Origin of the sequence: Roseovarius pacificus, from assembly GCF_900142665.1 — a bacterium.
In the GTDB taxonomy this organism is placed as follows: Bacteria; Pseudomonadota; Alphaproteobacteria; order Rhodobacterales; family Rhodobacteraceae; genus Roseovarius; species Roseovarius pacificus.
In genome coordinates this window covers 55,852-282,545 of the sequence record NZ_FRBR01000002.1, presented here as the reverse complement: position 1 = coordinate 282,545, position 226,694 = coordinate 55,852, and the positions used below count along the sequence as shown (strand labels likewise).

Annotated in this window: 220 protein-coding genes, 1 pseudogene and 3 riboswitches (2 of these 224 only partly in view); of the genes and pseudogenes, 85 read left to right on the top strand and 136 right to left on the bottom strand. The window is 61.8% G+C overall.

What is annotated here, in order from left to right; genetic code table 11:
• The 12 genes and pseudogenes from BUB53_RS06965 to BUB53_RS23490 form a co-directional block, all read left to right on the top strand.
• Positions 1–549 carry the 3' portion of a branched-chain amino acid ABC transporter permease gene (locus BUB53_RS06965; protein ID WP_073033974.1) on the top strand. The gene continues 438 nt to the left of window position 1, outside the view, so the window shows 549 of its 987 coding nt (coding positions 439–987); its start codon lies off the left edge, out of view; the stop codon is at positions 547–549.
• Entirely contained in the window at positions 549–1,328 is a 780-nt protein-coding gene (locus BUB53_RS06960; protein ID WP_073033973.1) for an ABC transporter ATP-binding protein, read from the top strand. The genes BUB53_RS06965 and BUB53_RS06960 overlap by 1 nt, the downstream gene beginning before the upstream one ends.
• The gene (locus BUB53_RS06955) at positions 1,321–2,052 is read left to right on the top strand and encodes an ABC transporter ATP-binding protein (RefSeq protein ID WP_073033972.1); all 732 of its coding nucleotides are present in this window, start codon (positions 1,321–1,323) and stop codon (positions 2,050–2,052) included. Before BUB53_RS06960 ends, BUB53_RS06955 begins: the two co-directional genes overlap by 8 nt.
• Positions 2,053–2,062: 10 nt before the next feature.
• Positions 2,063–2,863: an N-acyl homoserine lactonase family protein gene (locus BUB53_RS06950; RefSeq protein WP_073033971.1), complete on the top strand. Its 801-nt coding sequence runs from the start codon at positions 2,063–2,065 to the stop codon at positions 2,861–2,863.
• Between the two features lie 48 nt (positions 2,864–2,911).
• Entirely contained in the window at positions 2,912–3,559 is a 648-nt protein-coding gene (locus BUB53_RS06945; RefSeq protein WP_073033970.1) for a GntR family transcriptional regulator, read from the top strand.
• A gap of 54 nt (positions 3,560–3,613) precedes the next feature.
• A complete protein-coding gene (locus BUB53_RS06940; protein WP_073033969.1) occupies positions 3,614–4,192 on the top strand; it encodes a cysteine hydrolase family protein in 579 nt (192 codons plus the stop codon).
• Positions 4,193–4,389: 197 nt separating this feature from the next.
• The gene (locus tag BUB53_RS06935; protein ID WP_200797779.1) at positions 4,390–5,613 is read left to right on the top strand and encodes an FAS1-like dehydratase domain-containing protein; all 1,224 of its coding nucleotides are present in this window, start codon (positions 4,390–4,392) and stop codon (positions 5,611–5,613) included.
• A gap of 16 nt (positions 5,614–5,629) precedes the next feature.
• On the top strand, positions 5,630–6,781 hold the full coding sequence (locus BUB53_RS06930; protein ID WP_073033968.1) for a CoA transferase: 1,152 nt from the start codon (positions 5,630–5,632) through the stop codon (positions 6,779–6,781).
• Entirely contained in the window at positions 6,778–7,971 is a 1,194-nt protein-coding gene (locus BUB53_RS06925) for a CaiB/BaiF CoA transferase family protein (protein WP_073033967.1), read from the top strand. Before BUB53_RS06930 ends, BUB53_RS06925 begins: the two co-directional genes overlap by 4 nt.
• Positions 7,972–7,981: 10 nt before the next feature.
• The gene (locus BUB53_RS06920) at positions 7,982–8,833 is read left to right on the top strand and encodes an HTD2 family dehydratase (protein WP_073033966.1); all 852 of its coding nucleotides are present in this window, start codon (positions 7,982–7,984) and stop codon (positions 8,831–8,833) included.
• Entirely contained in the window at positions 8,830–9,636 is an 807-nt protein-coding gene (locus BUB53_RS06915; RefSeq protein WP_073033965.1) for an HpcH/HpaI aldolase/citrate lyase family protein, read from the top strand. The genes BUB53_RS06920 and BUB53_RS06915 overlap by 4 nt, the downstream gene beginning before the upstream one ends.
• Positions 9,637–9,868: 232 nt before the next feature.
• Positions 9,869–10,027 (top strand): annotated as a pseudogene (locus BUB53_RS23490) (IS6 family transposase); the annotation flags it as partial.
• Here the strand turns inward: BUB53_RS23490 and BUB53_RS22735 are convergent.
• Positions 10,006–10,458: a hypothetical protein gene (locus BUB53_RS22735; RefSeq protein WP_159437771.1), complete on the bottom strand. Its 453-nt coding sequence runs from the start codon at positions 10,456–10,458 to the stop codon at positions 10,006–10,008. The pseudogene BUB53_RS23490 and the gene BUB53_RS22735 sit on opposite strands and share 22 nt — an antisense overlap.
• A 209-nt stretch (positions 10,459–10,667) precedes the next feature.
• Positions 10,668–11,462, bottom strand: a complete 795-nt coding sequence (locus tag BUB53_RS06905; protein ID WP_073033964.1) for an enoyl-CoA hydratase/isomerase family protein — start codon at positions 11,460–11,462, stop codon at positions 10,668–10,670.
• A 102-nt stretch (positions 11,463–11,564) separates the two neighbouring features.
• Between BUB53_RS06905 and BUB53_RS06900 the strand changes: the two genes are divergently transcribed.
• Both BUB53_RS06900 and BUB53_RS06895 read left to right on the top strand, forming a co-directional pair.
• A complete protein-coding gene (locus BUB53_RS06900; protein ID WP_073033963.1) occupies positions 11,565–12,737 on the top strand; it encodes a CaiB/BaiF CoA transferase family protein in 1,173 nt (390 codons plus the stop codon).
• 5 nt (positions 12,738–12,742) lie between these two features.
• The gene (locus BUB53_RS06895; protein WP_073034055.1) at positions 12,743–14,122 is read left to right on the top strand and encodes an aspartate aminotransferase family protein; all 1,380 of its coding nucleotides are present in this window, start codon (positions 12,743–12,745) and stop codon (positions 14,120–14,122) included.
• A 78-nt stretch (positions 14,123–14,200) separates the two neighbouring features.
• Here the strand turns inward: BUB53_RS06895 and lhgO are convergent, their stop codons facing one another.
• Genes lhgO through BUB53_RS06875 form a run of 4 tightly spaced genes read right to left on the bottom strand, consistent with a single transcriptional unit; the run spans position 14,201 to position 17,673 of the window.
• Positions 14,201–15,391 (bottom strand): L-2-hydroxyglutarate oxidase, encoded by a 1,191-nt coding sequence (lhgO, locus tag BUB53_RS06890; RefSeq protein ID WP_073033962.1) that lies wholly within the window; start codon positions 15,389–15,391, stop codon positions 14,201–14,203.
• 17 nt (positions 15,392–15,408) lie between these two features.
• A complete protein-coding gene (locus BUB53_RS06885; RefSeq protein ID WP_073033961.1) occupies positions 15,409–16,686 on the bottom strand; it encodes a TRAP transporter large permease in 1,278 nt (425 codons plus the stop codon).
• Entirely contained in the window at positions 16,676–17,179 is a 504-nt protein-coding gene (locus tag BUB53_RS06880) for a TRAP transporter small permease (protein WP_073033960.1), read from the bottom strand. Before BUB53_RS06880 ends, BUB53_RS06885 begins: the two co-directional genes overlap by 11 nt.
• Positions 17,176–17,673, bottom strand: a complete 498-nt coding sequence (locus tag BUB53_RS06875; protein WP_159437770.1) for a thioesterase family protein — start codon at positions 17,671–17,673, stop codon at positions 17,176–17,178. The genes BUB53_RS06880 and BUB53_RS06875 overlap by 4 nt, the downstream gene beginning before the upstream one ends.
• Positions 17,674–17,855: 182 nt before the next feature.
• Here BUB53_RS06875 and BUB53_RS06870 point away from each other — a divergent pair, with 182 nt between their 5' ends.
• The 8 genes from BUB53_RS06870 (at position 17,856) to BUB53_RS23485 (ending at position 25,511) form a co-directional block, all read left to right on the top strand.
• Positions 17,856–18,866: a TRAP transporter substrate-binding protein gene (locus BUB53_RS06870; protein ID WP_073033958.1), complete on the top strand. Its 1,011-nt coding sequence runs from the start codon at positions 17,856–17,858 to the stop codon at positions 18,864–18,866.
• A gap of 81 nt (positions 18,867–18,947) precedes the next feature.
• Complete coding sequence (locus BUB53_RS06865) at positions 18,948–19,925, top strand: aminopeptidase (RefSeq protein WP_073033957.1); 978 nt, start codon at positions 18,948–18,950, stop codon at positions 19,923–19,925.
• Between the two features lie 202 nt (positions 19,926–20,127).
• A complete protein-coding gene (locus tag BUB53_RS06860) occupies positions 20,128–21,105 on the top strand; it encodes an aminopeptidase (RefSeq protein WP_073033956.1) in 978 nt (325 codons plus the stop codon).
• Between the two features lie 68 nt (positions 21,106–21,173).
• Positions 21,174–22,259, top strand: a complete 1,086-nt coding sequence (locus tag BUB53_RS06855) for a Bug family tripartite tricarboxylate transporter substrate binding protein (RefSeq protein ID WP_084728963.1) — start codon at positions 21,174–21,176, stop codon at positions 22,257–22,259.
• A 63-nt stretch (positions 22,260–22,322) separates the two neighbouring features.
• Positions 22,323–22,856: a tripartite tricarboxylate transporter TctB family protein gene (locus BUB53_RS06850; protein ID WP_073033954.1), complete on the top strand. Its 534-nt coding sequence runs from the start codon at positions 22,323–22,325 to the stop codon at positions 22,854–22,856.
• A gap of 21 nt (positions 22,857–22,877) precedes the next feature.
• Positions 22,878–24,368, top strand: a complete 1,491-nt coding sequence (locus BUB53_RS06845) for a tripartite tricarboxylate transporter permease (protein WP_073033953.1) — start codon at positions 22,878–22,880, stop codon at positions 24,366–24,368.
• 80 nt (positions 24,369–24,448) lie between these two features.
• Complete coding sequence (locus BUB53_RS06840; RefSeq protein WP_073033952.1) at positions 24,449–25,168, top strand: GntR family transcriptional regulator; 720 nt, start codon at positions 24,449–24,451, stop codon at positions 25,166–25,168.
• A gap of 76 nt (positions 25,169–25,244) precedes the next feature.
• Positions 25,245–25,511: a transposase gene (locus tag BUB53_RS23485; protein WP_084728961.1), complete on the top strand. Its 267-nt coding sequence runs from the start codon at positions 25,245–25,247 to the stop codon at positions 25,509–25,511.
• Between the two features lie 30 nt (positions 25,512–25,541).
• Here BUB53_RS23485 and cynS read toward each other — a convergent pair whose 3' ends face one another.
• The 4 genes from cynS to BUB53_RS06815 all read right to left on the bottom strand — a co-directional run bounded on the left by cynS (position 25,542) and on the right by BUB53_RS06815 (position 29,241).
• Positions 25,542–26,012 (bottom strand): cyanase, encoded by a 471-nt coding sequence (gene cynS / locus BUB53_RS06830; RefSeq protein WP_229709480.1) that lies wholly within the window; start codon positions 26,010–26,012, stop codon positions 25,542–25,544.
• 74 nt (positions 26,013–26,086) lie between these two features.
• Positions 26,087–27,001, bottom strand: coding sequence for an ABC transporter ATP-binding protein (locus BUB53_RS06825; protein ID WP_073033951.1), 915 nt, complete (start codon positions 26,999–27,001; stop codon positions 26,087–26,089).
• Positions 27,002–27,012: 11 nt separating this feature from the next.
• Positions 27,013–27,849, bottom strand: coding sequence for a nitrate ABC transporter permease (gene ntrB / locus BUB53_RS06820; protein ID WP_073033950.1), 837 nt, complete (start codon positions 27,847–27,849; stop codon positions 27,013–27,015).
• Between the two features lie 3 nt (positions 27,850–27,852).
• Positions 27,853–29,241: a CmpA/NrtA family ABC transporter substrate-binding protein gene (locus tag BUB53_RS06815; protein WP_073033949.1), complete on the bottom strand. Its 1,389-nt coding sequence runs from the start codon at positions 29,239–29,241 to the stop codon at positions 27,853–27,855.
• Positions 29,242–29,443: 202 nt separating this feature from the next.
• Between BUB53_RS06815 and BUB53_RS06810 the strand changes: the two genes are divergently transcribed.
• The 4 genes from BUB53_RS06810 to BUB53_RS06795 all read left to right on the top strand — a co-directional run bounded on the left by BUB53_RS06810 (position 29,444) and on the right by BUB53_RS06795 (position 34,889).
• Entirely contained in the window at positions 29,444–31,390 is a 1,947-nt protein-coding gene (locus tag BUB53_RS06810; protein ID WP_073033948.1) for a sigma 54-interacting transcriptional regulator, read from the top strand.
• A 500-nt stretch (positions 31,391–31,890) separates the two neighbouring features.
• Positions 31,891–32,826, top strand: a complete 936-nt coding sequence (locus BUB53_RS06805; RefSeq protein ID WP_073033947.1) for a tripartite tricarboxylate transporter substrate binding protein — start codon at positions 31,891–31,893, stop codon at positions 32,824–32,826.
• On the top strand, positions 32,827–33,294 hold the full coding sequence (locus BUB53_RS06800) for a tripartite tricarboxylate transporter TctB family protein (RefSeq protein ID WP_073033946.1): 468 nt from the start codon (positions 32,827–32,829) through the stop codon (positions 33,292–33,294).
• Between the two features lie 116 nt (positions 33,295–33,410).
• Positions 33,411–34,889, top strand: coding sequence for a tripartite tricarboxylate transporter permease (locus tag BUB53_RS06795; RefSeq protein ID WP_073033945.1), 1,479 nt, complete (start codon positions 33,411–33,413; stop codon positions 34,887–34,889).
• On the opposite strand, the gene BUB53_RS06790 is transcribed toward BUB53_RS06795, so the two are convergent.
• The gene (locus BUB53_RS06790; RefSeq protein WP_073033944.1) at positions 34,857–35,777 is read right to left on the bottom strand and encodes a LysR family transcriptional regulator; all 921 of its coding nucleotides are present in this window, start codon (positions 35,775–35,777) and stop codon (positions 34,857–34,859) included. The genes BUB53_RS06795 and BUB53_RS06790 overlap by 33 nt on opposite strands.
• Before the next feature lie 104 nt (positions 35,778–35,881).
• Between BUB53_RS06790 and BUB53_RS06785 the strand changes: the two genes are divergently transcribed.
• The gene (locus tag BUB53_RS06785) at positions 35,882–36,664 is read left to right on the top strand and encodes a LamB/YcsF family protein (RefSeq protein WP_073033943.1); all 783 of its coding nucleotides are present in this window, start codon (positions 35,882–35,884) and stop codon (positions 36,662–36,664) included.
• 231 nt (positions 36,665–36,895) lie between these two features.
• Here the strand turns inward: BUB53_RS06785 and BUB53_RS06780 are convergent, their stop codons facing one another.
• Genes BUB53_RS06780 through BUB53_RS06755 form a run of 6 tightly spaced genes read right to left on the bottom strand, consistent with a single transcriptional unit; the run spans position 36,896 to position 42,790 of the window.
• A complete protein-coding gene (locus tag BUB53_RS06780) occupies positions 36,896–38,281 on the bottom strand; it encodes an acetyl-CoA carboxylase biotin carboxylase subunit (RefSeq protein WP_073033942.1) in 1,386 nt (461 codons plus the stop codon).
• Positions 38,282–38,284: 3 nt separating this feature from the next.
• The gene (locus tag BUB53_RS06775; RefSeq protein WP_073033941.1) at positions 38,285–38,527 is read right to left on the bottom strand and encodes a biotin/lipoyl-containing protein; all 243 of its coding nucleotides are present in this window, start codon (positions 38,525–38,527) and stop codon (positions 38,285–38,287) included.
• Positions 38,528–38,542: 15 nt separating this feature from the next.
• A complete protein-coding gene (locus tag BUB53_RS06770) occupies positions 38,543–39,871 on the bottom strand; it encodes an aspartate aminotransferase family protein (RefSeq protein WP_073033940.1) in 1,329 nt (442 codons plus the stop codon).
• Positions 39,872–39,874: 3 nt separating this feature from the next.
• Complete coding sequence (locus BUB53_RS06765) at positions 39,875–40,960, bottom strand: phosphotransferase (protein WP_143163157.1); 1,086 nt, start codon at positions 40,958–40,960, stop codon at positions 39,875–39,877.
• Positions 40,953–41,930: a 5-oxoprolinase subunit C family protein gene (locus BUB53_RS06760; protein WP_073033938.1), complete on the bottom strand. Its 978-nt coding sequence runs from the start codon at positions 41,928–41,930 to the stop codon at positions 40,953–40,955. The genes BUB53_RS06765 and BUB53_RS06760 overlap by 8 nt, the downstream gene beginning before the upstream one ends.
• Positions 41,927–42,790, bottom strand: coding sequence for a 5-oxoprolinase subunit B family protein (locus BUB53_RS06755; protein WP_073033937.1), 864 nt, complete (start codon positions 42,788–42,790; stop codon positions 41,927–41,929). Before BUB53_RS06755 ends, BUB53_RS06760 begins: the two co-directional genes overlap by 4 nt.
• Before the next feature lie 140 nt (positions 42,791–42,930).
• Here BUB53_RS06755 and BUB53_RS06750 point away from each other — a divergent pair, with 140 nt between their 5' ends.
• Positions 42,931–43,623, top strand: coding sequence for a GntR family transcriptional regulator (locus BUB53_RS06750; protein WP_084728959.1), 693 nt, complete (start codon positions 42,931–42,933; stop codon positions 43,621–43,623).
• A 40-nt stretch (positions 43,624–43,663) separates the two neighbouring features.
• Here the strand turns inward: BUB53_RS06750 and BUB53_RS06745 are convergent, their stop codons facing one another.
• The 6 genes from BUB53_RS06745 to pxpA all read right to left on the bottom strand — a co-directional run bounded on the left by BUB53_RS06745 (position 43,664) and on the right by pxpA (position 50,101).
• Positions 43,664–44,509 carry an ABC transporter permease gene (locus tag BUB53_RS06745; protein ID WP_073033935.1) on the bottom strand — a complete coding sequence of 282 codons (846 nt, stop codon included), beginning with the start codon at positions 44,507–44,509 and terminating at the stop codon, positions 43,664–43,666.
• 14 nt (positions 44,510–44,523) lie between these two features.
• On the bottom strand, positions 44,524–45,453 hold the full coding sequence (locus tag BUB53_RS06740) for an ABC transporter permease (protein ID WP_073033934.1): 930 nt from the start codon (positions 45,451–45,453) through the stop codon (positions 44,524–44,526).
• 90 nt (positions 45,454–45,543) lie between these two features.
• Positions 45,544–46,752: an ABC transporter substrate-binding protein gene (locus tag BUB53_RS06735; protein ID WP_073033933.1), complete on the bottom strand. Its 1,209-nt coding sequence runs from the start codon at positions 46,750–46,752 to the stop codon at positions 45,544–45,546.
• 41 nt (positions 46,753–46,793) lie between these two features.
• The gene (locus BUB53_RS06730) at positions 46,794–47,879 is read right to left on the bottom strand and encodes an ABC transporter ATP-binding protein (RefSeq protein WP_073033932.1); all 1,086 of its coding nucleotides are present in this window, start codon (positions 47,877–47,879) and stop codon (positions 46,794–46,796) included.
• A gap of 24 nt (positions 47,880–47,903) precedes the next feature.
• Complete coding sequence (locus tag BUB53_RS06725; protein ID WP_073033931.1) at positions 47,904–49,370, bottom strand: TCP-1/cpn60 chaperonin family protein; 1,467 nt, start codon at positions 49,368–49,370, stop codon at positions 47,904–47,906.
• On the bottom strand, positions 49,367–50,101 hold the full coding sequence (pxpA, locus tag BUB53_RS06720) for a 5-oxoprolinase subunit PxpA (RefSeq protein ID WP_073033930.1): 735 nt from the start codon (positions 50,099–50,101) through the stop codon (positions 49,367–49,369). The genes BUB53_RS06725 and pxpA overlap by 4 nt, the downstream gene beginning before the upstream one ends.
• A gap of 439 nt (positions 50,102–50,540) precedes the next feature.
• Between pxpA and BUB53_RS06715 the strand changes: the two genes are divergently transcribed.
• The 7 genes from BUB53_RS06715 (at position 50,541) to BUB53_RS06685 (ending at position 60,828) form a co-directional block, all read left to right on the top strand.
• Positions 50,541–51,584, top strand: a complete 1,044-nt coding sequence (locus tag BUB53_RS06715) for a homocysteine S-methyltransferase family protein (RefSeq protein WP_073033929.1) — start codon at positions 50,541–50,543, stop codon at positions 51,582–51,584.
• A complete protein-coding gene (gene metH / locus BUB53_RS06710) occupies positions 51,581–54,310 on the top strand; it encodes a methionine synthase (RefSeq protein ID WP_073033928.1) in 2,730 nt (909 codons plus the stop codon). The genes BUB53_RS06715 and metH overlap by 4 nt, the downstream gene beginning before the upstream one ends.
• A 411-nt stretch (positions 54,311–54,721) precedes the next feature.
• A riboswitch (cobalamin riboswitch) is annotated at positions 54,722–54,938 on the top strand.
• Positions 54,939–55,066: 128 nt separating this feature from the next.
• Positions 55,067–57,058, top strand: coding sequence for a TonB-dependent receptor plug domain-containing protein (locus tag BUB53_RS06705; RefSeq protein WP_073033927.1), 1,992 nt, complete (start codon positions 55,067–55,069; stop codon positions 57,056–57,058).
• An 88-nt stretch (positions 57,059–57,146) separates the two neighbouring features.
• On the top strand, positions 57,147–57,911 hold the full coding sequence (locus BUB53_RS06700; RefSeq protein WP_229709482.1) for an ABC transporter substrate-binding protein: 765 nt from the start codon (positions 57,147–57,149) through the stop codon (positions 57,909–57,911).
• Positions 57,908–58,891, top strand: a complete 984-nt coding sequence (locus BUB53_RS06695) for a FecCD family ABC transporter permease (RefSeq protein ID WP_073033925.1) — start codon at positions 57,908–57,910, stop codon at positions 58,889–58,891. Before BUB53_RS06700 ends, BUB53_RS06695 begins: the two co-directional genes overlap by 4 nt.
• Positions 58,888–59,646: an ABC transporter ATP-binding protein gene (locus BUB53_RS06690; protein WP_073033924.1), complete on the top strand. Its 759-nt coding sequence runs from the start codon at positions 58,888–58,890 to the stop codon at positions 59,644–59,646. Before BUB53_RS06695 ends, BUB53_RS06690 begins: the two co-directional genes overlap by 4 nt.
• Positions 59,647–59,826: 180 nt before the next feature.
• Positions 59,827–60,828 carry a DUF6925 family protein gene (locus tag BUB53_RS06685; protein WP_073033923.1) on the top strand — a complete coding sequence of 334 codons (1,002 nt, stop codon included), beginning with the start codon at positions 59,827–59,829 and terminating at the stop codon, positions 60,826–60,828.
• 172 nt (positions 60,829–61,000) lie between these two features.
• Here BUB53_RS06685 and BUB53_RS06680 read toward each other — a convergent pair whose 3' ends face one another.
• Both BUB53_RS06680 and BUB53_RS06675 read right to left on the bottom strand, forming a co-directional pair.
• Positions 61,001–62,077, bottom strand: a complete 1,077-nt coding sequence (locus BUB53_RS06680; RefSeq protein WP_073033922.1) for an FAD-binding oxidoreductase — start codon at positions 62,075–62,077, stop codon at positions 61,001–61,003.
• 4 nt (positions 62,078–62,081) lie between these two features.
• Positions 62,082–63,308 carry an aromatic ring-hydroxylating oxygenase subunit alpha gene (locus BUB53_RS06675; RefSeq protein WP_073033921.1) on the bottom strand — a complete coding sequence of 409 codons (1,227 nt, stop codon included), beginning with the start codon at positions 63,306–63,308 and terminating at the stop codon, positions 62,082–62,084.
• Between the two features lie 119 nt (positions 63,309–63,427).
• A riboswitch (cobalamin riboswitch) is annotated at positions 63,428–63,628 on the bottom strand.
• A gap of 125 nt (positions 63,629–63,753) precedes the next feature.
• Positions 63,754–63,947, top strand: a riboswitch (cobalamin riboswitch).
• Between the two features lie 102 nt (positions 63,948–64,049).
• Between BUB53_RS06675 and nrdH the strand changes: the two genes are divergently transcribed.
• The 4 genes from nrdH to nrdF all read left to right on the top strand — a co-directional run bounded on the left by nrdH (position 64,050) and on the right by nrdF (position 67,873).
• Positions 64,050–64,271 carry a glutaredoxin-like protein NrdH gene (gene nrdH, locus BUB53_RS06670; RefSeq protein WP_073033920.1) on the top strand — a complete coding sequence of 74 codons (222 nt, stop codon included), beginning with the start codon at positions 64,050–64,052 and terminating at the stop codon, positions 64,269–64,271.
• Between the two features lie 4 nt (positions 64,272–64,275).
• A complete protein-coding gene (gene nrdI / locus BUB53_RS06665; protein ID WP_073033919.1) occupies positions 64,276–64,704 on the top strand; it encodes a class Ib ribonucleoside-diphosphate reductase assembly flavoprotein NrdI in 429 nt (142 codons plus the stop codon).
• The gene (nrdE, locus tag BUB53_RS06660) at positions 64,686–66,818 is read left to right on the top strand and encodes a class 1b ribonucleoside-diphosphate reductase subunit alpha (protein ID WP_073033918.1); all 2,133 of its coding nucleotides are present in this window, start codon (positions 64,686–64,688) and stop codon (positions 66,816–66,818) included. The genes nrdI and nrdE overlap by 19 nt, the downstream gene beginning before the upstream one ends.
• A gap of 74 nt (positions 66,819–66,892) precedes the next feature.
• Positions 66,893–67,873 (top strand): class 1b ribonucleoside-diphosphate reductase subunit beta, encoded by a 981-nt coding sequence (gene nrdF / locus BUB53_RS06655; RefSeq protein WP_073033917.1) that lies wholly within the window; start codon positions 66,893–66,895, stop codon positions 67,871–67,873.
• 334 nt (positions 67,874–68,207) lie between these two features.
• Here the strand turns inward: nrdF and BUB53_RS06650 are convergent, their stop codons facing one another.
• The 23 genes from BUB53_RS06650 to BUB53_RS06540 all read right to left on the bottom strand — a co-directional run bounded on the left by BUB53_RS06650 (position 68,208) and on the right by BUB53_RS06540 (position 92,546).
• The gene (locus BUB53_RS06650) at positions 68,208–68,906 is read right to left on the bottom strand and encodes an ABC transporter ATP-binding protein (protein WP_229709483.1); all 699 of its coding nucleotides are present in this window, start codon (positions 68,904–68,906) and stop codon (positions 68,208–68,210) included.
• A 4-nt stretch (positions 68,907–68,910) separates the two neighbouring features.
• Positions 68,911–69,651: an ABC transporter ATP-binding protein gene (locus tag BUB53_RS06645; protein WP_073033915.1), complete on the bottom strand. Its 741-nt coding sequence runs from the start codon at positions 69,649–69,651 to the stop codon at positions 68,911–68,913.
• Positions 69,651–70,676 carry a branched-chain amino acid ABC transporter permease gene (locus tag BUB53_RS06640; protein WP_073033914.1) on the bottom strand — a complete coding sequence of 342 codons (1,026 nt, stop codon included), beginning with the start codon at positions 70,674–70,676 and terminating at the stop codon, positions 69,651–69,653. The genes BUB53_RS06645 and BUB53_RS06640 overlap by 1 nt, the downstream gene beginning before the upstream one ends.
• Positions 70,669–71,553, bottom strand: a complete 885-nt coding sequence (locus BUB53_RS06635; protein WP_073033913.1) for a branched-chain amino acid ABC transporter permease — start codon at positions 71,551–71,553, stop codon at positions 70,669–70,671. The genes BUB53_RS06640 and BUB53_RS06635 overlap by 8 nt, the downstream gene beginning before the upstream one ends.
• Before the next feature lie 20 nt (positions 71,554–71,573).
• Positions 71,574–72,746, bottom strand: a complete 1,173-nt coding sequence (locus BUB53_RS06630; protein WP_229709484.1) for an ABC transporter substrate-binding protein — start codon at positions 72,744–72,746, stop codon at positions 71,574–71,576.
• 25 nt (positions 72,747–72,771) lie between these two features.
• Complete coding sequence (locus tag BUB53_RS06625) at positions 72,772–73,575, bottom strand: enoyl-CoA hydratase/isomerase family protein (protein WP_073033912.1); 804 nt, start codon at positions 73,573–73,575, stop codon at positions 72,772–72,774.
• 24 nt (positions 73,576–73,599) lie between these two features.
• On the bottom strand, positions 73,600–75,141 hold the full coding sequence (locus BUB53_RS06620) for an AMP-binding protein (protein WP_073033911.1): 1,542 nt from the start codon (positions 75,139–75,141) through the stop codon (positions 73,600–73,602).
• A complete protein-coding gene (locus tag BUB53_RS06615) occupies positions 75,134–75,643 on the bottom strand; it encodes a (2Fe-2S)-binding protein (protein ID WP_073033910.1) in 510 nt (169 codons plus the stop codon). The genes BUB53_RS06620 and BUB53_RS06615 overlap by 8 nt, the downstream gene beginning before the upstream one ends.
• Positions 75,631–76,458, bottom strand: coding sequence for an FAD binding domain-containing protein (locus tag BUB53_RS06610; protein WP_073033909.1), 828 nt, complete (start codon positions 76,456–76,458; stop codon positions 75,631–75,633). Before BUB53_RS06610 ends, BUB53_RS06615 begins: the two co-directional genes overlap by 13 nt.
• Complete coding sequence (locus BUB53_RS06605) at positions 76,455–79,406, bottom strand: xanthine dehydrogenase family protein molybdopterin-binding subunit (protein ID WP_073033908.1); 2,952 nt, start codon at positions 79,404–79,406, stop codon at positions 76,455–76,457. Before BUB53_RS06605 ends, BUB53_RS06610 begins: the two co-directional genes overlap by 4 nt.
• A gap of 99 nt (positions 79,407–79,505) precedes the next feature.
• Positions 79,506–80,372: an AraC family transcriptional regulator gene (locus BUB53_RS06600; protein WP_073033907.1), complete on the bottom strand. Its 867-nt coding sequence runs from the start codon at positions 80,370–80,372 to the stop codon at positions 79,506–79,508.
• A 186-nt stretch (positions 80,373–80,558) separates the two neighbouring features.
• Positions 80,559–81,527, bottom strand: a complete 969-nt coding sequence (locus BUB53_RS06595; protein ID WP_073033906.1) for a dipeptidase — start codon at positions 81,525–81,527, stop codon at positions 80,559–80,561.
• Between the two features lie 16 nt (positions 81,528–81,543).
• On the bottom strand, positions 81,544–82,263 hold the full coding sequence (locus BUB53_RS06590; RefSeq protein WP_073033905.1) for an ABC transporter ATP-binding protein: 720 nt from the start codon (positions 82,261–82,263) through the stop codon (positions 81,544–81,546).
• Positions 82,250–83,014 (bottom strand): ABC transporter ATP-binding protein, encoded by a 765-nt coding sequence (locus BUB53_RS06585; protein WP_073033904.1) that lies wholly within the window; start codon positions 83,012–83,014, stop codon positions 82,250–82,252. Before BUB53_RS06585 ends, BUB53_RS06590 begins: the two co-directional genes overlap by 14 nt.
• On the bottom strand, positions 83,011–83,994 hold the full coding sequence (locus BUB53_RS06580; RefSeq protein ID WP_073033903.1) for a branched-chain amino acid ABC transporter permease: 984 nt from the start codon (positions 83,992–83,994) through the stop codon (positions 83,011–83,013). The genes BUB53_RS06585 and BUB53_RS06580 overlap by 4 nt, the downstream gene beginning before the upstream one ends.
• 4 nt (positions 83,995–83,998) lie before the next feature.
• Entirely contained in the window at positions 83,999–84,868 is an 870-nt protein-coding gene (locus BUB53_RS06575; protein ID WP_073033902.1) for a branched-chain amino acid ABC transporter permease, read from the bottom strand.
• A 57-nt stretch (positions 84,869–84,925) separates the two neighbouring features.
• A complete protein-coding gene (locus tag BUB53_RS06570; RefSeq protein WP_073033901.1) occupies positions 84,926–86,104 on the bottom strand; it encodes an ABC transporter substrate-binding protein in 1,179 nt (392 codons plus the stop codon).
• A 132-nt stretch (positions 86,105–86,236) separates the two neighbouring features.
• Positions 86,237–86,857 carry a TetR/AcrR family transcriptional regulator gene (locus BUB53_RS06565; protein WP_073034052.1) on the bottom strand — a complete coding sequence of 207 codons (621 nt, stop codon included), beginning with the start codon at positions 86,855–86,857 and terminating at the stop codon, positions 86,237–86,239.
• A gap of 257 nt (positions 86,858–87,114) precedes the next feature.
• A complete protein-coding gene (locus BUB53_RS06560; RefSeq protein ID WP_073033900.1) occupies positions 87,115–87,765 on the bottom strand; it encodes an O-methyltransferase in 651 nt (216 codons plus the stop codon).
• Between the two features lie 17 nt (positions 87,766–87,782).
• On the bottom strand, positions 87,783–88,535 hold the full coding sequence (locus BUB53_RS06555; RefSeq protein WP_073033899.1) for a heme ABC transporter ATP-binding protein: 753 nt from the start codon (positions 88,533–88,535) through the stop codon (positions 87,783–87,785).
• Entirely contained in the window at positions 88,532–89,596 is a 1,065-nt protein-coding gene (locus BUB53_RS06550; RefSeq protein ID WP_073033898.1) for a FecCD family ABC transporter permease, read from the bottom strand. The genes BUB53_RS06555 and BUB53_RS06550 overlap by 4 nt, the downstream gene beginning before the upstream one ends.
• Positions 89,597–89,606: 10 nt before the next feature.
• Positions 89,607–90,536 carry an ABC transporter substrate-binding protein gene (locus BUB53_RS06545; protein ID WP_073033897.1) on the bottom strand — a complete coding sequence of 310 codons (930 nt, stop codon included), beginning with the start codon at positions 90,534–90,536 and terminating at the stop codon, positions 89,607–89,609.
• Between the two features lie 60 nt (positions 90,537–90,596).
• Positions 90,597–92,546, bottom strand: a complete 1,950-nt coding sequence (locus BUB53_RS06540; RefSeq protein ID WP_073034051.1) for a TonB-dependent receptor domain-containing protein — start codon at positions 92,544–92,546, stop codon at positions 90,597–90,599.
• A 371-nt stretch (positions 92,547–92,917) separates the two neighbouring features.
• Between BUB53_RS06540 and BUB53_RS06535 the strand changes: the two genes are divergently transcribed.
• Both BUB53_RS06535 and BUB53_RS06525 read left to right on the top strand, forming a co-directional pair.
• The gene (locus BUB53_RS06535) at positions 92,918–93,844 is read left to right on the top strand and encodes an IS1595 family transposase (RefSeq protein WP_073033896.1); all 927 of its coding nucleotides are present in this window, start codon (positions 92,918–92,920) and stop codon (positions 93,842–93,844) included.
• A complete protein-coding gene (locus BUB53_RS06525; protein WP_084728957.1) occupies positions 93,837–94,826 on the top strand; it encodes a P63C domain-containing protein in 990 nt (329 codons plus the stop codon). The genes BUB53_RS06535 and BUB53_RS06525 overlap by 8 nt, the downstream gene beginning before the upstream one ends.
• A gap of 336 nt (positions 94,827–95,162) precedes the next feature.
• Here BUB53_RS06525 and BUB53_RS06520 read toward each other — a convergent pair whose 3' ends face one another.
• The 5 genes from BUB53_RS06520 to BUB53_RS22730 are packed head-to-tail and all read right to left on the bottom strand — an operon-like array spanning position 95,163 to position 100,594.
• Complete coding sequence (locus tag BUB53_RS06520; RefSeq protein WP_073033893.1) at positions 95,163–96,845, bottom strand: ABC transporter ATP-binding protein; 1,683 nt, start codon at positions 96,843–96,845, stop codon at positions 95,163–95,165.
• A gap of 56 nt (positions 96,846–96,901) precedes the next feature.
• Positions 96,902–97,678 (bottom strand): ABC transporter ATP-binding protein, encoded by a 777-nt coding sequence (locus BUB53_RS06515; RefSeq protein ID WP_073033892.1) that lies wholly within the window; start codon positions 97,676–97,678, stop codon positions 96,902–96,904.
• Positions 97,678–98,643: an iron chelate uptake ABC transporter family permease subunit gene (locus tag BUB53_RS06510; protein WP_073033891.1), complete on the bottom strand. Its 966-nt coding sequence runs from the start codon at positions 98,641–98,643 to the stop codon at positions 97,678–97,680. Before BUB53_RS06510 ends, BUB53_RS06515 begins: the two co-directional genes overlap by 1 nt.
• Positions 98,640–99,623 (bottom strand): FecCD family ABC transporter permease, encoded by a 984-nt coding sequence (locus BUB53_RS06505; protein ID WP_073033890.1) that lies wholly within the window; start codon positions 99,621–99,623, stop codon positions 98,640–98,642. Before BUB53_RS06505 ends, BUB53_RS06510 begins: the two co-directional genes overlap by 4 nt.
• Positions 99,614–100,594 (bottom strand): ABC transporter substrate-binding protein, encoded by a 981-nt coding sequence (locus tag BUB53_RS22730; RefSeq protein WP_073033889.1) that lies wholly within the window; start codon positions 100,592–100,594, stop codon positions 99,614–99,616. Before BUB53_RS22730 ends, BUB53_RS06505 begins: the two co-directional genes overlap by 10 nt.
• A gap of 216 nt (positions 100,595–100,810) precedes the next feature.
• Here BUB53_RS22730 and BUB53_RS06495 point away from each other — a divergent pair, with 216 nt between their 5' ends.
• Together BUB53_RS06495 and BUB53_RS06490 are read left to right on the top strand one after the other, a co-directional pair.
• Positions 100,811–101,704 carry a helix-turn-helix transcriptional regulator gene (locus BUB53_RS06495; RefSeq protein ID WP_073033888.1) on the top strand — a complete coding sequence of 298 codons (894 nt, stop codon included), beginning with the start codon at positions 100,811–100,813 and terminating at the stop codon, positions 101,702–101,704.
• A 99-nt stretch (positions 101,705–101,803) separates the two neighbouring features.
• Positions 101,804–103,942 (top strand): TonB-dependent siderophore receptor, encoded by a 2,139-nt coding sequence (locus BUB53_RS06490; protein ID WP_084728953.1) that lies wholly within the window; start codon positions 101,804–101,806, stop codon positions 103,940–103,942.
• A 94-nt stretch (positions 103,943–104,036) separates the two neighbouring features.
• Here BUB53_RS06490 and BUB53_RS06485 read toward each other — a convergent pair whose 3' ends face one another.
• The 17 genes from BUB53_RS06485 to BUB53_RS06405 all read right to left on the bottom strand — a co-directional run bounded on the left by BUB53_RS06485 (position 104,037) and on the right by BUB53_RS06405 (position 121,307).
• Positions 104,037–104,951, bottom strand: coding sequence for a DMT family transporter (locus BUB53_RS06485; protein WP_073034049.1), 915 nt, complete (start codon positions 104,949–104,951; stop codon positions 104,037–104,039).
• Positions 104,952–105,086: 135 nt separating this feature from the next.
• A complete protein-coding gene (locus tag BUB53_RS06480; protein WP_159437768.1) occupies positions 105,087–106,112 on the bottom strand; it encodes a siderophore-interacting protein in 1,026 nt (341 codons plus the stop codon).
• Positions 106,113–106,143: 31 nt separating this feature from the next.
• On the bottom strand, positions 106,144–108,288 hold the full coding sequence (locus BUB53_RS06475; RefSeq protein WP_073033887.1) for a TonB-dependent receptor: 2,145 nt from the start codon (positions 108,286–108,288) through the stop codon (positions 106,144–106,146).
• A 149-nt stretch (positions 108,289–108,437) separates the two neighbouring features.
• Positions 108,438–109,259 (bottom strand): ABC transporter ATP-binding protein, encoded by an 822-nt coding sequence (locus BUB53_RS06470; protein WP_073033886.1) that lies wholly within the window; start codon positions 109,257–109,259, stop codon positions 108,438–108,440.
• A complete protein-coding gene (locus BUB53_RS06465) occupies positions 109,252–110,232 on the bottom strand; it encodes a FecCD family ABC transporter permease (RefSeq protein ID WP_073033885.1) in 981 nt (326 codons plus the stop codon). The genes BUB53_RS06470 and BUB53_RS06465 overlap by 8 nt, the downstream gene beginning before the upstream one ends.
• Entirely contained in the window at positions 110,229–111,218 is a 990-nt protein-coding gene (locus tag BUB53_RS06460; RefSeq protein ID WP_073033884.1) for a FecCD family ABC transporter permease, read from the bottom strand. The genes BUB53_RS06465 and BUB53_RS06460 overlap by 4 nt, the downstream gene beginning before the upstream one ends.
• A complete protein-coding gene (locus BUB53_RS06455) occupies positions 111,215–112,147 on the bottom strand; it encodes an iron-siderophore ABC transporter substrate-binding protein (RefSeq protein ID WP_200797778.1) in 933 nt (310 codons plus the stop codon). The genes BUB53_RS06460 and BUB53_RS06455 overlap by 4 nt, the downstream gene beginning before the upstream one ends.
• Before the next feature lie 30 nt (positions 112,148–112,177).
• A complete protein-coding gene (locus tag BUB53_RS06450; RefSeq protein WP_073033882.1) occupies positions 112,178–113,167 on the bottom strand; it encodes an energy transducer TonB family protein in 990 nt (329 codons plus the stop codon).
• Positions 113,164–113,550: an ExbD/TolR family protein gene (locus tag BUB53_RS06445; protein WP_073033881.1), complete on the bottom strand. Its 387-nt coding sequence runs from the start codon at positions 113,548–113,550 to the stop codon at positions 113,164–113,166. Before BUB53_RS06445 ends, BUB53_RS06450 begins: the two co-directional genes overlap by 4 nt.
• Positions 113,547–113,966: an ExbD/TolR family protein gene (locus BUB53_RS06440; RefSeq protein WP_073033880.1), complete on the bottom strand. Its 420-nt coding sequence runs from the start codon at positions 113,964–113,966 to the stop codon at positions 113,547–113,549. The genes BUB53_RS06445 and BUB53_RS06440 overlap by 4 nt, the downstream gene beginning before the upstream one ends.
• The gene (locus BUB53_RS06435; protein WP_073033879.1) at positions 113,923–114,585 is read right to left on the bottom strand and encodes a MotA/TolQ/ExbB proton channel family protein; all 663 of its coding nucleotides are present in this window, start codon (positions 114,583–114,585) and stop codon (positions 113,923–113,925) included. The genes BUB53_RS06440 and BUB53_RS06435 overlap by 44 nt, the downstream gene beginning before the upstream one ends.
• Positions 114,582–115,112, bottom strand: coding sequence for a hypothetical protein (locus BUB53_RS06430; protein WP_229709486.1), 531 nt, complete (start codon positions 115,110–115,112; stop codon positions 114,582–114,584). Before BUB53_RS06430 ends, BUB53_RS06435 begins: the two co-directional genes overlap by 4 nt.
• Positions 115,113–115,460: 348 nt before the next feature.
• On the bottom strand, positions 115,461–116,741 hold the full coding sequence (locus tag BUB53_RS06425; protein ID WP_073033878.1) for an amidohydrolase family protein: 1,281 nt from the start codon (positions 116,739–116,741) through the stop codon (positions 115,461–115,463).
• On the bottom strand, positions 116,741–117,685 hold the full coding sequence (locus tag BUB53_RS06420) for an ABC transporter permease (protein ID WP_073033877.1): 945 nt from the start codon (positions 117,683–117,685) through the stop codon (positions 116,741–116,743). Before BUB53_RS06420 ends, BUB53_RS06425 begins: the two co-directional genes overlap by 1 nt.
• Before the next feature lie 3 nt (positions 117,686–117,688).
• Positions 117,689–118,738, bottom strand: a complete 1,050-nt coding sequence (locus BUB53_RS06415) for an ABC transporter permease (protein ID WP_073033876.1) — start codon at positions 118,736–118,738, stop codon at positions 117,689–117,691.
• Positions 118,728–120,275, bottom strand: a complete 1,548-nt coding sequence (locus BUB53_RS06410; RefSeq protein WP_073033875.1) for an ABC transporter ATP-binding protein — start codon at positions 120,273–120,275, stop codon at positions 118,728–118,730. Before BUB53_RS06410 ends, BUB53_RS06415 begins: the two co-directional genes overlap by 11 nt.
• Complete coding sequence (locus BUB53_RS06405; RefSeq protein ID WP_073033874.1) at positions 120,276–121,307, bottom strand: BMP family protein; 1,032 nt, start codon at positions 121,305–121,307, stop codon at positions 120,276–120,278. It lies immediately after the preceding gene.
• A gap of 250 nt (positions 121,308–121,557) precedes the next feature.
• Between BUB53_RS06405 and BUB53_RS06400 the strand changes: the two genes are divergently transcribed.
• The 3 genes from BUB53_RS06400 to BUB53_RS06390 are packed head-to-tail and all read left to right on the top strand — an operon-like array spanning position 121,558 to position 126,906.
• On the top strand, positions 121,558–122,136 hold the full coding sequence (locus BUB53_RS06400; protein WP_073034046.1) for an ImuA family protein: 579 nt from the start codon (positions 121,558–121,560) through the stop codon (positions 122,134–122,136).
• Positions 122,051–123,529, top strand: a complete 1,479-nt coding sequence (locus BUB53_RS06395; protein ID WP_073033873.1) for a Y-family DNA polymerase — start codon at positions 122,051–122,053, stop codon at positions 123,527–123,529. The genes BUB53_RS06400 and BUB53_RS06395 overlap by 86 nt, the downstream gene beginning before the upstream one ends.
• A gap of 56 nt (positions 123,530–123,585) precedes the next feature.
• Positions 123,586–126,906: an error-prone DNA polymerase gene (locus BUB53_RS06390; protein WP_229709502.1), complete on the top strand. Its 3,321-nt coding sequence runs from the start codon at positions 123,586–123,588 to the stop codon at positions 126,904–126,906.
• Between the two features lie 78 nt (positions 126,907–126,984).
• Here the strand turns inward: BUB53_RS06390 and BUB53_RS06385 are convergent, their stop codons facing one another.
• The 9 genes from BUB53_RS06385 to BUB53_RS06345 all read right to left on the bottom strand — a co-directional run bounded on the left by BUB53_RS06385 (position 126,985) and on the right by BUB53_RS06345 (position 135,631).
• Positions 126,985–127,710, bottom strand: a complete 726-nt coding sequence (locus tag BUB53_RS06385; RefSeq protein ID WP_073033871.1) for a transporter substrate-binding domain-containing protein — start codon at positions 127,708–127,710, stop codon at positions 126,985–126,987.
• Positions 127,711–127,907: 197 nt separating this feature from the next.
• Entirely contained in the window at positions 127,908–128,768 is an 861-nt protein-coding gene (locus BUB53_RS06380) for an ABC transporter permease (RefSeq protein WP_073033870.1), read from the bottom strand.
• Positions 128,765–129,475, bottom strand: a complete 711-nt coding sequence (locus BUB53_RS06375) for an ABC transporter ATP-binding protein (RefSeq protein ID WP_200797777.1) — start codon at positions 129,473–129,475, stop codon at positions 128,765–128,767. The genes BUB53_RS06380 and BUB53_RS06375 overlap by 4 nt, the downstream gene beginning before the upstream one ends.
• A 131-nt stretch (positions 129,476–129,606) precedes the next feature.
• On the bottom strand, positions 129,607–130,680 hold the full coding sequence (locus BUB53_RS06370; protein WP_073033869.1) for an ABC transporter substrate-binding protein: 1,074 nt from the start codon (positions 130,678–130,680) through the stop codon (positions 129,607–129,609).
• 24 nt (positions 130,681–130,704) lie between these two features.
• The gene (locus BUB53_RS06365) at positions 130,705–131,217 is read right to left on the bottom strand and encodes a (2Fe-2S)-binding protein (RefSeq protein ID WP_200797776.1); all 513 of its coding nucleotides are present in this window, start codon (positions 131,215–131,217) and stop codon (positions 130,705–130,707) included.
• On the bottom strand, positions 131,214–133,505 hold the full coding sequence (locus BUB53_RS06360; RefSeq protein WP_073033868.1) for a xanthine dehydrogenase family protein molybdopterin-binding subunit: 2,292 nt from the start codon (positions 133,503–133,505) through the stop codon (positions 131,214–131,216). Before BUB53_RS06360 ends, BUB53_RS06365 begins: the two co-directional genes overlap by 4 nt.
• Positions 133,502–134,377, bottom strand: coding sequence for an FAD binding domain-containing protein (locus BUB53_RS06355; RefSeq protein WP_084728947.1), 876 nt, complete (start codon positions 134,375–134,377; stop codon positions 133,502–133,504). Before BUB53_RS06355 ends, BUB53_RS06360 begins: the two co-directional genes overlap by 4 nt.
• Entirely contained in the window at positions 134,358–134,822 is a 465-nt protein-coding gene (locus tag BUB53_RS06350; RefSeq protein WP_073033867.1) for a CoxG family protein, read from the bottom strand. The genes BUB53_RS06355 and BUB53_RS06350 overlap by 20 nt, the downstream gene beginning before the upstream one ends.
• On the bottom strand, positions 134,819–135,631 hold the full coding sequence (locus BUB53_RS06345) for an alpha/beta fold hydrolase (protein ID WP_073033866.1): 813 nt from the start codon (positions 135,629–135,631) through the stop codon (positions 134,819–134,821). The genes BUB53_RS06350 and BUB53_RS06345 overlap by 4 nt, the downstream gene beginning before the upstream one ends.
• A 223-nt stretch (positions 135,632–135,854) precedes the next feature.
• On the opposite strand from BUB53_RS06345, the gene BUB53_RS06340 reads away from it, so the two are divergent.
• On the top strand, positions 135,855–136,763 hold the full coding sequence (locus tag BUB53_RS06340; protein WP_073033865.1) for a LysR substrate-binding domain-containing protein: 909 nt from the start codon (positions 135,855–135,857) through the stop codon (positions 136,761–136,763).
• A gap of 17 nt (positions 136,764–136,780) precedes the next feature.
• Here BUB53_RS06340 and BUB53_RS06335 read toward each other — a convergent pair whose 3' ends face one another.
• The 6 genes from BUB53_RS06335 to BUB53_RS06310 all read right to left on the bottom strand — a co-directional run bounded on the left by BUB53_RS06335 (position 136,781) and on the right by BUB53_RS06310 (position 142,518).
• Positions 136,781–137,158, bottom strand: coding sequence for a RidA family protein (locus BUB53_RS06335; RefSeq protein WP_073033864.1), 378 nt, complete (start codon positions 137,156–137,158; stop codon positions 136,781–136,783).
• Between the two features lie 207 nt (positions 137,159–137,365).
• On the bottom strand, positions 137,366–139,399 hold the full coding sequence (locus tag BUB53_RS06330) for an NADH:flavin oxidoreductase (protein WP_073033863.1): 2,034 nt from the start codon (positions 139,397–139,399) through the stop codon (positions 137,366–137,368).
• Positions 139,400–139,469: 70 nt separating this feature from the next.
• Positions 139,470–140,228: an amino acid ABC transporter ATP-binding protein gene (locus BUB53_RS06325; protein WP_073033862.1), complete on the bottom strand. Its 759-nt coding sequence runs from the start codon at positions 140,226–140,228 to the stop codon at positions 139,470–139,472.
• 18 nt (positions 140,229–140,246) lie between these two features.
• Complete coding sequence (locus tag BUB53_RS06320; protein ID WP_073033861.1) at positions 140,247–141,044, bottom strand: amino acid ABC transporter permease; 798 nt, start codon at positions 141,042–141,044, stop codon at positions 140,247–140,249.
• Positions 141,041–141,787: an amino acid ABC transporter permease gene (locus BUB53_RS06315; protein ID WP_073033860.1), complete on the bottom strand. Its 747-nt coding sequence runs from the start codon at positions 141,785–141,787 to the stop codon at positions 141,041–141,043. The genes BUB53_RS06320 and BUB53_RS06315 overlap by 4 nt, the downstream gene beginning before the upstream one ends.
• A 92-nt stretch (positions 141,788–141,879) precedes the next feature.
• Positions 141,880–142,518 carry a type 2 periplasmic-binding domain-containing protein gene (locus tag BUB53_RS06310; RefSeq protein WP_229709488.1) on the bottom strand — a complete coding sequence of 213 codons (639 nt, stop codon included), beginning with the start codon at positions 142,516–142,518 and terminating at the stop codon, positions 141,880–141,882.
• Positions 142,519–142,555: 37 nt separating this feature from the next.
• Here BUB53_RS06310 and BUB53_RS06305 point away from each other — a divergent pair, with 37 nt between their 5' ends.
• Entirely contained in the window at positions 142,556–143,851 is a 1,296-nt protein-coding gene (locus BUB53_RS06305) for an NAD(P)/FAD-dependent oxidoreductase (protein ID WP_073033859.1), read from the top strand.
• Between the two features lie 93 nt (positions 143,852–143,944).
• On the opposite strand, the gene BUB53_RS06300 is transcribed toward BUB53_RS06305, so the two are convergent.
• Both BUB53_RS06300 and BUB53_RS06295 read right to left on the bottom strand, forming a co-directional pair.
• Positions 143,945–144,412 (bottom strand): OsmC family protein, encoded by a 468-nt coding sequence (locus tag BUB53_RS06300; protein ID WP_073033858.1) that lies wholly within the window; start codon positions 144,410–144,412, stop codon positions 143,945–143,947.
• Between the two features lie 118 nt (positions 144,413–144,530).
• Positions 144,531–144,995, bottom strand: a complete 465-nt coding sequence (locus BUB53_RS06295) for a carboxymuconolactone decarboxylase family protein (protein ID WP_073033857.1) — start codon at positions 144,993–144,995, stop codon at positions 144,531–144,533.
• Positions 144,996–145,086: 91 nt separating this feature from the next.
• Between BUB53_RS06295 and BUB53_RS06290 the strand changes: the two genes are divergently transcribed.
• On the top strand, positions 145,087–145,581 hold the full coding sequence (locus BUB53_RS06290) for an RrF2 family transcriptional regulator (protein ID WP_073033856.1): 495 nt from the start codon (positions 145,087–145,089) through the stop codon (positions 145,579–145,581).
• A 76-nt stretch (positions 145,582–145,657) separates the two neighbouring features.
• On the opposite strand, the gene BUB53_RS06285 is transcribed toward BUB53_RS06290, so the two are convergent.
• From BUB53_RS06285 to BUB53_RS06225, 13 genes are all read right to left on the bottom strand, one after another.
• Positions 145,658–147,211 carry an acetolactate synthase large subunit gene (locus BUB53_RS06285; protein WP_073033855.1) on the bottom strand — a complete coding sequence of 518 codons (1,554 nt, stop codon included), beginning with the start codon at positions 147,209–147,211 and terminating at the stop codon, positions 145,658–145,660.
• Positions 147,208–147,933 carry an isochorismatase family protein gene (locus BUB53_RS06280; protein ID WP_073033854.1) on the bottom strand — a complete coding sequence of 242 codons (726 nt, stop codon included), beginning with the start codon at positions 147,931–147,933 and terminating at the stop codon, positions 147,208–147,210. The genes BUB53_RS06285 and BUB53_RS06280 overlap by 4 nt, the downstream gene beginning before the upstream one ends.
• A complete protein-coding gene (locus BUB53_RS06275) occupies positions 147,930–148,526 on the bottom strand; it encodes an isochorismatase family protein (RefSeq protein WP_073033853.1) in 597 nt (198 codons plus the stop codon). The genes BUB53_RS06280 and BUB53_RS06275 overlap by 4 nt, the downstream gene beginning before the upstream one ends.
• Before the next feature lie 9 nt (positions 148,527–148,535).
• A complete protein-coding gene (locus BUB53_RS06270) occupies positions 148,536–150,281 on the bottom strand; it encodes an ABC transporter ATP-binding protein (RefSeq protein ID WP_073033852.1) in 1,746 nt (581 codons plus the stop codon).
• 2 nt (positions 150,282–150,283) lie between these two features.
• Complete coding sequence (locus tag BUB53_RS06265; protein ID WP_073033851.1) at positions 150,284–151,054, bottom strand: hypothetical protein; 771 nt, start codon at positions 151,052–151,054, stop codon at positions 150,284–150,286.
• Complete coding sequence (locus BUB53_RS06260) at positions 151,051–152,808, bottom strand: hypothetical protein (RefSeq protein ID WP_073033850.1); 1,758 nt, start codon at positions 152,806–152,808, stop codon at positions 151,051–151,053. The genes BUB53_RS06265 and BUB53_RS06260 overlap by 4 nt, the downstream gene beginning before the upstream one ends.
• Positions 152,809–152,836: 28 nt before the next feature.
• Positions 152,837–153,628 (bottom strand): ABC transporter permease, encoded by a 792-nt coding sequence (locus tag BUB53_RS06255; protein ID WP_073033849.1) that lies wholly within the window; start codon positions 153,626–153,628, stop codon positions 152,837–152,839.
• Positions 153,629–153,642: 14 nt separating this feature from the next.
• Positions 153,643–154,575 (bottom strand): ABC transporter permease, encoded by a 933-nt coding sequence (locus tag BUB53_RS06250; protein ID WP_268794035.1) that lies wholly within the window; start codon positions 154,573–154,575, stop codon positions 153,643–153,645.
• A 65-nt stretch (positions 154,576–154,640) separates the two neighbouring features.
• Positions 154,641–156,116, bottom strand: coding sequence for an aldehyde dehydrogenase (locus tag BUB53_RS06245; RefSeq protein WP_073034042.1), 1,476 nt, complete (start codon positions 156,114–156,116; stop codon positions 154,641–154,643).
• A gap of 106 nt (positions 156,117–156,222) precedes the next feature.
• Positions 156,223–157,755 (bottom strand): ABC transporter substrate-binding protein, encoded by a 1,533-nt coding sequence (locus BUB53_RS06240; RefSeq protein ID WP_084728943.1) that lies wholly within the window; start codon positions 157,753–157,755, stop codon positions 156,223–156,225.
• Between the two features lie 58 nt (positions 157,756–157,813).
• The gene (locus BUB53_RS06235; protein WP_073033846.1) at positions 157,814–158,437 is read right to left on the bottom strand and encodes an amino acid synthesis family protein; all 624 of its coding nucleotides are present in this window, start codon (positions 158,435–158,437) and stop codon (positions 157,814–157,816) included.
• Positions 158,434–158,829, bottom strand: a complete 396-nt coding sequence (locus tag BUB53_RS06230; RefSeq protein WP_073033845.1) for a carboxymuconolactone decarboxylase family protein — start codon at positions 158,827–158,829, stop codon at positions 158,434–158,436. Before BUB53_RS06230 ends, BUB53_RS06235 begins: the two co-directional genes overlap by 4 nt.
• Positions 158,822–159,628, bottom strand: coding sequence for an alpha/beta fold hydrolase (locus BUB53_RS06225; protein ID WP_073033844.1), 807 nt, complete (start codon positions 159,626–159,628; stop codon positions 158,822–158,824). The genes BUB53_RS06230 and BUB53_RS06225 overlap by 8 nt, the downstream gene beginning before the upstream one ends.
• 150 nt (positions 159,629–159,778) lie before the next feature.
• Between BUB53_RS06225 and BUB53_RS22420 the strand changes: the two genes are divergently transcribed.
• From BUB53_RS22420 to BUB53_RS06205, 4 genes are all read left to right on the top strand, one after another.
• Positions 159,779–160,471: a GntR family transcriptional regulator gene (locus BUB53_RS22420; protein ID WP_073033843.1), complete on the top strand. Its 693-nt coding sequence runs from the start codon at positions 159,779–159,781 to the stop codon at positions 160,469–160,471.
• 37 nt (positions 160,472–160,508) lie between these two features.
• Positions 160,509–161,480 carry an aldo/keto reductase gene (locus BUB53_RS06215; protein ID WP_229709503.1) on the top strand — a complete coding sequence of 324 codons (972 nt, stop codon included), beginning with the start codon at positions 160,509–160,511 and terminating at the stop codon, positions 161,478–161,480.
• Positions 161,481–161,496: 16 nt separating this feature from the next.
• Positions 161,497–162,162 carry a GntR family transcriptional regulator gene (locus BUB53_RS06210; RefSeq protein ID WP_073033841.1) on the top strand — a complete coding sequence of 222 codons (666 nt, stop codon included), beginning with the start codon at positions 161,497–161,499 and terminating at the stop codon, positions 162,160–162,162.
• Positions 162,163–162,375: 213 nt separating this feature from the next.
• Entirely contained in the window at positions 162,376–164,685 is a 2,310-nt protein-coding gene (locus BUB53_RS06205) for a molybdopterin guanine dinucleotide-containing S/N-oxide reductase (RefSeq protein ID WP_073033840.1), read from the top strand.
• 102 nt (positions 164,686–164,787) lie between these two features.
• Here BUB53_RS06205 and BUB53_RS06200 read toward each other — a convergent pair whose 3' ends face one another.
• The gene (locus BUB53_RS06200; protein WP_073033839.1) at positions 164,788–165,591 is read right to left on the bottom strand and encodes a DeoR/GlpR family DNA-binding transcription regulator; all 804 of its coding nucleotides are present in this window, start codon (positions 165,589–165,591) and stop codon (positions 164,788–164,790) included.
• Between the two features lie 171 nt (positions 165,592–165,762).
• Here BUB53_RS06200 and phnD point away from each other — a divergent pair, with 171 nt between their 5' ends.
• The 5 genes from phnD to BUB53_RS06175 are packed head-to-tail and all read left to right on the top strand — an operon-like array spanning position 165,763 to position 170,081.
• Complete coding sequence (gene phnD, locus BUB53_RS06195; RefSeq protein ID WP_073033838.1) at positions 165,763–166,740, top strand: phosphate/phosphite/phosphonate ABC transporter substrate-binding protein; 978 nt, start codon at positions 165,763–165,765, stop codon at positions 166,738–166,740.
• 56 nt (positions 166,741–166,796) lie between these two features.
• Positions 166,797–167,573 (top strand): phosphonate ABC transporter ATP-binding protein, encoded by a 777-nt coding sequence (gene phnC / locus BUB53_RS06190; RefSeq protein WP_073033837.1) that lies wholly within the window; start codon positions 166,797–166,799, stop codon positions 167,571–167,573.
• Positions 167,570–168,364, top strand: coding sequence for a phosphonate ABC transporter, permease protein PhnE (gene phnE, locus BUB53_RS06185; protein WP_073033836.1), 795 nt, complete (start codon positions 167,570–167,572; stop codon positions 168,362–168,364). The genes phnC and phnE (BUB53_RS06185) overlap by 4 nt, the downstream gene beginning before the upstream one ends.
• Positions 168,361–169,170: a phosphonate ABC transporter, permease protein PhnE gene (gene phnE, locus BUB53_RS06180; protein WP_073033835.1), complete on the top strand. Its 810-nt coding sequence runs from the start codon at positions 168,361–168,363 to the stop codon at positions 169,168–169,170. The genes phnE (BUB53_RS06185) and phnE (BUB53_RS06180) overlap by 4 nt, the downstream gene beginning before the upstream one ends.
• Positions 169,171–169,175: 5 nt before the next feature.
• Complete coding sequence (locus tag BUB53_RS06175; protein ID WP_143163152.1) at positions 169,176–170,081, top strand: HAD-IIA family hydrolase; 906 nt, start codon at positions 169,176–169,178, stop codon at positions 170,079–170,081.
• Between the two features lie 64 nt (positions 170,082–170,145).
• Here BUB53_RS06175 and BUB53_RS06170 read toward each other — a convergent pair whose 3' ends face one another.
• The 19 genes from BUB53_RS06170 to BUB53_RS06080 all read right to left on the bottom strand — a co-directional run bounded on the left by BUB53_RS06170 (position 170,146) and on the right by BUB53_RS06080 (position 188,550).
• Positions 170,146–170,745: an ANTAR domain-containing response regulator gene (locus BUB53_RS06170; protein ID WP_073033833.1), complete on the bottom strand. Its 600-nt coding sequence runs from the start codon at positions 170,743–170,745 to the stop codon at positions 170,146–170,148.
• A gap of 1 nt (position 170,746) precedes the next feature.
• Positions 170,747–171,898, bottom strand: coding sequence for a transporter substrate-binding domain-containing protein (locus BUB53_RS06165; protein WP_229709490.1), 1,152 nt, complete (start codon positions 171,896–171,898; stop codon positions 170,747–170,749).
• A gap of 14 nt (positions 171,899–171,912) precedes the next feature.
• Positions 171,913–173,049, bottom strand: coding sequence for an AAA family ATPase (locus BUB53_RS06160; protein WP_073033832.1), 1,137 nt, complete (start codon positions 173,047–173,049; stop codon positions 171,913–171,915).
• Between the two features lie 67 nt (positions 173,050–173,116).
• Entirely contained in the window at positions 173,117–174,160 is a 1,044-nt protein-coding gene (locus BUB53_RS06155) for an aliphatic amidase (RefSeq protein WP_073033831.1), read from the bottom strand.
• Positions 174,161–174,208: 48 nt separating this feature from the next.
• A complete protein-coding gene (urtE, locus tag BUB53_RS06150; RefSeq protein ID WP_084728937.1) occupies positions 174,209–174,910 on the bottom strand; it encodes an urea ABC transporter ATP-binding subunit UrtE in 702 nt (233 codons plus the stop codon).
• A 2-nt stretch (positions 174,911–174,912) separates the two neighbouring features.
• On the bottom strand, positions 174,913–175,641 hold the full coding sequence (gene urtD / locus BUB53_RS06145; RefSeq protein WP_073033830.1) for an urea ABC transporter ATP-binding protein UrtD: 729 nt from the start codon (positions 175,639–175,641) through the stop codon (positions 174,913–174,915).
• Between the two features lie 2 nt (positions 175,642–175,643).
• Positions 175,644–176,750, bottom strand: coding sequence for an urea ABC transporter permease subunit UrtC (gene urtC / locus BUB53_RS06140; protein ID WP_073033829.1), 1,107 nt, complete (start codon positions 176,748–176,750; stop codon positions 175,644–175,646).
• Between the two features lie 10 nt (positions 176,751–176,760).
• Positions 176,761–177,630 carry an urea ABC transporter permease subunit UrtB gene (gene urtB / locus BUB53_RS06135; RefSeq protein WP_073033828.1) on the bottom strand — a complete coding sequence of 290 codons (870 nt, stop codon included), beginning with the start codon at positions 177,628–177,630 and terminating at the stop codon, positions 176,761–176,763.
• A 76-nt stretch (positions 177,631–177,706) separates the two neighbouring features.
• Positions 177,707–178,942, bottom strand: a complete 1,236-nt coding sequence (locus BUB53_RS06130) for a transporter substrate-binding domain-containing protein (protein ID WP_073033827.1) — start codon at positions 178,940–178,942, stop codon at positions 177,707–177,709.
• Between the two features lie 282 nt (positions 178,943–179,224).
• Complete coding sequence (locus BUB53_RS06125; RefSeq protein ID WP_073033826.1) at positions 179,225–180,583, bottom strand: MATE family efflux transporter; 1,359 nt, start codon at positions 180,581–180,583, stop codon at positions 179,225–179,227.
• A gap of 48 nt (positions 180,584–180,631) precedes the next feature.
• Positions 180,632–181,579: a nickel/cobalt transporter gene (locus BUB53_RS06120; protein ID WP_073033825.1), complete on the bottom strand. Its 948-nt coding sequence runs from the start codon at positions 181,577–181,579 to the stop codon at positions 180,632–180,634.
• Complete coding sequence (locus tag BUB53_RS06115; RefSeq protein ID WP_073033824.1) at positions 181,561–182,193, bottom strand: DUF1007 family protein; 633 nt, start codon at positions 182,191–182,193, stop codon at positions 181,561–181,563. Before BUB53_RS06115 ends, BUB53_RS06120 begins: the two co-directional genes overlap by 19 nt.
• Before the next feature lie 68 nt (positions 182,194–182,261).
• Positions 182,262–183,239, bottom strand: coding sequence for a polyphosphate kinase 2 (ppk2, locus tag BUB53_RS06110; protein ID WP_073033823.1), 978 nt, complete (start codon positions 183,237–183,239; stop codon positions 182,262–182,264).
• Positions 183,240–183,358: 119 nt separating this feature from the next.
• The gene (locus BUB53_RS06105) at positions 183,359–183,670 is read right to left on the bottom strand and encodes an ETC complex I subunit (protein WP_073033822.1); all 312 of its coding nucleotides are present in this window, start codon (positions 183,668–183,670) and stop codon (positions 183,359–183,361) included.
• Between the two features lie 98 nt (positions 183,671–183,768).
• Complete coding sequence (locus tag BUB53_RS06100) at positions 183,769–185,316, bottom strand: glycoside hydrolase family protein (RefSeq protein ID WP_159437766.1); 1,548 nt, start codon at positions 185,314–185,316, stop codon at positions 183,769–183,771.
• A 242-nt stretch (positions 185,317–185,558) separates the two neighbouring features.
• Positions 185,559–186,452: a hypothetical protein gene (locus BUB53_RS06095; protein WP_073033820.1), complete on the bottom strand. Its 894-nt coding sequence runs from the start codon at positions 186,450–186,452 to the stop codon at positions 185,559–185,561.
• A gap of 61 nt (positions 186,453–186,513) precedes the next feature.
• Positions 186,514–186,807 (bottom strand): hypothetical protein, encoded by a 294-nt coding sequence (locus BUB53_RS06090; protein WP_073033819.1) that lies wholly within the window; start codon positions 186,805–186,807, stop codon positions 186,514–186,516.
• A gap of 178 nt (positions 186,808–186,985) precedes the next feature.
• On the bottom strand, positions 186,986–187,234 hold the full coding sequence (locus BUB53_RS06085; RefSeq protein WP_073033818.1) for a DUF2842 domain-containing protein: 249 nt from the start codon (positions 187,232–187,234) through the stop codon (positions 186,986–186,988).
• Positions 187,235–187,254: 20 nt separating this feature from the next.
• Positions 187,255–188,550, bottom strand: a complete 1,296-nt coding sequence (locus BUB53_RS06080; protein ID WP_073033817.1) for an adenylosuccinate synthase — start codon at positions 188,548–188,550, stop codon at positions 187,255–187,257.
• A gap of 318 nt (positions 188,551–188,868) precedes the next feature.
• Here BUB53_RS06080 and secG point away from each other — a divergent pair, with 318 nt between their 5' ends.
• Positions 188,869–189,231 carry a preprotein translocase subunit SecG gene (gene secG / locus BUB53_RS06075; RefSeq protein WP_073033816.1) on the top strand — a complete coding sequence of 121 codons (363 nt, stop codon included), beginning with the start codon at positions 188,869–188,871 and terminating at the stop codon, positions 189,229–189,231.
• 172 nt (positions 189,232–189,403) lie between these two features.
• Entirely contained in the window at positions 189,404–191,047 is a 1,644-nt protein-coding gene (locus BUB53_RS06070) for a CTP synthase (RefSeq protein ID WP_073033815.1), read from the top strand.
• A 77-nt stretch (positions 191,048–191,124) separates the two neighbouring features.
• On the opposite strand, the gene dusA is transcribed toward BUB53_RS06070, so the two are convergent.
• Complete coding sequence (gene dusA / locus BUB53_RS06065; protein ID WP_073033814.1) at positions 191,125–192,123, bottom strand: tRNA dihydrouridine(20/20a) synthase DusA; 999 nt, start codon at positions 192,121–192,123, stop codon at positions 191,125–191,127.
• Positions 192,124–192,520: 397 nt separating this feature from the next.
• Here dusA and BUB53_RS06060 point away from each other — a divergent pair, with 397 nt between their 5' ends.
• The gene (locus tag BUB53_RS06060) at positions 192,521–193,291 is read left to right on the top strand and encodes a site-specific integrase (protein ID WP_229709492.1); all 771 of its coding nucleotides are present in this window, start codon (positions 192,521–192,523) and stop codon (positions 193,289–193,291) included.
• A 71-nt stretch (positions 193,292–193,362) separates the two neighbouring features.
• Here the strand turns inward: BUB53_RS06060 and BUB53_RS06055 are convergent, their stop codons facing one another.
• On the bottom strand, positions 193,363–193,833 hold the full coding sequence (locus BUB53_RS06055; RefSeq protein WP_011747741.1) for an RrF2 family transcriptional regulator: 471 nt from the start codon (positions 193,831–193,833) through the stop codon (positions 193,363–193,365).
• Positions 193,834–193,955: 122 nt separating this feature from the next.
• Here BUB53_RS06055 and BUB53_RS06050 point away from each other — a divergent pair, with 122 nt between their 5' ends.
• Both BUB53_RS06050 and BUB53_RS06045 read left to right on the top strand, forming a co-directional pair.
• Positions 193,956–194,873, top strand: a complete 918-nt coding sequence (locus BUB53_RS06050; protein WP_073033813.1) for an NAD(P)/FAD-dependent oxidoreductase — start codon at positions 193,956–193,958, stop codon at positions 194,871–194,873.
• A 12-nt stretch (positions 194,874–194,885) separates the two neighbouring features.
• Entirely contained in the window at positions 194,886–195,506 is a 621-nt protein-coding gene (locus BUB53_RS06045; RefSeq protein WP_073033812.1) for an SAM-dependent methyltransferase, read from the top strand.
• Positions 195,507–195,658: 152 nt separating this feature from the next.
• Here the strand turns inward: BUB53_RS06045 and BUB53_RS06040 are convergent, their stop codons facing one another.
• The 4 genes from BUB53_RS06040 to BUB53_RS06025 form a co-directional block, all read right to left on the bottom strand.
• Positions 195,659–199,075 carry an ABC transporter ATP-binding protein gene (locus BUB53_RS06040; RefSeq protein WP_073033811.1) on the bottom strand — a complete coding sequence of 1,139 codons (3,417 nt, stop codon included), beginning with the start codon at positions 199,073–199,075 and terminating at the stop codon, positions 195,659–195,661.
• Positions 199,072–200,247: an MFS transporter gene (locus BUB53_RS06035; RefSeq protein ID WP_159437765.1), complete on the bottom strand. Its 1,176-nt coding sequence runs from the start codon at positions 200,245–200,247 to the stop codon at positions 199,072–199,074. Before BUB53_RS06035 ends, BUB53_RS06040 begins: the two co-directional genes overlap by 4 nt.
• Before the next feature lie 4 nt (positions 200,248–200,251).
• Complete coding sequence (locus BUB53_RS06030; protein ID WP_011747746.1) at positions 200,252–202,393, bottom strand: TonB-dependent receptor; 2,142 nt, start codon at positions 202,391–202,393, stop codon at positions 200,252–200,254.
• A gap of 94 nt (positions 202,394–202,487) precedes the next feature.
• Positions 202,488–203,477 carry a helix-turn-helix transcriptional regulator gene (locus tag BUB53_RS06025; protein ID WP_073033809.1) on the bottom strand — a complete coding sequence of 330 codons (990 nt, stop codon included), beginning with the start codon at positions 203,475–203,477 and terminating at the stop codon, positions 202,488–202,490.
• A 166-nt stretch (positions 203,478–203,643) separates the two neighbouring features.
• Between BUB53_RS06025 and BUB53_RS06020 the strand changes: the two genes are divergently transcribed.
• From BUB53_RS06020 to bioB, 5 genes are all read left to right on the top strand, one after another.
• The gene (locus BUB53_RS06020; RefSeq protein WP_073033808.1) at positions 203,644–204,018 is read left to right on the top strand and encodes a LysE family translocator; all 375 of its coding nucleotides are present in this window, start codon (positions 203,644–203,646) and stop codon (positions 204,016–204,018) included.
• 169 nt (positions 204,019–204,187) lie between these two features.
• Positions 204,188–204,700: a hypothetical protein gene (locus BUB53_RS06015; protein ID WP_073033807.1), complete on the top strand. Its 513-nt coding sequence runs from the start codon at positions 204,188–204,190 to the stop codon at positions 204,698–204,700.
• Between the two features lie 38 nt (positions 204,701–204,738).
• Positions 204,739–205,407: a GntR family transcriptional regulator gene (locus BUB53_RS06010; RefSeq protein WP_073033806.1), complete on the top strand. Its 669-nt coding sequence runs from the start codon at positions 204,739–204,741 to the stop codon at positions 205,405–205,407.
• An 84-nt stretch (positions 205,408–205,491) separates the two neighbouring features.
• Complete coding sequence (locus tag BUB53_RS06005; protein ID WP_073033805.1) at positions 205,492–206,049, top strand: biotin transporter BioY; 558 nt, start codon at positions 205,492–205,494, stop codon at positions 206,047–206,049.
• The gene (gene bioB, locus BUB53_RS06000) at positions 206,046–207,020 is read left to right on the top strand and encodes a biotin synthase BioB (protein WP_073033804.1); all 975 of its coding nucleotides are present in this window, start codon (positions 206,046–206,048) and stop codon (positions 207,018–207,020) included. The genes BUB53_RS06005 and bioB overlap by 4 nt, the downstream gene beginning before the upstream one ends.
• 2 nt (positions 207,021–207,022) lie before the next feature.
• On the opposite strand, the gene pdxR is transcribed toward bioB, so the two are convergent.
• Positions 207,023–208,435 (bottom strand): MocR-like pyridoxine biosynthesis transcription factor PdxR, encoded by a 1,413-nt coding sequence (gene pdxR, locus BUB53_RS05995; protein WP_073033803.1) that lies wholly within the window; start codon positions 208,433–208,435, stop codon positions 207,023–207,025.
• A gap of 57 nt (positions 208,436–208,492) precedes the next feature.
• On the opposite strand from pdxR, the gene BUB53_RS05990 reads away from it, so the two are divergent.
• The 3 genes from BUB53_RS05990 to pdxY are packed head-to-tail and all read left to right on the top strand — an operon-like array spanning position 208,493 to position 210,746.
• On the top strand, positions 208,493–209,224 hold the full coding sequence (locus BUB53_RS05990; RefSeq protein ID WP_229709493.1) for a glutamine amidotransferase: 732 nt from the start codon (positions 208,493–208,495) through the stop codon (positions 209,222–209,224).
• A complete protein-coding gene (locus BUB53_RS05985) occupies positions 209,221–209,901 on the top strand; it encodes an MOSC domain-containing protein (RefSeq protein WP_073033801.1) in 681 nt (226 codons plus the stop codon). The genes BUB53_RS05990 and BUB53_RS05985 overlap by 4 nt, the downstream gene beginning before the upstream one ends.
• The gene (pdxY, locus tag BUB53_RS05980) at positions 209,898–210,746 is read left to right on the top strand and encodes a pyridoxal kinase (RefSeq protein WP_073033800.1); all 849 of its coding nucleotides are present in this window, start codon (positions 209,898–209,900) and stop codon (positions 210,744–210,746) included. Before BUB53_RS05985 ends, pdxY begins: the two co-directional genes overlap by 4 nt.
• Before the next feature lie 426 nt (positions 210,747–211,172).
• On the opposite strand, the gene BUB53_RS05975 is transcribed toward pdxY, so the two are convergent.
• Complete coding sequence (locus tag BUB53_RS05975; protein ID WP_073033799.1) at positions 211,173–212,354, bottom strand: MFS transporter; 1,182 nt, start codon at positions 212,352–212,354, stop codon at positions 211,173–211,175.
• A gap of 427 nt (positions 212,355–212,781) precedes the next feature.
• Between BUB53_RS05975 and BUB53_RS05970 the strand changes: the two genes are divergently transcribed.
• Positions 212,782–213,243, top strand: coding sequence for a PaaI family thioesterase (locus BUB53_RS05970; protein ID WP_073033798.1), 462 nt, complete (start codon positions 212,782–212,784; stop codon positions 213,241–213,243).
• On the opposite strand, the gene BUB53_RS22725 is transcribed toward BUB53_RS05970, so the two are convergent.
• A complete protein-coding gene (locus tag BUB53_RS22725; RefSeq protein WP_159437764.1) occupies positions 213,240–213,653 on the bottom strand; it encodes a hypothetical protein in 414 nt (137 codons plus the stop codon). The genes BUB53_RS05970 and BUB53_RS22725 overlap by 4 nt on opposite strands.
• Between BUB53_RS22725 and BUB53_RS05960 the strand changes: the two genes are divergently transcribed.
• From BUB53_RS05960 to BUB53_RS05940, 6 genes are all read left to right on the top strand, one after another.
• Complete coding sequence (locus BUB53_RS05960) at positions 213,647–214,024, top strand: nuclear transport factor 2 family protein (RefSeq protein ID WP_073033796.1); 378 nt, start codon at positions 213,647–213,649, stop codon at positions 214,022–214,024. The two genes, BUB53_RS22725 and BUB53_RS05960, sit on opposite strands and share 7 nt — an antisense overlap.
• Entirely contained in the window at positions 214,021–214,488 is a 468-nt protein-coding gene (locus tag BUB53_RS05955) for a cupin domain-containing protein (RefSeq protein ID WP_073033795.1), read from the top strand. The genes BUB53_RS05960 and BUB53_RS05955 overlap by 4 nt, the downstream gene beginning before the upstream one ends.
• A 30-nt stretch (positions 214,489–214,518) precedes the next feature.
• A complete protein-coding gene (locus BUB53_RS22415; protein ID WP_143163148.1) occupies positions 214,519–214,776 on the top strand; it encodes a hypothetical protein in 258 nt (85 codons plus the stop codon).
• Positions 214,769–216,019, top strand: coding sequence for an MFS transporter (locus BUB53_RS05950; RefSeq protein WP_084728933.1), 1,251 nt, complete (start codon positions 214,769–214,771; stop codon positions 216,017–216,019). Before BUB53_RS22415 ends, BUB53_RS05950 begins: the two co-directional genes overlap by 8 nt.
• Positions 216,020–216,109: 90 nt before the next feature.
• Positions 216,110–216,655 carry a YbhB/YbcL family Raf kinase inhibitor-like protein gene (locus tag BUB53_RS05945; RefSeq protein ID WP_084728931.1) on the top strand — a complete coding sequence of 182 codons (546 nt, stop codon included), beginning with the start codon at positions 216,110–216,112 and terminating at the stop codon, positions 216,653–216,655.
• Between the two features lie 31 nt (positions 216,656–216,686).
• Positions 216,687–217,550, top strand: a complete 864-nt coding sequence (locus BUB53_RS05940; protein WP_234983210.1) for a PhzF family phenazine biosynthesis protein — start codon at positions 216,687–216,689, stop codon at positions 217,548–217,550.
• On the opposite strand, the gene BUB53_RS05935 is transcribed toward BUB53_RS05940, so the two are convergent.
• Both BUB53_RS05935 and BUB53_RS05930 read right to left on the bottom strand, forming a co-directional pair.
• Positions 217,551–218,096, bottom strand: a complete 546-nt coding sequence (locus tag BUB53_RS05935) for an AAA family ATPase (protein ID WP_073033792.1) — start codon at positions 218,094–218,096, stop codon at positions 217,551–217,553.
• A 28-nt stretch (positions 218,097–218,124) separates the two neighbouring features.
• Complete coding sequence (locus BUB53_RS05930) at positions 218,125–219,102, bottom strand: alpha/beta hydrolase family protein (protein ID WP_073033791.1); 978 nt, start codon at positions 219,100–219,102, stop codon at positions 218,125–218,127.
• Between the two features lie 141 nt (positions 219,103–219,243).
• On the opposite strand from BUB53_RS05930, the gene BUB53_RS05925 reads away from it, so the two are divergent.
• From BUB53_RS05925 to BUB53_RS05915, 3 genes are read left to right on the top strand one after another with little or no spacing between them, the layout of a single operon-like run.
• Positions 219,244–219,762 carry a cupin domain-containing protein gene (locus tag BUB53_RS05925; RefSeq protein WP_073033790.1) on the top strand — a complete coding sequence of 173 codons (519 nt, stop codon included), beginning with the start codon at positions 219,244–219,246 and terminating at the stop codon, positions 219,760–219,762.
• Positions 219,759–220,358, top strand: a complete 600-nt coding sequence (locus BUB53_RS05920; protein ID WP_073033789.1) for a 2-hydroxychromene-2-carboxylate isomerase — start codon at positions 219,759–219,761, stop codon at positions 220,356–220,358. The genes BUB53_RS05925 and BUB53_RS05920 overlap by 4 nt, the downstream gene beginning before the upstream one ends.
• Positions 220,352–220,825, top strand: a complete 474-nt coding sequence (locus tag BUB53_RS05915; RefSeq protein WP_073033788.1) for a GNAT family N-acetyltransferase — start codon at positions 220,352–220,354, stop codon at positions 220,823–220,825. The genes BUB53_RS05920 and BUB53_RS05915 overlap by 7 nt, the downstream gene beginning before the upstream one ends.
• Here the strand turns inward: BUB53_RS05915 and BUB53_RS05910 are convergent.
• Both BUB53_RS05910 and BUB53_RS05905 read right to left on the bottom strand, forming a co-directional pair.
• Positions 220,817–221,227: a GNAT family N-acetyltransferase gene (locus tag BUB53_RS05910; protein WP_073033787.1), complete on the bottom strand. Its 411-nt coding sequence runs from the start codon at positions 221,225–221,227 to the stop codon at positions 220,817–220,819. The two genes, BUB53_RS05915 and BUB53_RS05910, sit on opposite strands and share 9 nt — an antisense overlap.
• Positions 221,228–221,284: 57 nt before the next feature.
• Positions 221,285–222,226 carry a LysR substrate-binding domain-containing protein gene (locus BUB53_RS05905; protein WP_073033786.1) on the bottom strand — a complete coding sequence of 314 codons (942 nt, stop codon included), beginning with the start codon at positions 222,224–222,226 and terminating at the stop codon, positions 221,285–221,287.
• Positions 222,227–222,367: 141 nt separating this feature from the next.
• Here BUB53_RS05905 and BUB53_RS05900 point away from each other — a divergent pair, with 141 nt between their 5' ends.
• Entirely contained in the window at positions 222,368–223,270 is a 903-nt protein-coding gene (locus tag BUB53_RS05900; RefSeq protein WP_073033785.1) for an aminotransferase class IV, read from the top strand.
• Here BUB53_RS05900 and BUB53_RS05895 read toward each other — a convergent pair.
• Positions 223,261–224,001 carry a sulfite exporter TauE/SafE family protein gene (locus tag BUB53_RS05895; protein WP_084728929.1) on the bottom strand — a complete coding sequence of 247 codons (741 nt, stop codon included), beginning with the start codon at positions 223,999–224,001 and terminating at the stop codon, positions 223,261–223,263. The genes BUB53_RS05900 and BUB53_RS05895 overlap by 10 nt on opposite strands.
• 91 nt (positions 224,002–224,092) lie before the next feature.
• Between BUB53_RS05895 and BUB53_RS05890 the strand changes: the two genes are divergently transcribed.
• Complete coding sequence (locus tag BUB53_RS05890) at positions 224,093–224,857, top strand: AraC family transcriptional regulator (protein WP_073033784.1); 765 nt, start codon at positions 224,093–224,095, stop codon at positions 224,855–224,857.
• 2 nt (positions 224,858–224,859) lie between these two features.
• Here the strand turns inward: BUB53_RS05890 and BUB53_RS05885 are convergent, their stop codons facing one another.
• Both BUB53_RS05885 and BUB53_RS05880 read right to left on the bottom strand, forming a co-directional pair.
• Positions 224,860–225,492 (bottom strand): LysE family translocator, encoded by a 633-nt coding sequence (locus BUB53_RS05885; RefSeq protein WP_073033783.1) that lies wholly within the window; start codon positions 225,490–225,492, stop codon positions 224,860–224,862.
• Between the two features lie 2 nt (positions 225,493–225,494).
• Entirely contained in the window at positions 225,495–226,040 is a 546-nt protein-coding gene (locus tag BUB53_RS05880; RefSeq protein WP_073033782.1) for an RBBP9/YdeN family alpha/beta hydrolase, read from the bottom strand.
• A gap of 117 nt (positions 226,041–226,157) precedes the next feature.
• Here BUB53_RS05880 and BUB53_RS05875 point away from each other — a divergent pair, with 117 nt between their 5' ends.
• Both BUB53_RS05875 and BUB53_RS05870 read left to right on the top strand, forming a co-directional pair.
• Complete coding sequence (locus BUB53_RS05875; RefSeq protein WP_073033781.1) at positions 226,158–226,613, top strand: Lrp/AsnC family transcriptional regulator; 456 nt, start codon at positions 226,158–226,160, stop codon at positions 226,611–226,613.
• Positions 226,614–226,642: 29 nt separating this feature from the next.
• Positions 226,643–226,694: the 5' portion of a LysE family translocator gene (locus tag BUB53_RS05870; RefSeq protein ID WP_073033780.1), read on the top strand. It continues 572 nt past the right edge of the window; only the first 52 of its 624 coding nucleotides appear in the window; it begins with the start codon at positions 226,643–226,645; its stop codon lies beyond the right edge, outside the window.

Below are 226,694 nucleotides of genomic sequence, written 5' to 3'. Positions count from 1 at the left end.
TTCGACAGCCTGACCGGCGGATATGAAGGGCTTTATGTCGCCACACCCCTTATCCCGGGCGTGAGCATGGGGATGCAACGATACTATGTCGCGCTTGTCATGCTGGTGATCGTCTGTTTCGCGGTCGCGCGGCTGCGACTGTCGCGGCAGGGCATGGCGCTGTTGCTGGCCAAGACCCATCCGGCCGCCGCTGACGCGTTCGGGACACGAAGGGTCTGGGCCCGGATCTCGATCATGGGGATCAGCGGCGGGATCGGCGCGCTTTGCGGTGCGACATTGGCCTTCTCGGGCTCGACGGTCTCGCCCGGCGGTTTCACCTTCTGGCAGGCGATCTTTCTGCTGGTCGGGTCTGTGGTCAGCTTTTACGGCCTCTCCCTTCCCCGCGTCCTGCTTGGCGGTGCCTTCGTCACGCTGGTGCCGCAGCTTCTGTCCGCATCCGGGGCGTGGATCCCGGTGTTCTATGGCCTCGCGCTGTTGGGGATGATCCTGCTTGGCCACTACATGCCGCGCATCCGCAAGGCCATGTCACGCAATTCGGAGGTGTCGTGATGGACCAATTGACAAATGCCCTGCGCGGCGAGGGGATCGCGCTTTCCTTCGGTGGGATCAAGGTGCTGAAGGGCCTCGACGTGGAGTTCCGCGCGGGCGAAATCACCGGCCTGATCGGGCCGAACGGAGCCGGCAAGACAAGCCTGTTCAACTGCCTGACCGGGGCCTATTCGCCGCAGCAGGGCACGATCTCTTACGCGGGAACGCCGCTGAACGGCCTGTCTCCCGCCGCCCGCGCGGCCAAAGGGATCGTTCGCAGCTTTCAGCATGTCGCGCTCTGCCCGGATCTGACGGTGCGGGAGAACGTGATGATGGGCATCGCGCGCAACTGCACGGCGGGCTGGCTTTCGGCGTTCCTGCCCCTCCCCCGTGGCAGGGCGGAACGCGTGGAGATGGCGCACGCCGCCGATGCCGCGCTGATCGATCTTGGGCTGCCGGATGTCGGCGACAAGTTTCCCGGCCAACTGCCCCCCGGTATGCAGCGGCTGGTTGAGATCGCCCGCGCGGTGGTTGGCAAGCCCTCGGTCCTTATGCTGGACGAACCGGCGGCAGGGCTGAACAACTCTGAAACCCGCGACCTGACGGCGGTGCTGCGCAAGCTGGCCTCGACCGATCTGGTCATGGTCGTTGTCGAACATGACATGGACCTTGTCATGTCCATCTGCGACCGGATCTACGTGCTGAACTTTGGTGAATTCGTCGCCGTCGGCAACCCCGAGGCAGTGCGCAACAATCCCGATGTGGTCCGCATCTACCTGGGAAGCGATGACGATGAGTGAACTCCTGAACATCGAAAACCTGTCAGTCGCCTATGGCGCTGGCGCACCTGCGGTAAACCAGGTGTCATTTACGGTCGGCAAAGGGGCGGTTGTTGCCCTGCTTGGCGCGAACGGTGCAGGCAAGTCTTCGATCATGAAAGCCGTATCCGGCCTTACGCCCGCCACGGGATCGGCCGTCTTTGAAGGCGAGAATATCAGCAGCCTGCCGGCACGTGTCCGCGTCGCGCGGGGCATCATCTATGTCCCCGAGGGACGCGAGATCGTCGGCGATCTGTCCGTGCGCGAGAACCTGATACTGGGCGGGTATCAGAAGACCGCGTCAGAGCGGAAAAAGCGGATGGAGATGGTTCTCGACCTGTTCCCCGAGATTGCCGAGAAGGTGGATCGCCAGGCCTGGCGCCTGTCAGGCGGTGAGCAGCAGATGCTGGCCATCGGTCGCGGGCTGGTTGCGGACCCCAAGCTGCTGCTTCTTGACGAACCATCGCTTGGTCTTGCGCCGTTGCTTGTGCGGCGGGTCTTTGACCGGCTGGCGATGATCCGCCATGAATCCGACCTTGCCATCGTACTGGTCGAACAGAACCTCGCCGTGACGATGCGCTTGTGTGACGAGCTGCACTTCCTGCGTGGCGGACGGATCGTCGGACACCGCAGCGCCGAAGAACTCAAGGATGAAACGGCCCGTCAGGAGGCGATCGACGCCTATCTCGGGGCGGCTGCCGCCTGAGGAGGAACCAATGAAGACCTGGGAAATCTACGCCATCCGGCATGCCACGAACGAAACCCGTACGCGTGGTGTCAACTTTATCAGCGATCCCGATCCAACCGCGCCCCTGACGCTGGATTTCTTTTGCTGGGTGCTGAAAAGCGACGACGATGTCATCGTGGTCGATACCGGCATCGACCCGGCAAAGGGCGAGAGGAACGGGCATATACAGGTGATGAGCCCGCCGGACGGCTGGGCTGCGCTTGGGATCGACCCCGAGCAGGTTTCGACCGTGGTTCTGACCCACGCACATTACGATCACCTAGGTTATCTTGACGCTCTGCCGAACGCGACATTCTACATGCAAGCCGAAGAGATGGCCTATGTCACCGGCCCCTGGATGGAAAAGCCCTGCTTCCGCCATGCCTATTGGCCGGACGAAATAGCCCGGCTGGTCCATCTGCTGTATGATGGCCGCCTGCATTTGCATGGCCGTGAATTCGACGTGGCCGACGGGATCAGCGCCCACTGGGTCGGAGGCCATTGCGCCGGACAGGAGATACTGCGCATCCGGACCAAGCGGGGCTGGGTTGTGTTGGCATCTGACGCCCTGCATTATTACGAGGAATACCAACGCGGCATTCCCTTTACCGTCGCCTTCAATATTTCCGACATGATCGCGGCCCATGACCGCATCCGGGACCTGGCAGACAGCGACGATCACATCCTTCCCGCCCATGATCCAAGGCTTTTGGACCTCTATCCAGCGGTCAGCCCGGACATGGCGGGCCGTATCCTGCGTCTTGACTTGCGCCCGGAGGTTGCGTCATGAAGGGAGGCATTTTGCGCCCCTGCGACATGCCTGGGGGAGGGATTAGTGATGGAAAACCGGACGAAACACCAAACCAAGGAAGAGTACGTCGCGGATTTTCTGCGCGAAGGGATCATCTCAGGTCAGTTCCCGCGCGGCACCAAACTCAAACAGGCGCAAATCGCCGAGATGATCGGAACCTCCATCACTCCGGTCAGGGAAGCGATCAAACTTCTGGAGGCCGAGGGTTTTATTCTTGGCTCATCGCATCGTGGCGCGGTCGTGGCGCCGTTCGACATCAACGCGACGGAAGAAATCACCGATCTGCGGGTGACCCTGGAATGCAAGCTGGGCCTGAAGGCCGTCAGCCGGCTGACTCCGGAAGACATCGAAAAGCTACGCACCCTTCAGGACCAGATCGAAGACGCCTCTGCACGGGGCGACCGGGACGCGGTCCGATCCATCAACTACCGATTTCACGAGCTGATCTATATCGCGGCGGATCTGCCACAGACTCTGCGGTTCGTGCGCGCACTCTGGGCGCGGTATCCGTTCGACCTTATCAACCGGCTGGATCAACGGACCGAGCGCGCCTCGCAGGAACACCGCGAGATGCTGAGTGCCCTTATCGCCCGCGACGAGGCCGGGTTCCTACAGGCACTGCGGACGCATATCCGCTCGGCCTGGGACGAATTCAAGGCCAGCTACTCGGAATAATCCCCCGCGCCCTTTCCGGCACGGGGCCCTCCCCCAGCCTGAAAGGACACTGCAATGGCATCTGACACAATACTTCTTGTCATGGACATGTTGAACGACCTCGTTCATCCCGACGGGATGGGCGCCAGGAGCTATGTGCCCCTCATGCAGGAGCGCGGGGTCTATGACGCGACCGAGCTTGCAATCAAAAAGGCCCGGGCGGCCAGCGTGATGGTGGGCTATGTACGGGTCGGGTTCTCGCCGGATTACGCGGAATGCCCTCCGGGATCACCGGTATTCTCAAAGGCGCGGGACAACGATGTGTTCAAGCTGGGCAGTTGGGGAACCGAGGTGCTGAGCCGGTTCGCGCCCCAGCCCGGTGATCCGGACATCATCAAGCACCGTGTCAGCCCCTTTTACGCGACCAAACTTGAGCCCCTGCTGCGTGCGCAAGGCATCCGGCGGCTGGTTCTGTCGGGGGTTTCGACAAACGGTGTCGTTTCGGCGGCAGTGCGCGAAGGGCACGACCGCGACTACGAGTGTGTCCTGCTTGAGGACTGCTGCGCCGGTGCGACCCGGGAAGAACACGAGCACGCCATGTCCGGGCTGCGCCGCTATGCGCAGGTAGTCTCGGCCGCGGATGTGAGTTTCTAAAAAGACTCACCTCAGCATAATGCATTAAAATACCCGCCCACTGCGGCGCTAATGCTGCTTTTTAGGCAAAAATAGGTGAAATATGAGAAAACAGGTGAATATTCGACTCTTGACTGCCTTAAAAATAATGCATTATATTAAATGCAACCACGCAAAACGCTGAAATTCGACATCAGACAGATAAGGAGACCCCAACAGTGACAACCGCAGAGAAAAGCAAGGAAGATGAAGCCAAGGGCATGGGAGGCGCACCCGCCGAAGGCAAAATCACCGACGAAGCGATTGCCGCCGCAGAAAAAATGGTTGGCCTTCAGTTGCGCCCCGAGGGTCCGTACCTTCAGGACGCGACCTCGGACACGCTGCGCAACTGGTGCAACGGCATCGGTGACCTCAACCCGCTCTACCGCGATCCGGGCTATGGCGCCGCATCGCGTTACGGCACGCAGCTGGGTCACCCGATGTTTCCGATGGCACTTGGCTGGATCGGTCGTACCCGCTGGGGCCTGCCGGGCGTACATGGCTTCTACGCCGGCAACGACTGGGAAATCTTCCGCCACATCCGCCCCGGCGACCGGGTCAACGCGGTCGAACGCGTGATCGGTATCGACGTCAAGGAAAGCAAGTTCTCGGGCCGCCTGGTACTTCAATACGTCGAGGCAACCTATTTCAACCAACACGGCGATATGTTGTCCCGCGCACTTGGCACCTGCACCCGCCACGAACGCAAGGCAGCGCGGGACGCGGGCAAGTACAAGGACATCACCACCTACGAGTACACACAGGAAGAATTCGAACAGCTCGATGCATGCATCATGGAAGAACCCATGAATATCCGCGGCTCCAAGGTGCGTTACTGGGAAGACGTGACCGAAGGCGAAAGCCTTGACACCATCGTGCGTGGCCCGCTTTCGCTGATGGATACCATGGGCTTCCTCGTCGGTTCCGGTCGTGGTCACACGCATGGCGTGGTGTTCCAGAACGCGATGAAGCACCCCGGCCATTTCTTCCGCAACCCCGAAGCGGGCGGCGGCATTGAATACACCGGCATCGGCCACCATCGCGAAAGCACCGCCAAGGAAGTCGGCGTGCCCGGCGTCTATGACTACGGTCCGCAGCGGTCATCCTGGATGGCATCCCTTGTCACCAACTGGATGGGCGATGCGGGCTTCCTCAAGCGCGTCCGCACCGAGATGCGCCGCTTCAACACCATGGGTGACAGCACATGGTGCAAGGGCAAGGTGTCGAAGAAATACATCAAGGACGGTCACGCCCTGGTCGACATCGAAATCTGGGGGGAAAACCAGCGCGGTGAGGTCACGACCCCCGGCATCGCCACCGTCGCCCTTCAGTCGCGCGATCCCGAGTTGCAGGTGTTCGTCGACTGCGGAGACCTTGAGCTGGACCTCCCGGTCGTTCGCTGAGGAAAGGAGCCCTGCCATGTCCGACAAGCCTCTCACGGGCCTTCGAGTCATCGAACGCGCCTCTGGCGTGGCTGCGGCACAGGCCGGGCGCCTGATGTGCCAGATGGGTGCCGAGGTCATCATGGCCGAACCGACAGGCGGCACCCCCATCCGGGAGGAGCCCCCTCTCCTCCCCGGTGGCCAGAGTGCGCTGTTCACCTACCTGTCTGCCGGCAAGTGCAGTGTGATCTGCGACCCGTCAAACCCGGGCTTTCGCGAGGACATGGAGAAACTCCTGGCGGAGGCCGACATTTTCATCGACGACACGCCAGTCGCAGATCGCGCGGGGCTGGGACTGGACGAAGCAAGGATCGCCAAAGCGCATCCGGATCTTGTACACCTCTCGGTGCTTCCCTACGGCGCATACGGGCCGAAAGCCGGGTGGAAGGGTGAGGAACTCAACCTGATCCATGCGGGCGGTGAAGGTTTCCTGCTGCCCAATGGTCTTTCGGCCGATCTTTTTCCCGATCGCCCTCCTCTCAAGATCGCTGGACATTTCGCCGAGATGCAAGGCGGCACCACGGCGGCAATGGCCGCGCTGGCCGCGCTTTGGGCCGGCAAGGGCCAGTTCGTGGATGCCTCGGTTCAGGACGCGAATGTCGCGGTCGGGGCCTTTGGAATCCAGCGTTTTGGCGATGGTTCGGTCGAACACCGGCTGACCCGGTCGTTCAAGTTCGGCGGCGTGATAGAATGCGCGGACGGTTATGTCGAGCTGCTGACGCTTGAGTCGCGCCAGTGGGAGGGCCTGCTTGATCTGCTTGGGGCTGATGACTGGGCGCAGGACCCCGGCCTTGCCGACGAGGTCGGACGCAGCGCACGAGGCGGCGAAATCAATGAACGCATCCGCAGTTGGGCACGACACCAAAAGGTCGAGGATCTGGTATCCAAGGCGCAGACCCGCGGCGTACCCATGGCGCGCTACAATGCGCCGGAACATGTGCTGACCGGCCTCCAGGAAACGGCGCGAGGCATCTTCGCCACGCTCGAAACGCCGGACGGCCCCGTGAAAGTGCAATCCCTGCCATTCCGCTTTGGGCCAGACGCCCTGCCGGTCAGCGAAACAATCGCCAGTCCCGGCGCTGACCAGTCTATCCTGACTGGCGACAATGATCGAAGGGCCTCTGCATGAAACCCCTCGCCGGCCTCCGCATAGCCGATTTTACCGTACACGCCGCAGGGCCATTCTGCACCCATATGCTCAGCCAGATGGGCGCTGAGGTGATCAAGGTCGAAACCGCGCTGCGCCCCGATATTTTCCGCAAGCCACACGCGGTCTATGGTCGCCAGGGCCCCGCGACTTTTGACCAGGTCTCGTCAAACAAGCTTTCTGTTCGGCTGAACCTTAAACATCCCGATGGCGTTGCGCTGGCGAAAAAGCTGGTCACCATCGCCGATGTCGCCGCCGAGAGTTTTCGCGCGGGGGTAATGGCGCGGCTGGGTCTGGGATATGAAGCCCTGCACCAAGCAAAACCCGATATCGTCATGGTTTCCGTTTCGTCCTCGGGGCAGACGGGCCCCGAAAGCCATTTCGCAGGATATGCCCCCCTGTTCGGCGCATGGGGCGGGCTGGGCTATCTGTCGGGCCATGCCGACGGGCCGCCGGTCGAGATGCGCCACGTCATGGACCACTCGGTCGGGATGCATGCAGCACTGGCCACATTGGCGGCATTGCATCGCCGCCGCCGAACGGGCCTTGGTTGCCATGTGGATGTCGCCGCGCGCGAGGTCGCCTCGTCGCTGGTTGGTGATGCGCTGACTGCGGCTTCGGCGAGTGTGACCGTTGGCAGGATGGGCAATGACGACATGACCCGCGCGCCGCACGGGTTGTTCCCCACCGCCGACGCGGACCGCTGGCTTTCGATCGCGGTGTCGGGCGATGAGGAATGGCAGAAACTGGCCGGGATCATAGGACAGCCGCACCTTGGACACGACCCCCGTTACGCCACGCAGCCCTGCCGCCACGAGAACCGCCGGGATCTGGATGATCCCATTGCAGCCTGGACCGGCGCACAAAAGGGCGAGACGACCGCGGAACTGCTTCAGGCGGCAGGGATCGCCGCGCATCTTTCGTGGGCTGCGTCGGATATTGTGTCGGACCCGCACATGAGGGCTCGGGGCTCCATCATCGAAGTCACCGAAACCAACGGTCATCTTCGCGCCGCTGTAGGCCGTCCCGCCCGATTTGCCGGGGATGATGCGCCCGGAATCACACGCGGCACCCCCGCCCTTGGTGGCGACGAGGCTTACGTTTATGGCGAACTTCTGGGCCTCAGCCGGGCTCGGATCAATGCCCTGATCGATGACAAGGCAATATATTGAAGGATTCACGATGACCACACCCCCCGATTACTCCGAAGCCGTCGGCCGCACCGAAAGCCATGTGCAGATGATCTCGGCGGATCGCGCAGCCGGTCTGGCCGCGACGCTGGACCTGGACAACGCCCCGGCGGATGGCGACCCGCTTCCACCGGGCTGGCACTGGCTTTACTTCAATCCTTTCGTTCAGCGCCGCAATGTGGGTTCGGATGGGCATCCCAGGCGTGGTGGCTTCTTGCCTGACGTCGGCCTTCCCCGCCGCATGTGGGCCGGCGGACGGGTGGTCTACAACGCGCCGCTGATCATCGGGAAAGAGACCGGGAAGACCAGTGAAATTCTTGCCGTGAAGGCAAAGTCCGGTCGTGCGGGGCAGCTTGTTTTCGTGACGGTGCGGCATCGACTTTCGCAGGACGGCACAGTCTGCATCGAGGAAGAACAGGATATCGTCTATCGCGAGGCCGCCGCCCCCGGCGCGCCCAAGCCCGAACCGACACCCGCCCCCGACGGCGCCACCCGGTCCGAAACGGTCACACCGGACCCGGTGCTGCTTTTCCGTTATTCCGCGCTGACCTCGAACGGACACCGGATTCACTATGACCGCGAGTATGCGCGTGACGAAGAGGATTATCGCGACCTGGTCGTGCATGGCCCGCTGACCGCGACCCTGTTGCAAGCCTTTGCCACCGCCGCACAGGGCGAACGGTTGGCGCGGTTCGATTTCCGCGGCATGGCCCCCCTGTTCGTCGACCGCTCTTTCACCCTGGAAGCCGGGGCCGGGAAAGACGGCGCACTGCAACTCTGGGCCAAGGGGCCGGATGGCGAACTTGCCATGCAGGCCAGCGCCGTGGTCGAGCCCGCGCCATGAGGATGCCGCGCAGCTATCTTTTCGTTCCCGGTCGCATGCCCGAGCGGTTCACCAAGGCCGCAGGTTCGGGTGCCGATGCCATCATCCTTGACCTTGAGGATGCGGTCGGCCCCGAGGCAAAACCCGAGGCGCGCGCGAACGTTGTGCGCTGGTTCGGCTCTGGCGGGACAGGGGTTGTGCGCATCAACGGGATGGAAAGCCCGTGGTTTGACGACGACCTTGCCGCGCTCGCCTCGTGCGATGCCACGGCGATCATGGTGCCCAAGGCCACGCCGGAAAGTCTTGCGGCTGTGGCCGAAAAGCTGCCGGGGCGTGCACTTGTCGCGCTGATAGAAACCGCAGAGGGTCTTGCCGCGCTTCGCCTTTCGGTCACTTGCCCCGGTGTGGTCCGCCTTGCCTTTGGCAATCTCGACTTTGGCGCGGACACCCGGATTCCGGGAACCGGCGCCATCCTTGATCCCGCCCGTTTTGAAATCGTGCTGGCGTCGCGCCTTGGCGGGCTGGCGCAGCCGATTGACGGCGTCACAGCCGAGTTGAAGGATGCGGGCATACTGGGCGAAGAAGTCGCGCGGTCCCGCATGCTTGGATTTGGGGCAAAGCTGTGTATTCATCCCGCACAAGTCATGGCCACGAACGAGGAGTTCAGGCCCTCCGAGGCCGAGGTCGACTGGGCCACGCGCGTCCTGTCAGCCTTGTCAGAGGCGGCCGGGTCTGTTGTGCAGGTCGATGGCAAGATGGTCGACCGCCCGGTGATCGAACGCGCAAGACAGGTTTTGGCCGACGCAGGCCAGGCCGCAGAATGATCCCCCTGCCCGACGCCGGCAAGGCATTGCGCGGGAACGGCAAAAACCGGTCAGGCGAAATAACCGCTGACCAAGCTCCGGACACAGGATGATAACTTCAGCCAAGGTCTCGGGGAGGTGGCCATGGAACACACGATTATCGGAGTCCTGACAGCCGGCCTGATGGCCTGTGGAAATGCCCGAGCAGAGGACATTCTCTTTGGGTTGGGGTGACGCTGGCGAGTCCGGGAGTATGCGATTTCCGCTGTCGCTGCGCAACGTCGAGGATCTGCTCCACGAACGCAGGATAGACGTCAGCCATAGTGCCATCCGGTTTTGGGGACACCGGTTTGGCCCGAAATTCGCATCCGAAATCCAACGCTCCCGTCTTCAGAGAATGCGGGCCGGCAGTGTCAGAAGAACCCCACTTGCAGCACCTTTCACGCCACTCCGCCCCGCGAGCATGGCCAGGTGCACACCGTTCAAGAACGGCAAAACCAGCCCCGAGATCATCCGCTCGTAAAGGCCAGAATCGCGCCCGATCCCGGCACTTGCGTCCATGATGGGCGCAAGTTTCCCGAACACCCCCGATTTTCGTACAAAACCCGCGTACACTTCGTACGTTTCGTACAAAACCCCACCCCGCCCGATCGCCCCCAAAATCACGCGCCATCTTTCGGCGCAGACCTGATTCTGGCCAATATTGACCGACGGGTGACCCGTCGCTGCCCGAACAATCGCGCCGGGAAGCCACACCTGCCATTCCCACGAGAACACGCCATATCCCGCTTCCTGCGCCTGCGAAATTTGCAACAACTCGCCGCCGGCTTTCAACCGCTTCAATCAGGAACGCAGCCTCTCAAGTCGGCGCATTTTCAAGCGAAACCACACCGCCGCCCTTACCGAGTGGCGCGGTCTTTATACAGCACAAGGGACAACGTCCCTGACCTGGCTGAAACCAGACCGAATTCATCTGATGCTAATTGGGAAAGTGCTATCTAACCTTTCCACACGCAACTTGCCGTTCGTCAAATCACTATGAAACAGAACAATCAAAACCCAACAAATCTTGCCGGACGGCGCTCCGCAAACGCGCGGCGGCCCTCAAGATAATCCTCACTGTCAAAGGCCGCCTTTATCAGGTCTTCCAGTTCGGCCTTGCGCGTTTCCACAGATCCATCCGCCAGCGCATTGAGAATCGCCTTGTTACCAGCCTGCGAGAGCGGCGCATTGGCAGCGAGCGCCCCAAGCCATGCCCGAGCGGTAGCCACAGCCTCTCCGTCTGTCAGTTGATCGACCAGCCCAAGCTCGCAAGCCCTCTCGCAACCAAAGATATCGCCTTCGAAAAGGATGCGCTTCGAAGCGGTCGTACCAATTCGCTCAGTCAAGATACGACAGTCGAGAATGCTGTAGACGAGCCCCAAACGCCCTGCGGGAATGCCCATCTTCGCATCCTTACCGGCCACCCGGAAATCGCAGGCCAGCGCGAGGCTCAAGCCGCCGCCCACCGCATACCCCGAAATCGCCGCACAAACTGGGCGGGGGCAATTACGAATGGCAAGAACCGTTTCGTCATTGATCCGGTCGTATTCAATACCCTGCTCTGCGGTAGCGCGGACAGTATCAAATTCGGAGATGTCGGCGCCGGTACAGAAACTGCCCCCTGCGCCTGTCAGTACCACGCCGCGCACGGCGGAATTTTCCCCAGCCTTCGCAAATATCTCCCCCAGTGCACGCCACATGGCGAGTGACATGGCGTTCTTCTTGGCCGGGCGGTTGAGCGTGATCGTCAGGATACCTTGGTCATCAAGCTCCTGCAGTATGTACGCATCTTGTTCGTCAGTCATCGGTCTCTTCCTCGAGCATGATCATCTTCTTGCAGGGTAATACATCTCATGCTACAAAATGTCCACTGTATACAAAATCCCAAATACAAAAAGGAGGACATCATGAGAGCGCTAGAAGGCCTGAAGGTAATTGAACTGGCCAGCTTCATTGCGGGCCCTTACTGCGCGATGACACTCGCTGACCAAGGGGCGGACGTCATCAAGATTGAGCGCCCCGGCGTGGGCGACGAAAATCGTACCGAACCGCCTTTCGTGAATGGCGAAAGTGCGCCCTTCATGCTTTGGAACCGCAACAAACGATCTCTCGTCCTCAATCTCAAAGATCCCAACGATAAGGCGCGCTTTCTCGAACTGGCCGATCAGGCCGACGTACTGATCGAGAACTACCGATCCGGCGCGATGGAACGTCTGGGTCTCGGGTATGACACGTTATCGCAACGCAACCCGCGCTTAGTCTATGCCTCCATCTCCGGTTATGGCCGCGAGGGCGACTTCTCCACCAAAGGCGGGTTCGATCTCGTCCTGCAGGGTTTCACCGGACTGATGGCTCTGACCGGCCCAGAAGATCAGGGCCCACACCGCATGCCTATCCCGGTCTGCGACATCACTGCCGGCATGCAACTGGCGATCGGCGTGCTGACAGCCCTACAGGCGCGCGAACGTACCGGGCGCGGCCAGCGGGTGGAATCCTCGCTCTTCGAAGCTGGCCTTTCGCTCCAGCTCTACGAAGCCGCCGGTGTATTCGCCAATAATGAACCACCTGAACGTCTCGGCCAGCGCCACCGCGGTGTCGCCCCCTATCAGATATTTCCCACCAGCACCGATCACATCACCATAGGCGTGGCCCAACAGAATTTCTGGAAACAGCTCTGTGCCCTGATCGACCGCGAGGATCTCATCGACGATCCGCGCTTTGAGAACAATGCCGCACGGATGGAGAACATCCTTGAACTGGTACCTTTACTAGAAACCGAACTCATCAAGCGGCCGGCAGACTACTGGCTCGAGGCGCTCGAAGCGGTCGGCGTGCCCTGCGGTGTGATTCAGACCACCGACCGCGCTCTCGCACATCCTCTGGCCAGGCAGCGTCAGATGGTTTTGCCCATCTCACACCCGGTCGCGGGCGAACACAAGACGCTCGGCATCCCCATCAAGCTCTGGGACACGCCCGGAGCGGTGGTCCGCCATGCCCCGCTCCTGGGGGAGCACAATCACGAACGTGACACACTCTGGAAGAACTCGCCCGACCAGGTGCGGTCAGGCGCAGAAGGATGATCGGAATGGATAATCAACTCAACGACGCCCCCAATTCCCGCCATGCTGTCGACGTGAAGAGGATGTTGCATCCCTACACCGATGCACGCGCTCACGAAAAAGCCGGACCACTCATTATCACGGACGGCAGTGGCGTCGAGGTCTTCGATAACCAAGGCAAGAGCTATATCGAGGCGATGGCCGGCCTGTGGAGCGTTGCTGTAGGCTTCGGCGAAAAGCGCTTGGTCGACGCAGCCACGCGGCAAATGTCAAGCTTACCCTACTACCACACCTTCTCCCACAAATCGAACGAGCCCGCGATCGATCTCGCAGACCGCCTTGTGGCCATGACCGGTCGAAAGATGGAGAAAGTGTTCTTCACCAATTCCGGATCCGAGGCCAATGATACAGTGGTGAAGCTCCTCTGGTATCGCAACAATGCCCTGGGTCAGCCCGAGCGCAAGAAGATCATCTCGCGTAAACGTGGCTATCATGGCATCACCATCGCTGCGGGCAGCATGACAGGTATCCCAATGAACCACGGCGGTTTTGACCTTCCACTGCCCGGGTTCCACCATCTCACCTGCCCACATTTCTACCGCGAGGGGTTCGAGGGCGAGACCGAAGCCGAGTTCACGGAGCGGCTGGCGCAAGAGCTGGAAGAACTGATCGAGCGCGAAGGATCTGAAACCATAGCAGGTTTCATCGGAGAGCCGCTGATGTCGGCCGGTGGCGTGGTGCCGCCTCCCGCAGGCTACTGGCGGCGCGTGCAGGAGATTTGCCGCAAGCATGAGATCGTAGTGATCGCCGACGAGGTGATCACCGGTTTCGGGCGCCTTGGCACCCGTTTCGGCAGTGATTACTACGATATCGAGCCCGATATCATGGTCATGTCGAAACAGCTTACCTCTTCCTATCAGCCGCTTGCGGCTATCGTGATGACCGATGACATCTATCAGCCGGTTGCCGACCAGAGCTCAAGCATAGGTGCCTTTGGCCACGGCTTCACCGCCAGCGGCCATCCCGTCGCCACCGCCGTCGCGCTCGAAAATCTGGATATCATCGAAGAGCGCGACCTTATCGGCAACGCAGCACGCCTCGCGCCCATGCTACAGGCAAAATTGCGGGAGTTCTCAGACCACGCGCTGGTGGGCGAGGTGCGCGGCGAAGGTTTTATCGCTGCAGTCGAGCTCGTCGCCAATAAGACCAGCCGCTCACCTTTCGACCCGGTCGGCGTTGTAGGACGAGAGCTCGCAGCCCACGCCCACGCCGCGGGGCTCATCATCCGTGCCATCGGCGACACCATCGCCTTCTGCCCACCGCTCATCGCGACGGAAGAGGACGTAACCAAAATCATCACTCGTTTCGGTTTGGCACTCGACGCCACGACGCGCACATTGCCTTGACAGGCACAGAACCACCACTCGCAAAAATGACAAAGGGCGCCGAAACATCCGGCGCCCTTTTCGCATGGCTTCACTGCTTCAGCCGATCAGCCGCTTCCCGATATGTTCACCAATGGGCAACGCCGAGGTGGCGGCCGGGGACGGTGCATTGCAGACATGAAGGGTGTGTCGGGTTTCGCGGAAAAGAAAATCCTCGACCATCCGACCATCACGCCATACTGCCTGCGCCCGGATGCCGGGCCGATAGCGCTCCAGATCACCAGGCTCGATTGTGGGGCAATAGGCCTGCACGCGCTTAAGATAGAGTCTTCGAAGCATCGAGGCAGAGAGTTCGCTCATCGCTGAGCTGGCGTTGGATTTCAACAACCGCCAAAATCCGGGATACCCTATGGTCGAAGCCAGGTCGCGCATGTTGAACGCTCCGCGCTCATAGCCTTCGCGTGAGAACGCCAGCACGGCATTCGGCCCGACAGTGAAACCACCATCCATTTTGCGCGTAAGGTGCACTCCGAGAAATGGCCGCGCCGGATCTGGCACCGGGTAGATCAGGTGCCGCACCAGATTTTCGTTCTGGTTGCGGATGCGGAAGTACTCGCCCCGAAACGGAATGATCCGGAAATCCACCTCCGCCCCGAACTGTCGGGCCATCCTGTCGGCCCAGAGCCCGGCACAGAAGACGGCTTTGCCAGCCGCGATGCGGCCCCGGGACGTCTCCAGCGTTACACCTGCCTCCGCTTCGCTGCCACCGGTCACGCAAGTACCAGTTCGGATTTCACCGCCAGCCTCGATGATCTCCATCGCCATCCGGTGAGCCACCTTGGCGAAATCGACGATCCCGGTCGAGGGTGACAGGAGCGCGCCTGCCGAGTGGATCGCCGGTTCGAGTTTCCGCGCCTCGGCACGGCTCAAGCGCTCGATCTTAATGCCGTTCTCATGCGCCCGTGTTCCCAGCGCCTCAAGCCGATCTCGCTCCTGCGCGTTTACTGCGACGATGAGCTTGCCGCACACCCGGTAGGGAATATCACGGGTGTCGCAATAAGCGCGCATTCGACTCCTGCCTTCGGCACAGAACCGCGCCTTGAGACTGCCGGGCGTATAATAGACCCCGGCATGAATGACGCCCGAATTGCGCCCGGTCTGGTGAAGGGCGATCTGCGCTTCCTTCTCGAGCACCAGCACCCGCGCGCCCGGTTGACGGCGCTGCACATCCAGCGCAGTTGCAAGGCCAACAATACCGCCTCCTACGATCACCACGTCGAAACACTCCATTATTCAGTCCTTTCTGTTCAACGCATCAGCAGGTTCGGCAGCCACATCGTCAATCCCGGCACCAACGCGATGGCGAAAGCACAAAAGAGCAGCGCCGCGAAGTAAGGCAGGATCGCCTTGGTGTAGGTGCCCACGCTGATCCCAGAGATGGAATTGACGAGGAACATGCAGAGCCCCACCGGCGGCGTAATCAGCCCCAGCATCGTACTGAACACTACCGTCACACCGAGATGAATCGGGTCCATCATCAATGCCGGAGCGAGCGACAGGAGAATGGGCACGATCAGGATGATGAGCACCACCGTCTCGATCACCAGCCCAAGCAGCACGAGCAGCAAAACCACGAGACAGCGCAAAATTAGTGGATCCGACGAGATCGACATCAATCCGGAAGCCAGCATGCTGCTGAAGTTTTCCCGGATCAAAATCCAGCCGAAGACGTTCGACACAGCGATCACGAACATAATCATCGCTGTCATTTTCGCCGCCGAGAGCAGTATGGCCGGAAGCTGCTGCAACTTGAGTTGCCGGAAGATCACAAGCTCGAGGAGCAGCGCATAGAAGACCGCAATGGCCGCAGCTTCCACCGGCGTGAATATCCCGCCGACAATCCCGCCCACGATTATGAGTGGCAATAGCAGGTCCAGCGCGGCGATACGCAGTGCCCGAAAGAAATCTGACGCCACGAACTTCTCACGCGTGCGGTAATTGCCCCGGCGCGAGGTCAGGTAAACCGTCAGGATCAGAATCAGGGTCATCACAATCCCGGGCAGTACCCCACCTATAAAGAGTTGCCCGATGGAGACCTGTGCGACCGAGCCATAGATCACAAAGGGTACGCTCGGCGGAAAGATCGGGCCGATCACCGAGGAGGCAGAGGTCACGACCGCGCTGAGCGGAGCCGGATAGCCCGACTTCTTCATCGCCGGGATCATCGTTGCGCCCTGCCCTGCGGCGTCAGCCGTGGCCGAGCCGGACATCCCTGCCATCAGGAGGCTCGAGAGCACGTTGACCTGCGCAAGTCCACCCCGGACGTGGCCGATTACAGTATCCGACAGATGCAGGAGTCGTCCCATGATACCGCCCGCGTTCATAATCGTTCCTGCCAACATGAAGAGCGGCGCGGCCAGGAGCGGAAAGGAATCCGCTCCCGAGACCATCCGTTGCCCCGCCACCATCCATGGCGTGCCAGAAACAATCATGTAGACCGCCGAGGCCGCTGCGATTGAAAACGCGATGGGAACGCCAATTAGCGTCAGAAGGAAGAAGAGACCAATGACAAGCTCAATCTCCATCACAGATCTCCTCGCCCGCACCGGTGAACAGAATACGGATCTCCCCCCAAAGCTGCACCACAACGACGATGCAGGTCAGAGCCGCCCCGACCGGGAGCGAACCGTAGACAAACCGCATGCTGAGCCCCAGGGCCGGCGAAAGCTGCGTGCCCGTACGGGCGACGTCGTAACCGGCCTTGGTGATGAAAATAAGCACCGCAAGCACAATCACGCTCTTGATCGCCTCAAGAGCGGCGCGCGGGCGCAGCGGCAACTGGTCCGAGAGCCACGTCACTCCGATGTGGTCACGGGTTACTTGCACCGTGACAGCTCCGATAAAGGTAATCCAGATGAGCAGGAAACGCGCTAGCTCCTCCGTCCAGAACGGCGGAGAAGAGAGCAAGTAGCGCATGACTACCTGAGCGAAGACACACAGCGCCAACCCGGCAAGCGCCAGGAGAATGGCCGTATGCAGACCTCGCACAAGAAGCGCCGGAAGAGTCAGCCGAGTCATCGCAGCACCTCCTTGAGGTGGATCGCCCCGCAGAGCGGCACATCACCGGCGCCAACACTGGCCGCTACCAGCATCTCCGCCTGTGATTTGGACCATGCAACACTACGGCGGGTCTCGAGATCGACATGGATCGAAAGCTGTTCCAGCGTGGCCACGGGCAAGTCATCGGGCGCGCGAGAGAGTGCATGCACGTAATGAATGCGCTTGGCATCGGCCCCGACGAGCCGCGAACGCAGCGTCACGAGTTGACCTTCATGGGCTTCACCCAGGTAGCGCACATGCGCCGCCAAGGCAAAAGTGCTGCGATTCTCGGCTCGGACATAGGCTTCTCCCAGCCTCAGCCAATCCAGCAGATTGTCCGTCGCCAGATCGAAGAGATAAGTAATCCAGGTGACGTTCAGATGCCCATTGTAATCCGTCCAATCCGAAATGATTCGCGTTTGCAGTTCCTGCAGTGACGGTTTTTTCCCTGTCTTTTCCGGTTTTTCACTCACGGCTTTCCCCATTTCCTTGGCTTTTTCGGTTGGTTTTCTAAATTTTGTATTTTTGCATTCTGTATACAGTAGATAAAGTTCTCAATACTTGCTATCAATTCCTCATCCCGGCCAATGCAGCCGGGACCATGCACAGAAACCGGCCTCGCGAATGGGACCGGGCCAAAACACAGGGATGAAAAATGTTCACCAAACTTTCGGCCACCACCCGCAGCTGCGTTGCTATCGTTCTGATGACCGGCAGCATGGCTTTTCTGCCTGCCGTCGCAGTGGCGCAGTCCGTGACGGCAAATCTGAATCACGAAATGACCGGCACGGTTATCGACGAGGCCACGCAACGGATGGCCGAGGCGCTAACCTCGTCCACAGATGGCGCCATCGACATCACCGTTCACTCGCGCGGCGAGATGGGCAGCGAGCGCGACATGTTCGACCTGATGCAGGCCGGCGCCATAGAGATGGGCGTCACCGGCTCGGTAATCGTGTCCTCCGTGGCACCTGAATACGGCGTGCTTGACGCCCCCTACCTGTTCCGTTCTCCTAGGCACCTGGCCGCAGTGATGGACGGCCCGATCGGCGAGGAACTGATCCAGACCATCCTCGACCGCAAGGGCATCCGCCTGATCGCTCGGATGGACCGCGCCCCGCGCCACGTCACCACCGGCGGCCCTGAAGTGCGCAACCCCGAAGACCTGAAAGGCCTCAAAATCCGCATGCGCGAGATTCCGGTACAGATCGAGGCCTTCCGCATGCTCGGCGCCAGCCCCGTTCCAATGGCCTTCGGCGAAGTCTACACTGCCCTGCAGACCGGCGTGCTCGACGCGCAGGAAAACCCGCTCGACATCATCATGGGCACCAGTCTCTACGAGGTACAGGAGACTGTCACACTCACGGGCCACGTGCGCGAGGTGCAATGGCTAATCGTATCCGAAACATGGTGGAGCAGTCTCAGCGACGAGACCCGAGAGATGATCCAGAGCGCGGCGGATGAAGCCATGAGTTGGGGGCAAGACCAAGTATATTCCGCCGACGCCGCTCTCATGGAAGAAGCCCGCGAAGCCGGGTTGACCGTGATCGAACTCACCCCGGAGGAGCGCGCCGCATTCAGCGATAAGCTGGCCGAGTTGCCAAAGGCCTTCGCCGGCAGATGGAAGGACGGCCTGTATGAAGCGATCGTCGAGACCGCCGAGTAAACCCTGCCTGATGCCGCCCCACTTCCTTATATCCAGAGGTGGGGCAGCCACTCTCACAGTACAACACCGAAAGACCGGCCCATGACACCGCTCATCATGAAGCTTCCCAATGCTCGCAAGGTTCTGCGCCTGCTCGGCAATGCCACTCCCGAGACTCGCCTGCTGATCCTGCACGATCCCTATACTGCTCATAACGCCGAGGCCCTGGCCGTAGCTGCCGATGAGATCGGTTGCCGGTTCAGCATGATCCAGGAAATGCCCGGCGAGCACCACGGCAGCCAGCTTTCCGAGATTTCCGCCGCCGCGATGGCCGCCGCCGATCTCGTGGTCGCACCAATGCGCACCAACGTCGCGCATACCCGGGCCCGCGCCGTGGCGCAGGAAGAACACGGCGTTCATGTGATCTGCCTGCCGGAAGCCGCAGGACAGGATTTCTTCCTTGCCGCCGGATGGCAAGCCGATTTCGAAACCCTACGCCCGCAGATCGACGCACTCGCAAAAGCGCTCGACAGCGCCGAGACTGCCCGCGTAACCTCGCGCCACGGCACCGATATCACCATGAGTCTCAAGGGCCGCCGCGGTCGTTCGCTGAACGGCTTCGCCAATGCGGTCGATATCTCCGCCGGCTACTGCCTCGAAGCCTCGATCGCGCCGGTGGAAGGCACGGCAGAGGGCATGATCGTGGTAAATGCCTCGATCCCCGGCCTCGGCCTGATCGAGGACGAACCGGTGGTAATCCGGTACGAGAAGGGCCTCGCCACTTCCATTGAGGGTGGGCGCGAAGCCGATGCCTTCCGCGACCTGCTCGCCGGTTTCAATGACCCGAACGTCTATAATCTCGGCGAGCTCGGCGTAGGCATGAATCCCGCCTGCCAACTGGACGGCACTATGCTCAGCGATGAAAGCGTCTGGGGGGGATTCCAGCTGGCACTCGGCACCAGCGCGCCTGGTGGGCAGTGCAAGGCCGCCGCGCATTACGACACGGTACTAACCGGCGCGACACTCGAACTCGACGGTCGCGTCGTTTTCGAGGATCGAACGCTACTCCTCCCGGCATGAGCTTTACGCGCGAAACATATCCCCGGTTGAACTCCGGCCGATCCTTTCTTTGGAAGGGAAAGAAGCCGTCCGTGCGGCGGATCGCCCCCGCTATAAGACACAGCCCACTACATATTGGCCCCATCGAAGCCCTCCTCATAGTCTCCGCCGAAGTCGGGGAACCGTGGCGAGACGCGAGCAACCAGAAGCTAAGGAGAATCGAATGCTCGAACGAATGGAGATGATGAAACCCGTCGGTATCATTCTCGATCAATGCCTGAACCTGAAAGTCGGCGAACAGTTTCTCGTACTCGCCGATACCGAGAACCTCCGTATCGGGCAGATGTTCGCCCTCGCCGGGCAGGAGCGCGGTGCAGAAACAATATTCCTCACCTATAGTCCGCGCACCCGCCACGGCGAGGAACTACCGGGCATCATCGCCGACGCAATGAAGGCAGCCGACGCCATTGTCGCACCCACGGCCTTCTCTGTGAACCACACCTCGGCCCGCAAGCGCGCGAGCGACGCCGGTGCCCGGTTGATCTTCTTCCCCGGTTGCAAGGAGGAGATGTTTCTCGACGGCTGCCTCGACATCGACTTCACCAGGCAGGCCAAGATCATCGCCGACTTATCGGAAATCCTCGAACAGGGCGAGCACGTTCATATCGCAACGGATGATGGCCGCACCGACCTGAAGATCGACATCCGGGGCCGCCACGCCGTACCGCAGAACGGAATTTGCCACGAGCCTGGCACCATCTCGCCACCGCCCTGCATCGAAACCGCCGTCTCGCCGGTGGAGTTCACCACCGAGGGCGTGATCTGCATCGACGGCGCAATCGTTCCCGGGGGCGAAGTGCTCGATCCCTTCGACATACGCTTCGAAAAGGGCCGTATCGTCGAAATCGACGCCTCGGGCAAGGATGGCTTGCTGCTCAAGAATCTTCTCGCCAGCTACGACGACGAGAACATCTACGCCCATGTCGAACTCGGCTTCGGCCTCAATCCCCGCGCCCGGATAGGACGTGGCGTCGAGCTTGAAGATGAGGGCGAATTTGGCACGATACATCTCGGCATCGGCAACGGTATCACCTTCGGAAGCTCAATCCGCGCATCCGGGCATATCGACCTGGTGGTCCGGCATCCGATCGTATCGGTCGACGGCAAAGTCGTATTGCAAGACCGCCAACTCAGTCTCTGAGTTTCAAACCGGGGGCGGCACAGAACAGACAATAAGTCGCCCCCAATTCACCACAGGGAGTAAGACCAATGACCAAACTCAACAGAAGACAGATGCTCGCCGGCGCTGGCGCCGGCAGCCTGCTGATGACCCTCAAACCGAAATCCGCACTGGCCCAAAACTGGCCCGAGCAGGCGGTCACAGTGGTTATCCAGTACGGTGCCGGCGGCGGCACCGATACAATCATCCGCGCGCTCGCCGCCGCGCTCGAAAAGCAGTTCACCGTAGGTATCCGCGCCGTGAATCAACCCGGCGCCGCCGGTGCACTGGCCGCCGAAAACGTACTCGGTCGGCGCCCGGATGGCTACTGGCTGCTTGGCAACGCCGACTACAACAAGATCTTCCGCGTACTGGGGTACACGCAGGACGCTCCGTGGAAGACATGGCAGTTTTACAAGATCGGCCGTTCGCTTCCGGCCTGGGCCGTACCGATCGACTCGCCCTTCAAGTCTCTCTCCGACGTGGTCGAGGCGGCAAAGGAAAGTCCCGGCAGCGTGCGTATTTCAAATTCTGGGATCGGCACTGTCTGGCACGAGGCAACCCTCGTGGCGCTGGAATATCCGACCGGTGCCGAGTTTAACCACATTCCCTATCAGGGTGGCGCCCCGGCGGCGCTGGCAGCCCTGCAAGGCGAAGCTGACGTGGTTGCCACCGGCATACAGGAACAGGTGGAATATCTACGCTCTGGCCGGCTCCGCAACATCGGCGTATTCCTGACAGAACCGCTCACGGTGGAAGGCGTGGATGAACCCCTGCAACCGGTGACGGATGCCATTCCCGGTGCGGCCGATATTGGCCTCATTCAGGGTGTCTACGCCCTCGCCGTTCAGCGCGACGCCCCTCAGGAGGTGCATGACATGATGCGTACAGCCGTTGCAGAAGCAGTCAAAGACGAGGCCTTCACCAGCGTGCTCGCCAACCGCGTGATGTTTCCTGAGTTCAAGACCGGAGAAGAGGTCGACCGCGAGGCAGCACTCTTCGAATCCGTGACTTCCTGGCTCTATTATGAGAATGGCATGGAAGGTCTCCAGAGCACCCCGGAAGAGCTCGGCATTCCCAGGCCGCAGGATTTCGCGGCATCCTGGCCGCCCGAAGACTATTCCCCAAAGTTCTGAATCACGACCGCCGCGTCGTCATCCGAAGAACGCGGCGGCCGTCAAACGACAAGGGAGAATATCATGAAGCTCATGCAAGATACCCGGCTGATCCCCAGCATCCTGACAGGCCTCATCGGCACCTTTTTGCTCTGGCACGGCAGCCAGATGCCACATCCGCGTGGCTGGGCCTCCTCGCCAGGGCTCTTTCCAATTATTATCGGAGCGGTTCTGGTAGGGCTCGCCATTCTCCTCTTCATCGAGCGCGCGCGCGACCGCTCCGCAGCGCGCCGGACCGCCGGAACAAAGGACCAAGAGACAACGACGACCGATACGCCGACATGCGCGAACGGCCCGTTCTTGAAAGGCGACCTGACGGCAGTACTGGCGATCTCGACCGGGCTCGCCGCATATATCATCGCGCTCGATTTCCTCCCCTACGAACCGGTCACCTTTGTCTCTCTTGCAATCGGCATGTGGGCCTTCGGCGCCCGCTCCCCGCTGCATATCGCCCTTGGCGCTGCGGCCTTCACGCTGGTGATCGTGGTGCTATTCACTCAGGTGCTCGGCACACTCATTCCGGGCACGTCAAGCCTAATTGGCACCCTGATGCAATGACCCCCTGAACGGAGCCACACCTTGTTCAGCTTCTTCGATGCCTTCCAGAGCGCACCCGTGCTCTATTCTCTGATCGGCGCCGCCGCCGGGATCATCTGGGGCGCCATGCCTGGCCTCTCAATGACCATGGGCATGGCCCTGCTCGCAACCTTCTCCTACGGCATGGACATCGGCAGCGCTTGCGCCTTCCTGATGGGCGTCTATACAGGAGCCACCTTCGGCGGCGCGATCAGCGCGGTTCTGGTGAACATTCCCGGCACCCCGGATTCCGTACCGATCCAAATGGCTGGGTATCCACTCACCCGCAAGGGCCGGGGCGGCGAAGCGATTGCCACGGCGATCTTTGCCTCCTTCATCGGCAACTGGGTGGGTATTCTCGCCCTCGCTTTGCTCGCGCCCCTGCTCATCGCCTTCTCCCTCAATTTCGGTGCCTGGGAGCAGTTCCTGCTGGCGCTATGGGGTATTCTGCTTGCGGGCAGCATCGGCAGCGAAGGGCAATCGCCCATCAAGGGCTGGATCTCTGGCTGGATCGGGCTGGCCATCGCTATGGTCGGCATGGAGCCTATCCTGGCCTATCCGCGCCTTGTTTTCGACGTGCCCGAGTTACGTGGAGGGGTAGAGTTCATCCCGGTGCTGATCGGCCTCTTCGGCATTGCCGAGGTAATGCGTATGGCAAGATCCGACGAACCCGCGCGCGAAGGCCGCGCACCGGGCCGCATCTGGCCCCGCTTCGATCTCTTGCGCCGCTACTATCGCTCTGCCATCCGCTCCAGCGTGATCGGTACCATTATCGGCGTCGTGCCCGGCGGTGGTGCACCCATGGCCAACTTCCTCTCCTACGAGATGGGTCAGCGCGCCTCGGGCAAGGATTTCTCAAAGGGCAGCATGGAAGGTGTAATCTGCACCGGCACGTCCGACAATGCCGCCATCGGCGGCTCGCTCTTGCCCGCCCTGGCGCTCGGTATACCCAGTTCTGCCGCTATCGCCGTCTTCATGGCGGCGCTGGCCTATCATGGCGTCGTCGTCGGGCCCTCTGTAGAACAGAGCCAGCCGGGCTTCCTCGGCTTCCTCTACGGCACACTCATCGTAGCCAATATCGCGATGTATATCCTCGGGTTCGCCTTGCTCAAGCCGATCATGAAACTGCTGAAGATGCCAGTGCATTACCTGATGCCGATGGTTGCCATGCTCTGCATGATCGGCGCCTACTCGGTGCAGCTTTCCGTCTTCGACATGTGGATCGCCGTAATCTTCGGTATCATCGGTTTCTATCTGAACCGCGCGGGCTTCCCACTTGCGCCGATGGTCTTTGCCATGATCCTCGGGAAGATTGCCGACGAGAACCTGCGCAAATCGGTCATCATCTTCCGGGATGATGCCATAGGCACCCTGCTCTCGCGGCCGGTAGGGCTTGTCATTATCGTCCTGATCCTACTCACCATCGCCTACGGCCTTCACGGTAGTCTGACCCGCAAAAGCTCAGCCGACGGCGCCACAGTTTCACCCAGGTAGACGATTTTGCATACAATCGACTTCCCAAAAAAAGCCACGCCTGATACCAAACCATAGGCAAATAGAGATGTGTTGTTGATATGCAGGATTCGTCCAGCCCCCGCCTTGCGAATAAGCCAAAACGCCCGCTCCTGCCCGACGTATTGGGCCTCGAACTTGCTGGCCTGATCGAACAAAGTATCATCCGCCTCGAATTTGCCCCGGGCGCGCATCTTACAGAACTACAGATTTGCGAGGAATTCGATGTCAGCCGCTCGCCTGTCCGCGATGCGTTCCGCAAACTCGAATCCCAGGGCCTGGTCGTGCGCCACAAGCGCCGCGGCATCCGGGTGACGCCAATGACCCTTCAGGATCTCAACGAGATCTACGTCGTCCGTACACCGCTTGAGGTGATCGCTGCATCCCTCGCCACCGATAACGCCACCGACGAAGACCTCGCCTTTCTCGCCAAACAGGTCGAACGGCTGGACGCCGCCCTGCACTCGGAAGACGCGGACGAGTTCTTCGAAGCGAACATGGCCTATTTCGACCGCGTGCATGGGATCACCGGCAACCACACACTCGAAAACATCCTGCGCACTATCGAGAAACAGGCCATGCGCTACCGTTATTTCGCGCACAGCTACAGTCGTCAGATGCAGGAAAACTCCGTCGCCTGCCTACGCAAGATTCTCGGCCACCTGAAGGACCGTGACGTTGACGCAGTGCGGCGCGCGACCGAAGAAATGATGATCGAAGCACACAAGATGATCGCCGAAATTCTGGCACAGCACCCCACGCTCAGCGGCAACGTCGACTAGTTTTGCAGGCAGCGTCAGAGCAACCTGACTTGAGACCGATTATCCGCCGCCCTGCTCACATGGAAAATCGCGATCCATTCAAGTATTTCAAAACCAGCCGGGACATCATTCGACTGGCGGTTACCATGCGCGCAAAGTCGGCGCATGGGTCCTGTTCCTGCCGCCATACAGCCCCGATCTGAACCCCGTAGAAATGGCCTTCCCCGAACTCAGGGGACGGCTCCGACGAACGGCTGTACGGACCTGCAACAATCTATGGCGGGCCGTCGGGCATGTCTGCGATCTCTTCACTGAGCAGGCATGCCACAACTTTTTCAAGGCTACCGGGTGCGAAACCAATTGAATGCAACACGCTCTGACAGGGGTGGTCAATTTACCAGGCGTTGTAGGCCAGGTATTTTCCCGACATCTCGATCTTCACCCGATCCCCCTTGGGATGTGGTACGCGCACCACCTGCATGTCAAAGTCGATGGCAGACATAATGCCTGTCCCGAATTTTTCTTCGATCAGCGCCTTGATCGTAGGACCATAGACGCCCACGATCTCATACAGGCGATAGATGCACGGATCGGTGGGCACGCTTTGCTCCCAAACCTTCGTCGGCGGCTCTTCCAGAACGCCCACGGCCTCTTGCGGCAGGCCCATCACCGAAACCAGTGCTTCGGCTTTATCCTTGGAAAACCCGTTCATTCCCATGCACGCGGAATGGGTCCAGACCGGAGACATCCCGATCTTCCCGGCAATTTCCTCCCAGGTCAGGCCAGCCTGTTTCTTCGCCGACAGGATCATCATCGTGACGTCGTCCTTGGTCATCATAGTTGGAACCTCGAAGTTATCTTTCATTTGTTTGCTCCTTCCGTGTTTGGCAGTCATCACTTACCGGACTTAACGACCGGCACCGCATCGGCTGCACGCCCTCAGTCATTGACGGCGTGCAGCCGTGGACTGCTGCGCGCATCTCCAGGGCTATCGGTCACAATACCGGCCTGATCGATCCGCACCGTATCGGGGCGCAGGTCATCGCCATCGACCTTCTGACCGGCCAGCTCCTTCGACCGGCTGCCCAGAAAATGAACCAGATGATTCCGGATCGCATAGTAATTCGGATGCTCTACGATTTCGGTTCGGTTACGCGGCCGCGGGATTGTGATCTCCACCGATTCCGCGACTCTGGCGAAAGGACCGTTCGTCATCAGCAAGATGCGATCCGCCAGCAAAATAGCTTCATCGATGTCATGGGTGATCATGAAAACCGTCTGCTCGGTACCGCCCCAAATCTTCAGCAATTCATCCTGAATCGTACCCCGTGTCAGAGCATCGAGCGCACCGAAGGGTTCATCCAGAAGCAACAACTTGGGATGATTGGCGAAGGCCCGCGCAATTGAAACGCGCTGCCGCATTCCGCCTGACAACTGGCTGGGTTTGCGATGGACGACGTCCCCCTCCAGCCCCACCTTGGCCAGAAAGTCGCGCGCATGCGCCTCTGCCTTGTCACGGGGCCAGTCCGGGTGTCGGGCCTTGACCCCGAAGATCACGTTCTTGAGCGCCGAGAGCCAGGGCAACAGAGAGTAGTTCTGGAAGACCACGCCGCGATCGAGCGATGGCCCGGAAACTTCCATCCCATCCATCTTCACCACCCCGGATGTCGGCTCTGCCAGCCCGGCGAGGATATTCATGATCGTCGACTTACCGCACCCCGAATGGCCCAGAATGCAGACGAACTCTCCTTTTTCGACCCCGAAACTGGCGTTCTCGAAGACCGTTAGCTCGCCGCCTTGACCATCAGGGAATTTCTGCGTGAGCCGTTCAATGCTGAGGAAAGGTTTTGACATGAGACGTTTCCTTACTCTGCGTAAGCCACGGCGCGTTGCAGGACGCCAAAGGCGGAGTCCAGCAGCATGCCGACGAAGCCGATCACGAGGATGGAGAAGATGACGGAGGTCAGGTCGAGATTGTTCCACTCATTCCAGACATAGTAGCCAATCCCCGTCCCTCCCACGAGCATCTCGGCAGCGACGATCACCAGCCAGGCGATCCCGATCGAGATGCGCATACCGGTAATGATGGTGGGCGCTGCCGCTGGCAGGATCACGGTAAAGGCTGTTCTCAGGCTCCCCAACTCATGGGTTCGCGCCACATTTACCCAATCCTGTCGCACGCCGGCCACTCCGAAGGCCGTATTGATGAGCATTGGCCAGATGGAGCATATGAAGATGACGAAGATCGCACTGGCCTCGGAATCCTGAATCACGAACAGTGCCAGAGGCATCCATGCCAGAGGCGATATCGGCCTGAGAATCTGAATGAAGGGATTGAACGCTTTGTAGGCGACCTGGCTCATCCCGATCAGAAAGCCCAGCGGTATGGCAACCAGCGCGGCCATGATATAGCCGGAAAGCACTCGGTAGATCGAATAGCCAACCTGAATACCGATCCCTTTGTCATTGGGCCCGGCATCATAAAACGGGTTACTGAGCTGTTCCCAGGCTTTGGCCAGTACATCCGATGGCGGCGGCACACCGGCTCGTTCTTCGCCGAGGCCCATCAGAAGCTCGTATTCAGTAAGGTCTTCTGCGGTCTTCTGCGCCGGAATGGTGGCCTCCCATATCAGGAGGCCGACGACAAGCATCACGAACGACAGGATCGCTGCACGCTGGTTGATCGAAAGATTCTCCAACATCGATCAAGCCTTGCCAATGGGGAAACTCTGAACATACGCTTCAGGTTCGGCCGGATCGAACGTCTTGCCCATAATCGTATGTGATTTGTAGGTGACGTCCGGCGCCTCGTATCCCAGGCCTTCCATCACCTTCTTGCAATCCCCCGCCAGATAGACCTGCTCGGCGACAGCCTTGTAATCCACATCGCCTTCAATATAGCCCCAGCGTTTCATCTGGGTCAGAATCCACACACCCATCGAATGCCATGGGAACGGATCGAAATCGATCCGGTCGGGAACTTTTTGCACCTCGCCCAGACCGTCGGCGAACGTCCCGGTCAGCACCTGCTCGATCACCGGCACCGGCTGATTGAGATAATTGGTCGGCGCGATCGCTGCAGAAATTTCCTTACGGTTTTCAGGGTCGGACGCGTACTGGGTTGCATCGACGATCGACTTGAGAAGAGCGCCATAGGTATTCGGAAGTTGCTCGGCAAAAGAGAGCGGCGCAGCAAAGGCGCAGCACGGATGACCTTCCCAGATATCTTTCGTCAGCGTGTGAATGAAGCCGATCCCTTCCCATACGGCGCGCTGGTTGAAGGGATCGGGCGACAAGTAACCGTCAAGGTTGCCGGCTCGCAGGTTCGCAACCATCTCGGGCGGCGGCACGACCCGGATTTGAATATCGACATCCGGGTCGAGCCCGAATTCAGCCACATAGTAGCGCAAAAGGAAATTGTGCATCGAGTATTCGAAGGGCACACCGAAGGTGAATCCCTTCCACTGCGCAGGGTCGCGCTTGTCGAGATGCTCATTGGACAGAACGATCGCCTGACCGTTGATGTTCTCGACGGCGGGCATGATATAGGGTTCGGCCACCGATCCGGCGCCAAGTGTCATGGCCAGCGGCATCGGTGTCAGCATGTGGCTGGCGTCATACTCACCGGACAGAGACTTGTCGCGCGCCACGGCCCAGCCAGCCGTCTTGATGACCTGGGCGTTCAATCCATAGCGTTCGTAAAATCCCATCGGCTGCGCCATGATGATCGGTGTGGCACAGGTGATGGGGACGAACCCGATATTGAGATCGGTTTTCTCTGGCGCCCCCAACTCGTCCAGGATCGCGGCCTTGGCCTTGTCCATCGGAAACACCGATGCCAGCGCCGCAGCAAAGGTGCCACCGCCCATCATGCCCATGAAAGACCGTCGACTGACATCGTTCTGCCCGAACACCGACCGCACGACAGCACTTTCAACCGCCCGTTCCAACATCGCTTCTGAGGACATGGTCGCAGGTTCGGCATGGTCTGTATCATGACCGTGTCCGGCGAGGCAGTTGTCACACCCGCAATCCGCCCCATGCCGCAGGTCGGTCTTTTCAGAATATGGATTTCCAAGGCTCTTGATCGTCATTGGCTTTCCTCTCAGGCTTGATTTGCCTCCATGTTTTCAAGGAACGCGCCTGTTCGAAAGCCTGTGCCCAAAATTTCCGCAGTCACATAAAACAAATACAAAACAACATCTTGAATGAATTTCACGGTGCCGGAAAATTACTATTTTTCATAATTTACGAAATTTCGTTATTTCTGCATGCGTTTCCTGCTAAGCTCACACCATGTCATCAGGCGCCGCACCGATCATTTCCTTTCTGGCAGACCTGCCCGAGCCCTCTCTGATTCTGGATACGCGGACAGACTCCGTCCTGGCATGGAATCCCGCCGCCGCCACCCTGTTAGGGGGGGCTCCCGATCACCCGGCACCAGCCCGCTTTTCACCTTTCGCAGGGGCCTCTTTGCCGCGCTTCATCGTGTTCATAGAAGAGGTCGACCACCGTGGCGAAGCCTGGACGCGGGACATAGATCTCATACCGGTCGCCGGGGACACCCTGCGTTGCGAAATCCGTGGGCGTCAGTTGCGCGAACATCCGGGCTGCATACTGTTGCTCCTGACAGATCTCGAAGCATTCGGAACCCGCACGGCGATTACCGAAACCGCCGAGATGCACCGCGCCGGCTTGATTGAATGGAAGCGCGCAGAACGGTTTTTCACCGAACTGGAACGAGAAAATCAGTTGATCCTCAACGCAGCGGGCGAAGGAATTTATGGTGTGAACGCCGAAGGAAAGACGACCTTCGTAAACCGTGCCGCGCGCGAGATGCTGGGCTGGACGACTGAAGACCTTCTGGGCCGAAACATTCACGCGCTCATCCACCACCATCATCTCAACGGCGAAAGCTACCCTGCACACGAATGCAAGATTTACCAGTCGTTCCGTTTCGAGCAGGTCAATCGTATCGACAACGAGGTCTTCTGGCGCAAGGACGGCAAGCCGATCCGGGTCGAATACGTTTCGACACCGATCTACGATCAACAGGTTCTGGTCGGCGCCGTGGTAATTTTCCGCGATATAACCGAAAGAAAGGAAAACGAACGCAAACTGCACGATGCGTTGAAAGAGGTCGCATCGCTGCGAGACAAGCTCGAACAGGAAAACGCTTATCTTCAGGAAGCCATCACTTCGGAGAGAGCGCATCACGACATTGTCGGAACATCCTCGGCGATAAAACAGGTCCGGGCAAGGATCGACCTCGTCGCACCGACGGATGCGACGGTCCTGATTACCGGCGAGACAGGCACGGGCAAAGCCCTTGTGGCGAACGCCATTCACAAGGCCAGCGCCCGCTCTCGTCGGGCAATGATATATTTTAAATGCGGTGCAATTTCGACCGATGAGGTCGAAACCGAGCTTTTCGGACAAGTGCGCGGTGCGTTTCCCGGCTCGATAAGGGACAAGCCCGGAAAACTTGAACTGGCCCATGGCGGGACGCTTTTCCTTGATGACATCTCGGAGCTCCCCTTTGAAACACAGGGAAGACTGCTGCAAACCCTGCAAACCGGCAGCGTGACACGCCTTGGCGATACCCGGGCCAAGGCGCTTGATCTGCATGTGATCGCAGCAATGACCGATACCCCGGAAAACGCGGTGAAGTCCGGCAAGCTGCGTGAAGATCTGCTGTTTTTCCTGAATGTTTTCCCGATCTCATGCGCACCGCTGCGTGACCGCCCCGAAGACATTCCCCTGCTGGCCTCGCATCTGCTCGAAGTGACATGCCGCCGGCTCAACCTTTCACAACCCATCATCACCGAGCGGGCGGTACAACAGATGATGGAGTATCGCTGGCCCGGCAACGTGCGCGAATTGCGGAACGTCGTAGAACGGGCGGCAATCGTTTCGGGAGGAGGCAAGATTATTCTTGAACTCGGCACATCCCCCGGTGCGGCCCGCAGCGACGCCGTTCAAATACGGACCCAGGCAGAAATCGACAGCATGATCCGCAACAACCTTGTTGCCTGTCTGAGGGAAACCGGAGGCAAAGTGTCGGGGTCCGGCGGCGCTGCGGAGCTTCTCGGGGTCCAGCCTACGACACTCTATTCCCGGATACGCCGTTTTCAGATCGATCCGAGCGAGTGGGACATCCCAAATCGGCTGCAACATGAAGGGGCACCGTCAGAGAAAACCGGGGGGGGGCCGCGTTGGCGCCATCCTACCCAAATAACATGACAAAACGCGATGGGAGTGTCGGCGCAACCTGACGTGAGGCCGGCGAAAGCGGGCGATGTTGCGCTTTCGGCCTGTGCGAACTCTGCATAAACCCGCCGCCCTTCACGCCTCAATCTACAATTTGTTCAACTCCAGGCAAAGCCTCTACTCAGGATCGAATACCGAACAAAACACGCCGCTGCTCTCGCCGAAGGGCGCAATCTTTGCATGGCGCAAGAGACTGCTCCCCCTGACCCAACCTGGACTGGTTCAGATTTGTCAGGCAGTATCACCGAGGTGATCAAAAAACATGCTTTGACCCATTGGCATTGCCTGAAAAGTGAACACGACAATAAACTCGGCCAGGCGGAGGCCACGATTAACCAACAGAACATGATTATGCATACAAAACATATATTCCTCCCCAAAAAATGCATTGGACAGCATAAAGGATCACGGTTTTCATCGTGGCAAGACACGATACCGATAATCTAAGCGGTGATAACAGAGAGGATTTTATCATGCTGAAGTCGATACGGACGCCAATTGTTAGTTTATGTTTTGGAATAGCCATCACGGCCGGCCCGGCCTTTGCCGAATTTCCAGAGAAAGAAGTAACGATCACGGTTGGCTTTGGACCAGGCGGCGGCGTCGATACCATCACACGGGCTGCGACAGATGCGTTGTCATCTGCCCTTGGCGAGGCGATTGTGGTGGAAAACCAGCCGGGTGCCGGGGGCGGGCTTGCCTTGACGGCGCTCATGGCAAAACCCGCTGACGGATATAATCTGGCGGCTGCGATTTCCACGACGGTCTCGTTCGACCCTCATGCCTCGGCAGTCAGTTATGGCATTGACGACTTCGAATATATTGGCGCCTTTGGCGTCTTTCCGGAAGCACTCGTTGCCCTGCCATCGCGCGGCTGGAACGACTTTTCCGACGTGGTCAGCGCAGCCAGGGAGGCCCCTGACGGGCTGACCTATGCCTCGACGACATCGCTTGACCGCATCGTGACCAAGAGCATTTCCGAACAAGAGGGAATTTTGCTTAAACCCGTACCAACCAAAGGCGGGGCCGAAGCAGTTGCCGAAGTTCTTGGCGGACATGTCGATTTTGCCTATAGTTCAGGCGCTTACTACGCGCAGGCTGCCGCAGGCGATCTCATGATACTCGCGGGCCTGGGAACGGACCCGGTTCCTGGCTTCGAAGACAGTCCGACACTCAAAAGTCTCGGCTACGACGTTTCCAATGTGAACATGGTGATCTTTGTCGCCCCGGCAGGAATCCCGTCCGAAGCAAAGGATGCATTGGTGGCGGCGTTCAGTGAGGCTGCGAAATCCCCGACGGTCCTCGATGTTCTCGCCAAGCGCAATATGGGCAGCTTCACTCTGACAGGCGATGATTTCGATGCCCAAATCCGCGCACAGGACGCTCAATTCAAGGCGGCAATGGAATAAATGCCGCACAGTTCGAAAAATCGGCAAATCGGGCCTCGTCTTCGGACCTGGCCCTTTGTCGAATTCATCATCGTTCTGGGCCTCTGCCTTCTGGTCCTTTTCGTCGTGATCCCGAACGGAACGAACGACAGCAATAACTTCGGCCTTTCCCCGCGCATGGTGCCGAATCTGACCGCTACTGTGATCGGTATACTTGCCATAGTAACGCTCCTGTTCGATCTCATTCGGCTGCGTGACGGACATCACGAAGAACGGCCTTCGACCAAGGGGCTTTGGGGAGTTGTCCTTCTTGTTCTGGCAACCTTCCTCGGCACGATAGCGATCTCCTGGTTCGGCATGATTATCGGTGGTGCCATTCTCTTTTTTCTGGCCACTCTCGCAGTTGGCGAACGACGTCCCTCCGCTCTTTTCGGATTGGGCCTTCTTGCCGTTCTTCTGCTTTTGCTCGTCGAATGGTCGGGGCTGTAAGCCACGAAACAAAGGGATACGCCGCTGCACCGCGAGACACCTCCCGGTATAGTCGGAATATGACGCAAAAGCCTTGGTTTTTATGAATTGACCGGGGCAGAAAAAATGAAAGTTCCATGGACCTGTTTATTCAAGGCGCTCAAGACGCACTCACGCTTTCGTCCATTCTGTCCGTCATCGGGGGAATTTTTCTCGGCTATCTGGTCGGGGTCCTTCCCGGCCTCAGCCGCCCGGCCGCATTGTCTGTCGCCGTACCTCTTACCTATGCCATGACTCCGATTGGAGCGATCGCCTTTCTCGTCGGGGTCACAAAAGCAAGTGCGGCAGGAGGAGCCACCGGGGCTATTTTGCTCAACACCCCCGGAGAGCCCAGTTCGGCAGCCACGACATTCGACGGGTATCCACTTGCCCAAAAAGGCGAAGCCACGCGTGCATTGAAAATCGCGCTTTATGCCTCCGTATTCGGTGATTTGATGGCAACCCTGGTTCTCATCCTTCTGGCCGCCTCGCTGGCGCAATTCGCGTTAAAAATGGGGCCTGTGGAAATGACAGCCGTCATGATCTTTGCCCTCAGCTTCATCGCGGCACTATCCGGCACCTCGCTTTCCCGGGGTATCATTTCCGGTGTGCTGGGGCTTTTCCTGGCGACGGTTGGACTGGACCCCGAAAGCGCCACACCTCGTATGACCTTCGGCAATATCGAACTTTTCGACGGCATACCCCTGATCGCCGCGACTGTCGGGATGTTGGCCTTCACGGAAATGCTGACACAGGTTCAAACCTTGTTTGCCAATCGCGCAGAAGCCTCGGAATCCAGCCGGTTTCAGCCAGAGACCAACAAACGAATCGCCTTCAGCGACATCAAACGGGTTTTCCCGGTTTCACTTCGCGCAACGGGCATCGGTATTGCCGCAGGGATCATCCCCGGCCTGGGCCCGACCATCGGGGCCTTTCTGTCTTATGCCATCAACAAACGTCTGGCAAAATCGGGGGACAGCTATGGTGAGGGCGATCTCAAGGGCGTGGTCGCGACCGAGTCCGCCGACAATGCGGTTCTCCCCGCAAGCCTCATTCCATTGTTCGCAATCGGCCTGCCGGGCAGCGTTTCGGCGGCAATTCTGGTGTCGGCTTTCATGTTGCATGGGGTGCAACCCGGCCCATTGGTATTCGAACAACATCCAAGACTGATTTACGGTATCTATGTCTCGATGATCGTAGCCAGTCTGGCCATGTTACTGGTCGGACGGCTGGGCCTGACTATTTTCGCACGCATTACCCTTGTGCCGGCACAATTCATCATTCCATTCGTTGTCCTGTTTTGCGTCGTTGGGACCTATCTTGAGAGAGATACGGTGTTCTCGGTCTTTGCGATGCTTGGGCTCGGACTGCTCGGCTTCATCATGCAGCGCTATGGCTACTCGGTTGTGACGTTTTTGATCGGTTTTGTTATCGGCCCGATATTCGAACTCTCACTACGTCAAGCCTTGATCATTACGAACCATTCTCTCGTCGCGGTTCTCCACCACCCCATCGCGCTCGGATTTCTCGGCGCAGCGTTCTTGTCAATCATTCTGTTTCTCCGCTCGAATCGATAGGCCGCGCTCGTTCGCCACGGCGAGCAAAGCCTCCAGGAAATTCGAAACATACGCGGGCCGGTAGCGTTTGGGGTTCCAAAGGGCCGATACCTCGGACGAGGTCTGGCAAATGTCGGAGTGAATGGGAACCGCGTTGTCCAACGCATCTATGTTCTGAGCGGAAGACGAGACGATCGCAGCCCCGTGTCCGTCACGGGCAAGGGCGGCCAATGTCTGGGTGCTGTCGCTTTCGAGAACGATACGAGGCCTGACACCGTGTGCCGCTGTCAACTGTTCGAAAAGATGACGGGTCAAAAAACCTCTGCGCATAACGATCATGGGCTCATCCGCAATTTCATTGATCGTGACAGAGGATAAATTCGCACAGGGATGCCCCGGAGCGAACATGGCGAAGAGCTGTGCATCGAAAAGCGGCTGACCGACCAGAATGTTGCTGATGCCGAGATTGGCAACAACCAAATGGACCGCACCGTGCTCGACCATTTCTATAAGGGCGTCATTGCTGCCTTCGCTCACCATGAGATTTACTTTTGGATGGAATTTTCGGAATTTGGCCATAGCCGGAGACAGAAGCCAGGCAATCGTCTGAGGCGTAGCCCCGATCCGCAATGTCCCGCTGTGCTCTGGTTTGCTGTGTGCGGCCCTGTGTACGAGGTCTTGCGCCCGCTCCAGGAGCTCTGATGCCTGAGCGGCCAAATCAGCACCTTCCGCAGTTAACACAAGCCTTTTTCCAATCCTCTCGAATAAGAGAACACCGAGCTTCTTTTCAAGCGCCTGAATTTGCCGGGAAAGCGCCGGCTGGCTTAAATGCACCGCGCTGGCGGCATTGGTAATGTTGAGCCGCTCTGCGACGGCCACGAAATTTCTCAACTCTCTCAATTCCAGCATTCCGCGCCCTGTTCATGCAACCCGCACATAAGAGAAGCCTCCACAAATGCATTGGACAAACAAGAGCAATATCGGCAGAAATCAAGAAAATCAGGGCTATACCTATGAAAATTTCTCTTAGCGCGGATGTCGGCGAAGGGTTCGGCCCGTATCGCTTGGGCAATGATGATGCCCTGATGCCTTATATCAGTTCGGCCAACATTGCCTGTGGTATGCACGCAGGAGACCCCACAACGATGGCCCGGACAATCGCTCTTGCCAAGCAGCATGGTGTGTCGATTGGCGCTCATCCGGGATTCAGAGACATACAAGGCTTCGGTCGACGTCATATTGCGATGCCCCCACAAGAAATCGAATGGCTGGTAACCTACCAAATTGGTGCTCTTCAGTCCCTTGCAGCGGGGCAAGGTGTGAACGTGGAATTCGTTAAGCCACATGGAGCACTGAACAATATCGCGCATGAAGATCCCGATGTGGCCAACGCAATCGCACGAGGCATTCGCGCGGCTGACGACACGCTCATTTTTGTTGCGAACTGCCTGTCCGAAATGACTCGAGCCGGGGAAAACCATGGGCTTCAGGTCATTCACGAAGCCTATGCAGACCGCCGGTATGCCTCCAACGGGCGCCTGTTGCCACGGTCGGACCCATTGGCCGTGGTTCGCGACCCGGTTCAGGCGGCGGCACAAGTGCTCACCATGTTGGAAACGCAATCCCTTCCGACGACCGACGGCAACAATCTCCAGACTCCGATTGATACAATTTGTTTCCACGCCGACGAGCCGACCGCTGTCGATATTGTCAAACATGTTCGCAAGAAGATCCTGGATTCAGGAGTACATATCTCGGAAATTGTTCGAAACAGGCAATTGTCCGTCGTCAGATGATACAGGACGGTCTTGTCAGAAGACACTGGCCTTTCGGCTGTTCGTCGATGCGCTGCGACATCGGGCCAGGCGGCTTTCGATCACAAGCTGAAGTCTGGGGATGAAACAGGTGATGCGATTGCCCGCATCGGAGCCAAGGGGTGCCCCTGCCCCAGCGCAGACTGCTTCGAATTGCCCTCACAGCACCCTAACAATGGCTCAGCCCCAAACCTGGAACCGAACCGGCAACACCTATGCGGTTCCGGATGGCAAAGCGGTCATACGGTCCTCTTCCAGCCAGGCTTCAAGCCAGTTCGTGGACACATCACCCGCCCGGACATCCACATTTCCGACCAGGGCCGTGTGAAGTGACGCCGTCGTTGGATTGGGGCCAATCGCCAGTTCGCCAAGGGCGCCTGCCAGACGGTCGAGCGCTCTCTCGCGTGACACATCCCAGACAATCAGCTTTCCAAGCAGAGAGTCGTAATAAGGAGGTATCCCGTACCCCTCGTATATGCCCGTGTCGAACCGGATCCCCGGCCCTCCGGGTATCGTCAACGTCTCCACGACTCCGGGTGCCGGCATGAAATTATTAGCCGGGTTTTCCGCATTCAGACGCACTTCGATCGCATGGCCCACACACTGGACATCCTCCTGACCGACTGTCAGCGGACGGCCACCGGCAATCAGGAGCATTTCCCGGAGAAGGTCCACACCGGTAATCATTTCGGTCACCGGATGCTCAACCTGAATACGCGTGTTCATCTCGATAAAGTAGAACGCCTCGCGATCCATATCATAAAGGTACTCAAGCGTCCCCGCGCCGCGATAACCGACCTCCTCCGCCAGACGCACGGCAGATGCACACAGTTCCTCGCGCACAGCCGCCGGAAGCATCACGGCAGGGGCTTCCTCCCAGACCTTTTGCCGACGTCGCTGAAGCGAACATTCCCGTTCGAACAAATGTATGGCGGATTGACCGTCGGCCAGAATCTGAACTTCGATATGGCGTGCCCTTTGGATAAAGGCTTCGATGTAGAGACCGTCATCGCCAAAACCCGCCCGCGCCTCGCTCATCGCTGTCGGCAACGTCTTTTCGAGTTCCCTGCGCGAATGTGCGACCCTGATGCCGCGGCCACCGCCACCCGCGGCCGCCTTGACCATGACCGGATAACCGATCTCTTCGGCAATTGCGATTGCTTCGGCGACGTCCGTGATACGCCCTCTACTGCCGGGCACGACGGGAACATTGGCGGCAATGGCCGCGGCCCGGGCGTTCACCTTGTCCCCCATACGTTCGATGGTATCCGCATCGGGCCCGCAAAAAACCAGCCCCATTTCCTTCGTGCGACGTGCAAATTCCGCGTTTTCGGACAGAAATCCATACCCAGGATGGATCGCATCCGCACCGCTCTCTTTTGCAGCCGTCAGGATACGTTCGATATTCAGATAGGATTGATTTGCGGGTGCCGGACCGATCTCGATGACTTCGTCGGCAAGCCGTGCGGCAAGCATATCGTGGTCGGCGGCACTGACGATCTGTACCGTGCGGAGTCCCAGATCCCGCGCTGCCCGGATGATGCGCACCGCGATCTCGCCCCTGTTGGCGATCAGAAGCGTCCTGATTGTCGGGGTCATGGGTTATTCCTCGATCTCGCAGAACGCGACGCCCGGTTCGAGATCTTCTCCATCCCCAATGAGAAATCCGCGGAACCTGCCCGCAACTTCCGCCGTAATCGGTACGAAGGATTTCATCAACTCGACAAGAGCCAGCGTATCGCCGACAGCCACTGCATCGCCCGGCGTCTTGAAGGGCTCCGCATCGGGCTCGGGCTTGTGATACAGAAGTCCGGGCATCGCTGCCTCAATCTTGATGATAGCCATCTGAGAATTCCTTTTTTACTTCAGGGTCCGCTCAAGCACACGTTCAAGAGCGGCGAGGAAATGGTCCGCGTTGTCCCGGGTGAAAACCAGGGGCGGGCGAATCTTGAGAACATTGGCAGCCTTGGCACAGCCGGAAATAAGAACCTTCTCTTCCCGGAGCCCGTTGACAATTGCCGTCGCAAGCGCGGCATCCGGCGTTTTCGTTTCCAAGTCGGCGACCATCTCGACACCAATAAACAGACCGGCACCGCGCACGTCTCCGATCCGGGGGAATTCCGTCTGCAATCCCCGCATCCTTTCACGCATATAAATGCCGACCTTGCGGGCATTTTCGACGAGATCCTCTTTCTGGATGACGTCCAACACCGCCGCTGCGGCCCGCACCGCGACAGCATTCCCACCGAACGTGTTGAAATAACGCGCCTTGCGCCCGAATTCCTCGATCACATCGGGTCGCACTGCGACACCCGCAACCGGGTAACCATTGCCCATGGGCTTGCCCATCGTCACGATATCCGGCCTCACGTCGTGACGCTGAAAGCCCCACATGGCATCCCCCGTGCGGCCGAACCCGGATTGCACCTCATCGGCTATGTAAAGCGCCCCTGCGGCATGAGTTGCCGCGACAGCCTGCGCCAGAAAGCCCGCCGGCCCGTCGAACACGCCATCGCTCGCAAAAATTCCGTCGCAGATAAACAGCGCCGGTTTGATCCCGTGACGTTTCAAATCCGCAAAAGCGGCAGCGACGGCATCGCCGAACCCCTGGGCCATTCCGTCGCCCATACGGTAGGAATCCGGCGCGGGCACAGTTCGGACATGCGGTCCCAGATCAACGTTTTCACCAAGCGACGGAGAAAATTCCGATACAGACTGTGTGATACCATGATAGGCGGTTTCGGTCACGACGATCCCGGTCCCGCCGGTATAGCTTTGGGCAATTCGCACCGCGAGATCATTCGCGTCCGATCCTGTGCACGTGAACATCATATGGCCGATTTCATCGGGCATTGTCGCAAGCAGGCGTTCCGCATACTCCAGAATTGCCTCGTGGATATAACGCGTATTCGTCGCCAAGGTCGCCGCCTGATCGGCAATCGCGTCTACCACTTCGGGACGGCAATGCCCGATGGATGTCACGTTGTTGTACGCATCAAGGTAGGCTTCACCCTCCGGATCATAAAGCCAAACCCCCTCTCCCCGTACCAGATGCAAAGGACGCTCATAAAACAATCGGTAAGCCGGCCCCAACAATTCACTGCGGCGCCTGATCATATCCGCCGTGGTTGCGTCGAGCTCGGTCTCACCTTCTACAAAGGCATTCACCATGCCAGAATCGGTCTTCATGTTTCACTCCAATCCACACGCGAGCAAAAGTCGCGCCGTTACCTGATTTCGGTCGAGCGAGGCAAACCCCGCCATCGCACGTTTGGCCGGGCCGTTATTGCGCAGGATATAGGCGCCGTTTTCCGGATAACGTTGCGCGCGCCATTCGGTAATCGTTATCGACGTCACAAGACGCATGACGATCAGATCGCGCATAAGTTCAATCTCGGTTCGCTCAAGTGGCGTCACCTGATGATAGGCCGCGATCATTCGCGCGACGCTTCCCAAAGCATCGACAGGATGATCCGCAAGGTACGAGGCCGCGACCGCGACGTCGATGGCAAGACAGGTTTCCACCATGTCGCCGAAATCTATTACACCTGTTATCCTGGATCGGTCCTCAGGGCTTACCATCAAGTTGTGATGGTTTAGATCGTTGTGAACAACCTGATGACGAAGGCCGGCGAGTCTGGGCTGAACTTCAACCGAGTAATATGCCAGTTCCTCACGTATGGTCAGCCCGATGACGTCCTGCGGCAATGCATGTAACAGCGACTTCAGACGCCTTGCATGACGGATATCCCAAAGAAGTTCCTGCTTGGCCCCTTCGTGAGAAAAATCGCGCAACGCACACCCGACACGGGCCAGCACGTTTCCGATTGCCGTTTCAATTGCGGGCGTAATTTCGACCTTGTAGAGCGGGTCTCCCTGAAGCCACGTCAAGACGCGGACCATACTCTGCCGCCCATCCGAAAGAGTGACAGGCGTCTGGTACTCGCCGTCATTGGTTGGCACAAGCTTTGGCACTGGCAAATCCGGATCGTGACGCTCGATCCACAAGATACCTTGCGTCTGAAAGTCTGTTGTAACGCGCGCTTCTTGCGGATTCGAAATCTTGAGGACATATTCACGTCCGTCCGACGCCATGACGTGAAAATTCTGATCCCGCTCACAAGCGACCTCTGATAGCGCGGCGTCGATGCCATATCGCTCCTTCAGTAACCGGGTCGCTTCTTCTTGCGTCATGCAGGGCGGCGTGCTTCCCAATAGACCGGCAAGAATGGGATCACGTTCCAGCACCGACATTTCCGGAGTTTCCGCTTCAGACACGTTCCAACACCTCTGGCCGCGTCGCAGCGTCGATCTCGGCGCGCAATTCTGTCGCTTCGGCCCGGTCGATACAGCGGAAATTCAGAACTTCGTTGGGCTTGACCTGCCCCAGCTTCCACAGCGCCGCGCTTGCGACCGTAAATGGATTGATGAACCCCCCGGTACTCGGGGAATCATGCACAAGGATGATCGGCGTCTGCCCGGCCAGGTTCACCGCACCCAGCGGATATCCATGATCGATTATGTTCGAAGGATCATGACCGTGATCGGCATTCTTGTTCAGCGCCCTTTCAGAGAATGCAAACTCGGGCCCTGTAAGGCGTATCCCTGTACGGCTGCTCTTCGCCTGAACCTTCCAATCGACCGAAAAGAATATCTCGGTCGTCTCGTCGCTCAACCAGTCGTCATTGGGCCCCTTCAGGGCTTCGATTGACCAGCGCTTGTCATTTGAAAAACCCGGCCGCTTATCTGCGGGGATCGTGACTATCTCGTTCGCACCGGCCCCGCCACCAAGCGGCACATCCTGACCGGCGACAAGCGCGCATCCCCCGACACCTGCCTGATGGAATACCGCTCGCGAACCGAGAACAGGTTCCGTGGCGATCCCACCCGAAAAGCCGAGATAGGATCGGGCACCGGCAATCGCCGCCCCCAGTACCAGCTGCTGGCCCGCCTTGACCTCGATCGTTGTCCACATGGGCACGACTTCACCATCCAGCTCCGGGCGCATATCGGCGCCCGTGATCCCGATCTGGCAATCTGACTGAAATTTCAGGGTCGGCCCCAGGAACTGGCATTCAAGCGCCGCGGCATCACGATCGTTTCCGACAAGCAAATTCGCCTGCCGGAAGGACCATGCATCGAACGGGCCGGAAAACGGGAACCCCTGTTCAAGAAAACCGATTCTGCCCGGCAATTCCTGTACGCAGGTTTGCAGACCGGGTTTCACCACTGTAAAGCAACCGCTCATGCCTCTGCCTCCTGCGCTTTGGCCCAGTCCAGATAACGATCTACCGAGAACACCTGATAATCGACGATGTCATGGCGATATGATCCCGCCGCAACGCGCGACTTGATATCGTCGTATTCCTCAGGATCGACAGGCACGAAACGAACCCGGTCACCGGCGCGGAACAACGCCAGACTGTCCTTGAAGTCCGGCAAACGCTGCTCACCGTCATAGGTCGATGCCGGAGTATGCCCGATCAGTTGATAGCCCCCCGGCGTCGCATCCGGATAAATACATGTCAAAGCACCCCCGATCCCTATGGCGCCTTTCGGTGTATGCGTCCTCGGAGGATTGTATTTCGGCGCAATGATCCGCGCGCGCGGATTGAGCGGCAGGAGAGAACAAAGCCCGGGCCAGAAACCCAACGCCGCCACCCAGTATTCGGTTCCCGAGTGCAGGCGCTTCAACGCGGCCCGGTCCGACAAACCATTAAGCTGGCAAACAAGCTCCGGGTCAGGCGTCTTTTCGGAATAGGTCCTGCGGTAATCTGCGATGCAGGCTTCCGTTTCCCCGTCGAAATACAGGACAGGAATGGTGATGAGCCGACTGGGCAGCGCGCCGGTCGCCCCCCGGCCAAGATCGGCGTAGATCGCAGAAACCTCGCGGCAAAGATCCTCGTATCTCATGAGATCGGGATCATAAGAAATCTGAAATGAAGCCAGTTCCGGTATCAGGTCCAGAATGGCCTCGAACTTCGCGTCCCGGACAGCTGCGACCAGCTTATGAACGATAAAGTTGATGGTGAAATCCATTTCATCGCCCAACTCCACTTCGATCGCACAATCGCCACCCGGATAAAATCGCGGCTCATCATAAAGCATCTGGTTGATTTCTCCTTTTTTTGCCGACCCATGCCGGAAAGGCTGAAGGGGGGAGGTCAACGCATAGGTTGCAATTTTCGGTATATCATATATCAAATAGCGTCAATGACATTTATGTGTATCTTGTGTCGAAATGCGCTATGCGTTGCGATGAAAAAGGAAGTCGGCGTATGAAGAAAATCGAACATCACTCTTTGAGCGACAGGGCCTATCAGGCCCTCAAGGACAGCCTGCAAGAAGGGGTCTTCCTTCCGATGCAGCCGCTGGTCATTCGGACGCTTGCCAACGAATACGGTATTTCCGCAACGCCTATTCGGGAGGCGCTTCAAAGGCTTGTCGCAGAGCGCCTTCTCATCGTCTTGCCAAACCGCTCGATCGTCGTTCCGCGAATGACGCGCAGACTGTTCCTCGACATCATGCCGATCCGCGTATCCCTCGAAGGCTTGGCCGCACGCCTGGCCGCGCCCAACTTTTCCGGCAAAGACATTGAAAAGCTTGAAAAACTGGTCGAACGCGTCGCGAACTCGACAAAGACTTACGACGCGCAAACCTATCTTCTGCACAATCGCGAATTTCACTTTGCGATCTACAAAAAGGCCGGAAACCCTGAACTCCTTCAACTGATCGACGATCTCTGGCTCAAGGTCGGCCCGGTCTTTACCGGCCTGTTCGACGACACCTATTTCCGCGAACACGCCAACGACGAGCATCAGAACATCCTCCGCGCAATCAAGGCCGGAGATGCCGAAGCCGCCGAACGGTTCATGCGACAAGACATCGACATCGCGGCAAAGGCGCTGCTTCCACTCATGCCCGACGACGGCATTGAATAGGCCCCCTGCCCCTGAAATTCAGGTATGCCGAACACAAGGATCATGAGGTCTTGTTGAGCTTGGCAAAGAGAAGCCAGAATGTCCCCGCCAACAATGGCAGCGTCAGCACCAGTATGATCGACGACAATGAGAATATGATCGGCACCTGACTTTGCTGCGCCGCCGCCTGCACCCAGTTCCACACGGGCATCGTTTCGGCCGTTCCGCGCAGGAATATGGTTCGCATGACCTCATTGAAGGACATGAGGAACCCGAAAAGTCCCGCGCTCACGATGCCCGGCATCAGGATCGGAAATTCGATGTCTCTGAAGATTTGCCAGTCAGACGCCCCAAGATCGCGCCCGGCTTCGATCAGGCTTTGATCGAAACGCAACGTGACCACCAGAACGATCAGAAGCGCATACGGCAGCGCCCAGACATAGTGCCCAACCGCAATTGACCAGAACCCGAGATCGAACCCGAGAACCGACCGCGCGAAAATGAAAAGCGCCGCCCCCATCGACATCCCCGGCACGAACAGTGGCAAGACGAACATCACGAGCATCTTGCCGGGGCGGTGCATCTTTGGAACGGCGCGGCCGATGACCGTTGCAGTCACCGCGCTTATGAGGCCGATGATCAATCCGATCAATATGCTCGCGACCATCGGCATATGCCATGCATCGCTGGCAAACAGCGCACGGTAATGTTCAAGCGAGAATGGGCCGGGAATTCCCGAAAGCGGATCGCGGGAAATGGACAGCAGGACCAACCACAGCAGTGGAAAATAAATCAGCCCAAGCATCCCCAGACCAAGCCATTTTCCCGCTGTTTTCCAGAGGGGACTGAAACTGATCTCCAGTTTCGCGTCAGTTTCCGGGGCCGGAAGAACGGAAAGATCAGACATTGTGTTTCCTCAGATCAACGAAGTGTCAGGCCAGAAGCGCCGAAACGCCGAAGGACCAGAAGAAGGACAGCGAGCAGCACCAGCAGCAGTGCGATAACGAAGGTCGACAGCGCGGCAACGACCGGATAGCGCAAGGCCGTGTAGGCACTCTCGATCGAGCTGGACAGAAGGTTGACAAATCCGCCGCCCAGCATGCCGGGTTCGACCCAGGCCGCCAGTGCCGGACCAAGTGTAAAGACGAATCCGGCGACCACCCCCGGTAATGCCAGCGGGAAAATCACGCGCCAGAAAGTCTGCGCCGGAGTGGCCCCGAGATCGTTCGACGCTTCGATAAGACTGTCGTCGATCAGGCTGATCGCCATATAGATCGGCAGGACCATCGGCGGAAAAAGCGCCGGGATCATACCGAAATGAACGGCGAACTCCGAATATAACATCCATTCGACTGGTGAATCGATCACGCCGGTGGACAGCAGGATCGTGTTGATAAGACCGTTCTGACCAAGGATCGCACGCCAAACGATGGTTCTGGACGACAGATCCAGAAAAAACGGGATCGTCAGAAGCGCCAGAAAAATCGCGCGGCTCGATTTGCTGATCGTCGACTTTGCCAGCCAAAGGGCGAACGGAAATCCGACCACGAGTTCGATCATCGTGACCGTCAACGCCACTCTCAGGGTGCGCAGAGTAACCTCGAAGCGGCCGGAGGCGAACAATCCTGTCCAGGTATCCAGACTCGGAGTAAAGACCGTCTGGAAATATTCCGTCGTGAAAAAGCTGTAAACGAACAGAATGATGAGCGGAACGATTACGACAACGAACCAGGCCAGCATGATGGCTGCCAAAGCCACCTGCGAAAATGACAGCGTGATTTTGGATCGCTTTGCGATAGTGGCCTGCATCGGCGCACTGGACACGTTTTCCATCTCGGTGTTCATTGTCATCTTTCGAACTTTTCATGAATGGCCACAGGGCCACGATCCCGCAGATAGGCGCCCCCGCGCGGGAGGGGGGCGCCTGCATTGTTTCGGCGATCAGGCGTTCAGAAAACGCTGCCACTGATCTTCGATATCTGCCGAATTTTGCGGGGTCGTTGTCGATACGAAGGGTTTGGAGAACTTCTTGGCAACCTTGGCTTCGGTAGCTTTCAGCGCGGCAACCTCGTCCCCGGACCAGCCGTTTTCCTCGGCATATTCCACGCCAAGATCCATGTTCGGGCCTGCATAGCCGCGATCCCGTGCCTGAAGCGCGCGATATTCACCGCTCAGGAAATAGTTCAGCACCTTGTAGATATTGGCAACATTGTCGCGCTCCATCGCCTGTTTGGCGACATAGGCACCATGGCCCCACTTGAAGTAGCCTTCTTTCGTATAGGCATAACGCGTTGCATCAGCGCCCAGTACAATATTTGCCTCCCGGACCGCCGGTTCCCAGCAGTTGATCACATCGACCTCTTGATTCGTAAGAAGCTGGATCTGTTCTTCGAATGCACCATAGAGCGTCCGGAACTGCCCCGCTTTCTTACGTTCGATCAGGAAATCGGCGACAACCTTCGCCTCGTCGCCCGTCATGTCGGCAACATTCCCGATCTCCGCCGCGCCTTTGGATTTCAGATAGAGCGCTGCACTCGGGAAGGAATAAGCCCAGCCCTGACCATATGCGACACGGCCTCGCGTGTCCTCATCGTCAAACATCAGCGACCAGGACAACTCCTCCTCGCTATCGGGCGCAAGCCCGAGTTTCCCGGGAAAATAGCCGAAGCTGTCCGCATTGCCGATCACCGGAACTCCCCATTGGGTGCCCTCCGAGTCCGTCACGACATCCGACCGTTTCCAATCGTCCGAGGTGCGCTCCCAAAGCGACAGCTCGGGATTCGCCGTGTCGATCTCGGCATAGAAACCGCGCGGGCCCAGAATGTCTTCGGTGCCGCTTTCGAAGATGAAAATATCGGTGGAGTCGCCGAGATTGGACGCCATGATGTCCCGCATGAAGACGCCGACATCGTTGCTCGTCCCGCTCAGATCGCACCGCACGCCAATGCTGGCCTCCATAGGAGCCCAATCCTTGAGCGCGGCGGTCGGAACGCCATATGCCGTCACCACCGGCAGATCCTGCGCCCGAGCGGCAACAGGCATCCCTGCCACACCGCCGACGGCTGCGGTTCCCGCAACCGCCGTCAATCCCTGCAACATGGAACGACGCGTCAGTTCCACCTGGGAATACGTTGAAAATTTATCTTTCATTTTACTCTCTCCTGTTGGCCACCGCCTCTGGCAGTGGATATTCAGACGCTGCCTTTCGCGAAGATGACAGCGTCAGTCTCTTTCCAGCCGACCCGGCTGGCGGTTTCATTCTCCATGGGGGCGCCATGCCAGCTGCGCATGCGCAACGCACCGGCGACAGTTTCCATCACGATGTCGGTGTATTTGCCGCGATAGACCTTGCTCTTCATCGTCCCGTCGATGCCGTTACCGCCCGGCCCAACGGGGCTGAGACGCTCGGCGCGCAACGCAATGCTGACGGGGCTTCCCACGGCCAGATCAGTTGAGATCAGCTTGCCGCGCACCACGGCGCCGCCGCCCAGATCGATCTCGCCCACTGCGCCGTCACGACGAACCAGCCGGCCATCCAGGATGTTTTCGTACCCCATGAAATCAGCAGCGAAGCGCGACACCGGATGATCGAAAAGATCGAGAGGCTCCCCGCTTTGTTCGATACGACCGTGCCGCATCAGAACCACCCGGTCGCTCATCGTAAGCGCCTCTTCCTGCGAATGGGTGATATAGACAAAGGTCATGTCCAGCTTGCGCTGAAGATCCATCAATTCAAGCTGCATATCCTGACGCAGCCGCTCGTCGAGCGCGCCAAGGGGCTCGTCCAAAAGCAGAACCGCGGGTTTCGTGACAACCGCACGCGCAAGAGCGACCCGCTGTCGCTCGCCCCCCGATAGCTGACGAATGTTTCTGTCGGCCTTTGCCTCCAGTTGCACCATGGCCAGGGCCCGCTGCGCCTCTTTCAGGGCATCGCCTGTGGGCACTTTGCGAATTTTAAGCCCATAGGCGACGTTCTCGACCACCGTCATATGCGGGAAGAGCGCATAGTTCTGGAACACCGTCGTACAGCGCCGCCTGGCCGCCGGAACACCCACAACGCTTTCGCCTCCGATACGAAGACACGAAACCGAGGTCGGCGTCTCAAGTCCCGAGATGACACGCAACATGGTTGTCTTGCCCGAGCCGCTGGAGCCCAGAATGGTCAGGAACTCGCCCTTCGCCGCCGAGAGCGACACATGCGACAGCGCCGTCACCGGCCCATATTTGTGGACGACGTCACGCACCTCAAGCATGGGTTCCGCATTCATATCTTTCATCTCATTTCCTTGATCATATGCCGTTCAGTTCCTCAGAACCGCCGCCTCGAGCGTCATCATCTGCAATGCGAGGGAAACCGCTATTTCCAGAAGGCTTCGGGACAAATCCACAGGGTCGCAGAGTTTCGGCACATCCGCATTCCAGTCGGCATATCCGGCGTCCTGCCCGACATTGAACCGCAGCTTGTCCGCCGGTGCCCGCAAGGCATCGCTCACGATCCGCCGCGCAGCGCGCTCTTGCGGACTGTGCGCCTCGGACGCCCCGATAAGCTCCGCAACGGAAACAAGCCCCCTGCCCGCACCCTCGATTGTTCCATACGCTTGTGCCGACCGGATCGAACTCAACGCCCGCCGCACCTCGCCTGTCAGGCCCGGATTCGTCGCGTCCGTCCCGACCGACAGTTCGACCCATCTTCCCGCCAGGCGAGACAGGCGCCGTTGCGCGTGTTCGCGATCCAGTGAAAGATAACGGTTGCGCGCCACCTCAGCGGCAATACCCTTCAAACGCAGTGCGATCTCTTTCTCGTCGCCCCCGGGCTCGAGAAATGTGATGCGCTGGCCCTGCCGCGTCAGCCCGGAAGCTGCCCCAAGCATGTCCGGGGTGAGATGCTTCAGGCTTCGCCCCGTTTCCTCCGAAATAAGGATCGATCCGGTTGCTATCGCCAAATCCGTCAACACCTCAGCCGCACGGGGGCCTTTATCGACGGGCACGAAAGCCGAGACACGCAGTATTCCCGCGACGCGGTTGCGCTCGAGAAGCGTCTTTGCCTCGCCCTCAAGCCCACGCGCGGCGATCACCAGACTCTTGTCGCTTTTCGCAAAGCCCTCGATCACCGGCAGAAGCGGTTTGAGGTCCTGTATGACATCATTCACAACCAGAACGAACACGCGCGCCATGTCGGTCAGCGTCCCGCCGAGCGACGGCTCCATATCGACGATAAAACCCTGGCTCGCCGTGAAAACGATCCCTTCTTCGGGATGTTCGGAAACCTCGACATGCCCTTCCCGACCGGCGGCCACGATCGCCTGACGCATCCCGTCTGCCGCAGCGTCAGAAAGATCGAACGCATTTAAAACCGGGGCCGGGTCATCGAAGCTCTCCGTGCATGACGCAAACGCCGCGTTCACCTCGGGAAAAAGCCCCGAGACCGCCCTTGACAAGACGGTCGGATGAATACCCGCGGCAACGGCTTTGCGGCTGGTCGCCAGGGCGGACTCGACCATCGCGGCAAGCCGCGCCGTCCCATCCTGCAAATCCTGATCCGCCGCAACGAATGTTTCGCGAAGCAATTTCTCCGCCGCGCTCTGCCCTGTGAAATGGCGAATGACATCCGCCCCGGTTTCCGCGCGCCGAACAGAGCCGCCCTGCGAATAGACTGCGGTTCGCCCTTGCGGCCCCAACCCGGCTGCCGCAGCACGCAACGCCGGAGAAAGCCTGTCGGAAATGGAAAGACGAAGCTGGTCACCGAACAGGACACGGGATGCGCTCATGTGTCCTCCAGAACGCCTTCGCGTTTCAAAGTCTCATATACGGCCCTGGCCACCTCCAACGCGCCCGGCGTGTCCGAATGCACACAAATGCTGTCGGCGACAACAGGGACATCCTTGCCGTTCACCGACGTCGTCACGCCCTCCTTGACCGCACGAAGAACCCTTTCACAGACCACGTCCGCCGGAATGGCCTTGTGTTCTCGTGAAATGATCTGGCGTCCGTCGTCACCGTAATCGAGGTCCGAATAGAATTCGCAGGAGAACGGGACGCCACGGCGCGTGAAAACCTCGGACATGCAGCAATCCGAGTAGGCGATCACCGGAAGGTTGAAAATCTCGGCAGCGTCGGCGACCCCTTCCGCCACATGCATTTCATTCTGCGCCATCCCGAAAAGCGCACCGTGCGGCTTGATATGTGATAGCTCCAGGCCCTCAGCCCGGACGAAAGCCTGAAGCGCGCCCGTTTGGTAAACAATAAGGGCGGACACTTCTTCTCGCGTCATCTGCATCCTTCTGCGCCCGAAACCTTCGCGGTCAGGCAGGCCCGGATGAGACCCGACATTGATTCCGGCCGCCTTCGCTTCCCTGACCGTCCGTTGCATCGTGACCGGATCGGATGCGTGAAAACCGCATGCGACATTCGCATGTGTGACGAAAGGCATGCAGGCGGAATCATCTCCGAAATTATAGATCCCGAAGGCTTCGCCCATATCGCAGTTGATCGTAATCATATGCCCCCCAAAATGATATATGATGTAGCGTATACCACTCCTTATCGACCGGGATGTCAAGACTGTGAAGCAAGCAAAGCCCGCCTCTCAGATCGCTGATCGTCTCCTGCATATCATTTGAGCACCCGCTCGGGTGCAGTGTCAGGGCAATCTGACCCGAGACCGATCACCCGGGGGACCAGGGCCGAGACAGCCCTGATCGCGCCCTCGTCTCTTTCGATTCCGCCGCTCCTGCGCACAAGCCGCCCTGGCGGTTTGCCATACGGTCCGCTTGCCCCGTGAAACACCGGGCCGCCCCTGGGAGCGGCCGGAATGTCCCATCCGCTGCCAGCCGCAGGACATGAAGGAAACTCATATTAAAACCGATAAACATTCATTTTTATTCACATTCGAGACCCGTTACCCTGACCGTTCAACCGCCAAACGGAATCCTGTTGCAATGCTGAACTTCTCTTTGCCCGACGCCTCCTGCCTCGCCACGCTGCGCACCCTCGCGGCCGAGCGCATCCTGATCCTCGACGGCGCCATGGGCACGATGATCCAGACGCTGAACATGACCGAAGAGGATTTCACCGGCCATGGCCATGCGGGCTGTCGGCATCACCACCATTCCGACCACCCGCAAAAGGGCAACAACGACCTGCTCGTTCTGACCCAGCCCGAGGCGGTGGAAGAGATCCAGTTCACCTTTGCCATGGCAGGCGCGGATATCCTTGAAACGAACACCTTTTCCTCGACCACGATCGCGCAGGCGGATTACGGTCTGGAGGCGGCGGTGCATGATTTGAATGTGGCCGGCGCACGCGTCGCGCGCCGCGCGGCGGACCGGGCAGAGGCCCGGGACGGCCGCCCGCGTTTCGTGGCCGGCGCCGTGGGCCCCACCAACCGCACCGCCAGCATCAGCCCGGATGTCAACGATCCGGGCTATCGGGCCGTCAGCTTCGACGACCTGCGCCTCGCCTATGGCCAGCAGATCGACGGGCTGATCGAAGGCGGCGCCGACCTGATCCTGATCGAAACGATCTTCGACACGCTGAACGCCAAGGCCGCGATCTTTGCCGCCTTCGAAAGTTTCACCAGGGCGGGGCGGCGGTTGCCGATCATGATTTCCGGCACGATCACCGATGCCTCGGGGCGCACCCTGTCGGGCCAGACCCCCACCGCCTTCTGGCACTCGGTCGCCCATGCGCGCCCCTTTACCGTGGGGCTCAACTGCGCCCTCGGGGCCGAGGCGATGCGCCCGCACATGGCCGAAATCGCGGGCGTCGCCACCGCGCTCACCTGCGCCTACCCGAATGCCGGGCTGCCCAACGCCTTTGGCGAATACGACGAGGGGCCGGAGGACACCGCGCGTCAGGTGGCCGGGTTCGCCCGCGAGGGCATCGTCAATGTCGTCGGCGGCTGCTGCGGCACGACGCCCGACCATATCCGCGCCATCGCCGAATCCGTCGCCCCCTTCCCGCCACGAAAGGTGCCCGCATGACCCGCTATCTTCGCCTTTCGGGGCTCGAACCCTTTGTCCTGACACCCGACATTCCCTTCGTGAACGTGGGCGAGCGCACAAATGTCACCGGCTCGGCACGGTTCCGCAAACTGATCGTCAACCGCGATTACGCCGCCGCGCTGGAGGTCGCGCGCGATCAGGTCGAGAACGGCGCTCAGATCATCGACGTCAATATGGACGAGGGGCTGATCGACTCCAGGCAGGCGATGATCGAGTTTCTCAATCTCGTTGCCTCGGAGCCCGATATCGCCCGCGTGCCGATCATGATCGACAGCTCCAAATGGGAGGTGATCGAGGCGGGCCTGCAATGCGTGCAAGGCAAGCCGGTGGTCAATTCCATCAGCCTGAAAGAAGGCGAAGACGCCTTCCGCCATCACGCGGGCCTGTGCCTGGCCTACGGCGCCGCCGTCGTCGTCATGGCCTTCGACGAGACCGGGCAGGCCGACACCTTTGACCGCAAGACCGAAATCTGCGCCCGCGCCTATCGCATTCTCGTCGGGGAAATGGGCTTCCCGCCCGAGGACATCATCTTCGATCCGAACGTCTTCGCCGTCGCGACCGGCATCGAGGAACACGACAATTACGGCGTCGATTTCATCGAGGCGACACGCTGGATTCGCACGAACCTGGCCCATGCCCATGTCTCGGGCGGGGTCTCCAACCTCTCCTTCAGCTTCCGTGGCAACGAACCCGTGCGCGAGGCGATGCACGCCGTATTCCTTTATCACGCGATCCAGGCCGGCATGGATATGGGCATCGTCAACGCGGGCCAGCTTGCCGTCTACGATCAGATCGAACCCGACCTGCGCGAGGCCTGCGAGGATGTGGTTCTGAACCGCAAGCCGAAAGCGGGCGGCACCGCGACCGAAAGGATGCTGGAAATCGCCGAACGGTTCCGCGGCGACAAGCGCGAAGAAAAGGTGCGCGATCTGGCCTGGCGCGACTGGCCCGTCGAAAAGCGGCTGGAACACGCGCTGGTCAACGGCATCACCGAATTCATCGAAGAAGACACCGAGACCGCGCGGCAAACCGCGGAACGTCCCCTGCACGTCATCGAAGGCCCGCTGATGGCGGGGATGAACGTGGTGGGCGATCTGTTCGGCGCAGGCAAGATGTTCCTGCCGCAGGTGGTGAAATCCGCCCGCGTGATGAAACAGGCCGTCGCCGTGTTGCTGCCCTACATGGAAGAGGAAAAGCGCCTCAATGGCGGTGAAGGGCGGCAATCGGCGGGCAAGGTTCTGATGGCGACGGTCAAGGGCGACGTGCACGATATCGGCAAGAATATCGTCGGCGTCGTGCTGGCCTGCAACAATTACGATATCGTCGATCTGGGGGTCATGGTGCCGCCGCAGAAAATCCTGCAAGTCGCCCGCGAGGAAAAGGTCGATGTGATCGGCCTGTCGGGCCTGATCACCCCCTCGCTGGACGAGATGGTGCATCTGGCGTCGGAAATGGAACGCGAAGGCTTTGACGTTCCGCTGCTGATCGGCGGTGCCACCACGTCGAAGGTTCACACCGCCGTCAAGATCGCGCCGCGCTACGAAAAGGGCCAGACCGTCTATGTCACCGATGCAAGCCGGGCGGTCGGTGTGGTCGGCGCGCTGCTCAATCCGGGGCAAAAGGCCGGGTATGTCGCGGACATCCGCGCCGATTATGCCGAGGTGGCCGAAAAGCACGAGCGCGGCGAACGCGCCAAAAGCCGCCTGCCGATCGAGACGGCGCGCGCCAATGCGCTCGCGTTCGACTGGGACAGCTATCGGCCCCCTGCCCCGTCCTTTACCGGCACGCGGGTTCTGCCCGATTGGGATCTGGCCGAAATCGCCCGCTACATAGACTGGACACCCTTCTTCCAGACCTGGGAAATGCGCGGGGTCTACCCCAAAATCCTGGAGGACGAGAAACAGGGCGAAGCCGCCCGCGCGCTGTTTGCCGATGCACAGGACATGCTGGACCGGATCGTGACCGAACGCTGGTTCACGCCGCGCGCCGTGGTGGGATTCTGGCCCGCAAACGCGGTGGGTGACGACATCCGGCTCTTTACCGGCGCGGACCGCGAGGAAACGCTGGCCACCCTGCACACGCTGCGCCAGCAGACCGGCAAGCGCAACGGACGCCCCAATGTCGCGCTGTCGGATTTCGTGGCACCTGTCGGGAAAGGGTCCGATCATGTCGGCGGATTCGTCGTGACGGCAGGGCCGGAAGAGGCCGACATCGCCGAACGGCTGGACAAGGCCAACGACAATTACGGCGCGATCCTCGTCAAGGCGCTGGCCGACCGCGTCGCCGAGGCCATGGCCGAAATGCTGCACGAACGCGTGCGGCGCGAGTTCTGGGGTTATGCGCCGGACGAAGCCTTCGACCCGCAGGCGCTGATCGGCGAACCCTATGACGGCATCCGCCCCGCGCCCGGATATCCCGCACAGCCCGACCATACCGAAAAACGCACCCTCTTCCGCCTGCTCGACGCCGAGGACGCGACCGGGGTGAAACTGACGGAAAGCATGGCGATGTGGCCGGGGTCATCCGTCTCGGGCCTCTATATCGGGCATCCCGACAGCTATTATTTCGGGGTGGGCAAGGTCGAACGCGACCAGGTGGAGGAGTACGCCCGCCGCAAAGGCATGAGCCTGGAAGAGGCCGAACGCTGGCTTGCCCCGGTGCTGAACTACATCCCGAACGCCCCGGGCCGCCGCGAGGCCGCCTGAAACCACGGCCTGCGGCCCCCGCCGGTTGCGTCACACAGGCCCCGAACGCCCGCACGGACTCCGGGGAAAACCGGCGCGCCGCCGTCGCCCCGTCCGTGGCCTCGTGGCTTACCGCATAGGGTGCGAAACGGCGTGTCGTGGCGTCTGTGGCAAGGGACCGTCCCCGAAATCCGGCATTTGTGTCCATGTTGTATGCAACCGGGCCACCCGGCCCCAAGTTTCGTACAAAACCCGCGTACACTTCGTACGTTTCGTACAAATCCCAAACCCCACCGCGCCGGGGTCCGAGGGATGGGGTTCTGCTCAGACAAATGACGGCATCCGGGATCGGAGGCCCGTCAAAATCATCACCTGCAAGACACCATCCGCATGAATCCCAAAGGTTTTTCTTTTCTCGCGCCACGATCCACGCTATCAGGATACCACTTCGGTCTGAACGGCATGCCCGTTCGGTGAAAAGGGAACACGGTGCGGTGTCGCCATCAGACACCAATTCCGCGACTGCCCCCGCAACTGTAAGCGGATAGCGAAGCCGGATCAAAGTCACTGCCGCACATGAACGCGGTGGGAAGGCCCGGCCAAGCAATGACCCGCAAGTCAGGAGACCTGCCGAGGTGATCACCCTGTCCGGGTGCGGGGCGCGCCGAGGACAACGGATGCCGTCCGTAGTGGTGACATTTCACCATCTGCGGGGGCGTTTCCTCCACAGATTCACATGCTGTCTGCCCCTTTCCATGGGGTAACGGAGGACCTTGAATGGCTCACCACTTGCGACTTGGCGTTCTCGCCACCCTTTTCCTGACCACTGCCGCTTCGGCCCAGGAGACCGTAGAACTCGATCCCATCATCGTTTCGGGTGGCCTGACACCCGTCGAGGCAAAGAAATATGGCCGCGCGGCAACCGTGTTGACCAGCGAAGACCTTGAGGCGCGGGGCACCCAATACGTCGCCGACGTTCTGCGACAGGTGCCGGGCCTGTCGGTCTCGCGCACCGGATCGTTCGGGGGGCTGACACAGGTTCGGCTGCGCGGGCACGAAGGCAATCACACGCTGGTTCTGATCGACGGTGTCGACGTGGCGGCCCCGAACCAGGGCGAATACGATTTTGGCGGCCTGATCGCTGCCGATATCGAACGGATCGAGGTGATCCGCGGCCCGCAATCCGCGCTTTACGGATCGAACGCCATCGGCGGTGTCATCTCGATCACAACCAAACGGGCGGAGGAGCCGGGCGTAAGCGGACGCTTTGGCACCGAGGTCGGATCGGACGGCACGACGCAACTGGATTTCGCCCTGCGCGCCAGAGGCGAGCGCGGCGAACTGAGCTTTTCGGCAGCCCGGCGCGATACCGGCGGCTTCGATGTGTCCCAAACCCCCGGCGGGGGCGGAGATGACGATGGTGATGAAAACAAGACGTACAACCTGACGGGACGTCTGTTTCTGTCCGATACTGTGACAATCGGGGCAACATTGCGCCATACTGACCGTATCTCCGACTTCGATACCTTCAATTTCGCGGCCCCCACCGCTGCCGGGCTGGTCACCGACTCGATTGCGAATGCCGAGGTGCAGGAAACCTTCGGATCGGTGTTTGCCGAGGCGGATCTGTGGGGCGGACGAATGTCCAACCGGCTGACCCTGTCATTTGCCGATATTGACCGGCAAGGCCGCGACGGTACTGGCGCGAAAAATCAGGACAATACCGGCACGCGCCGCAAAGTCGCCTATCAGGGCACTGTCGCGCTGGACGCCGCCACGCTGGACGCCGCCAACCACACGCTGACATTCGGTGCGGAGTGGGAACGTCTGACCTACCGCGAGAATGATCCGACCGTCGTATTCAACCCCGGACAGCTCATCAGGCAAGAGCGCGAACAGACCGCTTATGTGCTTGAATATCAGGGGGATTTCGGAAACGGACTGTCGACACAGATCAGCGTGCGGCACGACGACAACGACAAATTCAGGGATTTCACGACCTACGCGGCAGGCGCATCCTACCTGCTGCCGAACGGCACAACCCGGCTTCATGCCTCCTATGGGACCGGCGTCCAGAACCCGACCCTGATCGAACAGTTCGGCTTTTACGCCGATTTCGTCGGCAACCCGGACCTCAAGCCGGAACAGAGCGAAGGCTGGGATATCGGCGTCGAGCAGCAATTCTGGGACGGGCGCGGTATAATCGACCTGACCTATTTCGACGAAACGCTGACCGACGAGATCGGATCGCGGTTTGATCCGGTCCTGAACGCTTCGGTTCCGGTCAACAATACGGGAACGAGCACCCGCAAGGGTATCGAGGCCGCCGCGCGCCTTGACGTGACCGATCGGCTGGACCTGTCGCTGGCCTATACGTGGCTTGACGCGTCGGAACCTGTGCCGGGCCTGTTCGGCGGCACCCGCGACGCGATCGAGATCCGCCGCCCCGAGCACGAGATATCGCTTGGCATCAACTACGCCCTGCCCAACGACCGGACGCGGCTGCGGTTGGACGCAACGCATGTCGCGGGGCTGTATGACTCCGACTTCAAGACCGCGAGCTTCATCAGCGGCAATCCCGCCGACGATTTCGACCGGGTGAAACTGAAGGACTACACCGTGGTCAATCTGGGCTTCACCCACGACATCAATGACCGGGTGCAGCTGAATGGCCGGATCACGAACCTGTTCGACGAAAATTACGAGGAGCTCGAAGGCTATGGTACGCAGGGCCGCACGATGTATCTCGGCGTTTCGGCGCGCTTCTGAAATCCTTCGGTCAGGGCCGCACCATGCGGCGGCCCTGACGGCGTTACTGTCATGGGCGTCGCCTGCCGCATCCGGGGATGCGGCGCCCATGCGCGTTGCGTCGATGAACCTTTGCACCGACCAGCTTGCCATGTTGATCGCACAGCAGGGACAGCTTCATTCGGTCTCCTATCTCGCAAGCGATCCACGGTCTTCGGCCATGGCCGACAAGGCGGCGGGCTATGTCGAAAACCACGGTCTGGCCGAGGAAATCTATCTCATGCAGCCCGATCTCGTGATCGCCGGGCAATATTCGACACAGGCCACAACCGCCATGCTCCGGCGTCTCGGGATACCCGTCGAGGTGTTTCCACCGGCCACGTCGCTTGAAGATGTCCGCGCCCGGATATTGCGCATGGGCGATATCCTGCATCGGCAGGTTCAGGCCCGTGAACTGGTTGCCGAATTCGACGCGCGCCTCGGTCATCTGCGCCAACAGGTAACGCAACGCCCCGAGGCGGTGCTTTACTACGCAAACGGCTACACCTCGGGCGACAGCACGCTGGCGGGCCAGATTCTGCTGGCCGCCGGGTTCGAGAACGCCACCACCCGCGCAGGATATGGCGCGGGTGCGCGACTGCCGCTGGAAGTGCTTGTCATGACCATCCCCGATATCGTCATCACCTCGCGCCCCTATCCCGGTGCGTCGCGATCCGAGGCGATGCTGGATCATCCCGCGGTTCGGGCGTTCCGCACTGGCCGCGCCGGGGCCACCATGACCGATCACGACTGGGTATGCGGCACACCCTATGTGCTGCGCGCGATCGAAGAGCTTGCCGAAACGCGCCGGGCAATTACCGGAGAAACACGATGAAGCGTCTGGCTGTCGCCCTTACTCTGGCGGTGATTGCATTGTTTATGGCCTCTTTGCTGGTCGGACCCGCCGGTGTGGGCCTGTCCGAAAGCCTTTCGGCGCTGTTTCGGGGCGATGGCGGGCCGCTGACGCTGGTGATGCGCGAAATCCGTCTGCCACGGGCACTGCTCGCGGTCATGATTGGCGCCAGCCTCGGGCTGGCCGGTGCGGCAATGCAGGGCTATCTGCGCAATCCGCTGGCCGAACCGGGGCTGATCGGGGTGTCCGGCTCGGCCGCGTTCGGCGCGGTTCTTGCAATTCACACGGGCCTTTCCGCAGCCTTCGCCCTCGGCCTGCCGCTGATGGCGCTTGCGGGCGCGCTCCTGGGGGTTTTGCTGGTTATGCTGCTGGCCGGCCCCGGAGGCACATCGCTGACACTGATCCTTGCCGGAATCGCGGTGTCGTCGCTTGCAGGATCACTGACATCTCTGGTGCTCAACCTTTCACCCAACCCCTTCGCCGCGAACGAAATCGTTTTCTGGATGATGGGATCGCTGGCCGACCGCTCGATGGCGCATGTCTGGCTGGCGCTTCCCCTGATGCTGGTCGGCTGGGGGCTGCTGGCCCTGCTGGGCCGCGGTCTCGATGCGTTGACCTTGGGCGAGGACGCCGCCGAAGCCATGGGAGTCGGGCTACGGGGCCTGCGGCTGAAACTCGTGATCGGGACCGCCTGCGTCGTGGGCGCAGGCACCGCCGTAGCCGGAGCCATCGGCTTTGTCGGCCTTGTGGTGCCGCATATCCTGCGCCCGCTTGTCGGCGCACGCCCGTCCCGGCTGCTATGGGCATCGACCCTTGGCGGCGCGGCGATGGTGCTGGCGGCGGACATCGCGGTGCGGGTCGTTCTCCCCGCACGCGACCTCAAGCTTGGCGTGCTGACCGCTCTGGTGGGCGCGCCGCTCTTCCTGCACCTGATCCTCAAGCAGCGGAGGGAACGGATATGACCAATCTCACGCTGTCGCGCCTGTCCGTCACATTGCGCAGGCGCGAGGTATTTCGCGATGTTTCCCTCTCGATCGGCGGCGGCGAATTCGTGGGCCTGATCGGCCCCAACGGCTCGGGCAAAACAACCCTGATGCGGGCGGCGCTCGGGGTTTTACCCCATGACGGAACCAGCTCTCTGGCCCGGCTCAGCCCGTCCAGACGCGCCCGGACGGTCGCATGGATGCCCCAGGCGCGCGAGATCGCCTGGCCGGTCAGTGTCGAGGATGTGGTCATGCTGGGCCGCTTGCCCCACCTCGGAACCGGCCAACGCCCGTCCGCCAATGACCGTGCCCATGTCGACAAGGCCCTGTCCCGGATGGAACTCGACGACATGCGCCACCGCGCGGCCACACGCCTTTCCGGGGGCGAGCAGGCCCGTGTTCTGATTGCCCGGGCACTGGCACAGGACACCCCCATTCTGATGGCGGATGAACCCGTGGCCGGTCTGGATCCGGCGCATCAGATTTCAACGATCCGGAGTTTCGGCAAACTTGCCGAAAGTGGAAAATGCGTTCTTGTCTCGCTCCACGATCTCGGCCTTGCCGCGCGGCACTGCACGCGGATCCTCATGATGGGCGACGGCGGAATCGTCGCCGATGGCCCTCCGCGCGACGTGCTGACACCCGACCGCCTGGCGCATGTTTTCGGGATCACCGCGTGGTATCGCGATACCGATCAGGGACCGGTCTGCCAACCGCTCGAGGTGATCCGATGACCGGCCCCTGTCCGGATTGCCAGCGGCTGGACCAGGGCCGTTCCTTTCAAAGCGCCGCGGGTCTCGCCGTAGCTGAAGGCCCGGTGCGTCATGCCCGGCGTCACAATTATATCGGCGAAATACTCAGCAGCGCCCCCTACCCTGCCGTCCAAAACGGCACCAGCATACAGGAGACCGACAATGCCGAATCTGGAACACACCCTGCTTGACGGGCTGAACGACCCCGAGGCAGGCTGGAACATGGGATCATTCGGCGCGATTGCCGAATTTCACCACGTCGCAGCCGACCCACGACCGCCCGTTGCGCAGACATTGGAACAAATCACCGATCGCGGCGGACTCAGGATCGACACGCTGGACGGGGTCAGGCCGGTTGCCTACGAAACGCTCAGCCCCAAACCGCACCGCTGGACACAGGCCATTGCATTATGCCTGCCTTCCGATGCCGCCGGCATGACGCGCCGTGACGTGCTTACCGAACTCGGCCCCGACAACGCGGCCCTCCGCCCGCAAGACCGCGACGCGGTTCTGTTCGACATGGGGCTGGCACAGCCCCAGGTGGATTTCTGCATCCGGACCGATGACGCCGATCTGCTTACCGTTCTGCGCGCCCATGCCGGGCAGTCGCTCTTCGCGCCGGACAATCCCGCCATGGGCGCGATCCTCAGGGCGCATCCGCATCGCGTTGCCCTGACCAGACTGGGCCGCGTCGAGGTCTACCAGATGATCGGCGGCCCGGACACGGGCGGTGCATCGCCGGAAGGTCCGCACACGCATGTGCTGCCGAAACTGCTCCGCGCAGAGCGCACCCACTCCGCCAATACGCCCATCCCCGAAGGCTGGGTGCCCTGCGCAGGCTTTCATCCCAACAGCCCGGTTCTCGGGCGGCTCGGCGAAGACAAGGATTTCGACGCCCAGGCCTTCGATAGGTTTCAAAAGCTGCTCGCAGCCTGGGGGCCGGACGACTATGTCACACAGAAATCAGAGGTCTGGGATGCGCTCGACAAGGGTCTCCCGCCCGAAAGCTGGTCCGAACCCGGCACCCGTCTGGCGCGCACCGGATTGCGCAACGCGATCCGGCAATGGCGGCGGCAACATGGCGAGAGCGACCTTATCGCCGCCTGGGCACGCGCGTTCGACAAGGGCGAGGCCGATGCCGAGCCCGAGAATCCCGGGCACTGAAAAGGTTTGGCCGGACAGGCCGAGACCTGTCCGGCATCTTCCCTGGCGATATCCCTGTGCTATGGCTGACAGCCACGCGCCCGGATTGCAGTGTGCCGAGGCTCAATATCGCCTGCTTTCGGGACCTCCGGGCAGTACGCAGCGCGCTGCCGCTCTTCGTCCTTGAGCACTTCTATATATCCACCTCCACCTTCCCGATCGGGTGCGAACAACATGCAAGGATATACCCCTCTGCGATGTCGTCCTCCGAGATTCCGCCGTTGTGAACCATATGCACCTCACCGGCAGTCTTGCGAACCTTGCAGGTGCCGCAGACTCCGAACGTGCAGCCGGACGGGATATTGAGGCCATTGGCCCTGGCCGCCGACAGGATCGTGTCGGTTTCCGCGACTTTCGCGATAACACCGGACCCGGCGAAGATCACTTCGGCGCGGGTATCTTCATCGGGAACCACATCGTCCAGTTCCGGCACGTCCGCCTCGGTTTCCACCGGGGCATGGAAGCTTTCCTGATGATAGCGGTCCATGTCGAAGCCAAGCCCCTGCAACGCCTCGCGCACGGCCTGCATGAACGGGTCCGGGCCGCAGCAGAACACCTCGCGTTCAAGATAATCCGGCGCCATCAGCCCGAGCATGAGCTGATTGAACGTGCCGCGATACCCTGTCCAGGGCACATAGCGATCTGGCCGTTCGACCACCCAATGCAGGTCGATTCCCGGAGCGCGGCTGGCCATATGCTCCAACCGTTCGCGAAAGATGATCTCGCCGGGACGGCGCGCGCAATTGATGAACACGATGTCGGGTTCGGTGCCCAGATCGAACATCCATGTCGTCATCGACATCATCGGCGTGATGCCCGACCCGGCCGAGATGAACAGGTATTTCCCGTCATCGTGGTTCATATGGGAAAACAGGCCGGCCGGGCCAAAGGCCCTGAGCCGAACGCCCGGCGCAAGATTGTCGAGCATCCAGCGTGTTCCGATGCTGTCCTTTTGCGCCTTGGCGGTGATCGAGATCGACCGTGGCCGCGACGGCGACGAGGAGATCGTGTAGGTACGGTGCACAGGCCCGCCGGGCACGGGGATTTCCAGCGTCAGGAACTGCCCCGGCTGAAAATCGAAAAGAGCACCGGAGGGCACCCGAAAGGTGAATGTCGCGGTGTCGGGCACTTCGGGGATCACCGAGACGCATTCAAGCGGCTCGGCATCGTTCCAGATCGCCCGCGACGGGATGTTCGACAAATCCTGCATCGGCTCACTCCGCCGCCACGGCGACAGGGTCAAGCCGCCCGGTCATGGTGTTGCAATACCAGTCAACGAACCCGATGACGCCGGTTTCGTGGATCGGTGAATAGGGGCCGGGCGCGTAGGCGGGCGAATTGATGCCCTGCTGATTGTCTTCGACCACCTGCCTGTCCTCGTCATTGGTGGCGATCCAGACCTCGGTCAGACGCGTCACGTCGTAATCGACCCCTTCGACCGCGTCCTTGTGAACCAGCCACCGGGTGGTGACCTCGGTCGTTGTCGGGCTCAGCGGCGTGACACGGAAGACGATGGAATGATCCGGCAGGAAATGGTTCCAGGTTGTCGGATAATGGTACTTCAACAGCGTACCGGCAGTATCGTCGCGCACCTCGCCAAGCCATTTCGACACCGCCGGTTGCAGGTCCATTGTGAAACTTTTCGCGCCGGGCAGCAGGGGCATCCGTGCCAGCCGGTACTGCATGTCGCCGGACATCCGGAATTGCGAAGGATACCCCTGCGCCTCCAGCCGATCGAAATGCGCTTGCAGATGCGGCGGAGTGGCCCCTTCCTCGATGCCGGTCACGGTGGGATCGTCGGTGAACGACCGGCACAGGCCGGGATGATTGCCGCCGCAATGATAACATTCGCGGTTGTTTTCCCAGACCAGCTTCCAGTTGCCGTTTTCCACGATGGTCGTTTCGTGCGCCACTTTGGCGTTTTTCAGATCGTGCACCGCCAGATAAGGCCGGGCAAGCGTGGCGAACGCCTCGAAATCCGGGGCCTCGGCGGCAAGGCAGATATAGATCAACCCCTCCAGTTCGCGGCAATGCACCGGTTTCAGCCCGTGCTGGCTTGCGTCGAAATCATCGCCCATCTCGCGCGCCCAAAGCAAACGGCCGTCCAGTTCATAGGTCCACTGGTGATAGGGGCAGACCAGCTTGGGCGCGTTTCCCCTCGCCGCCTTGCACAGGATCGACCCGCGATGCCGGCAGGTATTGTGAAAGGCGCGGATCTCGCCATCGCCGCCGCGCACGATGATCACGCCGTAATCGCCAATCCGGTGGGTGACGAAACTGCCCGGTTTGGGCAGATCGCAGGCCGGAGCGGCAAAAAGCCAGTCGCGGTAAAAGATGGTTTCCATATCCGCCCGGAATATATCCGGATCGGTATAGAATGCCTGTTCCAAAGCATAGCCCGGCCGCCGCCGTGCCAGCAGATCGCTGATCGGTTGGGTCATATTTCTGGCCTCCTGCCGCGCCCCGCGGCGTGTTAGGCGGACGGTCGGCAAGGGCGGCCTGCGGGAACGGCGACTGAGAGGAACCGCCCCGAAAACAGCGCCCGCACCGCCACCCGCGGTTTGACGTCTCGTGCAAGGCTGGTTTCCGGACTGCGGTGCGGCCCTGCTCGGACCTGCGCGCGGCACCTTCCCGGGGCTCCTCTTCCCCAGTGGTCATACCGCGCCCGTACAACACCTTTACCGTTGCGGGGGCAGTGCCGGATTTTCACCGGCTTCCCAATTCTCCGCCCGTGGGCGGCACCTTGCCTTTTCCCGATAACCGCATTTGCAGGGGCGCAATGGGTAATTTGCGACATTCGCTGGAAAAAAACAGACATGACGCCGGGCCGCAAAAATTTTTCGCCACGGCCATGATCTATATATTGACAGTTTTGCGGCCCCGGCATCAATATGGTGTTGCTTTGGTGCCTGCGAGTCACTTCGTGGGCGAAGAGGGAAACCGGTGAAAATCCGGCGCTGCCCCCGCAACTGTAAGCGGCAAGCCAAGGCCCGAAACCACTGATGCGAGGCAGCATCGGGAAGGGGGCCAAGGCGATAGAGCCGCAAAGCCAGGAGACCTGCCAGGGCAACATAAACGACGACCGCGGGCGGAGGGCCCGGGCGCGTGACCGGACGTTTCCAGAGCGTCCTGTTTCGTGTCCCCGCTCCAACGCCCGCAACACCATGCAAGGGGACAGAGCAATGACCATCACCGTCTATTCCAAACCGGCCTGCGTGCAGTGCACCGCCACCACACGCGCGCTCGATGCGCGGGGGCTGCCCTATGAAATCATCGACCTGACCGAAGACGCCGCAGCCATGGAGCATGTGCAGGAGTTGGGCTACCGGCAAGCGCCGGTCGTCGTCGCGGGCGAGGATCACTGGGCGGGTTTTCGCCCCGACATGATCGGTCGGCTGGTCTGATCCGATGGGCGGGCTGGTCTATTATTCAAGCGCCTCGGGCAATACCCTGCGCCTGATCGACAGACTGGGCCTGCCCGCCACACGCCTGCCACGGGAGGCGGATGCGCCATTGCCGCAGGTCACCTCCCCCTTCGTGCTGATCTGCCCGACCTACGCCGACGGTTATGGGCGCGGTGCGGTGCCCAAACAGGTGATCCGGTTCCTGAACGATCCCGCCCCCCGCGCCTTGCTGCGCGGTGTCATCGCCAGCGGCAACCGAAACTTCGGGGACAAGTTCGCCCTGGCGGGCCGCATCATCGCCGACAAATGCGGCGTACCGCTGCTGTATCGGTTCGAACTGGCCGGAACCGAAGAAGAAACCGCCCGCATCCGCGACGGGCTGGCCCGGTTCTGGGCTCAACAAGAGGACAAGACATGCTTGACGCAAGCGTAACCGCCGATCTCGACTACCACGCGCTGAACGCGATGCTGAACCTCTATGACGACGAGGGCAACATCCAGTTCGAGGCCGACCGTATGGCGGCGCGGCAGTATTTCCTGCAACACGTCAACCAGAACACGGTGTTCTTCCATTCGCTCGACGAGAAACTGGGCTATCTCCTCGAGAAGGGCTATTATGAACCCGAGGTGCTGGACCAGTATTCGCGCAACTTCCAGCGCAAGATCTGGGACGCGGCCTACAAAAAGAAATTCCGCTTTCCATCCTTTCTGGGCGCGTTCAAATATTATACCTCTTACACGCTGAAAACATGGGACGGGCAGCGCTATCTGGAGCGCTACGAGGATCGCGTCGTCATGGTGGCGCTGACCCTGGCGCGCGGCGACGAGGCGCTGGCGATGCGTCTGATGACCGAGATCATCGAAGGCCGGTTCCAGCCCGCCACGCCCACCTTCCTGAATGCGGGCAAGAAGGCGCGCGGCGAATTCGTGTCCTGCTTCCTGCTGCGGCTCGAAGACAACATGGAAAGCATCGGGCGCGGCATCAACTCGGCCCTGCAACTCAGCAAACGCGGCGGCGGCGTGGCCCTGATGCTGACCAATATCCGCGAACACGGCGCCCCCATCAAGGGGATCGAAAACCAGTCCTCGGGCGTCATTCCGGTGATGAAACTTCTGGAAGACAGCTTTTCCTATGCTAATCAGCTGGGCGCGCGGCAGGGCGCTGGCGCGGTCTACCTGAATGCGCACCACCCCGATATCCTGCGCTTCCTCGACACCAAGCGCGAGAATGCCGACGAGAAAATCCGCATCAAGACACTGAGCCTCGGCGTGGTCATTCCCGACATCACGTTTGAACTCGCCAAGAAGAACGAGGATATGTACCTGTTCTCGCCCCATGACGTGGAAAAAGTCTACGGCTGCGCGTTCTCGGATATCCCGGTCACCGAAAAATATCACGAGATGGTCGACGATCCGCGTATCCGCAAGAAAAAGATCAACGCGCGAGCCTTCTTCCAGACCATCGCCGAAATTCAGTTCGAAAGCGGCTATCCCTACATCATGTTCGAAGACACGGTGAACCGCGCCAACCCGATTGCGGGCCGCATTGCCATGTCGAACCTGTGTTCTGAAATTCTCCAGGTGAACGAGGCGTCGGAATTCAACGACGACCTCAGCTATGCCCATATGGGCAACGACATTTCCTGTAACCTCGGCTCCATGAACATCGCCCGTGCGATGGATGGGGGCGATCTGGCAGGCTCGGTGGATACAGCGATCCGCGCACTCAACGCCGTATCGGAAATGAGCGCCATCGACAGCGTGCCGTCGATCCGCAAGGGCAATGACGAAGGACATGCCATCGGGTTGGGGCAGATGAACCTGCACGGGTATCTGGCCCGCGAACGCATCCATTACGGCAGCCCCGAAGGGATCGACTTCACCAACATCTATTTCTGCACCGTGCTTTATCATGCGCTTGCCGCCTCGAATGCGCTGGCGCGCGAGAAAGGGCGCAGCTTCAAGGGGTTCGAGGATTCGGCCTATGCCGACGGATCGTTCTTCGAGAAATACGTCACCCGTGACTGGCAGCCCGAAACCGACCGCGTGAAAGACCTGTTCGCACAGGCCGGGATCGAGGTGCCATCGCGCGCGCAATGGACCGCCCTGCGTGACGCGGTGATGAAGGACGGGCTTTATAACCGCAACCTTCAGGCGGTGCCGCCCACCGGCTCGATCAGCTATATCAACTACGCTACCTCCTCGATCCATCCGATCACCTCGAAGATCGAGATCAGGAAAGAAGGCAAGATCGGCCGCGTCTACTATCCGGCCCCCTACATGACCAACGACAATCTCGAGTATTACCGCGACGCCTACGAGATCGGCCCCGAGGCGATCATCGACACCTACGCCGCCGCGACACAACACGTGGATCAGGGCCTGTCGCTGACGCTGTTCTTTCCGGCCGAGGCAACGACACGCGATATCAACCGCGCCCAGATCTACGCCTGGAAGAAAGGCATCAAGACGATCTACTACATCCGTCTGCGCCAGATGGCCCTTGAAGGCACCGAGGTTCAGGGCTGCGTGTCCTGCTCGCTCTGAGCGGATTGCGCACCGACGCGATACCGACGTTATACCGACACGATACAGCCCCCGTTTTTGCCCCGGAGTTCCCGATGAAAGACCTCGCCGAAACGCCCCGCCCCGTCCCCCGCGCCGTCAACTGGAACCGGCTTGAGGACGAGATCGATCTCGATGTCTGGAACCGGCTGACAGTCAATTTCTGGCTGCCGGAAAAGGTGCCACTGTCGAACGACATTCAAAGCTGGTCGCAACTGACCGACGACGAACGACAGCTGACCATCCGGGTCTTTACCGGGCTGACACTGCTCGACACGATCCAGAACACCGTCGGCGCACCGACCCTGATGGAGGATGCGATCACACCGCATGAAGAAGCGGTGCTAAGCAATATCGCCTTCATGGAAGCGGTCCATGCACGGAGTTATTCTTCCGTGTTTTCAACGCTTTGCCAGACGGCCGAGGTAGACGAAGCCTTCCGCTGGTCTGCCGAGAACGAGCACCTTCAGGCCAAATCGCGTCTGATCCTCGATGAATACGACGCCACCGCCTCGCCCCTGCGCAAGAAAGTGGCCAGCGTTTTCCTTGAAAGCTTCCTGTTCTATTCCGGCTTCTATCTGCCGATGCACTGGTCAAGCCGCGCGCGGCTGACCAACACCGCCGACCTGATCCGCCTCATCATCCGCGATGAGGCGATCCACGGCTATTACATCGGCTACAAGTTCCAGCGCGGGCTCGAGCGCCTGCCCGAGGCCGAACGCCAGGAGCTCAAGGATTTTTCCTTCGCCCTTCTGTTCGATCTCTACGAGATCGAGGCACGCTATACCGAACAGCTCTATGACGGGCTGGGGCTCACCGAGGACGTGAAACATTTCCTGCACTACAACGCGAACAAAGCCCTGCAAAACCTTGGTTTCGAAGCTCTTTTCCCGGAAGACGCCTGCAAGGTGAACCCCGCGATCATGGCCGCGCTGTCCCCCAATTCCGACGAAAACCACGATTTCTTTTCGGGATCGGGCTCCAGCTACGTGATCGGCAAGGCCGTCGCGACCGAAGACGAGGATTGGGATTTTTGAATCACGGGGCGGGATGGCAGCGTCCTGTGTGGACGGCTGTGCGAACGGGCTGGGGCCAGGACAGCGTCGCGCCGGGCGCGTGTGCCGAACGCATCTTCGGTTCCATGAAGCAAGCCCAGAGGGGAACATACTCGAGCCACCAAACCCCGGATGCTCCAGCTATGTATCCCGGTCGATAACCACAGTTCAGGCCAGTGGACCGCAAAAATGCCCCTGACAGCCTGCACCGACGCGGCCATACCGAAACCATGATGAAGGAAAATCACCGTTTCACCCTGTTCGGGGCCACGTCGAATGACTTCGAGCGGCCCCGCAGAGGTATGGCGCAAGGTCTTCATACTGCGAGCTTTTGAAGCAACTTTTCCCGGGTTGGCTCGTCCTCCGCATCACCCTCGAACACGATCGTCCCACGTTCGATGAGAACGAACCGGTCGCAGACGGCAAGCGCCTCGTGAATATTTTGCTCGACAAGAACGATGGCACAGCCCGCATCCCGCATTTCCCTGACAATCGCGAAAATCTCGGCGACAATCATCGGGGCAAGCCCTTCGGAGGGTTCGTCAATCAGGACCACCCTGGGATCGGCCACCATGATGCGGGCCATGGCAAGCATCTGCTGCTCGCCGCCCGAGAGGGTCGTGGCGGGTTGCCTGACGCGTTCCGCCAGCCGCGGAAATCGTTCGAGCACCGGATCGAGTTTCGAGACGGGCTTCGGCCCCTTGAGACCAAGCAGGCCGAGTTCGAGGTTTTCCTGAACCGTCAGCCCCGGAAAGATCCGTCGATCTTCCGGCACGATTGCAAGCCCTTCACGATTGATCGCGTCCGGCTCGCTCCCGCCGATGTCTTTCCCGTCAAGGCGAATCGAACCGGAGCTTGGCTTGACCCAGCCCGCGATGTTTTTCAGAAGGGTGGTCTTCCCGACCCCGTTGCGCCCGAAAACACCCAGAATTTCACCCTTTTGGACGTCAAGAGAGATGCCCTGGATCACATGGCTCAGGCCATAATGACTGTTCAGATCTCTGATATGCAGCATTGTCTCACCCATGTCCGAAATAGGCCGCCTGAACAGCCGGGTTGGCGCGGACTTCGTCGGGTGTGCCGTCCGCGATTTTCTGCCCCTGATGCATGACCACGACATGGTCCGAGACTGCCATCACGATGCCGATGTCGTGTTCGATCAACAGGATCGAAACGCTGTCCGTAAGGCCGCGGATCATCTCTTCCGTCTCTTCGGTATCGGCGTGGCTCATCCCCTGGGTCGGTTCGTCGAGCATGAGAACCTTGGGTTCGCAAGCCAGACACATCGCGATCTCAAGACGGCGTTGCTCGCCATGGCTCAGATAGCCAACCTGCTCGTGGGTCTTCGCGTGAAGTTCGAAGCGATCGATCAACTCGTCCACCTTCTGCGCCGCGCGCCCGGTGCGCCGGAGCGGGCGCAAGGCATGCGAAACAGGTTCCAGCACCTGGGCCGCCAATCTCAGATTCTCGCGCACGGTCATTTCAAAGAACAGGTTGGTGATCTGGAAAGACCGTGCCAACCCGTTCCTTTGAAGCGCCGCAGGCCCGTCGCGGGTAACGTCCTTGCCATCGAGATACACCGCACCGCTGCTGGGGCTGAGCGCACCGGAGATCAGATTGAACAGCGTCGTTTTGCCCGCGCCGTTCGGCCCGATCACCGTTGTAATCTCGTTGGGCATCGCGGCAATGGTGACCGCATCGACCGCTTTCAGCCCACCGAATGCGATGCTGAGCGCATCTGTGTTCAGGATCGGTTTCATCACGTCGCTCTTTTCGTCCTGGCTTGGGCAGCGGCATGGCGCCGCTCCGAATTGCGCATACGGGTTTCGACCCTGGGCTTCACGAGCCCCACAAGCCCTTTCGGCATGAAGAGAATTGCACAGATAAAGATCAGGCCGATCACGATGAGGTGGTGTTCGGTAAAGCTGCCCACGACCGATTTGAGAAAGGTCAGAATGACCGCACCATAAAGCGCCCCGACCAGTGTCCCGGCCCCCCCGAGAATGACCATGATGACGGCATTGCCCGACGCGGCAAAGTACATCAGCTCCGGCGACACGAAGCCGCGCAGCATCGGGTAAAGCGCACCGGCGATCCCCGCGACGAGCGCAGCGACCACATAGGACACCATTCTCGGTCCCCATGTGGAATAGCCCAGAAACGGGATACGGTTCTCGTTGGCCTTGAGGGCAATGACCAGCCTGCCGAACGGAGTGGTCAGCAGATAGGCCACTGCCGCATAAAGGGTCGTGATGATCACCAGGGTCAGCAGGAAAAACGCCAGCGGACTACCCGCCGAAATCGTGACGAACCCGAGCGGAATGTCGAGCACCGGCACACCGATCAGCCCGTCAGACGCGCCGAGTTCCCGCGTGTTGTAGACCACCTTGGCAACGACCTGCGCCATACCGAAGGTGATGAGCGCAAAATACACGCCGCGGACCCGGTTGGCGATCAGCCCGCCAATGATCCCTGCCAAAAGCGACGCCGCGATAGCCGCGCCCATCGCAAGCCAGAAGGACGGCACTTCGCGCAAAACCAGAGCGGAAACATAGGCACCCACCCCGAAATAGAGCGCTTGCCCGAGGCTCAACAGCCCCCCAAAGCCAAGCAGGATATCGACCGAAAGAGCGAGACCGCCAAGGATAAGGGCTTCGGTCGCGAGTCTCAGATAGAACACGTCGTTGGTTACCGCGGCGAGGACCATGCCGATCACCGCCACGACCAGCAGCAGGGCAAAGAACACATGGTTAGCCCGCATGGAGATGTCCAGGCGATCATGCATGGCCGATCCTCCCGAACAGTCCCTGAGGGCGGAACATGAGCACAACGACCATCACGCCAAAGACGATCGGATCGGACCAGACGGGCGAGATGACGAGGCTCGAGATCGCCTGAACCTGTGTAAGCAGAATTCCCGCGATGACGGCGCCCCAGATCGACCCCATGCCGCCGACGATCACCACCGTGAAGGCCATGAGGATGAAGTCGCGCCCCATCGTGGGAAAGACTGAGTAAACAGGCGCAAGCAAAACCCCTGCAAGCCCTGCCAGAGCCACGCCAAACGCAAAGGCCCCGGAATAGACCCAGCCGACGCGAACGCCGAGACTCGCCGCCATGTTGCGGTCGAACGAAGCGGCCCGAACGATCGCGCCGAGCCGCGTGCGATAGGTGACGAAAGCGACCGCAAGGATCACCGCCGCCCCGATACCGATCAGGAAAAGCCGATAGGTCGGGATATACACCCCGAGCAGATCGGTCGCGCCCGGAAGCGGGTTTTCGGGCCGGTGCGTGTTCGGCCCGAAGAGAATTTTCAGCACATCCTCAGCGATCAGCCCTAGCCCGAAGGTCAAAAGCAATGTCGAGACATGCCGGTCTGCCCCGTCATAGACCCGACGGATCAGACAGCGTTCCGTGATGACGCCCAAAGGCAGCATCAGGATCGGGACCAGCGCGATGAGAACCCAGTAGTTGAGCCCCGTAAGGCTCAGCGCCAGCGCGCCATAGGCGCCCACGGCGTAAAACTCGCCATGGCTCATATTGATGACATCCAGCAAACCGAAGATGATCGTGAGGCCCAGCGCCACGAGGATCACGGAGATCCCCAGCGCCAGGCCATTGAGCATCTGCGGCGCCAGAACGAAATGCAGATAATCCGCCATGCGTTCTCTCCGCGCCCCGCTCAGAAACGTTCACATGTGTCGGGACCGATCGCCGCTTCGCCGTCGATCGTGTCGGCGATGGTGAAAGCTCCGTCTTTGACCTGCACGGCATACATCGGCTGCACCGCCTGATGATCCCCCGCACGGATGGATTTCACACCCTGCGGCGTCTGCCATTCGAGCCCTTCAAGGGCGGCGCGAACCTCATCGGTTCCTGTGCCGCCAGCCGCCTCTACCGCCTTCTTGTAGGCAAAGAGCAAGCCATAGCTGTCCGCACCGTAAAGATCCGGATCGGCCCCGTTGCGGGCATTGAACGCCTCGACGAATGCCGCATTCTCGGGCGTGTCGATCAACGTGGAATACCCCACACCGGTGATGAAGCCCTCGGCCGCGTCGCCGATGGCGCCGATGTTCTGGCTGGTTACCGTACCCGATGCGCCAAGAATGGTCAGGCCGTCACGCACACCGAAATCCTTCATCTGGGTAAAGAGACGCACGGTGTCGTTGCCAGCCACCGACGTGTACAGCACTTCGGGCTGAGCCGCGCGGATATGCCCGAAATACTGGCTGTAATCCTTGGCATCGAGCGGGGCGAAGACCTCTCCTGTGGATTTGGCGCCCACCTTCTCGGCGTTGCTTTTGAACGCGGCCACGGTGGACCGTCCCATTTCATAGTCCGGCCCGAGGTAGAACACCTTAGCTCCGGGCTTTTCCTTTTGAATCCATGCGGCAAGCGCGGCCGATTGCTGACCCGCACGCGCATTCACCCGGAACACGTTGGGCGAACACTTGTCGCCGGTAATCGCGTCCGAGAAGGACACGGTCGTGGCCAGAAGCTTGCCCGCCCGCTCGGCGACCTGCCCGACAGCCAAAGTCGCGCCGGAGTTCACCGTCCCGGTGAGGAAATCGACGTTTTCGGCGGTCATGAGTTTCTCGGCCTTCTGCACGGCGACCGAAGGGTTGGCCTCGCTGTCCTCGTAGATCAGTTCTACCTGACGGCCCATGATGCCGCCCGCTTCGTTGATTTCCTCGGTGGCCATGTCGAGCCCCCAGGTCACCTGCTGGCCGATACCGGCATAGGTGCCGGAAATCGGGGTGACGACACCGATACGGATCGGATCGTCCTGGGCCATGGCCGACCCCGAGAAAAGCGCGGTCAAGGCTGCGGTTGTCATCAGTCCTTTGATAGTCATTGTAGTTCCTCCCTGTGAACTTTGATTAGCGGCCGACGAAAGTCGGTTTCCGCTTTTCGTGGAAAGCCTTGACGCCCTCCGCGAAATCCTCGGATTGACGCAGGCGGCTGTAGCAATGGCCCTCGAGTTCGATGCCAATGGCGACCGTCGCGTTTTCACTGTCGTTGAGCAGTTTCTTTGCCGTGCGTTGTGCCATGGGCGAAAAACTGCGGAGTTCGTCGACCAGATCGGCGGTGGCCTGTTCGAGCGCGTCATCCTCCACCAGCTCGACGGCAATGCCCCAGTCATGCGCTTGCTGGCCGGTGATCCGGCGCGAACGCATCACGACATCCTTGGTGCGCGCCAGCCCGACAATGGCCTGCAGGCGTGCCGAACCGCCCGAGCCGGGGATCTGGCCGAGTTTCTGCTCGGGCAAGGCGTAGCGCGTGGATTTGGCCGCGATCCGGAAATCGCAAGCGAGCGAAATCTCGAAACCAACGCCAAAGGTATATCCCTTGTTCGCCGCGATCACCGGCTTGGCACAGCGCCACGGCGCGGCGACGTTGTCGGCCAGGTGGCTTACATGCTCGGGGGACGCATCGAGAAATCCGTGAATGTAACCGCCCGACGAGAAATGCTCACCCTCGGCACGCAATACGATCACGCGCACACGATCGTCTGCATCGAGCGCTTCGAAGGCGGCGCGCAACTGATCGCGCTGGCCCATGGAGATCACGTTCATTGGCGGGCGCTCCAGCACGATGTCGCCACGCTCGCGGTCGGCATTGACTTCGATGCGAAACCCATCGGGCTCGGCCAGCAGGGGCAGGTCTGAATAGGGGTTGGTCATGAATGCAGTCTCCTTTTGAACAGCTTATTTCGCTGTGGCTTGTTCGTGTTCAGGGGTGAAGTTTCCCGCAACCAGTTCGCGGCGCAGCAACTTGCCCACCGGTGATTTCGGAAGATCGGAAACGAAAACGATACGGCGCGGGCGCTTGAAATTGGCAAGGGCCGAGGTACGACAGTGGAGGTCGAGTTCTTCAGCGGTCACATCGCCCCGCCGCTTGATGAACGCGGTCACGATCTTGCCCCAGCGGTCGTCGGGCAGGCCGACCACGGCGCACTCCGCCACACCGGGATGCATGGAAAGACAGCTTTCGACCTCGACCGGCGAGACATTCTCGCCGCCGGTGATGATCATGTCATCCACCCGCCCGGTGACGAACAGATCGCCATCGGCATCGAAATGGCCGCAATCGCCGGTAAAGAACCATCCCCTGCAGAGCGATTTCTCGTTGGCCTCGGGGCGTTTCCAGTACCCTTCGAAAGCCTCGTCGCCGCTGAGTGTCGCGATAATCTCGCCTTCTTCGCCCCGGGGCAGGACGGCATCGGGATCGCCCGCCCCCATTGCAACCACGCGCAAGTGCTGATTGAGCCCGGCTTTGCCGGCAGAGCCGGGCTTTGCAACCGCATCCTGTTCGATCGAAAAGGTATAAACCTCCGACGAGCCGTAATGATTCACGAACAGATCGGGCCTGAACGCGGCATTGATGCGTTTGAGCAGGCCCTCGGTCATCGACGCCCCCGCAAAACCGAGACGCTTCACCGACGACAGGTCGGTTCGTTCGAAATCGGGATGATCGATCAGGTCATGATAGAGCGTCGGGACAAGGTAGAGGCTGCCGATCCGTTCCTTCGCGATCAGGTTCAGGGCATCGGCGCAACTGAAACGCGGCAGGCAAACGAAAGTCCCGTTCAGCAATGTCATCGCAAGAAGCGACCGCACGCCCATCGTATGATAGAGCGGCATCACCCCAAGGGTCGTGTCGCCCATCGGCATCATGTTTTGCGCGACATGCGCCACGGCGCCCGCACGTTCCGCACGATGGCGGCGCGGCACGCCCTTGGGTCTGGCCGTCGTCCCGCTCGTGTAAAGCATGACCGAGCAGTCTTCGGCGCTGGCTTGCGGTGTCGCATCGGGTGCGGATTGCATGACGATATCGTCAAATGACGTGGCGCCCTCGACCGCGATACCATAGGCGATCTTCGGCAGGCCCGTGACGCCCTCCGCCTCCCGGACCGATTTTTCGCTGGAAGCGTCGAATATGATCGAGCGCGCATCGCTGTTGGCGACGTAAAAGCCAAGCTCGTCAGGTGTCGCGCGCCAGTTGACCGGCACGATTGCAATCCCCGCGAGTTGACAGGCCCAGTGAACCGAAGCTGCGGCACGGTTGTTCTGAAGCGCCGTTACGATACGGTCGCCCTGTCTCAGGCCCATATCCGCAAGCCCTTGCGTCAGGGCCGAAATCTGACCGTACCATTCGCCGTAGGTCAGGCGGATATCGCCATCGACCAGGGCAAGCGCATCGGGCGCGCGGGACACGCTCGCGACAAGAGAGCGTCCGAGATCAAGCATGGTCGGTTTCCTTCCGCAAAGTTTCGACCGCCTCAAGCGCGGCCTGAACAATGGCGTGATAGCCGGTGCAGCGGCACAGATGCCCCGAAAGCACATCGCGGATGCGCGCCTCATCGGCGTCGGGCGCGTCGCGCAGCAACGTGTCGAGCGACATCACGATCCCCGCCGTGCAGAACCCGCATTGCAGTGCGTGATGTTTTCGGAATGCGTCTTGCAGCACCGAGAGACGGCCCGGCGCCGGGGCAACGCCTTCGACCGTGTCGACGGTTGCCCCCTCGACCTGAACGGCAAGCGTCAGGCAGCTACGCGCCATCATTCCGTCGATCCGCACGGTGCACGCGCCGCAAACACCGTGTTCACAGCCGACATGCGTTCCGGTCGCCCCCAATTCACCGCGCAGCACATCGCTGAGCAGCATGCGCGGAGAGCAGTGCGCTTCGACGGCACGCCCGTTCAGCGTAAACCGTATCACATGGGTTTGCCTGGCATCTAACCGGCGCATGCGCGGGCCTCCTTCAACACTTGGGCGCCAAGGCCACGCACCAGATCGCGACGATACCGGGCCGTTGCATGCAGATCGCCGCGCGCATCGAGCGACCACGCCAGCGCATTGAGCGCCTCCGCCTCGTCCTCGGGGGCAAGCGCATCCCAATCCTTGACCACAGGTGTGTCGTTGACCCCGCCAACGGCCAGGCGGACACGGGATTTCGTGACGACAGCGGCACAGGCAACGATGGCGAAATCGCCCTTGCGGCGACCGACCTCGCCAAACCCCGTACCGCTTCCGGCGGGCAGATCGGGGAACTCGACCGCCTCGATCAACTCGTCCTCGGCCTTGTCGGTGAGCATCATCCCCAGAAAAAACTCCGCACCGCCGACACGGCGCAGCTTTCGGCCCTTACGCAGAACCACCTTGCCGTCGAGCGCACACAGAGCGAGCGGGATTTCAGCCGACGGGTCCGCATGGGCGATCGAACCGCCGATCGTTCCGCGGGCGCGTGTCTGCGGATGCCCGACCCAGGGCAGCAGCTTCGCAAGAAGCGGATTGAGCACAGCCAGATCCTTGCGCGCCAGCAACTCTGCCTGACGGACCCCGGCACCGATCCGCAACATGTTCTTGCCGGTCTCGACCCTGCGTGTTTCTTCGGCATTCATGAAGTCGATCAACACGGAAGGCCGTGCAAGACGCATGTTGAGCATCGCCATCAGAGACTGACCGCCAGCGATCACGCGGGCCTCGTCACCTGTCTCGAAGATCAGGCCGGCGGCCTCGTCCAGACTGTCGCAGCGGATATAATCGAACGGTGCCGGCTTCACGATGCACCTCCCAACCGCGCGCGCAGCCGCGCGAAGATTCCCTGACGGTGTGTAGGGTCGCCTGCCCTGCGGCCCAGTGCCGAAAAGAACTGTCCAATGACGATCTTTGCCGCCCCGTCGAGCAAGCGCCCGCCCACGGACGCGACCTTGCCACCGACCGATGCGTCGTAGGCATAGCCGATGAGGGTGCCGCCCGCGTCGTCCGGTGTAAGAGTTACCCTGCCCTCCCCCATGCCCGTACCCAGCGCGCCGCTGGCCTTGCCGGTCAGAACCGCCGAACGCGGTTCGTCCAGATCTGACAGCGCCACATCCACGCGGTAACGCCCCTTCACCGGGCCCACGCCAAGCGTGACATCCGCCAAAAACCGCGTTGGCGACAGGCGCTTCACCCCATGCGCGCCGGGAATGATCGCGGCAAGCTGGTCGGCATCCATCAACAGATCCCAGATGTCTTGCGGGGCCGCATCGACGCGCGCCTGCCCCGTCCCGGACAGCCCCTTGCCGCCGGTCTCCCGGCGCTTTTCCTGGCCCTCGGGCGCCCTGGGCTCGTCTTGCAGGAATCCTGCGATCCGTGCGGGGATCAGCGGCAGCACCAGATCGACCTCTCCGCAACCGGGACGCAACGCATCTGCAACCGCGTTTGCCACGCAAACCGGTGTCGACATGCAATTGCCTTCGCCCACGCCTTTCGCCCCGAGAGGTGTTACCGGAGAGGGGGTGCAGATATGGTAGATTTCCAGATCCGGGATCTCGTGAACCGTCGGAACGGGATAATCCGCGAATGTGCCCGCAAGAAACGCCCCGTCCTCGTCATAGGCGTATTCTTCATAAAGCGATGCGCCGATTGCATGGGCAAAGGCACCGCGAATCTGGCCTTCCACCATGCCTTCGTGCAGGATCGTGCCGCAGTCATGCATGCTCACGTAGCGGTCGATATGCGCCTCGTGGGTGATCGGGTCGATTTCGACCCCGCAAAAATCGAAGATGAACCCATGGCACAGCGACGAGTTGATCTCGTCCGCCTCGTTTGGCGCGCTCAGTTCGGGGGCCGTCCAGATGGCTGTTTCCCGGATCGGCGAACCATCGAGTTCCGGCAATGTCGCCGGAGCCCAGTGGGCCGCCGAGGCCACACGCGCGAAAGGAAGCGCCGCATCGGGATTGCCGGCCGCGAAAATCCTGCCCCCCTCGAACCGCAGATCGTCCGGCACCACGTTCAATTGTGCCGCCGCGATCCACGCGAGCCGGTCACGCAGGCGATCCGCCGCGATGCACACAGCCCCGGCCGAGGCCGCCGCGAACCTGCTGGCGTAATTGCCTGCGGCGATGGACCAGGCATCTTTCGAGGTATCGAGCGCGGCGACGACCTTGATATTGCCCGGCGACAGCCCGAAACGCTCGGCAACGATCCCTGCGGCAACGGTCTTGTGCCCCTGGCCCTGCGGTACGGAATCGAGTTGCACGGTGATCGTGCCCACCGGGTCGATATGGACCGTGGCACTCGACTGCGCGCCGTTCTTGGGGCCCGATCTGGCGCGCTCTTCAGGCGTCAGCACGGTCGACAAATACCCCATGTTGGACACCGAGGGTTCGACCGCAACCGACAATCCGATACCATACATCCGGCCTTCGGCGCGCCTCTCGTTCCGGCGCGCCACAAGCGCATCATACCGCCCGTCTTTCAACGCTTGTTCAAAAGCCCTGACGTAATCGCCGGAGTCATAGGTCGCACCGCTGGCGGTCCTGTAGGGGAATGCATCCGTCGGGATCAGGTTCGTCCGGATCACCTCGACCGGATCGAGGTCCAGTTCCGCCGCGATACGCTGCATCAGCCGTTCCAGCACGAAGTATATCTGCGGCCCGCCAAAGCCGCGGTTCAACCCCGTCGGCGTTTTGTTGGTCATTACGATCCTGTTGCGCACCGACAGGTTCGCGATGTCATAGGCACCGCACAGATTGCCATGCATCCGGTACAGCGTCGCCGGTTCCGGCGCGCGCAGATAGGCCCCCACATCCTCGACCTGATCGTAATCGAGCGCGGTGATCCGGCCATCGCCCCGAACCGCCGCCCGCAGCGTGATCGCGCGATTGGTCGATGAGACGGATGCCGTGAGATGTTCCAGCCGATCCTCAACCCATTTCACGGGCCGGTCCGCAAGGCGCGCGCATGCAGCCAGCAGCGCGATATAAGGAAACACGCCCTGTTTGACCCCAAAGCTGCCGCCCGAATCCTCGGGCGTCCGCAGGCGCAGGCGATTGCCCGGCACTTGTAAGGCCCGTGCGATCACCGGATGGATCGAGAAAGGCCCCTGGAAATTTGCCGTGATGTCAAAGGACTGGCCATGCGGCTCCCATTGGGCAAGAACACCATAGGTTTCGATGGGGGTGCAGGAATTGCGCGGATACCGCACCGAGATATCCACCACATGCTCTGCATCGTCAAAGGCCGCGCCCGGATCGCCATAGGTGAACTGCCGGTCCGATCCAAGATTGCCGCCCATCTCGTCATGCAGAACCGGCGCATCCGCGTCGAGCGCCTCGACCGGGTCGAGCACGGGCGCAAACGGGTCGTAATCCACCTCGATCAGATCGAGCGCATCCTCGGCGATATAGCGGTCTCCGGCAAGAACGACGGCAACGGGCTCGCCGGCGTAGCGAACCTTGTGCCGCGCAATCGGCCAGCATTCGATCGGAAGCCTGACCCCGACCATGAGCGGGGCCGCAACCCCTGCATAATCCTCCCCGGTCAGAACCGAATGCACACCGGCAAGGCCGCGCGCCGCATCCGCATGGATCGCGCGCAAACGCGCATGGGCATGCGGGCTGCGCAGAATGGCGGCATAAAGCGTGCCATGCGGCACCGGCAGATCGTCAAAGAACTGCCCGCGCCCCGTCAGAAGCGGCGCGTCCTCCAGCCGCGGCATCGGCTGATGCGGCACATCCTTCGCCATCGGGGCCCTCCTCCAAGACCGTCATGTCATTGGAAGAGAGGTTAGGCAGTGAGAGGACGGAAACCGATTGTCAGGGAGCGCAGAATTTACCGAGGAGTCTCAAATGCGCAGGAAACCCGACACATTCCCAAGCCGGGAAATCGAGCGGAAGCTCGACGGGGTGACACCGGAATGATCGCGGAAAAAGCGCGTGAAATGCGCCTGGGTGGTGAACCCGAGCGTATCCGACAGCGCACCGAAACTGATATCGCTGGTCACCGCCGCGCTCACCGCGCGCTCGATTCTGATCATGTTCAGAAAGACGCGGGGAGTAACACCTGTCGAACTTTCAAAGACGCGAAAGAAATTCGCGCGGCTCATGCCCGCGGTGTCCGCAAGGCTGTCGATATTCGTCACGCCACCGGGGTTGCGGCGCAATTCGCTGACGGCCTTGGCAACGCGCCAGTCTATGTTCTGGTTGCGCGCGGCGTCGCGCAGGCTGTCGCCGACCGAGCGCCATTCGGTGAACCGTTCGATGACCGCGATCATGAGCTCGCCAAGCTGGCTTTCATGTTCTGCTATCGCGGTGGGCGTATGCACCATGCTCGCCGCAAGATCCATGGTTTGCTTGCGGATAGCCGGTGTGATCGCATCGATCGTCTTCCCGAAGAACCCCGCACCTGCGCTCGCGGCCCAGTTGGGGCGAAACCCCGCCAGCCACGAGGGTTCGATATACAAGGCAAGAATGATCGTCCGGGGCGCATTCTGCCGGTGGACATAGGCATGCGGCGTCCAGGCGTTGATCAAAACCGCGCTGTCGTCGGTCAGGGGGGCGACCTCGTCACCAACCAGAAAGGACGTGTCCGCGCCATCGACCTTCAGCAGCACATGACAATGCGGATGGGCATGGCGCACCAGCGAGCGATCCATGTCGAGCAGGGCAACACGGCCGAATTCGCCTGTTCTGATCCGCAACGCGTCGGACATGGCCCTCCCCCGATCTCCCTCCGCTGAAGGACACTTGCGCCAAGTTGCACGAATATGCGGCAATTTGCCAACAATGCAAAGCCTGTCCTTTCGAATGGCGCCAAGCACGCCTCCCGCCCGCCTCCGCTCAAGACAGGATAGCCAGCGCCCCCGCGCCGCCGCTCTCGCCGGGCGGCGCGGACCCGTTCACCAGACGCGATCCAGAAGCGCCAGCCAGTTCTCGCCCATGACCCGCCGGATTTTCACGTCCGACCAGCCCGCGCGCTCCATCGCCGCGGTGAGATTTGGAAAATCGGCAATCGACCCTAGACCGTCGGGAAATTCGACCTCCCAGATTTCGGTCAGTTGCCGGGCATATCCCTTGTCCCGGTTCAGATATTCAAAGAACCTCGCGCCGTAGCCCATCGTGAAATCGGTGCCGAACCCCACGCGCTCCTCCCCCACGAGGTTCACGATATAGTCGATCGCGGCGACATAATCGTCGACCGTCGCACCATTGCCGGCGGCAAGGAACGGCGGGAACATCGTCACACCGACGAAACCGTCATGATCCGCGATAAAGCGCAACTGCTCGTCGGTCTTGTTGCGCGGATGTGGCTTGAGCCCCGCAGGCAGGCAATGCGAATAGGCCACGGGTTTCTTCGAGGCGCGGATAACCTCTTCCGAGGTTTTCGGGCCCACATGGCTCAGATCGCAGAGCATCCCCACGCGGTTCATCTCGGCCACCACCTCATTTCCGAAATCCGACAACCCGCTATCGGTGCTTTCGTAACACCCCGAACCGACGAGGTTCTGGGTGTTGTACGTCATCTGGACGATACCGATCCCCTGCTCCTTGAAGAGTTCGATGAACTCCAGCCGGTCCTCAAAGGCGCTGGTGTTCTGGAACCCCAGAACGATGCCGGTCTTGCCCTCGGCCTTGGCGCGCCGGATATCCGCGACGCTCCTGGCTTTCACGATCAGGTCGGCATTGTCGCGGAAATGGGCGTTCCACGCGCCAATGGCCGTCATCGTGTCGCGAAAATTCTCCCAGACCGAGCAGGTGCAGTTGGCTGCGGTAAGCCCGCCCTGCGCCATCGCCTCGAAGATCGGGCGCCCCCAGTCAGAAATGATAAGCCCGTCGAATACGATAAGATCGTCATGCAGCGTGGTCATGTGGTGGTCCTTGATTTCAGAGATAGATGTTGCGCACGATTGCGTCGTGATCGCCCGCCATGGCGCGGACATCGCCGCCATCGACGACCTGACCGTCACGCAGAACGATGAAGCGGTCGGCGGCGCGGAAGGCAAGATTGAGGTTTTGTTCGACCATCAGCATGGTCACGCCGTCTTGCTTCAGCGTGTCGATGATCCGGGCGATTTCCTCGCAGAATTGCGGCGACAGCCCGCCCGACGGCTCATCCAGCAAAAGCAGCCGTGGCCGGGACATCAATGCCCGCCCGATAGCGACCATCTGTTGTTCGCCCCCCGAAAGCGTGCGCGTCGCCTGCTTGCGGCGCTCGGCAAGACGCGGAAAACGCTCATAGACCTGCCCCAGCGTCTTGCTCAGGGTTTTGCCGCCGCGCCGCATGGCGCCAAGGCGCAGGTTGTCTTCGACGGTGAGATCGGGAAAGAGATCGCGGGCCTGGCTGACCTGCGCGATCCCAAGCGTGAAAATCCGGTGCGGCGGCAGCCCGGCAGTCTCTTCGCCATCGAAAAGAACAGAGCCCGAACTGGGCTTCACGAAGCCGCAAATGGCATTCAGCGAGGTCGACTTGCCCGAGCCGTTCGCCCCGAGAAGCGTCAGGCATTCCCCCGGCAGCACATCGTAGGACGCGCCCCGCAGGATCGGCTTCTTGCCGTATCCCACGTGCAGGTCGCGGATATTGAGAAGCGGTTCAGGAGTGTCCAAGGTAAGCCTCCAGCACGGCGCGATCTTCGCGGATTTCCTCTGGCGTGCCCTCGGCGATGCGGGCCCCCGCCGCCATCACCAGGATACGGTCGGCGGCGGCCATGACCAGTTCCACCGCATGTTCGATAAGCAGGATGCCAACCCCCTTTTCATCGGCGAGCCGATGAATGATATCCATCATCTGCGCCCGCGCGACCGGCGACAGCCCGACCGCCGGTTCGTCCAGAAGCAGCACAGGCGGATCGGAGGCGACCGTGCGCACGATTTCGACGATACGCTGCTGGCCGCCCGACAAATCCCCGGCGCGCGTATCCGCCATGTGATCCATCGACATGAGCTTGAGCAATTCGCGGGCGCGATGAATGTTCCCGGCCTCGGATTTCAGGGCCTTCGAGCGGCCCAGCAGGATATCGAGGAACGATGCCTCGGTCTGCGCGTGCAGGCCGGTCAGCACGTTCTCGAGCACCGTGAGCGCCGGGAAAAGTCCGCCGTTCTGAAAGGTCCGGCGAACGCCCTGCTCGGCGATCTCGTGTGGCGTAAGCCGCGTCAGCTCCCGGCCCCTCAGATGCACGGTGCCCGAGGTCGGGGTGACATAGCCGGAAATCGCGTTGAAAAGCGTGGACTTGCCCGCGCCGTTCGGGCCGATCACCGCGCGCACATTGCCCTCCTCCAGCGAGAATGACACGTTGTCGAGCGCCGTGAGACCCGAGAAGCGCACACTAAGCCCCTCGACTGTCAGAAGTGTGGTCATGGGGCCTCCCGATAGAAACGTTCGACGAAAATGGGCGATACGCGGCGCAGCAGGCTGGCCAGCCCCATCGGCATGGCCACGAGCACACCGGCGACAATGAGACCGAAGAACAACTCTTCCATACCCGGAAAGGCGCGCAGATATTCCGGCAAGGCCGTCAGCAGCACCGCACCCAGAACCGACCCAAGAACCGACCCGAGCCCGCCCACCAGCACCATCGCGAAGGACGCGATCAGATGCAGCATCCCGAAGCTCTCGGGAAAGACATGCCCGACATGACGCGCAAAAAGCGCACCGGCACAGCCCACGACAAAACCCGACCACATGAAGCAGATCAGGATCACCCGCGACGTGGGAATGGCCAGCGAGGCGGTGGCGATCTCGTTCTCGCGCACGGCCATGACCGCACGGCCGAACCGCGAGCGCATGAGGTTCAGCGTGGCCTTCACCAGCAACACGGTGATGATCAGGAAGATGTAGAACTTCAGCGTGTCGTCGGTCAGCGAGATGCCGAAAAACATCTCGCGCGGCATCGGCATCCCGTCGGTCCCGCCGGTGAGCGGCTTGGCATGCAGGTAGGACCATCGCAGCAACTCGCCCAGGGCAAGCGTGATGATCGCGAGATAATAGCTCCGGATGCCCCTCAGCGCGGCGGAAGAGGCAAGGAACCCGCCCAACGCCCCCAGCGCACCGGCAAACGGGATGGTCAGCAGCCACGGCACCCCCAGCTTCGCCGCGAGGATGGCCGATCCGTAGGCCCCGATTCCGAAAAAGGCCGTGTTGGCAAAGGCAAGCTGGCCCAGATTGCCGATGACAAGGGTGAAGCCCAGGGTCACCAGCACCGAAATCAGCATCCCGTTCACGATGAACTGGGTATAGGGATTGGTGCCCAGCGGCAGAAGCAGCAGGAGTGCCGGCACCATCCAGAAAATCCAGGTGCGCAGCTTGCGTTGACGGGCGGACGGCATGGTCTGGCTCATCGCGTCACACCTTCACCACGGCCTTGCGGCCAAACAGCCCCTGCGGGCGGACAAACAGCACCAGGACGATGGTCACATAGGCCGTGATCTCAATCAGCGCGGTGTCGATATAGGCCCCGGCATATTGCTCGGCGATGCCCAGCAACACACCCCCCAGCACCGCACCGCCCAGCGAGCCGAAGCCGCCCAGCGTCATGGCCGCGAACCCCTTGATCAGGAACGAGGCCCCAAGATCGGGATGCAGCAACGAAACCGGCGCCACAAGGATGCCCCCCAGCGCCCCGAGCGCCGCTCCGACACCCCAGGAAAAGTCGTTGAAACGATCCACATTGAGACCGATCAGCCGCGCGCCGCGGGCACTCTGGTAAACCGCCTGCACCATCTTGCCGAGGTCGGTCATGGCCATGAGCCCAAAGAAGACCAGCAACAGCACCAGCACCGTGCCGATGATGAAAACCGCGTCTCCGGTAATCACCAGATCGCCGAAAAAGATCGGGTCCATGTCGAACACCGGCGGCATGGGCAGCACCTCGCGCCCCCAGACCATGCGGGCAATCCCGCGCAGCACATACCCCGCCGCGATGCACATGAGCGCAAGACCGATATGCGGACCGCCCCGGATCGGACGTATGAGCCCGCGATTGAACATCACCCCCAGCACGAACATGGCGATCATGGCCAGCGCCGCCGCGGGTACAAAGGCCACCCCCGCCAGCAGGACCAGTATGTAGGACAGGAAGGCGCCCGCCATGACGAAATCGCCATGTCCGAAGTTCACCACCGTGGTCGAGCGATAGACCACCGTCAGCGACAGCGCGATGAGCGCATAGATCATGCCCTGGGAGAGACCTCCCAAAGTCAACTGCATCAACATAGTGTCTGCTCCAGAAAAAGGCCGGGCGCCGTGACACCGGCACCCGGCAGTCGGGGATCAGTAAGGTTGGCCCCAGGCCTTCAGAACCGTCGGCTCACCGTCGACGAACCCCGCCACCGCAGAGCCCTTGACGCCCTGATGGTCCTCCGGCGTCCATGTGATCGCGTCGGACAGAATGCCGGTATCGAAGTCACGCACCTGTTCGAGCGCCGCCATCAGCTTTGATCGGGTCAGATCGGGCCCGACAGCCTTCAGCGCGGCCACCAGCGCCTCGGCGGACCCGATCGACACGAAGGAGAAGGTCGAAAGCTCTTCGTCCGGATAATACTTGTGGATCATGTCGCCCCAGGGCTGCATGAGCGGACCGTCGAGATTATCGACATAGGAGTGGATCACGTAATAGTTCCTGACCGTGTCGAAATCGCCGGTGCGCTTGAGCGTATTCTCCAGATCGGTGCCCGCAGTGCCCATGACGGGGATATCCCCCATCCCGTATTTCTTGAGATCGCGCAAAAAGATCGCCGTCTCGGCCTCGTACAGCGCCGCGATGATGAAATCGGGCTTTTCCTGCCGTATCTTCTGCACCTGCGCGGTCGCGTCGGTCTGCCCGCGCTCCATCGTCAGTTCGATCGACGGCGTGACGCCGTTCTCGGTCAGATATTCCCGCGCCGGGTTCGAATAGCTGTGCGCCCAGTCGTTGGAGTGCTCGATGATCGCCACGTTCGACGTTTCGGGTTTGGAAAGAACGAAAGCGGCCATGGCACGGCCATTCGCCCGCCCGGTGGGAACGCCATGGAAGATGTTCCTGGCCAGCGGATCGGAAATCGAGTCGCTCACCGCATGCGCGACGATCCACGGCAGCCCGGCCTCTTCGATGGTCGGCCGAAGCGCCAGCGCCACGCCCGAGCAGGAATTGCCCTGCAACATGAAGACCTCGTCCTGCGAAATCAGCTTCTTGGCGGCGGCCAGCCCCTTTGCGCTGTCGCATCCGGTGTCTTCCTGAACGGCCACCAGCTTGCGCCCGTGGATACCGCCCTCTTCGTTGATTTTCTCGTAATAGGCCATCATCCCGATCATCGCCTTGCTGTAGGAAGAGGCGTTGCCGGAAAACGGCCCCATGACGCCAATGGTAATGGCATCGTCGCTCAGGCCCGTGGTTTCCCAGTCTTCGTCCTGGGCAAACAGGGGCGTTGCGGCCAGTGTTGCGGCTGCAAGTAGTGGCATAAGTCGTTTCATGGTTTTCTCCTGTTGGACTCCGGTTGTGTTGCTGCGGTCTGGCGCCGCATTCTCCAATACGTGGATATTGTATAATAAATACCGACTGACTTGTTTGTTTTTGTCTCAGCCGATCTCACGCTCACCTTTTCGTCACTCCGCCCCGAGCGGGCGGACATGGACAGCGATCACAGCCTTGAGGGCCGTGATCATTTCAAGAAAATAGGCCTCGTCCCGCCGCAACACCGCCTGAACCGCCATGCCGCGGAAAAAATTCATCGCCAGGTTCAGCGCCACGCGCGAGGAAACGACATCGGGATCGACCGCAACGAAGCTGCGCGACCAGGTGGTCTCGAATCGTTCATGAAGATCCAGAATGAGCGGCGCAAGCTGGCGCCGCAATTCATCGTCTCCACGCGCCGCGACAATGATCTCAAGCGACGCGTAAAACCAGTCGCCATTAAGCACGCCGTCCCAGACCGCATCGAAAAAGGCGTCATAGCTCAGCCGCCCCGCCCGCAACTCGCCCGCCAGCGTTTCAAGACCGCTGGCGAAGTTTCCGAACATCTCCTCGGTCGCGGCGACGATCAGGTCCATCTTGCCCGGATAATGATGCGTCTGCGCCCCACGCGACACCCCTGCCCGTTTGGCGATCACCGCCGTGCTGGTATTCGCATAGCCGACCTCCATCAGCGACTGAATCGTCGCCTCCAACAGAAGCTGGCGCGTCTTCGCACTGCGCTGGTCCTGGGTTCTGCGTGTGGTAACTGTCATGCTTCCCTCATTTACAAACAGACTGGTTTGTTTTTTTGATTCGGTCAAGAGCGCTTTATCAGGGGATGGCCCGGTGATCCCCTTCCACGCCACCCGCCCTTTTGAAACTTATAGCGTTTCTTTCTGAATACGCGACCGCCGGGGCGGATCGCCCCCGTCAAACGAACGGGACCGCGATGTCATGCGCATCACCGGCAACGCGACAGGTCAGGGCAAACGTCCCCTGCCCCGATACGCAAACCCGTTCCGCCCGCCCGCTACAGGCGGACGGAATGGCTCATGCCGCCCTTGCTCATCCCCAGAACGCATGTCGCATAGCCCGATGCGGGCTCCGAGATCGCGGCCATGAAATCACCGTGGCGCGCCGGGTCCGTGGGGATATTGTCGGCGATCACCACCGCGCTTTTGCGCAGGCGCGGCTCCAGCAGGCGCAGGACGGGCAGGTACAGATCCTTCGCCCCGTCCAGAAACAGCAGGTCGATCTCACCTTCGCCGCCCGACAGGGTCTCGCGCGCATCGCCGACCAGAATATCGGCGCTCAGCCCGGCCTCCGACAGGTTGCCGCGGGCCTTGGCGGCCTTTTCCGGGTGATATTCCGTGCCGGTGACATGGCCGCCGGTTTCCTGCGCCGCCGCCGCCAGATAGAGGGTCGAAATCCCGAAGGACGACCCGAATTCGACGATACGCCGCGCCCCGGTGGCCAGAACCTGCCCGTAAAGGAACCGGCCCTGATCGGGACGGATGGCCAGATACGAGGTTTTCATCCGCTCCGAGCTGCGGAAATCAGGCGGTGCCTGCCTGGGCGCGGAGCCTGCGCCTGCTTTGGCGCGCGCCGCCCATTGGGCGCGGGCGGCGTCGTGTTCGCGGTCAAGAACCTGTGCGAGTTTCGGGTCGGTCAGGGCTGTCATGGCGGTCTCCGGGTTGGTTACTTGGTCAGGATAACGGGACAATCCCGTTCGGGATGCGGCAGGATGCAGACCGGCTGCCGGTAAACTTCGGTGATGCGCGGCTCGGTCAGCACGTCCCAGGGCGCACCGCTCGCCACGATACTCCCGTCACGCAGCAAAACGATCTGGTCGGCATAGGCGGCGGCAAGGTTGAGATCATGCAGCACCGCCAGCACCGTGGCACCGGCCGCGGCCAGGTCTCGGGCGCGGCGCAGAACCCGCTCCTGATGGCGCAGGTCCAGCGCCGCCGTCGGCTCGTCCAGCAGGATGACCGGGGTTTCCTGCACCAGAACGCGGGCAAAGGTGGTGCGGGCCTGTTCGCCGCCCGACAGGGTTTGCGCGTTGCGCAGCGCCAGATGGGCGATTTCCGCATCCTCCATGGCCTTGCCGATCGCCGCCGCGTCCTGCTCCGGCGGAACGTCGCGAAACGCCCGCCCCATCGACACCACCTCGACCACGCGATAGCCGAACCGGATTTCCGCCCCCTGCGGAAACACCGAGCGCATCTGCGCAAGCTCGCGGATACGCATGCGTTTCACCGGCTGGCCGTTCAGTGCCACATCGCCGGTGCCGGGCATCGCATCGCCCGCGATCACCGACAAAAGCGTCGATTTCCCCGCCCCGTTGGGGCCGACCAGAACCGTCAGCGTCCCCGCGTCACAGCGCAGCGACACGTCCTGCAACACCGCCTTGCCCCCGATCCCGAGGGTGATGCCCGACACCTCGATCATGCGCCGCCTCCGCGCGGCGTTCCGCGCCAGATCATCCACAGGAAGAACGGCCCGCCGATCGAGCCCATGATCACCCCGATGGGGATTTCGTTGGGCGGATCGAGCGTGCGCGCCGTCAGGTCCGCAAGCATCAGCAAAAGCCCCCCGCCCACGGCGGCAAAGGGCAGCAACAGCCGATGGCCGGGGCCGATCATCAGGCGAATGAGATGCGGCACCACAAGGCCGACGAACCCGATCGTGCCGCTGAACGACACCGCCGCCGCCACCAGCAGGGCAGTCACGAAGATCAGCTTGCGCCGCAGGCTGCGCACATCGACGCCAAGGTGGCGCGCCTGCCGTTCTCCGAGCGCCAGCAAATCCAGCTGCCGCGCCCACAGGAACAGAAGCGTAATCCCCACCACCGCCGGCCCCACCGTGATCGAAACGGTCAGCCAGCGCGCCGAGGCCAGCGACCCCATCGACCAGAAGGTCAGGGTCATCAACTGCTCGGTAGTGGCCAGATAGGTCAGGAACCCCGCAATCGCCCCGCCAATGGCATTCACCGCGATCCCCACCAGCAGCAGGCGCGAACTGTCCGCCCCCTCCCGGCCCGGCCGCGCCAGCGCATAGATCAGGAACGTCGTGCCGACCCCGGCCACGAAGGCCCCGACCGGCAGTGTCCAGATACCCAGGGCCGAAATCTGCAACACCACCACCGCCATCGCCCCCAGCGAAGCCCCCGACGACACCCCCACGATCCCCGGATCGGCCAGCGGATTGCCGAACAGCCCCTGCATCGCCGCGCCGCAGGTCGCAAGGCTGGCGCCGACGATGATCGCCGTGGCCGAGCGCGCCAGCCGCAAATCCCAGACCACCGCGGCGTTCAGCGTTTCCTCGGGCGACAGCGCCGCGTCGCCCAGCCGCGCGCCAAGGGCCGCGAACAACTCCGGCAGGGACAGGGTCATCGGCCCCAGCGCCACCGAGGCCAGCAGCACACAGACGAACCCGAGCGCGACGGCAACGATCACTGCGGGCAGTTTGCCGTTCGGACGCGCGGCGGCGTGGCTCAGGGGCTGGCGCATTCCGCTCTCCTCACTCGGGCGCACCGAACATCCCGGCCAGCGCCTCGCTCAGCGCGCGCGTGGCGATCCCGCTCGATGCCGCGTCCGAGCGCACATGCATGTCGCGCATGACGATGATGTTCCTGTCGCGCCCCGCGGGGGTCAGCGCGATACCCGGATAGTTCTGCCAGAACCCGTCGAGATCCCCGAAGGTCTCGACCTCCGACGCCGACAGCAAAACCACGTCGGGGCGCATCATCAGCACCCCCTCGGGCGTGACCGAACGATAACGGTCCTTGCCGATTTCCGCAGCAGGGTTGAGGCCGCCGACCCGCTCGATCAGGTTTTGCACCGCCGTCCCGTCCCCCCCGACGGAAAAGCTCCCGCCCGCCCCCATCTTCGAGGCATGCAGGATACGCAGCGGCGCACCGTCCCTGCTGACCGGGCGTATACCGGCATAATCCGCCTCGATGGCCCCGATCAGACGCGCGCCGCGCGCCTCGACACCAAGGCGGCGGGCCAGCCGCTTCACTTTTTCGGTCGCGGGCAGGGTCCGGTCGATCAGGGCGGTTTCGATCCCGACCTGTTCCAGACTGTCGCGCAGCTGGTCGAAACGCACATTCGACGCGATCACCACGGCGGGGCGCATCGCGGCGATCCCCTCGACACCGGGGCGTTCGCGGAACACATGGGGAATGTCCTCGATCCCCGACAGCCCCAGAACGCGGGGCCGCGCAAGGATACGGTCGGTCGCATCCAGCGCCACCGCGATTTCCACCAGATCGGCGCCCAGCAGCACGATATCGCGCGGCCCTTCGGCCCCCGCCTCCGCCGCCCCGGCACTCACGCGCGGATGGGCCGGCGCGTCCGATATATCGACGATCTCGGCATGGGCCGGGGCCACGGCCAAGGCCGCACAAACCACGATCCGGGCGATGACGGACTGAACCAAACTGCGCATTCCTGAACCTTTCCAAAAAACGCCCCGCCAGCAAAAGGCGGGGCAAAGCATGTCGAAATCCTAGAACGACGTGGTCACCCCGACATACAGGCGGCGTCCGTCAAGCGTCTTGTTGTAGGTGTCCTGGTCGATCCGCTTGTCGAACAGGTTGTAGATCGTGGCATGGCCCTGCACCCGGTCGTTGAAATCATAGTTCAGGCCCATGTTGACCAGCGTATAAGGCGGGGTGCGCGTACCCGAGTTGCGGGCATAGCCCGAGGTATAGGCCTCGCCGCGATGGCTCGCCTCGGTCCAGAGGTTGAGCTTGGGCGTCGTCTGCCAGTCCACCCGGACATTGAACAGATGCTCGGGCACGCCGCTGAACCGCTCGCCCTTGGCCGAGCCCGAGGTGATCTCGCTGTCGGAATAGGTATAGTTCATGCCGATGTCGAAATCGCCCAGCGGGATGTCCAGCGTCGCCTCGATCCCCTGAAGGCGCGCCTTGTCGCGGTTCACGTATTGCTGAATCCACTGGCGCGTCTGGCCGTTATAGCTACAGGCCGGAGCCCCCGCGGGCGAGTCGCAGATGCGTTCCCGGTCGATCTTGTTCTTGAAATCGGTGTGATACGCGACAAGGCTGGCCTGCAACCCCGACGGCGCATCATAGACGAAGCCCAGCTCGTAGTTGAGGCTTTCCTCGGGTTCCAGGTTGGTGTTGCCCTTGTCCCAGCCCGCACCGCGCCCTGCGGGTTCGACGATGTTGTCGTCCGCCTGCTTGAGGTCCGGCACCAGATACCCGCCGCTGATACCGCCCTTCAGGGTCAGGCTCGGCGTCAGGCGGTAAACCCCGTAGATACGCGGCGTCAGGGCGTCGTCGTAATGCTCGTTATAGTCATAGCGCAGCCCCAGCGTCATCGTGAAATCCGGCGTCAGACGCCACTCGTCTTCGGCGAACAACGCATAGTGCCAGCGTTCCAGATCGGAATTGATCGACCCGGCAAAGCGCGCCGCGTCATGGCGCGTCCGCTCCAGTTTGTAATCGCCGCCGAAGGACAGCATGTGATTGTCCAGCGACATCACCGTTCTGGTGTTCAGATTGGTCTGCTCGTAACGCGAATTGAGATCGCCATTGTAGATATCCACCGTCTCCCGTGTCAGGAAGCTGGTGGTTTCGTGGCCGTCGCCCCATCTCAGGCTGTGCGTGATCGCGCCGTAATGCCGCTCGTTCTGAACCGTCCCCGTCGATCCGGGATTGTTGAACTCGGTATTCTCGAAATCCTGCCATGAGTAATTGTAATCCAGGCTCAGGTCCTGCCGGTCCGACAGCACCCAGTCCAGCCGCACACCGTGGGTGTCGCGCGTTCCGCCGGGAAAGCCGCCCTCGAACGTGTCGCCATGCCGCTTGAAGGTCTGGCCATAGAAGGTCAGGCCAAGGCCGTTTTCGGAAATCGGTCCGCTCAGGTAATAGCGCCCCTGCGCCTCGTCGCCGCTTTCCCCGCGTTCCTGCGCGGTATAGCCCAGCGTAATGCTGCCGCCCCACTCGTCGGGGACTTTCTTGGTGATGACGTTGATCACGCCCGCCGACGCCGCCGACCCATAGAGCGACGACATCGGCCCACGGATCACCTCGATCCGCTCGATGGCCGACACGGGCGGCAGAAACCCGGTTCTCTGCCCGGTGCCCCAGCCGTTATAGAACGCATCCTGCGACGCCCCGATGGGTTTGCCGTCCACCAGCATCAGGACGTAATCCTCGCCCAGCCCGCGAATGTTGATATCCTGACCGCCCAGCTTGCCGCCCTGCTCGACCGACACGCCCGCCGTCGTGCGCAACAGGTCCGTGACCGTCTCGACCGACCGGCCCTCGATGTCGCTCTGGTCGATGACGGTGATCGACGCGGGCGCATCCGTCAGTTGCTGCTCGAACCCCGCCGCCGTCAAAACCAGCGTGCCGAGATCGTGCGACTCCGCCGATTGCGTCAACCCCGCGCCGGGCAATGCGGCCATGCCAAGCGCAAGCCCGCTCGTCATGCAGGCCCGTGTGCCATATTGGTGAAACGCCGTGAAAGGTGTTTTACAGATCATCTCCTGTCCCCATATTTCAATACGCGCAAGCATCGCTCTGCACGCGTCATGTGATTGAAAGCTGGGGAAACCTGGCTGTTGTCCTGTCCTGATCGGCTGTGGCTTCGGCTCACGCGCGACCGCCCGGGTCACGCAGCGTCAGGACGCGCCTTAGATGCACCATCGTGAATATCCGGTCAAGATGCGATCACGAATTTCCGAGTGATATGAACGGGGCGCAGGCCAGCCATGATTTGGGGAATATATACCTAACTAGCCAAAAGCATATTGCATCTCTTGGCTAGCTAAGTTACAAAAATGCAGAACGAGCCTGCATCATGTCGAAGCCTGAAACCCTATCCACCTTTGAGTTCTTCCAGAAGTTCCCAAATGAGGAATCCGCGCGCAAGTTCTTCGAGGGCAAGCGTTGGGGTGACGAGCCTGTGTGCGGGCATTGCGGATCGGTCAGTGTGACTGAGTGCAAAGACCACAAGCCCATGCCCTACCGCTGCAAGGACTGCCGGAAGCATTTCAGCGTCCGCACGGGCACGGTACTGGCCGAGAGCCGCCTACCCCTGCAAAAGTGGCTTCTGGCTATCTACATGCTAACCAGCGTCCGCAAGGGCATTCCTAACGCCCAAATGGCGCGGGAACTTGGCGTCACCCAGAAAACCGCATGGTTCCTTGCTCAGCGCATCCGTGAAACTTGGCTGAAAGACAGTGACGACCACATGGATGGTCAGATGCAGGTTGACGAAACCTATGTTGGCGGGCGTGAGAAAAACAAACATGCCGACAAGAAGTTGCGCGCTGGTCGCGGAACGGTTGGCAAGACTGCTGTTGTCGGCGTCCGTGACGAGGTGGGCGAAGTCCGTGCCGTTGTTGTTGAAAACACTAAGGCAACTACCCTAGAACGCTTTGTGCGCCAGCACTGCAAGGCAGGCGCAACCATTGTGACCGATACGCACGGTGGTTACATCGGCCTGAATGGCGCAGGCTACAACCATATCCACATCAATCACTCCGCTGGCGAATACGTCCCCGACATGGCGCATACGAACGGCATCGAAAGCTTCTGGTCGCTTCTCAAGCGCGGTTACATTGGCATCTATCACTACATGAGCGCCAAGCACCTGCACCGCTATGCGAAAGAGTACTCTTTCCGCCACAACACATCGCAGATCGGAACAATGGACTTCATCGGGATGACAATCGAGCGCATGACCGACAAACGCCTGACCTACAAAGGATTGATTAATGGCTGATAAGAAAGACGATATCCCAAACATTCCAGACAATTTTGACAATGTGGCTGGTGCTATGGTTAGCGAAAGCACTGGTGGCCAAACCGTCTTGGATGCAGTGTATAGTGGACAGCTTCCAATCGGAGATATCGAGCTTGACTGCGCCGTTCTTGACGGTGGTGTCCGAGTCCTGTCTGAACGGGCCGTTCACCGTGCTTTTGGAAGCAAACGCGGCGGCTCACATTGGAAGCGGATGAAAGAAAATGAGGGTGCCGCCAACCTTCCCTCTTTTCTGTCGGCGAAGAACTATTCCAAGTTTATTTCCAATGACTTGGAGGTGGCGCTAAAAGAGCCGGTTTTGTACCGCTCAAACGCTGGCGCGACACCCGCGCACGGCATCAAAGCTGAACTATTGCCAGAGATTTGCGGTGTCTTCCTTTCCGCCCGCAGGGCTGGAGAGCTACACTACTCCCAAGAACACTTGGCTATTCAAGCTGAAGTCTTAATGGAAGCCTTCGCTAAGGTCGGGATTATCGCGCTTGTTGATGAGGCAACGGGGTACCAGCATGACAGGTCGCATGACGCGCTCCGCCTACTGCTCTCGAAGTACATCGCTCAAGGCTTGCAAAAATGGCTAAAGACATTCCCAGACGCGTTTTTTGCTGAACTGGACCGCCTTTACGGAAATGACACAAGCCACGGGAAGCGCCCTCAGTACTATGGGCGGTTTATCAACAAGTATGTGTACGACCCCATAGAGAACGGCTACGTGAAGCAAGAATTGGACAAGCTGAACATCACAGACGAAGGCAAACGCCGCGCCCGTTTTCACCAGTGGTTAAATGAGGAGGGCCGTAACATGCTCATTCACCAGATTGGGCGAGTCCAAGGCCTAATGGAAATGTGCCAAGACATAGAGCACTTCAAGAATGCTGCGACGAAACAGCGAAATGTGTCCATCGCTCCGTACCTCTTCGATGAAATGAACAAGATCATAGATTAATATCAATGGCGCCTATGGCGCCATTTCACACAAGGCTAGTTAAGTATATAGACCCCATTTTGGGAGGTCAGACTCCAGCCCCCAAACCCATCCGCGTGTTGACGGCGGGTCCGCCTCCGGACTCCGGCATTTGCGTCCATCCTGTACGCGGCTTCTCCCGAAAGCCCCGGATTTCGTACAAAACCCGCGTACACTTCGTACGTTTCGTACAAACCCTGAACCTGTCCGCCCCTGCCCGGCCCCCGGCTCGAGCCCGCCGGGGACGGGACGGAACGGCCGGCCATGGCACCTCCCCCCGGCGCATCATGTCTCCGCAATCCGATATCGGGCAGCGGTCTATACAGCGCCGGCATACCCGAGGCCCGCATCGCCGGTACGCTCTCTAAGCCCTTGATTTTCAAGCTGAACGATACGGTCTGCTCCCCGGATGGTCTGCGGGCGGTGGGCGATCACCAGCGTCGTGCGCCCTTCCGACAAACGGTTGAGCGCCGCCTGAATCCGCTCCTCAGTCTCCAGATCCAGCGCCGAAGTCGCCTCGTCGAGAATGATAATCGGCGGATTCTTAAGAAAAGTCCGAGCAATCGCCACCCGCTGCCGCTGCCCCCCGGACAACGCAACACCGCGTTCACCCACGATCGTCTCCAGACCGTCGGGCAGGCTTTCGGCCAGTTCCGTCAACTGTGCGGCATCGATCGCCGCCAGAATATCCTCCTCGCTCGCCCCCAGCCGCCCATAGGCCACGTTTTCACGCAGGGTCCCGCCGAAGAGGAACACATCCTGACTGACCACACCGATCTGGCGGCGCAGCGATTGCAGGGTGAAATCCCGCACATCGGTGCCGTCGATCCGGACACACCCGCCCTGCGGATCGTAAAAGCGCGGCACCAGCGACACGAGCGAGGATTTCCCCGCCCCGGACCGCCCGACAATGGCCACGGTTTCCCCCGGCGCAACGCAAAGCGAAATGTCGCGCAGCACCGGCCGTTCGGCATCGTAGCCGAACGAGACCCCTTCAAACGCTATCTCTCCGCGAAACGGCGGTGCCTCTTGCGCATCGGGCCGCTCCTGCACATCCGGGCGCAGCGCCAGAAGATCCTGATACCGCCTGAATCCGGCCAGCCCGCGCGGATAAAGCTCCATCACCGCCGCGATCTTGTCGAGCGGGCGAAAAAACAACCCAACCAACAGCAAAAAGGCCACGAAACCGCCGATGGTCAGCGCCCCCCTGGCCACGAACACCGCGCCCGCCACCAGAATGGCCACCTGCACCAGCCGCATCCCCATATAGTTGAGCGTCGTCGATGCGGCCATGTGCCGGTAGGCTTCCAGCTTGGTGCGCCGGTAGCCCGCATTGTCATGGGCGAACAGGTCTTTCTCATGCGCTTCGTTGGCGAAGGACTGAACAACCCGCATCCCGCCAAGGTTTTCCTCAAGCCGCACGTTGAACCGCGCCACACTGGAATAGATTTCCTGCCAGGTCCGCGTCAGCCGCCGCCCGAACACCGCGATCAAGATCACGCAAAGCGGAAAGATGCAGGCCGCGATCAGGCCAAGCTGCACGTTGATCGCCAGCATCAGGCCGAACGCCCCGAGAAAGGTCATCACCGCCACGAACAGGTCCTCGGGTCCGTGATGCGCAACCTCGCCGATCTCTTCCAGATCGCGCGTCACCCGCGCCACCAGCGTCCCGGTGCGCTGCTTGTCGAAAAAGGCGAAGGACAGGCGTTGCAACTGCTCAAACGCCTTGCGACGCATCTCGGTCTCGATATTGATCCCCAGCATGTGACCCCAATAGGTCACCACCGCCATCAGCCCCGCGTTCAGCAGGTAGATCAGCAACAGCCCCGCCGCCGCCAGAAGGATGAGCGTCAGATCGCCACTGGGCAACAGATGGTCGATATAGGCCTTGATGGCGACTGGAAAGGCCAGTTCCAGCAACCCCGAGGCCACGGCACAGCCGAAGTCCAGAAGGAACAGGCCCCGCCAGGGGCGGTAATAAGACAGGAAGTTACGCAGCATTCATATCTCGCTTGTCGGCACCGGACAGGGCGGCATGGGTTACAGGAAACGAAAGGTCATTGCGGTACGATCACCGGCGCACCGCCCACCGCATCGGGCACAAGCCGCATCCGCATTCCGAACAGCGTGTTCAGCGCCTCGGGCGTCACCACCTCGGAGGGCGGGCCGCTGAACAATACCCGGCCCTCGCGCATGGCGATGATCCGGTCGGCATAGCGGCAGGCCTGGTTGATGTCGTGCAACACCATGACGATGGTCTGACCATTCTCCTGATTCAAACGGTTGACCAGACGCAAAATGTCGATCTGGTGCGGCAGGTCAAGGAAAGTCGTCGGTTCGTCCAGAAACAGCGCCGGTGTGTCCTGGGCGATGGCCAGAGCGATCCACGCACGTTGCCGCTGCCCGCCCGACAGCCGGTCCACCCGGCGATGTTCCAGTGCGCTCAATCCGGTCAGTTCTATCGCCCGGTCCACCGCCGCCCGGTCAATCGCCGTCATCGGGCGGAACGGTCCCAGATACGGAGTGCGGCCCCGTTCGATCAGGGCACGCACCCGCAGCCCTTCGGGCGTCACCGGGTTTTGCGGCAGAAAGGCGATCTGCCGCGCACAGGTTTTCGGCCCCAGATCATCCCACAGGTCACGCCCGTCGAGCGTGATCCGCCCCGCCTCGGGACGAACGAGCCGCGCCATCGCGCGCAACAGCGTGGATTTTCCGCACCCGTTCGGGCCGATGATCGCCGTGACCCCGGCGCGTGGTACATGGCCGTCCACCCCGTGCAGGATCGGACGCCCCGCCAGCCGCACTTTCAACCCCTGCACGTCAATTCCCGGCATCAGCCGCGCCCTCCCTGCCGAACCAGCAGCACCAGCATCGCCGGTCCGCCAATCATTGCCGTGAACAACCCTGCCGGCAAATGCGTCCCCGCCACAGGAAACCGCGACAGGCTGTCCGCCCCAAGGCAGATCAGCGCCCCGAACAGCGCCGACAGACCCAGACAGGTGCCCGCCTTTCCACTGATCCCGCGCGCCAGCGGCCCGGCCAGAAAGGACACGAACGGCAGCGGCCCCGTGACCGAAACGCTGACCGAGACGATCACCGCCGACAGCGCCGCCGCCGTAAGCCGCACCCGGTCGGGGCGCAACCCGTGGGCGCGGGCGATCTCGTCGCCGGTGTCCAGCCGGTCGACCGAGAACGACAGCCACCCCATGCAGGCCCAACCCGCGGCCAGCACCGCAGCCACGCCCAGAACCCCGGCCCAGTCCGCGCCCGAAAACCCGCCGGTCAGGAACCGCGCGGCCTCGGCGGCCTGAAGACCGGGGCTGAGCGACAGCAGGATATCGGCCACCGTCGCCAGCATCAGGCTGAGCGCGACACCCGTCAGCACCAGCGCCAGGGGCGACAGGCCGCTTTTCCACGACAGGCCCAGAACGGCAACGGCGGCCAGACCACCGCCCAGCAACGCCCCCGGCGCGACCAGCGCAAGAGATCCGCTCAGAACGATGGCGGCAACGCCCCCGGCCGCCGCGCCCGCGCCGAACCCGATGATATCGGGCGAGGCCAGCGGATTGCGCAACATCACCTGCAACACGCTGCCGGCAATACCCAATGCCGCACCGCTGAGTGCGGCAAGCGCGATGCGCGGCAGGCGGAAATGCACCAGAATGGTGTAATCCACGCCTTCACCGGCAAGCGCAGCCCGCCAGTCGAGGGCCGTGCTGCCGCCACCCGCGCCAAGCGTTGCGATCAGCGCCACCAGCAACAGGCCGGACACGATATAGATCAGCCGCGTCCGGGTCATATGTCCCCCGCCGCATGCCGCCGCACCAGCCAGATCAGAACCGGCCCGCCGATCAGTGTCACCCCCAGCCCGGCCTCGATCACCAGCCCCGGCAGGATGATCCGCCCGGCGATATCGGCCAGCAATACCAAGGCCCCACCACCCGCAGCCGACAACACGCACAGAGTGCCGGTGCCCGACGCCCCGGCCATGCGCGCGACATGCGGCGCGACCAGCCCGACAAAGGCCAGCGGTCCCGCCACCAGCACCGCCGCCGCGCTCAGCACGGCGGTTGCGCCCAGTGCAAGGGCGCGCGTCAGGCCCAGAGACGTCCCCAACGCCTGCGCCACGTCCTCGCCCAACGCCATGGCATCGAGCCGCCGCGCAGCGGCCATCGCCAGCCCCGCCCCAACCAGCGCCAACAGCGCCGCAGGCCCCAGCGATCCGGGCGGCACCGCATCCACCGATCCCACGGACCAGTAGCGCAGCGCGTCCAGCGCCCCGTTGTCGATCAGCATCACGCCACGCAGGGCCGCACCCAGCATCGCGGTCAGGGCAGCACCCCCAAGGATCAGCGTCAGAGGATTTCTCATCGCCGCGCCAAGCGCCCAGATCACGGCCGAGGCCAACCCCGCCCCGATCAACGCCGGCACGATCAATTGCCCGGCGGGCAGTGGCCCGCTCAGCCAGACCGTCAGCGCGATACCAAAAGCCGCCCCGGCATTCACGCCCAGAAGTCCCGGATCAGCCAGCGGGTTGCGGCTCAGCGTCTGTATGACGGCCCCCGCCGCCCCCAAAGCGGCCCCGGCCAGCAATGCCGCGCAACTGCGCGGCAGGCGCATCTCGCGCAGCACGATGCCCGGCGCGTCCTGCGGGTCAGGCGGATAGATCAGCGCGGCCAGATCCGACAGCCCCACCCCCGGACGCGCCCCCAGAAGAAGCGAGCCCAGAAACAGCAGCCCCACACCGGCCAACATGGTTGCGCCATGTCTCAGCGCCATAACCCCGCCTCCTCGCTGGGGCCAACGCGGGTCTCCGGGTCGCCATCGGCGGCCTGCTCCAGCAGCGGCACAAGACGCTCCAGCGCATAATCCAGGCTCAGCGCGCTGGCATAGCTCAGCGCCGCCGACAGGTCGGGATCGGCCACGATCTCGCGGCCCTCGCGCGGGGCGCGCATGGTCGCGCGCAGGGGATGGTGGCGCACGGCGTCGACCCCGCCGCCCAGATCGAGCCAGATCACCACATCGGCCTCAAGCGGCGCAGTCAGTTCCCGGTCCAGCCGATAGAAGAATCCGCCCCTGTCCAGACGCTGCGCCGCCTCGGGCATGTCAAAGCCCAAGGCCGTGACGACATCGGTACGCACGTCGCTGCGCGTCAGAACCAACGGCCCGTCGGGCATCGCCACGACAGCGGTTTTCTCTTTCCAGTCCGGATGGGCCCGCCTGATCCCTTCAAACTGCGCTTCCACCCCGGCGATCACCTCGGCGGCTTTCGCCTCACGCCCCACCGCACGGCCGAAGGTGGCGATCATGCTGCGCCACGACGCACCGAAGTCACCCGCGCCGGGCGGCGGCGCCAGCACAGGCGCGATGCGCGATAAGGCGTTGTATTGCGAACGGGTCAGCCCCGAATACATCGCTTCGATCAGATCCGGCTCCAGCCGCGCCACCGCTTCGAGGTCGATTTCACCGCGCAGTTGCACAGGCGCGCTTTCCGTCTTGCCGACCGTGTCCAGCATCGGGGCAGCCCAAGGCCACAGCCCGCTATCGTCTCCGCCATACCAGACCCGGTAGGCCATCGGCCGCACCCCCAGGGCCAGCCAGTTGTCGGCACCGTTATAGGACAGGGTCACGATCCGTTCGAGCCGCGCCTCGATCCGTGTCGTGCCCCAGACATGGCCGATCTCGACCGGCTGCGCCACCGCGATCCCCGGCCACAGCAAAAGGCAGACAAGACGAAGGACTGCGGTCATGGACGCTCCGTTCCGCATGGGTGATCGGGACAGGACTGGCTTGGACGGGCAAGGCGGCGCACAAGGCGGCGCGATCCGCGTCTGGCTGTGTTGCGGCAACCTACACGGCAGGCAAAGCAGGTCAATATATTGACAACCGGGATGGGCCGATCCTACAAAACGCACAAGCCAAGCGATTCCGCCCAGCCACCGGTTTTCCGGATATTTGGAGGGCGCATGTCTTTTCACCCCAGAATGTATGCCTCGGTTCACGGCTTCCAGCCGCTCCATCGCCTGCGCAGTCTGGACCTCGGGCAGATGGCCGTGGATTACTGGCACGTCCAGTGCGAAACACAGGCGGGCGGGCGCTATGTGTCGATGCACCCGCGGTTCGTTCTGCTGCTGGATGGCCGAAAACTGTCGCTGGCCCGCAACCGGCACGATATCCCTCGCCCCTGCGCCGCGGCCTATATCCCGGCGGGGCTGGAACTCTGGGGGCAAACGAACCGTCCGGGCCCCCTGCGGCACCTGGATATCCACCTGCCGCTGAAACGACTGAAAGAACTGACAGGCCATGGCGTTCCGCTGGACCGGCCCGTTTTCCTGCCCGATCTTGAAGGGCTGGACGCGCTGGCGCAGGTTTTAATCGGGGAATGCCGCGCCCCCTCGCGCGCGCGCCGTCACGCCGCGATGCTGGCGCAGGCGCTGATCCTCGAAGTGCTGCACCGCTCCCCTCCTGTCGCTGGCACCGCCACGAACAACGGCACAGCCCGGCCCGGTCCCTGGCTGACCATTCTCAGAGCTCATGTCTTCGAGAACATGGACCGCCGCATTCCGGTCGAACGGCTGGCCGAACTGGCCGGCATGTCACGAACCCATTTCAACCGGATATTCCGGCACGAAACCGGGCTGTCGCCCTATCAATGGGTGATGGACATCAGGATCGGCCATGCCAAGGCCCTGTTACGCAAGGGTGTGCCGTTTGTCGAAGTGGCCAGCATCACCGGCTTTGCCGATCAGGCGCATTTCAACCGGGCATTCAAGGCGGCAACCGGCCTGGCCCCCGGTCTTTGGATAAAAGAACACACCGGCACAGCCCCCGACCCGAATCTTCAAGACAATCGTTCTTGATTGTTTTTATCAGGCTTTCCAGTAGCACAACAGCGCCCTGCCCGGCCCGGACATATTGCAACCGGGGGTGACAGGGTAAAAAAACCGGAAGGCCGATACATGAACCGTCAAAACCCGCGCCCCATGCGCGCCCTGCCCCTCACACTGTCCGGGCTTCTGCTGCTCGGCGCTTCGGGCGCGGCGCTTGCCCAGTCGTCCGATGACGCCTTCGATCTGGGCACCTTGATCCTGCGCAACCAGGAAGACGCCACCGGCCCCGTGGGCGACGACACCAACCCGCCCACCGTCACCGGATCGAAAGTCCCGGTCACACTGAACGAAGTGCCGCAATCGGTGTCGGTTCTGGGCCGCGACGAAATCGAACGCTTCGGCGCGAACCGCACAAGCGAGGCCCTGCGCTATACCGCTGGCGTCACCTCGGACGTGTTCGGCGACGACAACGATTACGACTGGTTGCGCATCCGCGGGTTTCAGGCCGACCAGACCGGGATCTATCTGGACAATGCACAAAACCTGTCCTTCGCCTTCGGGTCGTTCTTCATCGACCCTTACACGCTGGAGCGCATCGAGGTGCTGCGCGGGCCGTCCTCGGCGCTTTATGGCGGGTCCAACCCCGGCGGTATCGTCAACTACGTTTCCAAACGGCCCGGCGGGCGCATTCGCGAACTGAGCGTCGGGGTGGACGATGCGACCGGAGGCTGGCTGGAATTCGACATGGGCGACGATCTGGACGGCGACCGCTCGTACCGCGTGACCGGACGCATCGAAGGCGGCGACAAGTACGACGCCTTCAACAAGGGCTGGCGCGGCACGCTGGCCCCGTCCTTCCGCTTTACCGCCGACGGCGGCACCGAGGTCACACTTCTGGCCAATATCCACGTCGCCGACGAAAAGCACAACGGCAGCACCTTCCTGCCCTATTTCGGCACGGTCGAACCAACGGCGCAATTCGGCTTCATCGACCCGGACGCCAATTTCTCGGACCCCGACTGGGACAGCTACAAACGGCGGCAGGCATCGGTGTCGGCCATCGTCGAACATGAATTCGACAACGGCTTCACCTTCACCGGGATCGGACGTCTGGGCGTCGCCGAGGTGAAAGAACGATACTATTACCCGTTCGGCTATGCCGGATATGCCACGACACCGTCGGATGCCCAGGGCACGCTGAGCATGATCGCCTTCGAACATGACACGCTGGTCAAGACCGCACAGACCGACCTGCGGTATTACGGCACGGTCCAGTCCGGCGCGGTGGAACACGACCTGCTGTTCGGCCTCGACGCGCGCTATTACGAACTGGACGAAACACAGGCCTCGGGCTTTGGCACGAACCGGGTGGTGAATCCGCTGGCGCCGGGCATCCCAATTCTGGGCGCGCCCTATCAGGACGCAACCACCAAACAGGATCAGGTGGGCCTCTACGTGCAGGATCAGATTCGCTGGGGCAACGGGTGGCTGGCCACGCTCAACCTGCGGCATGATTTCGTCAACACGCGGCAGGACGGTGCCGGGGCCTTCAGCCGCCATGACAGCGAAACCTCCTACCGTGCGGCGCTGGCCTATGAGGCGGAAAACGGCTTCACGCCCTACCTGTCCTACTCCACCTTCTTCAATCCGCTGATCGCCTCGACGACAAGCGGCGTAACCGACCCCGAAACCGGCGATCAGATCGAGGCAGGGTTCAAATGGACCCCCGATGGCGGCCCCTTCTCGCTGACGGCGGCGGCGTTCCGTATCAACCGCGAAAATGTCGTCACCGGCGTCTTCCCGAACCAGTCGCAACTGGGCAAGGTGCGCTCCGACGGGGTCGAGATCGAAGGCCGCTACGATTTCGGCAACGGTCTGCAACTGGCGGCGGCTGCCACCTTCCTCGATGTCGAAATCCGCGACGACAGCAATCTGGCGCTGATCGGCAATACCCCCACGCTGATCCCCGAATCCGAACTGTCGCTGTACGGCAGCTACGAATTTTCCGGCAGCCTGAAAGGCCTTCAGATCGGCGCGGGTATCCGGCACCGGGGCGAAAGCTATGCAGACCCGGCCAATACGCGCAAAGTGTCCAGCGCCACCGTCTACGATCTGTTCGCCAGCTACGATTTCACCGACAGGCTGAGCGGCCAATTCTCGGTCACCAATGTCGGCGACAAACGCTATGTCACCGGCTGTCAGGATCTCTACACCTGCTCTTACGGCTCGGGCCGCGAAATCAGCGTGTCGCTGACCTCGCATTTCTGATCGCCGAAACGCGCACCCTGCATATCCGACTATGCCATGACATCCCCCTGACCGGCTTCGGTCCGGGGGATGTTTTCATCTGCGACAGGCGCAATCACTGCCGTAGCGAAAGTATCCCCGCCCCGACGATCAGCGCCATGCCGAGGGTCGAGATCATGTCAGGAACCTCGGCAAAGAAAATCAGGCCCCAGAGGGCGGCAAATCCGATATAGGCGAAATCGAAGGCCCCGATCACCGCGGGCGGGCCATTCTGATAGGCGATGGCCGCGCCGATGCTGCCGATCAGGATCGCCACCGCCATCAGCCCCATCGACAACCATTCGCCCCCACCCATCGCAGCCCATGGCGCAAACAGAAAGCCCTGCCGTAAGGTGTCGGGCAACAGCAGGATCAGGCTTGCGGCCAATGCCCCGGCAATGACGAACGCCACGTTCAGCGCCAGCGACAGAACAAGAGGGTTGTGATCGCGGCACTTGCTGCGCGTCAAAATCATCGCCCCCGCATAGAGCATGGCCGAGACAAGCGGCAAGATCGCATAGGCGTTGAAATCGTCCGCACCGGGCCGCAGGATCAGCACCACGCCCAGAAACCCTGCGAACACCGCGATCCAGCCTTTCGGTGAAATCCTGTCACCGATGAACAGGGCGGAAAACAGAGTGATAAAGATGGGCAGCGTATAATAGGCGGCAGCCGCCGCCGACAGCGTCAGTTTCGGCAGCGAAAGATAGTAACAAATCCACATCACCACCAGCATCAGACTGCGCAGCCCGACCCATCCAAGATCGCCCGGTACGCGCAGCCCCGCGGGCGCGGCGACCGCAAGCGCCAGCAACAGGACCGGGATCGCGATCAGCGACCGGATCACGAATATCTGCCAGATCACGAAGTTTCCGCTGGTCAGCTTGATCAGCGCATCGCCCAAAGACAGCGCCAGCACGGTCAGGACAATGACGCCCACCGCCAATGGAATATTATCTGCTCTCGGGCGTTGCGATTTTACCTGCGCCATCCGGCCGGCCCCTTTGATCAGGAAAGAACATGACAGGAAATACGGGCCGCGCAATGCACGCCTCCCCGCCATGCCCTGAACGACACTGCGCAGGAATGATCCACGCCGGGTAGAACCGCCCCGGCCCGTCTCCGATCAGGCGCTCCAGTACCCCGCAGCGTGATAATCACCCCGCCCAAAGCCGTTCTCCGTCAGCCTTTTGCGCGCCGCAACCGCCTCTTGCCGCTCGGCGGCAAAGAATACGTACCGGTCGTTCTCGGGGCAGTCCAAGCCTTCAAGCGCGCTCAGCGGTGTTTCCGCACCACCGCGCGTAACCCACCTGACGCTCACGCCCTCGGGATGTTGCAGATCCTGAATGTCGGCGGCTTCGGGCACGAACAAAACCGCCGCCCCGCGCGTCCCCAAAGGCGCTTCGGCGAGGATACGCGCCGCGACCGGCAATGCCGTTTCATCGCCGATAATGCCGATCCAGCCTGCCTCGGGCCGGTCGCTGCCGCCCGGCCCGGTCAGCGCGATCTCGTCACCGGGGCGGGCCTGCAACACCCATTCCGTCACACGGCCCCCGTCATGCAGGAAAACATCGAAGGTGATCCGCGCCGGAACCTCCTGCGCAGCAGAATCCGTTTTCGGCAGCATTTCGATATGACGGGTCGTATAAACCGGACGGTGCCAGTTCCCCGCCCCGCCGGGCCAGACGGTGATCCCGGCGGAATCGACCGCAGGCCAACCGGCGTTCTCCGGCCCCAGCAGGATGCGAAAATGCATCCCGCCGCTGGCAAGCCGCCCCAGATCGGACCCTTCGATCGTAACTCGTACAAAAGACGGCGAGATTCGTACAATTTGTACGATTTCGGCAAGGCTCAGATTTGCCGGTTTAGGCGATGTTGCCCGCGTCAGCCATCGTGGCGTCACCCCCAGTTGCCCAAGCCGCTCGGCCATCAGATCGCGCAGAACCTGCAGGTTGACCGCATCGCGCGCCGCCATCCGGATACCGGTGCCCGGCCCTTCTCCCATCACCTCGACCGTGCCCATCTTGAGCCGCAACCGCAGCATGTCCGGGCTGCGCTCGACCCTCAGACCAAGGGCCTGCGCCCCACTTTCGAAACGCTCCATGGCCTGGTTCGCCGGAAGGTCCAGATACGCGAGAGATTCTTCCATCATGCAGAATATACCAGTTGTTTCAGTGACTTGATCAGAACGTGTAATCCAGACGCACACCGACCTCGCGCCGATCGCCCAATGTGGCCATCGCACCGGGACCGTATTCATACTTGAAGTATTTCTCGTCCAGAAGGTTGGTCGCATAGACCGTCATGCGCGCGCCGTTGTTCCAGCCGTAACCGAAACTGACATCGACGGTAGTATAGTCGTCCAGCGTCAGTGGCCGCGCCAGCCCCTGCTCGATCCGCGACATGGACGACCCGGTATAGGTGGCGCTGCCGTTGGCAAACCACCCGGTCTCGCCACCCCATTGGAATCCAAGTGAAATGTTGGTTTCCGGTGCGCCGGGGAACGACAATCCGCTGTAATTGATGCCACCGGCGCTGAAATCCTTGAACTCGGTTTCCAACAGCCCGATCGACCCGTAGAGGTCCAGACGTTCGGTCGCGGCATAGGTCAGCTCGATCTCCCCGCCATAGGATTCGGATTTGCCGGCATTGGTGATATAGCTGGACGCAGGGTTGAGCGGGTCCGCCCAGACCTCGACCTGCTGTTTGTCCCAATCCTGGTAGAACAGGTTGACCGCTACGCCCAGACGATCCTCCATGAAACGTCCGCGCCAGGCCAGTTCATAATTCCTGGCGCTTTCCGGCTCGTATTCGAACAGCATCCCGGTCGAGGCCTGCACCCCCGAACCGCCGGGGCGGTATCCCTCCTGATAGGTCAGCGAAACACGCTGATTTCCGGCAAAACTGTGCTCCAGGCCGAACTTGGGCAATACGACCGTATCTTCGAAACTTGCCGTGGTATTGCTTGTCATGACGCCGTTCTGGGAAAAGAATGCCGTTTGCTTCTGATCGATATGATCGACGCGCGCCCCGGCAATGGCCCGCCAGCCCGGCACGAATTCATATGAGATTTCCCCAAAGGCTGCGAGATTGGTAATCTTGGCGGAATTGCGGCTTTCGTCCAGTGTCAGCAATTGCTGCGTCCGGAACGAACTTTGATTCTCCTCCGAGAAATAAAGCCCGGCAACCCACCGCAGCGGACCGTCATCGTAGTTCAGGCGCAGTTCCTGCGACAGGATTTCCTGATCGAATTCACCATCGACGGTCAGGAACTCCCCCGGTGTACCGTGGTTGATGGAATGACGGTCGGTCACCGAATTGGTCCAGCCCGTCATCGAGGTCAGCTTGAGCGCGTTCGAAAATTCGTGACTGACTTCGATACCGAAATTCTTGACCGTGGTTTCACGAACATCCTGAAACGCCGGAATCTCGGTCAGGCCAAGCAAACGATAAGGGTCGTCGGGCAGGATGGTCCCCCAGATATCGCCGCGCCGAGCGCCATACAAAGGCGCGTTGCTGGACCAGTTCGGCCCGGCGATATCGTTGGAGGTCGGACCGTCGAACGAGTGCGAATAGCTGAGCAGCACCTTCGTCTCGTCGCTGCCCGTCGGCAACCAGAGCAGCTTGGCGCGCAGGTTGTGATAATCGTCGGTCTTGAAATCGCCGTAACGCTGGAACCGCTCATAGGACGGATAATTGAGGTCCGTATCCTTCTGCGACCATTCCCCGCTGAACCGGAAGGCCAGTTTGTCGCCAAGTGCGTTTCCATAAGCCAGTGCGATCTGGCGATGGTTGTCTTCACCATAGGTCATCTGGGCACGGGCCGAAGGTTCGAACTCGGGGTCTTTGGTGCGCAGATAGATCGCCCCTGCCAATGCATTTCGGCCCGTCAGGGTGGACTGTGGGCCACGGTAAACCTCAATCTGTTCGACATCGAAGGTCCCGCGCAGCCCGCGGCGGGTGCCTTCGACCGTCTGCTGAACGCCGTCGATATAAAACGAGGCCAGCGGCGCTCCGATCCCGCCCGGCGTCAGACCCTCGGAATTGACGCCCCGGATAACGAAACCGCTTTCGGTGAAATCGCCGGTATTGACGTTGGCGATGCGGCGGAAACTGTCCCGGTAGGACGAAACCTCGGGCATGCTGAGCACCTCTTCGCCAACCACCGCCACGCTGGCATTGGTTTGCGATGCATCCTGTGTGGCGCGGTCGCCATAAAGAACCAGCGTTCCCAGATCGAATGCCGGAAGGTCCTGGGCGACGGCTGCGCCGGCGGCGATGAAAGAGGTGCTGCCGATCAGCGCAGCAAGTGTTTTATATCCAGCCATATTCCAAATCCGAAGATTGTCCCGAAGGGCATACTGCGTTTCTGGCTGGCTTTCGCTGGCGTCGGCCAATTTCTTACAGAAAAACTCAGCTTTATAAAAGCACCCTCTGTCACCGGATGCAAGCCGACAGCAAACACGTGTCATTTCAGTCACGCCTGCGGGTTCGACGTCGCCGCCCCATTGCAGCGTGGCAAACAGATCGGGGCTGCGCTGTCGGGGTCGCTCAGAATGACGACATCCACGCCGAACACCGCCTTGACGTTTTCGGGTGTCAGCACCGAAATGGGCGCACCCTGGGCGACGATCCGGCCACCACGGATCAGAACCAGATGATCGGCGTAGCGCGCCGCCTGAACCAGATCGTGCAGCACTGCCACGACGGTCGCGCCCTCTTGGTCGACAAGGCGGCGCATCAGGCCCAGAACGTCGATCTGATGGGCGAGGTCAAGATAGGTGGTCGGCTCATCCAGCAACAGGATATCGCTCTGTTGCGCCAGCGTCATGGCGATCCATGCCCGCTGGCGCTGCCCGCCCGACAGGCTGTCCACGGGCCGGTCGCGGTAGCCGGTCATCGAGGTCCGCCGCAATGCGGATTCGACAGCGTCCTCATCGGCCCCGCTCCACGCGCCGAACACCGGGCGATGCGGATAGCGGCCTTGCCGGACCAGTTCGCCAACCGTCAGGCCGTCTGGCGCAGAGGCCGTCTGCGCCAGCAGACCGACGCGGCGGGCCAGCGCCTTGGTCCCCAAAGCACGGATGGATTTACCGTCCAGAACTACTTCGCCGCACTGAGGTGTGTGCAACCCGGCAAGCCCGTGCAGAATGGTCGATTTCCCACATCCGTTCGGCCCCAGGAGCGCCGTGAACCGACGGGAGGGGATTGTCAGGCTCAGATCCTCGATCACCGGCCCGCCCCGGCCATAGCCCAGCGTCGCATCCCTCATACCCAGCCCGTACAGCCGTTCAGTCATAGCGTTTTTTCCACAGCAGATATCCAAAAAACGGTGCGCCCAGCAGCGCCGTGACCACCCCGACCGGAAGTTGGAGAGGCGGCATTGCGCGCCGGGCCGCCAGATCGGCCACCAGCACGATCAACGCGCCGATCAACGCCGCCGCCGGGATCAGCGCAACATGCCGCCGCCCCGCCAGTGCCCGCGCCATATGCGGCGCGGCCAGCCCGACAAAGGCGATCGGCCCTGCCGCCGCCACCGACGCCCCCGCAAGCACCGCACAGGCCAGCATCATCAGCACACGTTGCAAATCGACCTGCTGACCACGCCCGCGCGCCACGGTATCGCCCAGTGCGATCAGGTCCAGTTCCCGCGCGGCCATCCAGATCATCAGAAAAACCGGAGACGCCCAGATCAGAAGGGTCTGAACCTTGATCCACCGGCTGTCCTGCAAGCTGCCCGCCAACCAGACCATGGCGCGCTGAACCAACGCGATCTCGCCGAACGTGGCGATGAAACTGGCCCCGGCCCCTGCCATTGCCGACAGGCCGACCCCGATCAGGATGATGCGCAAGGACGTGGTGCCGCCTCGCCATGCAAACCCGAAGATGACAGCGATCATCGTCACCGCCCCAGCGAAGGTTGCCAGCGGCAACAGGCTTTCCGGAACCGTCCCCGCCTGCACGATGATCATCATGGCCGCCAGCGCCGCCCCGGCGTTGATACCCAGCAGGCCCGGCTCGGCCAACGGGTTGCGCAATACGGCCTGGCAGATCGCCCCTGCCACCCCAAGCGCCGCCCCGACCAGAATGGCCAGCGTGGCCCGCGGAAGCCGCAGCCCCGTCACGATGGTTTGCACATGGCCGGGCGTTTCCCCGGCCCCCAGCAATGCACCCAGCACCACCGAAAACGGCAGGCGCTGATCGCCCAACGCGAGGGCAAGGACGAAAAACACCGCCAGAAGCGCCAGAAGGACAAGAAACACCCGGATCATGAGCGTAACGCACCATGGCTTCGCGCCAGCCAGATAAAGAACGGCGCCCCCAGAAAGGCAAGGGTGATGCCGGCGGGCACGTCCCTCCCCCACAAGGCGCGCGGCAAAGTGTCGGAAGCCAGGGTCAGAACCGCCCCCCCGATCAGGCAATATGGCAGGATGCGGCGATACTCGGCCCCGGTACGCATCCGCACCATATGCGGCACCACAAGCCCGACGAAACCCAGCGGCCCGGCCATGGCCACCGCGGACCCGGCCAGACCGACGACAACCAGCGCCGCAAGACCACGCCACAGGGCAAGGTTCTGGCCAAGCCCGCGCGCCACCGTGCTGCCAAGGCTCATCGCCGTGAATTGCCCGGCGAACAACAACGCCAGCACCAGCGAGCCCAGCAGATAAGGCAAGACCGAAGCGACATCCTCCAACTGACGGCCCTTCAGCGAACCGGCGGTCCAGAAACGAACCGTGTCGAGCGCCTGCACATCGAGCATCAGAATGGCCATCGTCACCGCGCCCAGAAAGCTGGTCACCACAACCCCCGCCAGCACCAGCCTGACCGGGTTCGGCCCCGCCCCGAGCGCATAAACCAGCGCCGCAGCCCCCGCCGCACCGGTGAAAGCCGCCCAGATCAGGTGCGACATGCCGGTGATGTCCAGAAAGGACAGCGCGCAAACCACGGCGAAAGCCGCACCCGCATTCACCCCGAGAAGGCCGGGCTCAGCCAGCGGATTGCCTGTCATCGCCTGCATGATCGCCCCCGCCACCGCCAGCGCGGCCCCGGCCGTGACCCCGGCCAGAACCCGCGGCAGTCGTACCTGAAGCACGACGATATCGGCACGCTCCCCGCTCGGATTCCACAAGGCCTGCGCCACCCGGGACATGGAAATCTCGCTTGCGCCCACCCCCATCGCCCAGACGGTCAGAACCAGCAGACCGCAGGACAAAAGCAGCAGCAGAACGGCAGAGGCCGCGCCGGGCCGGGTCATTCCCGACCGATCACATAGCGTTCGAGATCGTCAAGCACCCGATGCGCCGAATCGAGCCCGCTGAATTGCATCCAGGCGCCATGCCCGACCCGGTGAACCCGACCCGCCTGCACCGCCGGCAGCATTTGCCACAGCGGGTTCGACAGCACCTCTTCGTGGCGTCCGTCCTTGTCCGAGTCATTGGTGCCCCCGACGATATAAAGCAGAACCTCTCCGTCGAGTTCCGCCAGTTCCTCCCAGTCCGGGCGCTTCATGGACAGCCCCGGATCAGTCGTCGTCTCATACTCCGTGCGGCGCACCCCGGCCTGTTGCATCACCGCGAAAGGGGCATAGGTATTCGGCGCATCCAGATAAACCTGGAAATCCCAGGACGTGATCCGCAGCACCGACACCGGCGTATCCGGCATGCGCTCGCGGATATCGGACAGGCGTTTGTCATAGTCGGCGAAACGTGCCTCGATCTCGGCGGTCCGGCCGGTCAAGGACGCCATCAACCGGTAAAACGCCCGCCAGTCTATATCGGTGTATAGCAGGGTCGGCGCGAGGCCCGACAGTTGCGGATAGATACCGCTGGCCATGGATTCGTTGCCGATGAACCCCAGGATCAGATCGGGCTGAAGCGCGACGAGGCTTTCGAGGCTGGGTTCGGTCACGAATCCGATACTCGTCACACCGGCCTCTTCCGCGCGGGCTTTCAGCGCGGTGTCGCTCATCCGTTCAAGAGGTGCCCCCACGATCGGCAAACCGACATCGAGCCCGACACCCAGCCCGAATCCCGCATCCAGAACGACCACCCGTTGCGGATTTTCAGGCACACAAAGCGGCGTATCGAAAATCGCCTCCTCCTCGATGGTTCGGCCCGTGCAGGCGATTGCATCATCCGCCATCATGAAAACGGACAGAACCACGATGAAGAGATATCGCACCACGTGTTTCACCTTGCTCTCGGGCGCCTCGCCTCAGCCGCCCTGAATACGGATCGAAAAATTGCGCCGCGCACCGGGCGGCGGCGCCGGGAACGGCGCTGCCCGGCGGATAACCTGCAATGCCGCCTGATCCAGTTGCCCCGACCCGGAACTGCGCGCCAGCGACACCGCGCTCAACCCGCCGCCAGACGAAATCGTAAAGCTCACAACCGCCGTGCCCCGGCGACCGACGCGGGGCTTGGGCACGCGTGAAATCTTGCTCATGACCTTGCCGGGATAATTGCTTGCCGCCGCGTTTCCGCTTTGGGTGCTCTTGCCGGTGTTCCGGCCCTGCGCCTTGGCCTTGGCCTGTTCGCGGCCAGTGGCCGCGCCCGCACGGGCGTTCTGGTTGGCATTGCCACGCGGTTGCGGTTGGGCTTTCTGCGGACTGGGCTCTTTTTTCGCCACCTTCGGCTTCGGCTTTGACTCGTGGCGTTTCTCGAACTCGGCGCTGCGGGGCTGCGGGCGTTTCGAGCGGGTGACCGCCGGTTCCGGCGTGTCCTCTGCCTCGATCACCTCCGAAGTCTCCGGCGGTGTACGGGGCAGCGGTTCGGGCTGGGCGGCTTTGGCGGTGTCAGGCTGTTGTGGCTTTGCCGGTGTGACGGGCAGAGCAGCAATAGCCATGTTTTCCACGGGAACCACCGGAGCGCTCTCTTGCACCTGCTCAGGCTGCGCCGTCTCGGGCGGCGCGGTTTCAGCGACGGTGTCGGCTTGCCGGGGCTCGACAGGTTCTCTCGGAGCGGTCTCGACCGGCTCCGCCTCGGTCGGTTGCGTCTGCGGCGTGGTTTCGGACGGTTCCACCGCCGAAAGCGTACCTGCCGCCATATCGGCAAAACTGTTCCCCAGTTGCGCGACGTCCGGCGCGCCGGCATCGCCTTCCATACGTATTTCGACCGTCCCGACAAAGGCCCACAACACCGCGGCATGGGCGCAGCAGGCAGCGGACACGGCAATCACTTTCGCGCTACGGGATGCGGCAATCATTCCAGCCCCCTTTCGGTGACGACAAAAACCCTTTCCGCGCCAGAGCCACGCAGTTCGGCGGCCACCGCCACCAGCGTTTCGGCGGACAGGTCACGGTCCGGCACAAGACGCACCTCTGTCCGGTTCGCCTCGTCCAGACGGTCGAAAAAGCTGGCCACGCTGTCGATGTCCTCTCCGCGATAGCTCAGCCGCCCGTCGTCATGCACCACCAGAGCATCCGGCGGCGCGCGACCTTCCAGATCTTCGGTGCGCACCAGCGACAGATCGCCATCCATCGGCTGCGCCAGCGTGCCCGCCACCATAAAGAAGACCAGCATCAGGAACACGATGTTGATCAGCGCGATCGTGGGCTCGCGCGTCGGTCTTTTCCGAACCCGTATCATGACGTCCCCAACACGGTGATGCGCAACCCCTCGACCCGCCGCAACGCCACCAGCAGATCGGTCAAACGCTGCGACGTCACATCGCTGCGCAGGCTGATCAGAACGGGCAGCGGCCCATCCTGACTCCGAGCCTCGGCAAAGGCGGGCGCAAGGGCGTCAAGGCCGACTTCGCGCCCGTTCAGATCCAGCGTCTCGGCCCCCAGACGCAAGAAGGCGGGTTTCACGTCGGACCGGGCGGCGCTGCCCCCTCCGGCGGCCGTCAATTCGACCTCGGAAAACCGCGAAAACGTCGAAGACAACATGAAAAACAGCAGCAACAGGAAGATGACGTCGATCAGCGACGTCATCGACAGTTTTCGCCTGTGCTGCCTCTTACGCACGGCTGAGCGCCCCCATATCCGCTGCCTTGTCTGCATCCTGCGACCGTCCGGCAGGATGCAGGACGGTGGTGATCGCCCGCTCGGCTGTGACGCGTTCGGCATCCATACGCGCCTCGAACCAACTCAGCACCAAGGAACTGGGCATTGCGACGGCCAGCCCGACCGCGGTGGTCATAAGCGCCACCCATATCCCCCCGGCCAGCAGCGACGGGTCCACCTGGCTGCCCGCTTCCTGCAGGGCGCGGAAGGCTTCGATCATGCCCAGCACCGTCCCGAACAGCCCCAGAAGCGGTGCAAGCTGCGCAACCGTATCGAGATACCGGAATCCCGTCTCCAGCCGGGCAAAGCGTGTCTCGGCTTCGGCGCGCAGGCGTTCGATATCCTCGTCTCCGGCCCCGAACGCCATTTCGACGACCGGCGCGAGATAGCTGGTCGAGCGTTGCAAGGCGGCCTGTGCCCCGGTGCGGTCGTCCCTGTCCCAGGCGGCCACGGCATCCGCCAGAGCGCGATGCCGACCCACCCCGGCGGCAGCGAACTGCCACAGCTTGTAGATCACCGTCGCAAGCGTGACGACGGACACAACGATCAGAACCATCACAACCGGGCCGCCCAGATCGGCGACCTGACGAAGTGCTTCCAGCAAGGTCGTCATCATCCCATCACCTCGATATTAACCCGTGACCTCAGTTCAAGACCCGCTTCGCAGGCATCCCCGGCCAGCCCCTCAGACTCGCAGCTATGCGCGCCGTTGATCAGGATCTGCCCCAGCCCCTCGCATGCCATGCCCGGCACGGTAAACTGCCGCACGCGCGGGCGCCCTGGCGGCAGAACACCGAAATCGAAAAGCGTCAGCCGGTCCACTTGCCCCCCGGAATCGAAAAGAACCGTCTCGTATACCGCCTTGTCGATCTGGCTTTCATGGCCGTTGATCACCACGAAACTGAGCATGCAGCCCGCTTCGCTGGCCTTTACAGCGTTCAGTTCCACCGAAACGTTCCGGCCGATCTCGGCCTCGTCGGCAGCGACCGCCATCGTTCCCATGATCAGAAAACCGGCAACGGCAGCCCCACAACACCCAATCTTCTTCATCGGCAGACTCTCCCAAAACATTCGATACATCGCCGTTTCCGGCAGCCCTCCGGCGATCCGGACCGGCAACACGCCGACCGATTCGTCGGGCATCGCCAATTTCCGATAAATTCACTCGGATTATTCAGGTCATGAAGTCTCAAACCAAACAAAAAAAGTCAAGTAAAAGCCACGCAAAGTGAGTGGGTCAGGGCACCCCCGGCCTGAAACCCGCTGACCTGCTCCCCGGTCCTGCCTGAATGAACAACAGCCCATACCGCGAAAATCGGCCCCGAAATCATCCTGTCGGCGGTGATGCAGTATATTCGATTCCCGTTGTTGCGGCGCGATACAGGGACTCTGCTCCGCGAACGCGGCCTCTGCCTCCGACGGAATTTCAAACTGAACCGCGCCGCCGCTCTTACCGAACGGCGCTATCTCTGCATGGCATAAAGGACAGTTTCACCGTCCCGCCTTGTGACGGCGGCGCACGGTTTCGGGCCGCCCCGGCAGTGCCAGTTCCGCATCTTCACGCGGCATGCGGCTGATGACCTTGCCATTCGACACCACCGCCAGGCGCGCTGGCCGCAGGCGCAGCGCCTCGATGGGGGTCCCCGCATCCAGCACCACCAGCGACGCGCGCTTGCCCGGAGCCAGACCATACCCTTCAAGCCCGAGGATCTGCGCGTTCTGATTGGTCACCATGTCAAAGCAGCGCGCCATATCTTCCGGGCTGGTCATCTGCGCCACGTGCATCCCCATGAACGCCACATCCAGCATGTCGGCCGTGCCCAGCGAATACCATGGGTCCAGCACGCAATCCTGCCCCCACCCAACGGTGATGCCATGAGCCTGCATTTCCTTCACCCGCGTCAGTCCGCGCCGCTTGGGATAGGTATCATGACGGCCCTGAAGGGTGATGTTGATCAGCGGGTTGGGGATCGCCGCCACCCCAGCCTCGGCCATCAGCGGCAGCAGCTTCGAAACATAGTAATTGTCCATCGAATGCATCGAGGTCAGATGACTCCCCGCCACCCGACCCTGAAGGCCCAGCCGCTGCGCCTCGCAGGCCAGCGTTTCCACATGGCGGCTGAGAGGGTCGTCGGATTCGTCGCAATGCAGATCAACCATCAGGCTACGATCCGCCGCGATTTCGCACAATTCGCGCACGGATGCCGCCCCATCGCTCATCGTTCGCTCGAAATGCGGGATGCCGCCCACCACATCGACGCCCATGTCGAGCGCCCGGATCGTGTTGGCCCGCGCCGTCGGGTCGCGGTAAAACCCGTCCTGCGGAAACGCCACCAGTTGCAGGTCGATATAGTCGCGGACACGCTCGCGCACCTCCAGCATCGCCTCGACCCCCAGAAGCCGGTCGTCGCAGGTGTCCACATGGCTGCGGATCGCCAACAGGCCCTGGCTCGCCGCCCAGTCGCAATAGGACAGCGCGCGTTCCACCATCTCGTCCTGCGTGACGATCTGTTTGAGCTCGCCCCAAAGCCCGATCCCTTCCAGCAACGTCCCCGAGGCATTGATACGCGGCAGCCCATAGGACAGGGTCGCATCCAGATGGAAATGCGGATCGACGAAAGGCGGGCTGACCAGATCGCCCGCCGCGTCGATCACCTCGCCCGCCTCTGCGCCGGACAGGTCTTCGACCGCCGAAATGGTATCGCCCTCGATCCCGATATCGGCCACCCGCCCGTCGGGCAGCGTGCCTCCCTTGACGATCAGATCAAACATCAGCGTTCCCCCTTGTTGAACGGCACCATCAGCGCGGCCGGCACCTCGGCCCGGCGCGACATGACGATGAGCGCGAGAATGGACAGGAAATAGGGCATCATCAGGAAAACCTGATAGGGAATGTCGGCGCCAAGCGGCATCTGCTGCACCCGGATTTGCAGCGCATCGAACGCGGCGAACAGAACAGCGCCCAGTAGCGCCTTGCCCGGCTTCCACGCACCGAACACCACCAGCGCGATGCAGATCCAGCCGCGCCCGTTGACCATCTCGAAAAAGAAACTGTCAAAAGCCGACATGGTCAGAAACGCGCCCCCCACGGCCATCAGCCCGCTGCCCACGATCACCGCCCCCATGCGGATGCCGGTGACCGACAGCCCCTGCGCCGCCACCGCCGAGGGATTCTCCCCCACGGCCCGCAGCGCAAGGCCAAGCGGCGTGCGATACAGCACCAGCCCCACGACCCCCACAAGGATGAACGCCAGATAGGTGAGCGGCGTCTGCGCAAACAGCGCGGGCCCGATCAGCGGAATATCGGAAAGAAACGGAACCTCGTAGGGCTGAAAGGCCTCGATCTTGGGCGGACTCGTCACCTCGGGAAGCGCCAGCCGGTAAGCGTAATAGGTCAGCGACGTGGCCAGCAGCGTGACCCCCAGTCCCACCACATGCTGCGACAGGCCGAACGGCACCGTCAGCAAACTGTGCACCAGCCCGAACAACATGCCCACGGCCATCGCGACCGCCACTCCCATCCAAAGCCCCGTACCGGAATAAACCGCCATCCAGCCCGCAAAGGCCCCGGCGACCATGATGCCTTCGATCCCAAGGTTCAGAACGCCCGCGCGTTCACAGATCAACTCGCCCAAAGTGGCAAAGATCAGCGGGCTGGCGATGCGGATCGCGGCGGTCCAGAAACTGGCCGAGAGCAGGATTTCGAAGATGTCCATCACCTATTCCCTCACCACGCGGAACCGGGTCAGCAGGATCGCCAGCACCATCAACAGCAGCGCCGTGGCCAGCATGATATCGGCCAGATAGCTCGGCACGCCAACCGCCCGGCTCATGCTGTCGGCCCCGACGAAAATCCCGGCCACGAAAAGCGCCGCCGCGATCACCGCCAGCGGATTGAGCAGCGCCAGCATCGCCACGACGATTCCGGTGTAGCCAAAGCCGGGGCTGAGATCGAGCGTCAGGTTCCCCTTCAGCCCCGCCACCTCGGAAAACCCGGCCAGCGCGGCCAGACCGCCCGACAAGAGCGCCGTCTTGATCAGCACGGTATTGACCGGAATACCCGCAAACCCCGCCGCCTCGCGGTTGAGCCCCACAGCCCGCATTTCATACCCAAGCGTCGTGCGGCGCTCGATCACCCAGACCACCACAGCGGCGATCAGCGCCAGCGCAAACCCCCAATGCAGGCGCAACCCGTCTACGATACGCGGCAGGCGGGCCTCCGAAATGAGGCGCTCGGACTTGGGCCAGCCCATGCCCATCGGGTCCTTGAGTGGCCCCTCCAGCAGCATCGAAATGAACAGCAGGAAGATGAAGTTGAACAAGAGCGTGGTCACCACCTCATCCACGCCGAAACGCACCTTCAGAAGCGCAGGCACCAGCAGCACCAGCGCCCCCGCCAGAACCGAGGCGATGACCAGTGTCGGCAAAAGCGCGAAAGCGCCCCATTGCAGCAGTCCGGTGCCCAAAACCACGGTGATCAGCGCCCCGGCGTAAAGCTGCGCCTCGGCCCCGATATTCCACAGCCGCGCGCGAAAGGCCACGGCCACGGACAACCCGGTAAAGATAAGCGGCGTGGCGCGGTTGAGCGTTTCCAGAAGCGCGAATTTCGATCCGAACGCACCCTTGAGGATCAGGCCGAGCACCGAAAACGGGTTGGCCCCCGCCGCCATCGCCAGAAGCGATGCAATCACCACGGTCGAACCGATGGCGATGGCCGGCGGCACGGTGGTCCGCAAAAGCGACGGATTGGCGACGGGTTCAAGACGCATGAGCCGTCTCCTTTTCGAAGCCCTGTCCGGCCATCCACACGCCCAGTTCCGCAGGCGTCATCGTACCGCGCGCAAAACCGGGGGACAGGCGACCCTCGGAAATGACATGGATCACGTCCGACAGCGCCATGATCTCGTCGAGATCTTCGGAAATCAGCAACACGGCGGCACCGCGATCACGCGCCGCCAACAGTTGCGAATGCACGTAGTTCACCGCGCCGATATCGAGGCCGCGCACCGGCTGGTTGGCAAGGATGATGCGCGGGTCCGCCTCGAGCACGCGGCCGAGGATCAGTTTCTGCATGTTCCCCCCCGACAAAAGCCGGATGCGCGTGCCCGGTCCGGGGCAGCGCACGTCGTAAGTGTCGATAATCTCGCGCGTGAACGCTTCGGCCCGTCCCCAGTTCATCCAGCCCGAGCGGCTATAGGGGGGCCGCGCATAGGATTCCAGAATCGCGTTTTCGATCAGGTCGAATTCGGCGATGGTGCCGGTCTTGTGGCGGTCCTCGGGAATGCGGGCGATGCCCGCATGCACCGCCTCGCGCGGGGACCAGCTTTGCAGATGGGCGCCGTCGAGTTCCAGCCGCCCGGTATCGGGCCCGGTCAATCCCCCGATCAGGTCGGCCAGTTCCCCCTGCCCGTTGCCCGACACACCGGCAAGGCCGGTGATCTGGCCGCCATGAAGCGACAGAGACACCCGCTTGAGCCCCGGCGCGCTGCCACGGTCCGGCGTCGTGACCTCGTGCAATCGCAACAGCGCCGCACCGGGCTGCCCGGCGGCAACCCTGGGCGCGCTGACCTCCGAGCCGACCATCAGCGCGGCCAGCGTTTCCTCGTCCACCTCCGCAATCGGGCGCTCGGCCACCAGCCTGCCATGCCGCAGGATCAGCACCCGGTCGGAAATCGCCATCACCTCGTGCAGCTTGTGCGAGATGAACACCACCGACAGGCCCAGCTTCACCGCCTTGCGCAGGGTGGCGAAAAGATCCTCGGTCTCCTGCGGGGTCAATACGGCGGTCGGCTCATCCAGGATCAGGATGCGGGCGTCGCGATAGAGCGCCTTGAGGATCTCCACCCTCTGGCGTTCGCCCACCGTCAGGCTGCCCACCCTGGCGTCGGGATGAACCTGAAGGCCGAAATCGGCAGACAGCTTCGCCAGCTTGTCGCGCGCCGCCGCACGGTCGAGCCGCGGGGAAAAAAGCGACCGCGTCCCGAGCGTGATATTTTCCAGAACGGTCATGTTGTCGGCCAGCGTGAAATGCTGGTGCACCATACCCACCCCGGCATCCAGCGCAGCGCGTGGATTGCCCGGAGGCAGGGTTTGCCCGAACACTTCGACCGCCCCCTCATCGGCCGTGTACTGGCCGAAAAGAATATTCATCAGCGTGGTCTTGCCCGCGCCGTTTTCACCCAGAAGGGCGATCACCTCCCCCTCGCGCAGCGACAAGCTGACCGCGTCATTCGCGACCAGCTTGCCAAACCGCTTGGTAATGGAGTCAAGGCGCAGGACGACCTGCGCGGCCTCTGCGCCCGTCATTTACGAGGACTTGGGTTCTTCGTCATTGATCTCGACGGTGAATTCACCCGATTTGATCTGCTCGCTCCGCTGGTTGACGAGGTCCATCGCCTCTTGCGGAACCTTGCCCTCGAACGTCCCGAGCGGCGCCAGCGAAGAGCCCCCTTCCTTCATGAAGGAATACACACCGTAATCCGCCGCCGCGAACGTACCCGCCCGAACCTCGGCAATCGCCTTGTCCAAGGTCGGCTCGAAATGCCAGATGGCCGAGGCGACGACCGTTTCGGGATAATCGGCCTGCGTGTCGATCACGTTACCGATCGCCAGAACGCCCTTTTCCTTCGCCGCGTCGGACACGCCGAAACGCTCGGCATACAGCATGTCGGCACCGTTCTCGATCATCGCAAAGGCGGTTTCCTTGGCTTTCGGCGGATCGAACCAGCTGCCGATAAAACTGACCTGGAAGGTGATCTCCGGGTTCATCTCGCGCGCGCCCGCCATGAAGGCATGCATCAGGCGGTTGACCTCGGGAATCGGGAACCCACCGACCATGCCGATATTGCCGGTTTCGGTCATCGAACCTGCAATGATTCCAGTCAGGTATGAGGCGTCCTGAATGTAATTGTCGAAAACCGCGAAATTCGGCAGCGCCTCGTCCTGCTTGAAACTGGAGCCCATGAGGAAGGCGATGTCGGGATATTCGGCCGCCACCTCGCGCGCCTCCTGCTCGACCGCGAAGACCTCGCCGATGATCAGTTGATAGCCCTGTTCGGCATATTCACGCATCACGCGCGCATAGTCGGTGTTCGATACATTCTCGGAAAAGACATAGTCGATATCGCCGCGCTCCTGCGCGATGCCCGCCGCCTTGTGAATGCGGCTGACCCATTGCTGTTCGACCGGCACGGTGTAGATGCCCGCCACCTTAAGAGGCTCCGCCGCCTCGAGCGCACCGGGCATGCCCGCGGCAACCAGCAGCGCGGTGCCGGCGGTGGTGCCCAGAAAGCGCCGGCGCGTCAGGCCGAACGACTTGGTATTGCGTGATTGATTCATGGAACTGATCCCCCTGTTGAACGAGGCGCGCCTCGATTGTTTGACCAAATGGTAAACGCAAACCGGGCGTCTGCCAATAGAAGGCCGCGCCAATGGTCACAAGTCGAAGCCCAAGACTACTCTTTATGCGAAATGGCGGGTTCTGCCCAAAGTTTAGACGCCCGGCATAACAAGGGTCAATCATGACTATGACGGGTCCGGGCGCATTCATGGTGGTGCAGAGGCATCGCCTCTCGTTATGATGCTCCACATGACCTCGACTACCGACATCCCCCTGCCCCTACGCAAAGCGCGTGTTCACGAAGCATGCGGACCGGGCGCCGTGAGTTTTGCGGCTATCGCTGCAAGTCGGGCCAGGCCTGTACTCTGGGTGCGCGAAAGGTGGCTGGGAGAGATGATAAACCCTGTGGGCCTGTCCGTGTTTTTCGATCCGGCGCACTTGCTTCTGGCCCAGACCGGGGACCAGACGGAAACTCTGGCCGTCGCGGAAGAGGCGCTCAGGGATGGATCGGTGCCGCTTGTCACCCTCGAAATCACCCGCCCGCTCAACCTGCGCGAGGGGCGGCGGTTGCAGCTTGCCGCGAAGGCAGGAAACACGACGGGGCTGTGCCTGATTCCCGAAGGCATGGGAAGCAACGCGGCGGAAACACGGTGGCACTGCACGCCGGTTTTCGATGCCGGGGACTCGACTCTGATGCGCTGGAAAATTATTAAGAACAAATCGGGAACACTTGGGTCTTGGCATGTTCGATGGAATGCAACGTCGCATCGTCTCGATGTGGTTTCCCCGGCTGGCGAGCGACCGGGTTCTGCGGGCGCATCCGATTGATGGCCCCTTTGCCCTGACGCTCAGGCAGGCGAATGCGGAGCGGCTCTATTGCCTGAATCCCGAGGCCGAGCGGCAAGGACTGCACCGGGAAATGCCGTTCGCCGATGCGCGGGCGTTTTGCCCCGCCCTGCACAGCCGCCCGGCGGACCCGGTCGGCGATGCCCGGTTCCTGCACGTGCTGCGCCGCTGGGCCACGCGCTATTGCCCGTGGGTCGGCATCGAAGGTGACGATGGGCTGGTGCTGGACATCACCGGATCGGCGCATCTGTTCGGCGGCGAACCGATGATGCTGTCCGACATGCGCCAACGGCTGAACCGTGCCGGGCTGACCGCCCGGATCGGGCTGGGCGATACGCGCGGAGCGGCCTGGGCACTGGCCCGTTTCGGAGAAGGCCGGGCAGAGACAGGGCAGCCCCTCGATACGCTGACAGGCCTGCCCGTCGCCGCGCTGCGGCTGGACGGCAAGACGGTCATCGCCCTGCAACGTCTTGGCCTGCGCACGATCGGCGATCTGGAAGGCGCGGCGCGTGCCCCGCTGGCCCGCCGTTTCGGGCTGGACCTGTTGCTGCGGCTGGATCAGGCCCTTGGCCGCCAGCCGGAACAGATCGCCCCGCTGGCCGATCCGCCCCATTACGCGGCACGGATGAGCCTGCCCGATCCGATTGGCCTGTTCGATGATGTCATGGCCGGAACATCCCGTCTGCTGGACCGGCTCTGCGCCAGACTGAAGGCACGGGAAACCGGCGCGCGGGCATTGCGCCTGACCCTGCGCCGGGTCGATCAGGAGGCCCTGACCGTCGAATTGCGCCTTGCAGGCCCGCTGCGGGATGCGGCCCGTATCCTGCCGCTGTTCGAACGTGGCGTGGGCGAGATCGACGCCGGGTACGGCATCGACCAGATGCGCCTCGAGGCGACGCAGGTCGAACCGCTGCCCGTGCATCAGATCAGCCATATGTCCTCGGGCCGAACGGACAGGCTGAACGACCTCATCAGCCGCATCGGCACCCGGATCGGTCTGGAGAACGTGCAGCGCTTCCTGCCCGCCGACAGCCACATCCCCGAACGCGGCTTCATCATTGCCGCAGCGGCCTGTTCGAAACCGGGCGGGCCATGGGTCGCGCTGCGCCCGCGTCCTGTGCGCCTGTTCCCGCCGGAACCCATCGCCGGAACCAGGCCGCGCCCCCCCGAGCGGTTTCGCTGGCGGCGCATATCCCTGACCACGGCACGGGCCACGGGGCCGGAGCGCATCGCCCCGGAATGGTGGCTCCCGGATGAAAACTGGCGCAGCGGATTGCGCGATTACTGGCATGTGGAAACCCGTCAGGGGCGGCGGCTCTGGTTGTTCTACACACCGCAAAATCCGGGCTGGTTCGTGCAGGGGGAATTCGCATGATCGAAATCGTCCGGGATCAGCGACAGGTCGAGGCCGCCCGTTTCGATGACTTGCTCATGAACCAGGGAAAAGCCGGTTACGCCGAGCTCTGCGTGACGACGAATTTCACCTTCCTCACCGGGGCGTCCCACCCCGAGGAGCTGATCGTTCGCGCCGCCGAACTCGGCCTGTCCGCCATTGCCGTTACGGATCGCAATTCACTGGCCGGAGTGGTACGCGCCTATCGGGCGCTGACAGAGCTTCGGCGGGGTGTCGAGAAGGCCGTTCGCATCCGCTCGCAACACCGGATCGACCAATGTTCACGCCGGGAAATCGGCCAGGCCACCCCGATTGAGCGGCCAGATGCGGCGCACTTGCCGAAACTGATCGTCGGATGCCGTCTGGTGCTGCGCGACAGCCCGGTGGACTGGATCGCCCTGCCACGGGATCGCGCGGCCTATCGGCGGCTGACCCGCCTGCTGACCCTGGGCAAGCGGCGGGCGGGCAAAGGCGATTGCCACCTTGACCGGGCCGATTTGCAGGATGGCTGCGGCGGTATGATCCTGATCGCCCTGCCACAGGGCGGATTGGACGCCGCCGCGCCACATATCCGGCAGATGCAGCGGAATTTCCCCGGCCATGTCTTTCTGGGGGCGGCCCCGCGCTATGACGGGTCCGATCAGGCCTATCTGAACGCCTGCGCCCGTCTGGCGCTCGGAACGTCGGCCCCGATGGTCGCGGTCGGGGACGTGCTCATGCACCGGGCCTCACGCCGTCAACTGGCCGATGTGCTGACCTGCATGCGCGAACATATCACGATTGATCGGATCGGCACCCGCGCCCTGCCCAATGCCGAGCGCCGCCTCAAAGGTCACGCCGATATGGGACGGGTGTTTCGCAATCACCCCGCCGCCCTGCGCCGCACGCTGGACATCGCCGCCCGGTGCAGTTTCTGCCTGAGCGAACTCAGCTACGAATACCCGGATGAAATATCCAAGGGCGAACCCCCGCAAGCACGGCTGGAGCGACTGGCACAGGATGGCCTGAAACGGCGCTATCCGAATGGCGCGCCTCAACGGGTTCACGATCTGATGGAAAAGGAATTGAAACTCATCGCGGAACTGGGCTTTCCGGCCTATTTCCTGACCGTCCATGACATCATTCAGTTCGCCCGCTCACGCGGCATTCTCTGTCAGGGGCGTGGCTCGGCAGCCAATTCGATCCTCTGTTATCTGCTGGGCATTACCGATGTATCGCCAGATCAGATCGCCATGGTGTTCGAACGTTTCATCTCGAAACACCGCGGTGAGCCGCCCGATATCGACGTGGATTTCGAACATGAGCGGCGCGAAGAGGTCATCCAGTGGATTTATGAAAAATACGGCCGCCACCGCGCGGGGCTTTGCGCAACGGTGATCCATTTCCGCAGCCGTGCCGCCATCCGCGAGGTCGGCAAGGTCATGGGGCTGTCGCAGGACGTGACGGCAGGACTCTCCGGTCAAATCTGGGGCATGTCCAATGGCGGCGCGGACCCCGAGCGCATCAGAGAACTCGGCCTCGACCCGACCGACCGCCGCCTTGCCCAGACCATCCGCCTGATCGGCGAGATCATCGGCTTTCCCCGTCACCTGTCGCAGCATGTCGGCGGCTTCGTCATCACCAGGGGGCGGCTCGATGAACTGGCCCCCATCGAGAATGCGGCGATGGAGGATCGCACCATCATCGAGTGGGACAAGGACGACATCGACACGCTGGGTATCCTCAAGGTGGACGTGCTGGGGCTTGGCATGCTGTCCTGCATCCGCAAGGCCTTCGATCTGATGCAGACGCATATGGGCGAAAACCTCACCATCGCCTCCGTTCCGCAAGAGGACACCGCCACCTACGACATGCTTTGCGTGGCCGATGCGGTCGGCGTGTTTCAGGTCGAAAGCCGGGCGCAGATGAATTTCCTGCCCCGGATGCAACCGCGCGAATTCTACGATCTGGTGATCGAGGTCGCCATCGTGCGCCCCGGCCCCATTCAGGGCGGCATGGTGCAGCCCTATATCAAACGACGGCAAGGGCTGGAAAAGGCAGAACCGTTCGGCCCCGAACTGGAAGCGGTGACGCGGCGCACGCTCGGTGTGCCGCTGTTTCAGGAACAGGCGCTGCAAATCGCCGTGGTCGGGGCGGGTTATACCGCCGAAGAGGCCGATCACCTGCGCCGCTCGCTCGCCTCGTTCCGGCGCATGGGCACGATTGGCGAGCATCGGGACAAGTTCATCGCCGGAATGCTCCGCAACGGCTACGCCCAGGAGGTCGCGGAACGCTGTTTCGGGCAGATCGAAGGCTTTGCCGATTACGGCTTTCCCGAAAGCCACGCGGCGGCCTTTGCCCTGCTCGCCTATGTCTCGGCCTGGCTGAAATGCCATCATCCCGCGGTCTTTGCCTGCGCCTTGCTGAACTCCCAGCCCATGGGGTTCTATGCCCCCGCCCAGATCGTGCGCGATGCCCGCGACCATCAGGTCGAGCTGCGCCCCGTCTGTGTGAACGCCAGCCATTGGGACAACACGCTGGAACGCCGCGCCGACGGGGCGCTGGCCCTGCGCCTGGGCTTTCGCCAGATCAAGGGCTTCAAGGAAGAAGACGCCGGCTGGATCGTGGCCGCCCGTGGCAATGGCTATCGCGATCCTCAATCCGTCTGGCTGCGGGCCGGGGTGGCCCCTTCGGTTCTGGAACGGCTGGCCGAGGCGGATGCCTTCGCGGATATGGGGCTGACCCGGCGCGATGCGCTCTGGCAGGTGCGCGCGATCCGGGGGCAGGCCCCCCTGCCCCTGTTCAACGATCCGATTGACGGCGAAACCATCCGCGAGCCATTAGTGGTGCTGCCGCCGATGCATCTGGGCGAAGAGGTGGTCGAGGATTATGTCTCCATGCGCCTGACCCTGCGGGCGCACCCGGTGGAATTGCTGCGCCCCACGATCCCCGGCCTGACGCCGCACGACAAGCTGGCAACCGTACCGCCCGGACAGGTCAGCGTCTGCGGCCTCGTCATCACCCGTCAGCGCCCCGGCACGGCATCCGGCGTGATTTTCCTGACACTGGAGGACGAGACAGGCGTATCGAACGTGGTGGTCTGGCCCAAAACCTATGAACGCTTCCGCCGGATCGTCATGGGCGGGCGGCTGTTGCGTGTAACGGGCCATCTGCAACGCGAAGGCATTGTCGTGCATCTGATCGCCCGGCAGATCGAAGACCTCTCGCCCCGCCTGTCCGATCTCGGCCACCCGATGGAAAACACCATTGGCCAGACAACTCCGCAAACCGACACCGCGCCACGCCCCTTGCCAGCCCCCCGCGCCATGCATCCGAGGGAGCAGGCCAAGCGCCTGTTTCCAAGCCGGGATTTTCATTAGAAACACCGGCCCCTGCCCCAACAGACCCGCGGCAGGACGGCCGACCGAAACCGGCCCCTGTCGCCGACATTCACCACGTCACCCCGGAACGCAGTCGCGCGAAACACCGTGGCGTTCGAGAATGTCGCCGACACGCCCACTTCCGATCGCGTTTGCCAGAAAATCCGAAACAACGGATATGGCCAGAGAACGGCCATGCGGCGTTCCCATGGCCTGCCGTATTTCCATGAATGGCGGTTGAAGTACGCGAGCGCCGGGAACAGCCTCGGCTTCGTGCATCATCGCCTGGCGGATACCGGCAATCGCATCGACCCTCCCCGACCTCAGGTACTCTACCGCTGTTTTCATGTTTTCCAGGGGGCGAACATTCTCGCTCCCCGGCAGCCTCGCAAGCTTCAGCGTGTATGCGCTCCCGGAAACGCTACCGACCGTCGCCCCCGAGGCGACAAGTTCATGCGCGGTTTCAGCCAGACACCCCGGCCCTGCAAGATAAGAACCGTCAATGCACACATAAGGCTTGGTAAACGCGATCGTCTCGGAGCGTTTCGGATCAACGGCCAGAAAGCAGACATCCCAAACATCGTCCATAGCCGACGAGGCAACATCCACCGCACGCTCGAATTCGATAAACTCGAAAGACAGCCCGACATGCTCCGCCAAATCGCGCGCCAACTCGACGCTGATGCCCACGGGTTTCCGGTATTCGTCCCTGCCGACAAGCAGGAAGTTTCCGTGATTAAGCGCGACCCGCAACACCTGATGGGGCGCAAGCTCCGACAACATCTCATCGTCCGGTTCGATCATGTTGGTTTCCCATGTTCCGCAAGCCGAAACAGACCCGTTTCCATGCTAGGCTCCAAGTGCGGCCTGCCCGGGCGATACCTGTAAAGCGGTTGCAACATATGCAGCCGTTCCGGGCGAAAGACCGATGGGTTCGCAACGATAACACCCTGCGCACCCACACGCGTTCCGCTCTTCCTGTAGCGACATACACGCAAACCTCATCGGGCCTCGTCCTGCCAGCGCAACAGATACGACTGCAACGCCTTCACTCCCAGCGCAAGGGTCACGCCAATGATCATCAGGACGATGACGGTTGCCATCATAACCGAGGATTGGCCTCTGGCCTGCGCTTCCATCATGATCCGCCCCAGACCCTGGCGCGCGCCGATGAATTCGCCGACGATGACGCCAATGAGCGCGAACGAGATCGACGGGGTCAAAGACGCGAAAACCCAGGTCAAAGTGGACGGTATGATGATTTTGGTTGTCACCTGCCACTCCTTTGCCTGTAGCAGGCGCGCCATCGAGAGCAGCGAACGGTCCACTTGACGGGCTCCCTCGAAGGTGTTGAAGAACACCAGAAAGAAGACGAGCAACCACGCGGTCACGATCTTAGATGTATCGCCGATACCGAACATCATCACGACGAGCGGAACCAGAGCGATCCTCGGAATGGAATTGAAGGCGATCAGGAAGGGCTCGAAAACGCTGGACAGGAACGGCGAGCGCCCCAGCAGAAGCCCCACGACATAGCCCGAACTGACACCGATCGCAAAGCCCCAAAGCGTGTTTTTCAGCGTAACCAGCGTGGCGGCGAAAAGATTGTTGTCATCAGCGGCCAGGCAGGCAAGCGTGCCGTCCTCCTTGCCGAAAATCCAGGTGCCGTCGAAACTGGTCAGACAGGACAGCCGCAACAACTGCGTCCATATCTCCGAGGGCTTCGAGATGAAATAGGGGTCCAGAAAATCAGGGATCAACCACTTGGCATAGGGACGAAGATCATATGCCCATTGCCACACGGCAAGGGTAAAGAGGATGATTGCGAGCTGGACGAAAACAACTGAAGAGCGGCCTGTCATTGCGAACCTACTGTGTTCATTTCCTCGCCCAGAGAATGCCAGATATGCGAGAAAAGTCTGGAATACTCATCGGTCTCACGCAGGGTCACGGCGTCTCGTGGCCGCTCGAAACCGACCTCGAAAACTTCTTTCACGCGCCCCGGACGGGAGGACAGAAGGATAATCCGATCCGAAAGGGTGAGGGCCTCGGCAAGATCGTGGGTGACGAAAACAACCGTTTGATGTTGACGTTCCCAGATATCGAGCAACAAGCGGTGCATGTCGATCTTGGTATGCGCATCGAGCGCTCCGAAAGGCTCGTCCATCAGCAGTATCTCAGGTTCCATGACAAGCGTCCGCATTAAGGACACACGCTGACGCATGCCCCCCGAAAGCATGGCGGGAAACGCATTCTCAAAGCCGGTAAGCCGCGCCTGGGCAATCGCATCGCGGACCTTTCGATTGTAGGTCTTGCTGTCGACACCCGCCAGTTCAAGACCGAAACCGATATTCTTCTTCACTGACCGCCAGGGGACCGTCGTGTCACGCTGGAATATATACCCGAGCTTGGGGCTGAAATGATCTGCTTCGAGTTCTTCACCATCAAGAGAAATCGTTCCCGAACTGGACGGGATCAACCCGGCAATCATGTTGAGGAGCGTACTCTTGCCGCATCCTGACGGCCCCAGAAGGGAAACGAACTCCCCCTCCCTGATATCGAGGTCCACATCTTCGACAGCGACCACCTGATTGTCCTCGGTTCCGAAAACCTTCGACAGATTCCGGGTGCTTATGCGAGTCGGCTTACTCGCTGCCGGCCCGGAGGTCGGCAGCGATGCAGGATTTGGAGACATGGAGCTCATCCACCGTATTCCTGACGTGCTTTTTCAAGGAACGTAGTATCGACGGCATCCTCGTAGCTGACCTCGCTCATCGCCGTCATTTCCCGAAACAAGATCGGTGCTAGATTTGCGAACTGGTCTTTCTGAACCGCACCGTCTTTACTGTGAATCGGCTCCAGAAACTCGATCTCGCGGCGGATTGTCTCTTCATCGAAATCACCCAGGTACAGGGGCGCGACCGCTTCATAGATTTCGTCTACAGAGGATTCGTTCAACCACTTCAGAGCCCGATACATGCCATTGACATAGGCCTGTACCATCTCGGGATTTTCCTCGATCGTTTCCTGGAGACAGAACCCCACCGTTGAGGGAACCTCCCCCCCGAAAGCGTCGGCCCATTGCTGATCGTCGCTCACATCGAACACGACCTGGCCCCAGTTGCGCTCTTTGGAAATGAAGGAGAGGTTGGGCATCGACGCGATGGCATCGAACTGACCGGTGGACAATCCTCCAAGGATCGTCGACTCCCCGCCACCGGCGAGCCAGGTAAACCGGTCTTCGATCCCTTTTTTCTCCGCAAGGTAGGAGAGATAGGTATGCTGCCCGCCTCCGAGCGACGTGACGCCGAAATTCGGGGCGCTGCCGTCGGGCCTCTTCCACTCGGCCAGCTTCTCCAGGCTGTCGATCCCCTGATCATACAGTTCCTGCCGAATGACTATGCTCACAAGTGGCGAGCGGCTATCCAGCGAGAGCAGAATCTTGGCCGGCCGATTCCGGCTGGTCAACTTCAGCGGATGAGCAGAGTCCGCGACACCGAACTCAATCTGTCTGGAACCGACGAGATCTCTGAGATTCGATCCGCCACCGGCATTGATGATCTCGAGTTCCATCCCCTCCTCAGCAAGGTACCCGTTTGCTATGGCGATGTCCTGCGCGACATAGCTGATCGACTTTACCGGCATGCCGCTGGATGCCTCGAAACGGATATCCTGCGCGCGCGCCGATCTGGAGCCGAGAACACTGAACCCCAGTCCGCTGCTCAAACCAAGGGCGCCTGTGTAAACTCCGAATTGTCTGCGTGTTATGGTCATAGTACTTCCTCCTTGTATATGCCTTCACGGTTTCTCTGTCCGTTCTGGACGATTGCGCGCGGCGGTTTTCACAGCGCGTATAATTTCTGGATAGGCGGCGCAGCGGCACAGGTTACCGGCCAGGTACTCGCGGATTTCGGTTTCACTGGGATCAACGGTTTCCTTCAGAAGAGCATGCGTCATCATGACGAAACCCGGCGTGCAAAATCCACACTGAAACGCGCCCTCCTCGATAAAGGCCCGCTGCACAAAGTCGAGTTCGCCCGGAGGGGCGAGCCCCTCGGCGGTTTTGACCTCACTGCCATCGACAAGTTGCGCCAGCGTCAAACACGCCGAGACCGGGATTTCATCGACGAGCACGGTACAGCATCCACACAGTCCCTGCCCGCAGCTTTCCCGCGCACTGAAATGGTCGAGGCGAACGAGCAGGTCCACGAGGTTCTCATGAGAAGCGACATCCAGATTCTTTTCGCGCCCGTTCAGCTTGAAACGAATGCGGTTCACGACTGCGCCGTCAAGATTTACCTTCTCCATCATCCTGCACCTTCTTCCTGCGCGCGTATAGCGTGGAAAACCGCCTCCGGCGTGATGGGTAAGCTCGTGATGCGAACACCCGCCGCATCGAAAAGCGCGTTGGCGATCGCAGGCGAAACGCCGAATGTCGCGCTTTCGCCAACTCCTTTGGCACCGAATGGACCATTATGCTGATGCGCCTCGACGATTTCATTCTCCATCGTCTGCGGCACATCCTGTATTCCGGGGATTTTGTAATCGGCGAGGGAGGCATTTGTGACCTGCCCGCCATCGAAACGCATTTCCTCGAACATCGTGAAGCCGAGCTGCATCATCGCCGCACCGGAAAGCTGAGACTCGACGATTTTCGGATTTAGCGGCGTGCCCAGGTCCGCGGCATTTATCATTCTAAGGATGCGGTATTTTCCGGTCTCCGTATCGACTTCGAGTTCGACACCCGTTCCACCGATCATCCAGAACGGCGTAATTTTGTCGGATTGGCCGGTTTCAGGATCGGGCGATTTGTATTCGGGAATATAGGTCCCGACACCAACCGCGTTTCCCGCCTGCATGCCGTATTTCTTCTTGAAGAGATCACCGATGCGCTCTGTCGTTGCCAGGCTTTCACCCACGCTTTTCGCCATGTCCGCAAGCTTGGCCCGCACGTCCTCAGCCGCCAGTCGCACCGCGTGGCCCATGTGAAAAGTCGAACGCGATCCAAGCGTTGCCATATCGTAGGGTGTGACATCGGTATCGGGCGTGACAACTTTCACATCTTCGGTGGCGACCCCCACGATATCGGCAACGATCTGGGCCATGGCGGTGTTCGAACCTTGCCCCATATCGACGGTGGAAAGTTGCAGGATCGTGCTCCCGTCGGCGGAGACCGTGACGATTGCCACCGACGTCGTCGGTGCGATGGACGCCTTGAACCCGATCGCCAATCCCCGGCCGATCCGCTTGCCGGGGCCACTTGGCTCACGATGTGCCTTGCCGGACCAGTCCATGCGTTCCGCGATCCTCTCCAGAACCCCTTCGACAGCGGCATCCTTCATGGACGTGCCGGTGGCTTGGGGTCGGTCGCCTTTCAGAATGTTCTTGCGACGGAACGCGAGCGGATCGACGCCAAGTTCATGTGCGATCATGTCGGTATGGCTCTCATAGGCCCATACGAGCTGCGGAATACCAAACCCGCGCAACGCCCCCGCCGGAGGCCTGTTGGTGTAGAGCGCGTAGGAATCAATCGACACATTGTCGATGTCGTAAGGTCCGGGAGCCGTGAAGCCTGACTTCTGCGTGACGCGCGGCCCGATATCGGCGAACGCCCCCCCGTTCCAGAGAACCTCGCAATGGCGCGCGATCAGCCGTCCTTCACTGTTCACGCCGCTTCTGATCCGGAAGGTGCTGGCGTGTTTGGTGATCGTATAGAACTGCTCTTCCATTGTCAGCATAAGCTTGACGGGCGCCCTGGCCAGCAAGGCGGCACAGGCGACCAGCGCTTCGAGCTTTATATAAAGCTTGGCGCCAAAGCCGCCCCCCAGGAAGGGCACCTTCACCTTGACGCGGTTTTCGGACCATCCCAGCAGACGCGCGATTTCCGTCCGTACAAAGGACGGGCTTTGCGAGGCTGTATGAATGGTCATGGTGTCGTGCGACACCACCGCCAGGGCGACCATCGGTTCGAGCGGCACATGCATGACCTGCTGCGACCGGAATTCATGTTCGAACACATGCGCGGCCTGTGCAAAGGCGCGTTCGGGATCGCCGCGTTTGAGATGATAGTCCAGGGCGATATTGGTATTCCGACGTCCGATCAGATGCTTGAGATCGGGAAATGTCCCGGCAGGCTTCAGTTCATCGTGAACGACGACGTCGGGCTTCATGGCCTCCACTTCGTCGAAAACCGCCGGCAGTTCTTCGTAATCAACCCAGATTTGCTGGGCCGCTTCCGCCGCGACATAAGGATCCCGCGCCAGCACGACCGCCACGGGTTCGCCTACGAAATGAACCTTGTCGATGGCAAGCACCGGCTGGTCGTGAAAAGCAGGTCCAAAATAGGGGTCGGGAACGATTTTCTGGACATCCGACCCCGTAAAGACATGCTCCACACCGCTGATCTCGAATGCACCGGACGCGTCGATCGACAGGATTCGACCGTGCGCAACCGTGCTTCGCACCACTTTCGCATACAACATGCCCGGCACAGACATGTTGTGAACGTAACTCGCCCGACCGGAAACCTTTTCCGGTCCCTCGAGTCGGGGCACCGACCGGCCCACCTGACGGTTCGCGGTGTCCGCCCTGACATTCATTCGGCTGTCTCCCCCTCAAATGCGTCCCGAAGCCCACGCCGGACCTCGATCTCAACCAACGCAGATTTGTAGACGGATGAACCATGAGCGTCGTCGATGACATCGGAATGGGCAGACGCCACACGCGCGGCGTCCGCAAAGACCTCCCGGCTCGGCCCCTGCCCTGTCAGCACATCTTCCGCAGCTGTAATCCGTTGCAGTTTCGCAGTGGCCGCCGAAACGATCACGCGCGCACTCGAAATACGGGACCCTGACAGCCGAAGGGATGCGGCCACGCCCACCATCGGCCAGTCGTCTGCCGTTCGCGATGTCGTTTTACGATAGATCGCTGACGCTCCATCCGATGGCGGGATGACGACTTCCGCAACGAGTTCACCGGGTTCGAGAACGGTCTCATAATAGCCGGTATAAAGATCGGCGACCGGAACCTCACGGCTCCCTGACGGCCCGCGGAGGATCGCGATTGCATCGAGGGCTGCAAGAACGGGCGGCAAATCCATATGCGGGTCGCCATGAGACAGCGCTCCGCCAACGGTCGCCACGTTGCGCACACGCACATTGGCAAGTCTTTTCATCGTTCGCGCGAGCACCGGAAAACAGGTCTGCACCAGGTCGTTTCGCTCGAGCGTCGACAGCGTCGCCATGGCACCGATCTTCATGCCCCCCTCACCGTCGACGGAAATCGCTGAGTGCTCCTTCGACAACCCGGCCAGGCTTACCAGCCGCTCCGGCACGAACATTCCCGTTTTCATCATCTGCATGATCGCCGTTCCGCCGGAAAACGGGCGAACACCCGGATCGCCGCTTTCAAGCAATTCTATTGCACGCTCAATCGTCGTGGGCCGGACTATTTCAAAGCCGCGCATCGACATTCTCACTTTCAAAAGTTGCGTTGAATTTCTCTACGAAAGACTTCTCCATTTCTTTCGCTTTCGCCCGAAAGACGGGTTGCCCGATGCTACCGAGCTTACCCGCGACAGCGAGGTCGAGTTCGTAACTGACGATTGTTGAATCCTCCGCTTCGGCCAGGTGAAGCGTGGCATCACCGGACAGCCTGCCCACCATCCCGAACGGCTTTCCGGTCGCCCTGATTTTCATGGAGGATGGCGCGTCGATATCCGTCAGCGACACATCGAGCGCAAAACCGATCCTGATATAGGCAAGCCGCGTTTGCAACGTGACCTTATAGTTGCGCTCATCGACAGGTTCGACATCCTGAACTCCATCCACGCAGTCGGCAAGAAGTTCGTGATCGCGCAAACGGGCAAAGACGGCAGATCGCTCTGCGGGAACGGTGAAGTCTCCGGTGAATTTCATGACTGGGTTCTCTCGATGATCTTGCGAATATACCCGGCTATGAGGTCCGGATGCTCCAGCGGGGTGAGATGCCTGCCACGTTCGATGATTTCCATTTCAGAGGCAGGTATGGCTTCGTGCAGCGCGCGCGCCATTTCGGGTGGCGTGGCATAATCCTCTCTGCCGACGGCAATCTGAACGGGAACATCGATGTTCGGTAAGGCCGAACGAACATCGGCACGCCCAAGCATGAGACACGTCTCCGAATATGCGCCCGGATCGTTGGCAAGAAACGCTTTTACGCACATGTCGACGATGTGAGGATTTGCGGCTCGGAAGTCGTCCGTAAACCAGCGGGTCACCTGAAAATCCACCAACGCGGCAAGACCTTCTGTACGGGCTTTTTGCGCCCGCCCGGCCCAGTCGCTTTCGGCGGTGGCTCCGTACCAGGCGGTCGTGTCGAAAAGACCAAGCCCCCGAAGCTTGCTCGCGTGCCGGTCTGCGAATGCAAGTGACACGCAGCCGCCCATGGAGGCGCCACAAACGATTGCGTCTTGCCAGTTCAGCGCCTCGAAGATCGCCGCGAGATCATCCGCGAATAATTCAACCGTGTACGGACCCGCCGGTTTGCCCGACTGGCCGTGTCCGCGCGCATCCCAGATAAGAACCGTGGCGTCTTTCTCCAGCCGTTCGGCAACCGGCATCCAGAAATTGCGATCCATCGCAAGCGAATGACAAAGCGCAACCTTGTCAGGCCCGTTTCCAATCGTTTCGAAAACAATCGGCGTTCCGTCGTTCGCCGTGATTGATCGTGACGTCGAAGCATTCATGAAACGATAGGCCCTCCCAAACCCCTCGCCAGACATAGTCCTGTCGCGAAGCAAAGGCTGGTGGCCCCGGCATATGCACTCGCCCGCGTCTGATCATTGGTGATCGAAAAGCCCTTGACGACGCAAACGAAACCTTTTCACCTAGGTATTACGTTTCGTAATGAGCGCGGCTGGAAGCTGCGGAATCCGGTCTTCGCACCACCCCGGAAAGAGGAGCCAGCCAATGTCACGTCACATGCCGTCGATGAGAATCCTCAGAGCATTCGAGGCGACGGCAAGGCACCGAAGCTTTACGCGCGCGGCCACGGAACTCAACCTGACGCAAAGCGCCGTCAGCCACCAGATACGCAAGCTCGAAGAGCTTTTGGGGGTCCAGCTTCTGGAGCGCGGGCACAATACGATCACACTGACAGAAGCAGGCGGGGATTACCTTTCATCGGCCCGCAACGCCCTGACGGAGATTCAGGTCGCCACCGATCGCGCCATCGACCGTCAGCGCGGAGATATCCTGACCATCGCCTGCCTCGGCACCTTCGCGCTAAAGGTTTTGTTTCCCAATCTCAACAGCTTCATTCAACAGCACCCCGAGATCGGCCTCCGGGTGAGAACGATCGTCGCACATGAACAAGAAGCCGTCTCGGTCCAGGATTACGATGTTTCCATACAATATGGTGTGCGCACCGACTGGCCGGAACTGGAAGCCCTGAAGATCGTTGACGAGCAATTGTTCCCGGTATGCAGCCCGTTGATCGGCTCGGAACTGCAAACGCTGTCCGACTTGCAACGCCAGACGATTATCCGTACCGCTTCTCCGCTGATCCTCAGGGACGACTGGCCATTGTGGCTGGAAAAAGCGGGGATACCGAACAACCGGTTCGCCGCCGAAATCAACTGCGATCTGCTCTACCCGTCCTATCAGGCGGCGATCGAGGGGCTTGGCGTCGCCATGGGGCGAAGCGCAGTTGTCAAGAACGACCTGCAATCGGGTCGGCTGGTTGAACCCTTCGACATCCGGCTCACCTCATCCCTGGGCTATTATCTGGTAATGGCCCCTCAGTATCTGGAACTGGAAAAGGTCAAGATTTTCAACAAGTGGGCGCTCGGCAATCTTTCACAGATGGCAAACATCTGAAGGGCGAAAGCATCACCTCAACCCGGGGCCGCCGCAACGATCTGAACCTCGACCAGCGCATCGAAATGCAACTGAGGAGAAACCGCAACCGTGCGCGCCGGACGATGATCCCCCAGAATTTCAGCGTATGCCGCATTGATTTCGGGCCACAGCGAAATGTCCTTCACGAAAATCGTCGCGTTGACGATATCCGAAATTCCGGCACCGGCTGCTTTCAGGATCGCCTCGATATTGGCAAAGACCAGCCTGAGCTGGCCACCGGCATCGCTCGGCACATCTTCACCGTCGCCCGCGATCGGCAGTTGCCCGGCCAGAAAGATGAACCCGTTCACCGCGACAGCCTGTGAATAGTGTCCCCCCGGCGCCGGAGCGTTCGGCGTTTCAATGTATTTCATGTCCTGCTATCCCGATTTCAATTGTTCATGAGGCATTGGCGCAAGAGCCTACCCCCACCGAAGATAGTGTCAAGCAAACCGGACAGGGCATGCCAACGGGCGATATCGGCCACGAAATCCCAAGGCTTTGGCAAACGGATTCCAACCTGCAATCGCAACACCGGGGGCCAGCCGCCGGATGGCAAACGCCGCCCTGCGTACCCCACCTTAGGACACGGAACACAGCCGCAAGGCGTCATAGATCGCCGCATGAACGTTGCGCGATGACAGCGCATCCCCGATACGGTGCAACTCGAACCCGGCACGCGGGCGCGGCTGCGCGCACAACTCCTTGAGCGCATGCAGGTCGGTCACGCCGTCATTCGCCGACCCATCCCGCAAGCCGTCAAACAGATCGCCCATCGGCAGCGTCCCCATCTCCACCACGACCTGATCGACCAGCCGCGTCTCGTGATCATGGGTCAGTTCGTTCAACAGCGTCGCCTCAAGCCGGTTCCCCTGCCTGTTCACCCGGATCAGCCGCAAATGCCCATCGGATTTCAACCCGGCCTTTGCCATGTCTTTCTGCCAGCGCGTCGCCTCGGGATAAACCAGATCTTCGGCCACGCCCGTGTCGATCGTCGCAAGCTGAACCTCGGCGCCCTGTTCCATCGCGCTGAACGCGGCCAGCAGCGCCGGATGACGGCCCGTCCCGTCCCAGATCAGCACATCGCCCTGCGGCTTGACCTGACGGCCCACCACATCCCATGCCGACAGCACCAGATCGGCCCCGTCGCCGAACTCGGTCTGCGGAATGCCCCCGGTGGCCAGGATCACCAGATCGGGGTCGAGCGCGGTAATGTCATCGGGCTCCATGAAGCGATTGCACTGCACAGGCACCCCCAACCGTTCAAGCTCGCCCAACCGCCAGTCGACGATCCCGACAAGATCCTTTCGCCAGCCGTTGGCCGCCAAGAGCAACTGCCCCCCCGGCTGCGGCGCGGCTTCGAACACCGAAACATCGTGGCCCCGTTCGGCCAGAACGCGCGCCGCCTCAAGCCCCCCCGGCCCGGCCCCGACAACCACCGCGCGCCTGCGCGTTCCGGCCTTTGCGATGCTGTGCCCAAGGCTCAGCTCGCGCCCCGTCGCCGCGTTGTGCAGGCATTTGGGGCGATGCGGAGACTGGCAATGCCCGGCCCCGACACAGGGGCGAATCCGGTGCTCTTCACCGGCCAGAAGCTTCGACACCATATGCGGATCGGCAATCTGCGGGCGTGTCAGCCCGGCCATGTCCACATGCCCCTCGGACACCGCGAACCGGGCCGAGGCCATGTCCGACAGTTTCGCGGCATGGAACACCGGCAGATCGACCTCGCGCTTGAATCGCCCGACCGCACCGACCCATGGGGCAGCGGGAACGCCCATGCCCGGAAACACCTCCTCGGACAGCGAACGCGACGTATCCATCGACCCGTAAAGCGCATTGAAAAAATCGACGGCCCCCTCCTGCTGAAGGATGCGGGCGGCTTCGATACACTCTTCGGGCGACAGTTCCCCGTCGATCCCCTCATCCACGACATAGCGCATGCCGACGATGAAATCGTCGCTGACATTGCGCCGGATTTCCTCGTGCACCATCAGGGCAAACCGGATGCGGTTTTGCAGCGACCCACCGAAACGGTCGGTCCTGTGGTTCGTCTTGGGCGACAGGAACTGCCCGATCAGATGCCCCGACGCCAGCGTTTCGATCCCGTCAAGCCCGCCCTCTTCGCAGCGGCGCGCAGCCTGCCCATAGGCCCGCACCACACGGGCAATGTCATGCTCGTCCATTTCGCGCGGGATACCGCGGTGCAAGGTCTCGCGAATCGGCGACGGCCCGATCGGCGACAGCCAGTCCTGTGCATAAGGGTCGCCGCGCCGCCCGAGATGGGTGATCTGGCACATCAGCGCCGCCCCCCGCGCATGAACACGCTCCGAGAACCTCTGGAAATGCGGGATGATCTCATCCGTTCCCACATTGAGCTGCTGAAAGATGCTCGGGCTGTCTATATCCACATTGGACGACCCGCCGAACATGGTCAGCGCAAGCCCGCCTTTCGCCTTTTCCTCGTGATAGGCCTGGTAGGCATCCTGCGGAAAACCGTCCCTTTCCAGGCCGCAGGCATGCGATGTGCTCATGATCCGGTTGCGCAGCACGAGTTTCTTGATGGTCAGCGGCTGCAAAAGCGGATCGCTGGCACGTACGGTCGATTGTTGGGTCATGGCACACCTCTTCTGTCGGGCGACAGGCTGCTTTCCTGCCCCGTTGGTTCACACGTAGCGGACACGCACCTTAGAGGACCTTTGACAGGAACTCCTGGGTTCTGGGGTCCTGGGGGTTGTCGAACAGGCTGGCCGGCGGGCCGCTTTCGCAAATCCTGCCCGCGTCGGTAAAATACACCCTGTCGGAAATCTCACGGGCAAAGCCCATTTCATGCGTGACGAGAATGCAGGTCATGCCATCCGCCGCCAGTTGCTTGATCGTCAGCAACACCTCGCCCACGGTTTCGGGGTCCAGCGCGGCGGTCACCTCGTCGAACAGCATGACATCGGGCCGCATGCACAGGCTGCGCGCGATGGCCACGCGCTGCTGCTGCCCACCGGACAACTCCGCCGGATAGGCATTCTCCTTGCCGTGCAACTGGACCTTGGCCAGCAACTCACGCGCACGCGCCTCGACCTCTTTCCTGTTTTCACGAAGCACCAGAAGGGGCGCCATCATCACGTTCTGCAAAACGGTGCGATGCGGAAACAGGTTGTATTGCTGAAAGACGATCCCGACCTTGCGGCGCAGCGCCAGCTTGTCGAGATTACCGTCATGAACCTCCTGCCCTTCGACCTGCACCGAGCCCCTGGTCACGGGCGTCAGCCCGTTGATGGTGCGGATCAGGGTGGATTTCCCTGACCCGGACGGCCCGATGATGCAAACCACCTCGCCCTTCATCACGGTAAGGTCGATGCCCTTGAGAACCTCGAAGGTGCCGAAACTCTTGTGCACATCCCTGAGGGCGACAATCGGCTGATCGGGCGTCCAGTTTTCTGATGGAGTCATGCGTCAAACTCTCCTGTCTCAGGACCCGGTGGCGAAACGGCGTTCAAGCCGGCGGGTATAAAGCGAAATCGGGTAAATGAAGACGAAGAAGATCGTCATCAGGAACAGGTAAAACGGGATCAGCAACTCGGGGCGCGCGCCTGCGGCCTCCATCGCCGCCTGCGTGTTGCCCAGCGCCTCGTTCACACCGAGGATCGCGGCCATCGGCGTCATCAGCGTCAGCAGCGCATACCAGTTCATCCAGGGCGGCATCATCCGGCGGATACATTGCGGCAGGATGACGTAACGCAATGTCTGAATCCGGGTAAACGCAAGGCTCTCGGCGCTTTCCCACTGGCCCGACGGGATCGAAGCCACCGCCCCGCGCAGGATTTCTGAGATGTTGGCCATCACCGGCAAGGCGAAACCGATCGTCGCCTTGACCCAGTCGGGGATCATCACCGTATCGCCCCCCGGCAGACGGATCTGGAACGGGATCAGGAACATGATCGCGAACAGGATCACCAGCCAGGGCGAATTCCGGAAAAGATGCGTGATCAGCTTGGCCGGAACGCGAACAATGCGGCTCGGGCTGATCTGCATGAACCCGAGGATCACGCCGGTCACCGTCGCAATCGCCATCGCCAGCACGCTCATCACGAGGTTCAGAACGAACCCCTCCAGGATGAAGGGCATCCAAATCACCAGTGTTGCCACCGCGCTCGGGCGCGCCTCGCCACCCTGCTGGGCCATCGCCGCCGCCGTTGCGGCCACGCACAACCCCGCCGCCAGCGCCGGGGCGCGCCATGTCAGCCGTGTCACGGAATATGCCGTCATTGTCCGTACCCCGGCAGTGCGAGCTTGCGCTCCAGCAACGCCATCGCCTTGGCGATGATCGCCACCAGCACGATGTAATAGGTGAACAGCAACAGCATCATTTCGGGCACGTTGACGTTGTCCGACCAGATACCGCTCAGCGAATAGGTGATTTCCGGCACCGCGATCACATAGGCAAGCGATGCCGTCTTGGCGAGGCTGACGATATTGTTCGTCAGTGCCGGCAGGCAGAACCGAAAGGCCAGCGGAAGGGTGATGTAGACGAAAATCTTGAAGTTGGAAAACCCGAGCGATTCCGCGGCCTCCGTCGTTGCCGTCGGCACCGCCTCCACGCCCGAGCGGAAAATCTCGACATTGTAGCTTCCGCCGAAAATGCCGATGGCGATCACCGCCCAGCCGAAAGAGCCGATCATCGGCTCGTACCAGCCCCCCATATCGACCTGCGGCGTGATCGCCCCGAGGCCGAAATAGAAAAACAGGAGTTGCACGATGGGCGGCGTGTTGCGGAAAATCTCGATATACGCGGCCACGCACCAGCGTACCGGCCGCAATCGCGAGGTCTGCGCACCGGCCCCGATCACGCCGATCACCAGCGACACGGCGACAATGGCGGCGATCAGCTTGACCGACACCAACATGCCCTCCAGCAGGCGCGACCAGTCATAGGAATCGTAGAACGGTGAAAAATTCAGCCCGGTCGTATCGTAAAGCCGTTCAAAATAGGGTGCGATGAGATCCAGCACAGATGCGTGTCCCCTGGGTGCACGGGCGGCGTGTCCGCATATGGCAAACGCCGCCCGGAAGTTTCAGAAAGCCTGTTCAGTATGCGCCCGGATCAGTTCTCCAGGTACGAGTCGTCATACTGGAGCTTTTCATGCATTCCCGCCAGCCAGGGCGAGGGTTTCACACCCCATTTCTCTTCCAGTTCGATCAGGGTGCCCTCTTCGTGCCACTTGTAGGCCATCCCGGACATGAACGCGCCCCAGATGCCGTCTTTCTCTTCCAGCGGAACCGCCGCGCCCCAGGGGTTGGAGAACACCGTCTCGACGGGCATCTCGTAGCCCTCCCAGTCACCGCTGGCCAAATCCGCGGCAATCGAGGTGTCGTCATAGACCCACGCCACGCATTTGCCCGAGCGCAGCGCCTCCTTGGCCTCGGTATTGCCGCCGAACGCCACCACATTGGCATTGAATTCGACCTCTGCGATCTTGTTGTAGAAAACGCCCTGCTTGCCACAAACCGGCTTGCCCGCAATGTCGTCCCATGACGAGATCACGCCCTCCCTGGCCATCAGGGTCGGCCCCGATGTCCAATAGGCCGGTTCGACGATCCCCACGACCTTGCGGCGGTCGGGCCTGTCCGACATGGCCCCGATCAACAGATCGAACGGCGCCACGATCAGCAAGGCTATGGCGGCACCCCGGACCCCGAGCAGAAAACCACCCCGGATTTCCACTTCCACAACCTCGGCCAACTGGCAGACGCGGTCGAGGCCTCATAAGGAATACCCCATGCCTCCCCAGCCCCCCGCCGCGCTTTCCCTGTGGAGCGATACCGCCAGCCAGCCACCGCAGACGGCGGCGCTTGACCGGGACATCACATGCGATGTCGCCATCGTGGGGGCCGGGTATACCGGCCTCCACGCCGCGCTGGCATTGGCCGCGGCGGGGCTGAGCCCGGTCCTCCTCGAAGCCGCAGATCTCGGCGCGGGCGGCAGCGGGCGCAACGGCGGCGTGGTTTCTGCAAAATTCCGCAGAAGCTACCCCGACCTCGCCCGGCAACACGGTCTCGAAACCGCAAGGCGCATGTATGACATCGCCCATGCCAGCGTCCGGCACCTGCAAGAGACACTGGACCGCTTCGACCTGGCCGATACCGGATTTCGCAAGTCCGGCGCGCTCAAATGCGCCCATACCGACAAGGCCTTTGCCCGCATCAAGGCGGAAACCGACTGGCTGGAAAACGCCTTCGGAAGCAGCGCCGGTCGCATCCTGAGTTCCGACGAAGTGCAGGAGGAAACCGGCAGTTCCATCTTCCACGGCGGCATCCTGCAAGAGGACGCCGGAACGATCCACCCCCTTCGCTATCTCCATGCCCTGGCCGGGGCCGTTACGAAGCAGGGCATTGCGCTGCATACCCGGACGCCGGTTCAAACCCTGAGGGAAGACCCGACCGGCGTGATCCTCGAAACGCCGGGCGGGCGCGTGCGCGCCGCTCAGGTGCTGCTGGCGACCAATGCCTATTCGTCGCTCACCGGCGCATCCGACACCGTTGCGCGCTGCCTCGTCCCGTTCCGCAGCGCCATCATCGCCACCGAACCACTGCCCGACCAGCTTGACCGTCAGATACTGCCCTCCGAGCGAAGCTATACCGAAACCCATCGGATGATGCGCTGGTTTCGCAAGGTCGACGGCAGGGTTCTCTTTGGGGGCCGGGGTGCCCTCGGCGCGGTCGACTCTCCAACCGCCTTTCGCCGGCTCGAAAAGGCCCTGCACCACACATTCCCGGAACTGCGCGACCTGCGCACCGAATATCGCTGGTCGGGCTATGTCGCGCTGACGCTCGATGGCCTGCCCCAGGCGGGCCGCCTCTCGCCCAATGTCAGCTATGCCGCCGGATTCAACGGCGCCGGTGTCGCCATGTCCGGCTATGTCGGCCACCGGATCGCCGGGGCAATGACGGGCCGCCCCGCCGAACTCGGCCTCATTCACCGGGACCGCCCGCTCAAACTGCCCTTCTACCCCCTGCGCTCGCTCGGCGTCAGGGCGGTGACGTTCGGCTACGAGCTGATGGACATGCTGGAATAGGCTGCATGGCACAAGCCGCATAATCCGCGCCGACCGGAGCCAACCGCCTCCGCCGCATCCTGCGGCACCGCCCCATCGTTGACGCCGCGCTCTCTAGCCCACGATCTCGAATGCGGGGTCGTAGCTGACGGGAAAATTGACCGAACGCGCGATGAAACAGACATCGTGAATACGCTCGTGAAGCGCGGCCGCCTTTTCCATATCCGTCCCCGGCAGGACCTTTATGCGCGGGCGCAGGGTTGCCGACACAAAGCGCCCCGCGCCTCCGGCAGCGACGTCGCCCGTGGCCACAGGGGTATCCTCATAAGCGGTCACCACAATTCCCGCGTCCGAGGCAAAATGCAGATACCAAAGCATGTGACAGGCCGACAACGCCGACAAAAGAAGGTCTTCGGGATTCATCTTTGCCGGATCGCCCCCGAGAAGAGGATCGTTCGAACATGGCACAACGGCCTTGCCCGGCACGGCGATGTTCCATGTGCGATCATAGCTGCGATAGCCCGACGTACCCTCGCCACGGTTTCCCGTCCAGACCACCTGAGAGGTGTAATCATGTTCCATTCAGATATCCTGTCCTGTCAGTTCCGTTCAGGGCCGTGCCACCCGGCGGGGCGCGCCCGATCCCATGATGCCAGCAGGCGCCACGAAACGCACGCCTCCGCAGCCCCTGCCGATATGTTTATGCAACGTTCTGCGCCCGTTGCGGTACGGGGTGCGGCGTGCGGGAACTGACCGCAATCCGGTTCAACAGGTTGATCGCTCCGATCGCAACGGTGAGCTGCGCGATTTCAGCCTCGGAAAACGCCGCGCGCACGGCCTCATACGCTGAATCGGGAACGCCGGTGTCGGAAATGAGCGTAACGCTGTCGGTCCATTCAAGCGCGGCCCGCTCCCGCGCGGTGAAGAACGGCGATTCACGCCATGTCGAGACAAGATGCAGTTTTTGCGCATCGAGCCCATCGGTCAGAGACTCCTTCACATGAATGTCGACACAATAGGCGCATCCGTTGATCTGCGATGCGCGGAGTTTCACGAGATGCAAAATGTCCCGATCAATCTCCGATGCCCTGATCGCGCGATCAAGGCCCATGACGGAATTGAAAAGGTCCGGCGCGAGGTTCGGGATATTCATACGGGGCTGCATGGGGCGTTCCTTTGCTGTTGCCTGCGAATCATGGATATATTATGTCGACGATTAATCCAGCCGCAACCCGTCCCCAGGAGACGCATCGAAAATGAGACGTTTAAGCGATGGTGTCGAAGCCGCCCTCCATTGCGCCCTGGTGCTGACGGCGCTGCCCGACGGCAATGTTCTGCCGGGTCGAAGCCTGGCGGAACTGCATGGCGTATCGGAAACCTATCTGCTCAAACATCTCCGCAGCCTCGCAGCCGCCGGTATCGTCGATGCGCTCCCCGGACCGCGTGGCGGATACCGGCTGTCGCGCGCGCCCGACCGCATCACATTGCTCGATATCGTCGAAGCCATCGACGGGCGCGGCCCCGCCTTCGTCTGCCGTGAGATACGGCGCAGGGGGCCGGGCAAAACCGGCAACCCCTGCGCCTACAAGACCGATTGTTTCATCAAAACCCGCATGCTCGAAGCTGAATCGGCATGGCGCGACGCATTGCGCGCCCAGACGCTGGCCGATCTGGTGGCGGATGGCGAAACGATGATCGACGAGGACAACAAGCGCGCCATCGCCAGCTTCATAGATGAGGCAAAGCGTTGACCGGATCACCTCTCGCCAGACGGGTTTTGAAACCCGCGTCCAGCGGCGATTGAAACGCCCTCAGACGATATGACGCTCAGTCGCAGGTCAGATCCGCCTCGATAAGAAACGGCCCCCGCCGCTCCATCGCACGGGCAAGCAGCGCGTCGAACTCGGCCACGGTGCCGGCGCGCGCCGCCTCGACGCCCATTCCGTTTGCAAGTGCGCACCAGTCCAGATCCGGATCGCGCAAAGACATCATGCCAATGGCCTTTTCACCGGGCGTTTCCACGCCCACGTTGCGCAGCTCGCCCTTCAGGATCGCATAGGCGCGGTTCGACAGGATGACCGATACCACGTCCAGCCCCTCGCGCGCCTGCGTCCAGAGCGCCTGAAGCGTGTACATCCCCGATCCATCCGCCTGCAACACGACCACCTTGCGCTCGGGACAGGCCACCGCCGCACCGACGGACAACGGCAGGCCGATCCCGATCGCCCCGCCGGTCAGCTTGAGCCGGCTATGCGGCGCGGCCCCGGCAAGCGCCTCGAAGATCGGACCGCCCGAGGTCAGCGCCTCGTCGCAGATGATCGCCCCCTCCGGCAGGCGGTTGGCAAGCGCCGCGCCAATGCCTGCGGGCGTCAGCGGGCCTTGTTCTGGCGGTCGCGCAGCGCGCGGGGCCTCCCGGCGGGGCTCAAGCGTATGCGCACCAACGGCGCGGCCAAGGCGCGACAATGCCTCCGCAGCGTCCTGACCGGGCGCACAAAGCTGATGCCGAAGGGCATCGTCCGGCAACAGGCGATGCGGCTTGTCCGGATAGGCGAAAAACGCGACCGGTTCTTCCACCCCGACAAGAATGCAATGCGCCGTTCCCGACAGCCGCGCAACGGCATCGTCCACCGGATAAGGCAGCGCTTCGACCGGAACCTGCCCTGCACCGGCCTCCATCCGCGCGGCACTGTTGCGCGCCAGCACGACAGCGCCCGTCGCCTGCGCGATCCGGTCCGCCTCTTCCACGGCCGCCCGGCTGGCAAGCGCCCCGTTGCCAAGCAGGATGACCGTGGGCCGCCCCTCGCGCAGAACCTCCGCCACGGCGGCAATCTGCGCCTCGGTCGGTCGGACCGGCGCTTGCGGACCGCGCGCACAGGCGCTGTCGATCGCCGCGTTCCAGGCCGTGTCCGCAGGCAGGATCAGGGTGGATATCATCCCGCTCCGCGCCGCGTCTATCGCCTCGGCGGCATCGAACGCCACGCTGGCGGCGGTGCGGCTGGTGCGCACCCAACCGGACCATGTCCGCGCAAGCCCCTCGATATCGCTGGCCAGCGGTGCATCCAGATGGCGGTGATCGGTGGCATGGTCTCCCACCACGTTCAGCACCGGCACCCCGGCCCGCATGGCGTTGTGCAGATTGGCCCCCGCATTGGCAAGTCCGGGCCCGAGATGCAGCAGCGTGGCCGCGGGACGGCCGGTCATGCGCGCATACCCGTCGGCTGCGGCGGCGGCCACCCCTTCGAACAGGCACAGAACGCACCGCATGCCCTCGGCCCCGTCAAGCGCCGCGACAAAATGCATCTCGGACGTGCCGGGATTGGCGAAACAGACCTCCACCCCCGAATCCACCATCGTCTTCACAAGACTTTCCGCACCGTTCATCCCTGTTCTCCTGCTTCCTTCGCGGCAGCCAGCGCGCGCATATGCGCCATGGCATCCGCCGCCTCCATCACCGTTCCATAACGCATCGCCATATCGAAAAGCGCAACCGCATGGTTGGCCTCTCCCCTGTCGAAACACCCGTCCGACACGACAGCCACCCGAAAACCGTGACTGAAGGCATCCACCGCGCTGGCCCGCACACAGCCGGATGTGGTGGTGCCCGTAACGATCACGCTGTCGCGGTTCAGCCGCCTCAGCGTCGTCGCAGCCGCCGTGCCGAAAAACATCGACGGCCCCCGCTTGCGAAAGACGATTTCGCCCCCGGCGGGCCTGACGGCATCGACGATCCCGTTCCCCTCACGCCCCGAACCGCCAATATCCGGGGGCTCGCCGGTGCGCGCGTTCTTCCAGCGCCAGTTGGCGCAATCCCAGCCATCCGCACGGGCGCGTCCCGTCGAATAGATCACCGGCACCCCGTGCCGCCGCGCCGCACCGATCAGCGCCCCGATACGCCCTATGGCCGTCCACCCCTCGCGCCCGCAACTGTTGGGCCAGCGCCGGATGCTGTCGCGGATATCGGCCTCTGGATCGTCCCCGGCAAAGGACCATGACACATCGACAACCAGCAAGGCGGGCGCACGCCCCAGCCCCTCGGGCCCCGTCAAACCGGTCTGCCGGAGCCGGGCCGCATCCGCCGCGCTCAGGTAGCGCTCCCAGATCATTGTGCCCCCGGCGGAAGCGCGAAAAGCCCCCCGGGCAGCCGGGCAAGCCAGCCCTGCACCCCGGCGCTGTCCATCACATTGGAATGTTTCGCATCCAGATCGAAAAGCGCCAGCGCATGGCTCGCCTCCCAACGGTCGAAACAGACATCGGCCACCACGACACTGCGCAGGTTCAGACTGAACGCATCCACCACGGTCGCCCGCACCGCATCCGAGGTGTCGCCCCCCGCCAGGATCACCCCGTCGGCGCGCAGCAGGTTGAGATGACCCATCAGATCGGTCTCGAAAAACGCCGAAGGCGCGCTGCGGTTCAGCACGATATCGGACGCAGCACTTTCAGGCAGCACATCCTGCGGCCGGTCCGGGCCGGTCTCCTTGTCCTCCCGGCCCTCAAGCACATGGATCACCGGAATACCGGCCTGCCGCGCCATGCACGCCAGCCGTGCCAGCGCCCGGCGCTCCGCCTCGATGCCGGTATGAAGCAGGATAAGCGCAGGGCGCTCGGGCAGCGCCCCATACGCGCCATAGCCCGCCCCGCCGAACACCTCCCGGTCGCGCCCGGTCAGAAAGCGGTCCCAGATCGCCCCGCCCATGATGACGGCCTAGTCCGCCACCAGGTGATCGGTCCCCACCTGCCGGAACTGCCGCGCCGGTGGCACGTAATCGAGATTCCGGATCGGCGAGGGCAACTCGACCACCGGCGCGCCCATCAACTGGCTCCGGTCCGTCGTCGGATCGGGATCGGGCACCGCAGCCATCAGCCTTTGCGTATATTCGTGTTTCGGGTTGCCGATAACCGCATCCCGCGGGCCGATCTCCACGATCTCGCCCATATACATGACCGCAACCCTGTGGCTGACCCGCTCCACGATAGCCATGTCGTGACTGATGAAGAGATAGGAAAGCCCCAGTTCCTCCTGAAGATCCACCATCAGGTCGACCACCTGCGCCTTCACCGAAACGTCAAGCGCCGAAACGGCCTCGTCGGCGATCACCACCTTCGGGTCCAGCATCAGCGCCCGCGCAATGCAGATCCGTTGCCGCTGCCCGCCCGAAAACTCGTGCGGCAGGCGCGAAATCATACCGGCCTCCAGGCCCACGCGCTCCAAAAGATGCTCTCCCTTCTCGCGCGCCTCCGCCTTGCTGGCCAGCCCGTGACACAGCAAAGGCTCCGACAGGATATCGCCGATGCGTTGCTTGGGATCGAGCGAACTGAACGGGTCCTGAAACACCATCTGCATGTTGCGGCGCAGATAGGACACATCGGACGGGTTCGAGGATTTCACCTCGCGCCCGTCAAACACGATCTCGCCGGAATTCGGTTGATTCAGGAAAAGCAGGCTGCGGCCCGTGGTCGATTTCCCGCACCCGGACTCTCCCACGAAAGACAGCGTTTCACCCGGATAAAGGTCGAAGTTCAACCCCTCCACCGCATGCACCTGCCCGATGGTGCGGCGCAACGCACCGCCCTTCACCGGAAACCGCGTGACAAGGTTGCGCACACTCAGGATCGGCTTTCCCGCCGCCGCGTCCGACGGTTTCAACGGCACATGCCGCGCCTCGCCCAGCCGGGGCACGGCGTCGATCAGCATCTTGGTATAATCGTGACCGGGGCGCTCGAAAATTTCCCCGACCGGGCCGGTTTCCAGAGAATACCCCGAGCGCATCACCATGACCCGGTCGGCCATGTTGGCTACCACGCCCATATCGTGTGTCACGAAAAGGATCGCGGTGCCGCTCTCTCGCTGGACCTCGTTGAGCAAGTCCAGGATCTGCGCCTGAATGGTCACGTCCAGCGCCGTGGTCGGCTCGTCCGCGATCAGCAGCCGTGGCGAACAGGCAAGCGCGATCGCGATCATGATGCGCTGGCGCATCCCGCCCGAAAACATGTGCGGATAGTCCCGGAACCGCCGCGCCGCATCCGGGATGCGAACCCGGTCGAACAGGCGAATCCCCTCGCGTGTGGCCTCGGCATCCGACAGGTCGCTGTGCTGGCGCAGCATCTCCTTGACCTGGGCCCCCACCGTCAGCACCGGATTGAGGCTCATCATCGGTTCCTGAAAGATCATGCTCGCGACTTCGCCGCGCAGGCTGCGCATGGTGCGTTCCGAAGCGCCGATCACCTCTTGCCCGCCAAGCCGGATCGAGCCATTGACCTGCGCGCCCTTGGGCAACAGCCCCATGATGGCCATCGAGGTCACGCTCTTGCCCGAACCCGACTCGCCCACCACGGCCAGGGTCTCACCGGCGTTGATACGGAAATCCACGTCATGCACGACCGAGCTTTTGCCAAAGGCAATGTTCAGCTTGCGCACATCGACAACGGGGTCGCGGGACTGTTCAGGCATCTCTATTGACCTCCCGGTCTGGATTGAAATCCGGCCTGCGCCCTCGACCGTTCCGAGGTCGGGGCCCAGGTGATCTTTTCAAGCTCGTAAAGCCCCTCAAGCACCTCGCGGGTCACGGGGATACCCTTTGAAAAGGCCATGTCGATACAGGCCTGCGCATCCGTCGCCCCGGTCTCTCCGGCAGGGATCGTCAGCCGCGGCGCGCGCCAGGCAAGGATATGCGTTCCGTCGAAGGCTTCGGGCAACTCGCCCGGCTTCACCGCCCCCGCCAGCCACCGATCCAGATCCTCGCGCCCCTCGCCACACAGCAGCACTGGCCGCGCCTCCTGCTCCGCCGACCAGCCAAGCAACGTCCAGCGCATCACCCGGCCCTCGCCCCGGACAGCCACGGCCGACAGGCCATAATCGGCCCCCGTCAGCAACACCGCAGGCAGCAGCGACACCTCGCTCGCGCCGGTCACCCGACACGCCACCACGCCATGTTCCTTGGCGTGGGCGCCGCAATAATCCATCACGGCGGGCCCGGCCTCCAGCCAGGACACGCCACTGGCCTCCACCGACAGCACCCCCTCGCTCCACTGCCGCTGCAAGCCCCCCGAAGGACGCTCCCCAAGCGCGGCGATATCTCCCAGCACCTCGGGCGCCATGCTCGCCGCATTGGCAACAAGAAAGGACGCCCGGTCAGCGGTCCCGAAAGCGTATCCACGGGCGCGGATCGACCACGGCAGGACGCGTGTCAGTTCGGAATAGGCAACAAAAGACGACGTGCTCACAATGCGATCTCCCGTTTTGTGTCGGCGGTTTCGGGCCCTGTATCGACCTGCCCGGCAAAATCCGGCGGAAGCGGATCGAACTGATAGAACGTGCCCCGGACATAGCGGATACTCAGCGGCGTCGCGCAGCGCACGCCAAGGCAAGCCAGGAAAAACCGGATCAGGTTCGACGGCAGGAAATCGCGATGCGCGATGCTGTCGCGGATCTCGGCATAGGGCAGCCCATCCAGATATTGCACCCGCGAAACGGCGTAATGCAGATCGGGGCAGGCCATCACGACATCGCCCGCCTTCGCATCGTCCTCCCACGCGGTCAGAACCGAAGCCAGCCGCTGGATCAGGCCGACATGGTCGATGAAGGATTCGAAATGTTCGTGCGGGTCGACGATCCGCTCTCCCCGGCGCTGCTCGCCATTATCGACCGAATGATACCAGAAATGCTGATGGGTCGAGGCATGGCCCCGGTCGATCTTCAGCGCCCAGCCGTAGTTGCGCCGCAGGATCGCCCGCAGATCGCCCACCGGCATGGCCGGGTCCGCCACCCGCTGCCGCGATGCCCCGATACGCAGGTAGGGCGCGATCGCATCGCAGAATCCGGGCACGAGATCCATCAGGAGGCTGTTCAGTTGCTCCTGGCTTTCGCCATTCATCGTGGCGGCGGCACGGTCCGCGAAATCGCCCCATGTCCCGAACGTCGCCTCGCCCAGCCAGCCCGCCGCGCATTTCAGATCCCTGAGCATCCGCTCGTTGGAAATGACATAGCTTTCGGTCTGCTCGTCCGTCCGGGCGTAAAATGCCTCGGCGCGCGTAATCGACGCCCGCATCCTGGCCCGCCCCTCGTCCGTGACCGGCTGCGCCTTGGCATAGGCAAGCGCCAGTTCGCGCACCGTCACCCAGGTGGCCACCCAATGCGGCCAGCGTTGCAGCGCCACGCACATCCCCTGCCCCGACGAATTGCCGATCCCCAGTTCGCGGGCGATTTCGGGCGCCAGTTGCGCGGCATCCGGGTTGCGCAGCCGGGCGACCGCATTGGCGAAATCCAGCGAGAAGACCCGCACCAGGTAGATCGCAAACAGGTCCGCAAAGAACGGATGGTTCAGCGGGTGATCCTCGGGCAGCCCCTGATAGGAAATGGACCCGTTGCGCCCGCTGGCCTGAAACCCGCCATTGCGCATCAGATAGCCAAGGCCGGCCTCCGGATCGGGTTGCCGCCCTTCGGCCAGCGCATCCACCACCGCATCGAAATGCCGGCTGCTGCGGTTCGCCGGTGTCCAGCCGATCACATCGGCATCGGTCCGCATGCCGCCTTCCTCTTTCACGTCGAACGTATCGAACTCCTGCGCGATACGCTCCTCGCTGGCGACATCCACGAACAGCGCCCCGAACATGTCGCGATTTGCGCCGTCGGCACGCCGCCCGACCTTCTCGATCCCGTCCCAGGGATAGGCGCGGGCGATATAGGTAAAGGCATGGCCCGGCGTCTCGATCCGGTAGACGAACTTGCCCGCGCCATCGTGATCGCACGCGCTCGACAGCAACACGATGCGCCAGTTTTCCCCGGCCATCTTGCGCACGATCAGATCGGCAAAGCTCATCCGCGACGCCTTGAAACACTTCAGCGTATCGACCCGCATCACCTCGTGCTCCGGGCGCATCAGGGCGCATACCCGCTCCGCCCCCTCCGCACCGGCAAACTCGACAAGCTGTTCTCTGAGAAAGGCTGGCAGCCTCCGGATTTCCATACCGTCCGGCATCGGACCACTCCTCTGGAAAGATTTGTCCTTACTCCTCATCGTTCAGACTCGAACCGACGAGGTAGAATGTGAAGACCGTCAGCGCGACAGCCCCGCCCGGCCCGAGGCTCATCATCGGGCGGATCGGCAGGAACATGGAGCCGTCACGCACCATCCCGCCCCAGTCCGGCGCTGGCGGCGGCACGCCGAGACCGAGGAAACTGAGGCTCGCCGAGGTGAAGATCGCCAGCGACACGTTGATCGCGAACTGCGCATAGATCACGCGCATGGTGTTGGGCATGATATGATGGCGGATGATCCAGCCGCCCCCCGCCCCGGTCGCGCGGGCCGCGTCCACATACAGCGTCTCGCGCACCACAAAGACCTGCCCGCGCACCAGCCGCGCCACCGTGGGTGCCGTGACCACGCCAAGCGTGAAGGCCAGGTTGACGACCGACGGCCCCAGCATCGCCGTGATGATGAGCGCCAGGACAAGTCCCGGCAGGGCGATGAAAATGTCGATCACCTGCACCAGCACAAAATCGACCCAGCCCCGGAAATACCCGGCGGCAAGCCCGACCGGCACCCCGATCAGCACCGCGATCACCGCCGCCGACGCCCCGACCTGAAGCGACACGCGCGTCCCGAAGACGATCCGCGAAAAGATGTCCCGGCCAAGGTTATCGGTGCCGAACGGATGCGCCCAGGACGGGCTGGCCAGCACGTCTCGTGTGGTTTCCGTCGGGTTGAACGGCGCGATCAGCGGCGCAAAAAGCGCGATCAGCGAAATCATCACCAGAAGCGTGAGGCCGAGACCGAGCCGGAATGACATCTTTTTCATCTCGTCACCTCCCCTTATGTCGCCGTCCGGACAAGCGGATTCACCAGCCCGTAAGTGAGGTCAGCCAACAGGTTCAACAGCATGACCCCCACGATGATGATCATCCCCACCGCCAGCATCACCGGAAAATCCCGCGCCGAGATTGCATCGACCAGAAGCCGCCCCATGCCGGGCATCGAAAAGACGGTCTCGGTCACCACCGCCCCGCCCACCAGCTGCCCCAGCGACAGGCCCGCATAGGTGATCAGCGGCATCATCGAATTGGGCAGGATGTGCCGGTAGGAAATGCGCGCCTCGGAAATGCCCTTGGCCCGTGCGGCCTTGATGAACAGGCTGTTCTCGATGGATTTGTATTCCGCCTTGAAGACGAGGCTGAATGAACTGAAGTAGAAAAAGCACAGCGTCGCCACCGGCAGGATCATATGCCTCAGATGCGTGATCACGCCGTCCGACCAGGGCGCCCAGCCGGTCGTCGGAAGCCATCTGAACTGCACCGAGAAGATATAGATCAGAAGCAGCCCGAGGAAAAAGTTCGGAACGGTGATGCCGATGATGCTGATCCCGGCGGTAACCCGTTCGACCACCCCGCGAAAGACCGGGATCGAATTGATCAGCGCGGTCCCGATGACCGCCACGGCAATCGCCCAAAGCGCCAGTTCCAGTGTCAGCGGCAGCGCGGCGGCGACCATATCGGACACCGCTTGCTGCGTCGAATAGGACCGTCCCAGATCGCCCGACAGGGCGCTGCTCATCCAGTCCCAGTACCGGGTCAGAAGCGGCCCGTCGAACCCCAGCCGGGCGTTCAGTTCGGCAATCGCCTCGGGCGAGGCATCCTCGCCCAGCATGATTGCGGCGGGCGTGCCGAGAAAGGACGTCACGGCTGCGAACAGAAGGAACGTCAGGATGATGACGTTCGGAATCATGATCGCAATCCTCGACAGGATCATTGCCAGCATGGTGATCTACCCCCTTGACCGTGCTGCGGGACGGGTTTCGACAGGCTTCATGGCGCTCATCGCATCACGAAGGGGTCTGAAACCTTTTCGCCCGACAGGTCTGCGAAAATGGCCTTGGTCTGCGTATAGTCGTGGATCGCCTCTATGCCGCCCTCGCGCCCGTAGCCGCTGTTGGCCGAGCCCCCGAACGGCATCGCATAAGACGTCACACGATATGTATTGATCCAGAAGCGCCCCGCCGGGATCGCGCGGGCCGTGCGATAGGCCTTGCCGAAATCCGAGGTAAAGACACCGCCCGCAAAGGCATAATCGGAATCCCGCGCCATGCGGATCGCCTCGTCTTCCTCGCGGAAACGCAGAACGCTCAGGACCGGCCCGAACAATTCGTTGCGCACGATGGGAAAATCCTGATCGCCGCATTCGACGATGGTCGGCTCGAAGAACCAGCCCTTGTCGAACCCGCCGCGCCCGCCGCCGGTCAGGATTTTCGCCCCCGCCTCCTGCGACTTGCCCAGAAGGTCCTCGATCCGGTCGCGCTGGGCCCTGGTCGCCAGCGGCCCCATATGGGTGTCCTCGCCCATCGGGTCGCCGATGATGATCTCGCCCGCACGCGCGACCAGCTTCTCGAGGAAACGGTCGTAAATCCCGTCCTGCAACAGCAGCCGCGACCCCGCGGCGCAGCTCTGCCCGCTGGCGGCGAAGATCGCCGACATCATGCCGTTCACGGCGCTGTCGACATCCGCGTCGTCATACACCACCACCGGGGATTTGCCGCCCAGTTCGAGGGACAGCATCGCGATATTCTCCGCCGAGGCGGCGATGATCTTGCGCGCGGTCTCGACCCCGCCGGTAAAGCTGATACGCCGCACCTTGGGATGCGAGGTCAACGTCTGCCCGCACGGGTTGGCCGACCCCGTCACGATGTTGAAAACCCCGTCGGGCACACCCGCCTTGCGCATGATTTCGGCGAACGCCGTGACCGCGGCCGAGGCCTCCTCCGAGGGCTTGACCACGATCGTGTTTCCCGCGGCCAGCGCCGGGGCGATCTTGAACGCGGACAGTTGCAGTTGCGAGTTCCACGGAACCACGGCGGCCACGACCCCCAGAGGCTCCCGCACGATCATGGCCAGCGGCGCGTCCGGTCCGGTCGGCGGCAACTGCCCCTCCACCTTGTCGGCCAGCCCGCCATAATATTCGTAGATTTCGGCAAGGTTCTTCGCCTGCCAGCGGGTCTCGCGCAGGAGTTTCCCGGTATCCGTCGTTTCGGCGATGGCCAGTTCGGGCCCCGCCGCCTCGAGTTCGCGCGCCACGCGTTTCAGGACATTGCCGCGCTCCCGCGCGCTCATCCGGGACCACGGGCCGCTCTCGAATGCCCGGTGCGCGGCCCGTACGGCCCGGTCCACATCCTCTTTCGTCGCTTCGGGGAAGCTTGCCCAGACCTCCTCGGTCGCCGGGTTGATCGAGTCGAAACGCCCGCCATCCGAGGCGTCGCAATATTCGCCGTCGATGAACATCTGAAAAGTCTTGGTCATGGCCGCCCCATATTTCATTGGTTCTGCGCCGGCCCGCGCGTATGGATACGCCGGGCCGGCAGGTCTTCTGCTTCGGGGCGGCCGGACCGCCCCGGACATCACGGCATCACTCTTCGCTCAGCCAGAAATACCGAAAGCGCGGGATCAGGTCGGGCATCGGCGTGTAACCATGAACTTCAGTGCGCAACGCACTGAATTCGGTGGCGAAACCGACCGGGATATAGGGAAGATCCTCGACGATCTGCACCTGCACCTTCTGATACAGATCTTCACGCACCGCCTGATCCGACGTGGTGCGCGCCTCGTCGATCCAGGCATCCACCTGTTCGTTGCTGTAGCCGGTGGAATTCGCCGTGCCCTCGCTCGAGAACAGGTACTGGATCAACCCGTCCGGATCGGCCCGCTGGGTCCAGCGCATCGGGGTGAAGTTGATCTCGCCCGAAACCGTCTTGGCGTAGTATTCGCTCTGCGGCACGGGGGCGAGCTGCACATTGAGCCCGATCTGGTCGAGGCTTTCCTTCACCAGTTCGCTGAACCGCCGCAGCGCATCGCCACTCGGCGACGCAAGGCTCAGCGTCGTGCCCTCCAGCCCCGCATCCTTCAGGATCTGGCGCGCCCTGTCGGGATCGTAGGAATAATCCGGCAGGCCGCTCGGGGTCCACCACAGGCCCTCGGGCGTGAACCCGTTGCTGACCGTTCCCTGACCTTCCCACAGGATCTCGTTGATCCGGTCGCGGTCGATGCCATAGGCGATCGCCTTGCGAAGCTCGTGGTTGTTATAGGGCTCCTGCCCGTAGTTCATCTGCAACGAATACCACTGGCCGCCATCGGACTGGACCAGCTTGATATCGGGGCTGGCATCCGCAAGCTTGGTGTCCAGCGGCGTCAGGTGGCCGATATAGTCGATCTCGCCAATCGTCATCCGCTGGATGCCGATCACGTTGGAGGCGATGTTGTTGAACTCCACCCGGTCGAGATAGGGCATGCCCTCCTGCCAGAACTCCTCGTTCCTGACCACCGACAACTCCGATCCGCGGGTCCATTCCTCGAACTTGAAGGGCCCGGTGCCGACCGGGTGCATCCCGACATCCTCGCCATAGGTCTCGGCCGCCGCCGGTGAGGCCATCAGACCCGCCCGGTCGGTAAAAAGCGCCAGCAACGGCGGATAGGGTTCGATCATGTTGATCGCGACGGTGTGCTCGTCGACCACCTCGACACTCTCGATGACCGCCTCGAGCTGCTTGCGCTGCGACGACCCCGCATCGGGATCGAGACGCGTGTCGAGGTTCCATTTCACGGCCTCGGCATTGAACGGCGTGCCGTCGTGGAAACTCACGCCCTCTTCCAGATGCAGCACCACCCGCTTGCCGTCGTCCTCGAACTCCCAGCTTTTGGCCAGGCCGGGCCGCAGCGAGAAATCCGGGTTCAAGTCGACCAGCCTGTCGAACATCAGGAACAGGATCTGGCGTTCCGTCCATTGCGTCGATTGCAGCGGGTTGAGGGTACGCACATCGCTGATGAAACCGACATCGAGCGTGCCGCCGTAAACCGGCTCGCTCTCCTGCGCCATGGCCGAAAGGGCCACACCGCAGGACAGCATCGCGCCCCCGGTTATCCTGAGAAAGTTTTTCATAATCATGTCAGACCTCCAGTTGGGTTTGTCCTGGCATTCGCCGTTATTGGCCCTTTGCGGGCGGTTATGCTCGGTCCTCCGCAAGCGGACGACCGGCCTGATCCGTTCCCATCAGCTTCATGTCGTTGAAACGATCGCCGATCCGGTGATGCGGACGGCCACCGCTCGCCGCGCCCAGCGCGACCACGATCTCGTCATGGGCCGGAGCGTCGGGAATATCGAAAACCATCGTCAGGAAATGCGAGCGGGTGCCCTTTTTGGCCTCCAGCTTGTGCGTCAGCGGCAACTGGATCGAAATCCCCGCCCCGCCCCGCGTATTGGTGAAAGGCAGGAATGAATCCCCCTCCGCCGCCACCCGAAAGGCGTTCCCGAAATACAGCGTATGGATCAGCCCGGCGGCATGTTCGATCTCGCCCGATGTGCCGACCACCGCCGCCTTGCCGAAGGCCTCGATATTCGCGGCCCCGTCCATCAGCCCGATAAGGCGCGGCACCAGTGCCTCGGACAGGGCCCTGGCATGGGCCAGGATCTGCGGCTGCAAATCCTCGACGAACCCCTGCCCGCTCCACGGATTGACGATCACGGCGGCGCAGGCCGCCTGCCGTTGCGGCGTTTCTGCCGCGCGGCCACCCTCGATGAACGTGTCCTCGACGTGATCGACGATCTTTCTGATGCGCACTTCGCTCATGACTGCCTCCTGTCCGCGCCGCCCTCTTGCGCAAGCACGCTGTTGGCGATCCGATGGCACTCCACGCCCACGGGCACGCCGCAATAGATGGTAATCTGCGTCAGGATCGCCTTCAGTTCGTCCTGCGTGACGCCGTTGGTCAGCGCCCCGCGGAAATGAAGCTCCCACTCATGCATGCGGTTGAGCGCGGCGATCATCGTCAGGTTCATGATGCTGCGCGTCCTGGGGTCCAATGTCTCGTCGCCCCATGCCGCGCCCCAGCAATACTCGGTGATGAACGACTGAAACTCCCTGGAAAAATCGCTCGCCCTGCTCAGGGAATTTTCCACATACTCGGCGCCCAGCGTCGCCTTGCGCTTTTCCAGCCCGCGTTGATAAAGCTGCCTATCCATTTGCCATCCCCTGATTGCCTTCACTGTCCCGCTTGAGAAATTCGCCGATATACCCGGCAAGCTGATCCGACGCCTCGACAAGAACGCTGTGCTTGAGACCCGGCAGGATGCGCAGTTCCGATCCGGGAATGAGACGGTGCATCGTCTCCGCCATGCGCACGTTGGAGCCCACGTCGCATTCGCCCGTCATGACCAGCGTCGGCGCCGCGATCTCGTGCAGCGTATCCACAAGCTCCGTCGTCCCGAAGACCCGGTAAGCCTCCAGGTAGGACGGCAGATCCACGGCCTTGAGTTCGGCGATGCGGCGCTCGATCACCTCGGGATTCCGCTTTGCGAAATCCTCGGTGAACCAGCGATCCTGCGCAGCCCCCGTAATCGCCTCGATCCCGCCCTCGCGGATCATCTGCAATCGCGAAACGACCTTTTCACGCTCCTGATCGGTGCGCCCGGCAACGGCCGAAAGGATCACCACGCGATCGAACCGGTCGGGCCAGCCATGGGCAAGACGTTGCGCGATCAGCCCTCCCAGCGAAAACCCGGCAAGATGCGCACGCTCGACCCCGGCCTCATCCATCATGCGAATCACGTCCGCCGCGAAGGCGTCGATCGAATATTCCCCGTCGATCACCGCCGAATCGCCATGGCCGCGCAGGTCGAGGCGCAGGATGTCGAAATCCTGCGACAGCACCTCCGCCACGCGATCCCAGCTGCGAAGATTGGCCCCGACGCCATGCACCAGAACCAGAGGCGCACCACGGCCCTCGCGCCGATAATGTATAAGGTCGTCCTTCGTGCGCATGGCCTGTTTTCACCCCCTGATTCCGCGTCTACGTCATATGGTATACCAATATACAATATGATGGACCTCCGTCTGTCAATATACTATGCTATCGACTGTCAGGCAGATGTCCGGCACAAGCGAACCGCGAAGATTCGAAGGGCAAAACCAATGGGCGATACCGGTGACTGGGCCATAGACGGCACGCAAACGCTGCGCGAAAAAACTGTCGCGGTTCTGAGGGAGGCCCTGCTCAATCAGGTCTTCAAACCCGGTGACAAACTGGTCGAACGCACCCTCGCCGATCGCACCGGCGTCAGCCGCACCAGCGTCCGCGAAGCCCTGCGCGAGCTCGAGGCCGAAGGGCTCGTGACCCGCGAATCGGGCAAGGGCGTCTTTGTCACGCGCGTATCGGTAAGCGAGGCGGCGCAGATTTACGAAGCGCGCGTGATCCTCGAATCCGCGACCGCGCGGCTCTTTGCGGAACGCGCCGGTCCGGAGGCCCTGGAAGCCCTGGACCGGGCCATCGAACGCGCCGAGGCCACCAACCAACCCGCGCAGGCCCAGCTTCACGCCCGCCGCCTGGACGAGGTGTCGGACGTGATCATGGAAGGCGCCGGGAACGAGGTCACGCGGCAAATGGCTGCGGTGCTGCGCACCCGCATCACCTTCCTGCGCACCATCACCGCGCGGGTGGCCTCATCCGAGCGGCGCGCCGAAACGATGGGAATGCTGCGCGAGATTTCCGCCGCCTTCCACGCCCGCGACGGCGCCAAAGCCGAACGCCTGACCCGTGACTACGTCAAACGCTCCGCAGCCTTCGCCATCGACCTGCTGCGCAAGAGCCGGAACGACGACGCATGAACCAAACGCAAAGCAGAAGGGGTCAGCCTTGGATTACGTGAGTTTCGGAAAAAGCAACCTGAAGGTGTCGCGCCTGTGTCTCGGGGCCATGGGATTCGGCGCCAAAAGCTGGCGCGACTGGGTTCTCGAGGCCGACGAGGCCGCACCGGTGATCGACCGCGCGCTGTCACACGGGATCAACTTCTTCGACACCTGCGATTTCTATTCCGCCGGCGAAAGCGAACGCATCCTCGGGCAGACCGTCCTGAAACACCACCCGCGCGACAGCGTGGTGATCGCCACCAAGGCCGGCAACCCCATGGCCGGGCACCCCAACGGCCGCAGCTTTTCGCGCAAGCACCTGTTCAAGGCCATCGACGATTCCCTGCTGCGGCTGGGAACGGACCATGTCGACCTGTTCCAGACCCATATCTGGCACCCCGATACCGATATCGACGAACTCGTCGGCGCAATGGCGGATATCGTGCGCGCCGGAAAGGCGCTCTATGTGGGCGCGGCCACCATGCCCGCCTGGGCCTTCACCCTGTGCCGCGAAACGGCGCGGCGGCGCAACCTGCCCGCCTTTCTTTCGATGCAGTGCGAACTGAACCCGGCGCACCGCGAATGCGAACGCGAATTGCTCCCCTACGCCCGGCACGAGGGGCTGGCCACCATCCCCTTCAGCCCGATGGGGCGCGGCTTCCTGTCCGCCGACCGGCGCGATCCCGGCCAGGCCACCCCCCGCACCAAAAGCGACGACTACACCACGAAACACTACTACCGCGCGGCGGATTTCGCCGTGCAGCAGGTCCTTGCAGAGATCGCCGCCGAGCGCCGGGCCACTGCCTCGCAGATCGCCCTCGCCTGGACCTTGCAGCGCCCCGGCGTGACCGCGCCGATCTTCGGCGCGACCTCGCAGGCGCAGGTGGACGAGGCGGTCGCGGCAATGGACATCACCCTCTCGGAGGACGAGATCGCCAGAATCGACGAAACCTACGCCCCACGCCCCCTGTCGGGCGGTGGCCATTAACGAGTAGGGAGGACACGTGGACATCAAGGATAACCTCAAGGTCGTGGCAGGCCCGAGCCTGCGCAAGCAGGTCGCCGACGTCCTGAGAACCGCCATCGCGCGCGGCGAACTGGCGCCGGGCGAACGGCTGGTCGAACGGGTCCTCTGCGACCGCATCGGCGTGTCGCGCACCTCGCTGCGCGAAGCCCTGCGCGAACTCGAAAACGAAGGCCTCGTGACCAGCCTGCCCAATCGCGGGCTGATCATCTCGGAACTGACCGGCAAAGAGGCCAAGGCCATCTTCGATGTCCGCGCCTCCCTCGAAGCTCTGATCTGCCGGCTCTTCTGCGAAAACGCGAGCGACGCGCTGATGCAGGACTTTCAGTCGGCCTTCGACGAGGTCATGACCGCCTATACCCGCAAACAGCCGCCCGCGATGATCGCCGCCAAGTCGCGCTTTTACGATGTGCTCATGGAAGGCGCCGATAACGAGGTCGCCGACCGCATGCTGCGCAGCATCCATATCCGCGTCTCGCAACTGCGCATCACTTCGCTCTCCGACACCGAGCGGCGCAAAGCCTCGCTCGAGGAACTTTCCGCCCTCGTCGCGGCGATCCTCGACCGCGATGCCGCCCGCGCCGAAAGCCTCAGTCGCGCCCATGTCGATAACGCCGCCCGCGCCGCCCTGTCGAAACTCGGCTAACCCCGCACCGGGATCGCCGTCACACCTGCCGCATACGCCGGGGCCGGTCGATCCGCCCCCGCCTGCTGAACATCGCCTGCGGCGGCCCCGTCTCCGCCCAAGGCGCGATGCCCCGCCGCCAAAGCCTTGACTTTCCCGTCCACTGGCCCTGAACTGACCTGCACCCTCTCCCATCGGTCCCGCCACAGCGGCTGGCGATCAGGTTCAGCAGGAATGACCAAAGTGACTCACCGGGATCGCGATATATTCACCACCGCCCATTGGGGCACTTACCGGGTCGATGTTCAGGACGGTCGCGTGATCGCCCTGCGCGATTTCGAACACGATCCGGACCCGTCCCCCATCGGCCACGGGATCGTCGGCGTGCTCGACGGCCCGACCCGGATCACCCGGCCCATGGTGCGCAAGGGCTGGCTGGAACACGGCCCCGGCGCCACGTCCGAACGGCGCGGCGAGGACGCATTCATCCCCGTCACTTGGGACCGGATCAACGACATCGTCGCGCAGGAGCTGCGCCGCATCCGGGAACAACACGGCAACGGCGCGATCTTCGCAGGCTCCTATGGCTGGGCCAGCGCGGGCAGGTTCCACCACGCCCAGGGTCAGCTCAAACGCTTCCTGAACCTGAACGGCGGATTCGTGCGCTCGGTCAACAGCTACAGCTATGCCGCCGCCGAGGTGACGGTCCCGCATGTCATCGGCGATTTCACCCAGCTGGTGCAGGATACGACCAGCTGGGCCTCCGTCGCGCAGAACGCCGAACTGTTCGTCGCGTTTGGCGGTGTCCCGCTGAAGAACGGACAGATCAATCAGGGCGGCACCGGTCGGCACGTCCAAAGGGCCGGGCTGCGCGCGGCACACGCCAACGGCGTGCAATTCGTCAATGTCTCCCCGCTCAAATCCGACCTTCTGGAGGAAACCGGCGCGGACTGGATCGCGCCGCGCCCCTCGTCGGACACGGCCCTGATGCTGGCCCTGTGCCACACGCTTCTGGCCGAAAACCTGCATGACCGCGCTTTCCTCGATCGCTACTGCCACGGCTTCGACCGTTTCGCCGCCTATCTGACCGGCGAGACCGACGGGCAGGCAAAAACCGCCGACTGGGCCGCAGACCTCTGCGATCTGCCCGCCGATACGATCCGCGCCCTCGCCCGGCGCATGGCGGGGCAGCGGACGATGATCTCCATCGCCTGGGCCCTGACCCGGCAGGATCACGGCGAAATGGCCTATTGGGCCGCCATTTCCCTTGCCGCGATGCTCGGGCAGATCGGATTGCCCGGCACCGGCATCGGGTTCGGCTATTCCGCCGAAAACTTCATTGGCGCGTCCCTGAGCTGGCCGCGCATGGCCGCCTTTCCGCAGGGGCGGAACCCGGTTGCCGATTTCATCCCCGTCGCCCGGATCAGCGACATGCTGGAAAATCCGGGCGGGGCCTATGATTTCAACGGTCAGCGGCGCACCTATCCCGATATCCGCATGATCTGGTGGGCCGGGGGCAATCCCTTCCACCACCATCAGGATCTGAACCGGTTCCGCCGCGCCCTGCCCCAGTGCGAGACATTCATCGTCAACGAATGGTGCTGGAACGCCACCGCCAAACACGCCGATATCGTCCTGCCCTGCACCACGACGCTGGAACGCCGCGATCTGGGCCTGACCCCGCGCGACACATATCAGGTCGTGATGGATCAGGCCATCGCCCCCGTCGGCGAGGCCAAAAGCGATCATGACATCTTTCGCGGCATCGCGGCCCGGCTCGGCTGCGAAGAGGCCTTCACCGAAGGGCGCACACCGGACGACTGGCAACGCCACCTCTATGATGTCACCCGGCAGCAGGTTGCCGCGTCGGGCATCGCATTGCCCGGCTGGGAAGAGTTCCAGTCAAAGGGCTGGGCCGAACTGCCCCCGCCCGAAACCGAGCCGGTCCTGCTCTCCGCCTTCCGGGCCGATCCCGAGGCCCACCCGCTCGACACCCCGTCGGGCCGGATCGAACTGTTTTCCGAAACCGTCGCCGGGTTCGGCTATGACGATGCACCCGGCCACGCGGCCTGGACCGCGCCGGTCGAATGGCTCGGGTCCGCGCGACCCGGCGAGTTGCACATGATCTCCAACCAGCCGCGCACCAAGCTGCACAGCCAGCTCGACCACGGCAGCGTCAGTCAGTCGGACCGCATCAGGGGGCGCGTGCCCCTGACCATGCACCCGACCGATGCCGCGGCGCGGGATCTGTCCGAAGGGGACATCGTTCGCGTCTTCAACGACCGGGGCGCCTTCCTCGCGGGTCTCTGTCTCAGCGAAACGCTCCGTCCCGGCGTCATCCAGATTGCGACCGGCGCGTGGTTCGATCCGCTCGACGGCCAGTGCCGTGTGGGAAATCCCAACGCCGTGACACGCGACGCCGGAACCTCGCGGCTGGCGCAGGGCCCCACCGCGCATTCCTGTCTCGTGCGCGTCGAGGCTCACACCGGTCCGCTGCCCGAGGTGACAGCCTATGCGCCGCCGGAGATTCTGGAAAACACCTGACGCTTGCGTCCATGTTGTACGCAGCTTTGCCCGTGGGCCCCGAATTTCGTACAAAACCCGCGTACACTTCGTACGTTTTGTACGAAACGCAAACCCGCCGGACTACACTCTGGCAGGCGCGGATTTCTGAATATCGGGGCTCAGCATCCGCACCCCCCGCTCCCGCAGCACCCCGGAAAGCGGCGCCGTGGGATGCCGGTCACTGACGAGCGATCCGATCTCGTCAAGGCTCGCGACCCGTGTCATATGGGTCTGCCCGAACTTGCTGGCGTCGATCAGGAAATGGCGCGCCCGGCTCTGGCGCATCATGGCCCGCTTGACCGCCCCGAACCCGGCTATCGCCTCGGTGACTCCAACCTCGCTCAGCCCCGCAGCCCCAATAAAACAAGCGTCTACGTTATAATTGGCCAGGTATTCGCAGGTTTCCGTTCCCACCACCGCAGCCTCGCGCGGCAGGTACTCGCCGGGCGCAAGACGCACATCCGTCGCCGGGCTCTGCCCCAGGATCATCGCCACCTGAAGGCTGTTCGTGATCACCGTCACCCGCGTTTCCGCAAAGGCCAGGAAGCGCGCGAACTCCATCGTCGTGGCCCCGGCATCGACCATGATCGAACTCCCCTCCGCCACCAGCGAGGCCGCAAACCGCCCAAGACGCTCACGCTCCGCCACCCGCTGATGCCGCCGCGCATCCAGATCGTGATGCGCCCCCGCATGCCGCGCCGACGCCCCCCCATGCGCGCGCTGCAAAAGTCCGTCGCGTCCAAGGTCTTCGATGTCGCGCCGCACCGTTTCCGTGGTCACACCGAATTGCTTGGCCAGTTCGGCAACCCTGACATGCGGCTTGAGCTTCAGCTCCAGCAGGATTTGCTCGTGCCGTTCCTGCTTCTTGTATCGCCGTGTGGTCACGGTGGGAAACTCCCTGACATATCGTCGTGTTGTGGCTCTTCCCAAAAAATACTTTGGTTTTCCAAAATTTCCAGAGAATTTATCTTGCATATCACAGATATCAATGCTGTCATCCCCATGACTGAGCCCGGCCAGCCGGGCGCAGGACAAAATATATGGGAGGAGAAAACCATGCTCAGACAGACGGCATTGGGAACGACGTTCCTGGCGACACTTGCCCTTGTGGCGGGGTCCGCCTTTGCACAAGAGACGGAGACGGCAGCGCTCGACAGCCAATATACGGACGCCGACGGCGATCTCGTGGCTGACGCGCCAGAAGACCCAAGCGCGCTGAAAGACCCCGACACGCTCGTGTTCGCCTACACGCCGGTCGAAGATCCGGCGATCTACGAAGATATCTGGAACCCCTTCATCGAACATCTGGAAGAGGTGACCGGCAAGGACGTGCAGTTCTTCGCGGTACAGTCGAACTCGGCCGAGGTCGAGGCGATGCGCTCGGGCCGTCTGCATATCGCAGGTTTTTCAACCGGCCCCACGCCCTTCGCGGTGAACCTCGCCGGCGCCGTGCCCTTTGCGATCATGGGTGGTGACGACGGCCAGTTCGGCTACAAACTGCAAATCTACACGCAGGCCGACAGCGACATCAAGGAAGTGGCGGACATGGCCGGCAAGCGCATTGCGCATACCTCGCCGACCTCCAATTCCGGCAACCTCGCGCCGCGGGCGCTGTTCCCGGACCTCGGCATCGTGCCGGACGAGGATTACGAGGTAACCTATTCGGGTTCGCACGATCAGTCGATGCTGGGTGTCGTGGCGGGCGATTACGACGCGGCCCCGGTGGCGTCCGAGGTTGTCGACCGGATGGCGGAACGCGGCCTCTACGATCCCGCGGACGTTCGCATCGTCTGGGAAAGCGACCCTTTCCCGACCACGTCTTATGGCTATGCCCACGACCTTGCGCCCGAGCTCAAGAAGAAAATCGAAGAAGCCTTCTTCAGCTTCGATTTCGCGGGAACGGCCCTGGGTGAGGAATTCACGGGCGTCAGCAAATTTATTCCGATCACCTACAAGGATCAGTGGAAGGTCATCCGCCAGATCCAGAAGGCGAACGGCGTCGAATACACGCCCGAAGGACTCGCTGCGGAATAAGACCTGTGCGACAGGGGCCGGTGCCACGGCATCGGCCCCTTTCAAGGAGCCAATACATGTTGAAAATCACCGACCTGGTCAAACGATACGGCACGGGAAACCCGGTTTTGAAAAGCCTCGACCTGACCATCGAGGGCGAAAGCGTCGTGTCCGTCATCGGCTCTTCCGGCGCGGGCAAATCGACCCTTCTGCGCTGTATCAACCGGCTGGTGGAACCCACCTCGGGCAGTATCGAACTGAACGGCACGGAACTGACCAGCCTGCGCGGTCGCGAACTTCGCGCGGCACGGCGCAAAATCGGGATGGTATTTCAGGGGTTCAATCTGGTCGACCGCCTGACGGTCATGGAAAACGTCCAGTCCGGGCGGCTCGGGTATATCCCCACATGGGCGGCGGTGATGCGCCGGTATCCCAAAAAAGACATCCGTCGCGCTTATGAGCTGATGGAACGGGTCGGCATCGCGCATTACGCAAACAAACGCGCCGACGAGCTTTCCGGCGGCGAGCGTCAGCGCGTCGGCGTGGTTCGTGCACTGATGCAGGACCCCGAAATATTGCTGGCGGACGAACCCACCGCATCACTCGACCCCAAGACGTCCGAGCAGATCATGGGGCTGCTGCGCGACCTGGCGGGTGAGTTGAAACTGCCAGTACTCATCAACATCCACAATGTCACCGAGGCCAAGATTTACACCGACCGGATTGTCGGCATGCGCTATGGCCGGATCATCTTTGACGACACGCCCGACAAGCTGGATCAGGAGGCGATGGACCAGATCTATTCCGGCAGCCCCCATGCCGACCGCAGCGAAGACCTGAAAGAAGCGTCATGAGCAGCACACCCGACACCTGGCGCAAACCGCCCTTCATCGCCAACCGCTGGGTGCGCTGGTCGGTCTATCTCGGAGTGATCTCCTATATCCTCTGGGTCGGGACAAGCCTGCCGGTCGACTGGGAACGGGTCGCCGATGGGCTCGGCCGGGCCAAGCGGATCTTCGGCGGAGCCTTCCCCCCGAGCTTCGAGCGCAGCGGCCTGCTGATCGACGGGTTTCTCGAAAGCCTGAAAATCGCCCTGCTGGCCACTGCGGGCGGCGTGGCGCTGTCGATCCCCATTGCCTTCATGGCCGCACGCAACATCGCACCGCTGCCGATCTACTATCTCGGTCGCGCGATCATCATCATCGCCCGCAGCTTTCACCCGGTGATCGTTGCGATCATCTTCGTCAAGGCGGTGGGTTTCGGCCCGTTCGCAGGGGTGCTGACGCTGATCGTCTACTCCATCGGCTTCGTCGCCAAGATGCTGGCCGAGCGGATCGAAGAGATAGATTTCGGTCAGGTCGAGGCGATGCGCGCCGCCGGAGCACCTTACCTCTCGACATTGTTCTACGCGATCTTCCCCCAGATCATGCCGCGCCAGATCGGCCTTTCGATCTATCAGCTCGATTCCAACCTGCGCGCTTCGGCTGTCGTGGGGATCGTCGGCGCAGGCGGGATCGGCGCAACGCTCGCCAATGCCTTCGGGCGCTATGACTATGATTTCGCGCTGGCCATCACCATCGTCATCGTCGGCGTGATCCTGATTTCCGAAGGGATCAGCGGCGTAATAAGGAAGCGCATCGGATGAGCACCATCGCCGAAAAATTCGGTCGTGAGGACTGGTCTCGCTTTACCCCGAAACAACGGATGCAGCGATACGCCGCATTCGCCTTCAGCGCGCTGGCGCTCGGTTGGGCGCTGAGTTCGATCGACGTCATCTGGGCATGGGTCTGGGATGCACCGGAACAGATGGGCGACCTTCTGGGCCGGATGTATCCCCCCGACCCGTCCAACCTCGGCACGATCCTGAACGTGCTGATGGAAACGGTCAACATCGCCACCTTCGCGACGGCCCTTGGTGTTCTGATGTCCTTGCCGGTGGCTTATCTCGCGGCGCAGAACACCACCCCCAACCGCGCCACACTATGGTTCGGGCGGCTGATCCTGGTCACGTCGCGTTCCGTCAACACCATCATCTGGGCGTTGCTTTTCGTCGCCATCTTCGGCCCCGGCGTCGTTGCCGGTATCCTGGCCATCATGTTTCGGTCCATCGGCTTTATCGGCAAGCTCCTCGGCGAAGCGATCGAGGAAATCGACAAGCGCCCGGTCGAGGCGCTCGAAGCCACCGGAGCCTCGCGTTTCAAGGTGATCGTCTATGCGATCATTCCGCAGGTCATGCCGACCTTCTGGGCCGTCGCGATCCTGCGGTGGGATATCAACCTGCGGGAATCCACCGTGCTGGGCCTCGTCGGCGCAGGCGGGATCGGCATCATCCTGCAAGGCGCAATCGACACCTTCAACTGGCCCGAAGCGGCAACCATTCTTCTGGCGATCCTGGCGCTGGTGGTACTGGGTGAGATCGTCTCGGCCTTCCTGCGGCGGCGCATCCTTTGAACCGAATGATGACGACAGACGCCGAGACCGCATTCAACGCCTATCTCTCGGTCCGCCATCGCCTGCCAGGGGCCACGTTCGGCACGAACTGGACAGCTGCGTCGTCGCTGGAGAACATCGCGGAGGCGTTCGATCTGATCCTGCTCGACGCCTATGGCGTGTTGAACGTTGGCGAAACGCCGATTGACGGCGCGGTCGAAAGGATTGCGGCGCTGCGGGCGGCGGGCAAGCGAGTCATGGTGGTGTCGAACTCCGCAGGGTATCCCAAGGCGCGGATGATGCAGCGCTATACCCGTCTCGGTTTCGATTTCAGCCCGTCCGAGGTGGTCACAAGCCGCGAAGCACTGCTTGCGCATCTCGCCAGCATGCCACCCCGGAGATGGGGCATGATGCTTAACGCGGTCAACGGAACCGACGACCTGAACGGGATCGACGCGCATGTCCTTGCGGACGACCCCGCCGCCTATGACGCAGCCGAAGGCATCCTGCTGGTCGGCTCGGACGGCTGGACGGATGCGCGCCAGGATATGCTTGAAAATTCGCTGTGCAAAAATCCCCGGCCGGTGATCGTCGGCAACCCCGATATTGTCGCCCCGCGCGAGGGCGGGTTGTCACGTGAGCCCGGCTATTTCGCGCACCGTCTTGCCGATGTCACGGGGATCGAACCGCGGTTTCTGGGCAAGCCCTTTGGCGAAATCTACGATCTTGCTCTGGCACGCCACGATCCGCTGCCGCCCCCTGCCCGGGTGCTGATGGTTGGCGATACGCTGCACACCGATGTCCTAGGCGGGCGGCACATGGGGTTTGCCACGGCACTGGTGATGAATCACGGCCTGCTGGCCGGGATGGACGCCGACACCGCGGTAGGCCGGTCCGGCATCGTGCCGGATTTCGTCATCGGCCAGATATGAACGCCGCCTGAGACGGTCCCGGAGCACCCCGACCGAGCGGCAGATCGGCCTGCACCCCAGCCGGTCATGTATCCCCCATATTGCTAAGGATACTCTCGGCATTGATGATTGATTGCGCGATCTCTGTCGTGGTCGCTCTTTTCGCCATCGCCTGCTTGCGTATCAGATCGTAGGCTTGCCTCTCGGTAATTCCGCGATGCCGCATCAGGATGAACTTGGCGTCATTCACCTTTTGCACATTATCGAGTTTCTCACGCAGCTTGGTGAGGTCTTTTTCAAAGTGTAACTGCTCCTGCTGGAACCGGCGCGCCATCAGCATACTGCTCAACACACCTGCGGCACGCACCGGTTTCATCAATACCGAATGCGCCCCGATCTCGAAAATCAGATCGAGAACCGAAGGGTTTTCATAGCCGATAATGGCCACGACCGAAGGCGATTTCGGGCTGCTTCCGATAAATGACTTCAGCCTTTGCGCGTTTTGATCCGTTACATCGACAAACACCAGATCGAACTTCTCCGGCAGCGTTTTGGGCACCGGCCACATATGGTCAAAATTACACCCGATCCTGTTGACTTGCTGCATCAGCTCGTCGGCGCTTCTGTCCCTCGGGTGGACGACAAGCGCATGAAGATCCCTGAGATCCTGGATCGGATCACTCATGCTAACGCCCGCCTCCGGCCACTTTCAGCGTCCGGAAGCTCCAGTCATGGATGGCTGGAAACACCAGATAAGGGTCTGGCTTGATCGCGCGGCGCACCTTGGCCTCGATGACGAATTCACCGTTGTTATCGACCTTTGCGATTCGCGATTGCAGATAAGTGTGATTGTTGTCGGGGTCTATCTTGATTTGCCCCTGAGGGGCGTCGAAACTCGCGCCCAGCAACGCCTCTCGCAAACATTCGGTATCGATCTCACCCGTCTCTTCAAGCGCAAGAGCAAACATATGGACCTGGCTATAGGTCGCTTCGCAACAACTGGTGACATCCACTGTCGAACCGAATTTTTCCTCATATGCCTTGAGGAACCGGCGATTGGCCGGTGAATGGACCGAGCGGAAATACGGTGCGGCGGTGATGTGCCCGGCCGAAGCTTCAGGACCTATGGCGTCGATCTCCCCTTCATTCGTGGTCAGGCTGGCAATTGGACACTTTCGACCGTCCCCACCGGCCAGATGATAGGCTTTATAGAACTCAATACAGGCTTGTCCGACAACTGTCGAAAAAATTGCATCGGGCTTCACCTTCATGATCTCGTCGACGACGCCGGAGAAATCCGCGGCTTCCGCCTCGAGGTCGAAATAGACTTCGCCCGTGACTTCCCCGCCGCCCTGGCGAAGAACATTGCGCATGACGCGGTTGGATTCCCTCGGATATATGTAATCGGACCCGACAAAGAAAACGCGTTTCCCATAGGTGTTCATCAGGAAATTGGCCAGCGGAACGCTGTTCTGGTTCGGACATGCACCGCCATAGATCACGTTGGGAGAATACTCGAAGCCTTCGTAAAGGGTCGGATAGAAAAACAATGCGTTCCGGCGTTCGACAACGGGCAGCACTTCTTTGCGCGATGACGACATATAGCAGCCGAAAATCACACTGATCTTGTCTTCGACGATCAGTTTTTCTGCCAGTTCCCCGTATCGTTTGACGACCGAGGCCGGATCATAGCGAACGGGCTCCAATGGACGACCGAGCACGCCGCCTTTCGCATTGATCTGATCGATCGCAAGCAACGCCCCGTTCAGTTGCGATCGCTCGATAATCGACGTTACCCCCGTCACTGAAAACAGCAGCCCGATTTTCCAACTTTCCAACGAAGAAATCCCTTTCAAAACTGTCGAAATGAAACAATTCCATCTCGGTACTGGGCCTGTATCCTGATCACGGCGCTTCCGTCAGGAGGCGAGAAATCTCCGTGATCGCCAAGCAGATACCCGGCCAGAGGAAACTCCAGGTGGCGCCTTATCGCACGCCGAAGCCCCCGTGCGCCAAAGCGTTTATCATAGCCTTTCGACGCAACAAAACCTCTAACCTCGTCGGAAATTTCAAGCCAGAGGTCATGTTTCTTCAGGCGCCTGTTCAAACGTTCGAATTCCACATCGACAAGCGCTGGCATCTTGTCGCTGCCGATCCAGTTGAACGTATCGATATGATCGATCCTGTTCACCAGTTCCGGTGGAAATCGCTCCAGCAGGCAACGCATGACGATGTCATGCGCGCGTTCGCTCCGCGGTTTGGAGACACTGGTCAGCCGCGCCCAGATCGCGCGCGGGGTAAATGCGACCGCGTCGTCGAGCGCCATCAATTCCCGCGCTCCGAGGTTGGATGACATAAAGATCAGGCTGTTTCTGAAGGAATATGTGCGCTCCCCCGAAGCTACGGTCAGGATACCATTGTCGAATACGTTCATCAGGGCAAGCACCACTTCGTTGCTCGCTTTTTCGAGTTCGTCGAACAGAACCAGCCCCGGAAGGTTCCGGGTTCCTTCGATCTTTTCCTGATCCAGAATGGTCGTCCCTTCCTTGGACCCCACATATCCCGGCGGTGCGCCCGTAAGCGCGGCGGCATAATGCTCCTGCGAGAGCGTGTTCATATCAATCCTGCAAAACGCATCCGCATCGCCATACATCGCCCGTGCAATCGTACGGACCGTTTCCGTCTTGCCCACCCCCGTCGGACCGCAAAAGAGCACGGATGCCAGAGGTTTTCGCGGATCGCCGATATCGGCACGAACGACCTTCAGGATTTCCAACACCTGCCCGATCGCCTCGTCCTGCCCGATGATCGCCGCGCGCAGTTCGGCCTCGACCAGATCGAGATCGAATGAAAAGCGCGATGCAAGAGCACGCGCAGAAGCTGCTTTGTGATCGGCCCTCCCGACAGCGCCGGCATTTTCATCCGCCAGGGCGGCTTCGAGCTTTTGTTGTCTCTGGGTGTCATGCATCCGGTCCGTCAGGAAAGGCATGTCCGCTCCTACCAATTGAACTGAGGATGAGCGGCCCGGCCGGGCCGCCCATATAGCTCATGAACGATCATTTCGCTTCTTTTTCTTTGGCGCCTGTCGGCAAGCCTCCGACGGGACAGCAGGCCACGCCGATCGTCGAACGCGTGAAGGACTCGACATGCTCGCGCGTTTTTTCCGCGTCATTGACCCAGTTGCGATAGAACTCGAACGGACATTCCGCCACGCCCTTGTCGCCATCTCCCGAGGCATGAATGCCCGTATATCCACGGTGCAGCAGCTTGAAGAGATGGTTCTGCGATTGATCGTTGGCGCGCGCATCGCGAATTTCCGGGATCGAAAGCTGGGCATACTGGATACCCATCTCTTCCTCGCCGCATTCGCCCAGGGTACGCCCGTCGAATCCGATGATCGCCGAGTGTCCGAAATAGCTGTAGACACCGTCGAAACCCGCAGCGTTGGCCACCGCGACATAGCTGTTGTTGGCCCAGGCCATGGCTTTGGCCATGATGACCTGCTGATCTTTCGCGGGATACATGTATCCCTGGCAGCGAACGATCAGTTCCGCCCCCTTCATCGCGCAATCGCGCCAGATTTCGGGATAGTTGCCATCGTCGCAGATAATCAGGCTGACCTTGAGGCCTTTCGGACCTTCGACAACATATGTCTGATCGCCGGGATACCAGCCTTCGATCGGGTTCCAAGGCAGGATCTTGCGATATTTCTGCACGACCTCACCCTTGTTGTTCATCAGGATAAGCGTGTTGTAGGGCGTCTTTTTCGGATGCTCTTCGTGACGCTCCCCGGTAAGCGAAAAAACGCCCCAGGTATTGGCCTTGCGGCACGCTCTGGCGAACACTTCCGTTTCGTCGCCGGGAATGCTGGCGGCCGTTTCCATCATCTCGTCAGGGTCGTACATGATACCCTGCGTGCTGTATTCCGGGAAGATCACCAGATCCATGCCGGGCAGGCCCTGCTTCATTCCAATGATCATGTCCGCAATCTTTTCTGCGTTCTCCATGACCTCGGCCTTGGTATGAAGCCTTGGCATCTTGTAGTTCACAACCGCGACACCAACCGTGTTGTCGCTGCTTGAAATGTCACCATGTCTCATTTTCTGGTCCTTTCCTGTTGGTCCTTGATGGTGGATTGTCCTGACCGGTCAGAATGTCAGGTGTTTTTCGACAACGTCGTCGGTGAGGTCTTCGGATTTCCCGCTCAGAACGACGCGCCCCTTGTCCAGCACCAGAAAGCGGTCCGATGCTGTTCGTGCAAACGGCACATTTTGCTCGACAAGGATGATGCCCAGCCCGCGTTCCCGATTGAGCCGGACAATCGCATCCTCGATCTGTTTCACGATATTGGGCTGAATGCCCTCCGTGGGCTCATCGAGGATGAGAATCTTGGGGTCCATGGCCAGCGCTCTGGCAATCGCCAGCTGTTGCTGCTGACCGCCGGACAAATCGCCGCCGCGGCGTGAAATGAACTCGTCGAGAATCGGGAACATCTCGAACAGGTAGTCCGGTATGTCACGCTTGCCGTCCGGTCGGGCAAATGTGCCCATGAGTATATTCTCGCGAACCGTGAACTGGGGAATGACTTCACGGCCTTGCGGGATATACGCGATCCCGAGCTTCGATCTCTGGGGCGTAGACAACCCCAGTATGTCCTGGCTCCCGAAGGCAAGCCCGCCTTCGCAACGATCCGTCAGCCCCATGATGGATTTGAGAAGCGTGGTTTTCCCGACGCCGTTCCGTCCGAGCACCGCCAGAAACTCACCGGGGTCCAGATCGAAAGACACCCCCAGGATCACCGGGCTCTTTCCGTAAAAGGAATACAGGTCTCTCGCTTGCATATTTTCCATGATCAATGCCCCAGATACGCTGTTTTCACGTCTTCATTGGTTTCGATTTCCTCGATCGAACCCTCTGCAAGCATCGCGCCACGGTTCATCACGATGATCCGGTCGGCGACGGTGCGGACGAACGACATGTCGTGCTCGACGACAATCAGGGTGTGGCTGTCGCTCAGGGATCGGAAAATTTCGGCGGTTTTCTCGGTTTCCTGAATCGTCATGCCGGCGGTGGGCTCATCCATCAGGATCAGCCGGCTGTCCTGCGCAATCAGCATGGCGATCTCCAGCCATTGCGTCTCACCATGTGACAGGTTGCCCGCCAGTTCTTCACGCTTCGAACTCAGGTCGACCCGTTCCAGAATTCCTTCCGTCTCCCGCACGTCAGAAAGAGAGAAACGCGTCAAAGCGCTCCACAGCCCCGGTCGCCGCGATCTTGCGACCGACAGGTTCTCGGCGACGGTCAGATCCCTGTAAACTGAGGGAACCTGAAACTTGCGGCCAATACCAAGACGGGCACGGCGAAACTCCAGCATCTGTGAAATTTCGGTTCCATTCAGCCGTATGGACCCGCCCGTTGGCTGGGTCTTGCCGCAGATCAGATCCAAAGTCGTGGACTTCCCCGCACCATTCGGCCCCAGCAGGCAAAGAATCTCTCCTTCTTCCACGGCAAAGCTGAGCCCGTCCACGGCGCGCAGACCGCCGAATTCTACATGCAGATCGGTGACTTGCAGTTGCTGCATGGTTATTGCTCCTGCCCGGTTTCGAGTTGAGTTTTTGACGAGGGGTCTATGCTGGCGGCATTTCCCTGCCGCCCCGCCCGCCGAAGTTTCGCCGCGAGTTCGGACAGCAATCCGTAGATGCCGCGCGGCATGAACATGACGACAAGCACGAAGATCACGCCCAGCATGAGGTGCCAGCCTTCAACGAATACGTCCGAAAGCCGCCCCTCGAGCATGTTGACGATAATCGCCCCGAACGCCGCGGCAATGACCGACTCCCGCCCGCCGACAGCGCACCAGATGACAATCGCCAGACTGAACGAAACGCCCATGTAGGTTGGCGACGCGAATTCCAGCACCATCGTGTAAAGCATCCCCGCCCACCCCGCGAGCGCGGCTGAGATGCAAAAAACCGCTGTCTGATACGTTGCGACGTTGTAGCCGAAGAAACGCGTCCGATCGGCATCCTCGCGAATGGCGCGAAGGACCAGACCGAATTTGCTGTGGGTCAGGTAAACACCAACGGCAAGCGCAACGGCCAGGCACCCTGCAACGAGGTAGTAAAACCCCATGCTGTAGGGATCGACCGTCCAGCCCGGAAGCGACAATTGCGCCAGGCCGGTCAGCCCGTTCTGCCCTCCGGTCAGGCCTTGCTGATCAATGACCAGAAGCTGGAACGCCACCAGAAAAGCCAGCGTGATGATTGCCACGAAAACACCGGCAATCCGGGCGCGGAACATGAAAATCGCGATCAGCCCTCCGACGAAAGCAGGGATCAGCAATCCGGCCAGCAACGTGAAGGCAAGGGATTCGAAAGGCATCCATATCAAGGGAAGTTCCGGAACGTTGTTCCATCCCATGAAATCCGGCAGCCCATTGCTTGCACGCAGTTTCAGGTGCATGGCCATTGCATATGACCCCATGCCAAAGGTCGCGGCCTGCCCCAGGTTGAGCAGTCCAGCCGTGCCCCATGACAGCGCCAGAGCCATGGATACGATCGCCAATGCGAGGTATCGCGCGAACGTGTTGAGTTCGAAACCGTCGTAGTTCATCAGAGCCGGAACTCCGAATACAATCACGACCGTAAAGATCACGAGCGCCACGAGATCGTAGTGGAATCTGGAAGTCATACTGGTTTCCTCAGCGACGTGTTTCTGTTGGGAAAAGCCCGCGCGGACGGAAGCGGATCAGGAGAATGATGCCCGCCAGAACCGCAATGCGGCCCAGGGTGTCGTTCATGATCATCGAGAACAGCGCCGTCGCTTCGCCGATCAGAACCGAGGCCGTCGCCGCACCGATCAGGCTTCCGAGCCCACCGACGATTACGACAAGGAAGGCATCCACGACCAGACCCGTTCCCATTGTCGGGATCGTGCTGAACAGCGGGGTAATCAACGCCCCGGCAATCCCCGCCAGCCCTGCCCCATAGGCAAAGGTGATCGAGTAGACGCGCTTTGACTCGATCCCGTAGCATTCCGAAATGCTGCGGTTCTGGATAATGGCACGGAGTTTCATACCAAACTCGGTCCGCGTCATCAGAAGCCAGCTTCCCCAGAGAACGGCAATCGAGAAGAAAATCACGAACAAGCGATAATTCGACATGATCAGGGGGCCGATTTCCGTGTTCCCGGAAAGCAGTTCTGGCCCTTTGACGAAACGCGATTCAGCCCCGACGCCAAGGCGAACGGCCTGTTGCAGAATGATCCCGATACCCCATGTCGCAAGGATCGTGTCCAGTGGCCTGTGATACAGGTTCTGAACGACCACCTTTTCAATCACCCAGCCGACCGCCCCCACCGCGACGAACACCAGGGGCAATGCCGGAAGAATACCAAGGCCCGCATAGGTCTGGAGCGCCCATGTCGCGTAGGCGCCGAGCATGACGAACTCGCCATGTGCAAGATTGATGACCCCCATCGCGCCATAGATGATCGCGAGGCCAAGGGCGATCATAAGCATGATCGACGCCATGCTCAGCCCGGCAAACAATTGATTAGCTATCACGTCCATGAAAACGCCTTTCCCACGGGTCCGGCCCATGTTTCAGAGCCGGACACTGTTTCCTGTCTGGAATTGCTTGCGATGTTCAGGCTTTGACCAGGCCTTCACCCGTGCAGGTCTGGCCGTCATAGGCGGCGTAGGGCTTGGGCGCGATCCGCTCCGTTGACTCCACCAGCACCTCGGCCTGACCGTTGGTCTGCCATTGGCCGATTTTTGGCCAAAGATGCGTGTGAAGGTTTTCGTCGATCAGAATTTCGCCCTGCGGAGCGTTGAGTGTCAGCCCGACCGCCGCATCGCGAATGGTTTCCGGCGTGATGTTTGCCGGGTCCAGTTTCTCGAGCGCCGCCTTGAACTGGTAGACCTGGAAATAGGCCGCCTCGCTGACGAAATGCGTGACCTGATCGGCCCCGTAGCGGGACTTGTAGGCTTCCACGAATTTCTCGTTTTCCGGAGTGTCGTGCCCCATGAAATATGGTGCCGAGGAAAAGTGCCCCGCCGCGGCTTCGCCGCCGATCGCTTTTACCTCGACTTCCGAGCGCGTCAGGCTGACAACCGGCATCTTGGCGGGATCGAGTTCAGCCGCATGATACTGGCGCGCAAACGCCACGTCGGAATCGCCCACCACCGTGGCAAAGATGACATCGGGCTGTTCAGAGCGGATCCGGTTGATTACGGAACTGAAATCCGAGTGCCCCAGAGGCACGTATTCCTCATGAACCACTTCCCCGCCGTATTCCGAAAGCAGCGTCTTGCAATAGTTGTTCTCTTCCTTGGGATACACATAGTTGTTCCCGATCATGTAGAACCGCGGACCGAAATTCTCGATGGCCCAGGGGATCAGTTCGTCCTGCTGCTGGTTCGGCACGGCGCCGCCATACATGACGTTCCTGGAACACTCGCGCCCCTCATAAAGCGTCGGATACCAATAGAGGTTCTTGCGCTGTTCCGTCACCGGCAAGACAGCCTGCCGACTGGCCGAGGTATACGATCCGAAGACGCTGACGCACTTGTCGCGGATCATCAGACGGCGGGCGCGGTCGGCATAGGTCGCGGGGTCCGAGGCGGGATCTTCGATGATCGGGCGTAGCTGCCGGCCATGAATCCCACCTGCCGCATTGATCTCTTCGATCGCCATGAGGGCAGCGTCATGCAAGGTGCTTTCCACCACGGCCACCGCGCCGGTGAGCGAGAAAAGCAGACCGACGGGAATATCGTTGCCCTGCGCCAAAGCGCGACTTGCCGAGGTCAGAAGTGCCGGTGTCGAGAGAATGCCAGCCGTTCCGACAGCTCCAACCCCACCAAGAAAATCGCGGCGTTTCATTTAGTTATCTCCTCTGTTGTTTTTGAGCGGCCATTTGAAACGGCAACAAAAAAGGCCCTCCAACGCAGCTGGATCGCTACGGTCGGAGAGCCTCTTTGCTCATTATATTTTCAGGTTCGCATTTGAACCCGAAACAATCGTTCAGCAGAAAGTTCTTTTTTGCAAGAAAATTATATTTTTTAAATTCATGTACTTACCAAAGTACATACTGCCCTTCCGGCACGCCCCGTGTTCTGGAAAACCCCGACAGAACCCTCCGGATCAAGGGCTGCCGCTCCGCCCTTACCCCGCCGACACGCCGCGTGCCGACCAGCCCCAGAAACGGGCCAGCATGAACACCGCGGCACAGGCCAGCCCGATGGCAAGACCCAGCCAGATACCGATGCCCTCCAGTCCGAGCGCAAACCCCAGCACATAGCTGGCGGGCACGCCGATAGCCCAATAACTGAGCGCGGCGATGACCATCGGCACACGCGTGTCCTGCACGCCACGAAGCAGGCCAAGCGCCATGACCTGCCCGGCATCGACCAGCTGAAACAGCGCCGCCGCCGCCAGCAGCCCCACCCCGATCCCGATCACCGCCGGACGGTCGGGATCGTCGGGGCTCATGAACAGGCCCATGAGAGGCTCGGGCAAGGCCAGGAACAGGCATACCGTCACCGCCGCCGCAACAAAGGACAGGACCAGAACCACCGCCGCTCCGTCGCGCAATGCCTGCCCGTTCCCCCGTCCATGCGCCTGCCCGGCGCGCACCGTCGCCGCGTTACTGAGCCCCATGTGAACCATGAACATCACCGAGGTGATTTGCAGCGCGATGCCGTGCGCCGCCAGCGGCAACGCCCCCAGCCAGCCCATCATCACCGAGGAGGCGGCGAACAACCCCACCTCCGCCAGATTGGTGATCCCGATCGGCCAGCCCAGACGAAAGACCGAGATCAGCGCCTCGGGATCGGCGCGCCAGATACGCTGGAACAGCGCATGCTCCGGCGTGGCCCGCGCGACATAGATCGCAAGCGCCAGAAGCGAAGCGATATTGACCGTAAGCGAGGCAATGGCCGCACCGCGCACCCCCAGTTCGGGAAAGCCCCAGTTGCCGAAGATCAGCGCGTTGTTGACCAGAATGTTCAGCCCGACAGCGGCCATCGTCACCCACAGCACGACCTGCGTCCGTTCGAGCGCGGCGAGGTAGGATTTCAGCACCATGACCAAAAGCGCAGGCAAAATGCCCCAGCCCATGATCGCCAGATATTGCCCCGCCAGGACCGACACGTTCGCATCCTGTCCGAGCATCAGAAAAACCGGCGTTGACCACACCATCACCGGCAGGCAGGCCAGCCCGAACATAACCGAGGCCCATCCCCCCATACGCGTGACCCGGCGGATCTGGGTCTCATTGCCCGCCGCCTGCGCCGAGGCCACCATCGGCATCACCGCCCAGGCAAAGCCCGATCCCATGATGAACAACACGAAGAACAGGGTGCCGCCCAGTACCTCGGCGGCAAGCGCCTCGACCGAATACCAGCCCAGCATCACCGCATCGGTCAGCGTGATGGCGAACTGCGCCACGTGGCTGCCGATCAGCGGCAGGCCAAGGCCAAGGATGGCGCGGGCGTGCTGGCGATATGTTATGCGGGTCGTCATGCCCTGCCCTTAGGCGCGGGCACGCCACAGCGCAAGGACGAAGGCCCGCTACAGTGCTGCGCGCAGCAATTGCAGCGCGAGCGCGGCAATCACAACACCGGCCACGATCTCGATCAGCGGCAGGGCACGGGCCGAACCACGCCCCTGCCCATTCGCCAGCCGGGCCAGAAGCCCCGCGCGCAGCGTGACCGAGGCCACCGCCACGGCCACCGTCACGCTGGCCGTGCCGAGCCCCATGATGAAGGCCCCGGCGATCCCCGCCAGATCCAGCCCCATGCGCCACGTCAGGATCAGCAGGAACAGCGCCCCGGTGCAGGGCCGGATCGCCACCGCGGCGACCAGCGCCAGCGCCTCGCGCAGCGAATGGACCTGCGCGGCCTCCTCCGCCGTGGGGCCGTGGCGATGACCGCAGCTTGCGCAGGTGCCATCGCCTTCGTGATCATGATCGTGGTGATGTCCGTGGGAAGGATGATCATGACCGCAGCCTTGCATTTGCACCCGCCCCGCGCGCCGCCACCGGCGCAGCCCGCGCCACGCCAGCCACAGCCCGACCAGCGCAATCGCGCCATAACTGGCGGGCTCCATGATCCGCTCGGCCACGCCGGTCATGGCCTGACGCGTCAGCCCCAGCAGAAACACACCGGCATATACCAGCACTACCGCCGTACCCGCCTGTGCAAGGCTCGAGGCCAGCGCCAGCCCGGAAAGGCGCATCAGCGGCACCCCGGCGCCCAGACCGTAGCCGCCGATCAACAGCTTGCCATGGCCCGGTCCCGCCGCATGAAAGAACCCATAGGCGAAACACAGCCCCCACAGCCCGCTCAACGCCGCCCAGTCCCCGGCGCGCAGGCGACGCAGGTATCCGGCCATGCCCTGTTGCACCTCGCGCTGGCCCTCAGAGGCCCAACGCATCACATCGCCTGCGCCGCCAAAACCCCAGAGCCAGACAGTCAGCGCAAGAACCGACAAAGCACCGATCAGGAGGAGGGCGCGCATGTCACCTCGAACGCATCGGCATAATGAATCCCCACCTGCACCTCCTCGAAAAAGCCCTCGTCGGCGCTGTTGCCCATCCTGGCCACGATGGCGTCGGCGGCCTTGCTGTCGGCGCGCTCGACGGTCACCGCGCACCCGTCGCTCAGCCCCGTGACCTCTTTCAGCGTCAGCGCGGCGTAATAGGACGGATCGTAAGGGCGCCCCACCAGATCGTCGGCAGACACCGGATCGAAATGGCGGATATGACGGCTGACGATCCGCCCGCCCTCCATCCCGATATGGGTGGGCGTCGGCGGACCAAGCGCAATCTTGCGCGCGCCGTCATACAGAAACAGCGCGCCCTCGAACCCATCTGGCCAGTCGGTCAGGTCGAACCCCATCAGCGCGGCGCGCTCATCCTCAGTCAGCACCATGTCGCCATCAGGGTCCAGCCCGCGATCCTCCAGCACCAGCAGGGAAAAGAAATCGTCATAGCTCCACGTCACTTCGACACCGCTCAGGCGGCCATCGGGCTGAGAGACAAAGCGCAGGCCGACCTCGACAAACACATGCGGATGCGCCTGCGCTACGGGCGCAGCCAGCAAAGCACAGCCAAGGACGATCCAGCGGGTCATGCGGCATGTTTAGGGCCGACCCGCCCCATCGGCAAGCCGGCCCAGGGCAATACGCGGCTTACCGCGTGTCAGGTTTTGCGCACTTCCGGGTGCAGGGACTTGCCCAGAATATGATCGGTGCTGTGGAGAACATGCTGCGCGGTGGCAACGATCAGCGGATCTGGACCGGTGATAACCGAACGATCCTTGCCGGGGTAGTCCAGCGAATTGAGGAAATGCATCATGCAGTTCAGACGCGCGCGTTTCTTGTCGTTGGACTTCACCACGGTCCAGGGCGCATCGGCGGTGTCGGTATAGAAGAACATCGCCTCTTTCGCCTCGGTGTAGTCATCCCATTTATCGAGGCTCTGCTTGTCGATCGGGCTGAGCTTCCACTGCTTCAGCGGATCGTTGGCACGGCTGTCGAACCGGCGTTTCTGCTCGTCCTGCGTGACCGAGAACCAGTACTTGTAAAGCCGAATGCCCGAGCGCACCAGCATCCGCTCCAACTCGGGGGTCTGGCGCATGAATTCAAGATACTCCCACGGCTCGCAAAAGCCCATCACACGCTCGACGCCCGCGCGGTTGTACCACGACCGGTCATAGAACACCATCTCACCCACCGTGGGCAACTCGCTGATATAGCGCTGAAAAAACCACTGCCCCTGTTCTTCCCAGGTGGGTTTGTTCAGCGCCACGACACGCGCCTGACGCGGGTTGAGATGTTCGGTAAAGCGCTTGATCGTACCGCCCTTGCCCGCGGCGTCGCGCCCCTCGAAAATCAGGACGAATTTCTCATTCGCTTCCTGCGCCCAGTGCTGAACCTTCAGCAATTCGGCCTGAAGCATTGCTTTTTGCGCTTCGTATTCCTTGCGCCCCATCTTTTCCGTGTAAGGATACTCACCCTGTTCAAAGGTCTGCCGGTACTCGGCCACCTTGTCGGTCGACTTGACCTCGCGCTCTTCTTTTTCGGGACTGGCCGGAACGGGCTTGGCCGCGGTGTCCGGTTTGGCGGGGATACCCTGCGCGGACGTGACCTGCGTCCTGGCGGTGGCCGATCTACTCATACTCCATCTCCTTCACTCATGCAGGTGAAGGGGCTAGTGCAGACGGCGCAAAACCGCCTTGATCCGTGTCAAAAAAACGCAGGCGGCGCGGTCTTGTGGCGCATTTACATCAGTGGATATCAGTGCGTCCAGACAGCGCGCCGGTTGGTCGCGAAATTCTCGCCATAACCGCCGGGGCGGATATTGGCCTTGCGGCGATGCGGCTCCAGAACCACGGCGTCGATGCCATGTTCCTGCGCATAATCCAGCGCCGCCTTCTTGCTGTCGAACCGCAGCCTGACCTGAGCCTGCGTATCGCCCGAACTGGTCCAGCCCATCAGCGGATCGACCTCACGGCGGCTTTCAGGGGCGAATTCCAGAACCCAGTGCTTGGTCCGGGCCATGCCGGATTGCGTGGTGCTGCGGGCAGGTTTGTAAATACGCGCGGACATTCGGACGGACTCCTTGTTACGCCCCGGTTATTCCAAAATCCTGCGCCATGGGCAAGGGCGCAAATGGGCGAGGCAAGCTAGCAATACCTGAGCCCAGGTCAGCCCCGTCCCAATCTAAAGCGTGACAATTCGATGAAGTGAATGGGTCCCTTGGTGCGGGACACTTCGATTGCACCGCGCAAACGACGTCCAAGAAAGACCTGCGTCGCGGCGCACAGGTCGATTTCGGTCAAAATCGAACCATCCCCATCCACACAGGATAACCATACCCGGCCCTCCCGCGTTTCAAGCGTTATCTCCGCGAACTGCGACAGGTCAGCCAACCCGACCTCGGCAACAGGGGTCCGCGCGTTTCTGGTTGTCCCGAACGCAAACGCCGCGACACCGCTAACACCGTTGATACGCACCGAAAGAAACAGCCCTGTTTCGGGATTGGCGAGATTGGTGATCTGCAAGCCCAACGTCATTTCCGGCTTTCCCGGGTCCGTCGCCTTGGGCCGGAATCGCAGAGCCGCCTTCAGTCGCTGAGCTTTATCTGCCGCGAGGTGGTGCCTGGTTTCCAGCCGCAGGACACTGCCCACCGCCCGCCCTGGCGAGACCAGCAATGCAGTCCCCTCGGCAGTGCCGGTATGGGCGGGGATCGCATAGGCAAAAGGCTCGGTCTTTTCGATTTTCCAGAACGATTTGTCCACGCTGCCGGCCTGCATCACGGCCCCGAAGCCAAAATCGTCCTGCAAGACCCGTATGCTTTGCGGCGGCAGACAATCCAGAGCACGGCTGCGGAAGCTGTAATAGGCCGGTTTCTTGCGGCCTTCGTGATCGAACAGGCCAAAAGATTTTTCCCGTTTCAGATCCCACGCCTCGTCGCGGTACTTGTACCAGAAAAGCTTTTCGATACTCGCCTCGCCAGCGGCATGCGTCATGAAATCGTCCACGAAATCCGCCTGCGCCATGGCGTCGAAATCGTATACCTTCGACAGATCAAGCGAACGAGCGCCCACTTCCGTAATCCAGACCGGCACCCCGGAATAGCCCGCGTCTTCCAGAAGAGACAGGAAATCCTGCGTCAGATGCCAGCTATGGGCGGCAAACCCATCCGGGGCCGGCCCGAAATACGGATAGGGGTGAATGCCGAATGCCTCGAACGGCAAATCTTGTGCAGTCGGGTAATGCGATCTCAACGCCTGCATCACGTCACGCGCGAAATCCGGCTGGAAATAAAACCCCCAGTGCCCCTGATTGTTCGCAAATTCTGCCGCAAATTCATCAGCATAGCCGCGCATCGTGTTCGCAAAGGCAGGACGCGTTCGACCCACATGGCCGACAAGCCCGTTCTCGGCGAATGTCACCCCACAGATACGCCCTGCAAATCCCGCGCACCGCAGACTCTCGACACCGGGGCGGATCACCATGTTCACGAACTCCAGCCCGTTCCAGGGGCGATGCAACCCGTCCTCTCCCTTGACCGATATATAGAAATCCGAAGCGTTCGGCTCATTCCACAATTCCATATCGTGGATGAAATCGAAGGTTTCGACCAGAAGCCTGACATATTCGGCATATCGCTCGGCAAACCCCGGCTGCCCGAGATATGCCATCCGCGCCACCTCAGGATGACAGTTGATCACCACCCCGGTGATTTTCACATGCTCCGGTAATGTCGCGATAAATGTATAATAACTTTCAACAATTTCTTTGTTAACCTGTGCCTTGGCATCAGAGTCATATTCGATCAGCCGCCGCCAATAAAACGGAACACGTATGGCATTTAAGGCACCTTCTGCCATTGCATCAATGTAACCGTGAAGCCTTCCAGGGTCATTAAGAAACTCATTTACATTCGCAAAGTTGAGACCAACGTTCCCAATTTGATCAACCATAGGTGCCACTACCCATCAAAATCGAACGAACGTGGGTAAGCGGCAAGAACCTCTTTCTCGTCATGGGCAAAAGTTTCCATAATTTTCGATTTTTCATCCTCTGTCAGCAAAGGACTTGGCTCACATGGATGCGACCGAACCAGGGCAATGACCTCGTTCATTATCTTGGAGCGCACGCCCCCGGACAGATGTTGATTGATCGCCCGGACAAATTCCAGATACGGGCCATGCAAAGATGGGTTTACCACGAAACCGCGTGACCTGTTGGGAAGAGGCGATGCTCCGATACAATCCATAAAATCATCTACGGTGCTGTACCCTCTCCCCCCCTTATACTCTCTAACAACGATATTGCCCTTGCCGAAGACTTCCGCCCAGCCATCTACTAATTCTTTGTAAAACAAAGAAGTACCGCCTGCCCGACCTTGAGACAGAGAGTCTTTTAAAAACGCATCAAAAGTTTTGCTTATCCCCCTTCCTTTCAGCAACTGCCTATACATTGATTCAATCAGGTCCGCATGATTTCTGATGTAGACAATCACATTAATGTCGCCATTCAACTTATCGGCGAGCATACGATAATACTCTGGCGGGCGCAGTGAAAAATCCTCAGCACTCAAAACGCATTTACTACAACCTGAATTCACTACCTCATCATTAATGTCATTCACGACATCATCGACACCCCGGCCATCGTACTTCGACCGGGCCCAAACACCGAGCTTATCATCTGGTTGACAAGCCCAAACCAATTGGACGTGTTTATCATCAAATCTTGCGGTCTTTGGGTAAAGTACCCCATCACGCATGAGCTCATCGTAATTTTGTGCAAGGGTTCGTTGCAGAGCGGTTGTGCCTGTTTTCATAAGCCCGATATGCAAAAAAAATCTCGCCATTTTCATATTCCTTATCCTAGCGCCCGGAGTAACCACCATGTTTGAAAGAGGATTCCGCACATGTGTTTTAGCAAGGTAATGCCGCATCCATGACACGCTCCGCCGGCACCATGGACAGCAATTCGGTGCTGAGGATCACGGTGCCTTGCGGGGCCTTGTCGATGGTCTCGGTCAGTGCCTTGTAACGCTCCCGCCCCGTGCCGAGAGCCAGAAAATGGTGCCCGGGATTGTTGGCATTGGCGTAATGCGCGGGGTAGATCACGCCCTGATCGGCCAATGCCCGTTCCGATCGGGCCAGCGTATACTGGATCGAGGTGGTGCCCGTCTTGTGCGTGCCAATATGCAGGACCAGCCGTTTCATCGTGACACCCTCGCAATACCGTACCAACCGCGATTCTACGCGGTTTTACCCTGACTAAGTGCTGCATCGAACGGGCGCAACCATAACGGGCACAGGATGGCGCACCGGCCCGCCTCAACGCCTGCATGATATGCCTTGGCAGGATGCTATCCGGCCTCCCGGCGCGGAAAACCGGCGGCTATTGCCCCGCGCGCCGGTCATCATCCTCCGGTTGCGCGTCCGGATCAGCCTGCCCCACCCCCAGAAAAACGAATTTGAACGGCAGGATCCAGACGATGCCAAGCCCGACATAGACAAGGAATTCGATCCAGATCGACGGGCGGTCGAACAGGTCGACCACATTCACCGCCACCACAATATAAAGCGGCAGCCCGATCAGCAGGATGATCAGCGACCAGCGTCGCCGCGCCTTGTAACTGAGTGCCATGGGGCCTCCGCTGGGTCGGGTCAGTCGGCGAACGGGTCGGTGACGAGAATCGTGTCGTCCCGTTCGGGCGAGGTGGACAGAAGTGCGACAGGGCAGTCGATCAGCTCTTCCACCCGGCGCACGTATTTGATGGCGTTGGCGGGCAATTCGGCCCAGCTGCGCGCGCCCTCGGTCGACTCGCTCCAGCCCGGCATTTCCTCATAGACCGGAACGCAACGGGCCTGCTGGTCGGCGGCGGTCGGCAGGTAATCCAGCCGCTTGCCGTCCAACTCGTAGCCGACGCAGATTTTCAGCGTCTCGAACCCGTCCAGAACGTCGAGCTTGGTCAGCGAAATGCCGTTCACGCCCGAGGTGGCACAGGTCTGGCGCACAAGCGCGGCGTCGAACCAGCCGCAGCGGCGCTTGCGGCCCGTGACGGTGCCAAACTCATGCCCGCGCGTGCCCAGGCGAAGCCCGTCATCGTCGTCCAGTTCGGTCGGAAACGGCCCCTCGCCCACGCGGGTGGTATAGGCCTTGACGATGCCCAGAACGTAATCCACCGATCCCGGCCCCATCCCGACGCCCGTGGCCGCCTGTCCGGCGATCACGTTCGAGGACGTGACAAAGGGATAGGTGCCAAAGTCGATATCCAGAAGCGCGCCCTGCGCCCCTTCGAACAGGATGCGCTGGCCGGATTTGCGCTTTTCGCTCAGCACCTTCCAGACCGGCGCGGCATAAGGCAGGATCTGCGGCGCGATCTCTTTCAGTTTCGCGATCAGCGCATCGCGGTCCACGGGATCGATTCCCAGGCCGCGCCGCAGCGGATCGTGGTGTTGCAGGGCGCGGTCCACACGCGCCTCCAGCGTTGCATCGTCCGACAGGTCCGCCACCCGGATCGAGCGGCGCCCCACCTTGTCCTCATAGGCCGGGCCGATGCCACGGCCCGTGGTCCCAATCTTGGTGCCCTTGCTGGCAGCCTCTTCGCGGGCGCGGTCCAGCTCACCGTGAATCGGCAGGATCAGCGGCGTATTCTCGGCGATCATCAGGGTTTCGGGCGAAATATCGACGCCCTGTTCACGGATCGAGGCGATCTCGTTGACCAGATGCCAGGGGTCCAGCACCACGCCATTGCCGATCACGCTGAGCTTGCCGCCACGCACAACGCCCGAAGGCAGCGCGTTCAGCTTGTAGGTCTCACCGTCGATCACCAGCGTATGGCCGGCATTATGGCCGCCCTGAAACCGCGCGATCACATCGGCCCGCTCGCTGAGCCAGTCAACGATCTTGCCTTTCCCCTCGTCACCCCACTGGGCGCCTACGACGACGACATTTGCCATGCTGATCCTCTTGGTGGTCGGTTGCTATGGTGGTCACATTGAAACCCGCGCCGGTATAGCCGGGTGGCGCGGCCTGTGAAACCGGAAATTCGCGCCCCGCCCCGGACAGAACGGCGCGTTCGCGAAAAGCCCCCGCCGATGCCCCACGACAAGCCCCGCCCAATGACCCGGAGTCGCCCGCGTTTCCACCCGTCGCCCGGTTTTTCGGTCTTTCCCTTCGATGCCGGTTCGTCCCGCACCACATTGCCGGGTTGCGGGCGCGCACGGAATTGCATAGATACCGCGCGAGACGCCACACGCATCCGACAAAGGCCCCACATGGAAAACGTCGTCCTGATCATCCACCTTCTTCTGGCCCTCGCCCTGATCGGCGTGGTGCTTCTGCAACGCTCGGAAGGCGGCGGCCTTGGCATGGGCGGTGGCGGCGGTGGCGCCATATCGGGCCGTTCGGCGGCAACGGCGCTCAACAAGGTGACATGGGGGCTGGCGATCGCCTTTATCGTCACCTCACTGACGCTGACCATTCTGGCGGCACAGCAATCGGCCGATTCGTCGGTTCTGGACCGGCTCACCGACATGCCGGTTCCCGCAGCCGAAGATCCCGCCGCGCCGGACAACGGCGACTCGCTCCTGCCGCCGGCGGCGGACGATACCGCCCCGCTGACCCCGAGCGCCGACTGAACACAACGACTTGAGGCAGATTTTCAGGCCGCAACAGCATCTTGCGGTCTGCTTGCCTTGGACACACGAATCCATTACATATTGAGTCCCGTGGTGCTGCGGTCGAATCCGGCCGGTCAGGGCTCGTCACCGGCTTGAATTTCAGGCCTGCAATCACGGGGGATGCCAGCGCATGGCACGGTATATTTTCATCACTGGCGGCGTTGTATCTTCTCTGGGCAAGGGTCTGGCCTCGGCGGCCCTGGGCGCGTTGTTGCAGGCGCGCGGCTTTTCCGTTCGCCTGCGCAAGCTGGACCCGTATCTCAACGTCGATCCCGGCACGATGTCGCCGTTCGAGCATGGCGAGGTGTTCGTCACCGATGACGGGGCCGAAACCGATCTGGACCTCGGCCATTACGAACGCTTCACAGGGGTGCCCGCACGGATGACCGACTCGGTCAGTTCCGGGCGCATCTATTCCAACGTGCTGGAAAAGGAACGCCGCGGCGATTACCTCGGAAAAACGATTCAGGTCGTGCCCCACGTCACCAACGAGATCAAGGACTGGATCGGCATCGGCGACGACGAGGTCGATTTCATGCTGTGCGAAATCGGCGGCACCGTGGGCGATATCGAGGGCCTGCCGTTTTTCGAGGCGATCCGCCAGTTCAGCCATGACCGCCCGCGCGGCGAATGCATCTTCATGCACCTGACGCTGCTGCCCTACCTTGCCGCCAGCGGCGAGTTGAAAACCAAGCCGACCCAGCACTCGGTCAAGGAATTGCAATCCATCGGCATCGCGCCCGACATCCTTGTCTGCCGCTCCGAACAGCCCATCCCGGAAAAGGAACGCGAGAAAATCGCCCTGTTCTGCAACGTCCGCAAAGAGGCCGTGGTCGCCGCCTATGACCTGAATTCGATCTACGAGGCGCCGCTGGCCTATCACCGCGAAGGGCTGGATCAGGCCGTGCTGGACGCCTTCGGCATTTCGCCCGCCCCCAAACCCGACCTGCGCACATGGCTGGATGTCTCTGACCGCATCCACAACACCGACGGCACGGTGAACGTCGCCATCGTCGGCAAGTACACGCAGCTCGAAGACGCCTACAAGTCGATCAAGGAGGCACTGACCCACGGCGGCATGGCCAACCGGGTGAAGGTCAATGTCGAATGGGTGGATGCCGAGATTTTCGACACCGAAGACCCCGCCCCGCATCTGGAAGGGTTCCACGCGATCCTCGTGCCCGGCGGCTTCGGCGAACGCGGCACCGAGGGCAAGATCAAGGCCGCCCAGTTCGCCCGCGAACGCAAGATCCCCTATCTGGGCATTTGCCTCGGCATGCAGATGGCCGTGATCGAGGCGGCACGCAACCTCGCCGGGCTGAGCGATGCAGGCTCGGAGGAATTCGACCACGAATCCGGCAAAAAGCGTTTCACTCCGGTGGTTTACCACCTAAAGGAATGGGTGCAGGGCAACGAGAAGGTCAAGCGCAAGGTCAGCGACGACAAGGGCGGCACGATGCGCCTCGGGGCCTATGACGCCACGCTGAAAGAGGGCAGCCGCGTGGCTGCGGTCTACGGCACCACCGCCATCGACGAACGCCACCGCCACCGCTACGAGGTGGACGTGAAATACCGCGAAAAACTGGAAGAGGTCGGCCTGACGTTTTCAGGCATGTCCCCCGATGGCCGCCTGCCGGAAATCGTGGAATGGTCCGATCACCCGTGGTTCATCGGCGTGCAGTTCCACCCCGAACTGAAATCCAAACCCTTCGACCCGCACCCTCTGTTCGCCGATTTCGTGCGCGCGGCAGTCGAGACATCGCGCTTGGTCTGAGGGTTTGACAGGGGGCTTTGCCCCCCGGCCTGCGGCCTCCCCCAGGATATTTTCGGGCAAGAAGAAAACGTAGGCGTCTACTCTGCGGCCCGCGCCGGATTGGCGATCTGCGCCAGGGCCTGCTCGACAAGCTCCGGGCCCGCACCGGGGCGCGTGGCGCCTTCGGACAGGATGCGCCGCCACGCCCGCGCGCCGGGGCGGCCTGCGAACAGGCCCAGCATGTGCCGCGTGACCTGATGGAGCTTGCCGCCTGTCGCGAGGTGATCCTCGATATAGGGCAGCATGGCCAGCACCGCGCCCTCGGGCGTGCTGTCCGGCCCCTGCGCGCCAAAGATCACCCGGTCGGCGGCGCAAAGGATATCGGCGGGCTGGTGATAGGCCGCGCGCCCGATCATCACCCCGTCCAGCCCGGCGTCCAGAAAACCGCGCGCCTGTTCCAGCGACGCAATCCCGCCATTGACGCTGATATGCAGGTTGGGAAACAGCCCCTTCATCCGCTGCACCAGATCGTAATCGAGCGGCGGCACATCGCGGTTCTCCCTGGGGCTGAGCCCTTGCAGCCATGCCTTGCGCGCGTGGATGGTGACGCGTTCGACACCCGCTGCGACGATGCGCGCCAGAAACTCGGGCAGCACCTCTTCGGCGTCCTGATCGTCCACGCCGATCCGGCATTTGACGGTCACCTCCACCGGCTGCGCCGCGATCATCGCCGCGCAGCACTCGGCCACAAGGCCGGGATTCTTCATCAGGACCGCACCGAACGTACCCGATTGCACCCGATCGCTGGGGCAGCCGACATTGAGGTTGATCTCGTCATAGCCCGCCTCGGCGCCCAGCTTTGCCGCCTGCGCCAGTTCCGCGGGGTCCGACCCGCCCAGTTGCAGGGCGACGGGATGTTCTTCGGAGGTGTATTCCAGCAGATGCAACGCCCCGCCCCGCACCAGAGCCGGGGCCGTCACCATTTCCGTATACAGCAACGCATCGCGCGACAGCAGGCGATGCAGGTATCTGCAATGCCTGTCGGTCCAGTCCATCATAGGCGCAATAGCAAGTCTATGTGCTTGATATTTCGTCATTTTTCCAGTAGTATCAACTCATTGCGCGGCGGCGTGTGCACTCTAATTTACGACCCAATACGCCCCTTTTCGCCACGTTTCGACCGCGCACTGCACACATAGAGCACACGAAATGGCGACCATATCAAAGCTTCCTTCGGGCTCCTGGCGAGTCTAGGTCAGACGTAAAGGGCACTACATCAGTGAATCCTTCCTGCGCCGCGGTGACGCGGAGCTTTGGGCGCGGACCGTTGAGGGCAAGATCGATCGGGGGGAACCTATACACACTCGCGTTGCCGCGGCCAAGACATTCGGAGACCTCATTGATCTTCACAGAGCGGATCTGGCGGACGTCGGGAGAACGCTCGGCAGGTCGAAAGCCGCAAGCCTGGATTTTCTTGCACTGCGCCTCGGGGCGTTGAAACCCGCCGAGCTCGGCCGGGAAAAGCTCGTCGAGTTCGGTCGTCAGCGCGCCAAAGAAGGGGCCGGCCCGGTAACGGTTGGCATCGACCTCGGATACATCAAGACGATCCTTTCGCATGCTGCCGCCGTTCACGGCATCATCGCACCAACCGAAGGAGTCGATCTCGCTCGGATTGCGCTCACCCGGCTCGGACTGGTGGGCAAAGGCAACGAACGGGATCGTCGGCCGAGCGAAGAGGAGATCGACGCGATCCTGAAGGCGCTTGAAAGCAACCCACGACAGTTCATCCCCGTAGCGCGCGTCGTTCGTTTCGCCATCGCGACGGCCATGCGACAAGATGAAATCTCTCGGGCGCGATGGGAAGACTACAACCCTCGAACCAAAATGCTGCTCATCCGGGACCGCAAAGACCCTCGCCGCAAGACGGGCAACGACCAACGCATCCCGCTGCTGTCCGTTTCTGGTTACGACCCCTGCGCGTTGATCGAAGAACAACGTGCGCTGGTGGGCAGTCGCGGCAGAATCTTCCCTTACAACGGACGCTCAATCGGCACGGCATTCCGACGGGTCTGCCGTACCTTGGGCATCGAGGATTTGCATTTTCATGATCTGCGCCACGAAGCGACCAGTCGACTGTTCGAGGCAGGTTTCACCATTGAACAGGTTGCCCTTGTCACCGGGCACAAGGACTGGAAAATGCTGCGCCGCTACACCCACATCCGCCCAGAGGGTCTCCATGCGCTCGCGGCAAGCAGGGTTGCCTAGCCTTCACATCTGGAAATGACTTCTGGCGGCTCACATCGCTGCAATCTCGGCACAGATAGTGCCACCACCGATCATTCCCCCGTCGCGCCATGCCAAGGGAACGGCACCGTATGGCCGCTTTCTTCGAAACGACGCTCGAAATCCTGCGCGACCTCCTCCACCGTGATCGCGGCGAATTGCGCCAGCAGCCGTGTCTCGGCCTCTGCCAGCGTCGCATCGAGCCGCGCGTCGACCGCCTGCTCGACCAGACAGGGCGACGGATCCGCCTGCGGCCCGATGTTGAACAGCGGCGGGTGCCCGACCGCCTCGTAGACGTCGCGCAAGCTGATCTCGGCCAGCGGGCAAGCGAGTTGCCAGCCACCGCCGTGGCCCTTTTCCGACGACACGATTCCCCGCTCGCGCAGCCCCGCCATCATCCTGCGCACCACCACGGCGTTGGTCGAGATCATCTGCGCGATCTGTTCCGAAGTGGCACGCCCGACATGTCGGTCCATGTGGATCAAGACGTGCAGCATCCGGGACATACGAAGATCGCGCGCCATGGGGTTTCCTTTCCTTGCCTCTTCAGGCTCCTTAGCAGCACTCATGTAACAATGAAAGTTTCATGTCTTGAAATGGCGCGCCAAATCACGTAACTTTCAGTGATACATTAAGGGGAACCACCATGGATCACGATGTTCTCGTCATCGGCGGCAGCTTTTCCGGGCTCGCCGCCGCGATGCAGCTTGCCCGCGCCCGCAGACGCGTCTGCGTTCTCGACACCGGCGCCCCCCGTAACCGCTTTGCCACAGCCTCGCACGGGTTTCCCGGGCAGGACGGGCGTCCCCCGCAGGACATCCGCGCCGCGCTCAGACACGAACTCGCGGTCTACCCTACTCTGTCCTTAAGGGACGGCGCGGCGGTCTCGGCTGCGCGCGAGGGGAACGGATTTCGGGTGGCCTTGGCAGAGGGCAGAGACATCACCGCGCGGCGGCTGGTCCTGGCCTTCGGTGTGCGCGACAGCCTGCCCGATCTGCCAGGTCTGTCCGAACGCTGGGGAGCCACAGTGCTCCATTGCCCCTATTGCCACGGCTATGAGCTGAACGGCGGGCCGGTCGGCGTTCTGGCGCGCGGCGAGGCGGCGCTGCATCAGGCGATGCTGCTGCCCGACTGGGGGCCGACCACGCTCTTCACGCAAGGGGCGCTCGTGCTGACTAGGGAACAGCGGCAGGGGCTGACCGCCCGGGGCGTCACGGTCGAGAAAACGCCTGTCGCGGCGCTGATCGGCACCGCCCCGGCGCTTGACGGGGTGCGGCTGGATGACGGGCGAGAGATCGCGCTGGCGGGGCTGTTCCTGGCGCCGGACACAGCGCCCTCCTGCGATTTGGCTGCACAGCTAGGCTGCACCATGAAGGACGGACCAACCGGCCCCTATGTGGCCGTCGATCCGATGCAGGCGACCAGCCAGCCCGGCGTCTTCGCCGCCGGCGACCTTGCCAGCCCCATGCCCAATGCCACGATCGCCGCGGCCGCGGGCGTGATGGCAGGCGGCGCCGCGCATCGCTCGCTGATCTTCGATCCCGATCTGACCGCTGCGGCCTGAAGGAGCATCGCCATGCACCAGACCACACGAGACTTCTGGAACGACCGCTACCGCCAAAAGACCGACGAAACCTCTGGCAAGCCCGGCCTCGTTCTGTCCCAGTTCGCCGGTCCGCTGGCGCCGGGGCGTGCGCTGGAGCTGGGCTGCGGCCGGGGGGACGACGCGCTCTGGCTGGCCCGGCAGAGCTGGCAGGTGACGGCGGTGGACGTCTCTGCTGTGGCGCTCGCCTATGCGGCTGATAGCGCCAGCCGCGCCGGACTGGCCGGGACGGTCCAGTTCGAAGAGCACGATCTGGCCGAAACCTTCCCTGAAGGCATGTACGACCTCGTCGTGGCCAGCTTCCTGCAATCACCGCGAGACTGGCCGCGCGCGCGTGTGCTGGCCCGGGCGGCAGGCGCGGTGTCCACCGGCGGACACCTTCTGATCACTGAACACGCTTCGCACCCGCCGGGATCCAAGGCAATCAAGGACACGATTTTTCCCACCGCTGAGGAGACGCTGGCTTCGCTCGCGCTCGATCCCCGTCAGTGGCGGAGGCTTTGCGTCTGTGCCATCGCGCGCATGGGAACCAGAGACGAGGTTCAGGGCGAAACGGTCGAGGACAACGTGATCTTCATGGAACGGCTGGGTTAGGCTACAACCTCCCTGCAGGTCCGCAAGGGCCTGCAGCCTGGCGGCCCCTTTCGGCCCCACCTGCCCCGCCAACTATTGGACCAAGCATCGCCTGCACTAACTGTGCGCCTAGGAAAACATCACGTTGGTGCTCTTGCAATCTTCGCATCAAGTCAGCGGTCGTCGCGACCAAGCACGTCCTTCATCTCTATCCTCTGATCGACTTGACGCATCGTACTTGGCCGATGTGCGATCATAATCACGGTTCGACCGGCACATAGTTTGGCTAGCCCTTGACGCATATGGCTCTCTGTCTCGGGATCGATGGACGCCGCCGCCTCATCCAGCAAAATGATCGGAGCATCCTTCAGGAAGGCGCGCGCAAGAGCAATGCGCTGACGTTCACCGCCGGAGAGCTTTGCTCCACCTTCGCCTATGACGGTCTCATATCCCTTCGGCAACGCCATGATGAAGTCATGACAACAGGCCGCCTGAGCAGCAGCGTACAATTCTTCATCGCTTGCATCGGCCTTGGCTAACCGCAGATTTCGCGCGACGCTCATATCGAAGAGGTAGCTGTCTTGGAAAACCACTGCGACCATGGCGCTGCGCAATTCTGGCGCAATGTCCCGAATGTCCACGCCTCCAATCGTGACATGCCCCTTCTGGACGTCCCAGAAACGCGCAATCAGGTCGAGAATAGTCGATTTTCCGGATCCCGACGTACCGCAAAGCGCGTGAATTTTCCCCGCCGGGAAATCGAGATTGATGCCATTCAAGACCGGCTTATCGCCGTAAGAAAAATGAACGTCTTGAAAGCGAAGATCCAGAGAAACGGGTAACTTTGGCGTTTCGGGTTCGGGAAGAGGGGCGATCGCAAGAAATTCCCCCACTCGCGACATGGATTTTTGCAGGAGGCGCAATTGAGACGACAAGTCGAAGGCATCAGTCAGTGGCGCATAGAACACCAAACTTACCACGAGAAAGAGCAGGAACGTCGATGCTTCCATGAGTTCATGCAGGACCATCCAGCCACCGCCGGCGAGCAAGATCACGAAGCCCGCGTCCAGGAATATCCACCCTGCCGTAACGATCGGCATCAGCGCCGTTACCGTGGACAGTGAGATGCGTCTGTGCGTCTCCAGGGCATCCTCCACAGGGCCATATGCTTGGGAGAGGCCGAGGCTGCGCAAGGTTGGCAAGCCCTGAATATAGTCCAACAGGCGAGCAGAGAGCATCTCATTCGAAACAACCAGTCGCTGCAGCATCCGAGCGTTCACCCTGTCAGCGAACACCATTACCACACCGAACGCGGGCACCATCGCACAGGTCAAGAGGGCCAATCGCCAATCCAGAAAGAAAAGAACAATCGCGCTGAGAAGCGGACCGACCATGGCCCGCATCGCCAGAGCAGGAGGTGTGACAAAGTTGATCGCTGCAGAATGCTGCGACATAAGCGCTTCCAGCGAACCGGTATCGCGAGCAATTACGTCACCCAGTGGTATCTGACGCATCTGTCGGACAATGCGTGCCTGCAGGGCCGATACAGCGGTGCTTTGGACCTGCCACAACACCCGGTGCGAAAGCCTATTGGCAAAAACGAACATGAGTATGCACAGCGCGACGAAACCCGAAGCCGCGACCGCGAAAGGCCGGGTAAGATCACCGGCCAAAACGCGATCGAGCACCAACCACACTGCGATCACTGGCGCTCCGGCCACGGCCCCTTCAAGCGCGAGCATGGGCAGAGCCTTGGACATCAGTGTACGACGTCCCGGGCCCGCGAGGTGCATGAAACGTGCGACCATTCCCGAAGGGATCCCAGGCTCCTGATACGCTTGGCCAGGCCTCTGCACGACAGTAGGCAATGATCGAACAGCGCCCGTTTCAAGATGCCAGCCTTCGACTGAATCATATTCCTTCCACAACCGTCGGTAACCGGAGGACCGCTGCAGAAGGTCGCTATGGCTTCCAAGGTCGGAGATCTCACCTGCCTCTACAAAAGCTATCTGGTCGGCATTGCGTATGGTGTCTAGGCGATGCGCGATCACGAGAACCGTTCTTCCATGCGCCAGTTCGGCCAGAGCTTCCCGCACCGCCTGTTCATTGTCGGGATCCAAAGCCGCTGTCGCTTCATCCAACACGACGATCGGTGTAGAGCGCAGAATGGCACGGGCGATAGCCACACGTTGTCGCTGCCCGCCTGAGAGGCTGCGTCCCCCCTCGCCAACAAAAAAGGACAAATCAGCTGAGAACTCCGTCACCCTTGCGGCACGGGCGGCGGCCTCGACTTCTTTGCGAGACGCGGTGGGGCGCCCGGAAAGGATATTTTCATAGATTGTCGCATTCATGAGCCAGGCGTCTTGCAGCACCGCGCTGACCATACCTTCGAGATGTCGATCTTCCATCTGGCGGAGATCGCAGCCTCCGATCAGGATGCGCCCCAGATCAGGATCACGAGATCGCATCAACAAACGCGCCAAAGTCGACTTGCCCGCACCGGACGGCCCGACGAGAGCAAGGGTCGTGCCTGCCGGAATCGTGACCGATACCCGCGACAAAATGGCGTTCCCGTCCATAGATAGCGACACATCCTGAAAGCTAATGTCGTAGCCGTCGGGTCTCTGTGGATACTCGGGCTGAGGAAGCTCCTCGGTTTCAAAGATTGTGGAGATCTGCGCGCTTGCCCCTTTCAGCTTCCAAAAGAAGTTACCTGCCGAAAAGACGACCTTCAGCAGTGGCGCGTTGATCCCCAACCCCAATAACAGAAAGAGTGTGAGGTCAGTGACGGAGATTTCATCCGACAGGTACAGAAAGGCTCCGACGGGGATCAACACAAGAACATTAGCCCGAAGGCCGGCATAGAGGATCGCCATTGGCGTGAGGCTCGACAAGGCAAAGGACTGACCGACGCGCGCCATCCGATCCAGTGCGTCGTGGAGCTCCTCGAGAATTGTGCCAGTGTGCAGAAACATCCGGATCTCCCTGATTCCGCGAACATACTGGACCGAAATAGAACGCAAGTTTGAGATCGCCCCGACATAGGCAGCCAAATGCGGCCGCGTCGCACGCAAGGTGAGAAGATAGACCCCAAGCAGCAATGGAAACATGGCCACTGCTGCGATACCCATGCGCCAGTCCACCCAAAGGAGAAGAACCCCAGATAGGATCGGAACCGAAAGTCCTGCGGCCAAGTCCGGGATCGCGTGAGCAATGCCTTCTTCGATCTGCTCGACATCCTCCATGACGATCTTTCGAAGATGGCCGGAGGTAGTTCCTGACAAAACGCCAAGCGGCACTCGTGCCAGTTTCTCGACTAGACGATGCCGCAGTTGATAAAGGATGCGATAGGCTGCCACATGCGACAACGTCGTCGCCCCAGCCTGCAGCAATGCCTTGGTGATCAGCGCACACACCGCGAGCACCGTCCAGTACACAAGTTCTCCGGCGTCGATCCCTGCCCCTTGAATCGCCACTGCAATCCTCCAGGCGGCGAGATACGGTACCAACCCGAGGCCCGTTCCGAAGATCGACAAAATGGCGGAAAGCACCAGAACGGAACGATAGCCAGCAAGCAGTCCAACAATCATGGGGCAACCTCCCTGTCAGACAGCAAGAGGGGTGAAACTGCAGCCCCCAGGACGGCAGCGAGAGCAGCAGCATAAAAGATCGGGGAATACCCCGATCGAGCCGCAACCTGACCTGCGGCCATACCGCCAAACATGAGAACCATCGCCTCGAGAGAGGTCAGCAAGGCGAAGCCGCTCGCTGCAGCGGTCGGCTGAACCGACGACATGTAGATTTGCCACGTCGCAGTCATCACTGAGGCGCTGGCTGCGAAGCAAACTACCGCCAAGGCAATGCTCACCAACGGATGAGACGGGAACAGCGTCAACATCACCAGTAGCGCAGCCTTCAGCAAGAGCAACGACCGCAGCGTAGCCAAGGCGCCTACACGGCGGAGCAACGCCCCCGCACCAGTTGCCGCGGGAAGCATGGCCAGCATGGCGAAAGCGCCCAGATACCAACCGACCTCGACCGCATCATGTCCGGAATCGAGAAGCCTCGCACCCAGAAAACCATCCGCCGCGGCCGAAAGTCCGACGAGAAGCACGAGGCCGATCACCCTACTGCTTCGCAGTGACCTCCAAGGCGCAATCCGAGGGCCCGGCAACGTCCGTACCGGACGGATCAGGAAGGCTGTCGTGCCGAGAACAAGGATCAGCGCAGAGCCGGACAGGATCGCAGGGACCCAGCCGATCCGGGATGCTAGCCACAACAGTACGGCACCGCCCAGAACACCTCCTGTCGTCATACCGATCACCTGAAGCGTATTGGCTACCGCCCGTCCGCCATCATCGGCGCGTCCGATCACCTCTGCCGCAAGCGCAATTTGTAGAGATGCACCGGCGCAGGCAGCCAAGGCTGCAAGCAGCAATAGCGGTGCAGTTGTTCCGAGTGGGGCAAACCTGATCAAAGAGAGAAAGACGGCTGCCAACAATCCGGGACTGAACCGAAGCACTAAATATCGAATTTGGGGCCTGCTGTCGAAAATCGGCGCCCACAACCACTTCAACGCCCACGGAAGCCAAACCACATAGGCCATTCCGATGACTTCCAGTGAAGCTCCTGAATCCCTCAGCAAAACAGGTAGCGCTACTGTGAAGAAGTACGCCGGCACCCCTTGCACTAGGTTCAGCGAGAAGATCGCGCCCAATTCCGGCGTAGAGAGCCGCCGAGACACACCCGATACGTCCTCCACTTCGTCACCACCGCCAGGTTGCGCCAAGGCCAAGGACGCGCCCGCGGCCAACAATTGCGCTATGTGCGTTTGGCGAGAACGTGGACGAGAAGTAGATAGGCCGTTCATCAGTCAAATTGCGGGCAAAGGCGTAGAGTTCCATCCCGTCTCGTTCCCAACCGACTCGGAGATCCGCCACCGTGTACGAAGGGATTTCCCAGCTATTGCCAATGTCAGCCATACGTCCTCCGACATGCGACACATCCAGAGAGGCAATTGCCTCACCTCGGCCCAGAGGATAGCGAAGGTCCAGCCCAAGACTTGCGGTAAGCTCGGGCATATTCGGAACCCTGTTGCCATTCATCGCGCCAGTGGTGACCCCGTTCGGGACATCGACCAAGCGCGTTCTCGTCCAACCGACACCCCCTCGAAGCGCCACATGAGGCGTCAACTCCGCACGAAACTCGAGCTCGGCTCCATAGCTTCGGTAATCCTGATTATCGAACGCGAAGCTCATTGTGGCCGCGTCGAATGCCGTCAGCTGTCCGTCCGCGACATTGTTGTAGAACAGTGCGCCCGACAGGCTGAGCCGGCCGTCCAAAAGCTCGGCTTTCGTGCCCAGTTCATAAGCCCAAGAAGTGGATGGCCGGAAGGGAGGCGTGTCCAGTCCCATATAGGCGTTCAAGGAATAACGTTCGAATCCACCAGAAGCATACCCCCTGGAAATCGAGGCATAACTCATCCATTCATCGTTCCAGCGCCAGTCTACTGCAACGCGGCCAGTGACGTAGTCATCTTCGAAACTGCCGCTTTGCCGATGCCCTGGCACCGTGCCCGGAGCGCCATTCGAGACATAGGTCGTGTCGAAGGTCTGGCGATCGCGCGCGGCCCGCAGGCCTGCCGAGAAGGTCAGTCGGTCACTGACAGGCGCGGAAATGTCTCCGAAGACCGCCAGTGTCTGACTGGTGATCGTGGTGTCGTAATGTCCGTTCAGAGACGGGGAGTAATTGCTCTGCTGCGTTCGATCCATGTCGTATTGGGAGCGGAAGTAGGACAGTCCCGCCACCCACTCAACTGGCGCTCCTTCAGGAGAATTCAGCCGAAATTCCTGACTGAAGACACGCTCGCCTTCATAAACGATTCCCCAGTCTTCATCCGGATCGGAAAATGCACCTGGTGACATCGGCATTCCGTAGTCCGATAAATACCTCGAATACAGGAACGAATCCGTATCATCGGTGATGGTTGTGACCGCGATATCCTGAAATCCCGTGACGGAGTGAAAGGTGAACCCCTCGAACTCGCGTTGGACGCTCAAACTGATATGATCAATCACGCGCTCGCCGACCTGCACCATGTCCGATCCGCTAACGGGAAAGTCGGGATGTTCTGCCCACAAATATATTGGATTATTTCGCCTGTCGCGATCCCGGCCCAGAACGAGGTCCGCGCTTAAAGGTCCATCAGGGTCGAAGGCAAGTGAGATACGTCCAGCCGCGATACTTGCGTCCCCGTCCTTTCCACCCGCAACCCCGTTCGGAATATCACCATCAAACTCCTGGAAACGGAGCGCCACACGTCCAGCCACCAAATCGGGAACAACCCAGCCGCCAGCAGCGAGATCGAGCGTTCGCAGGCCATCTTCTCCAACCTCCGTTCCGACGATGAACTCCGGCACACCATCGGCCCGCCTCGTAACGATATTCACCGCACCACCCAGTGCGTTTCGTCCGAAAAGTGTTCCCTGCGGCCCCCTCAAGACCTCGGCCTGCTCGACATCGAAGAGTGTAGGAGAGAATCCGAATGAGGTTGTCGGCACCCCGTTCGTGGAAAACCCAATTGTATTGTCGAGCGAATTTAAAGGGCTTCCCAATGGCCCGATACCCCGCACCGAACCAAACGAGTTTCCGGGAACGGCAAAGTCTACATAGTTGAAATTCGGCGTAGTGCGCGCCAGATCCACGCCGGGATCCAATGACCCAAATTCTAGATCCGCGCCTTCCCGTATCGTCGCCGCGACTGGGATCTCGAAGGCTAGTTCATCCCGCTTGCGAGCCTGGATATGGATCGTGCCCAGAAGGAAGCTTCCATCGTCTTGTACTTGAGCACCGACGGAAATCGGCGGCAGGATCAAGACGGAAGTCAAAAGAGCAATGCGAATCTTCATGGCGGTATGTCCCCGGGGTCGATTTCGCCCGGATATGCCATATGTCTCCTCGTCAGACTTTTGCGCGGCGGAGAAGTTCTTCTCCGTGGCGCAGCTATCCAGCGGGACGGTTGCGTTCGGCAGTAGGAGGATAACCGAAACGCCGACGATAAGCCGTCGCAAAGGCGCCAGGATTAGAGAACCCGACACGCCAACCGATCTCTGTGACCGAATGCTCTCCCTCCGCCAGCATCACTCGAGCGACTTCGAGCCGGCGATCGCGCAACCAACCAAAAACCGTCGTGCCAAACGTCGCCTTGAACTGCGCGCGCAACGTCGTGGGGTTGACTCCCACACATCGGCAAAGCTCCTCCATACTCGGCGGATTTGCCAATCTCGCAGCAAGGATATCGCGGGCGTCCTCAACTCGGCGCAACTGGCGTCGGCTCATGCCAGGCGGAACTCGCATGTCGGCTGTGAGTACACCGGTCACTGCCACCAACGACGCCAACACTGCACTCTCAATGTTGATGCGTCCGAGAGCGCCGAGATAGTCCTGTGATAGCATCTGCCCGGCGAGAGCACGCAATGGCCCCCCCTCTCTCAGGACACGGCTTCCAACTCCGTCCTCGAACATCTGGCGGAGAGGGTCGAGTGTGCCATCATCATCCGCAAACTGATCAAGCCAGGCGCGCCGTAGTGAGAAACCCGCGACGGCTCCCTGAGTGCCTGCGACGCATGACCCAATGCAGACGCGGCGTTTTGGGACGAAAATGAGACGTGATCCGCCAGTCGAAAAAGTGATTTCGTGCCCGTCGATGACCATCGGCTCACTCTCACCCGAGACGAGTGTGCTGCAGAGGATCACATCCTCCTCGATCTCCTCGACCAAGGGCAGATCGACTTCAAACTTCATGTCATAGCCAGTCGCGTGCAAACCCGGCTGTACCTCGTGCAGCAGCATCCGGCCTTGCATCACAGGGCCATTCATCGTCGTCAGGGCGGTATCCTGGGGCTGAAGCCGCATCGAGAGCGCCTCGGCGGCGCGTTCCAGATCGCTGTGGCGGAAGCCGCCCCCGAGATTAGAGGGGGCGAGACAGGTCATGGCCTTCGAGTAGCAACATTGAGAACCAAGAGCAACCGCACGCCGCCGGGAGCAGAGCTCCCATATTTGCTTTTGGACGCTCACGCTTCGTTGAGAACTTCTCAATCGCCTTGTCTGGCAGAACGCTCGATCATCGTGTCGTTGGGAGGATCAGAGGACGCGGAAAATGCAGATTGCGACGATCGGGGCGCTGGCGCTCTATGCCTTTGTCATGTCGATCACCCCGGGACCAAACAACATGCTTCTCGCAAACGCGGGACTGGTATTTGGCTTCCGGAGCACCATACCGCAGATCGTTGGCATTCCGACCGGTGTGATCTCCCAGATCCTGCTCGTGGCCGCCGGTCTCAGCAGCCTTTTCGCACAGATTCCAGGTATTCAGTTGGCACTCAAGGTGGCTGGGACGCTCTATCTGCTCTGGCTCGCCCTGAAGCTTTGGAAAGCATATGCGCTGGCGCGATCACCGCCGTCTCGGCATTTCTGCATCCTGAGCAGGCGGTTGTTCCCCAACTGTTGGTCATTTGCTTCGCCTTCGCATTGATCGGCACCCCATGCATGGCCGTCTGGTCTGCCATGGGATCCGCCCTGCGGCGCCATCTCTCGAGTCCGACCAGCCTCAGGCGCGCAAACCGAACCCTCGCGGCGCTTGCATCGGCAACGTGCCTCATGTTCTGGCTCTGAAGGTGGACAAGGCACACCAAGCGCATTCGATGCCTGATCTGGTGATCTGGCTGTCGTATTTTCGGCTTGCCGGGTTCTGGCTTATGGCCGGGCTCTTCCTCGTTCCAGCTCTCGCAGTGGCGATGTCTCTTATGCAGGAGCCCGGCTTCGAAGGCAGGGCATCTCAGGTGGTATTTCTGGCATTGGCCGTGCCACTGGGGTTTGCGCCCGTCCTCCTGCATTGGAAGTACGGACGACGAAAAGGCCCGATACTGACATTCACTGCGCAGGGCATCCTCATGAACGCCATAAATCCCGAGGCGATCATCCCATGGAGAGATATCGACGTCAGAGCAAGTTGGCACGTTCTCGGGGGCTGGCGGACTATCCTGACCTTCCGATGTGTCAGCCGACCTCCGAAAGAGGGAAGACGTGTCGGAGCCGCTGATCTTTACGAATTGCGAATTCCCAACATTGCAACCAAGGGCTGCCTGAGCCTGCAGAGGCTTGCCAGGTCCTACAAGACGGCGACGATGACAGATGAGCCGCAAAGCCCACCTTAACTGTCGACGGGCGGCGCAGCATGAATTATCTATAATTCATGAAACACGCCCCAGAAGAGACCCAGTCTGCCCGCATCGCCCGCGTCCTTGCCGACCGTATCATCTCGGGCGAGATTCCGCCCGGCGCGCGGCTCCGGCAGGACCATATCGCTGCCGAGTTCGGCGCCAGCCATGTCCCGGTCCGAGAGGCCTTCCGCGAGCTGCAAACCCAAGGCCTGGCCGAGAGCGAACCAAGGCGCGGCTTTCGGGTCACCGAATTCGACGTGGCCGAACTGCGCGAAGTGGCCGAGATGCGGTCCAGCCTCGAAAGCCTCGCCCTGCGCCATGCCGCGCCCAATATGACACGCGCTATTCTGCAAGAAGCAGAAGAGGTTACGCGCCACGGCGACAGTGCCAGTACCGTCCGTGACTGGGAGGCAGCAAACCGCCATTTTCACCGGCTCATCCTGTCCCCCTGCCGGATGCCGCGTCTGCTGCGAACGATCGACGACCTGCAGGCAGCCAGCGCCCGGTTCCTTTTTGCCGCATGGCGGCGCGACTGGGAGGCGCGCACAGATCACGACCACCGCGCCATTCTCGACGCTCTGCGCAAGGGGCAGACCGACCTCGCCTGCGCCACGCTCGCGCGCCATGTCGGCTGGATCGGCAAGCGCAAGACTGCCGTGAAAAATGCCGACCTACGAGAGACTTACGAGATTCCTGGATAATTATCTATAAACTTAATTGCCAGCACCACGCAAAGCCTTCGTAATTATAGATAGACTCGGTGCCTATCTTCGGAGGACAGACCCATGGCATTTCTTACCCCCTCTCTGACCCGTCCCGCCGCGCTCGGTCGCAGCCTCGCGCTGGCGCTCGGCAGCGCGGCGCTGATCACGCTCGGCGCCAAGATCCAGATCCCGTTCTGGCCGGTGCCGATGACGCTGCACACGCTGGCGGTGTTCTTCCTCGCCGCCACGCTCGGGCCGAGGCTCGGCTTTGCGGCAATGGCGGCCTATCTGGCGGCGGGCGCCCTGGGGTTGCCGGTCTTCTCCGGCACGCCGGAACGCGGCATCGGGCTGGCCTATATGGTTGGGCCGACCGGCGGCTATCTGGCGGGCTATCTGCTGGGCGCGGGCCTGACCGGCTGGCTGGCGCAGGAGCGCGGGTTGATCGGGCGCTTCCTGGCGATGCTGGCGGGCCTCGCCGTGGTCTATGCCCTCGGCCTCGCCTGGCTGGCGCTCTATGTCCCGGCGCAGGGACTGCTGACCGCGGGTCTCACGCCCTTCCTGCTCGGCGATCTGGTCAAGCTGACTTTGGCCTCGGGCCTCATCGCGGCCATCGCCCGCCTCCGGACCCGCGCACAATGATCCGCACCAACTGGACCATGGCGGAGGCCAGTGCGATCTACGCCCTGCCCTTCGCCGACCTCATGCATCGCGCCCAGACCCTGCACCGCGCGCATTTCGACCCCAACGCGATCGAAACCGCGAGCCTGCTCAGCATTAAGACCGGCGGTTGCCCCGAGGATTGCGGCTATTGCTCGCAATCGGCCCATCACGAGACCGGGGTGAAGGCCACCAAGCTGATGGGAGCCGACGAGGTTCTGGCCGCCGCGCGGCGCGCCAAGGCCTCGGGCGCGCAAAGGTTCTGCATGGGGGCCGCCTGGCGCAGCCCCAAGGACCGCGACATGGACAAGCTTTGCGACATGGTGCGGGGCGTCTCGGATCTGGGGCTGGAAACCTGCATGACGCTTGGGATGCTGTCGCCCGAACAGGTCGCGCGGCTGAAGGCGGCGGGCCTGGATTTCTACAACCATAACATCGACACCTCGCCCGAGTACTACGCCCAGATTGCCACCACCCGGACGATGGAGGACCGCCTCGATACGGTCGAACAGGTCCGCAAGGGCGGTATCAAGGTCTGCTGCGGCGGCATCTTGGGCATGGGCGAGGCCGAAGAGGACCGCATCGCCATGCTGGTGACGCTAGCGACGCTCCCTGCGCATCCCGACAGCGTGCCGGTGAACCTCTGGAACGAAATCGAGGGCGTGCCGGTGCAGGCGCGTGCCCAGGCCGTCGATCCTTTCGCGCTGGTGCGCATCGTGGCGCTGGCCCGCATCCTGATGCCGGCATCCGTCGTGAGGCTGTCGGCCGGGCGCACGGGGATGAGCGACGAGTTGCAGGCGCTGTGCTTTCTTGCCGGGGCGAACTCGATCTTCGTGGGCGACCAGTTGCTGACCACCGGCAACCCGGCGACGTGGAAGGACCAGGATCTGCTGGCCCGGCTCGGCATGCACATCGCCCCCGCGCAGGTCCGGCCCCGGGGTGCGGCGGAATAAGGTCAGCACGAAACGCTTCGGGCGAGGATGTCCACCGCCCGAGCGATCTGCCCCTCGTCCAGCGCCGCATAGCCCAGACGAAAGGCTTGCGGCGCCGGACCCTCCAGCGCAAAGCGCGTACCCGGCAGCAGCGCCAGACCCGCCTGCCCCGCGGCTTTGGCCCAGGCCTCGGCCGACCTCCCCTCGCAACGCAGCCACAGCGCAAGGCCCCCGGCGGGCAGATCGAATGTCGCCCGCCCGGCCAGATGCTCCCCCAGCAGCCCCGCCAGCAGATCCCGCCGCGCCCGGTAGACCCGCCGCGCCTTGCGGGCGTGACGGCCGAGATCGCCATCGCGGATCAGCTCCGCCAGCGCCGCCTCCAGCGGCGCGTCGCCCTGCCGGTCGATGGCGGCGCGCGCCTCGGCCATGCGGGTCAACAGCGGCTCTGGCGCCAGCGCATAGCCCAGCCGGATCCCCGGTGAGAGCAGCTTCGACAGCGAGCCCACGTAGATCAGCGGCAGGCCCTCGGGCGCACGGGCGGCCAGCGGCAGCACCGGGCGGCCCTCGAACCGGTATTCGTGGTCGTAATCGTCCTCGATCAGCGTGACCCCATGGCGCTGCGCCAGCTCCAGCAATTGCAATCGCCGCGCCGCGCCCATCGTCACCGTGGTCGGATACTGGTGATGTGGCGTAACATAGACCGCCCGGATGCGCGGATCGCGAGCCAGCACAGCCTCCAACGCGTCGATCCGCAGGCCCCCGCCATCCACCGGCACGCCCCGCACCTTTGCCCCCGCCGCGCGGAACGCCTCCCAGGCGAGCGGATAGCCCGGCTCCTCCACCGCGATCGCCTCGCCGGGAGACAGCGCCGCCCGCACGGCCAGAAACAGCGCCATCTGGCTGCCCCGCGCGATCAGCAGCCGCGACGGGTCCGCGACCACGCCCCGGTCCGTGGCGAGATAGGACGCCAGTGCCTCGCGCAGCGAGGACGTGCCGCGCGCATCGCCGTAATCCGCCCCGGCGCGGAAGGCCGGCGACAGCAGCGCCCGGCGAAAGGCCCGGGCCAGCGCCTTGTCGGGCACCAGCTTGGGGTCCGGCGCGCCGTCGGTGAACGCGAGCCCCGCGCGCGGTAACACTGGATTGACCGGCGCGGGCGCGGGCCTGCGGACCAGCATCCCCTGCGGCAGATCCTGCGCCACGAAGGTGCCCCGCGCCGGTTCCGCCTGCAACCAGCCTTGCGTCAGTAGCTCCTGATAGGCGGCATCCACCGTATTGCGATGGACCCCCAGCTCGCGCGCCAGCGCCCGCGTGCCGGACAGCCGCGCTCCGGGCTTCAGGCGTCCGCGGGTGATGTCACGGGTGATCGCCTCGGCAATGGCGAGGAAAAGCGGGCCGTCGTGGCCCGGCTCCATCTCAAGGGCAAGAGGTTCGCGCATGTCGAAAACCGGCCTATCTCAATCATTCATACTGGCACTTTTGCATAGGCCAGTGTTTTGCCACAGAGGCGAAAAACGCAAGAGGCTTCCACGATGAAATCCGCCCTGATCCTGCGCCACCTGGCCTTTGAAGATCTCGGGACCTTTGCCCCGGTTCTGAGGGACGCCGGCTACCAGCTCCGAGACATCGAGGCGGCGGTGGTGCCACTGCCCGACCCGCTGGAACCGGATCTGGTCGTGGTGCTGGGTGGCCCGATCGGCGTGAATGACAGCGCCGCCTTTCCCTGTATGACGGAGGAGCGGGACTGGCTGGCGATGAGGCTGGCGGCGGACTGTCCAACCCTCGGCATTTGCCTCGGCGCACAGCTCATGGCCGCGGCCCTCGGAACCCGTGTCGCGCCCATCGCCAAAAAGGAGATCGGCTTCGCGCCCCTGACCCTAACAGCGCCTGGCCGGGCCGGCCCGCTTGCCCACCTCTCGGACATCCCGGTGTTGCACTGGCATGGCGAGGGCTTCGCGCTGCCTGTCGGAGCAGAGCGCCTCGCCGCGACCCCCGCCTGCGAGACGCAGGGCTTCGCCCGGGGCCGCACTATTCTCGGCCTGCAATTCCACCCCGAGGCCGGGATGCTGCCGGATTTCGAGCGCTGGCTGATCGGCCATAGCGCAGAGCTGGCGCAGGCGGGGATTGCCCCCGAGGCCCTCCGCCAAGATGCCAAGGTACATGGCCCCGCGCTGCGCGCCGCCGGTCAAGCCATGTTCAGACACTGGCTGCGGGAGCTGGAGCCATGAGTACCGTCACCCTTCTGACCGGCCGCGCCGCCCCCCTGCCCGGAAGCGACACGCTGAGCGGCATCGACAAGACGCCGGTCAGCCGCCCGCTGACGCTCGGCCCCGAGGGGTTCGCAGGCGACGAACAGGCCGACCGGCGGGTACATGGCGGCATCAAGAAAGCCGTACATCATTATCCGCTCGATCATTACAGCGACTGGCGCGCGGAACTCGGTGACCTTCCGGCGCTGACCGCTCCTGGCGGATTCGGCGAGAACATCTCTACCGCCGGGCTCACCGAAGCGGAGGTCGCCGTCGGCGACACCTTCCGGCTGGGCGGTGCGCTGATCCAGGTCTCGCAGGGGCGCCAGCCCTGCTGGAAGCTCAACCACCGCTTCGGCGTGCCCGACATGGCGCGGCGCGTGCAGCAGACGGGACGCACTGGATGGTATTACCGGGTGCTCCAGACCGGCACAGTCGCGCCCGGCGACCGGCTGGAGCTGATCGGCCGTCTGGCCCCGGACTGGACTTTGCGAAGGCTCTGGCACGCTCTCTATGTGGACCGGATGAACCTGGTCGAACTCGAAGGCATCGCCGCGCTCGATTTCCTGGCCGAGGGCTGGCGTAAATACGCGGTCCAGCGGTTGGAAAGCCGCCGGGTCGAGGACTGGAGTGCAAGACTGGACGGCACCGCATGAAACGCCCCCCTTTCGTGATCTCGATCCAGAGCCAGGTGGTCTTAGGCCATGTCGGCAATTCCGCGGCGCTCTTCCCGATGCAGGCGGCAGGCCTCGAGGTGGCGGCGATCCCCACCGTGGTCTTCTCGAACACACCCGACTACCCGACCCTGCGCGGCCGCGCCCTGCCGCCCGAGTTCTTTTCCGACCTGCTGCAAGGCGCGCGCGAACGCGGCTTGCCCGAGCGGGCGGATTACATCCTCACCGGATACATCGGCTCGCTCGATGTGGCCGAGATGGTGGCGGATTTCGTGGCCGAGGCGAAGGCCACGAACCCGAGCCTGCGGTACATCTGCGACCCGGTGATGGGCGACACCGGTCCCGGCCTCTATGTCCCCGAAGCCATCGCCGTTGTATTGCGCGACCGGCTGCTGCCGATGGCCGACATCGCCACGCCGAACCCCTTCGAACTCGCCTGGCTCACCGGGCAGCAGATCCGCACTCTGGCGGATCTTCAGGCCGCGCGCGAGGCGCTGCACATCGCGCCCGAAGCGCATCTGATCGCAACCGGCTGCGTGCTCGACGACACCGGCCCCGGGCAACTCGAGACGGTACTCATGGGTCCCGAAGGCCTCAGCCGCCACCCGACCGAACGCCTGCCGATCGCCCTGCCCGGCACCGGCGATCTCTTTGCCGGGCTGGTGGTCGCGGGCATCGGGCAGGGCCTTGCCCTGCCCCACGCCATCGAGACGGCCCAAACTCTCGCCGCCCGCGCCCTCAGCCACGCCGAGGCGCTTGGTGCGGGCGAGGTGGTACTAAGCGAGCCGGAATTTCGTCGCGCGCTGCTTTCGCTTGGGTCCGGCTGAGGCCGGGTGACGCGGACATCGTCGCCTGATCGGTTTACTTCTTGGAATGACCTGCCAAGTCGTCCCTGGCGTCGCAAAATGACAGTCTAACCCATTTCAAGCGCGTTGAAATGGCTCTCGCAGTGAGTAGGACGAAAGAGCGAGATATCAATGAGCGACCCTACCGGATGGCTAGCGCACGCTCAAACAAAGCAGATTCCAGCCGGAAGCTTTTGGTCGCAGATCAGGGTGCCGGCTCGCTGCATTCTTCAAAGCTGGCGTTCGACCGGCTCAGCAGTAAGTACCAGAATCGCATTCTGGCGAAGCGGCCACTCACCTCAAAAGACCTCTGTCTCAATCCATTTGGCACCTCCCATGGGGCTCGCAACGTAGACTTGCGACGGGAAAGAGCATTATGCTTGTGAGTAAGCCGGTCTGTTAATGGTCTTAGGACTTCCGCGACAACAGCATCGCCAAGGTAGCCGAGATCACGCCGAAGGCGCATGTGCCGCTCCAGCCCCACTCGGCGTAGGCAGCGCCACCAATGCCAGCCCCGACCGCGCCACCCGCGAGCATGGTCGCCATGAATATGGTGTTAAGCCGGCTGCGCGCGTTCGGATCGAGTGCATAAACGCGCGACTGGTTGGCAACCTGGGCGGATTGCACAGCGAGATCCATGATCACAATGCCGGCGACCAACCCAATAATGGACCTTTGCCAGAGCCCGAAAATGACGAAGGCCAGTACCACGAGCCCCGCGCCCATCGACACTACCACGGCAGGCCCGCGCCTGTCTGAGAAACCGCCTGCGATAGGCGCGGCAAGCGCGCCGACGACACCAACCAGCGCCAGAAGACCTACAGCTGTTCCTCCGAATTCATACTGCGGCTCAGCCATCAGAAGCGCGAGGTTCGACCAAAAACTGATGAAGGCCGCAAAGATCAGGAGTTGCACCACGACCACGCGCCGGAGAACGCTATACTTGCGTACCAACGTCCAAAGAGATCCAAGCAGGCGCAGATAACTCAAGTTGGTCGTCGGCATCGCACGGGGAAGCCAACACGCCAGCGCCGCGCCGACAATGCTCATCACGACCGCCGCCAGCCAGAACACGTTTGGCCATCCCCAAAGGTCCGAGATTATGCCGCTTGCCGCACGGGCAAGCAGAATACCGATCAGGATGCCGCCTGTTACCGTGCCGAGTGCACGACCTTGCCTGTCGGGAGGAGCCAGATGTACGGCGAGCGGCACGATCTGCTGGGCGACCGTGGCGAACAGGCCGACCGCGAAACTAGCAACAGCGAGCCACACGAAGCCGGGCGAGACAGCCGCACCGATCAGCGCCGCCACGAGGGAGGCGATGGTCACGAGGATAAGCGACTTACGCTCGAGGCGGTCCCCGAGTGGTGCGAGGAAGAGCACCCCGAGCGCGTTGCCCGCCTGCGTCAGCACGGGCACGATGGCGGCGGTGCCAGCCGTCAGCCCGAAATCCGCAGTCAGATGGCCGGGGAAAGCCTGATTATAATAGCTGTTGGCGACGGCCGCGCCGGCACCGACTGCCAGAAGGCGGATCAGAGCGGCGGATAGATGTTCGGAACGGACACGGCCAGTTTGCATAGCAACAGACATGCACTACGGCCTTGTTCGCACAACTGACGTCTCTTGCTGAGATAATGAAATTTTCTAATCTTGCCCGCTTCCTGCGGGAGGCAACGCGCCCTCGTTGATTTCGGCCGGGACAGGGGCGTCAAGCTCGCTGCACAGGACTGAGCTTAGGGCCAGGCACGGTGGCCAACAGGTCAGGGCCCTAGGAGCGGGGTTTGCGCCCTAGCCCTCGAACGCGGAAGCCGCGTAATGAAGCTGTCGATGCAGCATCTGCGCCGATTGGGAAAAGCTCGCGACGGGCTCCTTTTGGGAGAGACGCCGCCATGCGGGTGTTCGAGGTCCGCACAACGGTCTGCTCCAATGCCAAACACTCAATTGGGACTGAGAATTCCTCACGCGCTGAGACCTTTGCCTCATGCATACTTCCCCCGCCAAGATGTGGAGGAAAAATATGCAGGTCGGCGATCCAATTTCCGAGGAAGTCATCATTCGAGCGCGCGAAAGCTTTGCAAGACAGGGACTTATGGCGCATCTCGGGGCCGAGATGGCGGAGGTGCGCGCGGGGCTTGTCACGTTGCGACTCCCGTTCAGCCAAGAACTCACGCAGCAGCATGGCTACTTCCACGCCGGTGGAACATCGGCCATCGCCGACAGCGCAGGCGGTTACGCTGGGTTCACCCTCTTCCCCGAAGGCAGTTCCGTCCTGACGGTCGAGTTCAAACTGAACCTGATCAGCCCTGCGCAAGGAGATTATCTCGAGGCTGTCGGCCGCGTGATCAAGAACGGTCGCACACTGACCATCTGCCAGCTCGATGTATGGGGCGTTGATGGAGAACGCCGCAAACATGTCGCCACGGGGATGCAAACCCTGATCTGCTTGCATGACACGCCAGACCTGCCCGCTTCGCGCTAGAACAGGTCTTCTCGGCGAATGGCCTGAACAGGATTGAAGATCGGCAGATCTTGACGATCCAATCCCAGATCTTCCAACGCCGTGTCGCTCAAGCGGTAAAAGGCCCGAAAGCGGCGAGGTAGCCGGGCCGGGCCTGATGCGAGACCATCTTTGTCGCGCTCTTGCGTTGGATTTGCCGTGAATCGCGGGTTCATGGTCACCTCCGGTGTCTGCCCCCAGAGAATGCACTCCGTGCCCAGAGCCATAAATTTCGGATCCTTCAGCGGATATTGAGAATTCCTCTCTGTGATTGTCGCCGCGAAATCCTCAGGACCTCCGGAAAATTCCTCAATTGCGAGCAGCCATGCTGCCGCATGACAGTCAGCCCCGACCGCTAAAGCGGATGGAGAAGGATACCGGAAGAATGACAAGACTTTCCCGCACCGACCTTGAAACCCATGCCAGGCATTGGATCGCCGCCTGGAACGCGCATGACGTGGAGACGGTTCTCGCACCCTTCGCCGAAGACACCGTCTTCATCAGCCCTCTCGCCAAGCAGGTGGCGGGAAACGCTCAGATCGTTGGGAAGGACGCCCTGCGGCAGTACTGGACCGACGCCCTGGCACGCGTGCCCGATCTTCATTTCGAACTGAGCGGAACCGCCGTAGACGAAGAGGCGCAATCCGTGACGGTATTCTATGTGTCGCGAGCCGGCGGTCGGGTCAGGCATGCCTGCGAACACATGCGGTTTCGCGAGGGCGTCCAGTTTCTGGGCGAAGCCTATTACGGGTCCGAGGAATGACTGGCCCCCTGCGCGCGACGGCCGCGAACCATTACCCCTGGGGGAACGGCTGTGACGGCTGGAGACTGGTCGATCGCCCCGAACTTTCGCTGCGCGAAGAGCGGCTGCCGCCCGGCGGTGCCGAAGCACCACATTATCATCGGGTCTCCCGCCAGATCTTCTATGTCCTTGCCGGGGAACTGACGATCAAGGTTCCGGGTCGTATCCTCTTGGCCAAGGTGGGAGAGGCCCTGGAAATCCCCCCGGGCCTGGGGCATTTGGTACAGAACAACGGGCCCGAAGACCTGCGCATCCTGCTCGTCTCCGCCCCTGATACGGCCGGCGACCGCTATCCGGTCGAAGACCATGCGGCCGTCCCGACGGATGTAGCGCACCATCCGATGTATTGGCTCCAGCCCACCCCTGACAAAATCTCCCGCTCGGTTGAGACCTTCTCAATCGGCGTGGAGGCGGCTCCCGGCTAGCACTTGAGACAAAGAGCGGAGCCAGAAGCCATGAACATCAATGATCTAAGAAAATCCTTGAGCGCCGCCTCTGGCGAGACACCGACACCCGGCCTGTCGGGTCTTCAACGACTTGCACTTCTTTGGGTCACGGCCATCCTGCTGACATTTCTGTCCTTCGTCTCTTATCCTCACCGATCTGGCGAAACGGGCTCCATTCAGGATCGTGCCGAGCAAACCGACGACCTTGGGCGGGTATACTCCCTGAGGGACGACTGCTGCATCTGGTCCGGCCACGCGCATGACTGACCCAGCCCAATTGTCCCCGTTGCGCCGCATTGTCTTCGTCTCTCTGCCATTCACCTTCGCCTACCTGCTCTCCGAACTCTTTCGAAATGTGAACGCTGTTCTGGAGCCTCGTCTCACGGCCGAGTTTCAGCTTGAGCCTGCGACCATGGGCATGATGACCTCCGCCTTCCTTGGCGCACTGGCCGGCTCGCAGTTGTTCGTCGGCCAGGCCCTGGACAAGTTCGGGCCGAAACGCGTGCTGGTGGTTACGCTCTTCCTGGCTGTCGTCGCATCCGCGCTCTTCGCCGGGGCACAAACAGCCCACATGCTCGTCCTGACGCGTTTCATGATCGGCTTCGGACTTTCCGCTTGCTGGACCGGCGCCTACAAGGCGAACACCCTGTGGTGGCCGAGGGAGCGCCTGCCCCTGGTAAACGCCATCACGATCGCAGCGGCCGGCCTTGGCTCCCTGGCGGCCACCAGCCCGACCGAATGGCTGCTACGCCAAATCGGCTGGCGCGAAATTTTTCTGGGTCTCGCCGGCGTCACTGCCACCATTGCATTGATCATCGCCGCGGTGGTTCCGCCCCAGACGAGGGAACGAGCCGCCCCTGCGGGGCTGGAACCGGCGGTGAAGGGACTGCGTGGTGTCCTCACGCACCCCGCCTTTCTCACGATCGCACCGGCTTCGGCCCTCTGTCAGGGAGCCTGGGTCGCCTATCAGGGGCTCTGGGCCGGGGTCTGGCTGCGCGACGCGATTGACCTCCCGTCGACTGCGGCAGCGGGTATCCTGATGGCGCTCTCCTTTGCCGTCATCTTTGGGCAATTCGGCTTCGGCCTGCTCGCCGATCGGATCGCCCGCACCGACCGGCACCTGTTCCACCTGACATTCGCCCTGACGCTTGGCTTTGTTCTGTGTCAGTTCGCGATTGCCGGTGCAGGCGCGTCACTGCAGACCATCCTCTGGGCTGGCTACGGGCTGTTCACCGCGGGTCCCATCCTTGCCTACGCGCTTCTGGTCCGGCTGCTACCCGACGCAGTGTCCGGCCGCGCTATCGCCATGCTCAATCTCGGCGCTGTCCTCACCGGTTTCTTGATGCAGAGCGGCATCGGCGCAGGCATCGAGGCTTTGGTTCGGCTTGGGTGGAGCATTTCGTCCGCCCATGTGACGTTCATCGTGCTGATCGCCGGACTGCAAGCCATCGCTCTGGCGTGGATGGCTCTGCATCAAGGTCGCGCCCTGGGTCTGGACAAGGTTCGGTGACCATTTCTACCGGGCCCCTGAAAGCTTCTCAATCGCCGCATCTAACACATTGGAATACCGTCAAATCATGGAAGTCGAGGAGAGACATTCATGATGATGAACCTAAGCCGTACTGCTGTGTTCTCAATGGCGCTCGCCGCCGCTCCCGTTGTCGCTCACGCGTTCGATCTGGACAGCCGCGACTTGCGGGAGGGTGAAACGATCCGCATGGAATTGGTGAATTCGACCATGGGGTGCGAGGGGCTCAACCAATCCCCGCACCTGGTCTGGAATGACCCGCCCGCGGGAACACAGAGCTTCGCGATTACGGTCTACGACCCGGACGCCCTGACCGGCAGCGGTTGGTGGCACTGGATCGTTCTGGATATTCCGGCGCACACACGAGCGATGCTCGCGGGTGCGTCCGGCTACCTGCCCGCCCCTCTGGTCGAGTCCCTGACGGATTTCGGGCAGCCCGGCTACGGCGGCCCCTGCCCGCCTGAGGGCGCAGTCGCTCATCGCTACGAGTTCACCGTCTATGCCATCGACGTGCCGAGCCTGGGGTTGGACGCCAGCGCCATGCCCGCCCTCGCCGGCTACATGATTCACGCGCACAGCCTCGGCAGTGTGACACTGACAGCGCGCTACGGGCGCTGAAAGCAAGGACTTAACGACCATGAAGAAACGCATGCTTCAGATCGATGCCTTTTCGGACCGACCCTTGCTGGGCAATCCGGCGGCAGTGGTCTTCGACGCCGACGACTTGTCCACCGAGATCATGCAACGCATCGCGCGCGAGATGAACCTCTCCGAGACCGTGTTCCTGCTTCGCCCGACCGGTGATGCGGACTATCGCGCCCGCATTTTTACCCCGGTGCGCGAACTGCCCTTCGCCGGTCATCCGACCATCGCCGCCGCCCATGCGTTTTGCGGCGAGCAAAGCAGAACGCCCCAAAGCCTGACGCAGGAATGCGGCATCGGACTGGTTCCGATCCGCCTCGAAGACGACCTTTACACGATGACGCAGGCAACGCCCCAATTCCGCGATGTGCCGGTCACCAAAGCTGAACTTGCCGAGGCGATCTGCCTTCCGCTCGATAGGCTCGCGGACAGCCCGCATCAGATCGTCTCAACGGGGGTTCCATGGCTGTTGCTTGAGCTGCACGACGTCCAGGCACTGGCCGGCCTGCGACCCGACCTCGGTCGGATCGAGCGGATCTGCCATGGGCTCGGCGCGGCAGGGCTCACGGTCTTTGCGGACAGCGGGTCCGGGGCCGCGCCGCGCCTGCGTGTACGCACCTTCGCTCCGGGTGAGGGCGTGGCCGAGGATCCTGTTTGTGGGTCTGGCAATGGTGCCATTGCTGCGTGGATCGCCACGCATCGCGATGCGGTACCTCGGGGTGGTTACCTGTCGGAGCAAGGGCTCGAGATGGGCCGGCGCGGGCTGGTTCACGCGGGCTGGGAAACGACAGCCGAAGGGCTGCGGATCACCATCGGCGGGGCCGCCTGTATCGTCCTGCGGGGCGAGTTGGATCTGGGTGACGCGTCCTGATCAGATGGACTGCTCCAAAATCTCCAAAACAAAATCGACCCGCGCCTCAACCGTGGCCAAAGGCAGCGGCAGCAGGTCATATCCCGCCATGGCATAGGCCTGCTCCATTGCCTCTGCCGTCGCAACAGCCTCGTCGAAATCCTGCCCGCGCTGCGCATCCTGACCGAAGATCTCGGGCCAGGGCGGCGCAAGAAACACCGTCGGGCGATACCGGTAGAGCTCAGCCGCCGCGTGTACATGTGCGGGCGCCTCGCCCTCGTAAAGCTGTAGATATCCGATCACATCGGGAATGCCGCGATCGAAGATCACCGGACCGTCGGTCCCCTGCGCCTCGTGCCAGGAGCGCATCTCCCAGCCGAGCATAAGCTCTGCAAACAGTTGCCGGTCCTGACCGTGCCACCCTGTCCCGCCGATCCGGGTCTGATCCTGAATGATCGCGCGTCCGGCTTCGGGCATTGTTGCGAGACCATGCCGCGCCAGTGCGGACAGAAGCGTCGTCTTGCCCGATCCCGGGCCGCCGGTAATGACGAAAAGTCGGTCGTTCATTTTGATCCTAGTGGAAAGAAACCTGCATTCAGCCTGTCGGAAAGACGATCCGCCCCGGAGCATCCTTGGGCAGTCGACCGGAAAGCAACCATGCGGCGGCAAGCGGCCAGAGCGTCTGTTCGAAACGGGCGTGGAAGAATGCGAAATGCCCGATCTCGGGCACCGCGATATCCGGGGGCGCGATCCGCAGATGGGTTCGATCCGCCCCGGAATAGTAGTCGAGCAATCGTTGCCCCGCAGCTTCGGTGCAGAACGGGTCATCTGTCAACCCGATGGCCAGGAGCCGCGCCCGGGTGGCGCCGTGACGCGCTGCAAGGTCTGCTGGGTCCAAAGCGGAGCAAACACTTGTCTCGAACCGCGGCCCCATCCGGCTCCAGTCGCGCACCACGCCGCGCGGCACATCCTCGAGCCATCCAAGCCGTGCCCCGGGAAAATAGCCGAAGAGCTGCGTCACGGCTGGCATGAAGAGATGCCATTTCAGATACATCGCGCCCCGCTGGCTGGGATCGTAATCGCGCCAGTACGCGAATTGCGCGCCAACCGTCACGATCCGGTCCAGCCGATCCGAGGTGCGCGCCAAACCCAGGGCGAAGCCGCCGATTGAATGGCCCACGGCGCAGAGCGCACGATCCGGCCAGCGCCTGCCAGCATAGGCAAGCACCGCCTCAGCATCGAGGGCGCCCCAATCGACCCATCCCGCCTGCAAATCCTTCACCGGCGTGGAGCGGGACTCACCAATCCCGCGATAGTCGAAGGTCAGGACCGTCGCCCCCTGCCCGGACAACCAGGATGCGAACCGTGCGTAATAGCGCGCCTGAACCGCCGTAGCGGCATGAAGCACGACGACAGGGCCGGTGTCTGCGTGCCAGATCCCGCCCCTGATCGGATACCCGTCTTCGGCCGCCACCTCGAAGCGTTCGGCGGGCATCGTCGAGGCGGGCCTTTCAGGGTTCGGCCGCGATGGCGGAGCGTCAGGTCTCCAGCGATAAAGCATTGGTGTCCACATTCGTCTCAGGTCCGACAATACGAGAACAGCTTCCTTTGAAAGGGAAATCACGCCAAATGAGCTTTGCTACGGCTCACCTGAAGCCAATTCAATTGCGGGACCGGTCGGATTGGCGCTCTCTTCTCGCAGGAGGGCACCGAAATGACCCAGGATCGCATGCCACGCAGCCCCGTCGTCACGCTCGACGATCTGGACCTGTCGCCACAGAGCTATGGCACCCGCTTTCATGCCGCCATGGCGGCCATCGCCGCCCCACTCGGTGCGACGCATCTGGGGGCGCGGCTGGTGGAGGTTCCGCCCGGCAAAGCGGCCTGGCCCTTCCATGCCCATCACGCCAATGACGAGATGTTCATCATTCTCTCGGGCACCGGCGAACTGCGGTTCGGCCCCGACCGGTACCCGGTCGCAGCCGGCATGGTGGCGGTCTGCCCTGCGGGTGGCGCCGAAACGGCCCATCAGCTGATCGCAACCGGCACTGAACCTCTGCGATATGTCGCGGTCAGCACCATGCGAGAGCCTGATGTGATGGCCTATCCCGACAGCGGCAAGCTGACAGTCTTCGCGGGCGCTGCGCCCGGAGGTGACAAGGCAAAGCGCCGGGTTGCCAGTTCCTTCCGGACCGCGGATGCGGTCGATTACTGGGACGGCGAAGAGCCATGAGGTCCCTCGAGTTCTGGTTCGACTTCTCGTCCGGTTACGCCTTCTTCGCTGCGCAGCGGATTGAGGCCATCGCGGCAGACCTGGGTCGGACCGTGCTCTGGCGACCCTACATGCTGGGCACCGCTTACAAGGTGACAGGGGCACGCGGACTGTCGTCGACGCCGCTGAAACGCGACTATGCGCGGCGCGACTGGGCGCGGATCGCACGGCACCAGCGCCTGACCTTCCAGCTGCCCGCCAATCATCCCCATGTCGCCCTGGCGACGACGCGCGCCTTCTACTGGGTTGAAACACAGCACCCTGAACTTGCTGCTGCCTTCGCGAAGAGGGTCTTCACCTTGTATTTCAACGACAGTCTCTACACCGCCTCACCCGAAGCCGTCTCGCGGCTCGCCCCGGAGTTCGGTCTCAAGCCCGGAGCCCTTCTGGCCGGCATCGCCGACCCTGCCCTGAAAGAAAAGGTCCGGAAGATCGGCGAAGACGCGGTGGCACGGGGCGTCTTCGGATCTCCCTTCTTCATCGTCGATGAAGAGCCTTTCTGGGGCTGGGACCGCATGGAGATGATGGCAGAGTGGGTCAGGACCGGCGGATGGTGAACGTACGGACGATCCGCCGCCTGTCCGCCGCGGACGCTCCGCGCCTTGCCGATCTGATGACGGCCTATCGGAGAGCCATGAGTGGATCGGAAGAGGCAATGACGCCGGAACAGGCCACACCCCTGATCGAGCGCGCCGTCAGCGAGCCGGATCTGCTGCTTCTCGGGGCGGATTATGGCGGCGCGCTCGCCGGCTTTGCACTGGCCTTCGACTTGCCCGAGATCATCTCAGGAAGCCGTGCCGGTCAGCTCGACGACCTCTTTGTCATGCCAGAGGCCCGGGGAAGCGGCCTTGCCCGCGCCCTGATTGGCGAGTTAACCGAGATCGGTACCGCGCGCGGCTGGACCCATCTGCGCTGGCTGGTGCCGCAGGACAACCTGACGGCGAAACGGTTGTATCTGTCGATCGCCGATCCCGCGCCCTGGGACAGTTTTCGGATCGAGCTGAGCCAACGCCGCTCAATCTAGGTCGATCCGGTAGCGTTTGACCGGATCGAGCGTGGCAATCCGGTCATAGAGCCGCTGCGCAATGAGGTTCTCATCGCCGGTTTCCCATTCGATGCGGCGCCAGCCCTGCGCGCGCCCCTCCCGAACCAGTCGCTCGACAAGCCGTTCCGCCAGCCCATGACGGCGCGCGAAAGGCGCGATCCAGAGATCTTCCAGGATCGCGATCTGGGCCGTGCTGAAGCTGTGCTGGCGAAGGATCACATGCGCCAGCCCGGCGGCCCGCCCCTGTAGGAGAACCAGCCAACCGAGAAGTGGCGCGGCTTGATCCATGAGGCGTTGCCAGATGACGGGCATGTCCGCTCGGGCTCGATCAGGCGCTGCGAAATGGTCCAGATTCTCTTGCCAGAGGTCTTCCCATGCCATGCGGTCGTTCTCCTCGAGTCGCCGGATTACGACCGCAGCCGCTTCAATACGATTTATTCAATCCGCTCCCGACTCCAGTTGCCTTTGCGCGAGGGTCCTTTCCCCGGCCGAGGCCTCGATCATCCAGCGGCTCAGGTTGCGCACGCGACGGTCCCTGGCCAGCGCCTCGGGATAGACGAGGAAGTAGCCTCCGCCCGTATGAGCCCAGTGTGGAAAGAGCTGCGTCAACCGCCCGGCTTCGACGTCGAAGGCAGCGATTTCCACCCCCGCCAGAGCCACCCCCGCCCCGTCCATGGCCGCGCGCAGTGCGAGCCCCGCGGAATCGACCATCATCACCGCAGCAGGCCGGATCGGCCCGCCCGGCAACGTCGCGTTCCATCGCGCGTAGTTCTCTTTCCGATACTGCGAGAGGAACAGGGGCATGCCCGATATCTGCGCCCGCATTTCGTCGGGGTCATCCTTGCCCAAGGGTGGCGCACCGAACAGGCTCACGGTTTCTTCGAACAGCAGGTCCGCCTGCAACCCATCCCATTGGCCCTGCCCGTGCCGCACCGCCGCATCGGCCACTCCAGCAGACAGATCCACGGCCTCCTGTGTCGTGGATATCAGCAGATCGAAGCCGTTACGCTCGAACGGGTAGCGCGTGAGCCGGGGCGAGAACCAATGGGCCGCGAAAGTCGGCAGCATCGACAGCCGCAAGGGGCCCGCGTTGCGATCCTGTCTGAGGCCGCTGACCGCTTCGATGATTCGGGAAAACCCCTCGCTCAGATCGGGCGCCAGTCTCGCTCCGGCCTCGGTCAGTTCGAGCCCCGGACCGACCCGTCGCATCAATGTCAGGCCGAGCGCATCTTCAAGCCCGCGCAACTGGTGGCTGACGGCCGATGGCGTGACGCCAAGTTCCAGCGCCGCCTCCTTGATCGAGAGATGGCGCGCCGCAGCCTCGAAGGCTCGCAGGGCATTCAGGGGCACATTCAGCCGAAAGGGTACTTGTTTATCCATAGATCCTCACAAACCGACTATCGCCGATAACCGGCACCACGCGAACGACGCTTTCTCATCAGCGCCTGAAAACTGCTCACTCGCCTGCCCGCCTCCTGGGCCTGAAGATTGTCCCACCATCCGCGAACTGGGAGATCCCGAATGCTGACCGAAGCCGTGAAGGTCCCGCTCGTCGATACGACGAGCCCCGTCTGGTTCGACGGGACGCTTCTGCCGTCCGGTGAGGCGACGCTGCATGTTCTGACGCACTCTCTGCACAACGGCGGTGCGGTCTTCGAAGGAATCCGCGCCTATGACGGTCGCCTGTTTCTGGGCAAGGAGCATTTCCGGCGCCTGCAGCGCTCGGCCGAACTTCTCGGCTACACGCTGCCATGGCTGGTCGATGAACTTCAGGCCGCGGCCGAGGCCGTGCTTTGGGCCGGCGGACTGAAGGACGCCTATGTTCGGCCGATCGCCTGGCGCGGCAGCGAAAGCGTCACCGTATCGGCGCAAGGTTGCCGGATCCATACCGCCATCGCGGCCTGGGACTGGCCAGTGGAGACCGCCCTTGGGGACGGGACCGGCGGATTGCGCGTGGTTCTGTCGGATTGGCGGCGCCCCGCGCCCGATACGGCGCCGACCGCCTCGAAATGCTCGGGGCTCTACATGACCGGAACCTTGTCGCGGGCCGCAGCCGCCCGTAGCGGACATGACGATGCCCTCATGCTGGATATGGCAGGCCATGTCGCCGAAACCACGGTCACGAACATCGTCCTCGTCCGGAACGGCAGGCTTCTGTCTCCCCTTCCTACATGCTTTCTTGACAGCCTGACCAAGCGCCATGTCTTCGACCTTGCGCGTGGCCTTGGCCTGTCGGTTCATGAAGGAACCGTCAGCCTCGACGATCTGGATGCAGCTGACGAGGTCTTCGTCACGGGCACGTCTGTCGAGCTTCGCCCCGTGGTCTCGCTCGACCGCCCCGGCAAGCACAGCACATGGCCCGTGGGGCCGATCACCACGGCCCTGCGCGAGGCGTTCCGCGCCTCGACCCGGGCTCACGCGTAGTGCCAGACCAGCAACAGGCCGAGGCACACGATCGCGGCGCGCAGGAGTTGCGGCTTCACCCGGCGCGCCAGCCGGCCACCGATGCCACCACCTGCCGTCGCCCCCAGAAAGACCAGGGCAGCCGGCCCCCAGGCGACCGCGCCGCCAAAGGCGAAAATCAGGACAGCGATACTGGTCGCGGGCGTCGCCAAGGCATTCTTGACCACGTTCAGCCGCTTCAGATCGTCGTCCCCCGTCACGGTCAGCAGCGCCAGCAGCAGCACCCCCAGCCCTGCCCCAAAGTAGCCACCATAAAGGGCCACGCCCCCCTCGGCGCACGCGGCGCTGACTGGCCCGATCGACACCCCGTGGCGGGCGAGCCAGCGGTTGAGCCAGGGCCCCGCAGCAAACAGCAGCGTCGCGAAGAGCAGCAGCCAAGGGACCAACTGCCGGAACAGCGCATCTCCCGACACCAGCAACAGCCCGGCCCCCGCCGCCGACGCCAGCGCAAACACCGCGACGCGCCCGGGCCGCGCCATCAGTTCCTGCCGCAGGACTGCGCCTTCGCCAATCAGGCTGGCTGCATGGCCGGGCCAAATCGCCACTGCGCTGGTCGCGCCCGCCGTCACCGGCGGCAGCCCCACGGCCAGCAGCGCCGGGAAGGTAAAAAACGTGCCTCCGCCCGCGATAGCATTGCACAGCCCTCCGAGCAGCCCCGCGCCCGCGAGCAGCGCCATTGTCGTCATGTCCATCCGGTCCTCCGCTCCGCCTCCGCGCGATCCTGACGGAGGGGCTGGAAAAATGTGTCGCCCCGGTGCCAGATGATACCCCGGAGGTGCCAACATGCAGCGCGATGAGATTGGAGGATTTGCCGAGGATGGAAGTCCCGTGATCGGCAGGATCACGAGCTTCACACCCGGCACCATGCCGGAGGCGCATGCGCATTGGCGCGGACAGCTCGCCTGGTGCCCGGACCGACCGGTGACGATCGAGACAGGAGGTCGGCTGCATCTTCTCTCTCCCGGCATGGCGATCTGGGTTCCACCGACGCACCGCCACCGCATCCGGGCCGAGGGCGCGCGGAAATCGGTCAACCTCTACACCCGGCCCGCCGCGGCACCGCTGCCCAAGGCCCCCACGCCTTTCCCTCTCGAAGCGCTGGAGGCCGAACTTCTCCGCACCCTGGCAGGATCCGGCCGCGCCGACCGGCAAGAGCCCGCCTTCGCCCGGCTGATAGCCGTGCTGTGGGACCGGCTTGCGCGCCCCGCCCCCGCGCCCACACTGCCCCTGCCTGCCGACCCGCGTCTGCGTCGTATCGCGCTGGCACATCTCGATGGGGCCGACCATTCTCTCGACCACTGGGCTGCGGCACTGGCGCTGTCTCGGCGCAGCCTGCAACGGCTCGTCCGTCGCGACACCGGGCAAAACTGGGCCACCTGGATGCGAGACCTTCGATTGGCACGCGCCATTGCCCCTTTGATGGCCGGAAAAAGCGTGCAGCATGCAGCCCATGCCGCCGGCTACGCCACCGCGAGCGGCTTCGTCGCCGCCTTTCAGGCCGCCCACGGGATCACGCCTGGTCAATTGCAGCGTCGGATGGAGAGCTGAGGTCATCCCACGCGCCGCTCCGTCAGCAGTCGCAGGGCGAACCCGATCAAGACACTGCCGGTGATCCCGTCGAGGAGGCGAGGCAGGCGGGGGCCGTTCAGGGCATTCTGAAACGGCACTGTCGCGGCAGTCAGCGCTGCAAAGAAGATCAGCCCCATCGACGCATGTATCCCCGCGAGCAGAACGCTGAACGGCACCACCGGAACGCCCACGGGCAGAAACTGCGGCAGGAAGCTGATATAGAAGACACCGACCTTGGGGTTAAGAAGGTTGGTCATCACCCCACGCAGGAACCAATTCGGGGCGGAAGGCGCCATGACCCTCGGCAGGCCCGGCTCTCGCGCACGCAACGCCCCCCGCAACATCCCGATACCCAGCCAGATCAGGTAGGCCGCGCCGGCAAGCTGAAGGCAACGGTAAGCCAGTTCCGATACGGCCAACACAGCACCGAGCCCCAAAGCCGCAATCAATCCCCATGCCAGCACCCCGGTCACCACCCCTGCCCCCGCCAGCATCGCCCGGCGCGGCCCCTCGACCGCCGCCGTCCGCAGAACGAGGGCTGTATCGAGCCCCGGTGTGATCGTCAGCAAAGCCGCGGCAATGGAAAAGCTCATCAATGCAGTCGCAACGTCCATGGCTACTCTCCGATCTCGTCCAGAAAATCTGCCAGAAGCCCCTGACCTTCGGGCCAGGCGCCGAGGTTCGACGCCTCGTTCAAATGGCCCCTTGGGCCTAGACGGCGCGGCCAGGCGCCTTGCCTGGCAGCCCAGGCTATCGCACTCGCCTTTGGATCATAGGGATCGTTCTCACTTGCGACGGCCAACACCGGCCGCTCACCAAACCCCGTTGCAGGTAACGCTCCGAATGCCTTTGCCTGCGCCGGGAAAGCCGGCCCACTCGGGTCCGGCACGGCGACAAGAAATGCCGCGGCGATCGCCCGGCACGACGCCGCACGCCAATGGGCGAAGAGCAGGCACCCGAGCGAATGGCATACCAGCACCGGCGGATAAGGTGCCGCTGCGACCGTCCGGTCCAGGGCGGCGAACCAGTCCGCGAGGTCGGGCTCATCCCAGGAATTTGGCTCTATCCGGAGGGTGTTCGGATAGAGAGTTTCCCAATGGCTCTGCCAATGCTCAGGGCCGGATCCCCCGATGCCCGGCACCATAACGAAACGACGGCTCATGCGACTCTCCTGATGTTCACCCTTCTGGAGTGTCCCTTGCCGAACGCAAAACGGGAATGGCAATTCATCGGCGTTTGTGACAAACTTCCGATGAATTAACGGAATCTGTGGTGCAACATGCCGACCGGTGAGCTCGACCGCCTTGACATCGCAATTCTTGAGGCGCTTCAGGAAAACGCCCGCACCCCGCTATCGGAGATCGGACGACGTGTCGGGCTTTCGCAGCCGGCGACATCGGAGCGGGTGAAGCGACTTGAGGATCGCGGAATACTCGCCGGCTATACAGCGCGTCTGGACGCCGCCGCGCTCGGTCTCGGGATGATGGCCATCATTCGGCTGAAAACCACGCATGAGCACATCAAGCCCGCTTTGAAAGCCTTTGCCGAGATGCCGCATGTCATCGAGGTCCACCGTTTGACCGGCGAAGACTGCTTCCTGCTCAAAGTCCTCGTCCCGACGCCCGGCCAGCTGGAGACCATCGTCGACACCATCGCCCGGTTCGGCGCGGTCACGACCTCTCTGGTGCTGCGCTCGGAACCCGTAAAACCGCTTGGAAAGGCGCTACTCGGCTGATAACTCCACGCGCGATACCGGAGCAAACCATGCCTATCGATATCTGGCTGATCTACGTCGCAACCGTGCTCGCCCTGATGA

What these genes read in the sequence shown, in the direction of transcription:
- BUB53_RS06815 (WP_073033949.1), bottom strand. Translation starts at nt 29,241, where the DNA reads ATGACGATCAAGAGCCTTGGAAATCCATATTCTGAAAAGACCGACCTG.
- BUB53_RS06435 (WP_073033879.1), bottom strand. Translation starts at nt 114,585, where the DNA reads ATGATGACGACCTTGCTGGAAGCACTTCGTCAGGTCGCCGATCTGGGC.
- BUB53_RS06675 (WP_073033921.1), bottom strand. Translation starts at nt 63,308, where the DNA reads ATGACCCAACCGATCAGCGATCTGCTGGCACGGCGGCGGCCGGGCTAT.
- BUB53_RS06380 (WP_073033870.1), bottom strand. Translation starts at nt 128,768, where the DNA reads ATGACAGGCCGCTCTTCAGTTGTTTTCGTCCAGCTCGCAATCATCCTC.
- BUB53_RS06755 (WP_073033937.1), bottom strand. Translation starts at nt 42,790, where the DNA reads ATGCTTTATGATGAGCCGCGATTTTATCCGGGTGGCGATTGTGCGATC.
- phnE (WP_073033836.1), top strand. Translation starts at nt 167,570, where the DNA reads ATGAGCAGCACACCCGACACCTGGCGCAAACCGCCCTTCATCGCCAAC.
- BUB53_RS05930 (WP_073033791.1), bottom strand. Translation starts at nt 219,102, where the DNA reads ATGTGGACACCAATGCTTTATCGCTGGAGACCTGACGCTCCGCCATCG.
- BUB53_RS06480 (WP_159437768.1), bottom strand. Translation starts at nt 106,112, where the DNA reads ATGATGGAAGAATCTCTCGCGTATCTGGACCTTCCGGCGAACCAGGCC.
- BUB53_RS06295 (WP_073033857.1), bottom strand. Translation starts at nt 144,995, where the DNA reads ATGCAGCCCCGTATGAATATCCCGAACCTCGCGCCGGACCTTTTCAAT.
- phnE (WP_073033835.1), top strand. Translation starts at nt 168,361, where the DNA reads ATGAGCACCATCGCCGAAAAATTCGGTCGTGAGGACTGGTCTCGCTTT.
- BUB53_RS05910 (WP_073033787.1), bottom strand. Translation starts at nt 221,227, where the DNA reads ATGGCATGGGAAGACCTCTGGCAAGAGAATCTGGACCATTTCGCAGCG.
- pdxY (WP_073033800.1), top strand. Translation starts at nt 209,898, where the DNA reads ATGAAACGCCCCCCTTTCGTGATCTCGATCCAGAGCCAGGTGGTCTTA.
- BUB53_RS06020 (WP_073033808.1), top strand. Translation starts at nt 203,644, where the DNA reads ATGCAGATTGCGACGATCGGGGCGCTGGCGCTCTATGCCTTTGTCATG.
- BUB53_RS06450 (WP_073033882.1), bottom strand. Translation starts at nt 113,167, where the DNA reads ATGATTGCCGCATCCCGTAGCGCGAAAGTGATTGCCGTGTCCGCTGCC.
- BUB53_RS06095 (WP_073033820.1), bottom strand. Translation starts at nt 186,452, where the DNA reads ATGAAAATGGCGAGATTTTTTTTGCATATCGGGCTTATGAAAACAGGC.
- BUB53_RS06205 (WP_073033840.1), top strand. Translation starts at nt 162,376, where the DNA reads ATGACCAAAGTGACTCACCGGGATCGCGATATATTCACCACCGCCCAT.
- BUB53_RS06235 (WP_073033846.1), bottom strand. Translation starts at nt 158,437, where the DNA reads ATGAGCGAAGTGCGCATCAGAAAGATCGTCGATCACGTCGAGGACACG.
- BUB53_RS06245 (WP_073034042.1), bottom strand. Translation starts at nt 156,116, where the DNA reads ATGACCAAGACTTTTCAGATGTTCATCGACGGCGAATATTGCGACGCC.
- nrdF (WP_073033917.1), top strand. Translation starts at nt 66,893, where the DNA reads ATGAAAGACCTCGCCGAAACGCCCCGCCCCGTCCCCCGCGCCGTCAAC.
- BUB53_RS06920 (WP_073033966.1), top strand. Translation starts at nt 7,982, where the DNA reads ATGACCACACCCCCCGATTACTCCGAAGCCGTCGGCCGCACCGAAAGC.
- BUB53_RS06885 (WP_073033961.1), bottom strand. Translation starts at nt 16,686, where the DNA reads ATGGAGATTGAGCTTGTCATTGGTCTCTTCTTCCTTCTGACGCTAATT.
- BUB53_RS05950 (WP_084728933.1), top strand. Translation starts at nt 214,769, where the DNA reads ATGACTGACCCAGCCCAATTGTCCCCGTTGCGCCGCATTGTCTTCGTC.
- BUB53_RS06545 (WP_073033897.1), bottom strand. Translation starts at nt 90,536, where the DNA reads ATGCGCAGTTTGGTTCAGTCCGTCATCGCCCGGATCGTGGTTTGTGCG.
- BUB53_RS06725 (WP_073033931.1), bottom strand. Translation starts at nt 49,370, where the DNA reads ATGAGCGCATCCCGTGTCCTGTTCGGTGACCAGCTTCGTCTTTCCATT.
- BUB53_RS05935 (WP_073033792.1), bottom strand. Translation starts at nt 218,096, where the DNA reads ATGAACGACCGACTTTTCGTCATTACCGGCGGCCCGGGATCGGGCAAG.
- BUB53_RS06360 (WP_073033868.1), bottom strand. Translation starts at nt 133,505, where the DNA reads ATGAATGTCAGGGCGGACACCGCGAACCGTCAGGTGGGCCGGTCGGTG.
- BUB53_RS06420 (WP_073033877.1), bottom strand. Translation starts at nt 117,685, where the DNA reads ATGGACATCTTCGAAATCCTGCTCTCGGCCAGTTTCTGGACCGCCGCG.
- BUB53_RS06470 (WP_073033886.1), bottom strand. Translation starts at nt 109,259, where the DNA reads ATGACTGAACGGCTGTACGGGCTGGGTATGAGGGATGCGACGCTGGGC.
- BUB53_RS06155 (WP_073033831.1), bottom strand. Translation starts at nt 174,160, where the DNA reads ATGAGACATGGTGACATTTCAAGCAGCGACAACACGGTTGGTGTCGCG.
- BUB53_RS06695 (WP_073033925.1), top strand. Translation starts at nt 57,908, where the DNA reads ATGAAGCGTCTGGCTGTCGCCCTTACTCTGGCGGTGATTGCATTGTTT.
- BUB53_RS06850 (WP_073033954.1), top strand. Translation starts at nt 22,323, where the DNA reads ATGAAGCTCATGCAAGATACCCGGCTGATCCCCAGCATCCTGACAGGC.
- BUB53_RS06370 (WP_073033869.1), bottom strand. Translation starts at nt 130,680, where the DNA reads ATGACCATAACACGCAGACAATTCGGAGTTTACACAGGCGCCCTTGGT.
- BUB53_RS06770 (WP_073033940.1), bottom strand. Translation starts at nt 39,871, where the DNA reads ATGAAGACCGATTCTGGCATGGTGAATGCCTTTGTAGAAGGTGAGACC.
- BUB53_RS06650 (WP_229709483.1), bottom strand. Translation starts at nt 68,906, where the DNA reads ATGCTGCATATCAGAGATCTGAACAGTCATTATGGCCTGAGCCATGTG.
- BUB53_RS06700 (WP_229709482.1), top strand. Translation starts at nt 57,147, where the DNA reads ATGCGCGTTGCGTCGATGAACCTTTGCACCGACCAGCTTGCCATGTTG.
- BUB53_RS06640 (WP_073033914.1), bottom strand. Translation starts at nt 70,676, where the DNA reads ATGCATGATCGCCTGGACATCTCCATGCGGGCTAACCATGTGTTCTTT.
- BUB53_RS06085 (WP_073033818.1), bottom strand. Translation starts at nt 187,234, where the DNA reads ATGGCACTCAGTTACAAGGCGCGGCGACGCTGGTCGCTGATCATCCTG.
- BUB53_RS06915 (WP_073033965.1), top strand. Translation starts at nt 8,830, where the DNA reads ATGAGGATGCCGCGCAGCTATCTTTTCGTTCCCGGTCGCATGCCCGAG.
- BUB53_RS06570 (WP_073033901.1), bottom strand. Translation starts at nt 86,104, where the DNA reads ATGAAACGACTTATGCCACTACTTGCAGCCGCAACACTGGCCGCAACG.
- BUB53_RS06750 (WP_084728959.1), top strand. Translation starts at nt 42,931, where the DNA reads ATGCGTTGCGATGAAAAAGGAAGTCGGCGTATGAAGAAAATCGAACAT.
- BUB53_RS06635 (WP_073033913.1), bottom strand. Translation starts at nt 71,553, where the DNA reads ATGGCGGATTATCTGCATTTCGTTCTGGCGCCGCAGATGCTCAATGGC.
- BUB53_RS06595 (WP_073033906.1), bottom strand. Translation starts at nt 81,527, where the DNA reads ATGACCACGCTGCATGACGATCTTATCGTATTCGACGGGCTTATCATT.
- BUB53_RS06250 (WP_268794035.1), bottom strand. Translation starts at nt 154,575, where the DNA reads ATGATCCTGTCGAGGATTGCGATCATGATTCCGAACGTCATCATCCTG.
- BUB53_RS06940 (WP_073033969.1), top strand. Translation starts at nt 3,614, where the DNA reads ATGGCATCTGACACAATACTTCTTGTCATGGACATGTTGAACGACCTC.
- BUB53_RS06260 (WP_073033850.1), bottom strand. Translation starts at nt 152,808, where the DNA reads ATGCCGGACGGTATGGAAATCCGGAGGCTGCCAGCCTTTCTCAGAGAA.
- BUB53_RS06760 (WP_073033938.1), bottom strand. Translation starts at nt 41,930, where the DNA reads ATGAGCGGTTGCTTTACAGTGGTGAAACCCGGTCTGCAAACCTGCGTA.
- BUB53_RS06405 (WP_073033874.1), bottom strand. Translation starts at nt 121,307, where the DNA reads ATGAATCAATCACGCAATACCAAGTCGTTCGGCCTGACGCGCCGGCGC.
- urtC (WP_073033829.1), bottom strand. Translation starts at nt 176,750, where the DNA reads ATGACTTCCAGATTCCACTACGATCTCGTGGCGCTCGTGATCTTTACG.
- nrdE (WP_073033918.1), top strand. Translation starts at nt 64,686, where the DNA reads ATGCTTGACGCAAGCGTAACCGCCGATCTCGACTACCACGCGCTGAAC.
- BUB53_RS06795 (WP_073033945.1), top strand. Translation starts at nt 33,411, where the DNA reads ATGGACCTGTTTATTCAAGGCGCTCAAGACGCACTCACGCTTTCGTCC.
- BUB53_RS06130 (WP_073033827.1), bottom strand. Translation starts at nt 178,942, where the DNA reads ATGAAACGCCGCGATTTTCTTGGTGGGGTTGGAGCTGTCGGAACGGCT.
- BUB53_RS06335 (WP_073033864.1), bottom strand. Translation starts at nt 137,158, where the DNA reads ATGAAATACATTGAAACGCCGAACGCTCCGGCGCCGGGGGGACACTAT.
- BUB53_RS05985 (WP_073033801.1), top strand. Translation starts at nt 209,221, where the DNA reads ATGAGTACCGTCACCCTTCTGACCGGCCGCGCCGCCCCCCTGCCCGGA.
- BUB53_RS06005 (WP_073033805.1), top strand. Translation starts at nt 205,492, where the DNA reads ATGGCATTTCTTACCCCCTCTCTGACCCGTCCCGCCGCGCTCGGTCGC.
- BUB53_RS06120 (WP_073033825.1), bottom strand. Translation starts at nt 181,579, where the DNA reads ATGCGCGCCCTCCTCCTGATCGGTGCTTTGTCGGTTCTTGCGCTGACT.
- BUB53_RS06490 (WP_084728953.1), top strand. Translation starts at nt 101,804, where the DNA reads ATGAACCGTCAAAACCCGCGCCCCATGCGCGCCCTGCCCCTCACACTG.
- nrdI (WP_073033919.1), top strand. Translation starts at nt 64,276, where the DNA reads ATGGGCGGGCTGGTCTATTATTCAAGCGCCTCGGGCAATACCCTGCGC.
- secG (WP_073033816.1), top strand. Translation starts at nt 188,869, where the DNA reads ATGGAAAACGTCGTCCTGATCATCCACCTTCTTCTGGCCCTCGCCCTG.
- BUB53_RS06050 (WP_073033813.1), top strand. Translation starts at nt 193,956, where the DNA reads ATGGATCACGATGTTCTCGTCATCGGCGGCAGCTTTTCCGGGCTCGCC.
- BUB53_RS06705 (WP_073033927.1), top strand. Translation starts at nt 55,067, where the DNA reads ATGGCTCACCACTTGCGACTTGGCGTTCTCGCCACCCTTTTCCTGACC.
- BUB53_RS06575 (WP_073033902.1), bottom strand. Translation starts at nt 84,868, where the DNA reads ATGTTGATGCAGTTGACTTTGGGAGGTCTCTCCCAGGGCATGATCTAT.
- BUB53_RS06800 (WP_073033946.1), top strand. Translation starts at nt 32,827, where the DNA reads ATGCCGCACAGTTCGAAAAATCGGCAAATCGGGCCTCGTCTTCGGACC.
- BUB53_RS06125 (WP_073033826.1), bottom strand. Translation starts at nt 180,583, where the DNA reads ATGACGACCCGCATAACATATCGCCAGCACGCCCGCGCCATCCTTGGC.
- BUB53_RS06625 (WP_073033912.1), bottom strand. Translation starts at nt 73,575, where the DNA reads ATGACCAACCCCTATTCAGACCTGCCCCTGCTGGCCGAGCCCGATGGG.
- BUB53_RS06520 (WP_073033893.1), bottom strand. Translation starts at nt 96,845, where the DNA reads ATGCTGCGTAACTTCCTGTCTTATTACCGCCCCTGGCGGGGCCTGTTC.
- BUB53_RS05880 (WP_073033782.1), bottom strand. Translation starts at nt 226,040, where the DNA reads ATGAGCCGTCGTTTCGTTATGGTGCCGGGCATCGGGGGATCCGGCCCT.
- BUB53_RS06385 (WP_073033871.1), bottom strand. Translation starts at nt 127,710, where the DNA reads ATGATCGAACCGGACGATGAGATGTTGTCGGAGCTTGCGCCCCATCAG.
- BUB53_RS06925 (WP_073033967.1), top strand. Translation starts at nt 6,778, where the DNA reads ATGAAACCCCTCGCCGGCCTCCGCATAGCCGATTTTACCGTACACGCC.
- BUB53_RS06395 (WP_073033873.1), top strand. Translation starts at nt 122,051, where the DNA reads ATGTTCGATGGAATGCAACGTCGCATCGTCTCGATGTGGTTTCCCCGG.
- BUB53_RS06055 (WP_011747741.1), bottom strand. Translation starts at nt 193,833, where the DNA reads ATGGCGCGCGATCTTCGTATGTCCCGGATGCTGCACGTCTTGATCCAC.
- BUB53_RS06070 (WP_073033815.1), top strand. Translation starts at nt 189,404, where the DNA reads ATGGCACGGTATATTTTCATCACTGGCGGCGTTGTATCTTCTCTGGGC.
- BUB53_RS06550 (WP_073033898.1), bottom strand. Translation starts at nt 89,596, where the DNA reads ATGCGCCAGCCCCTGAGCCACGCCGCCGCGCGTCCGAACGGCAAACTG.
- BUB53_RS06465 (WP_073033885.1), bottom strand. Translation starts at nt 110,232, where the DNA reads ATGATCCGGGTGTTTCTTGTCCTTCTGGCGCTTCTGGCGGTGTTTTTC.
- BUB53_RS05945 (WP_084728931.1), top strand. Translation starts at nt 216,110, where the DNA reads ATGATGATGAACCTAAGCCGTACTGCTGTGTTCTCAATGGCGCTCGCC.
- BUB53_RS06105 (WP_073033822.1), bottom strand. Translation starts at nt 183,670, where the DNA reads ATGTCCGCGCGTATTTACAAACCTGCCCGCAGCACCACGCAATCCGGC.
- BUB53_RS06290 (WP_073033856.1), top strand. Translation starts at nt 145,087, where the DNA reads ATGAGACGTTTAAGCGATGGTGTCGAAGCCGCCCTCCATTGCGCCCTG.
- BUB53_RS06955 (WP_073033972.1), top strand. Translation starts at nt 1,321, where the DNA reads ATGAGTGAACTCCTGAACATCGAAAACCTGTCAGTCGCCTATGGCGCT.
- BUB53_RS22415 (WP_143163148.1), top strand. Translation starts at nt 214,519, where the DNA reads ATGAACATCAATGATCTAAGAAAATCCTTGAGCGCCGCCTCTGGCGAG.
- BUB53_RS06860 (WP_073033956.1), top strand. Translation starts at nt 20,128, where the DNA reads ATGCTCGAACGAATGGAGATGATGAAACCCGTCGGTATCATTCTCGAT.
- bioB (WP_073033804.1), top strand. Translation starts at nt 206,046, where the DNA reads ATGATCCGCACCAACTGGACCATGGCGGAGGCCAGTGCGATCTACGCC.
- BUB53_RS06340 (WP_073033865.1), top strand. Translation starts at nt 135,855, where the DNA reads ATGTCACGTCACATGCCGTCGATGAGAATCCTCAGAGCATTCGAGGCG.
- BUB53_RS06905 (WP_073033964.1), bottom strand. Translation starts at nt 11,462, where the DNA reads ATGACTGACGAACAAGATGCGTACATACTGCAGGAGCTTGATGACCAA.
- BUB53_RS06285 (WP_073033855.1), bottom strand. Translation starts at nt 147,211, where the DNA reads ATGAACGGTGCGGAAAGTCTTGTGAAGACGATGGTGGATTCGGGGGTG.
- BUB53_RS06525 (WP_084728957.1), top strand. Translation starts at nt 93,837, where the DNA reads ATGGCTGATAAGAAAGACGATATCCCAAACATTCCAGACAATTTTGAC.
- BUB53_RS06445 (WP_073033881.1), bottom strand. Translation starts at nt 113,550, where the DNA reads ATGATACGGGTTCGGAAAAGACCGACGCGCGAGCCCACGATCGCGCTG.
- BUB53_RS06780 (WP_073033942.1), bottom strand. Translation starts at nt 38,281, where the DNA reads ATGACCCCGACAATCAGGACGCTTCTGATCGCCAACAGGGGCGAGATC.
- BUB53_RS05960 (WP_073033796.1), top strand. Translation starts at nt 213,647, where the DNA reads ATGACAAGACTTTCCCGCACCGACCTTGAAACCCATGCCAGGCATTGG.
- BUB53_RS06010 (WP_073033806.1), top strand. Translation starts at nt 204,739, where the DNA reads ATGAAACACGCCCCAGAAGAGACCCAGTCTGCCCGCATCGCCCGCGTC.
- BUB53_RS06090 (WP_073033819.1), bottom strand. Translation starts at nt 186,807, where the DNA reads ATGAAACGGCTGGTCCTGCATATTGGCACGCACAAGACGGGCACCACC.
- BUB53_RS05905 (WP_073033786.1), bottom strand. Translation starts at nt 222,226, where the DNA reads ATGGATAAACAAGTACCCTTTCGGCTGAATGTGCCCCTGAATGCCCTG.
- dusA (WP_073033814.1), bottom strand. Translation starts at nt 192,123, where the DNA reads ATGACGAAATATCAAGCACATAGACTTGCTATTGCGCCTATGATGGAC.
- metH (WP_073033928.1), top strand. Translation starts at nt 51,581, where the DNA reads ATGACCCGCTATCTTCGCCTTTCGGGGCTCGAACCCTTTGTCCTGACA.
- BUB53_RS06280 (WP_073033854.1), bottom strand. Translation starts at nt 147,933, where the DNA reads ATGATCTGGGAGCGCTACCTGAGCGCGGCGGATGCGGCCCGGCTCCGG.
- BUB53_RS06730 (WP_073033932.1), bottom strand. Translation starts at nt 47,879, where the DNA reads ATGAAAGATATGAATGCGGAACCCATGCTTGAGGTGCGTGACGTCGTC.
- BUB53_RS06645 (WP_073033915.1), bottom strand. Translation starts at nt 69,651, where the DNA reads ATGAAACCGATCCTGAACACAGATGCGCTCAGCATCGCATTCGGTGGG.
- BUB53_RS06855 (WP_084728963.1), top strand. Translation starts at nt 21,174, where the DNA reads ATGACCAAACTCAACAGAAGACAGATGCTCGCCGGCGCTGGCGCCGGC.
- BUB53_RS06275 (WP_073033853.1), bottom strand. Translation starts at nt 148,526, where the DNA reads ATGGGCGGGGCGATCTGGGACCGCTTTCTGACCGGGCGCGACCGGGAG.
- BUB53_RS06825 (WP_073033951.1), bottom strand. Translation starts at nt 27,001, where the DNA reads ATGTCAAAACCTTTCCTCAGCATTGAACGGCTCACGCAGAAATTCCCT.
- BUB53_RS06515 (WP_073033892.1), bottom strand. Translation starts at nt 97,678, where the DNA reads ATGCCGGGAATTGACGTGCAGGGGTTGAAAGTGCGGCTGGCGGGGCGT.
- BUB53_RS06505 (WP_073033890.1), bottom strand. Translation starts at nt 99,623, where the DNA reads ATGGCGCTGAGACATGGCGCAACCATGTTGGCCGGTGTGGGGCTGCTG.
- phnD (WP_073033838.1), top strand. Translation starts at nt 165,763, where the DNA reads ATGCTCAGACAGACGGCATTGGGAACGACGTTCCTGGCGACACTTGCC.
- BUB53_RS06810 (WP_073033948.1), top strand. Translation starts at nt 29,444, where the DNA reads ATGTCATCAGGCGCCGCACCGATCATTTCCTTTCTGGCAGACCTGCCC.
- BUB53_RS06230 (WP_073033845.1), bottom strand. Translation starts at nt 158,829, where the DNA reads ATGGATAGGCAGCTTTATCAACGCGGGCTGGAAAAGCGCAAGGCGACG.
- BUB53_RS06305 (WP_073033859.1), top strand. Translation starts at nt 142,556, where the DNA reads ATGCCTCCCCAGCCCCCCGCCGCGCTTTCCCTGTGGAGCGATACCGCC.
- BUB53_RS06390 (WP_229709502.1), top strand. Translation starts at nt 123,586, where the DNA reads ATGAACCAGGGAAAAGCCGGTTACGCCGAGCTCTGCGTGACGACGAAT.
- BUB53_RS06840 (WP_073033952.1), top strand. Translation starts at nt 24,449, where the DNA reads ATGCAGGATTCGTCCAGCCCCCGCCTTGCGAATAAGCCAAAACGCCCG.
- BUB53_RS06740 (WP_073033934.1), bottom strand. Translation starts at nt 45,453, where the DNA reads ATGACAATGAACACCGAGATGGAAAACGTGTCCAGTGCGCCGATGCAG.
- BUB53_RS06560 (WP_073033900.1), bottom strand. Translation starts at nt 87,765, where the DNA reads ATGACAGCCCTGACCGACCCGAAACTCGCACAGGTTCTTGACCGCGAA.
- BUB53_RS06415 (WP_073033876.1), bottom strand. Translation starts at nt 118,738, where the DNA reads ATGCGTCTTGAACCCGTCGCCAATCCGTCGCTTTTGCGGACCACCGTG.
- BUB53_RS06350 (WP_073033867.1), bottom strand. Translation starts at nt 134,822, where the DNA reads ATGAAATTCACCGGAGACTTCACCGTTCCCGCAGAGCGATCTGCCGTC.
- BUB53_RS06510 (WP_073033891.1), bottom strand. Translation starts at nt 98,643, where the DNA reads ATGACCCGGACGCGGCTGATCTATATCGTGTCCGGCCTGTTGCTGGTG.
- lhgO (WP_073033962.1), bottom strand. Translation starts at nt 15,391, where the DNA reads ATGGAGTGTTTCGACGTGGTGATCGTAGGAGGCGGTATTGTTGGCCTT.
- BUB53_RS06775 (WP_073033941.1), bottom strand. Translation starts at nt 38,527, where the DNA reads ATGGCTATCATCAAGATTGAGGCAGCGATGCCCGGACTTCTGTATCAC.
- BUB53_RS06615 (WP_073033910.1), bottom strand. Translation starts at nt 75,643, where the DNA reads ATGCGCCGGTTAGATGCCAGGCAAACCCATGTGATACGGTTTACGCTG.
- BUB53_RS06630 (WP_229709484.1), bottom strand. Translation starts at nt 72,746, where the DNA reads ATGACTATCAAAGGACTGATGACAACCGCAGCCTTGACCGCGCTTTTC.
- BUB53_RS05970 (WP_073033798.1), top strand. Translation starts at nt 212,782, where the DNA reads ATGCAGGTCGGCGATCCAATTTCCGAGGAAGTCATCATTCGAGCGCGC.
- BUB53_RS06685 (WP_073033923.1), top strand. Translation starts at nt 59,827, where the DNA reads ATGCCGAATCTGGAACACACCCTGCTTGACGGGCTGAACGACCCCGAG.
- BUB53_RS06535 (WP_073033896.1), top strand. Translation starts at nt 92,918, where the DNA reads ATGTCGAAGCCTGAAACCCTATCCACCTTTGAGTTCTTCCAGAAGTTC.
- ntrB (WP_073033950.1), bottom strand. Translation starts at nt 27,849, where the DNA reads ATGTTGGAGAATCTTTCGATCAACCAGCGTGCAGCGATCCTGTCGTTC.
- BUB53_RS05940 (WP_234983210.1), top strand. Translation starts at nt 216,687, where the DNA reads ATGCTTCAGATCGATGCCTTTTCGGACCGACCCTTGCTGGGCAATCCG.
- BUB53_RS06785 (WP_073033943.1), top strand. Translation starts at nt 35,882, where the DNA reads ATGAAAATTTCTCTTAGCGCGGATGTCGGCGAAGGGTTCGGCCCGTAT.
- BUB53_RS06805 (WP_073033947.1), top strand. Translation starts at nt 31,891, where the DNA reads ATGCTGAAGTCGATACGGACGCCAATTGTTAGTTTATGTTTTGGAATA.
- BUB53_RS06790 (WP_073033944.1), bottom strand. Translation starts at nt 35,777, where the DNA reads ATGCTGGAATTGAGAGAGTTGAGAAATTTCGTGGCCGTCGCAGAGCGG.
- BUB53_RS06270 (WP_073033852.1), bottom strand. Translation starts at nt 150,281, where the DNA reads ATGCCTGAACAGTCCCGCGACCCCGTTGTCGATGTGCGCAAGCTGAAC.
- pxpA (WP_073033930.1), bottom strand. Translation starts at nt 50,101, where the DNA reads ATGATTACGATCAACTGCGATATGGGCGAAGCCTTCGGGATCTATAAT.
- BUB53_RS06495 (WP_073033888.1), top strand. Translation starts at nt 100,811, where the DNA reads ATGTCTTTTCACCCCAGAATGTATGCCTCGGTTCACGGCTTCCAGCCG.
- BUB53_RS05900 (WP_073033785.1), top strand. Translation starts at nt 222,368, where the DNA reads ATGCTGACCGAAGCCGTGAAGGTCCCGCTCGTCGATACGACGAGCCCC.
- ppk2 (WP_073033823.1), bottom strand. Translation starts at nt 183,239, where the DNA reads ATGAGTAGATCGGCCACCGCCAGGACGCAGGTCACGTCCGCGCAGGGT.
- BUB53_RS06930 (WP_073033968.1), top strand. Translation starts at nt 5,630, where the DNA reads ATGTCCGACAAGCCTCTCACGGGCCTTCGAGTCATCGAACGCGCCTCT.
- BUB53_RS06880 (WP_073033960.1), bottom strand. Translation starts at nt 17,179, where the DNA reads ATGACTCGGCTGACTCTTCCGGCGCTTCTTGTGCGAGGTCTGCATACG.
- urtD (WP_073033830.1), bottom strand. Translation starts at nt 175,641, where the DNA reads ATGCAGCAACTGCAAGTCACCGATCTGCATGTAGAATTCGGCGGTCTG.
- BUB53_RS06620 (WP_073033911.1), bottom strand. Translation starts at nt 75,141, where the DNA reads ATGCTTGATCTCGGACGCTCTCTTGTCGCGAGCGTGTCCCGCGCGCCC.
- BUB53_RS06365 (WP_200797776.1), bottom strand. Translation starts at nt 131,217, where the DNA reads ATGATGGAGAAGGTAAATCTTGACGGCGCAGTCGTGAACCGCATTCGT.
- BUB53_RS06460 (WP_073033884.1), bottom strand. Translation starts at nt 111,218, where the DNA reads ATGACCCGGCCCGGCGCGGCCTCTGCCGTTCTGCTGCTGCTTTTGTCC.
- BUB53_RS06170 (WP_073033833.1), bottom strand. Translation starts at nt 170,745, where the DNA reads ATGAGTGATCCGATCCAGGATCTCAGGGATCTTCATGCGCTTGTCGTC.
- BUB53_RS06345 (WP_073033866.1), bottom strand. Translation starts at nt 135,631, where the DNA reads ATGAATGCTTCGACGTCACGATCAATCACGGCGAACGACGGAACGCCG.
- BUB53_RS06870 (WP_073033958.1), top strand. Translation starts at nt 17,856, where the DNA reads ATGTTCACCAAACTTTCGGCCACCACCCGCAGCTGCGTTGCTATCGTT.
- BUB53_RS06355 (WP_084728947.1), bottom strand. Translation starts at nt 134,377, where the DNA reads ATGTCGATGCGCGGCTTTGAAATAGTCCGGCCCACGACGATTGAGCGT.
- BUB53_RS06555 (WP_073033899.1), bottom strand. Translation starts at nt 88,535, where the DNA reads ATGATCGAGGTGTCGGGCATCACCCTCGGGATCGGGGGCAAGGCGGTG.
- BUB53_RS22420 (WP_073033843.1), top strand. Translation starts at nt 159,779, where the DNA reads ATGGGCGATACCGGTGACTGGGCCATAGACGGCACGCAAACGCTGCGC.
- phnC (WP_073033837.1), top strand. Translation starts at nt 166,797, where the DNA reads ATGTTGAAAATCACCGACCTGGTCAAACGATACGGCACGGGAAACCCG.
- BUB53_RS05925 (WP_073033790.1), top strand. Translation starts at nt 219,244, where the DNA reads ATGACCCAGGATCGCATGCCACGCAGCCCCGTCGTCACGCTCGACGAT.
- BUB53_RS22730 (WP_073033889.1), bottom strand. Translation starts at nt 100,594, where the DNA reads ATGACCGCAGTCCTTCGTCTTGTCTGCCTTTTGCTGTGGCCGGGGATC.
- BUB53_RS06300 (WP_073033858.1), bottom strand. Translation starts at nt 144,412, where the DNA reads ATGGAACATGATTACACCTCTCAGGTGGTCTGGACGGGAAACCGTGGC.
- BUB53_RS05920 (WP_073033789.1), top strand. Translation starts at nt 219,759, where the DNA reads ATGAGGTCCCTCGAGTTCTGGTTCGACTTCTCGTCCGGTTACGCCTTC.
- BUB53_RS06045 (WP_073033812.1), top strand. Translation starts at nt 194,886, where the DNA reads ATGCACCAGACCACACGAGACTTCTGGAACGACCGCTACCGCCAAAAG.
- BUB53_RS06030 (WP_011747746.1), bottom strand. Translation starts at nt 202,393, where the DNA reads ATGAAGATTCGCATTGCTCTTTTGACTTCCGTCTTGATCCTGCCGCCG.
- BUB53_RS06040 (WP_073033811.1), bottom strand. Translation starts at nt 199,075, where the DNA reads ATGATTGTTGGACTGCTTGCTGGCTATCGTTCCGTTCTGGTGCTTTCC.
- BUB53_RS06080 (WP_073033817.1), bottom strand. Translation starts at nt 188,550, where the DNA reads ATGGCAAATGTCGTCGTCGTAGGCGCCCAGTGGGGTGACGAGGGGAAA.
- BUB53_RS06900 (WP_073033963.1), top strand. Translation starts at nt 11,565, where the DNA reads ATGAGAGCGCTAGAAGGCCTGAAGGTAATTGAACTGGCCAGCTTCATT.
- BUB53_RS06160 (WP_073033832.1), bottom strand. Translation starts at nt 173,049, where the DNA reads ATGCCTTTCCTGACGGACCGGATGCATGACACCCAGAGACAACAAAAG.
- BUB53_RS06585 (WP_073033904.1), bottom strand. Translation starts at nt 83,014, where the DNA reads ATGACCACACTTCTGACAGTCGAGGGGCTTAGTGTGCGCTTCTCGGGT.
- BUB53_RS06015 (WP_073033807.1), top strand. Translation starts at nt 204,188, where the DNA reads ATGCCTGATCTGGTGATCTGGCTGTCGTATTTTCGGCTTGCCGGGTTC.
- BUB53_RS06945 (WP_073033970.1), top strand. Translation starts at nt 2,912, where the DNA reads ATGGAAAACCGGACGAAACACCAAACCAAGGAAGAGTACGTCGCGGAT.
- BUB53_RS06440 (WP_073033880.1), bottom strand. Translation starts at nt 113,966, where the DNA reads ATGCAGACAAGGCAGCGGATATGGGGGCGCTCAGCCGTGCGTAAGAGG.
- BUB53_RS05975 (WP_073033799.1), bottom strand. Translation starts at nt 212,354, where the DNA reads ATGTCTGTTGCTATGCAAACTGGCCGTGTCCGTTCCGAACATCTATCC.
- BUB53_RS06580 (WP_073033903.1), bottom strand. Translation starts at nt 83,994, where the DNA reads ATGAGCCAGACCATGCCGTCCGCCCGTCAACGCAAGCTGCGCACCTGG.
- BUB53_RS05875 (WP_073033781.1), top strand. Translation starts at nt 226,158, where the DNA reads ATGCCGACCGGTGAGCTCGACCGCCTTGACATCGCAATTCTTGAGGCG.
- BUB53_RS06895 (WP_073034055.1), top strand. Translation starts at nt 12,743, where the DNA reads ATGGATAATCAACTCAACGACGCCCCCAATTCCCGCCATGCTGTCGAC.
- BUB53_RS06960 (WP_073033973.1), top strand. Translation starts at nt 549, where the DNA reads ATGGACCAATTGACAAATGCCCTGCGCGGCGAGGGGATCGCGCTTTCC.
- BUB53_RS06690 (WP_073033924.1), top strand. Translation starts at nt 58,888, where the DNA reads ATGACCAATCTCACGCTGTCGCGCCTGTCCGTCACATTGCGCAGGCGC.
- BUB53_RS06240 (WP_084728943.1), bottom strand. Translation starts at nt 157,755, where the DNA reads ATGATTATGAAAAACTTTCTCAGGATAACCGGGGGCGCGATGCTGTCC.
- BUB53_RS06735 (WP_073033933.1), bottom strand. Translation starts at nt 46,752, where the DNA reads ATGAAAGATAAATTTTCAACGTATTCCCAGGTGGAACTGACGCGTCGT.
- BUB53_RS06475 (WP_073033887.1), bottom strand. Translation starts at nt 108,288, where the DNA reads ATGGCTGGATATAAAACACTTGCTGCGCTGATCGGCAGCACCTCTTTC.
- BUB53_RS06255 (WP_073033849.1), bottom strand. Translation starts at nt 153,628, where the DNA reads ATGAAAAAGATGTCATTCCGGCTCGGTCTCGGCCTCACGCTTCTGGTG.
- BUB53_RS06175 (WP_143163152.1), top strand. Translation starts at nt 169,176, where the DNA reads ATGATGACGACAGACGCCGAGACCGCATTCAACGCCTATCTCTCGGTC.
- BUB53_RS06425 (WP_073033878.1), bottom strand. Translation starts at nt 116,741, where the DNA reads ATGTTTGATCTGATCGTCAAGGGAGGCACGCTGCCCGACGGGCGGGTG.
- BUB53_RS06605 (WP_073033908.1), bottom strand. Translation starts at nt 79,406, where the DNA reads ATGGCGAAGGATGTGCCGCATCAGCCGATGCCGCGGCTGGAGGACGCG.
- BUB53_RS06330 (WP_073033863.1), bottom strand. Translation starts at nt 139,399, where the DNA reads ATGACCCAACAATCGACCGTACGTGCCAGCGATCCGCTTTTGCAGCCG.
- BUB53_RS06410 (WP_073033875.1), bottom strand. Translation starts at nt 120,275, where the DNA reads ATGACGGGCGCAGAGGCCGCGCAGGTCGTCCTGCGCCTTGACTCCATT.
- BUB53_RS06950 (WP_073033971.1), top strand. Translation starts at nt 2,063, where the DNA reads ATGAAGACCTGGGAAATCTACGCCATCCGGCATGCCACGAACGAAACC.
- BUB53_RS06115 (WP_073033824.1), bottom strand. Translation starts at nt 182,193, where the DNA reads ATGACCCGCTGGATCGTCCTTGGCTGTGCTTTGCTGGCTGCGCCCGTA.
- BUB53_RS06715 (WP_073033929.1), top strand. Translation starts at nt 50,541, where the DNA reads ATGCTGAACTTCTCTTTGCCCGACGCCTCCTGCCTCGCCACGCTGCGC.
- BUB53_RS05885 (WP_073033783.1), bottom strand. Translation starts at nt 225,492, where the DNA reads ATGGACGTTGCGACTGCATTGATGAGCTTTTCCATTGCCGCGGCTTTG.
- BUB53_RS05890 (WP_073033784.1), top strand. Translation starts at nt 224,093, where the DNA reads ATGCAGCGCGATGAGATTGGAGGATTTGCCGAGGATGGAAGTCCCGTG.
- BUB53_RS06600 (WP_073033907.1), bottom strand. Translation starts at nt 80,372, where the DNA reads ATGTCCGACGCGTTGCGGATCAGAACAGGCGAATTCGGCCGTGTTGCC.
- BUB53_RS06485 (WP_073034049.1), bottom strand. Translation starts at nt 104,951, where the DNA reads ATGGCGCAGGTAAAATCGCAACGCCCGAGAGCAGATAATATTCCATTG.
- BUB53_RS05895 (WP_084728929.1), bottom strand. Translation starts at nt 224,001, where the DNA reads ATGGACATGACGACAATGGCGCTGCTCGCGGGCGCGGGGCTGCTCGGA.
- urtE (WP_084728937.1), bottom strand. Translation starts at nt 174,910, where the DNA reads ATGGAAAATATGCAAGCGAGAGACCTGTATTCCTTTTACGGAAAGAGC.
- BUB53_RS06400 (WP_073034046.1), top strand. Translation starts at nt 121,558, where the DNA reads ATGACCTCGACTACCGACATCCCCCTGCCCCTACGCAAAGCGCGTGTT.
- BUB53_RS06565 (WP_073034052.1), bottom strand. Translation starts at nt 86,857, where the DNA reads ATGACAGTTACCACACGCAGAACCCAGGACCAGCGCAGTGCGAAGACG.
- urtB (WP_073033828.1), bottom strand. Translation starts at nt 177,630, where the DNA reads ATGGACGTGATAGCTAATCAATTGTTTGCCGGGCTGAGCATGGCGTCG.
- nrdH (WP_073033920.1), top strand. Translation starts at nt 64,050, where the DNA reads ATGACCATCACCGTCTATTCCAAACCGGCCTGCGTGCAGTGCACCGCC.
- BUB53_RS06745 (WP_073033935.1), bottom strand. Translation starts at nt 44,509, where the DNA reads ATGTCTGATCTTTCCGTTCTTCCGGCCCCGGAAACTGACGCGAAACTG.
- BUB53_RS06540 (WP_073034051.1), bottom strand. Translation starts at nt 92,546, where the DNA reads ATGACGAGCGGGCTTGCGCTTGGCATGGCCGCATTGCCCGGCGCGGGG.
- cynS (WP_229709480.1), bottom strand. Translation starts at nt 26,012, where the DNA reads ATGAAAGATAACTTCGAGGTTCCAACTATGATGACCAAGGACGACGTC.
- BUB53_RS06320 (WP_073033861.1), bottom strand. Translation starts at nt 141,044, where the DNA reads ATGACGGCATATTCCGTGACACGGCTGACATGGCGCGCCCCGGCGCTG.
- BUB53_RS06225 (WP_073033844.1), bottom strand. Translation starts at nt 159,628, where the DNA reads ATGCGCACGAAGGACGACCTTATACATTATCGGCGCGAGGGCCGTGGT.
- BUB53_RS06680 (WP_073033922.1), bottom strand. Translation starts at nt 62,077, where the DNA reads ATGCAGGATTTGTCGAACATCCCGTCGCGGGCGATCTGGAACGATGCC.
- pdxR (WP_073033803.1), bottom strand. Translation starts at nt 208,435, where the DNA reads ATGCGCGAACCTCTTGCCCTTGAGATGGAGCCGGGCCACGACGGCCCG.
- BUB53_RS06025 (WP_073033809.1), bottom strand. Translation starts at nt 203,477, where the DNA reads ATGACCTGTCTCGCCCCCTCTAATCTCGGGGGCGGCTTCCGCCACAGC.
- BUB53_RS06430 (WP_229709486.1), bottom strand. Translation starts at nt 115,112, where the DNA reads ATGCCCGACGAATCGGTCGGCGTGTTGCCGGTCCGGATCGCCGGAGGG.
- BUB53_RS06865 (WP_073033957.1), top strand. Translation starts at nt 18,948, where the DNA reads ATGACACCGCTCATCATGAAGCTTCCCAATGCTCGCAAGGTTCTGCGC.
- BUB53_RS05955 (WP_073033795.1), top strand. Translation starts at nt 214,021, where the DNA reads ATGACTGGCCCCCTGCGCGCGACGGCCGCGAACCATTACCCCTGGGGG.
- BUB53_RS06325 (WP_073033862.1), bottom strand. Translation starts at nt 140,228, where the DNA reads ATGACTCCATCAGAAAACTGGACGCCCGATCAGCCGATTGTCGCCCTC.
- BUB53_RS05915 (WP_073033788.1), top strand. Translation starts at nt 220,352, where the DNA reads ATGGTGAACGTACGGACGATCCGCCGCCTGTCCGCCGCGGACGCTCCG.